The sequence below is a fragment of the Roseomonas sp. HF4 genome (genome assembly GCF_005222755.1).
Taxonomy (GTDB): domain Bacteria; phylum Pseudomonadota; class Alphaproteobacteria; order Acetobacterales; family Acetobacteraceae; genus Neoroseomonas.
Window position 1 is genome coordinate 1 of sequence record NZ_STGD01000012.1, and the last position, 195682, is coordinate 195682.

Below are 195682 nucleotides of genomic sequence, written 5' to 3' on the forward strand. Positions count from 1 at the left end.
GGCCGGCCGGCCGCCCTTCGTGCCGTCCGCCCGCGGCACCGCCCGCTCCAGCTCGGCGCGGAACATGGCAAAATCCACCAGCGCCCCGATCCGCTCGAGGTCATCGCCCTTGGCCGACAGCTCCCGCAGCCGCTCCTCCACATCGAAGAACCCCGGCTGCCGAACCATCGCCATCCCCCGCGCCAATCCGCGTCAGTGAATCAGCCGAACGGCTTCAGGGCGAGGGGTTTCTGGAGGTGTCCGACTTCATTGTGAAGAGCCGATCCTGAGCACCGGTGAATTTGGCTGGTGTTTTCTCGAGCACGTGGCCATGCGCGTAAGCAAGGCAATTTTCCGCAAGACGGACACAGTCCCGCGCAGCGCTATCGCGGACAACCTCGCGGGGCGTCTGCGCTCGATCCGGGACGGTGCGCAGGTCGCTGTACATCGACGGTTCGCGCCCGCGCCGAAGGTGCTCGCTTAAATCAAGCGATTTCTTCAGCGCGTTGTGCTGATCGGGGCTACTCAAGGCCCATTTGAACAATGCATAGTTGATTTTTTGTCCGTGATTTTCCATTGAATTTTTCAATTTTTTACAGATTGCTGGATCGGACAGGTTTCGATTTTGTGAATCGAAAGCAAGCAGTGCTTTACCCGCTTCCTCAATACACGCTACCGCCAAGAAGTAGGCCCGGGCCATGTGGTCATTGTCACGTAAGAGCGAGGCCTCTGCGAGCAGTTCATCCGCATTGCGTAGCGCGGTTTCACTATAGGATTGCAGAAGCGTCGTTGTCAGCTTGGGCAGATGAGGTGAACCCATAGGTACTCCTCCGTGTTGTAGAAGCGGCTACCATACCTCGAATGCGAAAGGCAGCTTTTGGGCGCAGAGGCGCCACTTCAGCCTCAGCCAGAGTCAAGCTCCACAGCCTCACCCCGCCACAGTCCCCTCCGCCCGCGCCACCCCCACCCAATGATCCCGGAACGCCGCCACAAACCCCTGGAACGCCTCCCCCACCAGCAGCGGCGCTCGCGGCGGCGATGCCAGCTCCTCCAGCCGCGCCGCAATCTCCGGCCGCGCCAGGATGCCGGGGATGGCGGCCGTGATCCGCGCCGCGTCCGCCGCCGGCAGCCGCCGCGGCGCGCTCAGCCCGATCCACTGCGTCATCGTCGCGCGCGCGAAGCCCAGCTCCCCCGCCGTCGGCACATCTGGGAACGCCGGCACCCGCCGCTCGGTCGAGACCACCAGCGCGCGTAGCGACCCGTCCTTCAACTGCGCCACCAGCGTGGTGATCCGCGCGTTGATCGCCTCCACCTGCCCCGCCAGCAAATCCTGCAGCGCCGGTGGCGTGCCGCGATAGGGCACGTGGTCCAGGTTCGCGACCCCCGCTTCCTTGCCGATCACCACGCCCAAAAAGTGCTCGGCCGAACCGACGCCCGACGATCCGAACCGCACCGGCTGCGTGCGCGCCGCCGCCAGCAATTCGGGCAGAGTCGAGAACCGCGACCGCGTCGTCACCCGCCTCGTCGGCGCCATTCTCCTCGAACAGAACGACGAATGGGCGGTGCAGCGCCGCGACATGAGCCTTGAGACGCTCGCGCCCATCGGCGATGCTTCCAACGTCAGCCTGCCCGCCGTGGCAGACTGACCGCGGCTCATACCCGGTCGGGAGACCAGGGCGCTCCTACACCACCTCACGGGGCACGACCCCGCACCAACACGAAGGGAGGTTACGATGCCGAAATTCATGATCGAGCGTGTCATACCCGGCGCCAGCGCCCTCACGCCGCAGCAACTCGCGGAGATTTCGGCCAAGTCGAACGCCGTCGTGGCGGGGCTCGGCGTGCCCTATACTTGGCATACGAGTTTCGTTGCCGGCGACAAGGTCTACTGCGTGCACGAGGCCGAGAACGAGGAGGCGATCCGCCGCCACGCGGCCGAGGGTGGCTTCCCGGTCGACCGCGTGACGCCGATCAGCGCCGAGATCGGCCCGGAAACGGCGAAGGCCGTCGCCTGAGACGAAGGGGCCGGCACCCGGGCGACCCCTTCCTGCGGGACACCCGGGCGCTGGTCTCGGACCGACGCGTAGCGCGTCCGCCCCCCCCCGCGCGCGGCCACGCCGGCACCCCGACCGCGTCCGTTCCGCTGGACATCCCGCCGGCAGGCGACTACGCGCAGGCGGGATCCGCCCTGAGGCGCCGCACATGCCCGAAGCCCCCGCCGACATCCGCTACGTCGCCAAGAACATGCGCCTGGACCTCCGCCTGATCGCGGAGATGATCCCGAACGGCGCCAAGGTGCTCGACATCGGCTGCGGCGACGGCGCGCTGATCGCGCACCTCACGCGCGGGAAGGCGGCCGACGCGCGGGGCATCGAGATCGACATGGCGGAGGTGACGCGCGCCGTCTCGGCCGGCCTCGCGGTGATCCACGGCGATGCCGACGACGACCTCGCCTTCTATCCCGATGGCGGCTTCGACTACGTGGTGCTGTCGCGCACGCTGCAGGCGGTCGAGAAGCCGCGGGAAGTGCTGCGCCAGATGCTGCGCATCGGTGCGCATGCCATCGTGTCCTTCCCGAATTTCGGTCATTGGCAGATGCGCTGGCGGCTGCTCGTGAACGGCCGCATGCCCGACACGGACACCTGGAACCGCCCCTGGTACGAGACGCCGAACATCCACCCCTGCACGATCCTCGACTTCCTCGCGCTGGCCGAGATGGAAGGCTACGTCGTGGAGAAGTGGCTCGCGGTGGATGAGCGGGGCCTGAAGGCGCCGTGGCGGCGCTCGGTCAGGATGGCCAACCTGTTCGGGGAACAGGCGCTGTTCCAGCTACGCCGCGCGGGATGAACAGGGCGGGTTCGCGCGGGCCGGGGCCCGCGCGAGGGTGTCAGTGCACGGGCAACATCGGAAGGTTGTCGCTACCCGGCAGGCAGTCGGGGCCGGATGTCGTCACCTCGAACAGCGTCGCCGCCAGCGCGGCATGACGCGCCGCGTCCTCGGCGCCGAGGCGCCTGCATTCCGCTTCGACATACGCGAACATCATGAGGATCGCGCTGCGATCCGTGGGATCCTGATCCGGGTCGATTTCCAGGTCTGCCTGAGCCATGGCCATCTCTCGCTGCGGTCCGCCCGTCGGACTACCCATCACACCGAGGTGACCGCTGCTCGTGTTTAACGCTGCAATGTTGCCAGCCGACAGGCCCTTAACGCGTTGTCAGCCTTCATTGACGGCGTTTTCACGCCCTAGTCGCGCTTGCGGGCGCGGCAGGCCGCTGCGGACCCCCTTCCGTGAAAGCATCGCCGCATCCGCGTGAAGACGCCGGGCACAACCGCCATGGCCCTGACCGCCCCCGGGCGTGCAGATCACCGCCGTCCGACCGGACGACACGCTACCGCGGCGACCCATCCGGCCAGGCCAACGGCGCCAGCCGGATCAGCGGGATTCGCGCAACCGAGATCCGCCCCTCGGAGAGCGCCACAGGCACCTGCACCTCGGGCGCGCCGCCCTGGGCCGGCGCGCGTGCCATCAGCGGCAGGATCCCCCGCGCGGCCCGCGCCTGGCTGGAAGCGACCAGCCCGGCCGCTTCCAGTGCCGACAGCGCCGCCGCCGGGTTGGTCAACCGCAGCATGCCGTCTCCCGCCGGCTGCAGCGCCGCATCGAGCCTCAGCGTCAGGCGCGCCTCCCCATCCAGCGCGCCCCAGCGCAACGTGGCGCCGCGCACCTCGAGCACGCCGCCGGCATCGCGCCAGGCGCGCCACGCGGCGGCGCCGGAACCCTGCACCGGCGGCCCGGGCAGCACGGCATCGAAGGCCAGGTGGTCGACCTCCTGCCCGAATGCGGCGACGGCGGGGACGCGCGCCCGCTCGGGCAGGCTGAGCCGCTCCGCTGCGGCAGCGATGCCGAGCGCCGGCTCGACGCCCACCGTGACGGACACCAGCGCGCGCCCCACGACCAGCAGCCCGTCCGGCGTCTCGGCCCCGAGGCCTTCGACCAGCAGTTCCGCCGTGCGGGGCGGGCCGCCGGCCTCGAGCGACACCAGCGCCTCGAGCCGCGTCGCCGTGAACGGCACCTCGATCGCGCCGATGCCCATCCGGTAGGGGCCCTCGAGGTGGATCCGGAGGCGGTCGGGCCGCGGCGGCGCGAGGCGCAGCACGACGCGGGTCGCATCGAGCCGCCAGGCCCCCCCGGACGCATCACGCGCGCCGATCCTGAGCCCAGGCAGCACGACCTCGGCGGCGAAGGGCCAGCCCGTGCGCTCGGGCGCGGCATGGTCCACGGCCCAGCCCTGCACGCGGCGCAGCGCCGCCCAGTCGGCGAAGCCGACGGCAAGCGCCTCGGTCGCCCAGCGCCAGGCAAGGCCATGCACGCCCACCCCCAGCACCGCCAGCGTCAGCAGCAACCCGGCCGTCCGGCGGAGGAGGCGGCGGCGCGGCGGGGTCCGTGGCTTGGCGGCGGTCACGCCGGGCGGTATAGCGCCGCGCCCGTTGCGCCGCGATGCCGCCGCGGGGCGGGACGGGCCCTTTTCACATGCACCACCCACAGGACGCGCTGCGCGACGCGCTCGATGCGGACGGGCATCTCTATGTCTTCGCCTACGGCTCATTGATCTGGCGGCCCGGCTTCGGGCACGCGGCCGCGCATCCGGCACTTCTGCGCGGCTTCCATCGCCGCTTCTGCCTATGGTCGCACCGCTATCGCGGCACCCCCGAGCGGCCGGGCCTGGTGCTCGGCCTCGACCGCGGCGGTGCCTGCCGCGGGGTCGCCTTCCGCGTCGCCGGGGTCGAGGCCGCGGCGGTGCTCGCCTACCTCGACGACCGCGAGCTGCCGGACGGGGCGGAGCAGGTCTACCATCGGCGGATTCTGCCGGTCCGTCTGCTCGACAGCGGACACACGGTGCGGGCGGTGGGCTATGTGGCCAACCGCGGCTGCCGGCTCTACTGCGGCCGCCTGTCGGCCGAACGGGCCGCGGCGGCGATCGCGACCGGCCACGGCCAGATGGGGCCGAACCGCGACTACCTGCTCAACACGCTGCGGCACCTGCGGGAGATGGGCGTGCGCGACGCCGGCCTCGCACGGATCGCGGCGCTGCTGCCCGCAGGATGACCGGCCCGCACGGGATTGCTCCGGCCGTGTACCGAGGCGCCGGGCCGGACGTTATCCCCACGCGTCATCCCTCCTTAACGAGTGGTTTGTTTTCCGGGGCTTGATGGGCTCTGCTCAGCATCGGCGTGAGATTTCGCGCTATCGTCTTCCCCAGACTTGTCCACAGCCCCCCGGATCGCGATCAGCCGTGCGGTCTCGGTCTCGATCGTCTCCTCCAGCAAGGCCATGAAGGGCGCGCGCCGGAGGCCCGGCGGCAGCGGCGGCAGGATCGACACGTGGATGACGCCCGCACGCTTCTGGAAGGCGCGGCGCCCCCAGGCGAGGCCGCTGTCGGTCGCCGCCGGCACCACTGGCGCGCCCGTGGCCCCGGCCAGCGCGGCGACGCCGGGCTGGTAGGGCAGGCGCTGGGCGGGCGCGCTGCGCGTGCCTTCGGGGAAGATCACCACCGGCCGGCCGGCCGCGAGCGCCGCACCGGCCGCGCGAACCATGCCGCGCAGCGCCGACGCGCCCGCGTCGCGATCGACCGGCACCTGCCCGCAACGCCGCGCGAACCAACCCCAGACCGGGATCGAGAGAAGTTCCTTCTTCATCACGTAGACCGGATCCGGCAGCAGCGTCAGCCAGACCACCGTGTCGAAGGCCGACTGGTGCTTGGCGGCGATGATCGCGCCGCCCGGCGGCACATGCCCGAGCCCGGTCACCTCGACGCGGATGCCGCAGATCAGGCGGAGCAACGCCAACATCAGCCGCGCCCAGCCGCGGATATAGACGATGACCACCCGGGGTGGCGCGGCGAGCAGCGGCAGCCCCAGCACGACGGTCAGGGCCGTGCCGCCCAGGAACACCAGGTTGAACAGGGCGGAGCGGAGCGCCGTCATGCCGCCGGTGCCTCCCGCCGCGGCACCAGCAGCAGGCCCGACAGCCCCGCCCGGGCCGCCAGGTAGCGGGCGTATTCGCCGGCCAGCAGCAGCCAGACCTTGGGCCGCCACAAGGCGTCCGGCGCCCGCAGAAGGGCCGAGGGCACCGGGTGCGGCACGAGGGTCCGGGTGGGCATGGCGCGGCGCAGTTCCAGCATGGCGCGGGGCATGTGGTAGCCGGCGGTGACGATGCGAAGGGTGCGCATCTCCTCCGCCCGCGCCCAGGCGGCGACCTCGGCCGCATTGCCCCGCGTCGACGCCGCCGCATGGCCGACCGCGACCCGGCCGGCGAAGGCCGCGGGGTCGTGGCCCGCCGCCGCGGCGATCTCGGCCAGGTCGGCCTCGGGATACGCGCCCGAGATCAGCAGGCGCGGCGCCCGGTCCTCGACCAGCAGGCGGAAGCCGGTGGCGACGCGCTCGCTGCCGCCGGTCAGGACCACGATGGCGTCGGTCTCCCCGTCCGGGGCCGGCGCCGCCTGCAACGCTTCGCGCACGAAGGCCGCGAAGCCGCCAAGAAGCAGCAGCAGGCCGAGCACGGCCAAGGTCGCCCGCCAGCGCCGCCGCTTCCGTCCCGCGGGCGGCATCGCGCCCGGCGGCACGGAGGCCGCCAGGGTGGGAGGCGCCGGTTCGTCGGTCGCCCCGTCGGGCGGCGGGTCGGTCGTGCCGCGCTTCCCACCCGTCATGGCAGCCGCCGCAGCCAGAGCCGGACCGTCGCCTGCGTCGCGACCCAGCCGAGCGCCGCGGCGGTCACCGGCAGCAGCGCGAGGTCGAGCCATGGCAGGCGGAGCCAGGCGCCCTCCCCCACCAATGGCCCGGCCAGGCCGAGCAGCGCCGCCACCGTCGGCACCGCCGCCGCGATGCCGATGGTGGCGCCCGTGGCGGACAGCACGGCGGCACGGCGGGCGAAGCGGCCGGCGACATCGGCATCCGTCGCGCCAAGCCCATGCATCACCAGCACCGCGTCCCGCCGCGCCGAGATGCCGGCCCGGACCGCGACGGCGACCACCGCCGCCGCGACGCCGCCCACCAGCAGGACGATCGCCAGCGCCACGCCCTGCACCGCGACCGCCAGCGCCGAAAGCCGCGCGACCCAGACGCCGTGCGCCTCGGTCAGCGCGCCGGGCACCTCGGCGGCGACGCGGGCGCCGATCGGCGCCGGGTCGGCCGAGAGGTCGGCCAGCCGGATCTCGATCACGCCAGGGAGCGTGAGCCCGTGCGCGCCACCGAGCCAGGGGCGCAGCATCTCGGCCATGCGGTCGGGGTCCACGGGCTCGGCCGCCGCGACGGAGGGCAGGCCGCGGAGGACCGCCAGGGCACGGTCCATGCGCGCGGCGTCGGGGTTCGGGACCTGCACCGTGACCGCGGCCTCGGCGCCTTCCTGCCAGCGCGCCGCCAGGCGCTCGGCGCCGTCGCGGCCCGCGAGCGCGAGGGCGGCCAGCAGTGCCATGGCGGCCACCAAGCCGACCAGCAGCCGGTCGGCCAGCGCGCGCCTGAGGCCGAGCGGGTCGCGCGCGCCCCGGCGCCGGACGTCAAGCATCGGCCACCAGCCGCCCGCCCTCGAGCGTCAGCGTCCGCGCGGGGTGGCGCGCGGGAAGGTCCTCGGAATGCGTCGCGACCACGACCATGGTGCCGAGGCGGTTCATCTCGGCCAGCAGGGCGAGGGTGCGGCGCGCCTGGCGGGCATCGAGGTCCGAGGTCGGCTCGTCGGCCACCAGCAGCGCCGGACGCGTGACGACGGCGCGCGCGATCGTCAGGCGCTGCTGCTCGCCGCCCGAGAGTTCCTCCGGCCGGCGGTCCTGCTTCGTGTCCAGCCCGATCCAGCCGAGCAGCTCCGAGACGTCGGTGCGGACCGCGGCTTCCGAGGCGCCGGCCAGGCGGAGCGGCAGCGCCACGTTGTCCCAGGCCGTCAGGTGGCCGAGCAGGCGGAATTCCTGGTGCACGACGCCGATGCGCCGGCGCAGCGGCGGCAGGTCCCGCCGCCGGGCGCGGGAGAGCGGCAGGCCGAGCAGCTCGACCTCCCCCGAACTCGGCCGCAGTGCCGCGTGCATCAGCCGCAGCACCGATGTCTTGCCGGCGCCGGAGGGGCCGAGGATCCAGGTGAAGGAGCCTTCACCAAGCGTGAAGGACAGGTCGCGCAACACCTCGGGGCCGGGGCGCCCGCGCGGGTCAGGATAGGCCAGGGCCACGCGGCTGAATCGGACCATGGTTGTGTTGTGCCCGTCGCGGCGGCGCGCCTCAACCGCTCCTTGCAGGGGCGCCGCCGGAGGAGGATATGGACCGCATGCGGATTGCCTGCCCGTCCTGCGCGGCGGAATACGAGGTGCCCGATCGGTTGCTGGCCGGGGCGGCGCGACGCCTGCGCTGCGCGCGCTGCGCGGCGGAATTCGCGCTGCCTGGCACGGGCGCGGCGCCATCGCCCGCGCCGTTGCCGGCGGCACCGCCCGCGGCGGCTCCGCCGGAGGCCGCGCCCAGGCCCGAGCCGCCGCCGGCCGACCCGCCATCCAGTCCGCGTGTGCCGCTGGCTGCGACCCATGCTGCGCCGGAGCCCGGCAGCGATGTGGCGCTGCGCCGGGCCTGGGCTGCCTCGGTCGCCCTGGTGCTCGGCGCCGCGGCGTCGCTGCTGCTGTTCCGCGGCGCGGTGATGGAAGCGTGGCCGCCGGCGATCCGTCTATTCGCGGCGCTCGGGCTGGGATGAGCAGGCGGCCGTCGCGATTGTTACTATATAACTAGACGGCCGATCCTCATGGCAGCAGGACGGTGCTGCCCGTGGTCTGGCGCGCCTCCAGCGCGCGATGCGCATCGCCCGCGTCCTTGAGCGCGAAGGTCTGGTTCACGCGGATCTTCACGGCCCCGGACGCGACCACGCCGAACAGGTCGTTGGCGCGGTCGATGAGGTCCTCGCGCTTCGCGGTGTAGGTCGCGAGCGTCGGGCGCGTGACATAGAGCGAGCCCTTGGCGGCCAGGATGCCGAGATCGGGGATCGCCACCGGCCCCGAGGCATTGCCGTAGGAGACCAGCATGCCGAAGGGCGCGAGGCAGTCGAGCGAGACGTTGAAGCTGTCGCGCCCCACGCTGTCGAAGACGACCGGCAGCATGGCGCCGCCGGTGATCTCCTTGACCCGGGCGGGCACGTCCTCGGAGGTCAGCAGGGCGTGATCGACGCCATGGGCGGTGGCGAGCGCCGCCTTCTCGGCGGTGCCGACGACGCCGATGACGGTGGCACCGAGGTGCTTCAGCCACTGGCACATGATGAGGCCGACGCCGCCGGCCGCAGCATGGACCAGCACGGTCTGGCCGGACTGGACCGGGTAGCACTTCCGGATGAGGAAGGCGGCGGTCATGCCCTGGAGCATCATGGCCGCGCCCTGCTCGAAGCCGATCGCGTCCGGCAGCTTCACGAGGCGGTCGGCCTTGATGCAGCGGGCTTCCGCATAGGCGCCGATCGGCGCCGTGGCATAGGCGACGCGATCGCCCGGGGCGACTTCCGTCACGCCCTCGCCCACCGCCTCGACGATGCCCGAGCCCTCCATGCCGATGATCGCGGGCAGCGCGGGGGCCTTGTAGAGGCCGGTGCGGAAATAGACGTCGATGAAGTTGAGCCCGACCGCCTTGTGGCGGACCAGCGCCTCGCCGGGCTTCGGCGCGGGGAGCGGAACCTCTTCCCAGGTCAGCTTCTCGGGACCGCCCGTTTCATGGATGCGGATGGCATGGGTCATCGTGGACGGTTCCGTGGCTTGGCCCCCGGCAGGGCGGCCGTGAACAAGGTAGGAGCCCCGGGCGCCGCGCGCTCGAGGTCGAGGAGGTAGCGCTTGGTAGCCTCTCCCTCGCCGCCCGAATAGCCGCCGAGGGAGCCGTCGGCGGCCACCACCCGGTGGCAGGGGATCAGGATCGGGATCGGGTTGGCGCCGTTGGCCTGGCCGACGGCGCGCGGCGAACGGCAGCCGACCTCGCGGGCGATGTCGGCATAGGAACGGGTCTGGCCGGCGCGAATGGCGCGGAGCGCGGCCCAGACCCTCTGCTGGAACGCGGTGCCGTGCGGGGCGAGGGGCAGGTCAAATGCCGTGCGCGTCCCGTCGAAATAGTCCTGCAGCTGGTCGCGCGCCGCGACGAGCAACGGTGTCGCGTCCTGGTCGCGGCCGCGGCCCCAGTCGAGCGCGACGATGGCGCCGTCCTCTTCTGAAATCGTCAGGTCGCCGAGCGGCGTGTGGAGGGAAAGCTGGGGCATCGGACCGGGGAGGGACAGACACCCGGAGGCAGGGGGGCGTCAAGCAGGCGAAGCGCTCCCCATGCCATGTCATGGGCTGGGTTGGAGGGTGCCGGGGCGCCCGCTACATGCGCTCCACACCCCGGCCGGAGACCACCCGCCATGACCGAAGCCGACCCGCCGCCCTTCTACGCCGCGCATATCTTCGTCTGCACCAACCGCCGGCAGGACGACCACCCGCGCGGATCCTGCGCCGCGCGTGGGTCCGAGAAGCTGCGCGACTACATGAAGGCGCGCGCCAAGGAGCTGAAGATCCCGGACATCCGGGTGAATACCGCCGGCTGCCTGGAACGTTGCGAGTTCGGCCCCGCCATGGTCGTCTACCCGGACGGCGTCTGGTATCGGCCGACCAGCGTCGAGGATGTCGAGGAGATCCTGCAGGTGCATGTCCTCGGCGGCGGGCGCGTGCGGCGGCTGATGCTGACCGAGAAGGACGTGCCGCCGCCGAAGGCGTGAGCGTGTTTCACGTGCAACAGGCCTACGGATGACCGCGCCGGAGACGATCTTCGCGCTGGCCAGCGGCGCCGGCCGCGGCGCGATCGCGGTGCTGCGCCTGTCGGGGCCGGGCAGCGGCGCCATCCTGGCCCGCCTGGCCGGTGGACTGCCGCGGCCGAGGGTCGCGTGCCTGCGCCGGCTGCGCGGCCCGGACAGCACCGAAGTGCTGGACCAGGCCCTGGTGCTCTGGTTCCCCGGACCCGGGTCCTACACCGGAGAGGACAGCGCCGAACTCCACCTGCACGGCGGACCTGCCGTCATCGCAGCGGTCGCGGAGGCGCTGGCGACCCTCGGCGCGCGGCCGGCCGAGCCTGGCGAATTCACCCGCCGCGCCTTCCTCAACGGCCGCATGGACCTCACCGCGGCGGAAGGCATCGCCGACCTGATCGCCGCCGAGACCGAGGCGCAGCGGCGCCAGGCGCTCCGCCAGGCGGATGGCGCGCTGGCGCGGCTCCATGATGGCTGGTCCGTACGCCTGACACGGCTGCTGGCGCACCAGGAAGCCGCGATCGAATTCGCCGAGGACGGCCTGCCGACGGACCTCGGCGACCGCGCGCGGAGCGGCGCGGCAGCGCTGCGCGCCGAAATCGTGGCGCATCTCGCCGATGGCGGGCGCGGCGAGCGCCTGCGGGAGGGGGTGCTGGTCGCGATCCTGGGCGCACCCAATGCGGGCAAGTCGTCGCTCCTGAATGCCCTGGCGGGGCGGGAGGCCGCGATCGTCTCCGCCCGCGCCGGCACGACGCGGGACGTCGTGGAGGTCCGGCTGGCCCTGGCGGGCGTGCCTGTCACCCTGGCCGACACCGCCGGGCTGCGCGAAGCGGCCGACGAGATCGAGCAGGAGGGCATCCGCCGCGCCCGGCGTCGCGCGGAGGAAGCCGACCTCGTGATCGCCGTCTTCGCCGTTGACGCCGCGCCCGATGCCGGAACGCTCGCCTGGGTGACGCCGGGTGCGCTCGTGCTGGCCAACAAGACCGACCTCGCGCCCGCGCCGGCGGCGATCGGCGGCGCCGCGCCACTTGCGGTCTCGGCCCTGACCGGGGCGGGCCTCGACGCGCTGCGCGCCCGGCTGGAAGCGGAGGCCGGCCGGCTCGCCGGCGCCGACGAGGCCGCAGCGCTGACGCGCCCGCGCCACCGCGCCGCGCTGTCCGACGCCGTCGATTGGCTGACCGAGGCCGAGGGCGCGCCCCTTCCCGAACTGGCCTCCGAGGCGTTGCGCGCCGCGCTCCGGGCGCTCGGCCGCCTGACCGGCCGTGTCGGCGTCGAGGATGTGCTCGACGTGGTGTTCCGGGACTTCTGCATCGGCAAGTGATCGACGGGCGGGGAGGGAACTCCCCCGCATCCACCGCTTGCCCTATATCCCGCCTCCATGGACAGGTCCTTCGATGTCATCGTCGTCGGTGGCGGCCACGCCGGATGCGAGGCTGCTGCGGCCGCCGCCCGCTGCGGCGCGCGGACGCTGCTGCTGACCCACAAGATCGAGACGATCGGCGAGATGTCCTGCAACCCCGCCATCGGGGGCATCGGCAAGGGGCACCTGGTGCGGGAGGTGGATGCGCTGGACGGCCTCATGGCCCGCGCCGCCGATGCCGCCGCGATCCACGTGAAGATGCTGAACCGCTCCAAGGGCCCGGCCGTGCGCGGCCCGCGAGCGCAGGCGGACCGGAGGCTCTACCGGCAGGCGGTGCGCGGCCTGCTGGAGGCGCAGCCCGGCCTGACGATCCTGGCCGCGGCGGCCGAGGGGATCGAGACCGGCCCTGATGGCGGCATCGCAGCGGTCCTGACCGGTGATGGCCGCCGGATCGCCTGCGGGGCCCTGGTGGTCACCACCGGCACCTTCCTGCGCGGGGAGATCCATATCGGGGAGCGGCGCATCCCGGCAGGACGCGTGGGCGATGCGCCGGCCATCGGCCTGGCGCTCGCCTTCGAGCGCCTGGGCCTGCCGCTGGCGCGGCTCAAGACCGGCACGCCGCCGCGCCTCGACGGCCGCACGATCGACTGGGGCGCGCTCGAGACCCAGCCCGGCGACGAAGACCCCGAGCCGCTGTCCTGGATGACCGCGCGGATCACCAACCGCCAGGTGGCCTGCGGCATTACCGCGACGACACAGGCGACCCACGATCTGATCCGGGCGAACCTCGACCGCAGCGCTGTCTATGGCGGGCGTATCCAGGGGGTGGGGCCGCGCTACTGCCCCTCGATCGAGGACAAGGTCGTGCGCTTCGCGGGGCGCGACCGGCACCAGGTCTTCCTGGAGCCCGAGGGCCTCGACGACCACACGGTCTATCCGAACGGCATCTCGACCAGCCTGCCGGAGGATGTGCAGGCCGCCATGGTCGCCTCCATGCCCGGGCTGGAGCGCGCACGCATCCTCCGCCCCGGCTACGCGATCGAGTACGATCATGTGGACCCACGGGCGCTGACACCGGCCCTCGAGGTTCGGGGCATCGCGGGGCTTTTCCTGGCCGGCCAGATCAACGGCACGACCGGCTACGAGGAAGCGGCCGCGCAGGGCCTGATGGCCGGGCTGAACGCCGCCGCCAGGGCCTCGGGCGCCACGCCGGACCGGGTGCTGACGCGCAGCGAAGCCTATCTCGGCGTGCTGATGGACGACTTGGTGCTGCAGGGCGTCACCGAGCCCTATCGGATGCTGACGGCACGCGCCGAGCACCGCCTCACGCTCCGCGCCGACAATGCCGGGCTGCGCCTGACCGAAAAGGGCGTCGCCTGGGGGTGCGTGGGCGCCGAGCGCGCGGCGCGGCACCGCGCCTTCGCCACGGCAGTGGCGGATGCGCTCGCGCGCGCCCGCACGGAGGGCGCCACCCCGGCCGTGCTCGGCACCTTCGGCCTGGTCGTGAACCAGGACGGGAAGCGCCGCTCCGTGCTGGAGGTGCTGGCCTTGCCGGACGCCCATCCGGCGGCGGTGCATCGCGCCTTTCCGTGGCTGAAGGACCTGGCACCCTCCATCCGGGCGCAACTCGAGGCCGAGGCCCTCTACGCGCCCTATCTCCGCCGGCAGGAGGCCGAGATGCGCCTGCTTGAACGCGAGGAGCGCGCGCGCATCCCCGACCACCTGGACTATGCCTCGGTTCCCGGCCTCTCGGCCGAAATGCGCCAGCGCCTGGACGCGGCGCGCCCGGCGACGCTCGGCTCCGCCGGCCGGCTGCCCGGCGTGACTCCGGCAGCCATGGCGGCGCTCGCGGTCGCGCTGCGCCGCGAAGCGGCGCGTTTCACGTGAAACAGCCGATCCCGGTCCTGCAGCCCGACCCGGGTCGCGATGCACGGCTTGGCGCCTACCGGGACCTGCTGCTCCGCTGGAACGCGACGATCAACCTGGTTGCCGCCCGGACGGCGGCGGATATCGACCGTCGCCACATCGCCGACAGCCTGCAGCTCGTCCCGCTGCTGCCGGCCGAGGGGCCGATCGCCGACCTTGGTTCCGGCGCCGGCCTGCCGGGACTCGTCATCGCCGCGGCGCTGCCCGATCGCGAGATCCATCTGGTCGAATCCGACCGCCGGAAGGCGGCCTTCCTGATCGAGGCTTCCGGCACCTTGAAGCTCGGCCAGGTGCGGATCCACCCGAGTCGCATCGAGGACACGACCCTGCCGCCGCTCGCCGCCATCACCGCCCGCGCCCTCGCGGCGCTCGAAATCCTGCTCGGCCACGCGGCGGAACGCCTTGCCCCCGGGGGTATCGGCATCTTTCCGAAGGGGCGGACTGCCGAGCAGGAGTTGACTGCGGCGGCGGCACACTGGCACTTCGACACCGAGCGGTTCGCAAGCCGCACGGACCCCGAGGCCACCATCCTCCGCCTGAGCGAGATCCGCCGTGCCGGCCACTGAGCGCCCGCAGCCCCGCGTCATCGCCCTCGCCAACCAGAAGGGCGGGGTCGGCAAGACGACGACCGCCATCAACCTCGGCACGGCGCTGGCGACGAAGCGCAAGGTGCTCGTCATCGACCTCGACCCGCAGGGCAATGCCTCGACCGGCCTCGGCGTGCCGCGCCAGGACCGCGGCGCCGGCTCCTACGCCCTGCTGACCGGGGAGAAGCGGCTGGCCGAACTGCTGCGCCCCACGCGAATTCCGAACCTGACCTTGCTCCCGGCCGACCCGGAACTCGCCGGTGCCGAGATCGAGCTTGTCGGCCTCGAGAACCGGGAACGCCGCCTGCGCGACGCGCTGGCCAACGAGGCCGAGGCGCTGGCCGGCATCGAGGTCATCCTGATCGACTGCCCGCCCTCCCTCGGGCTGCTGACGCTGAACGCGCTGGTCGCCGCGCAATCGGTTCTTGTGCCGCTTCAGACGGAATTCTTCGCGCTCGAAGGTGTGTCGCAGATAACGCGTACGGTCGAACGGGTGAAACGCGCCCTCAATCCCGCGCTGGAACTCGAAGGCATCGTGCTGACGATGTTCGACCGGCGGAACAACCTTTCGGAACTCGTCGCCGCCGACGTGCGCGCCTTCTTCGGGGACAAGGTCTACGCCACCGTCATCCCCCGCAACGTGCGCATCAGCGAGGCCCCGTCGCACGGGCTGCCGGTCATCCTCTACGACCACCGCTCGGCCGGCGCGCAGGCCTATGTCGACCTCGCCGCCGAACTCCTGAAGCGCGAGCGCCGCGCAAGGAAACCCGCCGCATGAAGAAGCCCGCGCGCCTTGGCATGGGTCTCTCGGCCCTGATGGGTGAGGCCTCGGCCACCCCGGCTTCCGTCCCCGCCGGCGCGCCGCGCACCCTGCCGGTCGAGACGCTGGAGCCGAGCCCCTTCCAGGCGCGCAGCACGCCCGACCCGGCGGCGCTGGCCGAGCTCGCCGCCTCGATCAAGGAACACGGCATCCTGCAGCCGATCCTGGTGCGCCCGAAGCCCGGCGCGCCCGGGCGGTTCCAGATCCTGGGCGGGGAGCGCCGCTGGCGTGCGGCGCAGCAGGCGAAGCTTCACGAGGTGCCGGTCGTCATCCGCGACCTCGACGACCGCGCCGCCATGGCCGCCGGCCTGGTCGAGAACCTGCAGCGCGAGGACCTCAACGCGATCGAGGAAGCCGAAGGCTACGCGCGGCTGCTCGAGGAATTCGGCCTGAAGCACGAAGCGCTGGGCCAGGCGGTCGGCAAGTCGCGCAGCCATGTCGCGAACACGCTCCGCCTCCTGAACCTGCCCACGCGCGTGCGCGACCTGCTGCGCGGCGGCACGCTCTCGGCCGGCCATGCGCGCGCGCTGCTCGGCGCCGAGGACCCTGAAAGGCTTGCGGCGCTGGTGGTCGTGCGCGGCCTTTCGGTGCGCCAGACCGAGGCGCTGGCCGCCGCGGCCCCGCGCGACCCCGCGGCGCGGCGCAGCGCCCGGCAGGACCCGGATACGGCGGCGCTCGAACGCCGCTTGACCGAACGGCTCGGCCTCAAGGTCGCGATCCGGTCCAGCGGCAAGGGCGGCCAGGTGAGCATCGCCTATCGCGACCTCGACCAGCTGGACGGCGTGCTGCGGCTGCTCGACCCCGACATGGCATGAGCAGGGGCGCCGCCCTCTCGAGCTTCCCGCCAGAAAATCCGGTTTCCAAAGGCCTTTCGGCCTTTGGTGGGTCCAGGGCAAGGCCCTGGAGGGGTTCCGAGGCAGCGCCCCGCTCTGTCACCCCCGCCGCGCCCGCACCGCCTCCCGCGCCAGCCCCAAGATGGCCGCGCGCGCCACCGCCTCATTCGGCGTTCCGGTCGTCTTGGTCGCCCGCTCCGCCTGCAGCAGCGCCGCCCCCGCCTCCGCCAGTCGCGCCGGCGACCACAGCCGCAGCGCCCGCTCGAAGGACGGCCGCGCCTTGAAGAACACCGGCGGCCGTAGCCCCTCGACCGCGTCGCGCGCCGCTGCCCCCTTCGCGACTGCAAGCGCCGCCACTTCCAGCCGCTGCACGTGGCGCAGCGCCGCGCGCACCACCTGCACCGCCGCCGCGCCCTCCGCGAAGGCCGCCTCCAGCGCCGCATCGGCGCGCGCCGCCTCGCCCTCCGTCGCCGCCAGCAGCGCCGCGTCGAGGTCGAGCGCCGAGCCCTCGGCGAGCGAGGCGAGCGCATCCTCCTCCGTCGCCCGCCCGCCGGCGCCGACATAGAGCGCCAGCTTCTCGCATTCCCGTCGCATCACCAGCCGATCCTCGCCGAGGCGCTGCGCCATCCAGGACACGGCCGCCGGCTCGGCCGAGACGCCGAATTCGCGCAGCAGCGCGGCGAGCGAGCCCTCCAGCGCCGCGCCGGTCTCGGCATAGCAGGCGATGACCGCCGCCTCCGGCCCCGCCTTCTCGAGTGCGGCGCGCAGCCCCTTGCGGCCATCCAGCCCGCCGGCCTCGAACAGCACCAGGCCCGGCCCGGGCCCCGCCAGCGCCGCCCGCGCCGCGGCGGCCAGGCCGTCGGTCGCGTCGCGCACGCGCACCAGGCGCCGCCCGCCGGTCAGCGCTTGCGTCGCCGCCTCGGCCGCCAGCAGCCCGGCATCCTTGGCCGCCTGTTCGCGCGGCACCTCCACCAGACGGAAGGGGTCGTCGCCCACCACCGCGCGCGTCAGCGCAGCGCCGCGCTCGCGCACCAGGCCGCCATCCTCACCGAAAATGAGCACGACGCGGGCCGGCCCTGGATCCGCCAGGACGGACGCCACGCGGCGCGCATCGACCTTCGCCATGGCGCGGCTCAGGCCGCCTGCGGCGGGCCGGCCTCGAAGCGGACCGCCAGCCGCCGCACGACATCCTCGGCCAGCTGCTCAAGCAGCCGCCGCTCCGTCGCCTGGCGCGAGGCCTCGGCCGAGAAGAACTGGTTCTCCGGCACGTTGTAGGCGTCGAAGGCGCGTTCCGTGCCGCGCGCGACCAGCCGCGGCGGCGCCGATGTGTCGAACAGGAACCAAGTGGCCGTCGCCGTGACCCTCACGCGGGATGGCGTGCCATCCCGCGCGAAGCCCTGCAACTCGATGCCGTAGGCGAGGCCGACACGCAGGTCGTAGCGCGCTGCGGCGGTGCCGGAGCCGAGCCGCTGCTCGAGCTCCCGGCGGAGCAACTGCCCGTTGCGCTCGGGAATGAGGCCCACGCGCACGGTCTCGAGCCCGTCCGTGACGGGCGCGCGACCGTCGCGCTCGCCGTACAGGGGGCGGAAGCCGCAGCCGGACAGCAGGAGAAGCCCGATCAGGGCGCGCCGCGGGGAGGGCGCCGCCATCCCGGGACCCCTCCCGCCGAGGGCCGAAAGGCCCTCGGAACCCATGCTTTGCACAGGCCCCTCGGCCTTTGCCGCAGTACGGGACAGAGAGGGGCGGCGCCCCTCTCCGCGGAGGCGTTCACACGACAAGGTTCACGACCCTGCCGGGCACATGGATCCGCTTCCTGATCGGCTTGCCGCCGATCGCGCGCTGCACGTTCTCCTCCGCCTCGGCAGCCGCGAAGATGGTCTCCTCGCTGGCGCCGACCGGCACCTCGATCGTCGCGCGCAGCTTGCCCAGCACCTGCACGGCCAGCGTCACGCTCTCCGCCGCCAGCAGCGTCGGATCGGCCTCGGGCCAGGGAAGTTGCGCGACCAGCGCCGCATCGCCGGGGCGCAGCAGCGACCAGGCCTCCTCGGCGAGATGCGGCATCATCGGCGCGGCGAGGCGCGCCAGCATCTCGAGCGCCTCGCGCCGCGCGCCGCCAGTCGCGTCCTTTGCCGCGTCGATGGCATTGGCGAATTCATAGAGGCGCGCGACGGCGACATTGAAGGCGAAGGTCTCCAGCGCCTCGGTCACCGCGGCTATGCAGCGATGCGTGGCGCGGCGCAGCGCGCGGCCCTCGGCCTCCGGTGCCGTGCCGGCGGGCGGCAGCGCGGGCAGCGCGCCCTCCACCATCCGGAAGACGCGCTGCGTGAAGCGATAGGCGCCGGCGACGCCGCTTTCCGTCCACTCCATGTCGCGCTCGGGCGGGTTGTCGCTCAGGATGAACCAGCGCGCCGTGTCGGCCCCGTAGCGCGCGATGATCGCGCCGGGGTCGACCGTGTTGCGCTTGGACTTCGACATCGCCTCGACGCGGCCGATGGTGACGGGCTCGTCCGCGCCCTTCAGCGTCGCCGTGCGCGTGCCGTCCGCGGCGGTGCCGAATTCCACTTCCTCGGGGTAGAGCCAGCGGCCGTCGGCCGACTTGTAGGATTCGTGCTGCACCATGCCCTGGGTGAACAGCCCCGCGAAGGGCTCCTCCACCGACAGGTGTCCCGTCTCCTTCATCGCGCGGGAGAAGAAGCGGGAATAGAGCAGGTGCAGGATCGCGTGCTCGATGCCGCCGATGTACTGGTCCACCGGCAGCCAGGCATCGACCGCAGCCTTCGTCACCGGCACCTCGGCGCGCGGCGAGCAGAAGCGCGCGAAGTACCACGACGAATCGACGAAGGTGTCGCAGGTGTCGGTCTCGCGCCGCGCGGGCCTGGCGCAGCTCGGGCAGGCCACGTGCTTCCAGGTCGGGTGCGTGTCGAGCGGATTGCCGGGCTTCGAGAAATCCACGTCGTCGGGCAGGCGCACGGGCAGCTGGTCGTCCGGCACCGGCACCACGCCGCAATCGTCGCAATGGATGAAGGGGATCGGGCAGCCCCAGTAGCGCTGGCGGGATACGCCCCAGTCGCGCAGGCGCCAGTTCACGACGCCGGTGCCAGCGCCAAGACGCTCCAGCTCCTCGATCGCGCGGCGCTTGGCGGCGGCGACGTCGAGCCCGTCGAGGAAGCCCGAATTGAAGGCCGTGCCGTCATCCGTGAAGGCCTCGTCGGCCACGGCGAAGGCCGCGGGATCCGCACCCTTCGGCAGCACGACCGTCGTCACGGACAGCCCGTACTTCCGCGCGAAGTCGAGGTCGCGCTGGTCATGCGCGGGGCAGCCGAAGATCGCGCCGGTGCCGTATTCCATCAGCACGAAATTCGCGATCCAGACCGGGTATTCCGCGCCGGTGAAGGGGTGCTTCACGCGCAGGCCGGTATCGAAGCCCTTCTTTTCAGCCTGCTCGATCACCGCCTCGGACGTGCCCATGCTGCGGCATTCGGCGACGAACGCGGCGGCCTTCGCATCGCCCGAGGCTGCCGCCACGGCGATCGGATGTTCCGCCGCGACCGCCAGGAACGACATGCCGAACAGCGTATCGGGCCGCGTCGTGAACACCTCGACATCCGCGATGCCATCCACCGGCTGCGCCAGCGCGAAGCGCACCCGCGCGCCTTCACTGCGGCCGATCCAGTTGGACTGCATCAGCTTCACGCGTTCCGGCCAGCGATCCAGGCCGCCCAGCGCCTCGAGCAGCTCCGGCGCGTACTTCGTGATCGCCAGCACCCACTGCGACAGCTTCTTCTTCTCGACCACCGCGCCGGAGCGCCAGCCGCGCCCGTCGATCACCTGTTCGTTGGCCAGCACGGTGCCGTCCACCGGGTCCCAGTTCACCCAGGATTCCCTGCGCTCGACGAGCCCCGCCTTCCAGAAATCCAGCAGCAGCTTCTGCTGCTGCCCATAATATTCCGGGTCGCAGGTCGCGAATTCCCGCGCCCATTCGAGCGACAGGCCCATGCGCTTCAATTCCTCGCGCATGTTGGCGATGTTCGCGTAGGTCCATTTCGCCGGATGCGTGCCGCGCTCGCGCGCCGCGTTCTCGGCGGGCAGGCCGAAGGCATCCCACCCCATCGGGTGCATCACCAGGTGCCCGCGGGCACGCTTGTAGCGCGCCACGACGTCGCCCAGCGTGTAGTTCCGCACATGCCCCATGTGGATCTTGCCCGAGGGGTAGGGGAACATCTCCAACACGTAGTATTTGCGGGCGTCCGCCGGCGGCACGTCGGGCACGGCGAAGCAGCCGCGCGCGTCCCATTCGGCCTGCCAGCGCGGTTCGGCCGCGCGGAAATCGTAGCGGGGGGCTGCCTTGTCCTGGGAAGCGGGAAGGTCGTTCATCGGGCGCGCGCGTCTCGTGCCAGCAGGGGCGGGAAGGAGACGGATGCATAGGCGCTGCCGCGCCGGATGCCTAGGCTTTCACGCCCCCGGGGGCGGCGCGGCGCCTCAGCGCGTGGCGGCGAGGGACTGGCTGCGCAGTTCCCGCGCCCGGGCCAGGACGCGGTCCTCGAGCTCCGAGCCGGTGGCGGGCGCCACGATCGCGTCCACCCAGCCCTGGCCCTGCCGGACCTGCCGGAACACCGAGATGCGCACGCCATCAGAGCGCAGCTGCCGGCCCATGACATAGGCGGTCGCCTTGAAGCGCTCCGCCCCCGCGCCCGGCGGCGAATACCAGTCCGTGATGATCACGCCGCCGAACGGATCGGCCGAGGCGAGCGGCATGAAGGCCAGCGTGTCGAGCGTCGCGCGCCAAAGGAAGGCATTGACGCCGAGCCCGGCGCCGCCGGTGTCGGCCTCCCCGGGACGCCCGCCGCGGGCGGTGCCGAACAGCACGATGCCGTCGTCCTGCCCCGTGAGCCGGCCGCGCACGCGGTCGCGGCCGCTGTCGGAACGGTACTCGTCGCGGCCGACGTCGCGGACGTTCTCGGAACTGCAGGCCCCCATGACCACCGCGGCGAAGAGCGCACCGAGAAGGACGAAACGGGGGCGGCGGGTGGCAGGTGTCATGGCGGCACCTTGTAGCGCCGGAACCGTGGCGCTGAAAAGGCAGGTTGCTCAGGCGCCCGGCAGGTCGGCCACCGTGAAGCCCTCGGGCGGGCGCCCGGCCGCCGCGCGGTCGCGCATCTCGCGAAAGGCGCGCTCGATGTTCCGCGCATAGCGCGGCGTGTCGAACAACGGGCAGGACGGCAGCGCGGCCGCCAGCGCCGCCCGGATGGCCCCGAGCCGCGCCGGGTCCGCGGCCAGGGCGATGGCGGTGGCCTCGTAGGCCTCGGCGCTGTCCACCACCATCCCGAGCAACCCCGCCGCCTGCAGCAGGCTCGCCGCGACCCTGCCGGCGAAGGCCCGGCCGGGCCGGGTCAGCACCGGCAGCCCGGCGCCGAGCGCATCCGCCGCCGTGGTGTGCGCGTTGTAGGGCAGCGTATCCAGGAACAGGTCCGCCAGCGCGTGCCGGCCGAGATGCTCGGCGAAATCGACGCGCCCGGCGAAGACCAGCCGCGCCGGGTCCACCCCGCGCGCGGCCGCCGCGGCGCGCAGGTTGCGCGTGGCCGGCGCGTTCTCCTCCCGCAGCCAGAGCACCGAGCCCGGCACGGCGCCGAGGATGCGCATCCAGGCGTCGAAGGCCTCGGGCAGGATCTTGTGGGTGTTGTTGAAGCAGCAGAAGACGAAGGCGTCCTCGGGCAGGCCGAAGCGGGCGCGGCTCAGGCCCTCGGTCGCGACGGGGCGGCGGTCGTCGGTCGGCAGGGCGGCGTGGGGCAGCCGCACGACCGCTTCCGTCCAGTCGGCCTCGGCGCCCGGCGGCACCACCACGGCATCGGCGATGGCGTAGTCGATGAAGCGCGCGCCCATGGTGCCCGGATAGCCGAGGAAATTGACCTGCACCGGTGCCAGCCCCGCGGCGAACAGCGCCGTGCGGCTCCCGCCCGTGAAGCCGTTGAGGTCGACGGCGATGTCGAGCCCGGCCGCGTCGGCCCGCGCCAGCACCGCGTCCTCCGGCAGTCTTTCGCAATCGTGGAAGGCATGGACGGCGGCGCGGATGCGGCCCTGCACGGCGTCCCCGGTCGCCGGGCCGATCGAGAAGGCGTGCACCTCGAAGGCATCGCGGTCGTGCAGTTCCAGCAGGCGCGCGATCAGGTGGCCGACCGCATGTTCCCGAAATTCGCCGGACACGTAGCCGAGCCGGATGCGGCCCGCCTGCCGCGGCGGCCGCAGCGCGCGGCGGGGGCCGGCATGATTGTCCCGGATGTGGCGCTCCGCGGCGCGGCGGTGCAGCGCCGGGTCGTCGAACAGGCAGAGCGCCTCGAAGGGCGGGAGCACGTCGGTGCCCGCGGCCGCGCCGCCCCGCAGCCGCGCCCGGGTCGCGTCGAGCGCGGTCCAGTCGCAGGCGCGCAGCCGGCCATAGGCCATCATCGCCAGCGCGGCATCCGGCCGGCGACCGTGCGGGATCGCGGCGGCGCGAGAATAGGCCACGGCGGCGGCCTCGATGTCCTTGCGCGCCGCATGGGCATTGCCCGCCAGCACCAGCGCGGCGCGCGAGGACGGGTTGCGCCGGATGGCCGCGTCGAGGACGGCGAGCGCCTCCTCGTGCCGCTTCAGCCCGGTGAGCGCGGCGCCGCGCCCCTGCAACGCCTGCTCGTGCGCCGCATCGCCGCGCAGCACGGCGTCGAAGGCCTCCAGCGCCGGGCCGGGGAGGTCGAGGTTGAGCAGCCCCTGGCCCAACACCAGCAGCAGCCCGGGCGTGGCGCCCCGCTGCCGGACGAAGGCGGTGAGCGCCTCCACGGACTCCCGGCTGCGGCCCAGGCGCTGCAGCATCTCGCCGGCATTGGCGGCGGCGCCGGGATGCGCCGGGTCGAGCGCGAGCGCGGCGCGGAAGGCCCCCAGCGCATCCTCCACCCGGTCGAGCCCCGCGAGCGCGGCGCCGCGGTTGTTGTGGAAATCGGCATCCATGCCGGGCAGGCGGAGCGCGGCGATGGCGTCGTAGGCGTCGAGCGCCTCGGCGTGCCGGCCGAGTTCCAGCAGGCAGTCGGCCAGGTTGAAGCGGGCATCGGCCAGGCCGGGCGCGGCCTCGATGGCGCGGCGGAAGGTGGCCAGCGCCTCGGGCCGGCGCGCCAGCGCCCGGAGCACGTTGCCGGTGTCGTTGAGCAGCGCGGCGTCGCGCGGCGCGCGGGCGGCGGCGGCCTGGAGGTGGCGCAGCGCCGCCGCGCCGTCGCCGCGGGCAAACATCGCAAGGCCGAGCAGGCGGTTCACCTGGACGCCGCCGCGGTCGGCCGGCAACAGGCGGCGATAGGCGCGGATCGCTTCGTCGAGACGGCCGGCCTGGTGGAGCGCGAGCGCAGCCTGGAGCGGGTCAGCGGCGGACATGCGGGCCCTGGAACGGAGAAGGGCGGCAGGGATACCCCTGCCGCCCCCCCGGTTTACGCTTCGATCCGCGGATCAGAAGGCGAGACGGATGCCCGCCATGCCCATGTTGATCGTGCGGGTGTTCTGGCCGTTGAAGGTCGCCAGCGTGGTCCCGCCGCCGCCGTAGCGCGCGTCGCGCGGGGCCGCCGTCGGGATGTTGTCGTCGTTGATGTTGTTGTAGGCGAGGTAGACGCCGAGGCCCGGCGCCACGTTGTACAGCACGCCGATGCCCCAGATGGTGTGCTTGCGGTCCTCGAGGTCGCGGATGGCAGGCGCCGCGGCCGTGCCGAAATTGGCCGAGCCGTTGTCCTGCTCCGCCTGGCCGAAGATCGCCCCGAACACCAGCGGGCCCATCGTGTAGGTGGCGCCGACGATGTAGTGCCAGGAGTTGTCGAGGCCCGGGTTCAGCGCGGAGCGGCCGACCGAGGAGCCGTTGTACTGGCCGAACACGTACTCGGCGCCGACCGCGAAGCCGTAGGCGGCGATCTGCGCACCGATCTGGTACGCCTCGACCGTCTGGGCGCGCGGGTCGATCGCCGCACCCGTCGCGCTGAGGCGCGGGGCATCGGCGCGCATGGCGGCCAGGCCGGCGGACACGCCGACCGGGCCGAAGGTGCCGCGGTAGCGCAGGCCGACCGCGATCTCGTTCTCGATGCCGGTGCGGTCACGCTGCGCGCTCGTGCTGTTCGCGACGTTCGTGCGCTCGCCCTCGCCGCTGTCGAAGGCGTAGGAGATGCCGAAGTCGAAGCCGGCGAACTGCGGCGACAGGTAGCCGATCTTGGTGGCGTCGCTGCCGTCGTTGATGCCCGAGGTCAGGTAGGGCGAGGAGAACAGGCCCTGCTGGACGATGAACTCGTCCCACACCGCGTCGCCGCCCAGCGCGCCGGCGCCCGGGGCGCGGATCTGGAGCAGCGAGGCCGCGCTGTCTTCCTGGCCGAAGTAGAGGCGGCCGAGGTTCGGCAGGGCGATGAAGCCGTAAAGCTCGTCCATCGACACCGTGGTGCCGTCGCCGGCGCCGGTCGCGGCGTTGTCGACCTGGAACTCGAACACCGCGCCGTAGGTCATGCCGTTGGCGGCGCGACCGTCGATGAAGACGTTCAGCTCGGCGTCGTTGCGGAAGGTCGAGCGGTTGCGCGCATTGGCGTTGTTGACGCCGCCGCGGGCGTTGCGCGTCCGGGCGTAGTCATTGTCGTCCTGGATCAGCGCGCCGCTGAACTCGAAGTAGCCGCCGAGGCGGACGGACAGGCCGCCGGCGCCGGCAACGCTCGGCGCCGGAGCTGCCGTCAGGGTCGCGCCCTGTCCACCCTGGGCGCCCGGGGAGAGCGTACCCGTGCCAGCCGTGGTCCCCTGGGCCATCGCCCCGGTCGAGAGCAGGGCGGCGCCGATCACGGCGGTCGTCCCCAGCAGAATCTTACGCATGCTAGTCCTCCTCAAGGCCGGCGAACCGGCAGTTCCGACGGCCGCCCTGCCCCCCCGGACAAGGTACTGCGCCCCATCCCCCCAAAGGACGAACGGACGGCGACATGGCCTGACCGCGAATATGTCCCGCGCGACGGAGGGCGGGCAACCGCGCAAACAGGCGCGGCGCGACTTACCTGAGACACTGTGGCGCAACCGCCACATGCTGTTGCGCGAGCCCGCCGATCGCCGCCAACCCGGCCGTCCCGCGCGGCACACGCGGTGCCGTCACCGCGGCGATGCCGCCGAGCGCCGCCGCCGGCACCGGCAGCGCCCGCGCCGCCGCCAGCCAGCGCAGCGGCCCGAGCGCCGCGGCGCCCGGGTGGCTTGCCGTCGGGAAGATCGGCGACAGGAACGCAAGGTCCGGCGCCAGCCGCCGCGCCCGCGCCGCGCCCGCCGCGCCGCCATGCGCGGCGAGCGCCAGCACGGCGAAGGGCGCGCCGGCGCGCCGCGCCAGCAGGAAGGGGAGCAGGCCGCGCACCGGGCGGCGTTCCGGCAAATGGAGCCCTGCCCGGGCCGCGAGCGCGGCCCGCCCGTCGGCCGCCACCAGCAGCACCAGCCCCCGCCGCCGCGCCAGCGGCGCGAGCGCGGCCAGCACCGCCGGCGCCGCGCCGCGCGCCACCACCCCCGCGCCACGCGGCAGGCGCGCCGCCGCCGTCGTCGGGTCGGGCAGCCGGGTGGGGTCGGAGAACAGCCAGAGCGCGGGCAACCGGCGGCCCCGCCGGGTCGGTGGCCGGCAGCGCCGCATCGCGGCGGGCAGCCACCCTGACCGGCCGAGCCCCGCTGTTGCCGCCCGGCCGATCGGCCCTATCCTTGCCATCCCATGCCCCAAGACGCCGCCATCGCCACGAACCTGGCCGCGATCCGCGACAGGATCGCCGAAGCCTGCCGCCGCGCCAACCGACAGCCGGAGGAGGTGACGCTCGTCGCCGTCTCCAAGACCCACCCGCAGGACGCGGTCGTCGCCGCGCTCGCCGCCGGTCAGATGGTGTTCGGCGAGAACCGGGTGCAGGAGGCCACGGCCAAGTTCCCGCCGCTGCGCGCCGCGCATCCGGGGCTGCGCCTGCACATCATCGGCGGGCTGCAGACCAACAAGGCGCGGGATGCGGTGCGCGTGGCGGACGTGATCGAAAGCATAGACCGCCCGAAGCTCGCCGCCGCCATCGCCGAGGCGATGGTGAAGGAGAACCGCCGCCCGGACTGCCTGGTGCAGGTCAATACCGGCGACGAGGCGCAGAAGGCCGGCGTCCCGCGCGCCGAGGCGGATGCCTTCATCCGCGCCGCGCGGGAAGAATACGGCCTGCCGGTGACCGGGCTGATGTGCATCCCGCCGGTCGAGGACGACCCGCGCCCGCACTTCGCGTATCTGCGGGAATTGGCGGCGCGGCACGGCCTGCCTGTCCTGTCCATGGGCATGAGCGCGGATTTCGAGGCGGCGATCGCCGAGGGCGCGACGCTGGTGCGCGTCGGCACCGCGATCTTCGGGTCGCGGCCGGCGGCCTGACGCAGGGCGCCCTTGACCTCGGCCCGCCGGCGCGGGATCACCGTCGCCCGCCGCCATCCTCGCAGGCCCCAGACATGACCCGCGTCTTTTCCGGCATCCAGCCCTCCGGCGTGCCGACCCTCGGCAACTACCTCGGCGCCATCCGCAACTGGGTGCCGCTGCAGGACCGGCATGAGGCGATCTACTGCGTCGTCGACCTGCATGCGATCACGGTGTGGCAGGACCCGGCGGAACTCACGCGCCAGACGCGGGAGATGGCGGCCGCGCTGATCGCCTGCGGGCTGGACCCCAAGCGCTGCATCCTGTTCGTGCAGAGCCACGTCCGCGCGCATGCGGAACTCGCCTGGATCTTCAACTGCGTCGCGCGGCTCGGCTGGCTGAACCGCATGACGCAGTTCAAGGACAAGGCCGGCAAGGACCGGGAGGCCGCGAGTGCCGGCCTCTATGTCTATCCGAACCTGATGGCGGCCGACATCCTGACGTACCACGCGACAAAGGTGCCGGTCGGCGACGACCAGAAGCAGCACCTGGAACTGGCCAACGACATCGCGCAGAAGTTCAACCACGACTACGGCGTGGCCTTCTTCCCGACGATCGAGCCGCTGATCCAGGGCGTCGCCGCGCGCGTCATGTCGCTGCGCGACGGCACGAAGAAGATGTCGAAATCCGACCCTTCGGACCAGTCGCGCATCAACCTGACGGACGACGCGGATGCCATCGCGCTCAAGATCCGGCGCGCCAAGACCGACCCCGAGCCGCTGCCCAAGCACATGGCGGGACTCGAGGGCCGGCCGGAGGCGCGCAACCTGGTCGGCATCCTGGCCGCCATCACCGGCACGCTGCCCGAGAACGTGCTGCGCGAGCACGCGGGCCAGGGCTTCGGCGCCTTCAAGACCACGCTGACCGAGGCGCTGGTCGCGCACCTGCAGCCGATCGCGGCCGAGATGCGGCGCCTGCTCGACGACCCGCATGCGCTGGACGCGGCGCTGCACCTCGGCGCCGACCGCGCGCGCGCGATCGCCGAGCCGATCGCGGCGAAGGCGCGGGAGATCGTGGGGTTCCTGCCGGCGCGGTGAGGGCGGCGGGTGAGAAGGGAACTTCTCCCCCCGCACCCCCCTTGGGCATCTGGCGCCCGGCCTGTCGTTGTCGGCGCCAGGTCGGAGAAAAGGGAGGGGGGCTCGGGGGAGGTTCTCCTCCCCCCACCTTCCGGTCGCCACGTCAGGCCGCGGGCCAGCCGGTCGTCAGGTAGTCGAGGTTCGAGATGTCGAGCCAGCCCTGCACGTAGCGCGACGGCACGCCGTCCGCGGCGTCGGCGTGCAGCAGGCCGTTGCGCAGGCTCATCTTGCGCTGCTTCAGCACGCCGTCGACGGCGCCGTCCGCCGCGTCCGACCTTGCCTGGCCGGCCTCGCCGGTCTCCCACGTGGTGGCGTCGATCTGCCGCAGGAAGACGAAGACGTGTTCGTAGGACTGCTTGTACGGATCGGCCTGGATGATGACGATGTCACCGGTCTGCGGCAGGGCGGCGTTGCCCTTCCTGTGCCTGACGAAGGCCGGGCTGTTGGCGATGGTCGAGATGCCATCGCCGGGAACCAGCCGGCCGCCCAGAGTCGGGCTGTTGCGGTTCAGCAGCGGCCGCGTGGTGCCCGAGACGCCTTTCGACTTGTTCTCCGACGTCGCCTGGAGCTGCGCCAGCATCCAATGCGGCAGGAAGCTGCAGGTGGTGCCGTAGCCGCGGCCGTAGCCGGCGCAGACATCCCTTTCGCTCTGGTCGCCGCGGTTGAAGGGCAGGACGGCACGGACGCGCCGGCCGGCGAAGGCGCGGGCAAGGGCTGCGAATTCGCTGTTGAGCTTCATGGGACCTCGTGGCGCGACGGGTGCGGTCGCATCCTGCACCCGCCCGACGCGCCCCGCACAGATCCAGATCACCCGCCGCCACGGCCCGGATGGCCGATTGGGGGCGAAGGTTCCTTCGCCCCCCACGGCCTCGGCCCTCAGTAGCGGTACTGTTCCGCCTTGAACGGCCCCTGCTGGCTCACGCCGATATAGGCTGCCTGCTGGTCGGTCATCCGCGTCAGCGTCGCGCCCACCTTGGCCAGGTGCAGCGACGCCACCTTCTCGTCCAGGTGCTTCGGCAGCACGTAGACCTTGCGCTCGTACTTGCCCGGATTGGTCCAGAGTTCGATCTGCGCCAGCGTCTGGTTCGTGAAGGACGCCGACATCACGAAGGACGGATGCCCCGTCGCGTTGCCGAGGTTCACGAGGCGGCCTTCGCTCAGCAGGATGATGCGCTTGCCGGTCGGGAACTCGATCTCGTCCACCTGCGGCTTGATGTTGTCCCACTTGAAGTTGCGCAGGCCCGCGACCTGGATCTCGCTGTCGAAGTGGCCGATGTTGCAGACGATGGCGCGGTGCTTCATCGCGCGCATGTGGTCGACCGTGATGACGTCGACGTTGCCGGTCGCGGTGACGAAGATGTCCGCCTGCGGGGCGGCCTGCTCCATCGTCACGACCTCGTAGCCCTCCATCGCGGCCTGGAGCGCGCAGATCGGGTCGACCTCGCTGACCATCACGCGGCAGCCGGCGTTGCGGAGCGACGCGGCCGAGCCCTTGCCCACGTCGCCGAAGCCGCAGACCATCGCGACCTTGCCGGCCATCATCACGTCGGTGCCGCGGCGGATCGCGTCCACCAGCGATTCGCGGCAGCCGTACAGGTTGTCGAACTTCGACTTGGTGACGCTGTCGTTCACGTTGATGGCGGGGAACAGCAGCTTCCCCTCCTTCGCCATGTTGTAGAGGCGATGCACGCCCGTCGTGGTCTCCTCCGACACGCCGACGATGGCCTTCGCGAGCTCCGCGAACCAGCCCGGCTTGGTCTTCAGGCAGTCCTTGATGAGGGCGAAGAAGACCTCCTCCTCCTCGTTCGTGGGCTTGTCGAGGAAGGCCACGTCGCCCTGCTCGGCGCGCAGGCCGTAATGGACCAGCAGCGTCATGTCGCCGCCGTCGTCCAGCAGCACGTTCGGCGTGCCGCCATCGGCCCATTCGAGGGTGCGCTTCACGTACTGCCAGTATTCCGGCAGCGTCTCCCCCTTCACGGCGAACACGGGCGTGCCGGTGGCGGCGATCGCGGCCGCCGCGTGGTCCTGCGTGCTGAAGATGTTGCAGGACGACCAGCGCACGTCGGCGCCGAGGTGCTTCAGCGTCTCGATCAGCACGGCGGTCTGGATGGTCATGTGCAGGCAGCCGGCGACGCGCGCGCCCTTCAGCGGCTGCTGCGCGCCGTATTCGGCGCGGGTCGCCATCAGGCCGGGCATCTCGTCCTCGGCCATCGAGATTTCCTTGCGGCCCCAGCCGGCCAGGGAAAGGTCCTTCACGACGTAGTCGGCGGCAGCGGACATGCGGTCTCTCACTTCTCTGAACTCGGGATGCGAGGGCGGGTAGCACGGGCGCGCGGCCAGAGCCAGCGTGAACCATCAGACATAATGATATCTTTATGTCGGGGCGGACGCCCTATCGAAACACGATCACCGGAATCCGGCAGGCGCGCAGGAGCGCCGTGGTGGTGCTGCCGATCAGCAGGGTGCGGATGCGGCTGTGGCCGTAGGCGCCCATGACCAGCAGGTCGATCCCGGCCTCGCCGACATGGGCGCCGATCGCCTTTTCCGGATCGCCCTCGAGGGTTCGGGCAGTCACCTCGAAGCCGGCGCTGCGCAACGGTGCCGCCGCCTGGTCGAGCACGCCGCCGCCCGGTGCCCCGACCGTCACCAGGTGGCATTCGAGGCCCTTCAGCAGGGGCTCGCGCGCCACGTAGTCGACCGCCTTCAGCGCCGCGGGCCCGCCGTCATGGGCGATCAGGAAGCGCGTGATCGGGCGGAAGGCCCGCGCCGCCACCAGCACGGGCAGCCGGCTTGCCCGCACCACCCGCTCCAGGCTCGCGCCCAGGTGGCCGCGGGCGAAATCCGCCGCTTCCCCCCGCTTGCCGATCACCAGCAGGTCGGCGCCGGGCTCGAATTCCGCCACCGTGTCCACCAGCGCGCCGTGGCGCTGGGTGGTCTCGACGTCCGCCACGCCGCCCGCCCGCAGCCGCCGCTCGGCATCGGCCAGCAGCGCGCGCGCGCGGCGCAGCGCCACCTTGCCGCGCGCGGCATCGAGCGCCGCGAGTTCCGCCAGCAGCTCCTCGGACGCATCGAAGCCCAGGGTCCCGCTGCGGTCCACCGGCACGTCGCCGACCGCGCGTTCCAGCACGTGCAGCACCTGCACGGTGTCGGCCTTCATGCGCCCGGCAGCCCATGCCGCGTGGTCGTAGACGCTACCGGCGTAGAGCGATCCGTCGGTGCAGGCCAGGATTCGGGTCATGGCGTGCTCCTCAATGCGTCGCCAGGCGGACGTCGGCGCCCGGCTTGTCATGGAGGGCGAGCCGGTCGACCAGCGTCGCGCTCGCGGCGTTCATGCCGATGATCTCGACCTCCGTTCCCTCGCGCCGGAACTTCAGCACCACGCGATCCAGCGCGGCAACGGCCGTCAGGTCCCAGATATGCGCGCCGGAGATGTCGATCACGACGCGCTCGATCGCCTCGCGCAGGTCGAAGGCGTCCGCGAAGGCCTCGGCCGAGGCGAAGAAGATCTGCCCCGTCACGCAGTAGGTGCGCACCGTGCCGTCGGCCGAGAGCGTGGAGGAGATGCGGAAGATCCGCGCCACCTTGCGCGCGAAGAAGATGCCCGAGAGCAGCACGCCGACCAGCACGCCCTGCGCCAGGTCATGCGTCGCGACGGTCACGGCCACCGTCGCGAGCATCACGACGGAGGAGGATTTCGGATGCACACGTAGGTCGCGGATCGACTGCCAGGAAAAGGTGCCGATCGAGACCATGATCATCACCGCGACCAGCGCCGGCATCGGGATCTGGCGCACGAGATCCGCCAGCACCAGGATCAGGAACAGCAGGAAAAGCCCCGCCCACAGGGTCGAGAGCCGGCCGCGCCCGCCCGACTTCACGTTGATGACCGACTGGCCGATCATCGCGCAGCCGGCCATGCCGCCGAGGAAGCCCGTGACGATGTTGGCGGCGCCCTGGCCGAGGCATTCGCGCGTCTTGTCGGACGGCGTGTCAGTCAACTCGTCCACGATCTGCGCCGTCATCAGGGATTCGAGCAGCCCGACCACCGCGAGCGTGGCCGAGACCGGCAGGATGATGCCGAGCGTCTCCAGCGTCAGCGGGACCTCGGGCAGCAGGAAGGCCGGCAGGTCGGCCGGCAGCTCTCCCATGTCGCCGACGGTGCGCACCTCGACGCCGAAGGCCATGGCAAGGGCGGTCAGCACCACGATCGCGACCAGCGGCGACGGCACCGCCTTCGTCAGCCGCGGGAACAGGTAGATGATGCCGAGCCCCGCGGCGACCATCACATAGGTCATCCAGGTCACGCCGATGAGTTCCGGCAGCTGGGCCAGGAAGATCAGGATGGCGAGCGCGTTGACGAAGCCCGTCATGACCGACCGCGACACGAAGCGCATCAGCACGCCAAGCCTGAGCGCGCCCGCAATCAGCTGCAGCACGCCGGCCAGGATCGAGGCCGCCAGCAGGTACTGCAGCCCGTGCTCCTTCACGAGCGTCACCATCACCAGCGCCATGGCCCCCGTCGCGGCGGAGATCATGCCGGGCCGCCCGCCCGCGAAGGCGATAACCACCGCGATGCTGAAGGACGCGTAGAGCCCGACCTTCGGATCGACGCCCGCGATGATCGAGAAGGCGATCGCCTCCGGGATCAGCGCGAGCGCGACCACGGTCCCGGCAAGGATGTCGGCACGGATGTTGGGGAACCATTCGGCGCGCAGGCGGACGAGGGACATGGCGGCACTCCGGGAACGGCGCGCGCCGCGCGGCTGGCGGCGCGGACGGGCGTCGGAGGTCAGGGGCGGCGTGGCAAGGGCCGGAGGGGCGCTCGGCGGGTCGCGACCGCGACGCGCGGCCGGCGCGCAGGAGTGCTCAGGGCGGGAAGAACATCGGTTTGGGATAGATCGGGCGGCCCCGGGGCACAACGGAAAACCGCCCTCCCACGACCGGCGAATGGGCAGGTCGGCCAGTCCCTGCCGTCGGAATGGCCAGGCCGCGACAGGATCGCCCGCGGACGAGGCACGCTCCCAGCCGCGCGGGGCCGCCCCGACGACCGTGGTTGACGCCCCACGATGGCGCGGTGACAAACGGCCGAAGGCGCGGAATGCGCCGCATCCCTGGGGAAACGCCACCATGCTCACCCGCCGCTCGCTCGCCGCCCTCGGCGCCCTGCCGCTGCTGCCCGCCGCCGCGCGCGCCCAGGCCTTCCCGGCCCGGGAACTGACCGGGATCATCATGTGGGGCGCCGGCGGCGCGACCGACGTGGTGGCCCGCGCCCTGACGCCGCCGGCCGAACGCGCCCTCGGCCAGTCCATCGTGCTGCAGAACCGGCCGGGCGGCGCCGGCGCCATCTCGGTCCAGGCGGTCGCCACCGCGTCGGCGGACGGCCACACGCTGCTCTACGGCGCCGAGAACCCGCAGCTGCACAAGGTGCTCGGCCTCGGCCAGCGGGACTACGCCGACTTCTTCCCGGTCAACGTCACCGCCCGCGGCGTCGCGGTCGTGGTGGCGAACAAGGACAAGCCCTGGACGTCGATGAATGACGTGGTGGCGGAGGCGCAGCGCACACCCGGCCGCCTCAAGATGGGCGCGACCGGCCCCGGCGGCCTGCCGCACGTGGTCGGCGCCATGATCAACACGGTCACGCAGATGCGCGTCATCGCCGTGCCCTTCGACGGCGAGGGGCCGGGCCTCACCGCGCTCCAGGGCGGGCATGTGGACTTCATGCCGGTCGGCCTTGGCGCCGCGGCCGAGCACATCCGCGCCGGCCGCGTGAAGCCGCTCGCGGTGGTGAACACCGAGCCGGTGCCGACGCTGCCGGGCGTGGCTCCCATCACGGCGGACCTGCCGGGCATGGCCCGCCTGCTGCCCTGGGGGCCCTTCTACGGCGTCTGGGTGCGGCGCGACGTGCCGGAGGCGGCGCGCACGCGCCTCGCCGCGGCGTTCCGCGAGGCGGCGGCGACCGAGGCCTTCACGACGCTGATGGGCAACGCCGGCAACATCATGATGAACATCAGCGGCGACGAGGCCGACGCCTTCCTCCGCCGCTGGCAGTCGGTCACAGCCTGGACGCTGCAGGAGGCCGGCGCCGCCCGCCGCAGCCCCGAGGAGTTCGGCATCCCGCGCCCGTGACCGCGGCGCCCGCGCGCGCGCCCGGGGAAGCCCTGTTCTGCTGGGCGCTGGTGCTGCTCGGCGCCGGCGTCACCTGGCAGGCGGGCGGCATCGGTTATTTCGACAGCCCCTCGGCCGCGGGCGTCTTTCCGCTCGCGGCCGGGCTCGCCATGACGCTCGGCGCGCTGGTCGCGGCCGTCTCGGCCACCCGCCGGGCCGCGCCGGGGTCGGGGCCGGTCCTGCCGAAGGATGTCGCGGCCATCGGCGCGCTGGTGCTGGCCTACATGGCCGGGCTTGAGGCGCTCGGCTTCGTCGCCGCGTCCTTCCTGTTCCTGCTGCTGGCGATCGGGTGGCTGCAACGCGGGCGATGGCTGCACGCGGGGCTGGTGGCCGGGGGCGCGGTCGCGCTGGTTTATGTAGTGTTCCGGCTGGGGTTCCGGGTCGTCCTGCCGCAGGGATGGATCTTCGCGTGAACGCGGGAGGGGACAAAGCCCCCTCGTGACACGCTACCGCGTCGCGACGGTCCCCTCCGGCGCATGGTCGAATTCCGGCACCAGCCGGCCCAGCTGCTGCAAAGCCGCACGCGGGTTGCCATTGCGCGCCGCGGCCGCAATCTCGTCGATCGCGCGCCCGACCAGCGCGGCATCCGCGGTGCGCGGCGTCGCGACCAGCAGGCCGGGATAGGCCGTCGGCCGGGGCGCCTCCTTGCCGTGGAACAATTCCTCGAACAGCTTCTCACCCGGACGCAGGCCGGTGAAGCGGATCTCGACATCCTCCTCCGGCCGCAGCCCGGCCAGCCGGATCATGCGCCGCGCGAGATCAACGATCTTCACCGCCTCCCCCATGTCGAGGACGAAGATCCCGCCCTCGGCCAGTTCGGGGGGCATGTTCTCGGGATCGGTGGTGCCGACGACGCTGGCCTGCAGCACGAGGCCCACCGCCTCCCGCACCGTCATGAAGTATCGCCGCATGTCGGGATGCGTGACTGTCAGCGGCCCGCCGCGTTCGAGCTGCCGGCGGAACAGCGGCACGACCGACCCCGTGCTGCCCAGCACGTTGCCGAAGCGCACCGTGATGCAGCGCATGCCGTCCCGGCCGGGGCGGGCCTCGTCGGTGCGGCCGTGGCGCGCTTCCCGATCGAAGGCCTGGCAGTACATCTCGGCCAGCCGCTTGGACGCACCCATCACGCTGGTCGGGTTCACCGCCTTGTCCGTCGAAATGAAGACCATCGCCATCGTGCCGACCGCGCGCGCCGCATCGGCCACGACGCGCGTGCCCAGCGCGTTCGTCAGCAGCCCCTCCAGCGGGTCGTTCTCGACCATCGGCACGTGCTTCAGCGCGGCGGCGTGGAAGACGAGCTCGGGGCGGATCTCCTCGAACAGGCGGCGGATCCGGGCCTCGTCGCGCACATCTGCAAGCACAGCGCGGCGCGCGACCTCGGGGTGCTTCTCCCGCAATTCGAGGTCGATCTCGTAGAGCACGTATTCGCCGTGATCGAGCAGCGTCAGCGTCGCCGGCCCGAGCGCCGCCACCTGCCGCGCCAATTCGCCGCCGATCGTGCCGCCCGCGCCCGTGACCAGCACCCGCCGCCCCTGCACCAGCCGCGCCATGCCTTCCCGGTCGAGCGGCACCTGCGGCCGGTCGAGCAGGTCCTCGATCGACACGGGGCGCAGTTCGACGCGCCGCGCCTCCTCCCCCCCCGCGGGGCCGAGCCGCGTCGGCGCCGGGGCACGGCGCACCGGCACGCCGTGGCGGTCGGCCGCGTCCAGCACCCCCTCCAGCGCCGGGCCCGACAGGCCCGAGGCCAGCACGATCATGGCGGGCAGCCGCGCCTCGGCGCGCAGCGCATCCAGCACCGCCTCGGCGTCCTCGACCGTGCCGAGGATCGGGATGCCCTGCATCCGCCGACCCGCCTGCCGCGCACGCAGCGACAGGATTCCCGTGACGCGATAGGGCGCTTGCCGGTCGAGCGTCAGGGCACGCAGGAACAGGTCCGTCCCCTCCGCCGCGCCGACCAGCAGCACCGCCTGCGCATCCGGCGCCGAGAGACCGGCATGGCGCGACGCCTGCAGCAGCCCCGCGACCCGCCCGGCCAGCAGCAGCGCCGCCAGCGTCGCGGCGTGGATCAGGGGGAAGGCGGCATTGGGCGGCCGCCAGGCGCCGGCCAGATGCAGCGCGAGCGCGAGCAGCCCGGCCGCCGCCGCCGCCGCGCCGGCCGCGCCCAGCAGGTCGCGCAGCCCAGCGAAGCGCCAGTACTGCAACGCCAAGCGGAAGGGCGCGCCCGCCACGGCCAGCGCCAGCACGGCGCCGGGCAGCGCCACCGCCCACCAGCCCGGCGGCGGCCAGGCGCCGGGCGCGGCCGCCCAGACGGCCAGCGGCAGCGCCGCCAGCGCCAGCAGGCTGTCGAGCAGCAGGTTCAGCAGGATCCGGTGCGAGGGGCCGCGGGCCATCCCCGCGCTATACGGCCCCCACGGCCGCGGTGCCAGCGCCGAGCGGCCGCGCCAGCAGCCCGCGGTAGAGGCCGACGAGGCGTGCCGCCTCCCCGTCCCAGGAAAACAGCCCCTGTGTCGCGCGCCGCCCGGCAGCGCCCAGCGCGGCGCGCCGCGCCGGTTCCGCCAGCGCAGCCACCGCGGCGGCGACGACCGCGGGATCGGCCTCGTCCACCAGCACCCCGCAGCCGGCAGCGCGCACCACCGTCGCCACTTCCTCGGCGAAATGCGGCGCGATGACGGGCAGACCCGCCGCCATGGCGTCGAACAGCTTGTGCGGCAGCGCCAGGCGGTGGTTCTCCTCACCACGCTGGAACAGCACGAGGGCAATGTCGGCCTCGGCCGCACGCGCCAGGGCGGCGTCCTGCGCCAGCCAGCCCGTCACCTCCACCTGGCCGCCGAGGCCGAGCGCCGCGGCGCGGGCGCGGAACTCCGGCTCGCTGCCGTCGGTGAAGCGCCCGACCAGCAACAGCCGCGTGCCGGGCGGGCAGAGCGCCAGCGCATCGAGCATCTGCGGCCACCCCCGCGCCCGCCCGATCGCGCCGAGATGCAGCAGGGTGACCGGCCCCGGGCCGTGCCGGCGCGGTACCCCGCCCGGCGCCGGCGCGTAGTTGCGCACGGCCAGCACCGGCCGCCCGGCGAACGGCGCGTCGAGGCCGCCCTTGGCCACCACCACCGCATCCGCCGCGCGCCCCATGGCGCGGCAGGCCGCCGCGATGGCGCCGCGCGCCAGCGGCCGCAGCAGCGCCGGCAGCCGCGCATCGAGCCGGGAGGGATAATGTTCGTGCACGTCGAGCACGACGCGCGCGCCGCAGCGCCGCGCGGCGAGCAGCGCGGCAAGCCAGGCATCCGGTTCCGAGGCGTGGATCACCGCCGGGCGCAACGCCGCCGCCTGCCGCGCCAGCGCCAGCAGCCCCAGCCCGCGCCGGTGCCGGTGCGTCACGATGCCGACGCCGTCCACCGCCGTCGGCGCCCCGGCGCCGCCGGGACAAAGATGCAGCACGCGATGCCCGGCCGCCGCGAGCGCCGCGCCTTCCTTGCGCACGACGCGCACATCGGCCGCCGGATGCGCTGCCGAGAGCATCAGCACGAGGGGCGCGGGCGTGCCGGGCGACAGGGCCGGGCTCGCCGCCACCCCGTCCGACCCCAGGAAAACGTTCATGCCGCCAGCACCTCCGCCAGATGCGCCCGCATGCGGACGCCGGCCCTGCCATCCCAGAGCGGGATCGGCCGGGCCCGGCCGGGCGGTGCGCGCACCGCATCCGATAGCTCGGCGGCGGTTACCAGACGGTTGCCGCCGGCCAGGACGGTCACGGGGCGTTCCGTGCTCCGCCGCAGCGTCAGGCAGGGCAGGCCGAGCGCCGCCGCTTCCTCCTGCACGCCGCCGCTGTCGGTCGCGACCAGCCGCGCATGCGCCATGAGGCCGAGGAAATCGAGATAGCGCAGCGCCGGCAGCATCGTGACCCGCGGCGGCGCCGCGAGGCCGAACCCCGCCATCCGCGCGCGCGTCCGCGGATGCAGCGGCCAGGCGAGCGGCAGGTGCCGGGCCGCGGCCTCCAGGCCCTCGAGCAGCGCCGCGAGCACAGGCGCGTCGTCCACATTGGCCGGCCGGTGCAGCGTGACGATGCCGTAGCCGCCCGGCACCAGCCCCTGCGGCAGCGGCCGCGCGCGCGCCGCGGGCAGGTGCCGCAGCAGGCTGTCCACCATCGCGTTGCCGACGGCGCGGACGCGATGCGCGCCATGGCCGTCGGCAATGAGGCGCGTGGCGCTCGCCTGGTCCGGCGCCCAGAGCAGGTCGCAGATGGCATCCAGCGCGCGGCGATTGATCTCCTCCGGCATGTCGGCCTCGCCCGATCGCAGCCCGGCTTCCAGGTGCGCGACTGGGATGCCCATCTTGCGCGCCGCGAGCCCGGCCGCGAGCGCGCCATCCACGTCGCCGGCCACGACCACGAGGGCCGGGCGGTCGCGCCGCCAGGCGGCCTCGCAGGCCATCATGGTGCGGCCGGTCAGCTCCGCATGGCTGCCCCCCGCGACGCCGAGCGAGATCGCGGGCGCGGGCAGGCCGAGATCCTCCAGCAGGTCGCCGAACATCGCGGCGTCGTGGTGCTGGCCGGTGTGCAGCAGCAGCGGCGCGCAGACCGGCGGCGCCTCGGCCAGCGCGTGCCAGAGCGCCGCGACCTTCGGCAGGTTCGGCCGCGCCGCCGCGACCAGGTGGACCGCCGGCAGGCTCATGGCCGCACCGCCACGATGACGCCGGGCGCTGGCGCCGCGGCGCCTTCGAGGATGGCGCGGAAACGCTCGGCCAGGAGGCGCCGGTCCCAGCGCGCCACCGCCTGCCGCCGCGCCGCCGCGCCCATGCAGGCGCGCAGCCCGGGATCCGCCGCGAGCCGCGCCAGCGCCGCGGCCAGCGCCGGCGCGTCGCCCGGCGGCACCGCGATGCCGGATGGCCCGTCCTGCACGATGCGCGCCGCGCGGCCCGGCTGGTTCGTCACCACCGGCAGCCCGGCCGCAAGCCCGTCCATGATCTTGTTCGGTGCCGTCCATTCGGCGAAGGCGGACACGTCGGCCAGCAGGTGCAGCGCGACCTGGCAGCCGCCATGCAACGCGCCCAGCGCCGCGCGCGGCAGCGGATCGAGGAAGGTGACGTTGGCCAGCCCCCCGGCCGCCGTGCGCGCCATCAGCGCCGGCTTCTCGGCGCCCTCCCCCACCAGCAGGATGCGCAGCCCCGCGACACCCCGGGCCTGCAGGATGGCGGCGGCGTCGAGCAGCGTGCCGAGCCCGTTCGCCCGCCCATGCGCCCCGGCATAGAGCGCCAGGCATTCGCCGGAGCCTGCCTCGGCCGGCCGCCAGCGCGGGACATGCGGTCCGAAGCGCTGCAGATCGCAGCCATTCGGCACGACATGAACGCGCGCGGGGTCGGCGCCGCGGGCGATGGCGGTCTCGGCGATGCCCTCGGTCAGCGCGACCACGGCGGCGGCGCGGCGGCAGGCGGCGGTGGCGAGGCGCTCCATGGCGGCCAGCGCCGGGCCAGGCACGCCGCCCATGGCGCGCGGCAGTTCCGGCCAGGGGTCGCGGATCTCGAAGACGAAGGGCGTGCCGCGCAGCGCGCGCGCCGCCAGTGCCGGCAGCACGACCGTGAGCGGCGTCGAGGACGCGACCACGAGGTCGAGCCCCGGCGTGCAGGCGAGCGGCACCGCCCGCGCGGCGAAGCGCAGGAAGGCGCCCGACCGCGCGGCGAGCCCCATGGCGTTGCCGCAGCGGATGTCGAACTCCACCACCCGGTGCCGGCCGGCGCGACCCTCCCGCCGGCCGCGGCGGAAGGGTCCGTCGAGGCCGGTTTCGGCGCCGACGTAGCGGCCGCAGGCGATGGTCACGTCATGCCCCGCCGCGCCCAGCGCCTCGGCGAAGGCGTGGCTGCGCGTGGCGGTGCTGCCGCCAGGGCCCGAATGGTGCTGGTGCAAGTAGAGCACGCGCATGCTCAGCCTAGGCAGAGTCCGCGGATGGCGGCGATGACGCGGTCCTGCTCGGCCGGCGTCATGCCGGTGCCCGAGGGCAGGCAGAGGCCCTGCGCGAACAGGGCGCCCGCGACGGCGCCGCCGGCACGCGGCGCGGCATGGAACACCGGCTGGTCCGGCAGCGGCTTCCAGACCGGCCGGCTCTCGGCGCCGATCGCGGCCAGCGCGCGGCGGAGGTCATCCCGGTCGGCGCCGAAGCGCGCGGGGTCCACCAGCAGCGCCGTCAGCCAGCGGCTGGCGCGGCCCCAGGGCGCCTCCGGCATGAAGGCGAGGCCGGGCAGGTCGCCGAGCGCCGCGGCATAGCGCGCGAAGACCGCGCGCCGCGCCGCCACCCGGTCCCCGAGCGCCGCAACCTGCGCCAACCCGACCGCCGCCAGCACCGACGACATGCCGTAGGCGTGCCCGGTCGTGGAATGCTGGTAGTGCGGCGCAGGGTCCTTCGCATGCCCGGCCAGGTGCCGGGCGCGCGCCACCAGCACCGGGTCGTGCGACGCGAGCGCGCCGCCGCCGCCAGCCGTGACGATCTTGTTACCATTGAAGGAATAGACCGCGAGCAGCGCCCCCTGCCCGGCCGGGCGGCCGCGCAGCGTCGCGCCCAGCCCCTCGGCGCTGTCGCTGACCACCGGCACGCCCCAGCGCCCGCAGGCGCCGAGGATGGCATCGAGGTCCGCCGCATGACCGTAGATGTCGGCCGCGACCACGACGCGCGGCAGGCGCCCGCGCCCCGCGGCGGCGCGCAGTTCCCGCCGCAGCAGGTCGGGGTCCAGCGTCCAGGAGCCCGGCGCGACATCGAGGAAGCGCGGCACCGCGCCCATCTGAACCGCTGGCGCGACGGTCGCGATGAAGGTGAAGCCGGGCGCCCAGACCTCCTCCCCCGGCTGCAGGTCGAGCAGCCGGTAGGCAAGGTGCAGCGCCGCCGTGCCCGAGGCGGTGGCGAGCACGTGTGGGAAGCCGGTGGCGTCGCCGACCGCGGCCTCGAAGGCCGTGATGGCGGGGCCGGCAGGCGCCACCCAGCCGCTGTCGAGCACGCCCGCCAGGGCCGCCATCTCCTGCCCCGTCAGATGCGGGGCGGAGAGCGGGATCGGGCGCGGCGCCCCGTCGGCCGCTGGGCCGGGCAGGGACGCGACACGGTCGAGAGGCACCAGAACCGTCACGCAACGAGCGTATACGCGAAGTTGATATTCAACCAAGAGTTATAGTTGCTCGCCGCGGAATTCCGGCATCGTCGCGTGCCCGGGCGCCGCGGCGCCGCGCCCCGACAGCGCGAGCAGCGCGCAGCGCACCAGCAGCGCGAGGTCGCGCGCGGCGCGCGGCGGCGCCTCGGCATAGCGGGCATCGAGTTCGAAGCGCGCGGCCCAGCCGACGGCATTGCGCCCGGCCGACTGCGCGAGGCCCGCAAGGCCCGGACGCACCGCGAGCCGCAGCGCCTGGCGCGGCGCGAAAAGCGGGACGTAGTGCGGCGGCAGCGGCCGCGGGCCTACCAGGCTCATCTCGCCCCGCAGCACGTTCACGAGCTGCGGCAGTTCGTCGAGCGCGAAACGCCGCAGCAGCCGGCCCGTCCGCGTCATGCGGCGCGCGTCCTCGCCCGGGCCGTCGCGCAGTGTGCGGAACTTCAGCAGCACGAAGGGCACGCCGCCCCGGCCCGCCCGCACCTGCCGGAACAGCACCGGCCGGCCGAGCGTGACCAGCACCGCCAGCGCCACGCCCGCCAGCACCGGCGCCAGCGCCAGCAGCAGCAGCGCGGCGAGGAGGACGTCAGCCGCCCGCTTGCCGAAGCGCCGGTACATCGCGCCGTTCCGCCGAGACGCCGAGCCCGAGCGCAAGGCCGAGCGCGAACCAAGCCATGCGGTTGCCGAGGTCGGTCGAGACCATCACCGACAGCGCCACCGGCAGCACCAGCGCCGCGACCCGCGCCGCGCGCCCGGCTTCCGCCCGTGCGGCGAGCAGCAGCGCCGCCGCAGCGCCGCCGCCGAAGGCCATCAGCCAGAGCACGAAGCCCGGCAGCCCGCCCTCGGCCAGCGCCTCCAGGGCATGGTTGTGGGGATGCAGTGCACGCGCGTCGCCATGCCCGGCCGCCATGCCGAAGGCGCCGGTGCCGAGCCCCCAGGGCAGCGTTCCCCCCGCCTGGTCAAGCGCCGCGCCCCAGAGCGAGGCGCGGCCGGATTCCTCGATCGCCGCACCCTCCAGCAGGCGTTCGACCGTGCGCAGCCCGGCCGCGAGCGACGGGTCCGCGAGCACCGCGGCCAGCAGCAGCAGCACCCCGGCCAGCGGCACCGCCGGCCAGAGCAGCGCCACACCGCGGCGCCCCCGGCGCCACAGCGCGACCGCCGGCGCCAGCGCGACCGAAAGGCCGAGCGCGGCCAGGGCCACCCGCCCGCCGGGCAGCAGCGCCGCCGCGGCCAGCGCGGCCACTAGCCCCGCCCAGAGCACGCGCGGCACGGCGCGGCGCGCCTCCACCGCCCGGATCGCGGCGATCGCCGCAGCCGAGGCGATGGCGAGCCCGGCAATCTGGTACTGCACCCGCACCTGGTCCTGGTTCGCATCCGGCGCGCCACCGAGCACCACGCTGTCCGACGCGATGCCCCAGGCGACCGCGGCGGCAGTGAAGGCACCGATCGCGAGCGCCACATCGGCGCAGCGCCGCAGCGCCGCCGGATCCCCCGCCACCGCCAAGCCGGCGCCGAGCATGGCAGGGCCGATCAGCACCGCCTCGGGCAGTTTGGCGGCGAGCACGGCGCGCGACGGGCTCCAGGCGCCGGCCAGCACGAGCCAGACCCAGAGCGCCCCGCAGGCCGCGAGCGGCAGTGCGATGAGCGGGTCCGCCCGCCAGTCCCGCGCCGCGGCCAGCAGCACCAGCGCCGCGAGCAGCGCGGCGGCCGCCGCGACGGTCAGGTCGAAGGGCAGGGCGGCGAGCGGCGGAGTGGATTTCAGCGCGCCGGCCAGATGCAGCGTGGCCGCCAGGATGCCGGCGGCGGCGGAGAGGCCGGTCATGCGCGCGTCATGCCCAGGTCCCTGCGGCGGCCTTGACGCGGCGGGGAAGGGGCACCTCCCCCATTCCCCCTCCCTTCTTCGTCTTTTGGCGCCAAACCTCGATCGTGCGGCGCCAGGTGACAAGGAAGGTTGAGGAGGGTGCGGGGGGAGAAGTTCCCTTCTCCCCCCGCCCTTCGCCGCTGACCCGCCCTTCGCCGCTGATCAGCGTCATGCCTCCGGCCCGCGCGTCGCGACCACGCGCGGCCGGGGCCGCGCGCGCTCGGCCGGCGCCTGCCCGCGCGGCACCGGCCGATGGCGCAGCAGCGCCAGCGCCGCCCCGGCCAGCACCACGCCGAAGGGCATCACGGCGCCGAGCAGCGCCAGCAGCAGCGGCCGGTTCGGCACCGAGGGCCTCGCCTCGACCATCGGCGCCGAGACCATGCGCGTGGCCAGCGCCTCGTCCGCCGCGACCACGAGGCCGGCGCGCTGCTGCTGCGTCAGCAGGTCGTTCAGGCTGCCGCGCAGGAACAGGTCGCGTTCTTCGGCCAGGCGCCGTTCCAGGGCCGCGACGCGGCGCGCCGCCTGGTCGGCGAGGTCGGCCCGTACCTTCGCTTCGGCGAAGCCGTGCAGGCGTCGCAGCATGTCGAGCGCCAGGACCGGGTCGGGATGCGCGATCTCGACCGTCCAGGTCACGGAGGCGAGGCTCTGCGTCGCGGCCAGCCGGCGCGTCAGCCAGTCGAGCACGTCGTCCGCGTCGGGCGCGCGCCCGATGCCGAGCAGTTCGCGCAGCCCGCCCAAGACACCGGTCGCGCGCTCGGCGGCGAGGGCCTCCGGCAGCGCCGTCTCCGCCGCCAGCAGCGCCGCCGCCTCGGGGCTGCGCAGCGCGCCGAGGTAGATGGCGAAATTTCCCGAAGGTCGCGTGTCGAGGAGCCCCGCCGCCGGGAAGGGCATGGGCGAGAGCAGCGAGGAGACGGCGAAGGAGGTCGTCTCGGCCGGCGCCACCACCAGCCGCGCGACATGCGCGCGTGGCGCCAGCAGCACGAGCGCCGCACCCCCCGCCCAGCCGAGCACCAGCGCGAGCCCGAGCCCGAACCGCATCCGCCAGAGCGCCGCGAGCAGGTCGGGCAGCGCCATCACGCCACCTCGACGCGCGTCGCGATCCGGGCGGCCGGCCCGCGCAGGGCCAGTTCCAGAACCGGGGCCGGGCGCACCTCGCCATAGGCGGGGCTTTCCCATCCCTCGGCGAGCCGGATGCGGTGCGGCACGTCGGCGCCGAGCGCGAGGCGCATCCCGGGCCGCTCGGCGCCCGTGGCCGTTGGCCGCCAGGGGCCGGGCGCAAGGCGCCAGCGCAGCACGGCGCGAGAGAAGGGGCCGGACAGGCTGTCCTCCACCTCGAGTTGCGCGGCGGAGAGGCGCAACCGCCGTTCGTGCCGCCGCCCGCGATGGTCGGTGAGCACCGCGCCATCCGGCAGCGCGCGGCAGGCCGGCCATCGCGCATACAGGAACCGGGAGACGCGAGGCATCTGGTCCTCACCGTCGAATTCCACGGTGTTGTGCCCGGCGGTGCCGGCCAGCGTCGCGCTCCACCAGGCCCGGCCGGGGCCAGGGTTGTAGGCGCCGGTGCCGCCGTCGCGCAGCAGCGCCTCCTCCCCCCGCCAGAGGTCGAGGTGCAGCAGGTCCGCCTGCGCCGGGCGGAAGCGCAGCGGCGCGCCGGTCCGCAGCAGCGCGCGCAGCGGGCCGGCCTCGGCGCCCATCCAGCCCTCGGTCCGCCATTGGCTCGCGCGCGGCAGCACGTCAGGCGGGCAGGGCAGGCCGAGCAGCGCGCAGCCGGGCTCCGCCGTGCGGCCTGCCGAGGCGCCGCAGAACAGCCGCGCGGCGCGTTCCAGGCTGGCCCCGGCATCGTGGGCGCCGGCCCGCGCGAGGTCGGCGAAGGCGGAATCGTCACAGGCGCCGGCGCGCGGCAGGGCGCCGCCGGGCGAAGCCACGCGGTGCAGCCAAAGCGTCGCGGCGCGCGCCCGCGCCGGAAACGGATCCGCGAAGGGCAGCCAACCCTGGCGCCGACGGAACCACTCGGCGACGGCGAGGGTGTCCAGCAGCAGCCGGTGATAGGCCGGCGAGGCCTGCGCGAAGGCGCCATCCGGCGCCACGAGCCGCGCCACCGCATACGCCAGCCCGTGCGCGCCGCGCCGCGCCAGCGCCGCATCGCCCAGCATGAGGCCGATGACGAAGAGCCCGGCGGGCTCGCTGACCGCGTGGTTGTTGTCCTGCGCGGCGGCGTAGGCGCGCGTGGCCTCGATGCGGGTTGCGTGGGCGGCGAGCAGGGCGCGCATCGCGGGGCTGGCCGGCACGTCCAGCAGCACGAGCGCCAGACAGAGGTGCATGGCGCGCAGCGCCGCCTCCTGCCCGCAGGCCCAGGCGGGGCCGCGGAAGGGCGGGTTGGCGGCGCGCCAGGCGTCGAGCAGCGCGGCGGCCTCCGCCGCATGGCCGCCGGCCGGGTCAGCGCGCGCGGCCGCCGCCAGCAGCGGCAGGGCGAGCAGGCGGTTCGTCTCCCAGACCGGGCGGATGTCGCCGGGGCCGAACAGGTCGAGGTCGAGCGCATGGGCGCCGGCGTCGAACGGGCCATGCCAATCCGCCGCGGGCGGCAGGACGGCGCCGTGCCCACCTGGCAGCAGCGCGCCCGCAGGCAGCGCGACATCCGGCAGGCCGCGCCGCGCCGCGCCCGTCGCCAGGCGCAGGCGATGCCAGGCCGCCAGCCCGACCGGACGCGGTCCGAGCCGCCGCGCGGCATCGAGCACGAGTGCGAGCCGGGCCATGCGCCCGACGGGCGTCGGGCGCGCCATGGTCTCGGGCAGGGCGGCCATCAGGGTCAGGTCAGGCTCCGCGGCAGACACGGGACAATAGCCAGAATCACCAATAGGTTGTAAATGGAAAGCGATTATCTCGCCTGACGCTTCGTGGAGCCCTGCGCCCCGCCGATGTCCGACCCGGCCCGCCACCCCCGTTTCCGTCCCTGGCTGATGGCCTGGCTTGGCCTTTGGCTCGGCGCCGGCGCGGCGTTGTCGCAGACCGGCCCGTCGCCCCTGCTGGCGCCGCCCAACCTGCCGCCGGTCCTGCCCGGCGCCACGGCCCTGCCCGGCCTGCCGCCCGGCGTCCAGCAGGAGGCGCTGCAGCGGATGCTGGATGCCGGCGCCACGCGCGGCCCGCCCACCGGCCTGCCGCGCGGCGCGCCGGTGCAGGCGTTCCAGGCGCAGGCACCGGCGGCGCCGGAGGACCCGCTCTCCTCGGCCGAGGCCTTCTTCGCCGCACGGCTGCCCGGCCCGCCCCTCCGCCAGTTCGGCTACGACACCTTCCGCGGCGGCCCGGCGCCGACCCAAGGCTTCGGCGCCCTGCCGGAGGACTACGTGCTCGGCCCCGACGACGAGCTGGTCGTGGCCTTCCGCGGCCGCGCGCGGCAGACGCTGACGCTGCGCGTGGCACGCGACGGCACGCTGCTGCTGCCCGACCTGGCGCCCATCCCGGCCGCGGGCCGCACGCTGAAGGACCTGCGCGCGCATCTCGAAGGGCTGGCGCTGCGCGAACTCGGGGGGTCGGAGGTCTTCGTCTCGATCGGCCAGGTCCGGCAGATGAACGTGTTCGTGGCGGGGGAGGTGCTGCGGCCCGGCTTCCACGGGCTGAACGCGCTGTCCTCGGTGCTGGATGCACTGTCGGCCGCGGGCGGTGTGCGCAAGACGGGGTCGCTCCGGGCCATCCGGATCGAGGGGCCGCACGGGCGGCGCGTCATCGACCTCTATGCTGTGATCGCCGACGCGCCTGGCGATGCCGACCTGTCGCTGCGGGAGGGCGAGCGCATCGTCGTGCCCCCGGTCGGCGGCACCGTCGCCGTGGCGGGCGACGTGGCGCGGCCCGGCATCTACGAGCTTTCCGCCCGCGCCGCCGCGGCGCCGGTGGCCGAGGCGCTGGCGCTGGCGGGCGGCACCATCCGGCCGGGCGGCAACCGACTGCTCGTGCAGCAGAACGACGGGGCGGGGCGGCGCGCCTTCGCGGAACTGGCGCCGGGCTCGGCGCTCCGCCGCGGCGACGCGCTGGTGGTCCAGCCGGGAGCCGACGTCGTCGCGAACCAGGTGCGGCTCGCGGGGCATGTCGCGATCCCGGTCACGCGCGCGGCCGCGGGCGGGCGCCAGGGGCAGACCATCCGCGGGCTGATCTCCGACCGCCGGCTGCTGCGCAACGACCCCTACGTGCGGATGGGCGTGGTCTGGCGCGGGGATACGCGGACAGGGCAGCGCAGCTTCATCCCCTTCGACCTCGGCCGCGTGCTGGAAGGGCGCGCGAACCTCGCGCTGCGGGAGGGCGACGATGTCGTGGTCTTCGGCCGCGGCGACATCGCCTGGCTCGCCTCCGCCCCGGTGCAGCGCGCGCTGCGCGGGGAGGCGCCGGCCGAGGGCACCGTGGACTGCCCGGCGCTGACGGCGCTGGCGCTGGCCTCCCGCGCCTCCCCGCAGCGCTTCGCCCATGCGCGCGGCGCCGGCTTCCCCGAGATCGGCACGCCGCCCTGCCCGCAGGTGATGCTGGACTACCCGGACCTGCCGGCCTTCCTGCTCGACCACGCGGTGGTGCTGACGGGGGAGGCGCGCAGCCCCGGCCTGTTCCCGATCGTGGACGACACCGGGCTCGACCTGCTGGTGGCCGCCGGCGGCGGGCTGTCGGACGCGGCCGACCTGCGCGTGGTGGAATTCGCGCGCGAGCCCGCCGATGCGGGCGGCGCCATCCCGCTGGCGCGCACGCGGCTTGATCTCACCAGCCGGAACTTCGCGGCCGTGCGCCTGTCCCCGCGCGACACGGTGCGCATCCCGCGCGCCTTCGGCGACCGCGACAGCGGCCCCGTCACGCTGGTGGGCGAGTTCCTCCGCCCCGGCACCTACGACATCCGTCGCGGCGAACGCCTGTCCGAGGTCATCGCCCGCGCCGGCGGGCTGACGCCGCAGGCCTACCCCTACGGCGCCGTCTTCACGCGCGAGAGCGTACGCGTGCGCCAGCAGGAGGGCTTCGAGCGCACCGCGCGCGACCTCGAGACCAGCCTGATCCAGGTCGCGTCCGGCCAGGCGGTGGCGGGCTCCCGCGCCACCCGCACGGATCTCGGCGCCGCCATCGGCGCGGGGCGGGAACTCGCGAATTCGCTGCGCGAGGCGCGTGCCGCGGGCCGCATGGTGGTGGAGGCGAACCCGATCATCCTCGCCGCCCGGCCGGAGCTCGACGTGCTGCTGGAGCCCGGCGACATCATCGCCATGCCGAAGCGGCCGAACGAGGTGACGGTCGTGGGCTCGGTGCTCAACGCGGGCTCGCTGCAGTTCCGGTCGGGCTGGCGGGCGACCGACTACGTGCGCGGGTCCGGCGGCACGCAGCGCTTCGCCGACCCGTCCCGCGCCTTCATCGTGCTGCCGAACGGGCAATCCACCGCCGCCGGGCTCGGTGCCTGGCAACAGGGCGGGCCGCCCGTGCCGCCGGGCAGCCTGGTGGTCGTGCCGCAGGACCCGAGCCCCTACGAGACCTGGGGCTTCGTGCGCGACCTGACGCAGGTGCTGGGCCAGGTGTCGGTGTCGGCGGCGGCACTCGCCGTGATCGCGCGCGAGACGAGCAGGTAGGGTGAGGGGGCTCGTGCGACGAAGGTCGCGGCAGGGGGGCGCTGCCCCCCTGCACCCCCTGCCAAGGGCCGAAAGGCCGTTGGAACCCGGTACCTGGGTGATTGGCGGGACGGGGACCGCTCGCCGTCCGCCTCGCATGGCCGCGCCATGCCCCTCACCCCCATCGCCCAGGTCATGGTGTCCAGAGGCCTTTCCGCCTCTGGCGGGTGGGTCCGGGAGGGCAGCACCCTCCCGGCTCCTGCCCCTTGCCCTCATGGCACTTCTCGCCCTTCCCGCCCGCGCGCAGGACGGCGCCGCGCCGGTCGAAGGCACCGGTTCCAACTGGGGCGGCGTCGGGTTGATCGAGATGCGCAATGCGCGCTTCCGCCCCGACGGCATGATCGAGGCCGGTGCCTCGTTGCGCCACCAGCGCCGCTTCTGGTTCCTCGGCTGGCAGGCGCTGCCCTGGCTCGAGACCACCTTCCGCGTGGCGGAGCGCCTGAACGGCACGACCGGGGAGGGCATGGTCTCGGACCGTGCCTTCGACATCAAGATCCGGCTCTGGGACGAGACGGAGTGGCGGCCCGCGCTCGCCGTCGGCATCCAGGACATCGCCGGCACAGGCATCTATGGCGGGGAGTACATCGTCGCGTCCAAGCGGTTCTGGGATTTCGACCTGACGCTCGGCATGGGCTGGGGGCGGCTCGGCACCTACGCCGACGGCAACAACCCGCTGACCGACCTCTGGTCGGGCTTCGCCGACCGCGAGCGGGACGTGGGCGAGGGCGGCACGCTGCGCTGGCAAACCTATTTCCGGGGCGAGGACATCGCGCTGTTCGGCGGCCTCGAATGGAGCGTGCCGCCGCTGCCCACGCCCTTCGGGCTGCTCGAAGGGCTGCGCGCCAAGGTGGAATTCAGTGCCGACCGGCTGCGCGACGAGCGCGGCGGCTACCCCGCCCGGACGACCGGCCTGCGCGGGGAGAGCCGGGCGCGGGTGAATGCCGGGCTGCAATGGACGAATGACTGGCTCGACCTCGGCGTGCATTGGGTGAACGGGACGGACCTGCTGCTGCGCGCGTCCTTCCGGATGGACCCGGCCGACCCGCCGCGCGCCCCGCTGCCGCCGCCGCCGGAAATGGGCCCGCGCGGCGCCTCGGCCGAGGCGCGCGCGGCCGCGCCCCGCATCTTCGCCGCGCTGCAGGCGGCCGGGCTGCGCGGCACGGCCGTCGCGATCGAGGGCCAGGAGGCACGAATCGCCGTCTCCGGCGGGCGGTTCCGCACGCTGGCGCAGCTGGCCGGGCGTGTGGCGCGCGCCGTGCAGCCGCATCTGCCGGCGGAGGTCGAGCGGATCGTCCTCGCCTGGTCACGCGACGGCGTCGAGATCGCACGGCTGTTGGTTCTGCGCACCGCGATGGAGGCCGCCGCCCGCGGCCATGGCAGCGCCGAGGAGGTCTTCGCCACCGCCATCCTGATGCCGCCGGGCGACCCCTTCGAGGGCGCGGTGCGCGCGCCCGGTCCCTTCCTTGACTGGGGGATCGAGCCGCGCGCGCGCGTCGTGCTGGGGGACCCGTCGCGCACGCTGCTGTTCCAGGCGGCGGTGGTGGCGAATGCGCGGCTGGACCTCGGCCATGGGGTCGCGGTCGCGGGCAGCGTGGCGCAGGTCGTGGCGCAGAACCTGGATGGCGCCGCGCCGTCGGACAGCGTGCTGCCGCGCGTGCGGTCGGACTATGCGCGCTATGCCGAGGATGGGCGGAACCTCGCGGTGCCGACGCTCTACGGGGAATGGATGGGCAGCGTCGCGCCCGATGTCTTCGCGCGCGTCACGGGCGGCTACCTGGAGCCGATGTTCGCCGGTGTCTCGGCCGAGGTGTTGTGGCGACCGCATGACCGGCCCTTCGCCATCGGGCTCGACGTGAACTACGTGGCGCAGCGCGACTACGACCAGCGCCTGGGCGTGCTCGGCTACACGGTCGCGACGGGGCATGTCTCGCTGCATGCCGACCTGCCCTGGTGGAACCTGACCGCGACGCTGCGTGGCGGGCGGTATCTCGCGGGGGATTGGGGCGGGACGCTGGAACTGGCGCGGCGCTTCGACAGCGGCATCGAGGTCGGTGCCTTCGCGACGCTGACCGACGTGCCCTTCTCCCGCTTCGGGGAGGGGTCCTTCGACAAGGGCATCTTCATCCGCGTGCCGCTCGACCTGTTCAGCGTGCAGAGCGCGCGGTCCGTCGGTACCGTCATCCGCCCGACGCAGCGCGACGGCGGGCAGCGCCTGGCGGTCGACAGCCCGTTGTGGGAGGTGACGCGGGACGGGCGGGCGGATGCGCTGGCGCGCGGGGCGGACTGGTTCACGCGCTGAGCGCGCCCGGCGCATGGCGCCCGCGCCGAATTCGCGCCTGACGCGCCGTGCCGGACGAGTCTAGCCTGACGGCACGTCGCGGCCCCGCCGCGCGAGAGGAACCGCCATGACCCCGGCCACGCGCCAGGTGGTGTTCATCAACGCCGCCCACACCTTCACGCATTACTGCCTGCTGATCCTGGCGACCGCCGTGCTCGCGATGGTGACCCAGGAACGCGAGCGCTTCGGCGCGGACTACGGCCCGATCCTCGCGTTGGGGACGGCCATGTTCGTCACCTACGGCCTGGGTGCGCTGCCGATGGGCTGGCTAGCGGACCGGCTCGGGCGGCGGGTGCTGATGACGTCCTTCTTCCTCGGCACCGGCTTCTTCATGGCCGCGGCGGGCTTCATGGACAGCCCGGTCGCGATCGGCGTCACGCTCGGGCTGATGGGCTGCTTCGCCGCCATCTACCACCCGATCGGCACCGCGGTGCTGGTCGAGGCCGCCGGCGAGCGCGTCGGCCGCGCCATGGGCATCAACGGCGTCTTCGGCAATATCGGCGTGGCGAGCGCGCCCATCGTGACCGCCTTCGTCGCGGCCACGCTCGGCTGGCGCTGGGGCTTCATCATCCCGGGCGCGGCGTGCTTCGCCGTCGGGCTGCTGTACATGCGCGAACCGGAATTCGACGCGGTAAAGGCCGGCGGCGGCGCCCGGCCCTTCCCGAAGATCCCCCGCAGCATCGTGCGCCGCGCGGTCTTCATCCTGCTGTCGATCGCGGCGGTCTCGGGGCTCGTGTTCAACGCCTATACGCTGCTGATCCCGAAGCTCATGCAGGAAAGGCTGGCCGGCAGCCCGGACCTGCTGCCAGTGGTCGGGCTGCTTGCCTTCCTCGCCACCATCTGCGGCGGCGTCACGCAATACACCGTCGGCCGGATGATCGACCGGCGCACGCTGAAGCGGGTGTTCATGCCGCTCGGCCTGGCGCTGGTGCCGGGGCTGCTGGCGCTGTCCTTCCTTGATGGCTGGGCGGTGCTGCCGGTGGCGGGGCTGGTCGCGGCCTGCGTGTTCGGCCAGGTCACGGTGAACGAGACCATGACCGCGCGCTACGTCGCGCCCGAACTCCGCGCCAAGCTCTATTCCATCCGCTTCACCATCGGCTTCCTGGGGGCCGCGGTGGCCTCGCCGCTGGTGGGCTTCCTGCACGAGGCGACCGGATCGCTCGCGGTCGCGATGCTGGTGCTGGCGGCGGTCGCGACCGTCACGCTGGTCTGCGCCTTCGCCTTCCCGGACCGGGAGGAGGAACTCCGGCCCGAGCTCTGGGCCGCGGCGCCCGAGGCGCGAAGCATGGCGCCGGCCGAGTAGGTCACAGGAGGGCGGCGCCGCCCCCGCTCCACCGCGCGCCGAGGGCCGAAAGGCCCCCGGAGCCGGGTTTTCTGCCTTGGGCGGGGGCACGAAGGCCCGTCACGCCCGGCGGATGTTCCAGAAGGTGGCGAATCCCTCCTGCACGCCCGTCAGGCTGTTGCGGTAGGCCGTCGGCTGCAGGAACTGCCCGACCGGCCAATACGGCACCTCCCGCATCGCCTCCAGCTGGATGTCGCGGCAGATCGCCTGCTGCGCTGCGAGGTCCGGTGCGCGGAACCAGGCATCCCGCAACTGCTCGATGCGCGGCATGGTGGCCCAGCCGGCATAGCCCGCCTCCCCGTTGCCGCGCAGCGCGATGTGCCCGGCCGGGTTCAGCCAGTCCGACCCCGACCAGTTGGTCACGAACAGGCTCCAGCCGCCCTCGGCCACAGGCCCCTTGCGGTTGCGCCGCTGCAGCATGGCGTTGAACTCGACCGCATAGACTTCGACGTTCATCCCGCAGCGCTTGAGGATGTCCTCCATCACCGCGCCCAGCGGTGGCCCGGCCGAGGAGGTGGAGGGGATCATCAGCACGATCTTCTCCCCGTTGTAGCCGGCCGCCTGGAGCGCGGCGCGCGTGGCATCCGTGCTGCGCGGCCCGCTCAGCGCGTCCAGCCCCACCGTCGAGGCCATCGGCGTGCCCGGACAGAAGAAGCCGAGCGGCGTGTGATAGAGGCTCGTCTCGCCCGGCCCGACGATCGCCTGCATGAACGCCGTCTGGTCGATGGCGGGCCAGAGGGCGCGGCGGATCGCCGGATTGTTGAAGGGCGGCTGCAGGTGGTTCATCCGCACCATGCAGACGAAGCCCGTGCTGTCGAGCACGCGCACCGTGACGTCCCGCCCGCGCCGGAGCAGCGGCAGCTGGTCGTGATAGGCGTATTCCTGCCAGTCCGCCTCGCCTGCCAGCAGCGCGTTCGTCGCGGTCGAGGCATCCGGCATCGTGCGCCATTCGACGCGGTCGAAATGCACGGCCTTTGCCCCTGAGGTCCAGCCGCGCGGCGCGTCGCTGCGCGGCACGTAGCGGTCGAACTTCTCATAGACGTTAAGCGATCCCGGCACGCGCTCATCCGCCTTGAAGCGGAACGGCCCGCTGCCGACGAGCTCCGTCACCTGGCGGAAGGGGTCGGTGTTCGCCAGACGCTCCGGCATCATGGCGCAGACCGGCACCGAGGCCTTGCCGAGCGCCGCCGGCAGCAACGGGAAGGGATGCTTCAGCCGGAAGCGGATGGTGCGGTCGTCGGGGGCCGAAAGCGCGTCCGTCGCCGCCAGAAGTGTCGCGCCGAACGGGTCGCGTCGCGCCCAGCGCCGCAGGCTGGCCACGCAGTCCTTCGCCAGGACGCGTTCCCCGTCGTGGAAGAAAAGGCCCTCGCGCAGCCTGAGGTCCCAGCGCTTGCCGTCGTCGTCTACGCGATGGCCCTCGACCATCTGCGGCGTGGCCTCGAACTTCGAATCCATGCCGTAGAGCGTGTCGAAAACCATGTAGCCATGGTTGCGCGTGGCATAGGCGGTGGTCGTGACCGGGTCGAGCGTGACAAGGTCCTGCTGCGGCGTGAAGCGCAGCGTCGTCGCCGATTGCGCCCGGAGCGCGGCGGGGCCCGCCAGCGCGCCTGCCAGGCCGGCACCGGCCGCCTGGAGGATGGAACGTCGTTGCATGCCGATGTCTCCCATTGTGGTTGCCGTGGCTGCGCCTGCTTCCTCCTGCGCAAGGGTGCTTGCGGGGAGTGTAGACATGCGCCGCCGCGGATGGCGACCAAGCGGGAAGCCCTTGCCTCCGGCGCCGTCGCGCGGCTTGCTTCGGCGATGCGTCTTCTCACCGGTCATGCGCGCCTTGCCGGGGTTCTCGGCTGGCCCGTCTCGCACTCCCGCTCGCCGCGCCTGCACGGGCACTGGCTCGAAACCCTGGGCATCGACGGCGCCTATGTGCCGCTGCCCGTGCACCCCGACCGCTTCGCGGGCGCCGTGCGGGCGCTGGCCGACCTCGGTTTCAGGGGCGCCAATGTGACGATCCCGCACAAGCAGGCGGCCTTCGAGGTCTGCGACATCGTCGACGCCACGGCGCGCCGGGCCGGCGCGGTGAACACGCTGGTGTTCCGTGACGGGCGGATCGAGGGATCGAACACCGACGGCTACGGCTTCGTGGAAAGCGTGCGGCAACAGGCGCCCGAATGGACCCCCGCGGCGGGTCCTGCCGTCCTGCTGGGCGCGGGTGGAGCTGCCCGCGCCATCGCCGCGACGCTGCTCGATGGCGGCTGCCCGCGCCTGACGCTGGTCAACCGCTCGCGCGCCAGGGCCGAGGCGCTCGCGGCCGACTTGGGCGGCGTCGTCGTAGTCGCCGAGAGGCCGCCTTTGCACGACGCCGCGCTGCTCGTGAACACCACGTCGCTCGGCATGCACGGCCAGCCGGGCCTCGAGATCGACCTTGCGCCGCTGCCGTCCGGCGCGGTGGTGGCGGACATCGTCTACGTGCCGCTCGAGACGCCGCTGCTGGCGGCCGCGCGCGCGCGGGGCCTGGCCGCCGTCGATGGGCTCGGCATGCTGTTGCACCAGGCGCGGCCGGGCTTCGAGGCCTGGTTCGGCCACCGCCCGGACGTGGATGCGACTCTCCGCGCCGTGGTGGCGGCGGATATCCCGCCGCGATGATCGTGCTCGGCCTCACCGGCGGCATCGGCATGGGCAAGTCCACCGCCACCGCGACCTTTCGGCGCATGGCCGTGCCGGTCTTCGACGCCGACGCTGCGGTGCACCGGCTACAGGCCAGAGGCGGGCGCGCCGTCGGGCCGATCGGCGAGGCGTTTCCTGGCGCGGTCGTTGACGGGCGCGTGGACCGTGAGGTGCTGCGCCGCCTCGTGCTCGGCGATCCCGGCGCGCTGAAGCGGCTCGAGCGCATCATCCATCCCCTGGTGCGGGAGGAAGAGCGGCGCTTCCTGGCGCATGCCCGGCGGGGCGGGCGGCGGCTCGTGGTGCTCGATGTGCCGTTGCTGCTCGAGACGGGTGGGGAGGCGCGCGTGGACCGCGTCGTGGTGGTTTCTGCGCCGGCGGCGGTGCAGCGTGCCCGCGTGCTCCGCCGCCCCGGCATGACCGGGGAACGGCTTGCCGCCATCCGCGCCCGCCAGATGCCCGACGCCGAGAAGCGGCGCCACGCCGACCATGTCGTGCAGACGGGGCTCAGCCGCCGCTACGCGCAGGCGGCGATCAAGCGCCTCGTGCTGGGCCTGCTCGGCTGAAGCGCGCGGGGCGGGGTGCGGGCTTGGCCCTGCTCGCCTATCTTCCCGGCATGCGCCAGATCATCCTCGACACCGAGACCACGGGCCTCGACCCCCTGCAGGGCGACCGCGTTATCGAGGTGGCGGCCGTGGAGATCGTGAATCTGTTGCCGACGGGGGCGGTCTTCCACCGCCTCATCGACCCGGGCCGTGACATCCCGGCCGAGGCCACGCGCATCCATGGCTTCACCAATGCGGACCTCGCGGGGAAGCCTGCCTTCGCCGCCATTGCACAGGACCTGCTCGATTTCCTCGGCGATGCGCCGATCGTGGCGCACAACGCGCCCTTCGACTTCGGCTTCCTCGATGCCGAATTCCGCCGGTGCGGCATGCCGGTGCTGGACCGGCGACGGATGGTCGACAGCCTTGCCCTTGCGAAGGAACGCTACCCCGGCATGCCGAACAGCCTGGACGCGCTGTGCCGGCGGGTCGGCGTCGACAATTCCATGCGCGCGTCGCACAACGCCATCCTCGACTGCCGGCTGCTGGCCGAGGTCTACCTGGAACTGATGGGCGGCAAGCAGCCAGGCTTCGAGCTGGCAGCCGCGCTGCGCGATGGCCGGACCTTCGTGGCGGACGGCGATGCCATCGCCTGGGAACCGATCCCAATTGCCATTCCGGAAGGCCGCGCGGTGGCGCATGACGCCTTCGTCCGGTCCAAGGTCAAGGATGCGCTCTGGCTGGCGCCCCCCTTTGTCCCTGCCGCCCAGGACAGCACCGAGGGCAACGCCTGAGCCGACGGCGCCCTAGGCTGAGCGCAGGATCCGCATCAGCTGTGTCACGTGCTCGGGCGGCGTCTGCGGCACGATCCCGTGGCCCAGGTTGAAGACGAAGGGCCGTCCGCGCATCGCCGCGAGGATGGACCGCGTCTCCGCCTCCAGCGCTGCGCCGCCGGCTACCAGCGCGAGCGGATCAAGGTTGCCCTGCAGGGCCATCGTGGCCGGCACCGCCTGGGCCGCCCAGCGCGGGTCCATCGAGGTGTCCATGGCCGTGGCGTCCACCCCGGCCCGCGCGGCGTAGTCCGCCAGCAGCGGTCCTGCCAGCCGTGGGAAGCCGATCAGCGGCACGCCCGGGCAGCGCTTGCGCAGGGCCCGCGTGATGGCGGCCGTCGGCTCGATCACCCAGCGGCGGAACTGGCCGGGCGACAGCATGCCGGCCCAGGAGTCGAAGATCATCAGCGATTCGGCACCGGCCTCGACCTGCGCGACGAGGTATTCGACCGTCGCGTCCTGCAGTGTGCGGATCAGCCGGCCGAACAGCGCAGGATCGCTGTAGGCGAGGCCCCTGGCCGCCGGGAACTCCTTGCTGCCCTTGCCCTCCAGCATGTAGCAGGCAACCGTGAAGCAGCCGCCGGCGAAGCCGATCAGCGTCGTGCGCGGCGCCTCGGCCGCGAGCCCTTCCCGCACTCGGGCGACCGTCTCGAAGATCGGCGCCGCCCGCGCCACCACGACCGACGGGTCGAGCGCCGTGATCGCCTCGGCCGTGCGCAGCGGTTCCAGCAGCGGCCCCTCGCCCTCGGCAAAGCGGAGCGGCTGGCCGAGCGCCCAGGGGATCATGAGGATGTCGGAGAACAGGATCGCCGCCTCCATGCCGTAGCGGCGGATCGGCTGCAGCGTCACCTCCGCGGCCAGCGGCGGGGTCGTGCAAAGGCTGATGAAGTCCCCCGCCCCGGCGCGGACCTCCCGGTATTCCGGCAGGTAGCGCCCGGCCTGGCGCATCAGCCAGGCGGGGGGCGGCCAGACGGCCTCCCCCCCCAGGGCACGGAGGAAGGGCTTCGTCGGGGCGGCCGGGCGATCACTGTCCATGCCTAACCCTTCGCAAAGAATCAGGATTCTAGGAAGTCGTGGATGTAGATAGGGCGTGTGGATGACGGGGATTGGACCCTGTCCGTGCCTTCTCCAGGACCTGTCCACAGGATCGGCGCGGCGGGAACCGATGCCCCACCTGCGATCTCGGTCCTTCTCCACATCGCGGCGATGTGCCTGCGCCGTCCTGCACAGGCGCCGGCCGCGAGCGATCGATCACCGCTTTCCACCGGAGGGGGCGAAGGGAGAGGAATCCACCCCCGTATTCCACATCGTTTCACGTTATCCTCCCCCGATGCAGCAACGCTCCATCAATCTCCACCTGGTCTCCGATTCGACCGGGGACACGCTGAACTCGATCGCGCGTGCCACCCTGGCGCGGTTCGACGATCCGCTGGTCATCCATCATCGCTGGTCCCTGGTGCGGTCGCGCCTGCAGCTCGACCGGGTGCTGGAAGGCATCCAGCACGAGCCGGGGCCGGTGCTCTACACCCTGGTGGATTCGAGCCTGCGTCTCGCCCTGGAGGAGACCTGCCGCCGCGCGGGGGTGCAGTGCTTCTCCCCGCTCGACCCTGTCATGGAACTGCTCCAGAGCGCCATCGGCGCCCCGGCCAAGGAAAAGCGCGCGGCGCAGCACGTGCTGGATGCCGACTATTTCCGCCGGATCGACGCGATGCACTATGTGCTCTCGCACGATGACGGGCAGGGCACGCTCGGCATCCGGGACGCGGATGTCGTGCTGGTCGGCGTTTCGCGCAGCAGCAAGACACCCACCTGCTTCTATCTCGCGAACCGGGGCATCAAGGCAGCCAACGTACCGCTAGTGCCTGGCGCCGCGCTGCCCGATGCGCTCGAGCACCCGCCCTGCCCGGTGGTCGGCCTGCATATCGAGGTGAATGCCCTGATCGACATCCGGCGCCACCGCCTCAAGATCATCGGCGCGAGCGGGGTGCGCCAAGATGCCAACGACTACATCGACCCCGAGGCGGTGAAGTCCGAGATCGTCGCCGCGCGACGCCTGTGCACCTTGCGCGGCTGGCCGGTCATCGATGTCACGCGCCGCAGCATCGAGGAGACGGCAGCAACCATCCTGCAACTGATGGAAGCCTGGCATGCCCGACGCAAGGATGCCGTGCCGCCACCCCATGCGCCCCAGGACCCGGCCGCGGCGGTGCTCGGACCGCGCCCGTGATCCAGGCCGAGGCTCCGCGCCTGATCCTCGCCTCGGCCTCCGCTGCTCGGCGGTCACTGCTGCAGGGTGCCGGGCTGCACTTCGAGGCCCTGTCGGCCGCGGTCGACGAGGCCGCGATCAAGGAAGCCGCGCAGGCCGAGGCCATCCCGCCCGCCGACGCGGCACTGGTCCTGGCCGATGCCAAGGCCGAGCGCATCGCCCGCCGGCATCCCGACGCGCTGGTCATCGGCTGCGACCAGCTGCTGGTCTGCGAGGGCACCTGGTACGACAAGCCGCCGAACCCGGCGGCGGCGCGCGCGCAGCTGCAGACCCTGCGCGGCCGCACGCACGAGCTGGTGACAGCGGTTGTCTGCCACCGCCATGGCGGGCGCGCCTGGCAGCATGTGGCGATACCGCGGCTGACGATGCGGGACTTCACCGATGAATTCCTCGACGCCTACCTGGCGCTGGAGGGCGACCGCGTCATGGGCTCGGTCGGCGCCTACCGGCTCGAGGGGCCAGGGGTGCACCTCTTTGCCCGCATCCGGGGTGACCACGCGGCCATCCTCGGGCTGCCGCTGTTCGAACTGCTGGGCTTCCTGCGCCAGCACGGGGTCGTTCGCTCCTGATCCGGGGCGCAGCGCATCGATCATGAAGCGCACGACATCGGCATCGACCCATGCATCGACGGCGGAACGGTCGAGCGCGCGTGCTTCAGGTTTCTGCGACACCTCAAAGTCACGCTATACGACAAGGAACCGCACCGCCAACATCGCCGCGAGTCCAGCCAGCAGCGCCGGCAGCAATCGCCCGCGGAGCGTGACCACCGCCGCCGCCCCAACGCCGAAGCCGGCAAGCCGCGCAGCCAGTGGCACCTCCGCCAGCGCGCCCGAGGGCGCGGCGATCGCCAGTGCCACGAAGGCCGCGAGCGTCGCCTGCGCTACCGCCGTAGCCCAGGCAATCGCAGGGTGCTCGGCGCTCATCCCGCCCGCCAGCCATACCCCCGCCAGGCGCAACCCGAGGCACGCAAGTGCCGTCAGCGCCAAAGCCAGGTCAGCGGGCGCCATGCCGCCGCCCCAGCAGGAAGGCCACGGTTCCACCCGCGACGCCGGCGGCCAACAGCGCCATGGATGCCGGCACCAGCAGGGCCAGTGACGCCGCCACCGCCCCGCACAGGACCGCCCGGCGCGGGGCAGGGCGGCCGAAATCCGCAGCCAGCAGCAACCCGTAGTACAGCGGGTTGACGAAAAGCAGCGCCGCCCGTGCCTCGGCCCCGAGCCCGCCGGCGATGAAGTAGCCGGCCAGCGCGGCGCTTCCCGCCACCACCCACGACGTCAGCCCGAAGCCCAGGAACCACGATACCCGCGCCGCCGGGGCGATCGCCGGCAGGGCACGCATCGCCGCCGCCCAGGGGGTTACGGCGATGAAGGGAACCGCCGGCAGCAGCCGCCATCGCTCGCGTGCCGCCAGCACTGGGGCGATCGACACCGCCATGGGCAGGAAGCGCGCATTCACCGCCACCGCCCCCATCACCGCCGCGCCCACTCCGCCAGCCCAGCCGGCGGCGGCCGACTGCACGAGCACCAACTGCCCTGGCATGCCGTAGATCCCCCAGCAGGCCAGCAGCGCCCAGCCGGGTCCGAGCCCGGCTTCCTGTACCGCCGCGCCGAAGGCGCAGAAGGTCGCCGCCATCGCCACGCCCGGCGCGCCGATCGCTTCGCGCAGGCCGGGCAGGAAGGCGGAAGGCGTGCTCACCCACCCATGCTGGCACGCCCGGGCCCGGCTTCCGAGATGCCTGCGCTTCGTCTAGGACACGGCGCGCGGCCCCGCCGCCGAACCACAGCCCCGGACCTGCCCCCGTGCCCCTGACGCTCTATCCGGCCATCGACCTCAAGGGCGGACAGGTGGTGCGCCTCAGGCGCGGTGAGATGGACCAGGCGACGGTCTATGCCGACGACCCCGCTGCCCAGGCCCGCACCTTCGTCGAGGCCGGGTTCGGGTGGGTCCATGTGGTCGACCTCGACGGCGCCTTTGCCGGCCGGCCGGCCAATGCCGGGGCGGTGCGCGCCATCCTGGCGGCAGTGCCGGGCACGCGGGTGCAACTCGGCGGCGGCATCCGCAGCATGGCGGTGGCCGAGGCCTGGCTGGCGGAAGGCGTGGCGCGGATCATCCTGGGCAGCGCCGCGGTCAAGGACCCGGACTTCGCCCGTGCCGCCTGCCGCGCCTTCCCCCGACGCGTCGCGCTCGGCATAGACGCGCGTGACGGCATGGTGGCCACCGAAGGCTGGGCCGAGACCTCGGACGTCAGCGCCACGGACCTCGCCCGCCGCTTCGAGGATGCCGGCGCGGCGGCTGTCATCTACACCGACATCGCGCGCGACGGCATGCTGGGCGGTGTCAACGTCGCGGCTACCGCGGCGCTGGCGCGCGCCGTAGCGCTGCCGGTGGTGGCGAGCGGCGGCGTCGCCGGCATCGAGGACCTGGCCGCGCTGATCGCGGCAGGCGCCGGCATCGAGGGCGCCATCATCGGGCGCGCGCTCTATGACGGGCGCATCGACCCTGCGGCGGCGCTTGCGGCGGCGGGTGGCTGAAGCCGCTTCGGTCCGATCATCCGGCCGGATGGCGCAGACCGGCGCCGCGCGACGGGCCGGGCCCATGGCTTGGCCATCTTCGACGACGTCATACCGGGACCGGGGCGCAGCCTATTCGCCGCCGCCCCCACCGTCCGAACTGCTGCCCGTATCCGTGCTGCCGAAGCTCTCGCCGCCACCCGATGCGTCGTGGCGTTCCTCGAAGCCGCCCGTCGCGACATAGGCCGCGCCGGCTGCGGCTCCGATGCCGACCGTTCGCGAGTTGTCCGAGCTGTCGGAATTCCAGTCGTCGGCCTCGCTGCCGCTGCCGCCATCATGCCGGTGCCGTGCGCCGCCCCGGCGGGCAAGCGCCTTCTCGAAGGCCTGCTTCCTCGCGCTGCTCCACCAGAAGCGGGGCGTCCCGCGCTCAAGTTCTTCGTTGGTGAAGGGAAAGCCGTCCTGGAACACGCCGATGCCGGTCATCCGTCCGTCCTCCTGCCGCAAGGCCGCGCTTGACCTTCGCATCATTCCGTCCCAATCGCGTGCGAATCAGTGACCTGGCGCAAGTGCCGCGCCGACATACGGATAAATCAAAGAGTGATCCGATAATGCTCGCGTTGCGCGTCATCCCCTGTCTCGACGTGAAGGACGGCCGCGTCGTGAAGGGCGTGAACTTCGTCGAACTGCGCGATGCCGGCGACCCTGTCGAACAGGCGCGCGCCTACGACGCGGAAGGCGCGGACGAAGTCACCTTCCTCGACATCACCGCAAGCCACGAGAACCGCGACACCATCCTCGACGTCGTCTCCCGCACCGCGTCCGAGGTCTTCATCCCGCTGACCGTGGGCGGCGGCGTGCGCAGCGTCGAGGATGCCCGCCGCCTGCTGCTGGCTGGCGCCGACAAGGTCTCGATCAATTCCGCCGCCATCGCCGACCCCGACCTCGTGCGGCGCTGCGCCGAGGCCTTCGGCAGCCAGGCGATCGTCGTCGCCATCGACGCCCGTCGGAAGGATACGGGGGAAGGCTGGGAGGTCTTCACCCATGGCGGCCGCCGGGGCACCGGCATCGACGCGCTGGACTGGGCAGGGCGGGTGCAGGCGCTCGGCGCCGGGGAGATCCTGCTGACCTCGATGGATCGGGACGGCACGAAGCAGGGCTTCGACCTGCCGCTGACGCGCGCCGTGCGCGCCGTCGTGCGGCTGCCGATCGTGGCCTCGGGCGGCGTCGGCACGCCCGGGCATTTCATCGAGGGCGCGCGCGCCGGAGCGACGGGCCTGCTTGCCGCCTCCGTGTTCCACTACGGGGAATTCCGCATCGCCGACGCCAAGGCCGCGCTGGAAGCGGCGGGCCTGCCGGTGCGCCACGCCCCCCCCGCGCGAAGGGCCGCCTGATGGCCAAGGCAACGAAGGCAACAAAGAAGAAGATCGCCCGGAAGGCAGCGCCGAAGGCGCGCACAGGGGGAAAGCACACGGCCGGCAAGGCAGAGGCCAAGAAGGCGAAGCTCCCGGTGCCGGCGGTGGTGCGTGCCACCGCCGCGGCGGCCAAGGCAAAGGCCTCCAAGCCGGTGCGCAAGGCCGAGAAACGCCTGCTCGCGCCGCTGGCGCCAAGGGTCGAGGGCGCGGAGGCCGCGATCCTCGACCGGCTCTGGCAGGTGGTGCAGGACCGCCGGCGCGCCGGCGACGCCGCCGTGTCCCATTCCGCCCGTCTGCTGGCCCGCGGCACCGCCAAGGTGGTGCAGAAGCTGGGCGAGGAGGCGGTCGAATGCGTGATCGAGGCGGCGATGGGCAACCGCGGCGCCACCGTGCTGGAAAGCGCGGACCTGCTGTATCACCTGGTCGTCGTCTGGGTGGATGCCGGCATCCGGCCCGAGGAGGTCTGGACGGAACTCGCGCGGCGCCAGGGGATTTCCGGCATCGCCGAGAAGGCGGCGCGGCCGCAGGGCATCCTGCGCGCGGCGGGGACGACGAAACTCCCTTGATGCCGCGGCCGCGGGGCGGGAACCTCCGCGCCCCGTCCGCCCCATGCCCGAGGAGGTCCCCCATGCCGGTTTCCGGCCTGCCGCCCTACGACGACGCCAACATCTTCGCGCGCATCCTGCGCGGCGAGATACCGGCGAAGACGGTGTTCGAGGACGAGCACGCGCTCGCCTTCCACGACATCGCGCCGCAGGCGCCGGTCCATGTGCTCGTGATCCCGAAGGGCCGGTACGTGTCGGTCGCGGATTTCGCGACGGCCGCGTCGGCGGAGGAGATCGCGGGCTTCTGGCGGGCAGTGGCGAAGGTGGCGAAGGATCTCGGGCTGGAGGCGCCGGGCTACCGCGTGCTGATGAACATGGGCGCCGATGGCGGGCAGGAAGTCCCGCACTACCACGTGCACCTGTTCGGCGGCCGGGCGCTCGGGCGGATGGTGGCGCGGGCGGAATAGGGAGCGCGCCGGCACTGGCCGCTGCGTTCGCATGCTAGGCTGCGTCGCATGACACGAACCAGGCGCTTCCTCCTCCGGACCGGCCTCGTGCTCCTGCCCATGGCGGCCCTCGCCGACCCGCCGCAGGGCCGCGGCAACCAGGGCCGGGGTAACCAGGGAGGTGGCCAGGGCCAGGGGCAAGGGCGCGGCGGCGGCCCGCCCCCCGGGCGCGACAATGCCGGTGGCGGGGGCCGCCCAGCCTTCGCAGGCGACGCGCGCACGGTCGTCGGCAGCTGGCAAGCCGCCAATCCCGGCTGGTCACCCCGCCCGCTGCCACCCGGGCAGATGCGCCAGCTGGCGCGCGGCCGGCCGCTGCCGCCCGGCATTGCCCGCCAGCAGGTGCCGCCCGGGCTGCTCTCGCAACTGCCGGCCTATCCGGGCCACTCCTACGCGATGATCGGCACCTCGCTGGTGCTGCTGGGCGCCGGGGGCGTCGTGGTGGACATCATGGCCGGGCTGTTCTGATACCGGGCGCAGGAGGGCATGGCCTTGGTGGCCGCCTTCGCGGCTGTGGTCCTGCGGGGGTCGAAGGTCGAAACGTCGCACGCGCGGCATGATGCGCACGGCACGAGAGTTCGGCTCGTGCCGAGGCCGCGAATGCAGCCCGCCGGATTGCCGGCGGAGCCAAGGAAACCCGAGGTTTCCGCCCGGCGTGTGAGGGCATGAAGAGGGCAACGACCAGCGGTCGAAGCATTCGACCATTGGCATGAGCAGGCGTCACGTGCCTAGGCCAAGGTCCAGCGCCTGCCGGTAGACGTCGCGGCGCTTCAGCCCGGTGGCCTCCGCCACGCTTGCCGCCGCGTCGCGCAGGCTGAGCCCCGCGGCGAAGGCGGCGCGCAGCCGCGCCTCGACCTCCTCGGCCCCGGCCACCTCCTCCGCCGGCGCAGGGCCCACCACGATGCAGATCTCGCCCCGCGCCTCGGCCGTGGCGTAATGCGCGGCAAGGTCGCCGAGCGTGCCGCGCCGCACCTCCTCGAACCGCTTGGTCAATTCGCGCGCCACCGAGGCCGGCCGGTCGGCACCGAGCGCCGCGGCCATGGCCGCCAGCGCCTCGGCCAGGCGGTGCGGCGCCTCGAAGAACACCAGGCTCGCCGCGAGCCCGGCGCGCTCGATGCCGCGCAGCCGTTCCAGCTCCGCCGCGCGCGGGCCGGCGCGCGCCGGCAGGAAGCCCAGGAACAGGAATGGGTGCGGCGGCAGGCCCGACAGCGCCAGCGCCATGACCGCCGCATTCGGCCCCGGCACGGCCGAGACCGCGACCCCGGCCTCGATCGCCGCGCGCACCAGGCGGAAGCCCGGGTCGCTCACGAGCGGCGTGCCGGCATCGGAGACCAGGGCGAAGCGTTCGCCGCCCTTCATGCGTTCAACCAGCCTGGGGGCTTGCGCGGCCTCGTTGTGATCGTGCAAGGGGATCATGGTCGCGGCTATGCCCTGGCGCGAAAGCAGGCCACCCGTCACCCTGCTGTCCTCGCACAGCACGGCGTCGGCGTCCCTCAAGGCCGCCAGGGCCCGCGGCGACAGGTCGCCGAGATTGCCGATCGGCGTCGCGACGAGCATGAGGCCCGGCGCCGCCGGACCACCGGGAGGATCCAAGGACCGTGCCCCCTCTGCCTCGCCTGACCCTCCTGCCACGCCGCCTCTCCGTCCTCGCGCTGATGGCCCTTGTGGGCCTCGGGGCCTGCGGGCCGCAAGCCTCGGGTCCGATCGCGAGCCGCCAGCCGCTGCAGGACCCGCCGCGCAACCGCATCGCGCTGCTGCTGCCGCTGTCCGGTCCGCAGGCGCCGCTCGGCGCCGCCATGCAGCAGGCGGCCGAATTGGCGCTGTTCGAACGCGGCAGCCGCGCGGTGGACTTCCTGCCGATGGACACCGGCGGCACCGCCTCGGGCGCCGCGGCCGCGGCGCGACAGGCCTCGGGGCAGGGGGCGCGCGTCATCGTCGGGCCGCTCACGGCATCCGAGACCTCCGCCGCCTCGGCCGCCGCGCGTGCCGCACGCATCCCGATCCTCGCCTTCACGAACGATGCAGCGCAGTCCGGGCCAGGTGTCTGGACGATGGGCGTGACGCCGGCGCAGCAGGTGCGCCGCGCCATGGCTGCGGCCATGTCGGACGGCGCGCAGCGCTTTGCGCTCGCCGCGCCGGACGATGCCTTCGGCCGGGCGCTCGCCACTGCCATGCGGTCCATGGCCGCCGAATGGGGCCTGGCGGAGCCGGTCATCGTGCTGCACGCGCAGCGCGCCGGCACCTCGGCCGCGGCGGAACTGGCGCGGCGAGCGCCGACCGGCCTCGACGCCGTGCTCATCGGCAGCACCGGGCAGCAGGCGCGGGAGGTGGCGGCGGCGCTGGCGCCGGCCGGCCTCGCCAACCCGTCACCGCGCATTCTCGGCCATGCGCTCTGGGCACTGGATGCCGGGCTCGGCCAGGAACCAGCGCTGCACGGTGCGATCTTCGCCGCCCCCGACCCGGCCAGCCGCAACCGCTTCGATGCGCGCTACGAGGGCGCCTTCGGCGTGCGCCCGCCGCGCCTGGCCGGCATCGCCTACGACGCGGCCGGCGTCGCGGCGCGCGTGGTGCTGACGCCGCGCGGCCAGGCCGGCCCCAATACCGGGGAGGTCTTCGACGGCGTGGACGGGCCCGTGCGCCTGCAGCCGGAAGGGCGGGTGCAGCGCGGCCTGGCGCTGTTCGCCGTCGAGCCCTCGGGCGAGGCCCGGATGCTCGAACGCGCCCCGCAGCCCGGCGCAGCGGGGTCCTGACCGCGGACGCGCGGGTCGTCGTGCCCATCGGCCCGGTTGCCTGGCTGCGCGCGACCCTGGTCGTGGCCGGCGTGCCGGCGGCGGCGCTGGCGGTCCTGATGGCCATGGGCGCTCTGGCGGCAGGGCCGGGGGCGCTGGCGCTGCTCGCGACGGTCGCGGCCGGCGCCGGGGTCGCCTGGCTCTGGCTCGGCACGCTCGGCAGCCTGGCGCGGCAGATCCGCGTCGCGGCCGCGGGCGGCGGCCTGCCCGAGCTGACGGTGGCGCCCGTGCTGCCCTCGGTGCAGGAGGTGGCCGACGGCGTCACCCGCCTGGCGCGCAGCCTGGCGGAACGCAGCGCGATGGTGGAACGGCTGCGCCGCGCGGATGCCGCCATCATCGAGGCGCTGCCCGACCCGCTGATCGTCCTTTCGGCCGAACGCGTGCCGCTGCGCGCCAACCGCGCGGCGCGCGAGATGCTGGGCCCGCCGCTCGCGGCCGGCGCGCCGACGGACGCCGCCGCGCTGCTCCGCCACCCCGCCATCGCCGAGGCGCTGGACCGCGCCCTGGCCTCGGGCGCCGTTGCGGTTGTCGATGTGCGGCTGCCGGTGCCGGTCGCGCGCGACATGGCGGCGCAGGTCATCCCGATGGACCCGCCGCTGGCCGATGGCGGGCGGCTCCTGGTGCTGCTGTCGGACCGCACGCGCGACCGCGCGCTGGAACGGATGCGCGCCGACTTCGTCGCCAATGCCAGCCATGAATTGCGCACGCCGCTCGCCAGCCTGATCGGCTTCATCGAGACGCTGCGCGGGCCCGCCGCCGAAGACACCGCCGCGCAGCAGCGCTTCCTGCAGATCATGGCCGAGCAGTCGGAGCGGATGCGCCGTCTGATCGACGACCTGCTCGGCCTGTCGCGCATCGAGATGAACGAGCACCAGGCGCCGTCCGGCCGTGCCGACGTCGCGGCCGTGGCGCGGGCGGAGGCGGAGGCGATGGCGCCCATCCTCGCGGCGCGTGGCGCGCGGCTCGACCTCGCGCTGACGCCCGCGGTGGCGGAGCCGGCGGATGCCGAGCAGGTGGCGCAGGTGCTGCGCAACCTGCTCGACAACGCGATCCGGCACGGGCGGGAAGGCGGCACCGTCCGCCTGAGCGTGACCCCCGCGCCGGGCGCGGACGGGCGGCCCGGCCTCGTGCTCGCCGTCGCCGACGACGGGCCGGGCGTCCCAAGGGAGCACCTGCCGCGCCTGACGGAACGCTTCTACCGCGTGGACAAGGGACGATCGCGGCGCGCCGGCGGCACGGGGCTCGGGCTTGCCATCGTGAAGCACATCGTCAACCGCCACCGCGGCACGCTCGCGATCGACAGCGAGGAAGGCGTCGGCACCAGCTTCCAGGTCTGGCTGCCCGGCGGCGCCGGCAGCGTCTTGCCGCCGCGCTGAACGCGCCGCAGGCTGCACCCTTCGCGAGGAGAGACCCATGGCGCGACGGCAGATGCATCTCGGCGTGTTCGTGCTCGGCACCGGCAACCACATCGCCGGCTGGCGCATGCCCGGCGCCTACGATTCCTTCCAGTCCCTGCCCGTCATCCAGCACATCGCCCGCATCGCCGAGCGCGGCTGCTTCGACCTGCTGTTCCTGGGCGATTCCCTGCAGGCCGGCGCCAACGACCACCCGTCCTTCACGGCGCGGTTCGAGCCCGTCACGATGCTCTCGGCGCTGGCGGCGACGACGACGCATCTCGGCCTCGGCGCCACCATGTCCACGTCGTACATGGAGCCCTTCAACGTCGCGCGGTTCTTCGCCTCCCTTGATCACCTGAGCGGCGGGCGGGCGGCGTGGAACGCCGTCACCTCCTCCAATCCGCGCGCGGCGCCGAACTATGGGCGGGAACACGCGCCGCATGCCGACCGCTACCGCGTCGCGGAGGAATTCGTCGACGTGGTGATGGGCCTCTGGGACTGCTGGGACGAGGGCGCGATCGTCGCCGAGCGCGACACCGGTCGCTACATCGACGCTGCGAAGATGCGCAGCCTCGACCACCAGGGCGAGTTCTTCAGCGTGAAGGGGCCGCTCAACATCGGGCGCTGCCCGCAGGGGCGACCGATCATGATCCAGGCCGGGGCGTCCGAGCCCGGGCTGAACCTCGCCGCGCGGACGGCCGATGTCGTGTTCTCCGTGGTGCAGGACCTCGAGGAGGCGCAGGCGGGCTACGCCGCGCTCAAGTCCCGCCTGCCCGGCTTCGGCCGGCGCGCGGAGGAAGTGGCCGTGCTGCCCGGCGTGATGCCCATCGTCGGCCGCACGCGGCAGGAGGCGCGCGACCTGCTCGACCGGCTGCAGTCCTTCGTCACCTCGACCAATGCGGCATCGCTGCTGTCCTCCCGCCTCGGCGTCGACGTCTCGGGCTTTCCGCCGGACGAGCGCGTGCCCGACCTGCCGCTGCCCGAGACCTCGCACGGCTTCGCGCGCGCGATGCTGTCCAAGGCGCGGCGGGAGGAGATGACCTGGCGGGACCTGCTGAACCTGACCGGTGCGGCGCGCGGGCACTGGGTGATCTGCGGCACCGCCGCCGACATCGCGGACACGCTTCAGGAGTGGTTCGAAGGCGGCGCGGCGGACGGGTTCAACGTGATGCCCGCCTGGTTCCCGGGCGCCTTCGACGATTTCGTGGACCAGGTGGTGCCGGAGCTGCAGCGGCGCGGACTGTTCCGGGAACGGTACGCGGCCGCGACGCTGCGCGGGCATCTCGGGCTCGACATGCCGGAGAACAGGTTCTTTTCAAGGGCAGGGGGGTGAACGCCCCCGCTCCCCTCCCTTTTTCGGTTCCCTGCCGCCGCCGCCGTCCTGGCGGATGGCGCCCTAGCCGGGCATGCAGCGACGCATGGTCTCGTCGCGCAGGTCGGTGCGGCGTTCCACATCGCCGTTCTGGCGGCCGGCGGCGGCGTCTCGCGCGGCCTGCTCCAGCACGGCGTTCGACAGGTTGGACCGGACCAGCACGCCGGCCGTGCATGCCGCCAGGCGCCGCCACTCCGGCATCTGGTCCGCCGGCACGTTGGCGCGGCGCGCCTGGGCCAGCATCCCCTCGGCGAGCCGGTCCGCGATGCCGGGCGGCCGCGCCTGCGGGCTCTGCGCCAGGGCGGGCAGCGCGGCAAGGGTCGCGATCAGGGCGATGGCCAGGGCACGGGTCATTTCGGGCGATCTCCTCGACTGCGGCAGTCCCCGCCGGACCGTAACCGACGGCAAGGCGAAGAGTCATGTCGTGCGAAGGCGAAACCTTCGTGCGCCGGGCGTCAGTTGACCCTGAGAGGCCGCTTCGCGCGTTCGCTCTCGGTCTTGAGTTGCCCGCAGGCCGCCAGGATGTCCCGCCCGCGCGGCCGGCGGATCGGGCTCGCGTAGCCGGCGTCGTTCAGGATGGCGGCGAAGCGCTGGATCTGCTCGGTCGTCGAGGTCTTGTAGGCGCTGCCCGGCCAGGGGTTGAACGGGATCAGGTTCACCTTCGCCGGCAGGCCGCGCAGCAGGCGCACCAGTTCGCGCGCCTCGGCCTCGCTGTCGTTGACGCCGCGCAGCATGACGTATTCGAAGGTGATGCGCCGCGCATTCGACGCGCCGGGATAGCGCCGGCAGGCGGCCAGCAGGTCCTCGATCGGATACTTGCGGTTCAGCGGCACGATCTCGTCGCGCAGCTCGTTAGTCACCGCGTGCAGCGACACGGCAAGGCCGACGCCGAGCTCCGCGCCGCAGCGGTCCATCATCGGCACGACGCCCGAGGTGGACAGCGTGATGCGCCGGCGCGACAGGCCGATGCCCTCGTGGTCCATCACGATGCGCAGCGCCTTCGCCACGTTCTCGTAGTTGTACAGCGGCTCCCCCATGCCCATCACGACGATGTTGGACAGGTGGCGCGCCGTGCCGTCCTTCGGCGATGGCCATTCGCCGTAGGAATCGCGGGCCGCCATGAACTGGCCGACGATCTCGGCGGCGCCGAGGTTGCGAACCAGCTTCTGCGTGCCGGTGTGGCAAAAGGTGCAGGACAGGGTGCAGCCGACCTGCGTGCTGATGCAGACCGCGCCGCGGTCCTCATCGGCCGAGGGGATGTAGACCGTCTCGACCCGCTGCCCGTCGCGGAAGGCGAAGACCCATTTGCGGGTGCTGTCGGCGCTCTCCTGCTGGGTCGCGACCTCCGGCCGGCCGACCACGAAGCGCTCGGCCAGCTTCGCCTGCATGGGCTTCGCGATCGTGCTCATCTTCGCGAAGTCGGTCTCGCCCTGGTGGTAGATCCAGTGCCAGAGCTGCTTGGCGCGGAAGGGCTTATCGCCGATCGCGGCCATCTCGGCCGCCAGGTCGTCCCGCGACAGTCCGACCAGGTCGCGGCGCCCGTCGGGCAGGGTGGCCGGCGGCGGGGCGAAGATCGCGGCCTTGGCCAGGATGCGCGCGCGTTCGGCCTCGGCCAGCCCGTCCGTCGTGGCGGCCTGGCTCATCGCCGACCGGCCGGGCACTCGCGCGAGATCGCCTCATAGGCGGCGGTGAAGCCCGACAGGCTGAAGGTGTCCTGCGCAGTGCCGCGGCCGTTGGCGCGCGGTCCGCGCGCGACCGCGCTGGCACCTCCCCGGAAGGCGGCGACCGCCGCGCGGCCGTCCCGCGCGAAGGCGGAATTGCCGCTGGTGTAGAAGGCGAGCTGCGTCTGCCCGACGGCGACCGTGACCGCGGCGTTGCGCGGATAGGCATAGGCGGCCGACATCGCCACCTGGTCGCGCCCCTGGGTCCGGTGCGTGACCGTCATGATCACGTTGTCGCGCTGCGGGTCGGTGCGCGACGCGCGGGTGAAGGCGTAGCAGACCTTCTGGCCCGCTTCCGTGTGGACGGCAGCGGTCCAGTCCTGGAAGTCGCCGAGCTTTCGCGGCCCGGACTGCTGCGCCTGGGCGGGCAGGGTCAGGAGAACGGCGAGGGCGGCGGGCAGGAGGGCGATACGCATGCCTCCCTAGATACGAAGCCGCGCCGCCCGGAGCAACCGCGGCGCGTCTGGCCCTTCGCCGCGACCCGGCGTAAGGGGCGCCCATGAGCGACGCCGCCGATGCCGCCCTGGCCGCCCAGTACGAGGCCTACCCCTACCCCCAGCGCGACCCGCGGGACGAGGCGAAGCGCCTGATTGTCGGCAGCCCGAGCCACCTGCGGGAGGTGGACCACTGGATCTTCGGCGCCCATCGCCCGGCCGCCCGGCCGCTGAATGCCCTGGTCGCCGGCGGCGGCTCGGGCGACGCGACCGTGATGCTGGCGCAGCAGATGGCCACCGCCAGGCGGGAGGGGCGCGTCACTTGGCTCGACCGCTCGGCGGCCGCGCGCAAGGTGGCCGGGGCGCGGGTCGCGGCGCGGGGGCTCGGCAACGTGGCGTTCGAGGAAGGCTCGATCCTCGACCTGCCGGGCTCGGGCCTCGGGCCGTTCGACTACATCGACTGCTGCGGCGTGCTGCACCACCTGCCGGACCCCGCGGCGGGGCTGGCGGCGCTGGTCTCGGTGCTGGCGCCGGGCGGCGGCATCGGGCTGATGGTCTATGCGCCGCACGGGCGAACCGGCGTCTACATGGTGCAGGACGCGCTCCGGCTGCTGGCACCCGCCACCGAGGCGCCGGCGGCGCGCGTCGAGATCGCGAAGCGGCTCTGGCGGCAATTGCCCGAGACCAATTGGCTGCGCCGCAACCCCTGGATCACGGACCACGTGAAGGGCGGCGACGCAGGCCTCTATGACCTGCTGCTGAACCCGCGCGACGTCGCCTTCGACATCCCGGCGCTGGCCGCCCTGCTGGACGGCGCCGGGCTCGAGATCCGCTGCCTGGTCGAGCCCTTCCGCTACGACCCGGAGGCCTTCCTCACCGACCCGCGGCTGCGCGAGCGGATCGCCGACCTCAGCCTGGTGCAGCGTGCCGCCCTGGCCGAGGCGGCCTGCGGCAACATGGGCATCCACATCGCCTATTGCGTCAGGAAGGGCGCGGTGCCGCCGCCCCCTGCCTGGGACGACCCTGGCCGCGTGCCAGTGCTGCGGGAGGTGGACGGGCCGAAGCTCGCCGCGTCCCTGCCGCCCGACGGGGTGCTGCGCGTCGGCTTCGACGGTCTGAGCGTGCCGGTGCCGCTGCCGCGGCTGGCGCGCGCCATCCTGGCCCGCGTGGATGGGGCGCGGCGGATCGGGGAGATCGCGGACGACCTCGCGGCGAACGGCGTGTCGCGGGAGGCCTTCGCGCGCGACTTCGCGGCGCTGGCGCAGGCGCTGGAGCGGGTGAACCGGCTGCTGCTGGCGGCGCCCTGAGGCCAAGAAGAAGCCGGGGGAGAAGGGAACTTCTCCCCCCGGACCCCCCACAACCTTCTTTGTCCTTTGGCGCCCCACCTTCGAGGATGGGCGCCAAGTGCCAAACAAGGGAGGGGGATCGGGGGAGGTTCCCCTCCCCCCACCATCCGACAGCCCTTCCGGAGATCCGCCGATCAGTCCACCCGCGCGCCCGAAGCCCGGATGATCGGCGCCAGCCGTGCCTCCTCCGCCGCGCGGAACGCCATCGCCTGTTCGGGCGTGGTCGGCCAGGCGGTCGCGCCCTGCTCGAGGTAGGCGCGCTTCAGCCCGTCATCCTCCAGTGCCCGCCGTGCGAGCGCCGAGATGCGCAGCAGCAGCGCGGGCGGAATGCCGGCCGGCCCGCAGAGACAGGTCCAGGAGGACATGTCGAAGCCGGGCAGCGTCTCGGCGATCGCGGGCGTGTCGGGCACGACCGGGCTGCGCTCGGCCGAAGTGACGCCGAGGGCGCGCACCCGCCCTTCGCGCGCCTGCGCCAGCGCGCCGGGAATGTTGTCGAAGATCATGTGCACGCGGCCGGCCAGGATGTCCGGATAGGCCGCCGCGCTGCCCCGATAGGGCACGTGGGTCATCTCGACCCCCGCCATGGTCTTGAACAACTCGCCCGAGATGTGGAGCGTCGTGCCCGAGCCGGCCGAGGCGTAGGAGTACCGCCCTGGATTGGCCTTGAGATGCGTCACGAGCTCGGGCACCGAGCGCGCGGGCAGCTCGTTGTTGACCACCAGCAGGTTCGGCAGCCGCCACATGCCCGAGGCGAAGGAGAAGTCCCGCGCCGCGTCGAACGGCATCCGGGCATAGAGGGTGGGCGCGATCGCATGCGTCGCGATGCCGCCGAGGCCGAGCGTGTAGCCGTCGGGCGCCGCGGCCGCGATCGCCTGGTTGCCGACGATCCCGCCCGAGCCGGTGCGGTTCTCGACCACGAATTGCTGGCCCGAGAGGTCGGACATCTTCTGGCACAGCAGGCGGGAGAGCGTGTCGGTCGGCCCGCCCGCGGTGTAGGGGTTGATGTAGCGGACGGTCCTGGCCGGCCAGTCCCCCTGCGCCGCGGCCAGGCGCGGCGCGGCGAGCGCGGCGGCGGAAGCGAGCACGGCCCTACGGCCGGCAGCGAAACGATCCATGCGGTATCCTCCCTGGCGGCCCTCTGGCGGGGCCGCGCCGCGGAGAGCCTAGGGCGCCGCGGCGCCGGCGCGATAGGCTTTCCCGCGGGTTTGCCGCCCCCGCCCGCGCATGCTAACCGCCCCCGCATCCCTCCGGCGCCGGCGCCGCGCCTTCCGAGAAGGTCCCGACATGTCCGACCAGCAGACCCCGTCCGCCCCGGGTGCCCCCGGCGGCGCCAACCCGGCCACCGGCCCGGTTGTGCTCAACCTGCAGTTCACCAAGGACCTGTCCTTCGAGGTGCCGGGCGCGCCCGACATCTTCCTGAACCTGCGCGAGGCGCCGCAGATCGACATCGCGCTCGACGTCCAGGCGCGCCGCCTGCAGGAAGGCCAGGAGACCTACGAGATCTCGCTGCAGATCCGCGCCGACGCCAAGACCGCGCAGCAGCAGACCGCCTTCATCGCGGAACTCGTCTACTGCGGCATCTTCACCCTGAACGGCGTGCCGGCCGAGATGCTGGAGCCGGTGCTGCTGGTGGAATGCCCGCGGCTGCTCTTCCCCTTCGCGCGCAACATTCTGGCCGACGTGACGCGCGACGGCGGCTTCCCGCCGGTGCTGCTGGCGCCGATCGACTTCGTGCAGCTGTGGCAGAGCCGGCGCGGCGCCACCGCCGCCGGCGCCCCGGTCGGCAATGCCTGAAGGGGGACGGGGCCTTGATTCCCCGCATCAAGGCGACATGTCGAGGCTGACCATGGGCAAGCGCCGCGTCGCCATCGTGCTGTTCAACCTCGGCGGCCCTGACCGGTCCGAGAGCGTGCGGCCGTTCCTGGTGAACCTGTTCACCGACCCGGCCATCCTGCGCGTGCCGGGCTTCATCCGGCCCTGGCTCGGCCGGCTGATCGCCTGGCGGCGGACGAAGCCGGCGATGGAGAACTACGCCGTGCTCGGCGGCAAGTCGCCGCTCCTGGAGCTGACCGAGGAGCAGGCGCGCTCACTCGAGGCCGCGATGGCGGACGACCCGGCGACGGAAATCCGCGCCTTCGTCTGCATGCGCTACTGGCACCCGCTGAGCGACGCCGCCGCGCGCGCCGTGAAGGACTGGGCGCCGGACGAGGTGCTGCTGCTGCCGCTCTATCCGCAATTCTCGACCACCACGACGGGCAGCAGCATCGCCGCCTGGGACGAGGCCTGCCGCAAGGCCGGCCTGTCGGTGCCGACGACCACGCTCTGCTGCTGGCATTCGCATGGCGGCTTCGCCGCGGCGACCGCCGCGCTGGTGCAGGGCGCCCATGACCGGGCGCGCGCCGAGCTGCCGGCCGACGTGCCGCTGCGCGTGCTGTTCTCGGCGCATGGCCTGCCCGAGAGCATCATCGCCGCAGGCGATCCCTACCAGTGGCAGGTCGAGCAGACCGTCGCGGCCGTGGTCGGCAAACTGGCCATCGAGGGCCTCGACCACATCGTCTGCTACCAGTCCCGCGTCACGCCGCAGAAATGGATCGGGCCCTCGACCGAGGACGAGATCGAGCGCGCCGCGCACGACAAGGTCGCGATCCTGATCTGCCCGATCGCCTTCGTGTCGGAGCATTCGGAAACCCTGGTCGAGCTCGACGTGGAGTACCGGGAGGAAGCCGAGAAACTCGGCATCCCCGGCTATTTCCGCGTGCCGGCGCAGAACAGCGACCCCTGCTTCATCGCGGCGCTGGCCGACATCGCGCGCGCGGCGCTGGGCTCGGGCCGCGCGCTCTGCTCCTTCGCGGGCGGCCGGCAATGCCCGAAGCAGCACGGCGACTGCCCGCACGCGCGCGCGACCGCCGCGCAGCGCGCCGTGGGCGCGGTGAAGGAACCCGCGTGACCGCATGGCCGTGACGCCGCGCGCCGTCCTGTTCGACTGCGACGGCGTGCTGGCCGACAGCGAGGCGGTGGTGAACGCCATCGTGGCCGACCAGCTCGGCCTGCTCGGCTGGCCGCTGACGGCGGCGCAGTCGCGGGACGCCTTCCTCGGCCTGGCGCTGCCCGACATGGTGCCGCGGATCGAGGCGCGGGTCGGCCCGCTGCCGCATGGCTGGGCGCAGGAGATGTCCGCCCTGATCGCGCACGAGATGACGGCGCGCACGCCCGCCGTGCCCGGCGCGGCCGAGGCGGTGCGGGCCGTGGCCGCGGCCGGCGTCGCGGTGGCCGTCGCTTCGAATTCCGCCCGCGCCGAGCTCGCGGCCAAGATGCGCTCGCTCGGCCTGGCCACGGTCTTCGCGGACCGCATCTTCTCCTACGAGGATGTCGCGCGGCCGAAGCCCTGGCCGGACATCTACCGCGCCGCGGCGGCGGCCTGCGGCGCGGCGCCGCGGGACTGCGTGGTGATCGAGGACAGCGTCCCCGGCGTTCGCGCGGGCATCGCCGCCGGCTGCCGCGTGCTGGGCTTCGCGCACGAGACGCCGGCCGGCGTGCTCGCGGCGCATGGTGCCGAGCCCTTCGGCGACATGGCGGCGCTGCCGGGGCTGCTCGGCCTTGGCTGAAGGGTGGGGCGGCCCGATGGACTTGCCGTCGGCGCATGGGCACTATTGCGGCATTCGTAACAACAAAGCCGCGCGCGAGCCGGGGGTGCGGGGGCCATGACGGACTACGACCAGGCCAGCCGCATCCTCGCGATCGACATCCCGGCGCTCGGCACCGACAAGGCGGTGCTGGTCGAGCTGGAGGGCGTCGACGCGATCTCGCAGCCCTACGAGTTCCGCATCCGCTTCGCGACCGAGGAGGCGCACGCGACCGTCGCGGCGGCGCTCGGCACCGCCGTGACGCTCACCTTCGGCCGTCCGGGCGATTCCGACACCGGCCCCACCGGCATCGAGCGCCGGCCGCTGCACGGCATGATCCGCCGCCTGACGCGCAGTGGCGCCTCCCGCGGGGATGCGACGGAATGGCAGGCCGAGGTGGTGCCGAAGCTCTGGTTCCTCTCGCGCACCACGGACTGCCGCATCTTCCAGGAACAGACCGTGCCCCAGATCGTCGAGACGATCCTTGGCGAGCATGGCGTGACGTTCCGCAACGCCCTGACCGGCACCTACGCGGCGGTGCCCTATTGCGTGCAGTACCGGGAGACGACGCTCGCCTTCGTCTCGCGCCTGATGGAGCAGGCCGGCATCGCCTACTGGCACGAGCACACCGACAGCGCGCACACCATGGTCCTGTCCGACGCCAACAACACTGCGACGCTGGCCGCCTGGCCGGACCTCCCGGTCAGCGGGCGGGCGGGCACCGCGGCGATCCGCGCGCTCGACGAGGAATTCGCGGTGCGGTCCGGCACCTGGACGCTGCGCGACTTCAACTTCGAGACGCCGTCCAACAACCTCGAGGTCGAGCAGCCGACGACGATCGACACCGCCATGATCGGCGACAAGGAATTCTACGACTACCCGGGGCTCTATGGCGTCACGGACGACGGGCGCACGGTCGCCGGCGTGCAGATCGGGCAGGAGGAGGCGCTGCACCAGCGCGGCCACGGCACGAGCGGCGTCGCCGGCCTCAATGCCGGGCTGCGCTTCAAGATCGCAGACATCGACGACACCGAGGTGCTGGTCACCGAGGTCCGCCATGTCGCGCAGGACCGCAGCCACTGGACGGCGCAGATGTGGGGCGGCCGCGAACCGGTCGCGCCGTCCTACGACAACACCTTCGTCAGCATCCCGAAGCGCGTGGCCTTCCGCCCGCCGCGCGTCACGCCGAAGACCTTCGTGCGCGGCCCCCAGACCGCCATCGTGACCGGCCCGTCGGGCGACGAGATCCACACCGACCAGTACGGCCGGGTTAAGGTGAAGTTCCACTGGGACCGGGCGACAGCGACCGACGACACCACGTCCTGCTGGCTGCGCGTCTCGCAGGGCTGGGCGGGCGCCGGCTGGGGCCAGATGCACATCCCGCGCGTGGGCCAGGAGGTGATCGTCGACTTCCTGGAGGGCGACCCCGACCGGCCGATCGTCACCGGCCGCGTCTACAACGCCGAGAGCACCGTTCCCTACGCGCTGCCGGACAACAAGACGCAGTCGGGGATCAAGTCGCGCTCCTCCCCGGACGGCACGGCCTCGACCTTCAACGAGCTCCGCTTCGAGGACAAGAAGGGCGAGGAGCAGGTCTACTTCCAGGCCGAGCGCGACCTGGTGCTGCTGGTCAAGAACGCGCGCACCGAGACGATCAACGAGGGCGACCTCAACGGCGACGACACCTACACGCTGCTCAAGGGCAACAAGGTCGCGACCGTGAGCGAGGGCAACTACACGCTCACCGTCGCCCAGGGAAACATGACCGTCGACGTCACCGAGGGCAACGAGACGCGCACGGTCGGCCAGGGCAACTATGAGCGCACCGTCTCGCAGGGCAACATGACCATCGGAGTGGACCAGGGCGACTACGCGCTGACCCTCGGGCAGGGCAATGTCACCATCTCCTGCGACGCGGGCTCGGCCACGATCGAGGCTATGCAGGAAATCGTGCTCAAGGTCGGCGCGAACAAGGTGACCATCAACACGCAGGGCGTGACGGTCGAGGGCATGATGGTCGAGATGAAGGGCACCACCTCGGCCAAGGTCGACAGCCCGATGACGACCGCGGGCGGCAGCGGCATGACGAAGGTGACCGGTTCGGCCATCATGATCGGCTAGGCGACGCCATGCAGAAGATCACCCTGCCCCTGCCCGAGGTGCTCGCGCGGATCGAGATCGACCCCGCCGCCCGCCCGCTGCTGGACGGCGTCGCGACGGTGGCCGAGGGCCTCGCGATCCTGGAGGAGCACAAGCATCCCATGACGGCGGTGCGCATCCTCGGCCAGGCGCTGCCGCCGCGCGAGGCGGTGTGGTGGGCCTGCGTCTGCGCCCGCGCGGCGCCGGACCCGGCCACGACGCCCGCGGACCTGGCCGCGCTGCAGGCGGCCGATGCCTGGGTCCGCCGCCCGTCGGAGCAGAACCGCCGCGCCGCCATGGCCGCCGCCGAAGCGTCCGGCACCCGCAGCACGGAGGCCTGGGCTGCGGTCGGCGCCTTCTGGTCGGGCGGGAGCCTCGGCCCTGAGACCGCGCCCGAGATACCGATGCCGCCGCACTTGTGCGGGGTGGCCGTCGCGTCGTCGGTCATCCTGGCGGCGCTTCGCCCCGACCCTTCGCAGGCGGAGGACCGCTACGCCCGCTTCCTGGCCAGCGCGCGCGACATCGCGCAGGGCGGCGGCGGATGACCGGGACCGCAGGAGCTGCGCCATGATGCCGGCCGCGCGCGTGGCGGACATGCATGTCTGCCCTATGTTCACGGGCCCCGTGCCCCATGTCGGCGGGCCGATCCTGCCACCCGGCGCGGTCACCGTGCTGATCGGCGGCATGCCGGCGGCGCGGGCCACCGACATGTGCGTCTGCGCCGGCCCGCCCGACACCATCGCCAAGGGCAGCACGAAGGTGCTGATCTGCAACATGCCGGCGGCACGGCTCGGCGACCTCACCGCCCATGGCGGCACCATCGTCGTGGGGTACCCGACGGTCCTGATCGGCTAGAGCAATATCCAATCAGATGGAATCATCTGATCGGATTTCTTGCTCCAAAAAATATATATTCTAGAGGAGCTTATGCCCGATCGGATGGAGCCGCGCAGCGATTCCATCCGATCGGATGCCTCCAGCCGGCGGACATGATGCCGACCGGGGGCAGGTTTCGCCTTCGTCCCCCTCAGACGCCGGGCGCCGCGCACCCGCGCGGCTTGGCTTCGCGGCGCAGGCTGTGACGCCGGCTCGGGCACTCGGCCCGCAGGTCGGAACTTCGTCCGCTGGGCGTGAATTGCCGTCGGGCGCCGCATCCGGCTGAGCCGGCTGGCCGGCATCATGATTCCGGGCAGCCCACCACCACGCGCTGCAGCGTCCGCACGCCTTCGAGGGTCTGCTGCCAGCGCGCCTCGGCTTGCGGCGGCGTCAGAAGCCGCGCGGCCTGCGCGAGGTCCGGGCAGCGCTGGTCGTCGGCACCGCAGGAGACAGAGACGCCGAGCATGCGCGCGCTGGCGCCGTGGAAGCGGGCGCTGACATTGCCGGGGGCGTCGCGCAGCAGCGTATCGGCCTCGGCGCGCATCAGGTCGTTGTCCGGGCAGATGCCGGCGCGCGGCGTGACGGCGCGGCGGTCATAGAGCGCGGCCAGCAGGTCCTCGCGCCAGGCGTTGCGTTCCGCCTGGGTGTTCGCACCGCCCGCGGCCAGCGCCGCCTGCCCGGATGCGACGGCGCAGTCCCGGTATCGGGCCTTCTGGTCCTGCGGCGCGGCGGCGGCCTGGCGCCGGCAGGCGCGGGCGCGCAGCGCGTGGGATTCGGCGCAGGGCTTGTCGGCGGCGCCGTTGCAGGCCGCGATGGTCGCGTTCGCGACCTGGTCCCAGGCGCCCTGGGCGGCCGAGGCGCCGAGCGCCGCGAGTTGCTGCGCGGCCGGCGTGGCCGCGGCCCCCGCCGCCTGGCCCGCCACCTGCCCGGCCGGCCCGGCCACGGCGCCCGAGGCCGCGCCTGCCGCGGCGCGACCGGCAGCGGCGCCGGCGGCGCTCGTGGCCTGCTCGCAGGCGGCAAGGAGCCCGATACAGGACAGGAGCACCGCAAGCCGGGTCGCGGGAGAGGAATGCAGCACGATGAGCCTCCGCATCAGGTCCAGGTCTGGAACCACATACCACAGGCGGCGCTTCCGTGCCGGCGCGGCCTTGCGCCCATCGGCCCGCGGCGCAACGCTGGCGGCACCCGCCGGAGGACCGCCCATGCCACGCCACGACCTCTTCGTTCGCCTCGGCGAGACGCTGTACCGCGTTCAGCGCCCCTGGGGCGACCTGCCGGCGGGCGCCGGCGTGCCGAGCGATGTCGCCTGCGACGCGGAAGGTCGCGTGTACGCCCTGCTGCGCCAGGACCCGCTGACCGACGCCGAGGCGCCCGCCGTGATCGTGCTGGCGCCGGACGGGCAGCGCCTTGCCGCCTGGGGCGGCGCCGAGGTCGCCGACGGGCACATGCTGTCCGTCCATCCGGATGGCCGCGTCTTCGTGGTGGACCGCGACGCGCAGGAGATCGTGGTGTTCAGCGCCGAGGGCAGGCGCCTCGGCGGCCTCGGCACGCGCAACCGCCCGGGCGAGCCGTTCAACGCCCCCTGCGACGTCGCCTTCGGCCCGGATGGGTCGATCTACGTGGCGGACGGCTACGCGGCGTCGGTCGTGCACCGGTTCAGCGCGGCAGGCACGCCGCTCGGCCGCTGGGGCCGGGAAGGCAGCGGTCCCGGGGAATTCACCACGCCGCATTCCGTCTGGGTACTGCCCGACGGGCGCGTCACGGTGGCGGACCGCGAGAACAACCGCGTGCAGGTCTTCACGGCCGGGGGCGAATGGCTCGCCGACTGGCGCGGCAACCACAAGCCGATGAGCGTGCATGGTGCGCCCGGCGGCGGGCTCTATGTGACGGACCAGGTGCCGCAACTCTCGCTGCTCGGCTCCGATGGCGCGATCCGGGGGCGCTGCCGGCCGGTGCTGAACGGCGCGCACGGCATCTGGGCGGCGCCGGACGGGCGGATCTTCCTGTCGGAGCAGAACCCGCCACGGCTGACCTGCCTCGTGCCGGTGTAGCGCGTGCCGGGCGCTCAGCGCCCGGTCAAGATCCGCTTGACAGCAGGGCCCGTTGGTCTTGCGGACAAAGCCGTGTCAGATCGGCGATCTCGCGTGACGCGACATGGACGGCTGGCGCCGATCATCCCGGCTTTGCACGCACGTCGGAAGCGCCGAGGGCCCGGCCCGCCGTCTCGATAGGCGGGTCCCAGGCCGGTAGTGCGAGATAGGCCATGCGCTTGGCTTCCTGCCTGCCACGGGTGACGGTGTCCAGGATCAGGCCACATGTGAAGGATAGGCTGGCAAGGATGCCGAGGCCTGTAGCAAGGATTGCAGTCGGGAACCGCGGAACAAGGCCGGTTTCGAGATAGGTGGGGACCAAAGGCAGCGCGAGGCCGACCGCGGCAGTAAGCATGACCACACTGATCGCCGAGAAGAAGGCGAGCGGCTTCTCCCTCTGCACGAGCAGGCCGATGGTGCACAGAATACGGAAACCATCACGCCAAGTATCGAGCTTGCTCACGGAACCGGCGGGGCGCTCACGGTAGGACGTCGAAACCTCGCCGACCGGCAGGCGGAGTTCGAGGGCGTGGACGGTGAATTCCGTCTCCGTCTCGAAACCTGAGGCAAGCGCCGGGAAGGACTTCACGAAGCGGCGGGAGAAGACTCGGTAGCCCGAAAGCATGTCCCCGATGCGCTTGCCGAAGATCAAGCGGACCATGCCGGTCAGCACGGCGTTGCCGAAGCGGTGTCCGGGACGATAGGCGGCGCCCACGTCTGACTCGGTAACGCGCAGGCCGGTCACCATGTCGAGGCGCTGCGCCAGCAGCAGGGCGACCATTCCCGGCGCGGCCGCGGCGTCGTAGGTGTCGTCGCCGTCGACCAGGACGTAGGCATCCGCCTCGATGTCGGCGAACATACGACGGATGACGTTGCCCTTGCCCTGCAGGGTTTCGTCACGGACCACGGCGCCGGCCGCGGCCGCGACCTGCCGCGTCCTGTCGTGCGAGTTGTTGTCGTAGACGTAGATTGTCGCCCGCGGCAGCGCAGCGTGGAACGCCGCGACGACCCGCGGGATTGCGACTTCTTCATTGTAGCAAGGAATCAGCACCGCTATTCGCGGCTGATCCTTGGCAGGATCGTCGGGCGTCATGCGTCTGCGATCCTCATGACGGGTCGCGTATCATCCAAGTCCACAGGAACGGTGTGAAGATCAAGCCTTCCTTCAGATGTGGCGTGCAGATGCGTGGCGCATCCCAGCACTGGTTGCCGCGCGCCGGCACCAGGATGGGGATGCCCGCATGCACGCCCTGCGACCGCACCTCCACCTGCTGATGCTGAACGATATCTGTTGCCACCAGCAGATTGGCCGGCTTCCGTACCAGGCTGGCAAAGACAAGCAAGGCGAGACCCAGCGCCACGGCGCGGCTGAAGCTGCGTCCCTGCAGCATCTCGAGCGCGCGCCATTCCGTTATCTGGTTTCCCGCGTGACGGATGCCGATCGGCGCGAAATGCGCGATCAGCAGTAGAAGCGGCAGGACGAGCCACGTCTGGCCGTACCTGACCAGCGGGGCCGAAAGGAACCAGAAGCCGACTCCGACAAAGGCCACGCCGAGCAGGATCACCAAATCGACAGCGCGCTGAGGCGTCGGTCCCTCGCCCGCCGTCACGAGGCCGCGCAGAAGCAGCCGCGCCAAGATGCAAGCCGCCGCCGCGCCGGCCAGGATGACGAAGACCGGCCACGCTGGTTCCTGATGCAGGCTCGCAAGCCATCCGGGGAACCACGACCAGTCCGCGAGAACGATCTCTGGCGACGTCTCCGGCTTGCGGGCCCAGGCCCGCATCCAATCGAGGTCGGACTGCGCGACTGCATGAGCGACCCTCCATGGCACCGGCAGGCAGGAGGATGGCTGTGGATACGCGATGCACCCCGAGGTCGCTATGCCGCGCGCCAGCCATGGCAGCCCGATCGCCAGGGCGCCGGCTCCGCTCAGCGCGACGTCACGCAGGGCGATCTGCCCTCGCCGCCACTTCAGCATTACCAGCGCAGCCAGCAGGACGACTGGTGCTGCGGAAAGCTTCAGCGTGACCGCGAGAGCGAGGACTGCCATCAGCAGCGCCGCGGTCCCCGCGACCTCATCACTTCGACCGTCCTGCACTGCCACATCGGAAAGTAGGATTGCGAGATAGAAGCTGTAGAGCACCATCATCCCGCTGGGGATATCGGTGTTCGGAGTGCCGGCCCAGCTCCGCAGTGACAGTATGGGCGTAAACACAGCGAGTACGACGAATAGAATGCCAAAAATCGCCGGGCGGGCGAACAACGCATCCTTCCAATGGGCCGCTCGCGTCAACACAGCAAGTGCCACAAATGCGATAAGAAGGGCATTGGTCGTGATTGCCCCCGCGAGGCTGGAGACACCGCCGGTAAGAATTGCGCTAGTCTGAAACAATTGTGAATTATAGCCGAATCTCATGTGGATATTGGCAGCGCCGAGGATCAATGGATATTCGATGATCTGACGGATGGCCTGCAGGTGGTAGAGACCGGTATCGTAGTGGCTGGCCGTCGAGCCCGGTATGAGGGTGCCCAAGTACAGGCAGAGGGCAACAAGGGCCAGGACGGTGGCGAATGCACTCCAACCGAAGTTTTTCGCCTGTTGGGTCAGATGGTGTCGGCCCAGGACAAGCAATCCGAGCCCCACGAGGCAACACACCGCCGCCACCGGGCCGGACAGCGGCACGAAGAGGTTCAGGACCGTGGCCAGCAGGCCAAGGGCGACGTACCCAAGGAGACCGACATCGCCAACCGTGACAGCGCGAGACAGCCCCGGGCGGACCCGCTCCGCCATCCGCACGCACAGGAGGCCGTAGCCGAGGCATATCGCGGCCGCGAGAATGACCAAGGCCCCTGACAGCAGCACGATACAGCCTTACTTCCTGCGGCCCATGACGCGTGGACGGGGCCGGCTCTCGACGGCTCAGCGCCCGGTCATGATCCGCTCGACCAGCTGCTTCACGCTCGGCACGAAGCCGTTCGAGTAAAAAGGGTCCGACCCGAAGCGGTAGGCGTTGTGCCCGGCGAACATGAGGTTGTTGTCCATGCTGCCGTCATGCGCCACGTCCTGCAGCGTCTTCTGGATGCAGAAGGACCGCGGGTCCGCCTTGCGGCCGGTCGAGTAGTCCGGCTCGGTCTGCGCCCAGTTGCTGAAGCGGCAATGGGACAGGCAGCCCATGCAGTCCACCTGGTCCTTCACGATCTCCCGCGCCTTGTCGGGCGTCACGAAAATCAGCGTGTTGTCCGGCGTGCGCATCGCCTCGGTGAAGCCCTCGGCCTCCCACTGGTTGATGCGCGCGAGGTCATGCGGCGCGACCCAGACCGGGCGCTTGCGAGGGCCCACGCCGTATTCGGACAGGTGTTCGCCGATCGGCTCGCTGGTGTAGGCGACCTGGCGCTCGTTGCGGTCTTCGAGCTCGCGCAGGAAGTCGTTGCGCACGGCCGAGGAATAGAAGCCGGTCGGCGAGAAGGGCTGCAGCAGCACGTCGCCGGCCTTGAGCGTCAGGAGCCGCTGCTTCCAGGCGTCCGAGATCGGGCTTTCCTGCGTGACCAGTGGGCGGGTGCCGAATTGGAACGCGATCGGGCCGAGTTCGGGGTTGCCGATCCAGTCGGCCCATTCCTCCAGCCACCAGACGCCGCCGGCCATGATGATGGGCGTGTCGTCGAGGCCAAAGGCGCGCATCTGCTCACGCAGCTTCAGCACGCGCGCGTAGGGGGCCTCGGGCTTCTTCGGGTCCTCGGAATTCGACAGGCCGTTGTGGCCGCCGGCGAGCCAGGGGTCCTCGTAGACCACGCCGCCCAGCCATTCGCGCGTCTTGTGGTAGGCGCGCTTCCAGAGCGCGCTGAAAGCGCGGCCGGAGGAGACGATCGGGTAGTAGTGGATGCCGTAGTCGCGCGCGATGTCGGCCAGCCGGTACGGCATGCCCGCGCCGCAGGTGATGCCGTGGATCAGGCCCTTCGCGCCGTCCAGCATGCCGCGCGCCACGCGCTCGGCGCCGCCCATCTCCCACAGGATATTGGCGTGGATGCGGCCCTTGCCGCCGGCCATGTCCCAGGCGCGCTTCGCCTGCGTGACGGCGCCGTCGATCGCGTAGCGCACGAGTTCCTCGTGCCGGTCGCGCCGGGTCTTGCCGTGGTAGACCTGCGGGATCGGCCGTCCGTCCGCGTCGTAGCTGTCGGCATTGACCGCGGAGAACGTGCCGACGCCGCCCGAGGCCGCCCAGGCCCCGCAGGATGAACCGTTGGAGATCGCGACGCCCTTGCCGCCTTCCACCAGCGGCAGGACATCCACACCGCCCATGCGGATCGCATTGATGGCCTTCAAGAACCGGCGCTCCCAGGGAACTTCATGACGGGAATATGGCATCGGCCGGGCCTGCTGTGCAGGGTCCCGGCCGAGCCGATTGTCGTGTTCTTGTCGTCAGTCGGCGGCTTCGCCGCCGCGGTCGCGGCGCGGGCCGCGGTCGCGGCGCTCGCCGCCACGGTCGGGGCGGTCGCCATCGTCCCGCGGGCGGCGCGCGCCGACCTGCTCGGTGATGTCGGCGCCCGTCGCCTGGTCGACCACGCGCATCGACAGCTTCACCTTGCCGCGGTCGTCGAAGCCCAGGACCTTGACCTTCACCTGGTCGCCTTCCTTGACGATGTCGGTGGTCTTGTTCACCCGTTCCTGCGCGAGCTCGCTGATGTGCACGAGCCCGTCCTTGGCGCCGAGGAAGTTCACGAAGGCGCCGAACTCGGCGGTCTTCACGACGCGGCCGTTGTAGATCACGCCCACTTCCGGCTCGGCCACGATGCCGCGGATCCAGTCGATGGCGCGCTGCGCGGCCTCGATGGAGGTCGCCGCCACCTTGATCGTGCCGTCATCCTCGATGTCGACCTTGGTGCCGGTCTGCTCGGTGATTTCGCGGATCACCTTGCCGCCGGAGCCGATCACGTCGCGGATCTTGTCCTTGGGCACGTTGATCACGGTGATGCGGGGCGCGGTCGCCGCCACGTCGCCGCGATGGCCGGTCAGGCCCTTCGACATCTCGCCCAGGATGTGCAGGCGGCCGTCCTTCGCCTGGTCCAGCGCGATCTTCATGATCTCGAAGGTGATGGACGTGATCTTGATGTCCATCTGCAGGCTCGTGATGCCCACATCCGTGCCGGCCACCTTGAAGTCCATGTCGCCGAGGTGGTCCTCGTCGCCCAGGATGTCGGACAGCACGGCGAAGCCGCGGTCTTCCTTGATCAGGCCCATCGCGATGCCCGCGCAGGGGCGCTTCAGCGGCACGCCCGCATCCATCATCGACAGCGAGGTGCCGCAGACGGTGGCCATCGAGGACGAGCCGTTGCTCTCCGTGATCTCCGACACCACGCGGATGGTGTAGGGGAACTTCTCCTTCTCCGGCAGCAGCGGGTGGATGGCGCGCCAGGCGAGCTTGCCGTGGCCCACTTCACGCCGGCCCGGCGAGCCCATGCGGCCTGTCTCGTTCACCGAGTACGGGGGGAAGTTGTAGTGCAGCATGAAGTCCTCGCGGTACTCGCCCGCGAGGGCGTCGATGATCTGCTCGTCCTGCCCGGTGCCGAGGGTTGCGACGCAGAGCGCCTGCGTCTCGCCGCGGGTGAACAGCGCCGAGCCGTGCGCGCGGGGCAGCACGCCCACTTCCGCCATGATCGGGCGCACGGTGCGCGTGTCGCGGCCGTCGATGCGCTTGCCGGTGTCGAGGATGTTGTTGCGCACGACGTCGGCCTCGAGCTCCTTCAGGAGCCCCTTGGCCGCCGTCACGTCCGCGCCCTCGGCTTCCAGCGCCGCGACCACGGCCTTCTTCACCGCGCCAACCTTCTCCTGGCGGAGCAGCTTCTGGGTCTCAGTGTAGGCGATCGCCATGTCGGCGCGGCCCAGCTCCGCGATGCGGGCCTTGAGCGCCTTGGTCGCGTCGCTCTCCTCGGTCAGCGCCCAGGGCTCCTTCGCCGCAACCTCGGCCAGCTCGATGATCGCCTGGATCACGGGCTGGAACGACTTGTGGCCGAACTCGACGGCGCCGAGCATGACGTCCTCGGTCAGCTCGCTCGCCTCGGATTCCACCATCAGCACGCCCTCGGCCGTGCCGGCGAGCACGAGGTCGAGCGCGGAGGCCTTCCGCTCCTCGGCGGTCGGGTTCAGCACGTACTGGCCGCCGATGTAGCCGACGCGTGCGCCGGCGATCGGGCCGAAGAAGGGAATGCCGGACAGCGTCAGCGCCGCCGAGCAGCCGACCATCGCGACGATGTCGGCCTCGTTCTCGAGGTCATGCGACAGCACGGTCGCGACCACCTGCACCTCGTTGCGGAACCCGTCCGGGAACAGCGGGCGGATCGGCCGGTCGATCAGGCGCGAGGTCAGCGTCTCGAACTCGGACGGACGGCCCTCGCGCTTGAAGAAGCCACCGGGGATCTTGCCGGCCGCGAAGGCCTTCTCCTGGTAGTTGACCGTCAGCGGGAAGAAGTCCTGGCCGGGCTTCACGCCCCGGTTGCCCACCGCCGTGCAGAGCACGATGGTGTCGCCGAGCCGCGCCACCACGGCGCCGTCGGCCTGGCGGGCCATCTTGCCGGTCTCGAGGACCAGGGTCTTGCCGCCCCAGTTGATTTCCTTGCGGAAGTACTTGTCGAACATCTGTCGTCCCTTCGGGCGCGGCGCCTCGGGCGCCGCACACACCGTGCCTGCCCGTCCCATGCGAGCAGCCGCGCGGCTGATGGGGCCCGGATGGGCCCCGGAATGCGACACGGGGGGCGAAACAGGGGGGGCACCGGAACCAGGATTTCGGGGCCGGTAGGCTCGGCGTCTCGGGCGGCATGGGGTGGGCCCATCGCGGGTCTCGCGACGGGAAGGCCGCCCATGTGGCCGGAAACGCCGCGGCGGTCCGGTCCGGGTCCCGCGGCTTTCTCTCTGTCGGCCCGCCGCGGTCGCGGCGGTCGGCGCGCCGGCAGGCTGCCGGACGTCGCCGGGGGGGTGTATGGCGCGGTTTCGCCGGAAACGCCATGGGAAAGTACCCGGCCCGCTGGACGGCCCCGCCGCCGCGTTGCATAGCCGCGCGCCCATGCTGCTCGACGCCGTCCTCAGGCACCTCGCCTTCGCGCTGGCCCTGGCGCTGCTCTCCGCGGCGGCGGTCCGGCTGATGATCGCGTGGCCGATCCTGGACCACCCCAATGCCCGCTCCTCCCACGCCAGGCCGACGCCGCGGGGCGGGGGCGTCGGCGTGGTGCTCGCCTTCGTGGCCGGCATGGCCGTGCTCTATGCCGGGGCGGACTTCGCCCGGCTGCCGCCGCCGCAATTCCTGGGCGTGATCGGCGCGGCGGTCGCGATCGCCCTGGTCTCGCTCTGGGACGATGTCTCGGACCTGCGGTTCTCCGTGAAGCTCGCGGCGCAGGCGGCGGCCGCGCTGGTCGCGATCGGCAGCGGCCTCGTGCTAGAACGCCTCGCTTTGCCGCTGCTGGGGGAGGTCCCGCTCGGCTGGCTCGCCCTGCCGCTGACGCTGTTCTGGATCGTCGGCTGCACCAACGCGATCAACTTCATGGACGGGCTGGACGGGCTGGTCGGCGGCTCGGTCTTCCTGGCCGCGGCCATCCTCTGCGTCGCGGCGGGGGAACAGGGCGGCTGGTTCGTCTATGCCGCGGCGCTGTTCCTGGCCGCCGGGCTGGCCGGCTTCCTGCCGTTCAACCTCCACCCGGCGCGCATCTTCATGGGCGATGTCGGCAGCCAGTTCCTCGGCTTCATGATGGCGGTGCTGGCAGTGGCGGCGGCGGGCTTCGACGCGGCGCAGCTGTCCTTCCTGATCGTGCCGCTGCTGCTGTTCGGGCTGCTGTTCGACGCCGCCTTCACCCTGGTCCGCCGCGCGGCCGCCGGGGAACGCGTGGCGGCGGCGCACCGGACGCACCTCTATCAGATGGCGCAGCGCTCCGGCATGGGCGTGCGGGCGGTCGCCGCGGTCCACTGGGGCTTCGTCTGCTTCCACGGCGTCCTGGTCTGGGCCTTCCTGCACCTGCCGGTCGGCACCAAGCCCGTGGTGGTGGTGCCGGCGCTGGCGGTGCAGCTCGGCTGGCTGGCGCTGGTCACGCGCCGGGCGCGCCGCGCGGGGCTTACCTGGGCAGCGGGATGACGTCGTCCGGCGGCGGGCCCATCACCTCGACCACCAGCGGCGGCAGTCCCTCGCCCACCCATTGCTCGGACCGGAACACGGCGTAGGACCGCGCATCGGCCCAGAAGCGATTGGTGAAGCGCGCCGCGCCCCGGCAGCGTTCCTCGACCAGCAGGGTGTCCGGCGCGTCGGTGGCCGCCGCGCCGATGCGGCAGTCGAGCCGCAGCCCGAACCGCATCCGCGCGGGGTCGTTGCCGGACCGCATCACGTCCACCACGCGCGCAGCGCGCACCTCCTCCCCGTCCGCCAGGTCGGCCAGGCGCAGCAGCGGGTCGGCGCCGCCCTCGAACCGCGTCGCGGCCAGCACGTCGCGCAGCCCGGCGGTCGCCACCACGCGCGGCCCCTCGGTCGCCACCACGACGCCGCCGGCGGTGCGCCACATCCGGCGCTCGCCTTCTTCCTGCACCAGCCGCGCCACGCCCTGGCGCGACCCGAGGCTGAGCGCCAGCGTCACCTCCCCGCCCGGGGCGGCGGGGGGCTCCGGGTCCCATTCGCCTTCCCGCCCGTCCGGCGCGGCGAACCAGCTATCCGGCACGGGCACCGGCCAGATCATGACGCGCAGCACGTCGGCCCCGGTGGTGTTGCCGCAGCCGCCGAGGAGCAGGGCGCACAGGATCGCAATTCCGCGCATTAAGGGAGAATATCACAAAGACAATAAAACCCAGAGGCGAAATCGCGGCGCGGCTCCCGGTGGCTACGGCCCGGCCAGCCCTTCCATCAGGCGGCGCAGCAGCCCCACCCCGTCGGCCAGCGCGTCGAGTGCGACCGGCCGGCCCGCCGCCGCCCCCGCGCCGGTCGGGAAAGCGGCGCGGTCCTGGCCCATCTCGGCCGCCGAGAGCCGCCCGTCACCGTCATAGTCCAGTCCCTCGACCATCAGCCGCGCCGCGGCGATGGCGGCGAGGCCACCGAACCCCGCCGCGGCGGCGAGCGTATCGGGCTCAGCGCCCTCCTGCGCCGCAAGCGCCCAGGCGGCGCCGCGCAACAGCCGCGCGATCTCGGCGACGCCGAGAAGCCCGTCGCCCGAGACGTCGCCCACCGCCACCACCTCGCGCAGGCAGTCGGGCGCGGTGCCGGTCTGGCAGGCTGCCTCGATCCGTTCCAGCGCGCCGAGGAACGCGAGGCCCTCCCCGTGCAGCAGCGCCAGGGTGGGCGGTGGGCCGTCGCAGCGCGTCCAGCGCAGCACCGGCGCATCTCCGGGCAGGCGGTCGTCGCGCATCTTGGCGTCGGGCTCGATGGTCTCGAGCGCCTCCCCGGCCGCCCGCAACATGACGCGCGGCGCCTCGGCGCCGCCGCCGGTACCGATGGCCCAGCCGTCCTGCGGGCGCAGCGCACGGAAGCGGATCAGGCGGGCGCCGCCCTCGGCGGGCAGGCGCGCCAGGCTGCGTGCCGTCACGTGCAGCAGCGCGCCGGGCGCGGCGCAGTCGCCGGCCGCCCAGGTGCCGCGCTGCGCCTCCGGGATGCCCTGCGCCCCGGCCGGCGCGGCGGCGAGAAGCAGCAGGACCGCGAGCAGCCGCCTCATCGCAGCACGAGCTCCGTCCCGGCGCAGAGATCGGTCGCGGGCAGCCGCACCTCCCGCCCGTCGCGGAACACCGCGATCAGGTCGGCCTCACACCCGACGCCCTCGGGCGGCGCGAAATCCAGGCTCTCCCCGGCGCCGAGCACGGTGCGCCCGAGCCGGTCCGGCCCGCGCGGCGCGCCCGGCGCATCGGCGTAGAGCTCCGCCACCGGCACCTCGGCCGCGTTGCGCAGCCGCACGCTGCCCGGGCGCGGCCCGCTGTCCGACGCCTCCCCCTCGTCCAGCCGGTCAGCCAGCGTCCAGCCCGGGCGGAGCACGATGGTCGTCGCTTCGCAGAGGTTGATCCCCGCGCGTTCCTCGGATGCGCGGCGGTCCTCGAAGACGATGCGCAGGTCCGCCTCGCATTCCCTCAGCCGGGCCGTGACGTCACGGCGCTCGCCCTGCGGCAGGACCTCCTCGCCGAGCCGGTCGGGCCCCCAATCCTCCTCGGACGGGGCCGAGAGGTAGACCTCCTGGATCATCGCGCCGTGCCGGTTGACCAGCGTGAAGCGGCGCTCCGGCGCCCGCGGCGCGCCGGAGCCGTCGAAGGCCACCTCCCGCACCGTGCAGAGGTCGATGCCCTGCTTCGTCTCCTCGGCGTCGTCGTCGTAGACCGCGCGCATGTCCCAGAGGCAGGCCTGGCCGCGCAGCCGCAGCGTGACGCCCGAGCCCGGCGGCAGCACGTCCACGCCGAGCCGGTCCGGCCCCCAGGCCGCCGGCGCGCGGGCGGAGGCGTAGAACTCGCGGATCGTGCGGTCGGAGGCATTGGTCACCCGCGCTTCGCGCCGCGGCGCCGCCGGGTCGCCCAGCACGATGCGCGGCTCGCGGCAGAGGTTGAGCGCGGCGCGCCGCTCCTCCTCCCCGTCCTCGAAGACGGCGGTGACGTCGAAGACGCAGTCGCGTGTGCGGCCGAGGCGGATGCGCAGTTCGCGCCCGGGCTCGACCACGTTCTCGCCCAGCCGGTCCGGGCCGCGGCCCTCGGCGCCCGGCGGCAGGGCGAACACCTGCATCAGCACGGTGTCGGTCTCGTTGCGGACCGTCGCCTCCCGCATGGGGATGCTGGGGTCGCCCAGCTGCACGCGGCGGTTCCGGCAGATGTTGTGGCGCGGTCGTTCCTCGGTGCCGTCCTGGTAGACGGCGCGGAACTCCAGATCGCAGGCGGCGCCAGGGATGCGCGCGCGGAAGGTGCCGCGATCGGGCACGGTGTCGGCACCGAGCAGGTCCGGGCCGAAATCCTCGGCACCCGGGGGCGCGGCGTAGAGCTCACGCAGCGTCTGGCCGGACTGGTTGACGATGCTGGCCTCCCGCTCGCGCACGGGGGGCGTGCCCTGTGCCAGGGCGGCATGGACGGGCAGGGCGAGGCAGAGCGCCATCGCCAGCGAAGCAAGGCGCATCGAAGGCCTTTCGGGGGGCGTATGGCCCGGATCATGCTTGGTTCATGCTGCACCGCGCAAGCGCAGCGAAGCCACAGTGTGACGAAAATACGCCGTCAGGGCGCTGGCAGCACCACGATGGTCACGGTGCGCGACGGCGGCACCGCGGCGCGGACCCGCGGGCTGAACTGCGCGCTACGCGCCTCGGCGCGCAGGCGGTCGCGCTCGATGCCCCGGGACGAGAGCGCGGCGGCCACGGCGCGCGCGCGTTCGGCGGCCAGGCGGATGGAGGTGCTGGCCCCCCCCTCCTGCCCTGCATGGCCGAGCAGGCAGGCGACGCGGTCGGGGTCGGCGCGCAGCGCTTCCTCCGCCGCCGCGAGGGCGGAGCGCGCCGCCTCCGTCACGCGCGCGCTGCCGCGGTCGAAGGGAACGGAGAAGACGTCGTCCTGCACCTGTTCCGCGCCGACGCAGGAGAAGGGCCGGATCTGCGCCGCCGCCGGCGTCGCCGCCATCAGCGCCAGAAGCGCGAGGCGCGCGCGGGTCACGCGGCCAGCACGCCGGCCTCGCGCAGCCGGACAATGAGGGCGGGGGCATCGAGCGTGGGCCAGGCGGCGCGCAGCTCGGCCTCGGTCACGCGCGGCCGCGCCATGACCCAGGCCGAGGCCTCGACCTCCGGCAGCGTCATCACGAGCACCCCGGCCGGCGTCTTGAGGCCGAATTCGTTGCCCCGGCGGACGGGCTTCGCGCCGGGCACCACACGGAAGGCGGGGCCGGGGGGCGGCGCGGCCGGCACCGGGGCGGGGGCCGCTGGGGCGGCCGGCGCGCCGTCCCGCGCCGTCAGCAGGTCGTAGCCGCCGCGCTGGAAGCGGTAGTCGCGCACGAAGCCGGCCAGCACCTCGAGCACCTTCGGGTCCCTGGCGAAGTCCTGCAGCTTCTGGCCGAGCAGCGCGGCGCGCTGGGTCAGGGCGTAGGCTGCCGCCGGGCTGCCGTCCTGGCGCGGCAGCGGCTGCCGGAAGGCGGGGTCGTGCAGCGCGCGCTCGGTCAGGATGTTCATCAGGTCCATGCCGAGCGGCGCGTGCACGCCATAGGCGACATGGACCGAGTTCGGCGCCTCGGCCAGAGCGTCGTGGTACCAGCCGCGCGGCAGATAGAGGATGTCCCCCTTCTTCAGGTGGACCTTGGCGCGCAGCCCGCCCTTGGCGCGTTCATGGTGGTCCTGCGGCTGGCCGCGGAACACCGGGTGTGCGATCGGCCATTCGGCGCGCCCTTCCCAGACGTTCCAGGTCTTCTCGCCCTCGACCTGCACGGCCCAGACGTCATGGGTGTCGTAATGGGCGTGGAAGGCCTTGTGCGACTGCCAGGAGATGTAGACGTTCGCCTGCGCCTTGCCGAAGCCGGCCCCTTCCAGCGCGTCGGATACCGCGGCCAGGCCCGGCGTCAGGCTGTCCACGTCGTTCATCACGACCGAGGCGCCGCGCCGCACCCAATCCTGCACCCTGGCCGCGACGGGCTGGAGCACCGGCGCGCCGTCGCGCGACGTCGCCTTCACGCTGTACTGCGCCGGCGGCACCGGCACGCTGTCGAGCACGAGCTTCAGGCTCGTCTCGGTCCAGACATGCGTCATGTCGAGCAGGCGGTTGATGCCGGCCCAGTCGAGCACGGCCGCGAACTTGTCCGCCCCGCCCTCGATGTGCAGCGGTGCGCGGTCGTAGTGCTCGGCCATGAAGCGTTCGGGCGGGATGGGCGCGAGCAGGTCCTGAAGGGTCATCTTCATGTCCCCCGGTGTAGCCTTTCTTGCGCCCCGGAGTCAGCGCCATGGTGGACGCGGGGACCGCCGCGGGCGCACCTTCCCGGCAGCGGAGGAAACGGAGAATACGATGGCCGACGACGCGCGCACCCTGCCCGACACCGCCCGCGAGGAAATCCTGCGCGCGGGGGCCGAGGCGCTGGCGCGGCTCGCGCCCGGCCTGCCCGAGGGGGCAGCCGTCCTGCTGCGCGCGCTCCATGCTGGTGTGCCGGCTGCCGAACTGGCCGCCGAGCCGCCCGACGCGATGGCCGCCGCCGCCGCCAGCCTGTTCTCCTTCGCCGCCGATCGCCGGCCGGGTGCCGCCAAGGTGCGCGTCCTGCCGCCGGGGCCGGGCACCGGCGCCCGCCCGGTGGCCGAGATCGTCACCGACGACATGCCCTTCCTGGTCGATTCCGTGCTCGCCGCCCTGGCGCTGCACGGCCGCGCCGTGACCTCCCTGCTCCATCCCGTGCTGCGCGTGGCGCGCGACGCCGCCGGGCATCTGCTGGCGCTGGGCGTCGAGGGCGGCGCGCGGGAGAGCATGATGCGCGTCGTGCTGGGCCCGGCCGGGCCGGTGCTGTCCGGCATGCCCACGCGCAACGAGGAATCGCTGGCCGCGCTGGAGGCGGCGCTTGCCCGCGCCATGGCCGACGTGCGCGCCGCGACCGAAGCCTTCCCGCGCATGCTCGCGCTGCTGCACCAGGCGACTGCGGAGGTCGCGGCCCCCGGAGGTGCCGATGCGGAGGAGGCCGTCGCCTTCCTGCAATGGCTGGCCGAGGACAATTTCGTGTTGCTCGGCCATCGCCGGCTCGAGGTGCAGCCGGATGACGGGCTCGCGATGGTGCCGGCCGAGAACCTCGGCCTGCTGGCAGACCCTGCGCTGCCGGTCTTCGACGTGCTGCGGGACCTCGGCGCCGTGCCGGTCGCCGTGCGCACGGCGCTCTCGGCGCCCACCCCGGTCACCGTGGCCAAGGCCAACATGCGCGCCACGGTGCACCGCCCGCAGCATGCCGACGTGATCGCGACCCGCATCTTCGACGCCGAGGGGCGCGTGACGGGCGGGCGAATCTTCCTCGGCCTGTTCGCAGCCTCGGCCTACAACCGCAACCCGCGCTCCATCCCGCTGCTGCGGCGCAAATGCGACCGCATCCTGGAAATGGCCGGCGTCGAGGCGACCGCCCATGACGGGCGCGCGCTGCGCAACATCCTCGACACCTGGCCGCGCGACGAATTGTTCCAGGCGCCCGAGGCCGCGGTGCTGGAGGGTGCGCGGCGCGCCCTGGACCTCACGATCCGCCCGCGCGCGGCGCTGATCGTGCGGCCCGACCCGTTCGAGCGGTTCGTCTCCGCCATTGCCTGGCTGCCGCGCGACACCTTCGACACCAGGCTGCGCGAGCGCGCGGGCCAGATGATCGCGCGCGCCTATGGCGGCAGGCTCTCGGCCTTCTACATCGCGCTGGGCGACTCGCCGCTGGCGCGCGTGCACTACATCGTCGCGACCACGCCGGGCGCCCTGCCCGCGGTGGATGTCCCGGTGCTCGAGGCCGCGCTCGCGCAGGCCGCGCGCGGCTTCGGCGAAAGGCTGGCCGAGTCGCTGGCCGCCGCGCGGGGCGAGGCCGGCGCGGCCGAGGTGATGGGGCGTTGGCGGGATGCCTTTCCCCCCGCGTACCGGGAGGCGGCGACGGCGCCGCAGGGCGTCGCCGACATCCTGCTCGCCGAGCGCGCGATCGCGGCCGGGCGGCCGCGCGCCGACCTGTCCCGCGCGCCGGGGGACGGGGCGCGGCGCCTGACGCTGCGGCTGGCCAGCCCCGGCGGGCCGCTGCCGCTGGCCGATGCGCTGCCGCTGTTCGAGAGCCTGGATCTGCGCGCCATCGAGGAACAGCCGCATCACCTGAGCCCGGCCGGCGGGCCGGAGGTGGTGCTCCACGTCTACCACCTCGACGCCGGGGCCGAGGCGCAGGAGGACCGCTTCGCGCCGCTGCTCGACGCGCTCTCCGCGCTGCTCGACGGGCGGGCGGAGGCGGACGGGTTCAACCGCCTGGTGCTGCGCGCGGGCCTGACCTGGCGGGAATGCTGGCTGCTGCGCGCGATGTTCCGCTGGCTGAAGCAGGTCGGCTTTCCCTTCGCGCAGGCGAGCGTCGAGGCGGCGCTGGCCGCCCAGCCCGAGGCTGCCGCGCTGCTCGTCGCGATCTTCCGTGCGCGCTTCGACCCGGCGGCCGCGCGCGACGAGGCCGCGTTGGATCCGCGCTGGGCGGCGCTGCTCGAAGCGGTCGAGAACCCCGACGAGGACCGCATCCTGGCCCGGCTGCGGACGCTGCTCGACGCGATGCTCAGGACCAACTTCTTCCAGGGGAAGGATTACCTGGCCTTCAAGGTTGAAAGCGCGCGTGCCGGCGACATGCCGGCACCCCGCCCGTGGCGGGAGATCTTCGTCCATTCGCCGCGCATGGAGGGCTGCCACCTGCGCGGCGGCCCCGTGGCGCGGGGCGGCATCCGCTGGTCCGACCGGCGGGAGGATTTCCGCACCGAGATCCTCGGCCTGATGAAGGCGCAGGTGCTGAAGAACGTCATCATCGTGCCGACCGGCGCCAAGGGCGGCTTCGTGCTGAAGCATGCGCCGCCCATGACCGACCGCGAGGCCTTCATGGCCGAGGGCATCGCCTGCTACCGCACGCTGGTGCGCGGCATGCTGGACCTGGCCGACAACTACCGCGGCACCGAGGTCATCACGCCGGACGGCATCGTCCGCCGCGACGGCGACGACCCCTACATCGTCGCCGCCGCCGACAAGGGCACGGCCACCTTCAGCGACATCGCCAACGGGCTGTCGGCCGAATACGGCTTCTGGCTCGGCGACGCCTTCGCGAGCGGCGGGTCCGCCGGCTACGACCACAAGGGCATGGGCATCACCGCGCGCGGCGCCTGGGTGATGATCGACCGCCACTTCCAGGAGGTGCTCGGCCGGTCCGTGCAGGACGCGCCCTTCGACATGGTGGGCGTCGGCGACATGTCGGGCGACGTCTTCGGCAATGGCCTGATGGTGTCTCGGAAGACACGGCTGCGCGCGGCCTTCGACCACCGGCACATCTTCCTCGACCCCGATCCCGACCCGGAGACGTCCTACGCCGAGCGCGAGCGCCTGTTCCGCCTGCCGCGGTCCTCCTGGGCGGACTACGACGCGCGGCTGATCAGCGAGGGCGGCGCCGTCCTGCCGCGCAACGCCAAGACCCTGCCGCTGAGCGCGCAGGCGCAGGCGATGCTGGGCATTGCCGCCGCGCGCGCCGAACCGGCCGAGATCCTGCGCGCCATCCTCCGCATGGAGGCCGACCTGCTCTATTTCGGCGGCATCGGCACCTACGTGAAGTCCAGCGCCGAGACCCAGGCCGAGGCCGGCGACCGCGCCAACGACCCGATCCGCATCGACGGCCGCGACATCCGGGCCCGCGTGGTGGGGGAGGGTGCCAACCTCGGCCTCACGCAGGCCGGGCGGATCGAGGCGGCGCGCGCGGGCGTCCGGGTGAACACCGACGCGCTCGACAACTCGGCCGGCGTCAGCACCTCCGACCACGAGGTGAACATCAAGATCCTGCTTGCCGACGCGGAGGCCGAGGGCGTGCTGACGCGCCGCGCGCGGGACGACCTGCTGCGCGAGATGACCGACGAGGTCGCTGCCCTGGTGCTGCGCGACAACGACCAGCAGTCGCTCGCCATCACGCTCGAGACGATGGGCGGGCCGGACGACCTGGCCGCGCAGGCGGCGCTGATGGAGCGGCTGGAGGGTGTCGGCCTGCTCGACCGCGCCGTGGCCGGTCTGCCGGACGCAGCGGCAATGGCGCGGCGGATCGGCGCGGCCGAGGTGCTGACCCGGCCCGAGATCGCGGCACTGCTGCCCTTCGCGAAGCTGTGGCTGACCGACGCGCTGGCGGGGTCCGAACTGCCGGACGACCCGGCGCTGCTGCCGGTGCTGAGCGCCTATTTCCCGAAGCCGCTCCAGGAGCGTTTCGCGCCCTTCATCGCGCGGCACCGGCTGCGGCGGGAACTCGTCGCGACCATCCTGGCGAACACGGTCGCGAACCGGCTGGGCTGCGCCGCGCTGGCGCGGCTGACGACCGAGGCCGGGCCGGTCGCCGCCTGCCGCGCGGCGCTGCTGGCCGGCGAGGCCTTCGGCCTGGAGGCGGCCTGCGATGCGCTCGATGCCGCGGATGCGCCGGCGGAGGCGCGGCTCTCCGCGCTGCTGGCGCTGCGCCGGTTGCAGGAGGCCGCGGCGCGGGACCTGCTCGGCGCGCCGGCGCAGCCGCTCGAGGACGCGTTGGCCGAACTGCGCCCGGGCATTGCGGCGCTGGCCGCGACGGCGGCGGCGGAGGTGACGCCCGCCGCTGGCCTGCCGGAAGGGCCGGCCGTGCTGGCCGCCGCCGCGCCGCGCCTGGCCGCGGCGCCGGCCGTGGTGCGGCTTGCGGCATCGACCGGTGTCGGCGCCGCCGCGGCTGCCGAGGCCTGGCACAGGGTGGAGGAGGCCTTCGCGCTGGAACCGTTGCGTGGGGCGGTCGCCGCGGCCCCGGCGCCGGGCGCCTTCGGCCCGCGCGCCCGCGCTGCGTTGCTCGAGGAGATCTCGGCCGCGCAGGCGCGGCTCGCCGCGCAGCACCTGGCCGGCGGCATGGCTGAGCCGGCGGAGGTGGCGGCGCTGGTGCGCGAGGCGGCGGCCGCGCGCGACCTGGCGGCGGTGACGGTCGCGGCGCGGGCGCTGGCGCGGCTGGCGTGATGGTGGGAGGGAAGGTGGGGGTAGAAGTTCCCTTCTCCCCCCCCCCCCAGACCGCCCTCAACCTTTTTTGGCGCCTGGCGTCGATTCCCCGATGTCTGGCGCCAGGAGACAAAGAAGGGAGGGGGTACGGGGGAGGTTCTCCTCCCCCGACGTTCCGAAGGCCTCCACGTCAAGACACGCGCCCCGTCCCGAGAGCCCCTCAGGCGGGGGCGTCCGCGCGGATGCCCTACCCGCGCAACGCCCCGATGCGCGCCTTGGCGCCGGCCACCAGCAGGTCGAAGTCGTTCCCCGCCAGCATGAAGCGATACCCGCCCGCGAGCAGTTCCGCGGTCAGTGCCGCATCCGCCACGCCGCCGAAGCCCGCGACCTTGCCGTGCCTGGCGCAGGCTGCGGCGACGGCGTCGAAGGCCGCGCGGATCTCGGGATCGGTGTAGGCGCCGGGCTTGCCGCGCTCGACCGTCAGGTCCGAGGCGCCGATGAACAGGATGTCGATGCCCGGCGTCGCCGCGATGGCGTCGGCATTCGCGACGGCGCGGCCGCTCTCGATCATGGCGATGACGGTGGTGAGTGCGTTGAGCCGCGGGGCGGCTTCGGCCAGCGGCGGCTTCGCGTAGCCGACATGCGGGAAGATGGCGGGGACGCCGCGGATGCCGTCGGGCCCGAAGCGGGCCGCGGCGGCGCAGGCGGCGGCTTCCTCGGCCGTGTCCACATGCGGGAAGAACACGCCGAGCGCGCCGTTGGTCAGCGCGCGGTTGGCGTGGAAGGGTTCGTGCCCACCCACGCGCACAAAGGGGGCGATCCCCATGGCCAGGGCGCCGAGCGCCATCTGGCTGAACTGGTCGAAGCTCTGCGGCCCGTGCTCGAGGTCGAGAAACAGCCAGTCGAAGCCGGCCGCCTTCGCCGCCGCCACCGCTTCCAGCCCCCGCCCGATGCGGAGCGACAGGCCGAGCGAGAGGCGGCCCGCGACGATCCCCTCCATCACGCTGTTGCGTGTCATCGGCGGATGTCCTCGAGCGTCAGGTCGGTGACGAACATGTGGCCCGTGGCGTGGGTGATCATCTCGGGAATGCCGGCGGCGAGCGCGATGGCCTGGGGCGTCACGCCGCAGGCCCAGAACATCGGCACTTCGTCGGGACCGATGGCGCAGGCCTCGGTCCATTCGGCGCGCGACGGGTCGACGCCGATTGCGGCTGGATCGCCGACATGGACGGGGCCGCCATGCGCGAGCGGGTAGCGTTCCGTCACCTGGCGCACCCGATCGGCCAGATGGCGCGGGACCGGCTTCAGGCTGACCACCAACGGGCCGCGGAAGGGGCCGGCGGGCACGCAATCGACGGAGGAGGTATAGACCGGGATGCGCGCCTGCGCGCCCTGCTGGCCGCGGCGCAGCTCGGCCGGGTCGATGCCGTCCTCGGCCAGCGCCGCGTCGAAGGACAGGCTGCAGCCCATGACGAAGCCGACATGGTCGGGCCGCCAGAGGTCGCGCAGGTCGCTCACCTCCGCAGCCTTCTTCCCGTGGCGGTAGACGACGTAGCGCGACAGGTCGGTGCGCAGGTCCGCCCCCGGCGCGGCGCGCGCGGGTTCCGGGTTGCCGGTGTCCGTCACGTCGAGCAGCGGGCAGGGCTTCGGGTTGCGCAGGCAGAAGCGGAGGAAATCCAGCGCATGGCTCTCGGGCAGGATGGCGAGGTTCGCCTGCACGAAGCCGCGCGCCATGTCGTGCGTGGTGCCGCGCCAGCGCCCGTCGCGGATCGCCTGCCGAACTTCGCGCGCCGGAACGTCGCGGAGCGCCTCGCGGCCGATGGCGGTGCCGTCCGGCATCGTCAGAGCCTCCAGCGCAGGATGCGCTTCTCAGCGCGCTTGATGACCTCGGACAGGATGATGCCGACCACCGCCAGCACCATCAGCCCTGCGAAGACGCCGGCGGTGTCAAACTGCGCGCTGGCCTCCGCGATCAGGTAGCCGATGCCGCGGTTGGCGGACATGAATTCTCCGACCACCGCGCCGATCAGCGCATAGGGCACGGAGACCTTGAGCCCTGCCAGCACCCAGGCCGCGGCCGAGGGGGCGATGACGATGCGCAGCAGCTGCAGTTCCGACGCGCCCATGATGCGCGCCGCGTTGATGTGCACCGCCGAGACATCGCGCACGCCGGAATAGGTGTTCAGGAACACCAGGAAGAAGACGATGATCGCCGACATCGCGATCTTGCTCTCGATGCCGATGCCGAACCACATGATGAAGAGCGGCGCGAGCGCGATCTTGGGCAGCGAGTAGAAGGCGGTGATGTAGGGGTCGAAGATGGCCGAGAGCGATTCGTAGCGGCCGAACAGGAAGCCGACCACGAAGCCCATCAGCGAGCCGATCAGGAAGCCCGCCAGCATGGCGTAGAGCGTGATCGAGAGGTTGCGGAACAGGATGCCGCGCTCCACCCAGATGACGAGCTTGGCACCCACTTCGAGCGGGGAGGAAGCGAAGAACGGGTCGATCAGCCGGCCGGAGGCGAGCTGCCAGGACACCAGGAACACGACGCCCACCGCTATCTGGATGACGCGCAGGATGCGGCGGCGACGGACGGTGCGGAGTTCCTGCTCCTCGACCGCGGCGGAGACGCGCAGCCCGCCGGAATCGGCGCCCTCGGCGGCGGAGAAGCTCATAGCGATTCCCCCATCCTGATCTCGGCTTCCAGCGACTGCCAGAGATGCTCGTAAAGTTCCTGGAAGCGCGGGTGGAAGCGGACGCGGAACACGTCGCGCGGGCGCGGCAGGTCGATCGGCTCGATCAGCTTGATGCGGCCGGGGCGGCCGGTGAACACCACGACGCGGTCGGCGAGCGCGATCGCCTCGGCCAGGTCGTGGGTGACGAAAACCACGGTCTTCTTCGTCCGGTCCCAGATCTTCAGCAGTTCTTCCTGCATGACCATCTTGAGCTGCGCGTCGAGCGCGCCGAAGGGCTCGTCCATCAGCAGCGTGCCGGGCTCGTAGGCCAGCACCTGTGCGAGTGCCACGCGCTTCCTCATGCCGCCCGACAGCTCGTTCGGGAAATGGCCGCCGAAGCCCTTGAGGTTCACCATCTCGAGCAATTCGGCGGCGCGCGCGGTGCGTTCACCGCGCGGCGCACCGCGGATCTCGAGCGGCAGCCAGACATTGGCCTCCGCCGTGCGCCAGGGCAGCAGGCTTTCCGCCTGCGTCATGTAGCCGACCGCGCGGTTGACACCCTTCACTGCGCGCCCGTCATGCAGGATGGCACCGCCGGTGCAGTCGAGGATGCCCGCGATCATGTTCAGCAGGGTGGACTTGCCGCAGCCCGACGGGCCGACGAGGGCGATGAACTCGCCCTCCTCGATCGTCAGGCTGAGATCCTCGATCGCCACCACCTCGCGGCGGTTGCGCACGAAGTGCTTCGAGACGCCCTGGACCTCGATGGCCAAGGCCCGTCTCAGCCCAGCTGCCGCATCGCCTGCTCGACGAACCGGAGGTCGTAGGCGTTGCGGAGCGTGTAGCCGGCCGGCACGCTGTCCTGGCCGAGCGACTTCTGGTCCTCGTCCAGGAACGCGACGTTGGCGCGGAAGCCGGCCTCGGTCGGCATCGGGTCGGCCTGGTAGATCGGCAGGTTGTTGTCGAAGGAGACGTTGAACAGCGCCTCCGGCATGCCTTCGAACCAACCCTTCGCCCATGCCTTGAAGTCGGCCGGGTTCTGCTTGATCTCGCGGAGCGCCAGCGCGAGGCCGCGGCAATACGCGGTGAGCGCGGGACCCTTGGCGGCGATCGTCTCCCGCGTCACGGCCGCGCCGATATAGGGGAAGTCGGCCAGCTGCGCCGGCGGGTTGGTCGCCATGTTGAACAGGTAGGTCGCGCCAGCGCGCTGGATCGCGATGTCCGAAGTGGGGGAGGATAGGCAGAAGCCGTCGATCTGCCCGCGCTCCATGGCCGCGATCATCGCCGCGCCGCCCCGGATGGGGGAAAGCTGCGCCTCGGTCGCGGGATCGACGCCGCCGCGCCGCATCGCCCAGCGCAGCAGCTGGTCCGGCCCGCCGCCGGGGCCGGTGGTGCCGAGCCGCAAGCCCTTCAAGGCGCGGCCCTTGGCTTCCAGCGGCGAGGCCTCGGTCACGCCGAGCCGGTCGGCGATTTCCTTCTTGATGACGATGTTGGACGCGAACTTGTTCACCATGCTGAGGATCAGCACGACAGGCTGGTTGCGGAACTGCACCCGCATGTTCTGGATCGGCGAGCCGAGCAGGACGTCGGCCGCGCCGCCGATCAGCGCGTCGTGGTTCACGCCGCGCTGCGTCGAGGCCTGTTCGACCTTGAGCCCGCTCGAGGCTTCGAAGTGCCGGCGCGCGACGCCGTAATCCTCGGCTGCCCAGAGCCACGACTTCGACGTGGAGCGGAGCGACGTGAGGCTGCCGACCGATTGCGCCAGCGCCGGGCGCGCCGTCATGCCGATCACGGTGCCGATGCCCTGCAGCGCCGCGATGCCGCCGAGCGATGCCGCCGCCTGCAGCATCTCGCGCCGCGCCAGCCTAGTCCTGTCAGACTCCGTCATGTCCCGTCTCCCGTTGCTCATTATCGTTGGCCTTGCGGGCATCCTAGGCAGCGGTGCCGCGCACCACAACACGGCGGGTCAGCCGGCAGGCCCCGCCAGCGCCGCCCAGCGGCGGTAGCGCGCCGACGCGGGCACCGCGCCGTCGCGCACCAGGTCGCGCCAGATCCCGCAGGCATCGACGAAGTTCGGCACGCTGCCGGGGAACATCATGATGGAGATCGCCTCGGCCAGATGGTCCTCGGGCACGCCGGCCGCATAGGCGCCGCGCACATGTTCTGCGAAGGCCCACCAGTCGCGCTGCGCACCGGCGGCGGCGGCCATCGCCATCTCGATCCAGGCCGGCGGCACGGCGATGTCGGAGATGAGCGCCGCCAGCGCGCGGCGATAGGCGCCGCGGCGGTCGTATGCCGGCACATGGACGGACCAATGCTGCGCGGCGAAGCCGATGCGCCGCCCTGCCTCCCGGAAGCCGCCCAGGCGCACGGCGAGCTCGATCTCGGCATCAGTCCCGCCCGCCTTCAGGAACTTCACGACGTGATGCGTCGTGACCGTCTCCTCCACCGCGGTCAGCACGGCGAGCCAGACGAATTCCTTGCTGCGTTCATCCAGGTGGTGCGGCGTCAGCGCGAGCGCGGTGTAGGCCGCGTCGTAGCCCGCCAGCAGGTCGGGCAGCGCGACGGCCATCAGCCCGTGATGCGGCAGCAGGAAGCCGCGCTTAGCGATGACGGCCGCGAGCCGCGCCTCGATGTCGTCGGCATCCGCCGTCATGGCCGCCCCCCGCGTCGTTGCGCGGCGCAGTCTTGCACCGGCTCGGCGGGAACGACAGGGCCGGCGGCTCGCGGCGCGGTCACGGCGGTCGGCCGGGCGCGTCCTGGCCGGCGGCGGCCGTCAGCTCTCCGCCTCGTCCTCCTCGACCATCGCGGCGGCGAGCTGCTCGGTCGTGATCAGCAGGATCCTGCGCGCGTCGAGGATCTGCGGCGCCTGGTCACGCAGCGTCTCCCAGCGTGCCTCGACCGCGTCGAGCGCGGCGTCGAGGTCGGGGAAGGTCTCGGTCTCGGGCGCGGCGCCGGCGGCGCGCCAGCGCAGGTGGACGGGGCCGGAGGTGGACATGCGGGCTCCGCTGGCCGATGGGTTGGGTTGTGCATGGAATAGGCGGGAAGCGCCCGGCTTGGCCAGGGGGCCCGCACCACCGGGGAGCAGGAACATGGAACAGCAGCGCAGGACGGCCCTCATCACCGGGGCAGGTCGCAACATCGGCCGCGCGGTCGCGCTCGGCCTGGCGGAGGACGGCTTCGACGTCGTCGTCAACGGATCCTCCGACCGCATGGCCTGCGAGAACGTGGCGGAGGCCGTCCGCGGCCTCGGCGCGCAGGCGCTGGTCGCGATGGGCGATGTCGGCCGCCCGGAGGAATGCGCGCGCATCGCGGCCGAGGCCGTGGCGCGCTTCGGCGGCGTCGACGTGCTGGTGAACAATGCTGCGCTGCGGCCGGCGAAGCCGTTCCTCGAGATGACGGAGGAGGAATGGGATCGCGTGATCGCGGTGGACCTCGACGCCGCGGTGCGGCTGTCGCGCCTCTGCCTGCCGGGGATGCTGGCGCGCGGCTGGGGCCGGATCGTGAACTTCACGGGCATGAACGCCATCCAGGGCTATGGCGGACGCGCGCCGGTCAGCGTGGCCAAGCACGGGGTCTGGGGGCTGACCAAGGCGCTGGCGAAGGAATTCGGCCCGAAGGGCATCACGGTGAACGCGATCTCCCCGGGGCCGATCGCGGCGGATGACGAGCCGACGGACCCGGCGACGCTGAAGTACCGTGCCGCGGCTGTCGCCCGCGTGCCCGCCGGGCGGCAGGGCGCGCCGGCCGAGGTGGCGGCGGTGGCGCGGCTGCTCGTCTCCCCGGGCGGGGCCTATGTGAACGGCCAGATGCTGCAGGTGAACGGCGGCGCCGAGACCTGAACCCCGCCGCGCGCGCCGAAGCTTCGCCTGAACGACAAAACCCGAAAAAAATAAACCCCTCGTTTGCGTGCATTCGTGTGCTCTTTTCCACCGAACAGGCGATTCGGCGTGGCGCGGCGAATGCAGGGGCGGTTGGCTTGGGACTGGGCCGGCCGCCACGCCGCCGGATGTCCCGGCGGATCAGGCGGCGGGCATCGGGGGATCGCGTGCAGCAGGCTCGGCAGGGGCGCATCATCGGCCGACGCAGGGCCTCCCAGCCGACGCCCGACGGCGAGGCGACGGAACAGCAGATGCTGCGCCACATCGGCGCGCGGGTCCGTGGCGCCCGGACGGCGCGCGGCCTTTCACCTGGCAGCCTGGCCGAACTGGCGATGCTGACCGAGGCGGAACTGCGCGACATCGAGGCCGGCACGACCCGCGGCTCGGCCGAGGCGCTGCTGTCCGTCGCGCAGGTGTTGCGCGTCGAGCTCGCCTTCTTCTTCCAGGCCGAACACCCGCCGAGGCCCACGGCCCCGATGGCCGCGCGGATGGCGGTGGATGGCCTGGCAGGGCTGCCGGTGCAGGAGGCCGTGCTGGTGGCGGAGGCCTTTGCCCGCATCTCCGATCCGGCCAAGCGCCGGAAGATGCTCGACATGGTGCGCGCCGTCGCGGATGCGGAGGCGCCCCGGCCGGCGCCGCGCGTGGCCGCGCCGCGGCACTAGCCCGATAGAGGGTCGGATGGGGACCCATCCGACCCGCCGCGCGCTGCCCCGGGGCCGGGATCCGCTCGGATCCCATGGCCCGGCCGGCTTCCTGCTCGGGTTCCTGTTCCGGACGACCAGGTTCCTGGAGCGGCAACCGACATCGTAAAGCCCGCCCTGGCGGGCCCGGAACCTGGGACTGCCGTCCCGGAATGTTTGCACGACGTGCCGCCCCACGCCTTGCACGCCGAGTTGATATTCTCTAACGCTTCCCCGTCCGGTAACAAAGATTGAGCGTGGCAGCGCTCGTCGTGCCAAGGGCTGGTCCAGCATCGCCCCTTGGGCCCGACGCAAAGCCCGCGACGCCGAGTGAAGGACGTGTTCCGACCATGCCGGAAGCACCGGATCGCAGCATCGCCGTTCCCGCGCCGCACGCGACCCTGTCCGCCGCCGCGCAGGATCTGCCGCGCATTCTCGTCGTCGAGGATGACGATGCGGTGGGCGAGGAACTTGTCGACTTTCTCAACGCATACCGCATGCGGGCCCATCGGGTGGCCGACTGGGCTTCCGCGATGGGACACCTGCGCGGCAGCCGCGTGGATGTCGTCATCCTGGACCAGTGGCTCGGCAGCCTGGATTCGCTGACGGTGCTCCACGAAATGCGCGCCATCACGACCGCGCACATCCTGATGCTTACCGGCAACAATTCGGAAGCGGACCGAATCGTCGGGCTGGAGGTCGGCGCCGACGACTTCCTGCACAAGCCGATCTCGGGACGCGAGATGGTGGCGCGCGTGCGGGCCCACCTGCGCCGCGCCGCACCGCCGCGTGGCGCCACCGGGGCATCGCCGACCGGGCAATGGCGCGTTGATTTCGCGCTCCGCCAGGTGTTCGGCGCGGACGGGCGGCCGGTGGCTCTGACCAGCACGGAGTACGAACTCCTCACGCTGCTGATGGAGCGGCCCGGCCATCCGGTGGACCGCGACACCCTGTCCCGCGCCGTACTGCGGCGCGACTACCGCTGCGAGGACCGCGCGCTCGACAACCTTGTGCACAATATCCGCCTGAAGCTCGGCAGCCGTCGCGGCACCGGCACCATCGCGACGGTCCGCAACAAGGGCTACGCCTTCACGGGCTTCCCCAGCCCGCGCTGACCGGCGCGCAGGCTCAACGTCGCGAACTCGGCGCGTAGAAGGGCTCGCGCACCTCCCCGTCCAAGTAGCCGGCATAAAAGTCGCGCACATGCGGCAGGATGTCGCGCGCGAGCACGCGGCGGCGTTCCTCCTCCGGCTTCAGCGGCAGGGCGAGCTGCGCGGCGAGTTCGGCCAGCGCGGCCTCGCGGTCGATGCGCGTGAAGCGGCGGTCCCGCATCACGACCTCGCCGCCGATCATCACCGTCTCCACGCCCCCTGCCTTCGCGCGCAGCAGCACCGCGTCTACCACGGGAATGAGCGGGTCCAGGTAGGGGTGGCTCAGCGCGTCCCAGGACACGAGCGATAGGTCCGCGAAGGAGCCCGGGGAGAGCGTGCCGATGGCGGCGCCGAAGGGCGTGGTCAGGCCGCCGTTCTCGCTCGCCATGCGCAGCACCTCTGGCGCGGTCGGCACCTCGGCCGGGTCCATACCCGGCACGCGGTGCAGCCGGAGCACGAGCCGCATCTCGGCCAGCATGTCGCGGTCGTCGTTGATGCCGGCCTCGTCCATCCCCATCGCGACGCGGATGCCGCGCTTCGCGAAGCAGTTGAGGCAGGCGACGCCGCTGCGCAGCCTGAGGTTCGAGCTCGCATTGTGGCAGATCAGCGTCCCGCTCTCCGCGACCAGGTCGATGTCCGCCTCGGTCAGCCAGACCGCGTGGCCGAGCGTCATGCGCGGGCCGAGCAGCCCGCGGTCGCGCAGGTATTCCGCCGCCGTGCCGCCGCCGCGCAGCCGCGCGTAGCGCTTCTGGTACGCGGTCTCGTTCAGGTGCATGTGCATCGGCAGGCCGCGCGCCTCCGAGACGTCGCGGAAGCCCTCGAGCGCCTTGTCCGAGACCCAGTGCAGGTTGGTGGGTGCCAGCTGGATCGCGACGCGCGGGTCCGCTTCCGTCGCCTCGGCCAGGCGCGCGGTCATGGCGAAATACTCCTCCGCCGTGATGCGGAAGCGGGCCAGGGTCTCCGCCAGCCGGGCACCGAGGTCCTGCGGCAACCGCGCGACGAAGGCCGCGTCGTCCTCGTAGACCAGCATGTTCTGGTCGCGGAAGGCATAGGAGTAGGAGACGCGCATGCCGATCGCGCGATAGGCGCCGATGACCTTGAGCGCGGCCTGCTCCACCGCCTCGATCGGGCCGGGCGCGCGGCCGTGCAGGTGCTGCACGGTGGTGACGCCCGAGCCGATCATCTCGAAGGCCGAATAGAGCGTGTCGAGATGCAGGTCGACGTCGCGCGCGACCATGCGGGTCGCGAACCAGAGCTCGAGCGGCTGGTCGAGCGAGCCGAGCTGCACGGGCGTCAGCCCGACATGGTGATGGCCGTTGACCAGGCCCGGGAGCACGACGTGGCGGTCGGAGCCGAGCGTCCCGGCCGCGGGCCAGCGCGCGGCGAGGTCGGCATGGGACCCGATCGCGACGATGCGGTCGCCCTCGACCGCCACGGCGCCGTCCTCGTGGATCACCGCGGTGTCGCGGTCGAGGACGCGCTCGATCACGTAGCGACCCCGAACGAGCGTGATGGTCATGATGTTCGCCTGCCTGCTGCCGGCCGATCATGCCATGGCGGAGCGTGCCGACCAGGGCGAGCGGCGGTCCCTGCGGGATGCGACCATTCGACGTCTGCCCTCGGCGCGCCCCAGGCTGCGTTCACGCGCCCCCGTGTGCCGTCGGCGTCACAGCACGGTCGCCAACCCCTGCCGCAGCGCGTCGGCGGCATCGTGGCCGAGCCCCGCATCCAGCGTGGCGTGCGTTGCCTGCCAGGCCGGGATCGCATCGCGCAGCAGCGACACCCCCTCGGGCGTGATCTGCACGCGGCGCGACCTGCGGTCCTGCGTATCGGCAATGATCCGCAGCAGGCCCCGGCGTTCCAGCGGCTTCACCGCGGCCGTCAGCGTCGAGGCATCCATCGCGAGGAACGGCGCGAGGCGCCCGATCGGCGGTGGCTCCGGCCGGTTGAGCGCGACCATCAGCGAGAACTGGCCGTGGGTCAGGCCGAAGGGCCTGAGCGCCGCATCGAACCGCCGTGCCAATGCCCGTGCGGCGCGTTGCGTCGCAAGGCACAGGCAGGTGTCGCGGATGTGATGGACGGTCGCGGCGGGCAGGGTTTCGGTGTTTGACGTCGGCATAATCATTTGATATCAAAGTTTCTCGGAAAAGGCCAGACGGTCCGCCCACGCACCGCCACACACGGAGGACGTCATGAACGACACGCCTGCCCGTCCCGACGCCGTGCTCATGCAGGGCGTCATTCCGTATCTCGCCATGGCAGGCCGCGCGGCCGAGGCCTGCGACTTCTATGCCCGCGCCTTCGCGGCCGAGGACATGGGGCGCATGCCGATGCCCGATGGTGCTCCGGGCCTGATGCATGGGCAGGTCGCCATCAACGGCGGGGCGCTGATGATGACCGACCATGGCGGCAGCGGCGGGCCGCCATCCTACGCCTTCGGCCACCTGCAACTCGTCGTCGCCGATGGTCGTGCCTGGTGGGACCGCGCGGTGGCGGCGGGCTGCACCGTGCTCGCCCCCTATGAGCGCCAGTTCTGGGGCGACGACTGGGGGCTGCTGGCCGATCCGTTCGGGATCAAATGGGCGATCCTGCAGACCGGCCCCCAGGCCTAGCCACGGAGGCAGGATGAAGGCCCGGAACACGATCTGTCTCTGGTTCGACAGGGATGCCGAGGAAGCCGCACGTTTCTACGCCGCGACCTTCCCCGACAGCCAGGTGAGCGCCGTCCATCGTGCGCCCGCCGACTATCCTTCGGGCCAGGCCGGCGACGTGCTGACCGTGGAGTTCACGGTCGCGGGAATCCCATGCATGGGCCTCAATGGCGGGCCAGCCTTCCGGCATAGCGAGGCGTTCTCGTTCCAGATCGCCACCGACGACCAGGAGGAGACCGATCGCTACTGGAACGCGATCGTCGGGAATGGCGGGCAGGAGAGCATGTGCGGCTGGTGCAAGGACCGCTGGGGCCTGTCGTGGCAGATCACGCCGCGCGTGCTGACCGAGGCGCTGGCCGCCGATGGCGAGGAAGCCAGGCGCGCCTTCACGGCCATGATGACCATGCGAAAGATCGACGTCGCCGCCATTATGGCGGCGCGGCGCAGCTGACGCGTTCGCCGGATATCAGCCGGGATCCCGAGGGGAGGGAGAAGCGTGTCCGAACAGAAAATCTCGGTCGAAGCGGTGGTGGCGGCTCCGATCGAGCTCGTGTGGGAAACCTTCACCACGCCCGCCGACATCAAGGAATGGAACTTCGCGAGCGACGACTGGTGCTGCCCGGGCGCCATCGTCGATCTGAGGGTTGGCGGTACATACAAGGCACGGATGGAAGCCAAGGACGGCAGCTTCGGTTTCGACTTCGATGGGGTCTACGAAGAAGTCGAACCGCACCGGGCCGTTACCCTCGCCATGCCTGACGGGCGCAGGGCGCGCACGACCTTCGAGCCATGCGGCGACGGGATCAAGGTGACCACGGTCTTTGACGCGGAGACGCAAAACGCCGTCGATATGCAGCGCGATGGCTGGCAGTCGATCCTCGACAATTTCGCGTCCCATGTCCGGAGGAAGCGCCAGACCCTCGGGTGACCACGAAATCGAGCGCTTCTGCCGGGGGCGCGACGGATGTGCCAGGAACCCGAACCTGATGCACGCGGCGCGCAATTCGACGGGCCAGAATGGAGGGTTCCCATGTATGTCGACGGGTTCGTCCTGGCGGTCCCGACCGCGAACAAGGAAACATACCGCCGCCATGCGGAGGACGCGGCGGTTGTATTCAGGGAGCATGGCGCGCTCGCGCTGGTGGAATGCTGGGGCGACGACGTGCCCGAGGGCAAGCTGAACTCCCTCCACACCGCCGTGCTTCGCAGGCCTGACGAGACGGTGGTGTTCTCCTGGATCACCTGGCCCGACAAGGCCACGCGCGATGCGGGGATGCAGAAGGTCTTCGCCGATCCGCGCATGAAGGGGTCCATCGACCAGATGCCCTTCGACGGAACCCGGATGATCTTCGGTGGGTTCGAGGTGATCGTGGACGCCTGACGCGCCGCCGGCGGCGGGGTTCCGCGCGTGACGGCGCCCGCGTCTTTATCGGCGAACGCGTCTCCTGTCGCGCGACGCGGCAGGCGTAGCCATGCGCCGGAGCCCGATCCGGTTTGGCGCGGAATATGCGCGTGCTGCGGCTTCTCGCGGGAGGGCTGCAATTCGGTCAGCCTGTTGAGAAAACCGGCGGACCCGAAAGAATTCGAATCTTCCGCTTCTGCTTTCGAATCGATTTCGGATCGATTTCGGAACGAGATCGCCAGGCTTTCTCTTTCCACGCCGAGGCCATCTAAGTCACTACATCGATTGAGTTTTTCTGGCATCGGCCGCCGCATTGCGTATCCGTCTGCACGTCGACGTTTCGGCCCGGGTGCTGCCGTGGTGCTCCCGTGAATGGAGCCCACGGGTCCCAACTCGGACCAGGGCCACAGGGCTTGGGAATGCGCAGCAAGCGCACCATCGATCAGGCAACGCCGCAGGATGCGGACTACTTCATCTGGGATGACGAGCTGCCCGGCTTCGGCCTCCGGGTCTTCACCTCGGGACGGCGCAGCTACGTCGTGCAGTATCGCGCCAAGGGGCGTACCCGGCGCTTCACGATCGGCACGCATGGCCTGTGGACGCCGGAGACGGCGAGACGACAAGCCCGCGTGCTCCTCGGCCGCATCGCGCAAGGCGAAAATCCGGCGGAGCAGCGGGAGCTCGACCACCGTGCGGTCACGATCAAGGAACTCTGGGAGCGCTATATGGCCGACGCGAAGGCCGGCCTGATCCTCGGCAAGAAGCAACGGCCGAAGAAAGCCTCGACGATCTACACGGATGAGGGGCGGATCAAGCGCCACATCTTCCCTCTGCTAGGCACGCGGCGCGTGAACGACCTCACCATCGCCGACGTGACGCAGTTCATGCGCGACATCGCGCCAGGCAAGACGAAGGGCGACATGAAAACACGGAGGCGTGGGCGCGCCACCATCCGCGGCGGCATGGGGACGGGTCGCCGCACGGTTGGCTTCCTCGGTGCACTGCTGACCTATGCGCGGGAGGCCGGCATCATCGAAAGCAACCCGGCACACGACATCCGGAAAGCCGCGGACCAGAAGAGGACGCGCCGTCTCTCGGAGGACGAGTATCGGCTGCTCGGGAAACTGCTGGCGAAGGCGCTTGCCGACGATCAGCTTAGCACCTCGGCCAAGATCACCCGGCTGCTCGCCCTGACCGGATGCCGGCGCGGCGAGATCCTGAACCTGACCTGGTCCGAGGTGGACACCGGCAACAGCTGTCTTCGCCTCCACGATACGAAGGAGGGCACATCCGTGCTGTCGCACGCGCTGCTGAGGCAAGCGGGTGCTGGCTCGCCCCTCTGGTCTGTCGCCAGGGGCCTCGCCCGCAACGTGGAGGCCTACCGCGCCTATCTCGCCCGAGCGGATGCGCCGCCTCAGGGGGGGGCTTGATGGCCGCGGACTGCTCTCGGATGGCCGACTGGCCGAATTCGTCCGCTTTTTCCTCGCAGCCTCGCTCGATCAGGTGTTGTTCATGACCGCGCTTCTCTCTCCAGAGGCGCTTACGAGCCGCGTCAGAGCCCATGTCGCCGCCGAGGCGGCATTAGGGCACCTGGACCCGCGGGTCGTGACCGTGCTGGAGCGCGCGGTCCTCGCTGGCGAGGTGCCGCGCGGGGTGGTGCAAGGGATGCTCGGGACTGGTGACCGGCAGGCCCGCCGCCTGATCGCAGCACTGGTCGAGCGCGGCCTGTTGGTCGGCGCGACGGACGCACCGCTGCGTATCGCCTTTCCACTTGGCGAGAGCGAGCGGCTCTTCCCGAACCTGTGGGCTCCCAACGTCCTCGGCGTGGACGTGCTGGCCGCCCGGCCCGACCTCGCTACGGCGTTGCAGCCGCCAGCAGCCCTTTGACCATTCATCTCCCTGCCGTGCGCGCCAGGGAACGTTGACCACGAAGCATCGAAGGGGCGGCGCAAAGCGCGGGATTCAGAGGCTTTCGGCCCACCGGCATTTGACCAGCTTTTGACCAAACCGTCCGCGAAGAGCTGCAAAACGGCGTCTCCATGCGCGAATGAGCGCACGCGATCGAGGTTCAGCGGAGACTGTTCGGCACTGGCCAAAGCCCAAGCGTGTGCTGGCTTTCCAGGGATTCAGCGGGGCTGGGGCTGGAGCGGGCGATGGGAATCGAACCCACGACATTCAGCTTGGGAAGCTGACGTTCTACCTCTGAACTACGCCCGCAGCGCCCCTTCTATAGGCGGGGCAGGCGGTCGCGGGCAAGGACACGCCGCCGCAGGCGGCGCGATTCCCGTCGCGCCGCAGCCCCGCCCCATGGCATGGTCGCGAAGCGCCTTCGGGCCCGCGGTCACCGTGCGCGGCGATGCCGGCCGGCCTGCCCGGGCGAAGCGTGCGATGCCATCCGGGAGGAACCGATGGCCGATGGTCGCGACAGGCCCGAAGCGGGCCGCGAGCGTTCGATGGTCCTGGTCCTGTTCTGCCTCGCCATCGGCGGGGTGCTGGGCTGGGGTGCCTGGTCGCAGGCACGCGACCACTGGACCCTGGCATCGCGCGGCATCGCGGTGGAGGGCCGGGTCCTCGGCTACGAGGAGGTGCGCGGCCGGCGCAGCACCACGACCTACCCGGTCCTAGGCTTCCGGACCCCCGACGGCCGCGTGGTGCGCGCGCGATCCGGCGTCGCGGCGGCGCCATCCGAGCTTCCGCCGGGCAGCCCGGTGCGCATCGTCTACGATCCGGCCGACCCGGCTTCGAATGCCCGCACGGCCGTCGCGCTGGCGGCGGGGCCGGGGGTCACGCCCTGGATCCTCGGCGGGCTGGCCGCGCTGATGGCCGGGCTCGGCGTCGTCCTGGCGCTGCCGCGGCGCGCGGTGCGGGCCGCCGCCACGCCCCCCGGCGGCGAGGCGCGCGCGCCGATCGCGACCGCCCCGCGGGACGGCACCGAGATCCTCGTCCATTGCCAGGAGAGCACGCCCGACCCCGCAGGCGGGACACGGTCCTTCGAGGTGGCGCGCCCGGCGCGGTTCGACCGCACCCGCGGCACCTGGGTCACGACGGACCAGTGGCGGGATACGGTTCATCCGGCATCCTGGTCGCGACTGCCGAACCCGCCGCGGTGACGGTGCCCGGGCCCGGGCGGCCGGGCGACGCAGGGTCGCGTCAGGCCCGGCTTGACCCACGGCCCCGCCCGGGCGTAACGACGATGCCGGTGGCAACACCCCTCGCGATTTGTCCGGCCAGCTTGCGGCGAGGTCCCCCTCGGGGGTCGCATCGGCAACGATGCGGAAAATAAGCGCGCTAAACGGCCGTGCGGATGCCCGGCATCCGCCGCCCGCGAAGGGGCCGGACGCCATTCATCCGTGAAGGTGCCGCCCGATGGCCAGGAAGACCCCGAACCGCCCTCTCCGCCCTGCGACGCTGCTCGTGCGCGGCGGCCAGATGCGCTCGGGCTTCGACGAGACGGCGGAGGCGATGTTCCTCACCTCCGGCTTCGTCTACGACAGCGCCGCCCAGGCCGAGGCGACCTTCGCCGGCACCGAGGTGCACTACCAGTATTCGCGCTTCGGCAACCCGACCGTGGGCATGCTGGAAGCCCGCCTCGCCGCGCTGGAAGGCGCCGAGGCCTGCCGCGCCACCGCCACCGGCATGGCCGCCGTGCATGCCGCGATGCTCTCGCACCTCAAGGCCGGCGACCGCGTCGTCGCGTCCCGCGCGCTGTTCGGGTCCTGCCACTGGATCGTCTCGACCCTGCTGCCGCGCTACGGCATCGCGACCGAGTTCGTGGACGGCGCCGACCTGGCGCAGTGGGCGGCGGCGCTGTCGAAGCCGGCCACGATGGTGCTGCTCGAGACGCCGTCCAACCCGATGCTCGAGATCGTGGACCTGAAGGCGGTCTGCGACCTGGCGCACAAGGCCGGCGCGCTCGTGGTGGTGGACAATGTCTTCGCCACGCCGCTGCTGCAGAAGCCGATGCAGTCGGGCGCGGACATCGTCGTCTATTCCGCGACGAAGCATTTCGACGGCCAGGGCCGCGTGCTGGGCGGCTGCGTGATGGGCTCGAAGAAGTGGGTGGAGGACACGCTGCAGCCGTTCATCCGCAACACCGGCCCGTCGCTCAGCCCGTTCAACGCCTGGGTCATCCTGAAGGGGCTGGAGACGCTGCACCTGCGCGTGCCCGCCATGTGCCGCAGCGCTGCCGCCGTCGCCGACATGCTGGCCGAGCGGGCCGAGGTCGCGCGCGTGCTCTATCCCTTCCGCGCCGACCATCCGCAGCAGAAGCTCGCCATGGCGCAGATGTCGGCCGGCGGCACGCTCGTCACCTTCGATCTCAAGGGCGGGAAGGACGCGTGCTTCCGCTTCATGGACGCGCTGCGGCTCATCGACATCTCGAACAACCTCGGCGATTCCAAGTCGCTCGCGACGCACCCGGCGACGACGACGCACATGCGCGTGGGGGCGGAAGAACGCGCGCGGCTCGGCATCGCGGACGGCACGGTGCGGCTTTCCGTCGGGCTCGAGGACGTGGCCGACATCATCGACGACCTGAGCCAGGCGCTCGACGCCGCCAACGCGGCGCCGGCGCGCGCGGCGGAATAGCGTCGTGGCGCTCGACGCCTGGCTCGCCTTCCTGGCGGCGACGGCGGTGATGCTGGCGATCCCGGGGCCGACCGTCCTGCTCGTGGTCGGCCAGTCGCTCGGCGGGGGCGCGCGCGCGGCGCTGCCGCTGGTCGCCGGCGTGGCGCTCGGCGACCTCACGGCGATGACGCTCTCGCTGGCCGGCCTCGGCGCGCTGCTCGCGGCCTCGGCGACGGTGTTCACGGTGCTGAAGTTCGCGGGCGCGGCCTATCTCGTATGGCTCGGCGTGCGGATGTGGCGGGCGCCGGTGGATGCCGCCGCCGCGCCGCCCGTGACGGCGCGTCGCGCCTTCCGCGACGCCTATGTCGTGACGGCGCTGAACCCGAAGGGCATCGCCTTCTTCGTCGCCTTCGTGCCGTTGTTCGTCGACCCGGCGGCGGCCTTCGCGCCGCAGGCGGCAGTGATGATCGCATCCTTCGTGACGCTCGCGGCGGTGAATGCCGCGGTCTATGCGCTGCTCGCGGCGCGGCTCTCGGGCGCCATCCGCAGGCCCGCCCTGCGGCGCGCCTTCAACCGCGCCGGCGGCGCAGTGCTCGTCGGCGCGGGGGCGGCGACGGCCGCGATACGCGGCTCGTCCTGAGGCGGCGCGCGACGCGGAGGTGGACAAAAGCGCTCCCGCGACGCTTGAATGTCGCCTGGGGAGCAACGCTCAGATGGCCACGAAGGAAGAATTCAGCGCGACGACGCGCGGCATCCGCGTGACGGTCCGTGCCTTCTACCTCGCGGACCAGTCGGAACCCGACCAGGGCCAGTATGTCTGGGCCTATCGCGTCGAGATCGCCAATACCGGACCCGAGGCGGTGCGGCTGCTCCGGCGCACCTGGCAGATCACCGACGGGCTCGGCCGCACGCAGACCATCCATGGCGCGGGCGTGATCGGCGAGACGCCGGTGCTCGAGCCCGGCGAGCGCTTCGAATACACCTCCGGCACGCCGCTCCCGACGGCCTCGGGCTTCATGCGGGGGTCCTACCACATGGTTGTGCAGGACAGCGGCGAGGGCTTCGACGTGGCGATCCCGGCCTTCAGCCTCGACAGCCCGCACCAGCCCTCGGGACGGGTGCATTGACGCGGGCCGCCTTGCGCGGTCGCGACACCCCCCCATTTGCGTTTGCGAGGAAGGCGCCGTGACGCGCCGGCACGGAGCATGGCCCGACGCAGTGCGCCCCCTGAAAGAATCCCGACCCGTGAACATCCACCTGCCCCCCTCCCGCCCCGCGGACGACCAGGCCTCGAGCCTGCCGCGCCCGACGCAGGCCGAGGCCGAGGACGCCATCCGCACGCTGCTGCTCTGGGCGGGGGATGACCCCAACCGCGAAGGCCTGCTCGACACGCCGCAACGCGTGGCCAAGGCGTATCGCGAATGGTTCTGCGGCTACGAGGAGGACCCGGTCGAGCTGCTCGCCCGGTCCTTCGAGGAAGTCGAGGGCTATGACGAGATGGTGCTGCTGCGCGACATCCGCGTCGAGAGCATGTGCGAGCACCACATGTGCCCGATCATCGGCAAGGCGCACATCGCCTACCTGCCGAACGGGCGCGTCGTCGGCATCAGCAAGCTCGCGCGCGTGGTCGAGGCCTTCGGCAAGCGCCTGCAGATCCAGGAAAAGCTGACCGCGCAGGTGGCCAACGTCATCAACGACGTGCTGCAGCCCAAGGGCGTCGCCGTGGTGTTCGAGGCGGTGCACCAGTGCATGACGACGCGCGGCGTGCACAAGACCGGCGTGTCCATGGTGACCAGCCGGATGCTCGGTGCCTTCCGCGACGACGCCTCCACGCGACGCGAGTTCCTGTCGATGATCCAGGGCCAGCGGGGCGCGGGCGGGGAAGGCTGAACGGCCCGCCGGCGCGACGGAACAAGGGCCCGGACGGCACGGGCCCTTTTTCTTGACGAGACAATGTCAACTGTCTAGTTGACAGTTATGATCACCGCCGAGGCCCGACCCGATGCCGAGCTCGGCCCCCGCCTGCGCCGCGCCCGCCTGCGCCGTGCGGTGGTGGAACCGCGGCTGTTCTCGGTGCGTGCGGTCGCCGCGCGGCTCGGCGTCTCGGCCACCTACCTTTCCCTGATCGAACGCGGCGCGCAGCGCCCGACGGAGGCCTTCCTCCGCGCGCTGGCCGCCGATCTCGGCCTGGAGGCGGAGGCGCTGCTCCCGCTCGCGGGCCGCGTGGCCGAGGACGTCACTGCCGCGCTGCTCGCCCGCCCCGCCCTGGCCGAGGCCGTCCGCGCGCTCCGCGACCTGCCCGAGCCCGACCTGCAACGCACGCTCCGCCGCATCCGCGACGGGGATTGGTAGCCCGGAAGGACACCGCCATGGCCCTCGGCCTCGATGACGACGCGCTGGTCTTCGAGTTCCCGGAAATCCATCCGGACGCCGTGCTGCGCGTCGAGTTCCAGCGCACGTTGCGCGTGCCCGACGACGGGCGGCGCCACCACCTGCCGCCTGGCCTCGGCCGCTTCCCGCTGCGCGCGGTGGACGACCTCGACCCCGCAAGATTGCCGGTGGGATGGGCGAGGCACGGCGGCGTCGCCATGCCGATGTGGCAGGCGGAGGCGTGCTGGCTGAACTTCTCCTCCCCCACGGGCTACCCGTTCCTCCTGAAGATCGCTGCCGGCAAGGTGAACGCGGTGAACGGCAAGCCATGGGAGAATGCGCCCGATTTCGCCGACCAGGATTACGTCGAAGTGCCGGGCCAGCGCTGGCTGGACGGATTCTGCGTCCGCAAGGGCATCGTGCGGCAGTTCGTCGCGATGCCACTCGGCGCCGGCTACACGGCCGAGGAACAGCTCACGGGCAAGGCTGAGCATGGCGGCGTGCAACTGCTCGCCCACCCCGCCCGCGCCGCGATCTGGCAGGAGAGGCTGGCCGCGCGGGAGCGCCTGCGGGCCCTGTTCGCGGAAGCCGAGGCGAAAATGGGGCCCATCAAGCCCGGACAGGTGCATTTTCTTGCGCACAACATCGGCCTCGGCGCCGGTGGCGCCATCGCGCAGGCGATCGTCAGGGCATACGAAAAGCCCGACGCCTGGGAGATGTCCGCGCGGTCCCGCTGCTTCGTCCATCTGGCGAACAGCCTGGACTGGCAGGCCATGACCGCGGAGGCGCCGCCGACCGTCCCGCCCAGCGCCGCCGACTACACGCGCGCGGGCCTGCCCTGGTTCGACTGGTATGATGACCGGCCGGCGCTGGCGGGGTCAGGCATCCTGGCGGGGCTCGCGACCGTCGCCGCGCTGGGCGCCGCGAAGCGCGAGGACCCGCTGCCCGAGAACGAGGGCTTCGAGCCGCCCGAACCCATCCGCCTCGGCCTCGCGTCGCGGGCGCCGTTGGACGGGGGCTGGTGACGCGCCCTCAGCGCGCCGCCAGGTCCACCGCCATCGCCGCCACCGCCTGCGCGATGGCGCCGGCCCGCGCGCAGTCCACGCTGACCGGCCAGCGGTCCTCCGGCGCGTGGAACCAGGGGTTCTTCCCGATCAGGGACAGATAGCGCCCGCCGCGGTGCTCGACCTCGTGCGCCTCCCCGTTCGCCGTACCGCCGGTCACGACCTCGAGTGGCGGCGCGGGATGGCCGGCCGCGACCAGCGCCTCGGCCATGCGCTGCGCCAACCCGACCACATTGCTCCGCACCGTCAGCCGTTCGTCCTCCGCCGTGCCGAGATTGGCGCCGAGGTGGATCACGACCGGCGCCTCGGCCACCAGCGCCGGTTCCGCGCCGAAGGCGCGATGCGCGCCGATATGGCCGAGCTCATGGCCGCAGGTGGCCAGCGCGACGACGCCGCGCGCGCGCTTCGCCCCGGCCAGCGCCTGCAGCGCCGTCAGCCAGGCGAGCACGCCGCCGCCGCGTTCTGCGGTGCTGGTCCACCAGGAGGTCCGCGGCGTCAGCAGGACGAGCGGCGGCGCCGCGCCGGGCAGCGCCGCGCGGATGTTGTGCGTCAGCCCCGGCGCGCGCAGGCCGTCCACCACCAGCCGCGCGGCGGCGCCGGCCTCGGCCAGCACGCCGATCCGCAGCGAATCCCGCCCCGCTACCTGCAGCACGGGCGGGCCGAAGGGCGCTTCCGCATCATGCGCGTTAAGCGGCGCCAGCCCGTCGGGCTTCGTGCGCAGCGCGACGACGATGCCGGCATGGCGGCTGTCCGCCCGCGCGCGGGCGAAGGCGTTGCCCGGCAGGCTGGCCGCCGCCGGGTCCATCTCGGCGAAGCCGATCGGCGCATCCGAGCCGAGCGGGCCGAGCGCGCCGGAGATGCCCGCGGTCAGCCCGCCATCGAACAGCGGCAGGCCCTCGAAGACCGCGCCGCCGGCCTCGAGCCGCGCGGCGCCCGGCGTGAAGCGTGTGAAGGGAACGGCCACCAGCACGGCTGCGGCGCCCGTGGCGGCCGCGCGCGCGTGCAGCCAGGCGGCGGCGGCGGCATCGCCCTCGCCGCCGGTGCGGCGTTCGCCGAAGGCGTCGTAGTCGGCGAAGAAGGCGGCGGGGTTCATGACGGTCGGGGGAGGAGAACCTCCCCCGATCCCCCTCCCTTCTTTGTCACCTGGTGCCAAACTCCAAAGAAGGAGGGGAGATTCGGGGGGAGTTCCCTCTCCCCGACCTTCTGGTCCCCGTTCATTCCGCCCGCGCCCCTGACACCCGCACCAGCTCCTGCAACCGCCGCAGCTCCCCTTCCCACCCCGCTGCATAGGCGGCCGGGCTTTCCGAGAGCGTGATGTCGCCGCCTTCCGCCGCGATGGAGGCGCCGAGCGCCGGGTCCTGCGCTGCCGTCCGGAAGGCCGCGTGCAGCCGCGTCGCGATCGCTGCCGGTACGCCGGCCGGCCCGACGATGGAGGAGGCGCTGATCACCACCGGCCCGCCCGGCACCGTCTCGGCCAGGGTCGGCACCTCGGGCAGCGCGGACATGCGGCGGGACCCCGCGGTGCAGAGGATGCGCACCGCCCCCTGCTGGTGTCGCGGCAGGGCGATGTTGCTGATGGCGAACGCGAAATCCACCTCCCCCTGCTCGACCGCCAGCGTCGCCTGGTTAGCGCCGCGATAGGGGACATGCGTGCCCTCGGCGCCGATGATGCGGAGCATGGCGGCGGCGGCCATGTGCGCCGGCGTGCCGACGCCGCCCGAGCCGTAGCGCAGCCCGCCCTGCACGCCCTTCGCGGCGGCGAGGAGCTCGGCGATCGTGCGCCACGGCTTGTCGGGCTTCACCGCGAGCACGGCCGGGTGCTCGGCGATGACGATGACGGGCGTGAAGTCACGCAGCACGTCGAAGCCGGGATTGGCCTGCATCACCGCGTTGGTGATGGCCGTGCCGCCGCCCCAGAGGAAGGTGTAGCCGTCGGGTGCCGCGCGCGCGACGTGTTGCACCGCGAGCAGCCCGCCCGCGCCGGCGCGGTTCTCGACCACGAAGCTGCCGCCGAGCGGCCCGGCTGCCTTGGCGCTGATCAGCCGCGCGAGGGTGTCGGAGGATGCGCCGGGCGCGAAGGGAACGACGAGGCGGACCGGCCGGGCCGGCCACGCCTCCTGCGCGCCCGCGGGCAGTGCGGCGAGCGCGCCGATGCCGATCAATGCCGTGCGTCGCTTCATGGCCCGTCCTCCCGTGCCTTGCCGCGAGGCTAGGCCGGAAGGGACGCGGAGGGAAAGGCGGCCGATGCCGTCGATCCTCGGCGGCAGGGCGGGGGACGCCCGATGGCCGGCGCCAGGTCAGCCGGAAGGCCGGCCGGTCTCAGGCGACCGCCTCGGCCTCCACCTCCACCTGGAAATCCCCGCTGGCGAGGCCCGCCACGATCAGCAGGGTGCTGGTCGGCGCATGGCCGGCCATGAAGGCGTCCCGCTTCATGCGCCAGATCGGGACCAGGGCCGTTTCCGTCAGGAAGACCGTGACCTTGACGATGTTCGCCGGCGCCATGCCGTGCGCCGCGAGCACGGCGCCGAGATTGGCCAGCGCCTGGTCGATCTGGTCCTCGGGGTGGGGGACGGTGCTGCCGTCCGGCCGCACGCCGACCTGGCCCGAGATGACGAGGCGCCGGCCTTCGCCCTCGATCAGCGCCGCCTGGGAATAGCGGGACTGCGGCTGCGGTGCGCCGGGCGGGTTGGAGAAGGCGATGCGGGCCATGGCGGGCTCCTTCAGATGGAGAGGGCCTCGGGCGGGGTCGGGGCGCCCTCGGCCGGGGTTTCGGCGGGCGCGCCGGGCGCCTCGGGTGCGCGCAGCAGGGCGCGGAGGTTGCGGCGCAGCTGGAATTCGAACTCGACGTTCAGGTCGCGCCCGGCCTGGCGAACGATCTCGTCCGCCGCGCGGGCACGGTCCGCCTGGCTGCCGGCGGGACGGATCGAGGCGCGGTTGACCTCGGCCTCGGCGAAGCCGACCGGCGCGCCATCCTCTCCCACCACCTCGAGCCGGCAGCGCAGGATGCAGTTCAGCCGTTCGGTCGCCGCGCCGAAGACCCCGCCGCCGGAGGCGGGCTCCCGCGTCAGGGTCGCGATCTGGGTGCGGAAGCGCGCGGTGGCCGGGCCGCCGGCGGCCTGCAGGCGTTCCTCGGCCATGGTGCGCACCACGTCGGCCGGCGCTACCGGCGCGGGCGGCATGGTGCGTGTCGCCACCGGGTTGGCGGCCGGCAGCACCTCGATCCGCCCGACCGCGAGGCGGAGCGGCAGCAGGTAGGCATAGGAAGGCGGCGGCCCGGGGGCGAAGGCTTCCTCCGGCGTGCGCCCGCACGCGGCGAGGCCGAGGGCGGCGACAAGCGCGCCGCGGCGGGGCAGCGCCATCCGCCTCAGCCCTCGGCGCCGCGCAATTCGGCGCGGTCGAAGCGGAAGCCGAGGTTGCAGAACTCGCAGGTCATGGTGATCGTCCCTTCCTCGGCCATGTGGTCGAGATCCTCCTCCCCGAAGCCCGCCAGCACGCCGGCCAGCTTCGCCCGCGAACAGCGGCAGCCGTAGGAGAGCGCGCGCGGGCGGTCGAGCGCCAGCCCCTCAAGCGAGAACAGGCGGTGCAGCAGCCGCTCGCCCGGCAGGGCGTCGTCCAGCAGTTCCGCATCGGTCAGCGTGGCAGCCAGCGCGACGGCGGTGCGCCAGGCCTCGTCCTCGGCCTCCCGGTCCATGTCCGCGCCGATGCCGCCATCGCCCGCCACGCGCTCGAGGATCAGCGCGCCGGCGCGCCAGCCGGCCGCCGTCTGCGCGCAGGCCAGGTGGACATGGGTCGCGAGCTGTTCCGAGGTCCGGAAATAGGTGCCCGTCATGCCGGTGAGGGTCTCGCCCTCGATCGCGACGATGCCCTGGTAGCGGTCCATCTCGGGCCCCTGGTCGCAGGTGAAGGCGAGGTAGCCCTGGCCGAGCAGCGCGGCGGCGGACGGCGCCGCACCGTCCGCCAGCAGCGGCGCCAGCCGGTCGTCCTGCGCGCGGGCATAGCCGCGCAGCGCGCCCGCATCGGTGCAGTCCGCCAGCAGCATCGGCACCGGCCCGTCGCCCTTGGCCTGCAGCGAGAACGACCCGCGGAACTTCAGCGCGGCGGCGAGCCCGGCGGTGAGCGCCAGCGCCTCCCCCGCCAGCGCCGTGACGGCGGGATGGGTGTCGTGCCGGGTCAGCAGCGCATCGGCCAGCGGGCCGAGCCGCACGAGCCGCCCACGCACCGGCTGCCGGTGCAGGTGGAAGGGCTGGACCCCGCGCGCGACCACGATGTCGGGCACCGGCGGGCGATCGTGGTTCAGGAAATCGGGGGTGCGGGAGGGTTCGGTGGGGCTGGACACGAGGCCTAGATAGGGCGGGAGCGCGGCGACGTCCAAGCCGGGACCATGCTTCGGGCGCAGGGGCGGCATCCCGAGCGGCACAGCCCCCCATTCCATGGGACCGGGCGCCGCATCACCCGGCATCGCGGCGCCTCGCGGACGCCGGTTCCCGAAGGTCCTTCGGCATTCGGTGGTGCGGTCTGGAGGGGCGGCGCCCCTCCGGTGCCTCAGGCCAGCCCCAGCGCCCACATCAGCACGCCCTTCTGGGCGTGCAGGCGGTTCTCGGCCTCGTCGAAAACCACCGATTGCGGGCCGTCCATCACCTCGTCGGTGATCTCCTCCCCGCGATGCGCGGGCAGGCAGTGCATGACGATCGCATCGGGGGCCGCGCGCTTCAGCAGCGCCGCGTTGAGCTGGTAGGGCGCCAGCAGGTTGTGCCGGCTGACCGTCGCCGCGTCCGGCGTCTCGTCGGACATCGAGACCCAGGTGTCGGTGACGACGCAGCGCGCATCGGCCACTGCCGCGATCGGGTCGTTGGTGAGCTCGATCCGCGCCCCTTCGCGGCGCGCCCAGGCGATCAGCTCGGCCGGCGGCGCGAGTTCGGGCGGCGTCGCGATGCGCAGCGTGAAGCCGAAGCGTGCCGCCGCCTGGATGAAGGACTGCGCGACGTTGTTGCCATCCCCGGTCCAGGCCACGACCTGGCCGGCGATCGGGCCGCGATGTTCCTCGAAGGTCATCACGTCGGCCATGATCTGGCAGGGGTGGGACACGTCGGTCAGGCCGTTGATGACCGGCACCGTGGCGTGTTCGGCGAGTTCGCGGATCTTCTGCACGTTGTCGGTGCGCAGCATGATGGCGTCCACGTAGCGCGACAGCACGCGCGCCGTGTCGGCCGGCGTCTCGCCGCGGCCGAGCTGCATGTCCTTCGACGACAGCACGACCACGTCGCCGCCAAGCTGGCGGATGCCGACCTCGAAGGACACGCGCGTGCGCGTGGACGGCTTCTCGAAGATCAGCGCGACTGTCTTGCCGGCAAGCGGGCGGCCGGACAGCTCGCCGCGCTTGGCCCGGGCGCCGAGGTCGAGCATGCGCCGCAGCGCGCCCGCGTCGATATCCATGATCTCAAGGAAGTGGCGGGGGGCTTCGGGCCCCCCGCCGACAGGCTTGAGCACCGCGCTCACTGCGCCGCCGCCTGGGCGGCTCCGGGCGTCAGGCGGCGGCAGGCGCGGTCGAGCAGGTCGACCGCCTCGTCCGCCTCGGCCTCGGTGATGATGAGCGGCGGCGCGACGCGCAGCACGTTCATCCCCGCCGCCACCGTCAGCAGGCCTTCCTGCACCGCGGCGGCCTGCATGTCGCCGTTGGAGACCTCGGGCTTCAGTTGCAGGCCGAGCAGCAGGCCGGCGCCGCGCACGCCCTCGACGACCGAGGGGTGACGATCCGCCAGGCCGAGCATGCCGCGCCAGAGATGCCGCGCGACGCGGTCGACGCCGTCCAGGAACCCCGGCGCCATCACCACGTCCATGACGGCGAGGCCGGCCGCGCAGGCCAGCGGATTGCCGCCATAGGTCGTGCCGTGGGTGCCGGGCTTGAGGTGCTTCGCCACCTTCTCCTTCGCCAGGATCGCGCCGAGCGGGAAGCCGCCGCCGATGCCCTTGGCGCTCGACATGACGTCGGGCTCGATCCCCGCCCACTGGTGCGCCCAGAGCTTGCCGGAACGCCCCATGCCGGTCTGCACCTCATCGAGCGCCAGCAGCAGGCCGTATTCGTCGCAGACCTGTCGCAGTTCGCGCAGGAAGCGCAGCGGCGCGGGACGCACGCCGCCCTCGCCCTGGATCGGCTCGATCATGATGCCCGCGGTCTGCGGCGTGATGGCCGCGCGGACCGCGTTCATGTTGTCGAAGGGCACATGGGTAAAGCCCTCGACCACCGGGCCGAAGCCGGCCAGGTACTTCTCGTTGCCCGTGGCCGCCAGCATGGCCAGGGTGCGGCCGTGGAAGGCGCCGTCGAAGCAGATCATCCCGAAGCGCTCGGGGTGGCCGTTCTCGGCATGGTACTTCCGCACCGCCTTCACCATGCCCTCGTTCGCCTCGGCGCCCGAATTGCAGAAGAAGACGCTGTCCGCGAAGGACGCCGCCACGTGGCGCGCGGCCAGTTCCTCGGCCTGCGGCACGCGATAGAGGTTCGAGACGTGCATGACGCGCGCCGCCTGCTCGGCGATGGCGCGCGTCAGGTGCGGGTGGCCGTGGCCGAGCGAGGAGGTCGCGATGCCCGCGCCGAAATCCAGGAATCGTCGCCCGTCCACCGTCCACAGGCGCGCCCCTTCGCCCTTCTCGAAGGCGAGGTCGGCACGGTTGTAGGTCGGCATCAGGGCGGGAATCACGGAACACGGTCTCCGCAGCCTTCGGCACGGGCGCACGCGACAATCGCGGCGCTGGCGCGAAAGGAAGCAGACAACCTAGACCGAAGGCGCAGTCCCGCGAAAGACCGCGGGTGCGGGCCGGGCGTCAGGCCGGGTCGCCGGTATCCACGACGAGCCCCGCCGCCTCGATTCCCGCGATGCAGCATTCCTCGTCCTTCGGGGAGGCGTCGCCGCTGATCCCGACGGCGCCGAGCAGGACGTTGTTCGCATCGCGCACCAGCACGCCGCCCGGCACCGGCACGGCGCGCCCGCCCGTCAGGTCGGACAGCGCGTTGGTGAAGCCGGGCACCGCCTGCGCGCGGCGCGCCAGTTCGCGCGTGCCGAAGCCCATCGCCAGCGCGCCGAAGGCCTTGCCGGTCGCGATCTCGGGCCGGAGGATCGAGGCGCCGTCCTCGCGCTTCGCCGCCTTCAGCTGCCCGCCGGCGTCGAGCACCACGACGCAGAGCGGCAGCAGGCCGAGGGCGCGGCCCTTGGCAAGCGCGGCATCCACGATCCGCTCGGACTGCGCAAGGGTCAGGCCGTTGATCGCGGCGGGGTGGGCGGGCTGGGGCATCGTCGGTCCTCCGTGGGCGTCGCGCGGCGATAGGCGCTCAGCGTCGCCGTGTCGAGCGGCCCTGGCCGCAGAGCCGCTCGCAGGGCACGCCGTCGCTGTCGCCGTCGAGACGCCGCAATCCGCAGACCTGGAAGTGGAACATCGCCTCGGCGCAGCTCGTCATCTGCGTGCAGTATCGCTTGGTGCCGCAGGCGAAGGCGCCCTGCGGCGGCGGTTCGCGCCGCGACGTGCCCTGCGCCGCGGCGTCGCCGGCGAGTGCCGCCGCCGCGATGAAGGCCAGGCCGAGCGCCGCGATCCGTCGCATGGTGAGGACGCTACGCCACGCGCGCGGTGGGGCGCGACCGTTTCGCCGGCCGGCGCTTCGCCCGCGAGGCCTGACGGTTCCGCCATGCTGCCCATCGGGCGGCTTCGTGACGCTGCGGTGTTGGGTGGCTTCGCCGCCCGTGCGACAACGGCGCCGTGCAACCGACCGACACCCCACGCCGCAGGGCGCCGCGCCCGGCCGGGCCGGCGCCGAGCGCGGCACGGCTGCGCGAAGCCGCGCTCGCCCACCTCGCCCGCTTCGCCGCGACCGAGGCCGGGCTCTGCCACGTCCTGCAGCGCCGCGTCGACCGCTGGGCCCGCGCCGCCGAGGCCGAGGGCCAGCCGCGCGAGGCGACCGCCGCCGCCGCCGCCCGCGCCCGCGCGCTCGCCGCCGAGGTCGCCGCCGCCATGGTCGAGGCCGGCGCGGTCGACGACGCCGCCTTCGCCGAGAGCCGCGCGCGCCGCCTCGCACGCGCCGGGCGGTCGCGGCGCGCGATCTCGGCGCACCTCTCGGCCAAGGGTGTCGCCGCCGAGGTCACCGCCGCCGCCCTGCCGGACGGCGAGGACGCGGAACTGTCCGCCGCCCTCGCCTATTGCCGCCGTCGTCGCATCGGCCCCTTCGCCCGTGCGCCCGAGGACGCGGATGCGCGCCGCAAGGCGCTGGCCGCGCTGGCTCGCGGCGGCTTCCCGCAGGGCCTCGCGCGCCGGGCGCTGGCGATGCCGCCGGCCGAGGCCGAGGACCGTCTGCTCGCGGCGCGGCGCCCATGAGCGGCACCGGCATCGCCTTCACGCGCGCCGGCGTGCTGCGGGGCGCGCGCGCCGCCGCGCCGCTCGTGATCGGCACCTTCCCCTTCGGCCTGGTGGTCGGCGTGATCTCCGACGCCAAGGGGCTGTCGCTGCTCGAGACCTGGGTGATGTCGGGCCTGGTCTTCGCCGGATCGTCGCAGTTGCTGGCGCTGGAGCTCTGGACCGAGCCGGCGCCGATCGCAGCGGCGACGCTCGCGGCCTTCGTCGTGAACATCCGAATGGCGCCGATGGGTGCCGCGCTGGCGCCTTGGTTCGACCGGCTGCGCGGCATCCGGCTCTGGGGGACGCTCGCGACGCTGGTCGACCATTCCTACGCCATGTCGGCGGCCGAGATGCGGCGCGGCGGGCGCGACGCTGGCTACCTGCTGGGCGTCGGGCTGGCGCTCTGGTGCTTCTGGATGCTGGCGGTGGGTATCGGCCACGTGTTCGGCTCGGCGGTCAGGCTGCCGCCGGGACACCCGGTCTTCTTCGCGGCCATCGCGACCTTCTGCGCCATCCTGGTGCCGGTCTGGCAGGGGGTGCGGCGGGACCTGCTGCCCTGGACGCTGGCCGCCGCCGTCGCGCTGGCCGCGTGGGGCGCGGGGCTCGGCGCGCCCTGGCCGCTGCTGGCGGGCGCGCTGTCCGGCGCCGCGCTCGGCGCCTGGCTGGAGTTGCGGCGGGCATGACGCTTCGCCTCGACGTGCTGCTCGCCATCCTCGGCATGGCGCTCGCGACCTACCTCTGCCGCGCGGCGGGCTATGCGCTGTTCCGCGCGCTGCGCCCACCGCGCTACGTGGAGGTGACGCTGCAGCACCTGCCCGGGCCGATCTTCATGGCCTATGTGGCGCCGGCGCTCGCCATGCAGGGGGCGAAGGGCTTCGTCGCGGCGGCGCTTGTGGTGGCGGTGCAGGCGGCGACGCGCAACCTGGCCGCGGCGATCGGCGCCGGCGTGGGGGCGATGTGGGTCCTCGGGCTGGTGGCCTGAACGCGACGCCCTCCGAACCATCTTGGCCGACAGGGGTCCGGCCACCGACAATCGACGCAGGAGCGCGAGACGGAAACTCCCCGCACTTCCTCGGCACCTGGCGCCGGGTCTGGGAGGCCGGGCGCCAGGTGCCAAAGAAGGGAGGGGGATCTGGGGAGGTTCACCTCCCCCGACCTCACTTGATGGCTCCCGCCGCCCGCAGCGCCGCGATCCGCGCCTCGTCGAGCCCCGCCCGCCGCAGCATCTCCTCCGTCGCCTCGCCCATCGCGGGCGCCGCGACGGCCGGCGGCAGGGCGCCGTCCACCCGCACCGGGCCGCGCAGCATGCGAACGGGCTCGCCGCCCTCGCGCCGCGCGAAATCCGCGACCGCCCCGCGTTCCGCCACGAAGGGGTTGTCCAGCGCCTCGCCCACGTCGAGCACGGGTGCCGCCGGCACCACGCCCTGCAGCATCGTCAGCCATTCCGCCGTGTCGCGGGCCGAGAAGGCCTCGTCCATCAGGGTCGTCAGTTCGTCGCGGTTCGCGAGCCGCGCCGCGAAATCCGCGAAGCGCGGGTCGGTCGCCCAGCCCGGGCGGCCGATGCGCTCGGCCAGCAGCGGCCAGAACTTCTCCTTGTTGCACATGATGAAGATCCAGCCGTCCCGCGTGCGGTAGAGCTGCGTCGGCCCAAGCGAGGGATGCGCGCCGCGCCGCTCCCGCCCCTGGACGACGCCGGCATTCTCGCGCCAGGCGGCCAGGTAGGTGAGGTTGTGCAGCGCCGTGTCGAACAGGCTCACGTCCATGTCGGCGCCACGCCCGGTCGCGCGCGCGCCCAGCACGCCCGAGACCAGCGCGAAGGCCGCCATCAGCCCGGTCATCATGTCCACCACTGACAGGCCGAAGCGCGTCGGCGGCCCGTCCGGCTCCCCGGTCACCGCGAGGTAGCCGGCCTCCGCCTGCATCAGGTAGTCGTAGCCCGGCCAGGCGCGGCGCGATCCTTCCCGCCCATAGGCCGACAGATGCGCGCAGACGATCGCCGGGTTCACGTCGGCCAGCGCATTGTAGGTCACGCCGAGCCGCTCCGCCTGGTCGCCGCGCAGGTTGTCGAGCACCGCATCCGCGCCGCGCGCCAGTTCGCGGAAGGTGGCGAGCCCGTCCGGGTGCTTGAGGTCCAGCGCGACGCTGCGCTTGTTGCGGTTGAAGGCGTGGAAGAAATGGGAATCGCCGGGCGCGAAGAAATGCGGCCCGACATGGCGGCCGACATCGCCGCCGTCGCGCGGGTTCTCGATCTTCACGATCTCGGCGCCGAGGTCGGCGAGCAGCATCGAGCCGAAGGGCCCGGCGCCGTACTGCTCGACGGCCAGCACCGTCACGCCTGCGAGCGGCCCGGCCATCTCAGCGGGGCCCGGCGCTCATGCGACCCGGCGTGCAGCCCACCATGGCGTTCCGTTCCCTCGCGTTGCGCGGGGCGGATGATGCGGGGCGGCTTCGCCGGGCGTCAATTCCGCGGCGGCGCGGGCAGGCTCTCGCGCCCGACGGCGCCCGTGGTCGGCCCCGGCCCCGGCGTGATGACCGCCTGCGGCGCGGCCGGGCCGGCCGGCGGGGCCGAGCCCTGCTGCGCCGGCCGCGCCGCGGTGGCGGGGCCCGAGGCCTGCATCAGCGCCGCGCGCAGCGGGTCCGATCCCGGATTGTGGGCTTCCATCCCGACCACGACCTGGCGCGGCGAGACGTCGCGGCCGAAATAGGCGCGCATGCTCTGGCTGCGCACCGAGAGCAGGCTGCCGTCGAGCGAGACGCCCGCGAACAGCCCCCGCGCGCGCGCGATGGTCACGATGTCGGCGCCCACCGCCGCCGTGGTGGACCCCGAGATGCCGCGGCCGAGCGTGCCGAGTGCCACGCCCGCATCGGCGCCGAACTTGAACTGGCTGTCGAGCACCGCGTTCAGCGCGCGGTCGTTCATGATCAGCATGACCACCTGCGCGTCCTGCACGCCGGCCTGGAAGCCGATCGAGCCGCCACCCATGGTCATGAAGGCGGGCGAGGACCATGACCCGCCGCCGTCGCGCGCCGAGAGCACGCAGTCGCCCCCCTGGCCGCCGATGACGAAGCCGGCGCGGAAGATGCGCGGGCAGACCATGACGGCGCGCGCGTCCCGCAGCAGGGACCGCGCGTCGTCGCTCATGTCCCCGAGGTCGAGCACCTCGCGCAGCGACAGCGTGGCGCGGTCCACGAGGTTCTGTTCCTCGGCCTGTGCACGGGCCTGCTGCGGCGCAAGGGCGACGGCCAGGGCAAACAGGGCGGAAATCCCGATACGGCGCATGAAGCGGATCTCCCAAGCCTTTGTCGGAGCGCTATTCTAGCCTGCCGGGCAAGGCAAGACAAAGGTTTCGCCATGGCGAAATCGTGAGGCCGCCCCGGTGCGGGGTTCAGCCTTCGGCCGGCGGCGGCGTCCAGGGCTCCTCGTTCACCGCGGCGACGCGCCAGTCCGGCCCGTGCTTCTCGATGCGCGTGAGGGAAAGGTTCTTGATCGAGAAGACCAGCGCCTGGTCCGGCGCCAGCCCCATCGCATGGGCCAGCGCCGCGCGGATCGACCCGCCATGCGCCACGATCACCACGTCCTGGCCTTCCAGCAGCGTCGCCATGCGTTCCAGGACCGCCGCGACGCGCGCCTGCACCTGGCGGAAGCTCTCGCCGCCCGGTGGATGCTCCTCCCCGCCATGCGGCCAGAAGGGGTGCGCGGGCCGCGTCAGCAGCGCCGGCAGCGCCTCGTGCGGGATGCCCTGCCAGTCGCCCAGGTGTTGCTCGGCCAGGTCTGGCTCGGGTTCCAGCGCGGCTGCGGGATAGCCCGCGGCGAAGATCGCCGCGGCGGTGAAGCGCGTGCGCGAGAGGTTGGTGACGAACCAGCGCGCCGGCTGCGGCAGCCGCTGCGCGAGCCAGCGATAGGCGGCCGCCTCCTGCCGCAGCGCGAGGTCGCAGAGGGCCACGTCCATCGACCCGTAGAGCACGGCCCGGGCGGAGGGTTCCACCAGCGCGTGGCGGACCAGGAAGAAGCGTGTCGGGGTCACGGGCCCCGTGTAGCAGGGCGACGCGCCGGCAGGAATGCGGGGGCGCGCGGTTTCCCGGGTCGCGCGATCTGCTCTATTGCGGCAGCCTTGTCTTCTACCGGTCCGCCCCGCCGCATGACCCGCTTCGCCTTCGTCGTTCCAGCCGGGCATCCGGCGATTCCCGGCCATTTCCCCGGCCGCCCGGTCGTGCCGGGCGTGGTGCTGCTCGACGAAGTGGCGCGGGCGGCGCGCGGCGCGCTGGCGCTCGGCCCCCTCAGCGCCGTGTCGCGCGTGAAATTCGCCGCCCCCGTGTCGCCGGGGCAGGAGGTCGCCGTCGAGATCGAGCCCCGCGCGCCGGGGCGGATCGGCTTCGTCTGCCGCGTCGGCGCGGAGGTGGTCGCCGCGGGCGAGATGGTCTTCGCGCCGTGACGGCCGGCTGGGCGGCCACGCGCCCGCGCGGCGCCGGGGGGCCGCTGCGGCTGATGGCGCGCATCGCCCTCGGGCTCGGCTGGCCGGTCGCGCAGGCGCTGCTGCATCCCATCACGCTGTTCTACCTCGCGACCTCCCCCGCGGCGCAGAAGCGCGCGGCGCGGCGCTACCTGGCGCGGGCGCTCGGGCGGAAGGCCGGGCGCCGCGACCTCTGGCGGCTCTATTTCTGCTTCGCGTCCACCATGCTCGACCGCGTGTTCCTGCTGACGGGGCGGAGCGCGGGCTACGAGGTCGCGATCGAGGGGCTCGACCTGCTGCGCGCCGCGGCCGAACGCGGGCAGGGGGTGGTGCTGCTCGGCGCACACATGGGGTCCTTCGAGGCGCTGCGGGCGGTGGGCGGCGCGGGCGCGCCGGTCGAGGTTCGGATGCTGATGCACACCGACAACGCCGGCGCGGCCGATGCGCTGTTCGACAGCCTGGATCCGGGGCGCGCCGCCGCGATCATCCCGCTCGGCCGGCCCGAGGCGATGCTGGCCGCGAGCGAGGTGATCGAGCGCGGCGGCGTCATCGGCCTGCTGGCCGACCGCGCGCCGCGCGGCGACCGGATGATGACGGTGCCCTTCCTCGGTGCCGAGGCGCCCTTCCCGGTCGGCCCCATCGCCGTCGCCGCGCTGCTGAAGGCGCCGGTGGTGCTGGGCTTCGGCCTCTGGCTCGGGCCGCGGCGCTACCTGCTGCGCTTCGAGCCCTTCGCCGCGCGGATCGATCTGCCGCGCGCCACGCGGCAGGCGGCGCTGCACGAGGCGCTGCTGCGCTACACCGACCGCGTCGCCGCGGTCTGCCGCGCGCACCCCTACAACTGGTTCAACTTCTACGACTTCTGGCAGGAGGAGGAATGACGCCCGGTACCGGGCGGCGGGCGCCATTCGACGCCTCGGCCCTGCGGGCCGCAGGGCGGATCTTCGGCCGACGGGCATGGCATTCGTGCGCCGCGCATGACGGTGCTGGCCGGGCCTTACCGCCGCGCTTCCATCGCCCTACATCCCAGGCATGGATGACGTGTTCGACCGTCGCGGCGGCCGCGGCCAGGCGCGCAACGTGCTCGGCGGCACGCTGCTGCCCTGCTCGGTGGCACCGCTGACCGGCTTCTTCCGCGACGGCTGCTGCAACACCGGGCCCGGCGATGGCGGGCTGCACGTGGTCTGCGCCGAGGTGACGGCCGAATTCCTGGCGTTCAGCAGGGCTGCCGGCAACGACCTATCGACGCCACGGCCGGAATACGGCTTCGCGGGGCTGCAGCCGGGCGACCGCTGGTGCCTCTGCGCCGCGCGGTGGGAGGAGGCGCGCAGGGCCGGCGTCGCGCCGCCGGTGCTGCTGGAGGCGACACACGAGGCCGCGCTGCAGGTTGTCGGCGCCGACGACCTCGCCGCGCATGCGATCGACGCGGGCTGACGGGTCTCGGGTCGCGCTAGGCCGCGGAGGCCGGCCGCGGCGGCCGTGACCGCTGCGCGGCCAGCCGCGTCAGCACGCCCTCCGAATCATAGGGCTTGCCGATCAGCTCGAACTCCTCCGCGCCGCCATGCTGCGCGAGCGCCTCGGCCGCATAGCCCGAGGCGAGCAGCACGCCGATCGAGGGCCGGAGCCGCCGTGCCTCCCGCGCCAGGTCGAACCCGGTCATGCCGCCCGGCATCACCACGTCGCTGAACAGGATGTCGGCCTGTGCCCCTTCGCGCAGCAGTGCCAGCGCGGTCGGCCCGTCCGGCGCGGCCAACACGGCGTAGCCGGCATCCTGGAGCATGTCGACCGCGACCGCGCGCACGGCGGGCTCGTCCTCGACCACCAGCACGGTGCAGCCGACGCCCGCGTGCGGCGAAGCGGCGGGCGCCGGCGGCAGCGTGCCCGAGACCGGCGGCTCGACCGCCGAGCCGAGCGGCAGGTAGAGCGTGACCGTGGTGCCGCGCTTCTCGGCCGACTGGATCGCGACATGCCCGCCGATCTGGCGCACGAAGCCGAACACCTGCGACAGGCCGAGACCGGTGCCCTGGCCGCGCGCCTTGGTGGTGAAGAAAGGCTCGAAGGCGCGTTCGCGCACGGTGGGCGACATGCCTTCCCCGGTGTCGCGCATCTCGACCGCGACATAGGGGCCGGGCTGCGCCTCCGGGTTGCCGGCCAGCGCCTGTTCCTGCAGCCAGGCGCGGCGCGTGGCGATGCGCAGCACGCCGCCGCGCGGCATCGCGTCGCGCGCATTGACGGCAAGGTTGAGCAGCGCCGCCTCGAGCTGCACCGCATCCGCCCGGCAGGTCGGCAGCTTCTCGTCGAGCGCGAGCTCGACCTTCATCGTCTCGTCGAGTGCGCGGCGCAGCAGGGGCAGGAAGTCCCGCAGCAGCGCATTGGCGTCGAGGTTGGCGAGCGTCAGCGGCTGGCGCCGCGCGAAGGCGAGCAGGCTCGCGTTCAGACGGGCGCCGCGGTCGACCGCGGCCACCGCGGCGGCCAGCAGCCGCTTGGTCCGGTCATCGGCCTGCGGTCCGAGATGCCTCTCGAGAGAGCGGGCGGTGCCGAGAATGGCGGTCAGAAGGTTGTTGAAGTCGTGCGCGACGCCGCCGGTCAGGCGGCCGAGGCCTTCGAGCCGCTGCGCGTTGCGCAGGCTTTCCTCGGCGGCCTCACGGCGCGCGATCTCGGCACGGAGTTCCGCCGCATTGGCCTCGAGCCGCATGAGCGTCTCGGCGTCGCGGCGGTCGGACCGCCACACGCGCAGCGCGACCACCAGGATGCCGACGCCGATCGGCAGCGTGAGGCCGAGGTTGAGCAGCATGCCGGGCAGCCATCCGGCATCGGCCAGCGACATCGGCGCGGCGACGACAAGATGGACCGGATGCGCGCCGAGCCGCTGCCAGGCCACGATCTGCGGCGCGCCCCGGCGGAACGGGTCGGCAACCAGCGTCCCGCCCGCCGCGCCGGGCAGCGCGGCCATGAGCGGGCCGTCCGCCGGCAGCGTCGGGGCGACGCTCTCCCCCTCGCCGGCGTGCAGCAGCACGGCCCCGTCCTGGCGCAGCAGGGCGATGCGCGCGCCGTCCAGCGCATGACCGCGCGGCGTGGCGAGCATCGCCGCCGGGTCCAGTGCCGCGACCAGCGCGCCCTCGACCGGCCGGCCGGCCGCGGTTCGGCCGCGCAGCACCAGCAAGGCCGCTGAGGGACCGACCACATCGGCCGGGACGGCGTCGAAGGCGGCCTCATGCGCCCCCTCCCGCAGGGCCCTGAGGGCGCCGAGGCCGGCGAGGTCCTCCCCGCCCCCGGGCTCGGCCGGCGCGGCGAGGGCGACACGGCCGTCGGGCCGCAGCAGTAGGAGCGCGACGAGCCCCGGCGTTGCCTGCACGATGCGGCGGAATTCGCCCTGCAGCGCGCCCCGGCGTGCCTGGAGCTGCGCCCAGGACAACGGACCGGTCAGGTCCTCTGCGCGGTCGAGCGCGCCGAGCGCGGCCTGGATGGCGAGGCGCGCCGGCTCGGCCGCGCGTGCGGCGGCCAGTTCGGCCGCGCGCGACGCGCCTTCCCGCCGGTGGCCTCGGTCATGCAGGGTCAGGACAAGCAGGAGCAGTGCCGGCAGCAGCACCGCTGCTGCAAGCACCATGATCGTGACGATCCGGGCCGGGCCGGCGGCTCTTGTCATCGGGTACCGGTGGTACACGGTCGGCGCGGCGAAGTCATGGCCGCGCGCGGAGGGGACGGGGCCGGCGCCCGCGCCACGCTATTCCGCCGGGGAGGCGGCTGCCATCCGCCGCCGCCGCCCGAGCCGCCATTCCTGCGCCAGCGCCATCACCGCCGTCAGCAGCATGAAGGATGCGGCGGCGAAGAAGATCAGCCGCGGTTCCCCGGAATCGATCAGCCAGCCGAACAGCGGGGGCCCCACCATGCCGCCGAGGTTGAAGCCGGTCGAGACGATGCCGAACACGGCCCCCGCCTGGCCCGGCGGTGCCGCGGCACGCACCAGCATGTCGCGCGACGGCATGATCATGCCCGACAGGAACCCCGCCGCGGCCATGACGGGCGCCAGCAGCAGCCCGCCCACCGCGCCGCTGCCCACCAGCAGCACCAGCCCGGCGGCCGAGCCGAACCCGAAGGCGGCAACCAGGCCGTGGTGCTTCGTCCGGTCGGCGACGATGCCGCCGAACAGGACGCCACCGGCCGAGGCGAACAGGAAGGCGGTCAGCGCCACGTTCGCCATGGTCAGGCTGAGCCCCTGCCCATCGACCCAGGCGGCGACCGAGAAATTCTGGATGCCGCCATTCGACAGCGCGAGCGTCACGAAGAACAGCGTCATCGCCAGCACGGCTGGGGAGAGCACGCGCGCAGGCGCGGCGCCCGCGGCCGCCTTGGCGCTGGTCGGCTTCGGCACCGCCTCCGGCGCGCGGGCCAGCAGCAGCGGGATGGCGGCGATCGGCCCGATGGCACCGGCCGCGACCAGCGCCGCCGACATCCCGAAGGCCGCCGCCATGCCGAGCACGAAGGCCGGCGCGATCGCACCCCCGAGGAAGCCCGCGAAGGTGTGGATCGAGAAGGCACGGCCCACGCGCTGCTCCCCGATCGAGGCGCCGAGGATGGCGTAGTCCGCCGGGTGGTAGACGCTGTTCGCGAGCCCTGCGAGCGCCGCCGCCGCCAGCAGCCAGGTGTAGCCACCCGTGAGGCCGAGCAGGATGAAGGCCGAGCCGCCCAGCGTCAGCGCCGCCGCCAGCATCCGCCGCGGCCCCATCCGGTCGACCACGAAGCCCATCGGCGCCTGGGTGAAGAAGGAGACGACGTTGAACACCGTCAGCGCGAGCGCGAGCTCGACATAGGACACGCCCAGTTCCTCGCGCAGCAGCGGGAACAGCGGCGGCAGAACCAGGTAGTGGACGTGGCTGACGAAATGCGCGGCGCAGACCTGCGCCAGGGTGCGCTTCTCCGAGGGGGTCCAGCCGGCGGCCATGGTCAGTGCGCCTCCGCCCAGGAATGGCCGGTGCCGACCTCGACCGACAGCGGCACGCGCAGCGTCGCGACCGATTCCATGATGTCCTTCACGAGCGCGGCGGTGGGCTCGACCTCGGCCTCGGGCACCTCGAACACCAGTTCGTCGTGCACCTGCAGCAGCATGCGCGCCTTGAGCCCGGCCTGCTCCAGCGCGCGCGGCAGGCGCACCATGGCGCGCTTGATGATCTCGGCCGCGCCGCCCTGGAAGGGGGCGTTGATGGCCGCGCGTTCCGCACCCGCGCGGCGCACCGGGTCCTTGGTCGCGATGTCGGGGATCCAGAGCTTGCGGCCGAAGGGCGTGCGGACGAAGCCGTGCATCCGCGCTTCCTCCTTCAGCCGCTCCATCTCCTGCCGGATGCCGGGGTATTGCGCGAAATAGGCGTCGATGATGGCGCGCCCCTCGGCCGGCGGGATGCCGAGGCGCGAGGCGAGCCCGAAGGCCGACATGCCGTAGATGATGCCGAAGTTGATCGTCTTGGCGCGGCGGCGCGCCTCCTTGTCCACCTTGCCCTTCTCCAGGTGGAAGATTTCCGCCGCAGTGCGCGCGTGGATGTCCTCGCCCTGCTCGAAGGCCTCGCGCAGCGTCGGCACCTCGGCCAGGTGCGCGAGCAGGCGCAGCTCGATCTGCGAATAGTCGGCGGCGAGCAGCACGTGCCCTGGCTCGGCCACGAAGGCGCGGCGGATGCGCAGCCCTTCTTCCGTCCGGATCGGGATGTTCTGGAGGTTCGGGTCGTTGGAGGACAGACGCCCCGTGCTGGTCCCGGCCATGCCGTAGGAGGTGTGCACGCGCCGGTCCACGGGGTCGATCTGCGCCGCCAGCGCCTCGACATAGGTGGATTTCAGCTTGGCGAGCTGCCGCCAGTCGAGCACGCGTGCGGCGAGCTCCACGCCCTGCGCGGACAGGTCCTCGAGCACCGCGGCGTCGGTCGAATAGGCGCCGGTCTTGCCCTTGCGCCCACCGGAGAGCTTCATCTCGTCGAACAGGATCTCGCCCAGCTGCTTGGGCGAGCCGACGTTGAACTCGCGCCCTGCCAGCTTGTGGATCGCCTTCTCCAGCACCGCCAGGCGCTGGGCGAAATCCTCGCCGATGCGGGCGAGCTCGGCGCCGTCCACCTTGATGCCGGCGGCCTCCATGTCGCGCAGGACGGCGATCATGCGGCGCTCGACCTGTTCGTAGAGCGCGAGCGCGCCGTCCTCCCGCAGCCGCGGCCGCAGCAGCAGCCACAGGCGCAGCGTCACGTCGGCATCCTCGGCGGCGTAGGCGGTGGCCTTGTCGAGCGCGACCTGGCCGAAGGGGATGCGCGCGCGGCCGGTGCCGGTCACCTCGTCGAACTTGATCGGCGCGTGGTTGAGATGGAGGACGCTGAGCTCGTCCATCCCCTGCCCGTGCTTCCCCGCCGCCATGGCGTAGGAGATCATCATGGTGTCGTCGACCGGGGCGATGGTGGCGAAGCCGCCATTCTCATCGCGCGCCAGCACCTCGAGATCGTATTTCGCGTGCTGGAACACCTTCAGCACCGTGGGGTCTTCCAGCAGCGGGCGCAGCAGGGCGAAGGCGCGCTCGGCGGCGATCTGCGCCGGCGCCGGCTCGGACAGCATGTCGCCGTCGCGGCCGTGGCGGATCGGCACGTAGCAGGCGCGCCCCGGCGCGGTGGCGAGGGAAAAGCCGACCATCCGCGCGCGCCGCGCATCGAGGCTGTCGGTCTCGGTGTCCAGGCCGACGACGCCGGCCTCCTGCGCCGCGGCGACCCAGCGCGCCAGCGCGTCCTCCGTCGTGACGCAGTCGTAGCCGGCGAAGGGCGCGGAGAGGTCCGGCGCCGCGGGCCCCGCGGTCGGCGCGTGCTTCAGCGCGACGGGCGGCGCGCCGCGGCGGGGCGGCTCGTGGCCCTCCCCCAGCTTGCCCATGCGCGCGAGGATGGAGCGGAAGCCCATGGCGCGCAGGAAGCCTTCGAGCTTGTGGTCGCCGGGCGGCTTCGCCTGCATGTCCTCGATCGGGCAGGGCATCGGCGCGTTCTCGTCGAGCTGCACGAGGCGCTTCGAGATGCGCGCCTTCCCGGCGTTCTCGATCAGCGCCTCCCGCCGCTTGGGCTGCTTGATCTTCTCCGCATTGGCCAGCAGCGTCTCGAGGTCGCCGTATTCGTTGATCAGCTGCGCCGCGGTCTTGATGCCGATGCCTGGCACGCCCGGCACGTTGTCGGTGGAATCGCCCGCCAGGGCCTGCACCTCGACCACCTTGTCGGGCGGCACGCCGAACTTCTCCAGCACCTCCGCCTCACGGATCGGTTTCTGCTTGATCGGGTCGAGCAGCTGCACGCCCGGCCGCACCAGCTGCATCAGGTCCTTGTCGGACGAGACGATGGTGACATGCCCGCCATCGGCCACGAACGCCTTGGCATAGGCGGCGATCAGGTCGTCCGCCTCGAAGCCTTCCTGCTCGACATGGCAGACGCCGAGCGCATCCGTCGCATCGCGGATCAGCGCGAATTGCGGGACGAGGTCCTCGGGTGGATCGGGGCGGTGCGCCTTGTAGTCGGGGTAGATGTCGTTGCGGAAGTTGATGCGCGCGGCGTCGAACACCACGGCGATATGCGTCCCGGCATGGCGCGTGAGGAACTGCGCCAGCAGGTTGGTGAAGCCGAACACCGCGTTGACCGGCACGCCTTCCGGGTTGGTCATCGGCGGCAGGGCATGGAAGGCGCGGAAGATGTAGCCGGAGCCGTCCACCAGGATCAGGTGGCGCTCGCCGGGCTTCACCGCGGGCAGGGCTTCCGATGCGGCGGCGGCCTCCGCCATCGCGCTGCCCCGTGGCCGGCCGGCCTCCGGGGCCTTCGCGTCGTCAGTGTCCATGGTCCTCGCCTGCGCCCTCGGCGAGGACGTAGGTGATGGAGCAATAGGGGCAAGTGACCTCGCGGTCCTCGATGTGCAGCCAGATGCGCGGATGGCCGAGGCCGGACGCCGCCTCCCCGTCGCAGGGGATGTTGCGGGCCGTGGCCTCGATCCGCTGGTCCGGCGTCACGCCGTCCACTGGCTTCGGGGCGTATCCGGTCATCTGGGGGTCGCGCATCGAGTCTTCGCTCCTCAGGCTGCAGCATAGTCGCGGCCGGCGTGGCGGGCCAGTGCGGGGGCGGGTACCATATTCGCGCATGATGGACAGGAATGCGCGCTGCAGGCAGGTCGAAGGCCGGGGGGATGGAAACGACCCTGCGCGGCGCATCGCCGCCAGCGATGCGCCGCGCCGTCCACCGGAGGGCCAGCCCGCACCCTTGTCCGGCACCAGGCGCCCCACCCCCCCGGACCTGCGCCCGGTGCGAGGGGGATCGGGGGAGGTTCTCCTCCCCCGCCGTTTCTTCCTGCCGGCGCTCGCGCTCTCCGCCTGCGCTCCCGCCCGTGCGCCGATGGGCCCGCCCGTCACCGCGCCCATCGTCACGGACGATGCCCTCGTGATGGCGGATGGCATGCGCCTGCCGCTTCATGGCTGGCTGCCGCCGAGCCCGCCGCGCGCCGTCGTGCTCGGCCTGCACGGCATGAACGAGCACGCCCGCGCCTTCGCGGAGGACGCCGCGCCCTGGTTCACGCGCGACGGCGTTGCCCTTTACGCCTACGACCAGCGCGGCTTCGGCGCGACGGCGAACCGCGGCATCTGGGCGGGCCACGAGACGCTGGCCGCCGACGCGGCCGAGGCCGCGCGCCTGGTGCGCGCGCGCCACCCCGGCCTGCCGCTGGTCATGATGGGGGAAAGCATGGGCGGTGCCGTGCTGCTGGTGGCCGGCGCCTCGGCCGGCCCGCCGCCGGCGGATGGCTACGTGCTGCTGGCGCCGGCGGTGGTCGGGCGCGCGGCCCTCGGCTGGCTCGCGCGCAACATGCTCGACGCGCTGGTGGCGGTGGTGCCGATGATGGGCTTCGAGAACACCGGACCGGGCTTCCAGCCGACCGACAATATCGTGGCGTGGCGGCGCTGGTCGCGCGACCCGCTGCTGATCCGCAACACGCGCATCGATGCGCTGGCCGGGCTGGTGGACCTGATGGACGCGGCGGTGGCGGCGGCGCCGCGCTTCCGCGCGCCGGCACTGCTGCTCTATGGCGGGCAGGACCGGCTGGTGCCGCCCCGGCCGACGCGCGCGCTGCTGGCATCCTTGCCCGACCCCGCGCGGCAGCGCGCCGGGTATTACGAACAGGGCTGGCACATGCTGCTGCGCGACCGGCAGGGGGAGGTGGTGGCGCGCGACGTCGCCGCCTGGGCGCTGGACCCCGGCGCGCCGCTGCCCTCCGGCGCCGAGGCCGCGGCGCGCGCCTGGCTCGTGGCGTGACGGGGCGGCTCCCGCCCTTCCTCGGCCATGACGGCGCGATCACCCTGGTGGCGGCGCTGTTCGCGGCGGCGTTGTCGCTCGGCCTCGCGCCGCTCGTGGCCGCGGTGGCGGTGCGGCGGATGGCGGCGGGCGCGGCGACGCTGCCGGCGCGCCCGCCGGCGCGCATCCTGGTGCTGGGGCACAGGCTGGACGGCCGGGCGCCCTCGGCCGCCTTCGTCGCGCGGCTGGCGCGGGCGAAGGCGCTCGCCGGCGGTTTCCCGGCCGCACGGATCGTCCTGCTGGGCGGTGCCGCGCGGCCGGGCGCGCCGGTGGAGGCCGAGATCGGCCGCGCCTGGCTCGCCGCGCGCGGCATCGACCCTGCACGGATCGAGGCCGAGACGCGCTCCCGCCACACGCTCGAGAACCTGGCCAACCACCGCGGCATCGGCCATCCGCCGGGCCCGGAGGCGCTCGTGACGAGCCGCCTGCACCTGCACCGCGCGCTGCTGATGGCGCGCGGCCTCGGCCTCTCGCCGGACCCCGTCGCGGCCGAGGACGCGCTGCGGCCGGACCTGCCGCGCCTCGTCCTCGAGGGGTTCCTGGTGCACTGGTACCTGACCGGAAGGTTCCTTGCGCGCATCCTTCGCCGCCGTCCCTGGCTCGCGCGGATCGGTTGACCTTCCGCAAGATGCGCCGGTGCGCGTGCGGCTAGATGCTTTGCTGCCCGGCGATCCGCGAAGGCGGCATGCGGGGCGCGAGCCGCCGCCCGCGGCGTGAGGGAGAGAGACCTCGATGAACAGACGATCGCTTCTCGGCGCGGCGCCGCTCGCACTCGTGGCGCTTGGCCTCGGCGCCTGCACGCGCCCTATCTACAACGTCGAGCGGCGCAACTTCATGAACTCCGGCACTCTCGCGCAGAGGACCGAGCAGATCCGCCGGGCCGGCGGCGGCCTCGGCTGGCAGATGGACCCGATGCGTCCCGGCCTCATGCGCGCCACGCTCAACCTGCGCAGCCATGTCGCGGTGACCGAGATCGCCTACGACGAGCAGGGCTTCTCGATCCGCTACGTGGACAGCGTGAACCTCGACTACGACGGGACCAGCATCCACAAGAACTACAACAGCTGGATCGAGAACCTCGAGCGCGCGATCAGCCAGCAGCCGGTGCCGTGACGCGCTCCGGCACGGGGGGGCGGACCCTGACCAGCCCCTCCGCCCGCAGGCGATAGCCGCAGCGGTGCGCCAGGCTCAGCATGTAGTAGGCCGCCTTGAAGGCGAGCACGGGCGGCTGGCGGTTGAGCCTGGCGTGGACGTCGCCGGCGAGCAGGCTGACCAGCCCGTCGCGCATGCGGAAGGTATTGTTGGGCGCCATGAACATGTCGCGCAGCACGGGCCGGTTGATGCGGTAGATCAGCCAGGACAGCGCATCGATCGCGCCCTTCACCTTGCGTTCGAAGGCGCGCGCCAGCGGCGCCGCGCCCGCCGGGTCGTCGAGCCAGGCATCGGCGACGTCCGCGCCCATCTCCGCGCTCGTCATCGCGAGCAGTACGCCCGACGAGAAGACCGGGTCGAGGAAGGCATAGGCGTCGCCCGCCATCAGCCATCCGTCCCCGTGCATGACCGAGGAGGCGTAGGAGTAGTTGCCCGTGAAGGTGGCCGCGCCGAGCGGCACCGCGTGCTCCATCCGGCGCGCCACCGAGGGCACGGCGGCCAGCGCGGCGTGGAGGAACGCATCCACGCTGCCCTGGCGCCGCTTGAAGAAGCCGGCATTGGAGACGAGGCCTATGCTGGTCACGCCGTCCGGCAGCGGGATCATCCAGATCCAGCCTTCGTCGAACAGGTGGACGGTGATGTTGCCGTCGGGTTCGTCCGCGAAGGGAAGCACGCCGCGGAAATGGCCGTAGATCGCGGCGGTGTTGTTGTGCGGGTTGCGCGCCTTGCTGCCCATGGCGCCGGCCAGGAAGGTGTCGCGGCCCGAGGCGTCGATCACGTAGCGCGCGCGGAAGGCGTGCGGCGCGCCGCCATCCTCCCGCGCCACGACGCGGTGCCCGGCGCGGGCGTCGAGCGCCACATCCAGCACGCGCATCCCGTCCCGGGCATCGGCGCCGGCGCGGCGCGCGCGGTCGAACAGCAGCGCGTCGAACCCGGCGCGGGGCACCTGGTACGAATGGGTGTAGGCTTGGTTCAGCCCGGCGGCGAAGGAGAAGGCGGTGTGCCCCCCGTGCTCGTCCGACACGAAGCGGGCGCCCGGCTTGAACACGCCAAGCGCCGCGACCTCCTCCCGTACGCCGAGGCGCTCGAAGATGCGGAGGTTGAGCGGCAGCAGGCTCTCCCCGATATGGAAGCGCGGGTGGCGGTCCTTCTCGAGCAGCACGACGCGGCGGCCCTTTTCCGCCAGCAGCGTCGCGGCAGTGGAGCCAGCCGGCCCGCCGCCGATCACGAGCACGTCGCAGGCGGTCTCGGGCAGGGGCTCGGCAGCGTGATCGAACGGCATGTCCACTAGGTCCGGTCCGGTTTCGTCGCTACAAGCCGGAACGATACCATCCGGAAGGCCGTGACCGAAGCAACCATCGCGATGTCGGTGCCCGCCCCCCCTCCTGCGGCCGACCCGCACGGAGTCGCGGTGGTCGTGCCCGCCTTCCAGGAAGGCGCGACGATCGCCGCGGTGGTCGAGCGCATCCGCCGCGTCCTGCCCGGCGCGCCGCTGCTCGTGGTGGATGACGGCTCGACCGACGGCACGGCGGCGGCGGCCGCCGCGGCGGGGGCCGAAGTGCTGGCCCTGCCCGCGAACCAGGGCAAGGGCGCGGCGCTGCGCCACGGCATGCGCGCGGCGCTGGCGCGGGGCGCGGCCTACGTGGCGACACTGGACGGCGACGGCCAGCACCGGCCGGAGGACCTGCCGCGCCTCGTCACGCTGGCGCGACCGGACCGCATCGTCATCGGGTCGCGCCGCGGGGCACCCGGCCAGCCTGCGGCCCGGCGCCGCGCCAACCGGGTGGCGGATTTCTGGGTCTCCTGGGCCGCGGGCCATGCGGTGGCGGACAGCCAGTCCGGCTTCCGCATCTACCCGATGGCCGCGCTCGCCGCGCTCGACGACTACGAAGGCCGCGCGCGGCGCTTCTCCTTCGAGAGCGAGATCCTGATCGACGCCGCGCGCGCCGGCATCACGACCGTCGCGGCCGATATCCCGGCCCTGTACGCGGGCACGCTGCGCCGACCGAGCCACTTCAGACCCGTTGCGGATATCGCGGGCATCGTGATGATGGTCGCGGGCAAGTTGCTCGCGCGCGGGATGGACCCGGCCGGGCTGCGCCGCAGCCTGGCTGGCCGACGGCGCCTGGGACAGGAGGGACGGGATGATCCACCGACGTGACGCGCTGCGCCGCAGCATGCCGGTCCTGGTCGCCGTGGGGGCGGGCCTCGGCCTCGGCGCCTGCCGCGCGGAGCCGCTCTACCAGAGCACGAATGGCCAGTTCCAGGGCCGCGGCAGCCTTGCCGAGCGCGAGGCGCTCATCCGTCGCGCCGCGGCGTCCCAGGGCGGCTGGTCGGTGCAGTCCATGCGCCCGGGGCTGCTGCGCGCCACCAACACCTGGCGCAGCCACCAGATGACGGTGGACATCGCCTTCGACGTCCGCACCTTCACCATCCGCTATGTGAACAGCGTCAACCTCGACTACGACGGCACCCGCATCCACCAGGCCTACAATGGCCGCGTGCAGGGACTGGAACGCGCCATCCTGCAGGGCGGCTAGGCCATTCTTCGCCTGACCGGCACCGGCCCGGCGGGCAGGACGCCGCCCTACGCCATCCCGCCGTTGATCGAGACGGTCTGCCCCGTGATGTAGCCGGCGCGGTCCGAACAGAGGAAGGCGACCAGGTCCGCCACTTCCTCGGGCCGGCCGAGCCGCCGCGCGGGCACCATTTGCCGCACCGTCTCGGGCGGCACGGCGGCGGCGATGGCCGGGCTCTCGATCAGCCCGGGCGCGACCGCGTTGACCGTCACGCCGCGCGGCGCGCATTCCAGCGAGAGCGCCCGCACCGCCCCGATCAGCCCCGCCTTGGCCGCCGCGTAGTTCGCCTGGCCGCGGTTGCCCATGATGGCCGAGACCGAGGACATCGCCACGATCCGCCCGTGCCGCGTGCCCATCATCGGCAGCAGCAGCGGCCGCGCCACATGGAAGAACCCGTCGAGCGAGACCGCCATGACGCGGCGCCACTGCGCCTCGGTCATGGCGGCCATCGGCACGTCCTCATGCGCACCGGCATTGTGGACCAGCACCTGGATGGGACCGGCCTCGAGCAGCGCCTCGCAGGCCACGCGGGCGGCGTCGTGGTCGGTGATGTCGAAGGCGAGGCTCCCGCCGTCGATCTCGGTTGCCAGCGCGGCGGCGCGCCCGGCGTTGGCATGGGCATGGACGACCACGCGGAAGCCGTCGCGCGCGAGCGCCCGGCATATCGCCTGGCCGAGCGGGCTCGTCCCGCCGGTGACGAGGGCGCGCATCACCGCGGGACGAATGGGGGGGAAGGGAACTTCCCCCCCATGCCCCCCCAACCTTCTTTGGCATTTGGCACCTGACGCCGGGGACGGGTGCCAGGAAACCAAGAAAGGGAGGGGGTGCGGGGGAGGTTCACCCTCCCCCGCCGCTTGTCCTGTGCGATCATGCCAGCACCACCGTCGCGCGCCCGGCCAGCACCACCCGCCCGCCGCCGCGCACCTCGAAGCCGTAGATGAAGCCGCGGCTCTCCCGCGCCAGCGCCGTTGCCTCGACCGCGAGCGCACCCGGGATGTCGTCGAGCCGCTCAACGGCCAGGGTGACGCCGGACAGGGCCGCGACGAAACCCTCGCCCTGCGGCGCCCCGGCCGTGATGGCGCCGTGCAGCGCCATCGCCTGCAGCCCGTACTCGAGGCCCGAGACGGCCGGCAACGCGCCATCCCGCCGCAGCGGGTTGGCCGCGTCGTGATGCGTCCCGGTCTCGCAGGCGATGCGCCCGGCGTCGCAGGCCACCACGCGCTCGAGCAGGCACATCGCCCCCTGGTGCGGGATGAGGCGCGCGATCGCCTCCCGCGTCGCGGGCAGCGTCATGGCGCCACGGTCACGCGCAGGCACGCGTCCTCCAGCATCGGCAGCCGCACCTCCGCGCGGCTGCCGACCGCCAACGCCGCGAGCAGCGGCAGCGCCCGCGCGACCGGATTGGCATCGTGCAACGCCGCCAGCGTGGCGGGCAGCGCCGGCGGCGGCGCGGCGCCGTCCTCCGGAGCCAGCGTGAACCGACCGCGCCCGCCGCCCGCGGGTGCCAGCACCATCGCCACCGCGAACATCTCCGAGGTCGGCCGCAGCGCATCCAGCGGCGGCGGCATCGGCACGTCATGCGCCACGAACAGGATGGGCCGGCCGAGTGCCGCCGCCTGCGCCGCAGCATGCAGCAGCCCCGTGGCGAACACGCCGTCATGTCCGCCGAGGCTGACCGAAGGCCGCGACGAGCCGACGGCGATACCCCAGTACCCCGCCGCCGCGTTGTGCACCGAATTGTGGAACTGCGTCGGCGAGATCGCGCCGTCCGGCGTGTGCAGCGCCTCGAGAATGGAGGTGATGACCAGGCCCTCGCCGTTCGAACTGGCGAAGACCGTGTCGAGTTCCTCCGGCGGCAGGCCGCTGTCCTGAACCGCCTCGGCCGCCACGGCCAGGGCGAGGCGCACCGAGGGGCCCGTGCGCCGCCGCTCGGTCGCCGGCAGCAGGCTCGGCGCAGGGGGCGTCAATGGTACCGGCTCGTGCGCGACGCGGCCGGCGAGCACCGCCGCCGCCGCCGACCAGCCCGGCAGGCCGGGGCCGAGCAGGCCGATCCCCAGGATTCCGGCGGCGAGCGTCACGGCAGCCGCCCGATCACCAGCGCGCAGTTGCTGCCACCGAAGCCGAAGGAATTGGACAGCACGCGCGCAACCGGCGCCGCCTGGTTCGCGACCGCGATGCGCGCGCCGAAGGCCGGGTCCGGCCGCGCGAGGCCGAGGCAGCCCGGCACCAGCCCGTCCTCGACGCAGATCGCCGCGATCGCCGCCTCCAGCGCGCCGGAGGCGCCGAGCGTGTGGCCGGTCCAGCCCTTGGTGGACGAACAGGGCACGCCATCGCCGAAGACATGCGCGATGGCGCGGTCCTCCATGGCGTCGTTCGCGCGCGTGCCGGTGCCGTGCATGTTGACGTAGTCGATCGCCGCCGGCGCGAGCCCGGCGCTGTCCAGCGCCGCGCGCATCGCCGCCACCGCGCCGAGCCCGTCCGGATGCGGGGAGGACATGTGGTGCCCGTCCGACGACGCACCCGCGCCGAGCAGCCCGATTGCCCCGGCATCGCCCGGCCCCGTGCGTTCCAGCAGCGCGAAGGCCGCCGCTTCGCCGATGCTGATGCCGTCGCGGTCCTCGGCGCAGGGGCGCGTCGGGCCCTTCGCGAGCAGTTCCAGCGAGCCGAAGCCATTCAGCGTCAGGCGGCAGAGCGTGTCCGCGCCGCCTACCACCGCGGCGTCCGCAAGCCCCACCGCGATCAGCATCGCCGCATCGAGGAAGGCGCGCGCGCCCGAGGTGCAGGCGGTCGAGATCGACACGCAGGGCCCCTTCAGCCCGAGCCGCGCGCGCACGTAGCGCGGCAGCGCGTGCAGGTCGTGCGTGCACGCGAAGTCGTAGCCCGTGAGCGCACCGTCCGGCCCGCGCCGCGCCCAGGCGCGCTCGGTTTCCTCGATGCCGGAGGTGGAGGTGCCGAGCACGACCGCGACGCGCGCCGCGCCGTGCCGCGCGGCAGCCGCTTCGACCGCCGTCATGAAGCCGTCCTGCCGCAGCGCGAGTTCCGCGAGGCGCGTGTTGCGGCAGCCGAAGGCGCCGAGCGGCGCGGGCGGATCGATCGCCTCGGCCTCGCGCACCCGGCCGATCCAGATGCCGCCCGGCATCGCCGGCAGGTCGCAGGGCGTCAGGCCCGTGCGACGGTCGAGCAGCGCGGCGCGCGTCGCCCGGAGCCCGACGCCCATGGCGCTGGTCGCGGTGATGGCAGCGATGCGAAGCGGGAGCATGCCCCTCAAGTCGTGGCGTCCCGCCGAGGCGCCAGGGTGCAGGCGAGCAGGAAGGCGGCCACGACACCGACCGCGACGGTCAGCCCCGTCGCGTGCAGCACCGGCGTGGCGCAGAGCGCGAGCAGGCCGAAGGTCAGCAGCGTCGTGATCATGCAGGTGATGACGGAACCGAGCGCGCGCGCGGCCTCCTCGTTGCCATCCCGGCCCGAATTCGGCTCGGAACGTGACATGAACAAGGCATAGTCCATCCCGACGCCGGCCAACAAGAGCGCCGCGGTCAGGTGAAAGACCGTGATCCGCTCGCCCAGCACGGCCAGCGCGGCGAAGGTCACGAGTAGCGCGCCCGCCAGCACGCCCGCCACGCGCAGCCCGCCGGCCAGGCCCCGCCCGGCGCCCAGCAGCAGCAGGACCATCACGCCGCCCGCGGCACTCCAGCGCAGCGCCGTGCCGACCCCGGCGTCGAGCAGCGCCTCGGTCTCCGCCTTGATGTCCACCACCAGCAGGCCGGGCACCGCGGCGGCGGCGCGGCGCAGCGCCGCCATGTCCTCGATGCCGGAGGGCAGCAGCAGCGCACGCCAGCGCGCGCCCTCCGGCCGCAGCAGCGGCGCGAGGCGCGCCGCGAGGACGGGCGAAGCGGCCAGGTGGGGCGGCGTCAGCGGCGGCTGCGCGCGCGCCTCGGCCACGGCCGCGAGGAAGGGCGCGAAGGCGCCAGGGCGGAAGGGCAGCCCGGCCTGCGCGGCCTCGAGCCGCGCCGCCAGCACCTCGGCCGCCGGCAGGGCATCGAGGCGCGCGCGCTGCGTGGCCGCGCTCGGCAGGATGCGGCCCGGGTGGTCGATGGCGCCGGCCGCGCCCGCGGCCAGCAGCGCGGCGGCGGCGCGCTCGGCGGCCTGCAGCGCCGCCTCGGCATCCGGCGCCGTCAGCGTCAGCACGACACGCACGTCGGGCGCGCCGACCTGGCGGCGCAACTCGCCGTCCAGGGCCTGCACCGCGGCCGGCACCGGGCTGAGCGCGGCGAGGTCGCGCTCCAGTCGCGGCCCGCCCGCCAGCGCCAGCGCCACGGCCACGGCGCCGAGCCCGCCCAGCACCGCACCCCGGCGCGCCGGCAGCCGCAGCAACGCGCGCGAGAGGGCGTCCGGCAGCGGCCGCACCGGAAGCCCCTCGGGCGGCAGCAGTGCCGGCACCAGCCAGCGCGCCGCCAGCACGGCCGCGATCAACCCGCTCGCGGCGAACAGCCCGAACTGCGCGAGCCCCGGGAACCCCGCCGCCAGCATCGGTACGAGCCCCGCGACCGAGGTCGCGGCCGCCAGGCGCAGCGTCGGCCAGATGCGTCGCGCGGCCGTGCGCAGCGCCTCCCCCGGCGCGCGGCCGGTGACGACCAGCAGCGGATAATCCGCCGCGATGCCGAGCGTCGTGATGCCGAAGCCGAGCGCCGCGCCATGCACGTGCCCGAACACGGCAGCGACGACGAGCGTGCCGGCCAGCGCGCCCGCCGCCAACGCCACGGCCACCACGGCGAGCATGACGGGCGACCGGTAGCGCCACAGCAGGAAGGCGCCCACCAGCAGCAGCGACAGGATGGAGACGAGCCGCACATCCGCCTGCACCGTCGCCGCCGCCTCCGCCGCGAAGACGCCGGGGCCCGAGAGCAGCAGCCGCGCGCCCGGGGGCGGCGCCGCGGCGGCGAAGGCGGCGTGGAAGGCGGCGACGGCCTCGGCCTGCGCATCCGTGTCGAGGCCGGCCGCGCGGGACTGCGCCAGCAGCAGCGCGCGCGGCCCCTCGGCCATCCAGACGCCATGCGACGTCGCCACGCGCGCCTCCCCCGCCCAGCCGCGCAACAGGCCGAGGAAGGCGCCGGTCGGGTCGGCGAAGGCGGTGCGGCGCACGAGCGGCGCGGCGGAGGAGCGGAGCCCGTCCAGCACGCCCTCGAGCGCCGCGCGCAGCGCAGGTTCCGTGAAGGCGTCCGGCCCGGCGGCGGAGAGCGCGTAACGGTGGGCGAACAGCAGCGCCGCCTCCGCCTCCCCCACCAGCAGCGCGCCGTTCGCGACCATGGCGAAGCGCCCATCCGCCGCCAGCCGCGCGGCCATGGCCTGGGAGATGCGCGCAAGATCGGCTGCTGGCGCGCCCTCGATGCCCGCCAGCAGCAGCGTCGTGGCCGTGCCGCCGCGCAGTTCCTGCAGCAGGAAGGCGCCCTCGGCGCTCTGCGGCGCGGGTAGGAAGTCGGCGATGTCGCCACGGATCTCGACCAGGCGCAGCGTGAGCGCCAGCGCACCGGCCAGCAGCGCGAGCGTGCCGAGCAGCGCGGCCAGCCGCCTCATGGCAGCGGCGTCGCCATCATCCGGCTGCGGCCCTCGTTGCCCTGCGTCTCCACCAGGCGGAGGAAGGCGCCCTCGCCCTCGAGCACGATGCGCTGCACGGCGGCGCGCACGCGGGGCGAGCGCGGCACCAGTCGGAGGCGCCAGGCGCGCGCATCGCCCGTGAAGGCGACCTCGTGATGCGCCCGCAGGGTCGCGAGATCCCCGGCCAGCGTCGCGCGGATGGCTTCCACCAGCGGGCGGATCTCGGGCGAAGCGTCGAGGTCGATCGTCTCCCGCACCCCGCGCTGCGGGCGTTCCAGCGTCACGCGGTCGCCCTCGACCAGGAAGGTCTCGGGCACGGGTTCCAGCGTGCGCTTCTCGAGCCGGTCGGGGGCGCGCCAGAGCAACACGCCGCGGGAGACGAGCGGCCGGTCGAGCTCCGGCATCTCCTTCTCCTCGACGAAGGCGGCGCGGCTTTCGCGCACGGCGGCCAGGCCCGCCATGACGGCGGCGAGCGGGTCCGGCGCCTGCGCCGCGAGCGGGAGCGGGAGAGCTAGCGCCAGGAGCGCGCGGCGCGCCACCGCCCCGCGCCGCGCCATGCTCAGGCCGCCGCGCGGATCGCCGCGGCCAACACGTCCTCGCTGACCGCGCCGGAGAAGGTCTGGAAGTTCTGCTCGAACAGCCCGACCAGCTTCTGCGCGGTCCGGTCGTAGGCCGCCTTGTCGGCCCAGCCTTCGCGCGGGTTCAGGACATTGGCCGGGATACCCGGCACCGCCTTCGGCATCATCAGCCCGAAATAGGGGTCCGGCGTGAATTCCGCCTGCGCGAGAGAGCCGTCCAGCGCCGCGCGCAGCAGGGCGCGCGTCACCTGGATCGACATGCGGCTGCCCGTGCCGTAGGCGCCGCCGGACCAGCCGGTATTGACCAGCCAGCAATCGGCGCCGTGCTTCGCGATGAGGTCGGCGAGCATCTGCCCGTAGACCTCCGGGTGGCGCGGCAGGAAGGGCGCGCCGAAGCAGGTGGAGAAGGTCGCCTGCGGCTCCTTCCCCAGGCCCTTCTCGGTCCCCGCCACGCGGGCCGTGTAGCCGGACAGGAAGTGGTACATCGCCTGCGCCGAGGACAGTTTCGAGATCGGCGGCAGCACGCCGAAGGCATCCGCCGTCAGCATCACCACGTTGCGCGGCAGGCCGGCGGTGCCCGACGGCACGACGCCCGGGATGTAGTGGATCGGGTAGCAGGACCGCGTGTTCTCGGTCAGCGCGCCGTCGTCGAGGTCGAGGTTGCCGTCCCCGTCGGCCACCACGTTCTCGAGCACCGCACCGAAGCGGTGGGAGGCGTCCCAGATCTGCGGCTCGGCGTCCCGCGACAGGCGGATCACCTTGGCGTAGCAGCCGCCCTCGAAGTTGAAGACGCCGCCATCGGACCAGCCATGCTCGTCATCGCCGATCAGCGCGCGCTCGGGGTCGGAGGACAGCGTCGTCTTGCCGGTGCCCGACAGGCCGAAGAACAGCGCCACGTCCCCGTCGCGCCCGACATTGGCGCTGCAATGCATCGGCAGCACGCCGCGCTCGGGCAGCAGCCAGTTCATGACGGTGAAGATGCTCTTCTTGATCTCGCCGGCGTAGGACGTGCCGGCGATCAGGATCGTGCGCGTCGCGAGCGAGAGCGCGATGACGGTGGTGCTGCGGCAGCCGTCGGTGGCGGGGTCGGCCTCGAAGTCCGGGGCGTGCAGGATGGTCCAGTCGGCCGCGAAGTCGTCCAGCGTGTCGCGCTCCGGGCGGATGAACATGTTGCGCGCGAACAGCGCGTGCCAGGCATTGGGCGTGACCAGGCGGACGCGGATGCGGTGCGCGGGGTCCGCGCCGGCATGCAGGTCCTGGGTGAACAGCTCCGCCTTCTGGCCAAGATAGGCGCGCACCCTGGCGAGCAGCCCTGCGAACTTCTCGGCCGGCAGTGGGCGGTTCACCTTGCCCCACCAGACGGCGTCCCGCGTCTCGGGCTCGTCGACCACGAACTTGTCCTGCACGGACCGGCCGGTGTGCTGGCCGGTCACCGCGATGAAGGCGCCATCCGCCGACAGCCGGCCTTCCCCGCGGCGCAGCGCGCCGGCCACGAGGGCCGGGGCGGTCAGGTTGGCGTGGACTTCGCCGCTCGGGGCGACGCCGGTGCCGGCAAGGGCGGGCGCGGGGGACGACATGCGGTGCTGCTCTCCTGGACGTCTCGGGTCGAGCCGATGACGGCGCCATGTCCGCGACGCGAAGGGCAGAATTGCGGCGGTGCCGGGCCGCCCGCGGGGTCACCCCGCCGGCGTCGGCCTCGCCCGTCCCTCCCGCGCCGCACGGATCAGCGCCGCGCGAACGTCGTCCGCATCGCTTACCGGCGCTAAGAACGCAAGACGAACCGTTCGGTTACCTTCGGACAGGTCGCAGCCATCGACATCGACCGCGACCAGCCGCCAGGCGCCGGGTCCGGCACCGAGCAGGCCCTCGGCGATGGCCGCCACGGCATCAGAATGATCCTCGTTCACGTGCTGAATGATCTCGGCTTCCGCGGCCTGCACGGCCTCCGCCGCGGCCGGGTCGGGCGCCAATTCGCCGGGCCTGATCCGTTCGGCCCTGGCGAAGCCGCCAACGCGCAGCGCGCCGCCGATCCGCAACCGCCACAGCCCGAAATCCGCGAAGTCGGCATAGAGCGCCGCATAGGGGTGGCGCGCCAGCCAGCGCGCCTTGAGTGCCGGCACCTCGGCCTCGGGCACCGGTTCCGCGAGGCCCGTGACGGTCACGCGCGGCGCGGTCTGCGGGTTCGGCCCGTCTGGAGCGCCCATGAAGATCAGGGCGCAGCGCGGTTCGGCCGCGAGGTGCCGCGTGTGCTCCGACAGCGTCGAGAGCCAGAGCAGCGGCGAGAGGTCCGGCGCCGGCGCCGGTGTCACGAGGCTCGCGAAGGGCTGCCCCGACACGGCCGTCGCGAGCGTCGCCCACGCCGTGCCCCGGATCAGCGCCCGGGCCTCCGCGATCCCTTCCTCCGATGCCATTGCCGCCTCCGGCCCGTCTCGTGCCACAATCGGGGCCGAAGGTGGGCCCACCCCCGGCGCGGCGCAACCGCGGCCGGCCGCCCCGCCCGGAGCCCCGGAGAGACATGCCGCAGACCATCGCCCTCGTGGACGACGACCGCAACATCCTCACCAGCGTGCAGATGACGCTGGAGGCCGAGGGCTACACGGTCCGCACCTACACCGACGGGGAAAGCGCGCTGCAGGGCCTGATGGCCAAGCCCGCCGACCTCGCCATCCTCGACATCAAGATGCCGCGCATGGACGGGATGGAGCTGCTGCAGCGGCTGCGCCAGCGGTCCAACATGCCGGTCGTCTTCCTCACCAGCAAGGATGAGGAGGTGGACGAGCTGATGGGGCTGCGCCTCGGCGCGGACGACTACATCACGAAGCCCTTCAGCCAGCGCCTGCTGATCGAGCGCATCCGCGCGCTGCTCCGTCGCAACGAGGCGAGCCGCGCCGAGGGGTCCGGCGCGCCACCGGGCGGCGTGATCGCGCGCGGCGACCTCGTGCTCGATGAGACGAAGCACACCTGCGTCTGGAAGGGCGGGCAGGTGCAGCTGACGGTCACGGAATTCCTGCTGGTCAAGGCGCTCGCGATCCGCCCCGGCATGGTCAAGAACCGCGACCAGCTGATCGACGCGGCCTATGGGGAGAACATCTACGTCGACGACCGCACCATCGACAGCCACGTCAAGCGCATCCGCAAGAAGTTCCGCCAGGTGGACGGCGAGTTCGACCAGATCGAGACGCTCTACGGCATCGGCTATCGCTACAAGGAAGCCTGACATGACCGGCGCGGCCGCCCCGCATGCCTGACGGGTCCGCGCAGGGCCGGGCCGGCGCCGCGCAGCGGAGCGAGGCCGCCGCGGCCCCGCGCCGCGCGCGCCGCTTCTCGCCGCTGCTGCGCCGCATCCTGCTGGTCAACGCGGTGCCGCCGGCGCTGCTCGCCGCCTCGCTACTCTATCTCGACCAGTACCAGAACGGGCTGCTCGCCGCCGAGGTCGAGGGCCTGCGCACCCAGGCCCGCATCTATGCCGGCGGCATCGCCGAGGCCGCCGTGCGCATCGACGGCGAACGCGCCTTCCTGGTGCCCGAGGCCGCGCGCCCACTGCTGCGCCGCCTGGTCGAGCCTTCCCCCAACACCCAGGCGCGGCTGTTCGACAATACCGGGCTCATGATCGCTGACAGCCGCGTGCGCGAAGGCCCGGGCGGCGCCGTGGTGACCGAGCCGCTGCCGCCGCCCGAACCCCGCGGCGCGCTGACCGCGACCGTCGCCGGCGTCTATGACCGGCTGGTCGGCGTGCTGCCCCAGGGACTGCGCGGCGGCGGGACCAGCGGCGCGGTCGCGGTCGATATCGGCCCCGATGCGCCCGACTTCGACTGGCAGCCCGACCTCGGCCCCGACCGGCGGGAGGAACTGCGCCTGGCGCTCGAAGGCGGCGTGCGGCCCTATATCCGGCGCACCGGGGATGGCCGCCTGCTGGTCAGCGTCGCCGAGCCCGCGCGGCGCGGCGCGCAGAGCGTGGGCATCGTGCTGCTGACGCGCGAAGCGCGCGAGGTGGACCAGCGGCTGTTCCAGATCCGCGCCTCGGTGCTGCTGCTGTTCGGCACGGCGCTGATGCTGACCGTGCTGCTGTCCTTCTACCTGGCGCGCACCATCGCGACGCCGATGCTCGACCTCGCGCGCGCGACGCAGCGCATCCGCGAGGGCGAGGGCCGGGCGGATTCCGTGCCCGAGCCGCTGCTCGCCCGCAACGACGAGATCGGCGTGCTGGCGCGCGACCTGCAGAACTCCGCCCGCGCGCTCTGGGCGCGGATCGACGCGAATGAACGTTTCGCCGCCGACGTCGCGCATGAACTGCGCAACCCGCTGACCAGCGTGCGCAGCGCGCTCGAGACGCTGAAGCGCGTCGAGAACCCCGAGAGCCGCAGCCGGCTACTCGCTATCATCGCGGAGGACGCGGTCCGGATGGACCGGCTGATCGGCGACATCTCGGACAGTTCGCGCGTGGACGCGGAGCTGTCGCGCACCGTCTCGACGCCGGTCGACATCGCGCCGATCCTGGCCGCGCTGTCGGACCTGCACGAGGCGACGCGCAAGGAGGACGACCCCGTCGTCCTGCTTGACGCGCCGCCCGGGCCGCTGGTCGTGCGCGGCGTCGAGGGGCGAATCGTGCAGGTTTTCCGCAACCTGCTCGGCAATGCGTTGTCCTTCAGCCCGGCGCGCGGGAAGGTGCTGGTGAAGGCGCGCGCGACCGGCGGGACGGTCGAGGTCGCGATCGAGGATGAAGGCCCCGGCATCCCCGAGCAGAAGCTCGAGAGCATCTTCGAACGGTTCTATTCCGAACGCCCGAGCGGCGAGCGCTTCGGCCAGCATTCCGGCCTTGGCCTGTCGATCAGCCGGCAGATCGTGGAAGGGCTGCGCGGCACGATCGCGGCCGAGAACCAGCGCGGCGCGGACGGCGCGGTGGCCGGCGCCCGCTTCGTCGTCCGCCTGCCGGCCGCGTGACGTCGCCGGGCCTGTCCGCCCGCGGGCCCGGCCGGTATCCTGCCCCGATGACGCATCCGGGGACCGGCCATGCATGACGTGATCGTGGTAGGCGCAGGCTCGGCCGGGGCGGCGCTGGCCGCGCGGCTGTCGGAGGACCCGCGCCGGCGCGTGCTCCTGCTCGAGGCCGGCCGCGACTGGCGCGCGCAGGACGCGCCGGCGGCGCTGCGCAGCCCGAACATCGTCCCCTTCATGCACGACCCGGCGCACCAGGCCGCCTGGCAATGGCCTGGCCTCATGACGCGGCGCACGAAGGCGCAGGCCCCGAAATTCTACTGGCGCGGCAAGGCGCTTGGCGGGTCGTCGGCCGTCAATGCGCAGATCGCGATCCGCGGCGTGCCGGCGGCCTTCGACGCCTGGGCCGAGGCCGGCTGCGAGGGCTGGTCGGCGGCCGATGTCCTGCCGCTCTATGACATCATCGAGGACGACGCGCAGTTCGGCGCGCCCGGACGCCGCCAGGGCGGGCCGCTGCCGGTCTGGCGCATGCCGGAGGACCGCTGGGGCGCGGTGGACCGCGCGCTGCGCGACGCCGCGCGCATGGCGGGCCATCCCTGGAAGCCCGACCTGAACGCACCGGAGGGGGAGGGCGTATCCTGCAACCCGATCAACCTGCGCGACGGGCAGCGCGTCACGACGAACGACGGGTACCTGGAACCGGCGCGCGGGCGGGCGAACCTCGCGATCCGTGGCGACGCGCTGGTCGACCGCGTGCTGTTCGACGGCCGCCGCGCGCGCGGCGTGCGCCTGCGCTTCGGGAACGGTCCGTGGGAGGAGGTCGCGGCGCGGGAGGTCGTGCTCTCGGCCGGCGCGATCCACAGCCCCGGCATCCTGATGCGCAGCGGCATCGGGCCGGCGGAGGACCTCCGCGCGCTCGGCGTCGACGTGCTGCACGACCTGCCCGCGGTCGGCCGGCACTTCATGGACCACCCGATCCTGCGCGCGAGCCTGGCGCTGAAGCCGGGCCACCGCGCGGCCGGCGCCGATGCACGCCACACCAATTGCTGCGTTACCTACAGCAGCGGCCATGGCGGCGAGCGCGACATGATCCTGATCGCCTACAACCATCGCGGCTTGGCGCCGGAAGGCGAGGTTGCGCCGGTCGGCGCCATCGGGGTCGCGCTCTACGATGCGCTGTCGCGGGGCGAGGTGCGGCTCGTCTCCGCCGATCCGGACGCGCAGCCGGTGGTCGAGGAGAACATGCTCGACCATCCGCAGGACCGGCTGCGGATGCGCGACGGCGTGCGGCGGCTCGCGCGGCTCTGTGCCCTGGAGCCCGTGGCGGGGATCGCGGAAGCGATCACCTTCGGCGAGACGGCGCATACGATCGCCGAGGCCGCCGCGCTGCCCGACGATGCGCTGGACGCGCTGATGCTGCAGGAGGCGAGCGACATCCAGCACGCCGCCGGCACCTGCCGGATGACGGCGCACGAGGATCCGCGCGGCGTGGTGGACCCGGACCTCCGCGTGCGCGGCGTGCAGGGACTGCGCGTCGCGGATGCCTCGGTCATGCCCGCCGATTGCCGTGCCAACCTGCACTTCACCTGCGTCATGATCGGCGAGATGGCGGCGCGGCGGATCAGGGCCGCGCGCTGACGGCGCCGATCGGCACCAATGCGGCGCGGAACTGCGCGGCGCAGGCCTCCCAGGACCAGGCCTCGGCATGGGCGCGGCAGGCGCCCCGGTCGCAGTCCAGCGCGCGCAGGCAGGCCGCCCGCAGATCCTCGTCAAGCGCGCCGATGCGCGCGTCGGTCACGACGTCGCGCGGCCCGGTCACGGGGAAGGCCGCGACCGGCGTGCCGGCGGCCAGCGCCTCCAGCAGCACGAGCCCGAAGGTGTCGGTGCGCGACGGGAAGACGAAGACATCCGCCCCCGCATAGGACCGTGCGAGCAACCCATTGTCCCGATAGCCTGTGAAATGCGCGCCGGGGAACCGCGCCTGCAGTCCCGGGCGCGCCGGCCCGTCGCCCACCACCACCTTGGACCCCGGCAGGTCAAGCGCGAGGAAGGCCGCGATGTTCTTCTCGACCGCGACGCGCCCGGCATAGAGGAAGACCGGGCGGAGCAGGCCCTCCCACGGATCGCGCGGCTCGGGGCGGAAGCGCGCGAGGTCCACGCCGCGCGTCCAGGCGCGAAGCTTCGTGAAGCCGCGCGACGCGAGTTCCTCGCGCAGCGACCGCGTGGCGGCGAAGGTGCCGGCGCCGGCCTCGTGGAAGCGGCGCATCACTGCCCAGGACCAGGCGCGCGGGATGCGCGTGCGCGCGTGCAGGTAGTCCGGGAAGCGAGTGTGGAAGGCGGTGGTGAAAGGCCAGCCCCGCCGTCGGCAGAGGGCGCGCATCGCCCAGCCGAGCGGGCCCTCGGTCGCGATGTGCACGACATCCGGCGCGAAGGCTTCGACCAGCGCTCGCAGGCGCCGCGCGGGCGCGACCGCGAGCCGGATCTCGGCATAGCCCGGCATGGGCAGGTTGACGAAGCGGTCGGGGCCGATCACCTCGACCGTGTCGCCGGCCGCGCGCAGGTGCTCGGCCACGATCGAGAGGGTGCGCACCACCCCGTTCACCTGCGGCAACCAGGCGTCGGAGACGATGAGGATGCGGAGCGGCGCGCCCCGCGTGCCGATGCTGTCGGCGGCGGGCGCCATGGCGGCGTCGTCCATCCGGCGTCAGGCGGCCGGCAGCGCGGCGGCGACGGCACGGCGCGACGCCCGCGCGAGGGACAGCCGGCTCTCGCGCACCCAGTCCACCAGCTCGAAGCGGCCGTCGGCGTGCTCGACCAGCGCGGTGCAGCTCTCCACCCAGTCGCCGTCGTTCATGTAGAGCACGCCCTGGACGTCGCGCATCTCCGCATGGTGGATGTGGCCGCAGATGACGCCGTCGAGGCCGCGTCGCTTCGCCTCGGTCGCGAGCGCGGTCTCGAAGCGGTCGATCGCCTTCACCGCTTCCTTGACCTGGCGCTTCAGCCACTGGGACAGCGACCAGTAGGGATAGCCGAGCCGCCGGCGCGCGCCATTGAACCAGCGGTTCAGCGTCAGCGCCCAGTCGTAGGCCCAGTCGCCCAGATGCGCGAGCACCTTGGCGTAGCGGATGACGCCGTCGAACTCGTCGCCATGGATCACCAGGAAGCGGCGGCCGTCGGCGGCCTCGTGCACCGCTTCGCGTTGCAGGCTGATGCCGGCGATCTCGAGCCCGAGCCAGTCGCGGAAGATCTCGTCGTGGTTGCCGGGGATGTAGACCACCTCGGTGCCGTGCCGCGCCATGCGCAGGACCAGGCGGATCGCCTCGTCGTGGTCGGCGTCCCAGTACCAGGACTTGCGCAGCCGCCAGCCATCCACGATGTCGCCCACCAGGTAGAGCCGCTCGCACTCCACCCGCTTCAGGAAATCCACCAGGAAGTCGCTCCGGCAGCCCCTGGTGCCGAGATGGACGTCCGAGAGGAAGATGCTGCGGTAGCGGCGACGCGCATTCGACTCGTGCATCCGGCGGGCACTCCGTGCGGCGCTGGCCTCGGCGGGGCGCCCCCCGCGCGACTCGGCGCCGTGCTGCAGGTGGGCGGGGCGATAGCGCGGCGCCGCGACACGGCGCGTGAAACTTGCATGACGCGCTGCGCATCGTCGCGCGACGTGGCGCGCGGGCATCTAACGCGGCACCTTGTCACGTGATCGACGCGCGACCGTCGTCGAACCGCCACGGTCGCGCTGCCAGAAGGCGTGCCCCATGCCTCCGCGGATGCTCATCGTGTTCAACCCCGCCGCCGGCGCGCGCCGGCGGCGTACGCTGCTGGTCGCGCTCGACCTGCTGCGCGGCCTCGGCCTGCGGCCGGACGTGGCCGAGACGACGCGCCGTGGCGACGCGGCCGACCTCGCGCGCGGCGCAGCGCGGGAGGGCGTGCGAATCGTGGTCGCGGCCGGCGGCGACGGCACCATCGCCGAGGTCGCCTCAGGCCTGTCGGGGTCGGACAGCGCGCTCGGCGTGCTGCCGCTCGGCACAGCGAATGTCCTGGCGCTGGAACTCGGCCTGCCGCGCGCGCCGGATCGCGCCGCCGCGGTCCTGGCGATGGGGCGCACGGCGCCGCTGCATCCCGGGCTGGCGCGCGACGCGGCGGGGCGGGAGACGCTGTTCGTGCAGATGTTCGGCGCCGGCTTCGACGCTGCGGTGGTGCATGCCCTGCCACCCGGTCTGAAGCGCGCCCTCGGCAAGGGGGCCTATGTGCTGCAGACGCTGCGCGAGATGCCGCGCCATCCCTTCGCGCCGATCGAGGTGACGGCGGATGGCCGCATGCAGACGGCGTCGAGCGCCATCGTCACCAAGGGGCGCCTCTATGCCGGGCGCTTCCTTCTGGCACCCGGTGCCGATCCGCGCGCCGAGGGCTTCCATGTGGTGCTGTTCCGCGACCGCGGCGCGCTGGCGGCGCTACGGTATGGCGCGGCGCTGCCGCTCGGCCTTCTGCCGCGGATGCGCGGCGTCGAGATCCTGCGCGCGGAGCAGGTGCGCCTGTCGGGTGCGGGCGTGCCGGCGCAGGCTGATGGCGACGCGGCGGGATGCCTGCCGGTGGACATCCTCCCCGCGCCGAAGCCGATGCGGATTGTCGTGCCCTGATGCCGGCCGGCCGAGGCGGCGGCCCCTGGCAGGCACTGCCTCGAAGCCCGGAGGACAAGGGAACCCGCCCCCTGATCGCGCCACCTCCCGGTGCCGGTGCCAAAGTCTCGAAGAAGGGAGGGGGTCTCGGGGGAGATTCTCCTCCCCGACCTTTCGACCACCGTTCCCGCCCGGGACATGCGCCGGGCATGGCGAGACCCCTGCCCTGACGGCGTCCGGGTCGTTCAGAGCGCCCCGGCCGGCGCCAGCCGGTCGCCCGCGAAGAGCCGCGCGTAGCGGTAGGGGTGCGGGTCGACCACCGGCGCGTCGCCACAGACCAGGTCGGCCGCCAGCCGCCCCGCGCCCGGCCCGATGCCGAAGCCGTGGCCGCTGAAGCCGGCCGCGAGCACGAGCCCCGCCATCTGCGGCACGGCCGAGATGACCGGCACGGCGTCGGGCGTGGAATCGATGCTGCCGCCCCAGGCGTGCGCGACCTCCGCCTCGGCCAGGTTCGGCCAGGCGGCGCGCAGCTCCGCCAGGCCCCGGGCCACGAGGTCCGGATCCGGGGCGGGGTCCAGCACGCGCATCTCCTCGAAGGGGGTCACCGCGTCGAAGGACCAGCCACGCGACCAGCGCAGCCCGTCCAGGAAGGGCTTGCCGATGCGCATCTTCAGGCCGCGCCGGCGCTGCTTCCAGGTCGGCCAGAAGGCGCGCGCGAAGCGCAGGTCCTGCGGCGTCAGGTCCACCGTGCCCTGGCCGCGCAGCGCGACGGTGTAGCCGCCATCCTCGCGTCGCCGGATGCAGGTGCCGGGCGTACCCAGCGCGCCGGCCCAGACCTCCGGTGCCGGCGCGGTCGCGAAGGCCGTCGCCTTCACCATGGCCAGCGGCAGCGGGATGCCGTGCCGGCCGCAGAACAGCGACGACCAGGCGCCGCCGGCGAGCACGACCGCCTGGGTGCGGATGCGTCCCTTCTCGGTCACGACCGCGTCGACACGCCCGGCCTTCGTCTCGATGCCGCGCGCCGCGCAGCCCTGGTGCAGCGTGACGCCGAGGCGCCGCGCCGCCGCCGCGATGGCCGGCGCCGCCATCGAGGGTTCCGCCCGCCCGTCCGAGGGCGTGTGGAGCCCGCCGATCCAGGCCTCGGTGGTGCCCGGGATCAGCGCCCGGACCTCGGTGGCCGAGAGCACCTGCGAATGGACCTGGATGCCGCGCGCGAACTCCGCCCAGCGTGTCCAGGTCGCGAGTTCCGCGGAATCCTTCGTTACCCAGAGCACGCCGGTGCGCCGGAAGCCGAGGTCGGAGCCGGTCTCGGCCTGCAACTCCTCCCAGCGTTGCAGGCTGGCGCGGGCGAGGGGGATCTCGTGCCTGTCGCGCCCCTGCTGGCGGCACCAGCCCCAGTTGCGGGAGGATTGCTCGGCGCCGACCAGCCCCTTTTCGAGCAGCGCGACCGAGCGCCCCTTGCATGCGAGCTCGTAGGCCGCGCAAACGCCGACGATCCCGGCGCCGATGACGACGACGTCCGCGGCCTCGGGCAGCCTGTCGTCGCTGCTGATGCGGTCGAGTGGCGGCGACATGGCGTGTCCTGTGCTGTGCGCAGCGACCCTAGGTCCGCGCCGGCCCCGCGCCAATCGCCCGAAGGTCCGGGAAACCGGGTTTCCTGGCAGGGGGTCCAGGGGGGCGGCGGCGCCCTGCCTTTCCCGATGACCCGTCCCGTGCTGTCTTGCCCGCGCTTCCCTGAAGGACCTTTCGTCATGCCCATCGGCTTTCGCATCGCCCCCGTCACCGAGCGCGTGGACCCCGCCCTGATCGCCCGCGCGGCGAAGCTGCCCGCGGCCAATATCGGCGACGTGATGAGCCGGCTGCAGACCATGCGCGGCGGCTTCCGGCCCTTCGGCGGCCGGAAGGTCATCGCCGGACCCGCGTTCACGGTCCGGGCCCGTGCGGGGGACAACCTGCTGCTGCACCGCGCCTGCGACATGGCCGCCCCCGGCGACATCATCGTGGGCGACGGCGCGGGCGACCTGTCCATCGCGCTGATGGGGGAACTCATGATCGGCCATGCGAAGACGCGCGGCGTGCAGGGCATCGTGCTCGACGGCGCGGTGCGCGACGTGGAGGCGCTGGCCGAGATGGACATCGGCGTCTGGGCCTGCGGCGCGACGCCGTCCGGCCCCTACAAGGACGGGCCGGGGGAGATCGGCCACCCGATCTCCTGCGGCGGCCAGGTGGTGATGCCGGGCGACCTGATCGTGGCGGACGCGGACGGCGTGGTCGTGGTGCCGCGCGCGCTGGCCGCCGAGGTCATCGCCGCCGCCGAGGCGCACAACGCGAAGGAGCAGCGCGCCCAGGCCGCGATCGACGCCGGCACCTACGACCGCGCCTGGGTGGTCGAGGCGCTGCGCGCCAAGGGCTGCGAGGGCGCCTGATGGGGGTGGCGCGGCGGGTGGTCCTCTGGCTCTCCGCCGCGCTGCTGGTGGGCTTCGCGGGGGCGGTGGCGTGGTTCTTCACGCCCGACCTCGACCGCGCGACGCTGGAGGCGCGGCACGCCGGACCGCCGTCCCGCTTCGAGGAAGTGCTGGGCCTGCGGGTCCACCTCCGCGACACCGGCCCGCGAGACGGCCCGGCCGTGCTGATGCTGCACGGCTTCGGCGCCAGCCTGCACACCTGGGACGACTGGGCGGCGGGGCTCGAGGATCGCTTCCGCGTCATCCGGCTCGACCTGCCGGGCTTTGCGCTGACGGGGCCTGATCCGTCCGGCGACTACACGGACGCGCGCGGCGTCGCGGTGCTGGCGGCGCTGCTCAATGCGCTCGGCGTCGAAGGTGCGGCGGTCGTCGGCAATTCGCTCGGCGGGCGGCTGGCGTGGCGGCTGGCGCTGGCCCATCCCGAGCGCGTCACGCGGCTCGTGCTGGTGGCGCCGGATGGCTTCGCGCCGCCGGGCCGCGCGTATGGGCAGGCCGAGGGCGCGCCGCCGCTGATGCGCCTGCTGCCCTTCGCCCTGCCGCGGGCGATGCTGCGCGACACCATGGCGGCGTCCTACGGCGACCCTTCGCGCCTGCCGGCGGACGAACTGGACCGCGCGCACGACCTGATGCGCGCGCCGGGCGTGCGCCACGCCATGCTCGCGCGGATGGAGCAGCGGGTGATCGACGATCCACGCCCGCTGCTGGACCGGCTTGAGATGCCGGTCCTGCTGCTCTGGGGGGAGCGCGACCGCATGATCCCGGCCAGCCATGCACGGGACTGGCTCGCAGTGCTGCCGCGGGCCGCGCATGTGGAACTTCCCGGGCTCGGGCATGTGCCGCAGGAGGAAGCGCCGGCAGCGTCGCTGGCGCCGGTCAGGGCCTTTCTGGAACGGTGACGACGCATCGAGGGGGCGCAGCCCCCTCGAACTCCCCCGCCGAGGGCCGAAAGGCCCTCGGAACCCGTGACGTCAGGCCGTCTGCTGGATCGCGGAGAGCATCCAGCGGCCGCCGGGACCCTTGCGCACGAAAGTCCAGAGCTCGGTCGCCTCCTGCCGGTCGGTGGTGCTGCCCTCGACGACCTTGCCGGTCGCGTTGTCAAAGGTCGCATCCAGCAGGGAGAAGCGCATGGCGACCGTCGCGTAGTCCTCCTCGCCCTCGTTCCAGGCCTCGGAGAGGTCGCCCTGCTCGAGCCGCACGTCCCGCGTCTCGTTGCGCCAGTTGCGGGCTTCCAGGTCGCGCAGGTCCTGCGCGAAATAAGCCACCATCTCGGGCGTCGAGATCGCGCGCAGCGCGGCCAGGTCGCGCTTCGACCAGGCGGCGTTCATCTCGGCCAGCAGTGCCTCGAAGGCCTGGAAGTCGGCGGGGCCGACCGTGATCGCCGCGTCGCCCGGCGTCGCGCCCTTGAGGCCGCCGCCCAGGCCGCCCATCGGCTTCGGCCCGGCGGCCGGTGCCTCGAAGGCCTGGCCCTGCGGCCCGCCGGCCACGGCCGGACGGCGGCCGCGCACGAGCCGCAGCACGAACATCACGACCAACCCGATCAGCGCGATCTGGAGCAGCAGGCCGAGCATGGCGCCGATGCCGGCACCCCCGCCGAACAGCCCGTAGCCGAGCAGCGCGCCGATCAGCCCGCCCGCCAGCAGCGCACCGCCGAACGACCCCATGAAGGACCGCTGCGGCGCGGCGCCGGGCGCCATGCCGGGCCGCGCGGTGGCGGCCGTGCCGGGCTGCGATGCGGTGCGGTCGAAGCGCTGCGCCGTGCTGGGCGCCGTGTTGGTCGGCGGCGGCGCCTGGTAGGTCCGCACCCCACGGCTGCCGGAGGAGCCGCGCCCACCGGGGCGCGCCTCGGCCAGCGCGGGCGCGAGGGCAAGCAGCACCACCGCGAGCGCGGCGAGGAAGGTGGCAGGGCGTCGCATGGACATGGTCGTCTCCGGCAGAACGTTGCCCCAGATATACGATCGTTCTGCGTGGTTTTCGATGGGTCGTCGCGCATACGCTTCCTTCACCCCGCCGCGGCATCCTCCGGCGGCGGGCCGGCTGCCCGGCCGCAGCTCCGCAGGATGCAGGGATGCCATCGCTCGACCTTCCGCCCGGCGATGCCGCGGCGCTTCCGGCCGGCCCGGGCCCCGAGGCCATTCGCCGCGCGCTGCGCGGCCCGACCGGGCGCGTCGCGCTGCGGATGCCCGCGCCGGCGGGGCCCGCGCGCCGCCGGGTCGCTCTCGCCCTGCTCGGGGAGGCGGGTGCGTCGCGCGGCGGCGCCGTCCTCGAGACCGCCACTGGCGAATGGCTGCTGACCGAGGCCGCGCCGGCCGACGCGGCGCGCGCGGGGGCGCTGCTCGGGCGGCTGCTCGGAACTGCGCCGGCCTCCCTCGCGTTGCCGGAGGACGGCGCGGCGCTGCTCGACCTGCCCGCGCCCGCGCCCGTGCCGCCGCCCCCCGGCCCGCCTGGCGCCGCCGGGATCGAGGCGCTGGCCGATGCAGCGCCCTTGCCGGCGCTGCTGCGGCGGGACGGCGTGCTCCACATCGCCGCCGGCGCGCCGCGGCGCATCGACCTGCTGCGCCTGCGGCTGCCCCCGGCGGCGCTGGCGCCGCATCTCGGCGCCGCGGCGCAGGACCCCGACCTCGCTCGCCATGCGCGGGACAGGTTGCGTGCGCGGCTGCTCGGGCTGCTGGCCGACCCGGCGCATCGCGGCGGGCTGCTCGGCGCCGCGCCGCCGGTGCCCTTGCTGCTCGACCTGCCGGCATCGCTGCTGCCGGACCCGCCCACGCCCCCGGTCGATGATGCGGCCACGCCGGAGCCCGCGATCTTCGCCGCCCTTACGGCGGCGGAGGCGCTGGACGACCGGCTCGCGGCACGCCGGGTCGCGCTGCGCCACGCCGGCTGGGGGCTCGCGGTCCGGGGGCTCGATGCCGCGGCGCTTGCGCTGCTGGCGCCGGAAGCGCTGCCGGCGGACCTGCTGCTGCTCCGCTGGTCGCCCGCCCTGGCCGGGCGCAGCGCGACCGCGGCCCTGCGCCGGACCGACCCCGCCCGCCTGGTCCTGACCGGCTGCGACGGGCAGGACGCGCTGGAATGGGGCCTCGCCGCCGGCATCGCGCGCTATGCCGGGCCCTGGATCGCCGCGCTCATGGCTGCAACCCGCATGGCCGCCTGCCGGCATGCCGCCGCCTGCATGCGCGGGGACTGCGCCCTGCGTGGCAGCGCGGCCGAGCCGGCGGGCCGCGTCGGCTGCGCCGAACCCACGCTGCTCGGCGCCCTGGTGCCGCCGCCATGATGCTGGCCGAACTACCGGTCATCGGCGCGCTCGGCGCGGGCCCGGGGGCCGCGGGCGCCGTCGGGCTCGCTGCCCTGGTGCGGGAGACGGTTGCCGCCGGGGTGGACCGCCGGATGCTGATCTTCCGACCCGGCCGCCTCGAGCCGGCGCGCCGCCGCCAGGGCCAGGTCGCGCTGCTGCGCGAAGGCTGGGACGGGCTGCGCCGGACCTCCCGCACGCGCTGCTTCGACCTGCCGCGCGGCGGCCTGGCCGCCGTCGAGGCGCCGCCCGGCCACCACCTGGCGGAGGCGCATGCCGCCATCGCCGCCATGCTCGAACCTGCCGAGGCGGCCGCCGCCCTCCTCATGCTGCGCCTGCCGGAGGAGGCGGCTGCGGTGCTCGACGCGATCGAGGAGTCGCTCGGCCTCGCCGCCGCGGTCGAGGCCGCGGCGCCGCGCCCCGGCCGCGCGCCGGATGGCGTCGCCATAGCGCAGGCCGAACGGGCCTTGCTCAGCGCCGACCTCACCGCCTTCCTGCGGCGCCGGCGCGTCTGCCGGCTGCTGCCATCCGGCGGCGCGCCGGAACCGCTGTGGGAGGACCGCCGCGTCGCGGTCGACGACCTGCGCGATGCGCTGCTGCCCGGCACCGACCTCGCGCTCGCGCCCGGGTTGGCGCGGCGCTTCCGGCGCAGCCTGGATGCGCGGCTGCTGGCCGGGCTCAGCCGGGCGGAGGACCTGCGCGATATCGGCCCGCTCAGCCTGGCGCTGGGCCTCCCGGCCGCGACCTCGGCCGAGTTCCTGCGTCTCGACACGCTCTGGCCCGCGGCGCTGCGTGGCGCGCTGACCGTGGTTCTGGCGGCCGAGGACGCGGCGGGCGACCCCGCGGGCTTCGCCTTCGCGCGGGATTTCCTCCTGGCCCGCGGGCATCGCGTGATGCTGGATGCGGCAGGGCCGGCCGCGGTGCTGGCGCTGCCGCCGGCCCGCGCCGGGGCGGGGCTGCTGCGGCTGCGCCATTCCGCGGCCTTGCCGCCGCTCGGCAGCCCGGCGGCCGAGGCGCTGCGCGCCCTGCTGCCGGCCGAGCCGGAATCGGTGGTGCTGGCTGGCGTGGACCGCCCCGCCGCCATCGCCTGGGGGTGGGAGATGGGCATCACCCTGTTCCAGGGCCGCCTGATCGAGAGCCGCCGCCCCGCCGCGTGAACAGATGCCCGCTTGGCGGCGGGTGCGCGGGCGCCGATATGGGCGGCATGGAAACGCCGGCACTGCTCGTCGAGGGCCTGACCAAGACCTACCGCCCCGGCGACCGGCCGGCTGTGGACGGCCTGTCCTTCACGCTGCCCATGGGCGCGACCTGGGGGCTGCTCGGCGGCAACGGCGCGGGCAAATCCACCACCATCGCCATGCTGCTCGGCCTGCTGGTGCCGACATCCGGGCGCGTGCTGGCGCTCGGCCACGACATGGCGACCGACCGCTTCGCGGCGCTCGCGCGCATGAACTTCTCCTCCCCCTACATCGCGTTGCCGCATCGGTTGACGGTCGAGGAGAACCTGCGCGTCTACGCGCATCTTTATGACGTGCCGCGGATGGAGCGGCGCATCGCCGAGCTGGTCGCGGACTTCGACCTCGGCGCGTTCGCGCAGCGCCCGGCGGGCGAACTGAGCGCCGGGCAGAAGACGCGTGTCGCGCTCGCGAAGGCGCTGATCAATCGCCCGGCGTTGCTGCTGCTGGACGAGCCGACCGCGAGCCTCGACCCCGACACCGGGGACTGGGTGCGCGCAACGCTGGAGCGCTACCGCGCCGACAGCGGCGCCGCCATCCTGCTCGCCAGCCACAACATGGCCGAGGTCGAGCGGCTGTGTTCCAACGTGCTGATGCTGAAGGGCGGGCGCGTCGTGGATGCGGGCAGCCCGCCCGCGCTGCTCACGAAATACGGCCGCGACGACCTGGAGGAGGTCTTCCTCGACATCGCGCGCGACCGCCGGCGCGCGGAGGCGCCGGCATGACCGGTTCCGCCACGCGCCGCGTCTGGGGGCTGATGTACAGGCATCTGGCGCTCTATCGCCGGTCCTGGCCGCGCGTGCTGGAGCTCATGTACTGGCCGGTGCTTCAGATGGTCGTCTGGGGGTTCGTGACCGCCTACACGATCCGGCTTGCGGCCGACCCGGCGGTCTTCGCCGCCGGCGTGCTGATCGGCGGCGTGCTGCTGTGGGAGATCACGCTGCGCAGCCAGATGGGCTTCGCCATCTCCTTCCTCGAGGAGGTGTGGTCGAGGAACCTCGGCCACCTGTTCGTCTCGCCGCTGCGGCCGCGGGAACTGGTGGCCGGGCTCGCGGCCATGAGCCTGCTGCGCACCGCGGCCGGCGTCGGCCCGGCGCTGCTGCTGGCCTGGGGGCTCTATGGCTTCGGCGTCTGGAACCTCGGGCCGGTGCTGGTGCTTTACCTGGCGGCGCTGATGGCGATGGGCTGGGCGGTGGCGCTGGCGGTGACGGCGCTGATCCTGCGCCACGGCGCGGGCGCCGAGGCGCTGGCCTGGGGCGTGATGTTCGGCATCGCGCCCTTCGCGGCGGTGTTCTACCCCGTGTCCGTGCTGCCCGCCTGGCTGCAGCCGGTCTCGCTCGCCATTCCCGCCGCGCATGTGTTCGAAGGGATGCGCGCGGTGCTGCTCGAAGGGCGGATCGCCTGGGACCACCTGGCCTGGGCCTTCATGCTCGACGGCGTGTGGCTGGCGGTGGCGGCGTGGATCTTCCTGGCGCAATTCCATGCGGCGCGGGTGCGGGGCGCGCTGCTGAACATCGGAGAGTGAGGCCGGCCGGCCGCGGTTCTCGCGACGACGGCATCAAGGGCGGGAAGAGAAGGCGACTTCTCCCCCGCCCCCTCCTGGACTTCTCCCTGACCTTCCAGCCTTGATCCGACGAGGCTGGCGTCGGGCGGGAGCCTGTGTCCCCCTGGGGCTTACGCGCCCATGGTCGAGTTCCGGGCCCGCCCGCCTTCTCCCCCGCCGCTTCAAGGCCTTTCCGGACCAAGACATCGGCCGCTCGTCACCATGAACGCGGGCCAGCAGACGCGTGCCGGACGGCTCATCCGATCGGCGGCGGGTGGCGCGCCGGCCAGGGCTGGCGCGGCGGGGTTACGTCTGGCTGCCAGGCCAGGGCCTCGGTCGCGCCGAGGATCTCGACCGTCACCGCGCCGCCGGGCAGCGCCAGCACCGCGCGCACGTCCCGCCCGCCGAGATGCGCCTCGGCCGCGACCCGGTCCACCCAGCGTTCCATCAGCAGCAGGGCCGCGGGATCGGCGGCAGCGAGGTAGGCATCGCAACCGCGGCACCCGGCCTCCTGGCGCGTCGCCGCGACATAGGCGGCGATCGCCTCCGCCAGCCCGGCGCGCGCCGGTCCCCGCAGCCGCGCCAGCAGCAGTACCCGCACGCCCGCATCCTACTCACTCCACGCCATCCCTCGCCCTCCCCGGGTCACGGGGGCGCTACGGGCGGGGGGCGCCTTCGGATGCGGGCACGAGGCGAATCAGCGTCGGGCCCGTGGGCGGCGTCTCGGCGGCGCGCACGCGGATCGCAGCCGAGACCGCCGCGCCTTCCGCGTCCAGCACCGTGATGCGGTAGAAGCCCGGCCCCGGCGGTTCCCAGGCCGCTTCCCGCCGCGCGGCCTCGTGGCCGATCGGCGCGCCGTCCACCAGGAAGGCGAGGGGTCGGCGCCCGCCGGCGGCGCGCAGCGTGACCGGCCCGGCGCCATCCGCCAGCGCCGCGCCGGGTGGCGGGAACAGCAGCCGCAGGCGATCGGCGGGCGCCGCCTCGCGCGGAGCCTCGGCGATCACGCGCATTCCCTCCCGCGGGGCCTCGGGCAGCAGGCCGAAGGCGCGCGCCAGCACCGGCAGGGCCAGGCGCCGGCCGGTCGCGCCGGGAATCGCGGTGCCGTCCGGCCGCCCGATCCAGACGCCCACCACATGGCGCGCGTCGAAGCCCATGGCCCAGGCGTCGCGCCCGCCCCAGGACGTGCCGGTCTTCCATGCCACGCCGCGCGGCCCGCCGCCCGGGAAGGGCTGCACCAGGATGGCGGCGACGGCATCGGCCGCGCGGCGATCCACGGCCTGCTCCGCCGCCCCGGCCTCCCCCGGCGTCACGCGAAGCGGCAGTGCGCGCCCGCCATCGGCCAGCGTGGCATAGAGCGCGACCATCTCCCGCAGCGTGGTCCCCGCGCCGCCCAGCGCCAGCGGCAGGGAGGCATCGGCACCGCGCGGCAGCCGGGGCGCCGCGCCCGCCACCTTGAGCCCCGAGGCGAAGCGCAGCGCGCCGATCCGGTCGAGCAGCGCCACCGCCGGCAGGTTCAGCGACATCCGCAGCGCATCGGCGGCCGTGACGCGCCCCATGAAGCCGCGGTCGATGTTCTCCGGCGCATAGGCGCCGTAGTGCCGCGGCAGGTCCGCGATCAGCGTGCCGGGCGCCACGATCCCGCGCTCGAAGGCCATGGCATAGAGGAAGGGCTTCAGCGCCGAGCCCGGCGAGCGCACGGCGCGCGTCAGGTCGAGATGGCCCGCGCGCGCTTCCTCCCCCCAGGCGCCGGCGACCAGGGCACGCACTTCCCGCGTTCCGGCATCCGCCACCATGACCGCAAGCGTGGTGCGCTCGGGCAGGGTGGCCAGCACATCGGCCGCCAGGCGTTCCGCCGCGCGCTGCAGCGCCGCGTCCAGCGTGACCGGCACGACGCCCGTGGCGCCCGCCGCCACCTGCCGCGCGAGGTGCGGCGCGAGCCGCGGCATCGGGCGGCGCCGCGCGGGCATGTCGGCCGCCAGCGCCAGGGCGCGGTCGGCCGCCGACAGCCCGGCCGCCGGGCCGCCGCGCCGTGCCAGCACCGCATCCCGCGCCGCGCGCGCCGCCGCCGGGTGGCGGTCCGGCCGGAGGCTGGCGGGACGGCGCGCGAGGGCGATCAGCAGCGCGCCTTCCGCCGCGTCGAGCTGCGCCGCCGGCCGTCCGAACCAGGCGAGCGCGCCCGCGCGCAGCCCCTCGATGTTGCCGCCCTGCGGTGCCAGCGTCAGCCAGATGCCGAGGATCTCGTCCTTGCCGAAGCGCGCTTCGAGTTGCAGGGCACGGAAGATCTCGATCGCCTTGGACCGCAGCGTGCGCGGCCGCGGCTCCAGCAGCCGCGCCGCCTGCATGGTCAGGGTCGAGCCGCCCGAGACCACGCGCCCCGCCCGCGCCCATTGCGCCGCCGCGCGCGCCAGCGAGATGGGGTCCACGCCCGGATGGTGGCGGAAGCGCCGGTCCTCGGCCGCGACCAGCAGGTCGACCAGCGCGGGCGGCACGTCGGCGACCGCGGTGCGCAGCCGCCAGGTGCCGCCCGGCACCGGCAGGACCGACAATGTGCGGCCGTCGCGGTCCACCACTTCGGCGCCAGTGGCGTGCAGGCGCGTGAGGTCGGGCGGAAAAAGGCGATCCAGCGCGAGCGCAGACCCGCCAAGGAGCACGGCGGCGGCGAGGAGGACGCGCAGGATCATGCGGACAGCAAACGGAGAGGGGCTGTGCCCCCCTCCGGACCTCCCCCCACCAAGGGCTTGAGGCCCTTGGAACCCTCGACCTGATCAAGCAACTCCGGGAGGGGGCTTGCCGGCACGTCCATGGCCACCCGTACCCACGCTCCCTCCCCGCATTCCCCCATCGAATATCGGTTTCCAAAGGCCCTTCGGCCTTTGGTGGGTGGGGAGTTCGGGGGAGGGCAAGGCCCTCCCCCGACTCGCCGCCGCGTCACGGCAGCACCGTGATCCTGGCCGCGTTCTGCCGCGCGAAGATGCCGGGCCGGTACATGTCCTGCGCCTCGCCGCCCGGCAGTTCGAAGCTGCCCGGCGTGACCGCGCGCAGCCGCACCGCGAGCCGCGCGAAGGGCCGCTGCGGCGTCAGGGTCACCGCGGCCGCGAAGCGGTCGTCCAGCGCCGGCTGGCTGTCGGCTTCCGTCAGCGTGCCGAGCCAGGCCATGCCCTGGATGTCGCCGGCCGGCAGGCGGGACGCGATCTCCCAGCCCGCGGGCAGGCCGTGGATGATCATCGCCTCGTGCCGTTCGTTGGTCTCGGCGCGCAGTTCGATCAGCAGGATGAAGGACGTGTTCTGCCGCAGCGTGTCGAGGTTCAGCGCCTCCCCGTTCGTCGCGTAGAAGCGGCGCGTGACGCGGAAGCCCTCGCGTGCGGCGGGCAGCGCCTCGCGCGGGATGCCGGTGATCGAGACCGACTGCCAGACCGGCGCCGTGCCGAGGTTGCGCGCGACGCCCGGGCCCGTGAGCGGCACCGACACGATAGGGCGCGCCCGCAGGGCCGAGCCGTTCACCGCGACCGTCGCGGCGCGCGTGCCCTGGCCCAGCACCTGCGCCGCCAGCACCGCCCAGGCCTGGACCTGGGTGCTGGTGTTGGCCGGCGTGATCTCGCCGCCCGGCAGCGTGGTCAGCATGGCCGAGAGCCGGTCCGCCATCAGCCCGGATTCGCGCAGCAGCGTCGCGGTGGCGAGCGCGTCGCGCGCCGCCGAGCCGTAGTCGGCCGACCAGAACTGCCGCCCCGTGGCCGCCAGCGCGGCCGCGAAGGCGCGTTCCGCCCGCGCCGTGTCGCCGCCGCGCGCGAAGGTGGCGGCGAGCTGCGCGCGGGAGATCTGCGTCGGCATCTGGTCCAGCGCCTCGATCAGCCGGCGCGCGGCGCCGAGGCGCGGCTGGCCGGCCAGCGCCATGGCGTGCAGCCGGTAGGCCTGGGCCGCGCGGTCCTGCGGGCTGTCGCCGTCGGCATCCTCGATCGCCTCGTCGAGGAAGCGCAGCGCCTCCCGCATCGCGCCCTCGGGCACGGTCGCACCCGCCGTGCGGGCGCGCAGCAGCGCCTCCACGGCATAGGGCGTGAGCCAGGGCTCGCCCGCGCCGCTCGCGCTCCACATGGCGAAGGAGCCGTCGTAGCGCTGGCGGTCCAGGATGGAATCCACCGCGCGCTGCAGGCGCTGCGCGCGGTCGGCGTCGCCTTCCTCGGTGACGCCGGCCGAAAGCGCCAGCGCGCGCGAGGCCGATTGCTCGAGGCAGGCGAGCGGGAAGTCCTCCACCGCGCGCAGCATGGCGCCCGCGTCGAACCGCACGGCGGCGCCGAAGGACGCGCTCGCGCGCCAGGAGGCCGGCACGAAGCGCTCGATCGGCGGCGTCAGCGGCAGTTCGGCGCCGGGGCGGAGTTCCACGCCGGCCACCTCCGTCACGCGCGGGCGGGAGGATCGGATGGTGATGCGGCTCTCGCGCTCCACGCGGAACCCGTTAGGGCCGGTGACGGCCAGGCGCAGCACGCCTTCCCCGCCTTCCACGGCGCGGAGCGTCGTGAAAGGCTGCGCGCGGGCGCCGGTCGCGAGCGTCTCGGCCAGCCGGGTCGGCCCCTCGATGACCAGGCCGCCGGTGGCGGTGAGCGTGGCCGCGACCTCGCCCGCCGGCAGCTCGATGTTGTGCAGCAGGACGGACAACCGCGCCTCGTCCCCCGGCGCCAGGAAGCGCGGCAGCAGGGCTTCGGCCACGATGGCGTCGCGCACGGTGAGCGGCTTCGAGGCCTGGCCGACGCGGTTGCCCTCCCACGCCACGGCCATGAGGCGGAGTTCGCCCGCGAAGTCGGGAATGTCGAGCGGCACCATCGCGACGCCGTCCGGCCCCGCCCGCACGATGCCCGAGAACAGCGAGACGACGCGCTGCGGCGGCTGCAGCGCATCCGCGCCCTCGCCCTCGTCGCCGCCCTGGCGGAGCAGCGCGAGTTCGCCCTCGGCGGGCGCGATCAGCCGGCCGTAATCGTCGCGGATATCGACGCCGAGCCGCCGCTGGCCGAGGAAATGCCCGGCCGGGTCGGGGGAGCGGAAATTCGTCAGGCGCAGGATGCCCTCGTCCACCGCGGCCAGCGTCAGCATCACCTGGCCCTGGCCGCCAGCGACGCGCACCGGCACCTCGATGCGCTGGCGCGGGCGCACGCGGTCCGGCGTGTCGAGCGTGACGGCCAGCGTGCGCGGGCCGGGGTCGATGCCGACCCAGGCGAGGCCCAGGCCACGGCCGGGCTGGCCGTTGCGCGCCTCGCCGGGGCGGAAGACGGTGACGGCCACGTAGGCGCCGGGGCCCCAGGCGGCGTCCACCGGCACGCTGACCTCGGCGCCGGCCTCGGGCAGGTCGACCTCCTGCGTCGAGACCAGGCGGTCGGTCAGCACGGCGACCAGCGCGCGGCCGGCGAAGGGCGGCGTGATGCGGATGCGCGCCGTCTCGCCCGGCGCATAGGCGCGGCGGTCGGCGGCAACATCCACGCGGTCAGGGATCTCGGCGCTCTCGCTCCCCGCCCAGCCGGCACGGAAGCGGATGGAGGTGACGCCGAGCCCGTTCGCGTCGGCCACTTCCAGCCGGTAGCGGCCGAAGCGGAGCGTGCGGGCGAAGCGCGCGGGCCGATCCGCCGCGACGCGGATCTCCTGCGCGTCCACGGGTTCGTCCCGCCACACCGTCTCCCAGCGCGCGATGGAGCCGCGCACGACGATCCGCCAGTTCGGGCGTTCGCGCACCAGGCGCACGCGCAGCGTGGCGGGGACGGCGCGGCCGTCGGGCGAGACGGCGGCGATGTCGAATGCGGCCTCGGCACCGGCGTCGATCGCGTCGTGTTCGAAGGCGGGCCTGACGGCGACCATGGTGCCGCGCGCGCGGATCGGCAGGATGAAGCGCGTGCGCGTCTCCCGCCCGCCGGGCTCGCTCATGGAGACGGTGACCTCGCCGCGGAGCGGCCGCGTTGTGTCGGGCGCCTGCGGCAGGTCGAGCGTGAGCGTCGTACGGCCCTGGTCGTCCGTCTCCGGGATCTGGAAGGTGAGCAGGTCGGGGGCGAATTGTTCCTGCGCCAGGCCGAAGCGCCAGCCGCGCCAGGCCTCGAAGGGCTCGGGGTCGTGCAGCAGGCGCATCTCGGCGCTGCCGGACAGGCCCGCGCCTGGCGCGCCATAGAGGAAGCGCGCTGTGACGGGAACGTTCAGCGCCTGCGGTCCAGGCACCAGCGGGCCGGGCACGGGGCCAGCCTCGACCGCGAGCCGTTCGGGTACGAAGGCCTCGACGCGGAAGGTGGCGCGGCCGATCGGCGGGGCGTTCGGGTCGGTCAGCGCCTCGATGGTCCAGAGGCCGTAGGCCGCGCCGGCGGACAGGCGCAGCGGCCAGTGCAGCGCGGCGCCGTCCTGGCGGTCGGGCACGTGCTCGGCGGCGACCTGGCCGTTCGGGCGGCGCAGCCGCAGGCGCACCGGCAGGTCGAGCGGCCGGCCGGCGGCATCGCGCAGCATGGCGGCGAGGTTCACGGTCTCGCCCGGCCGATAGATGCCGCGGTCGAGCCAGAGGAAGGCGTCGACCGGCCCGGGATGGTCGCGCCCGGCCACGCCGCGGTCCGACAGGTCGAAGGACGCGGCCTCGAGCGACAGCACGGCGATGTCGTCCGGCGTCTCGGCATGGACGGCGACGGGCGCGAGCGGGCCGGTACCGCGCAGGATGGCGGCGGGGAAGCGCGCGAGCCCGTCGGCGCCCGTGCGGGCCTCGGCCAGGATCTCGTTGTTGCGCGCCATCAGCATCAGGCGCATCGCGGACGTCGGCGTCGCCGCCTGCAGGCTGCGCGCCTGCACCGCGAGCCCATCCGCGCCGCGCCAGGCGGTGAGCCCGATGTCGGAGACGAAGAAGGGCAGCGCCGAGGTCTCCCGCTGGCCGCGCCGCGCATCGGCGTTCTGCAGCAGCAGCACGTAGGCACCGGGTCCGGCGGCGCGCAGCACGTCGGGCAGCGGCAGCATGGCGCGGTGGGTGCGGTTGGGCTCGACGCGCTGCAATTCGGCGCGGCCTTCCCAGAGGATGCGGCCCATCTCCTCGGCGATGCGGTCGGCCATCCAGGCATCGAGGCCCTCGCCCGGCGTCCAGTCGCGGCGGAGCGGCACGAGGTTGCGCTCCGCCACGCGCACCAGCCGCATCGTCAGGTTCGTGACGTTGACGGTCGCGACCGAGATGCGCGGCTCCTGGCCGCGCGGCAGGATGAAGGATGCGGTGTCGAAGGCGATGCGGGCCTCGCGGTTCGGCATGGCGACGGCGACCGTCGTTTCCTGTCGCAGGTTCTGCCGATCCTCGCCGGGCAGGCCGGCGCGCAGGATCAGCCGCGTGCTCGTGCCCCAGGGCAGGCCGGCGACGCAGAGCAGGTCGCCTTCCCGCTCCACCGCCATGTTCGGGATGGGCGGGTCGGCGCGGATCCAGTCCCCCGGCACCCAATCCGTGCGGCGGGCGGGCGCGTTGGTGAAGGACAGGCAGGCGCGCGCGGGCTCGGCCTCGGGCTCGGTCGCGACGCGGCGGACCAGCATGCCGGCGGCGCGGCGCGCGGCTTCCAGGCGCTGGCGGTGCTCGGGGCTGTCGACGCGCTCCAGGATCGCTTCCAGCGCCTCGATCTGCTGCACTGGGCGGTCGAGCCGGCGCAACGCCTCGGCCACGGCATAGAGGGGCGCCACTTCCGGCAGGCCGTAGGGGGCGAGCTGGAAGGCGCGCCAGGCGGCCTGCAGCGCGCGCTGGTTCTCTGGCGGCGTGCGCGAGAGCTGCGCATTGGCGAGCGCGAGCCAGTGGTCCGGCGTCCACTGGCCCATGGCGATTCGCTGTTCCCAGGCATCGGCGGCGGCGGAGAAGTCGCGCCGCGCCTCGGCCTCCCGCGCGCGCTGCTCGGCGGCGGTGCGCTGCTGCGGCGTGCCGCCGGCAGGGAAGCGCTGGCGCATCTGCTGCTGGTAGGCGCCCGCGTCGCGGTTCAGCCCCGGCAGGTCGAATTGCTGCGCGGCGGCGAGGCCCGGCAGGCCGAGCACAAGGACGAGCAGCAGGCGGATCAGACGCATGGCGGGCGTTTCCGTTCGCGCGGTTCGGGAGAGAGCATGGCATGGCGAACCTGGTCCTGCACGCCACGCATGGGTGAGGCGGCTGCCCGCGCCGTGATCTTCTTCACAGTGTCTTCGCCGCTGGTCCTCCGGCGCGGCGCGGGCCTAGCATCGCGGCAACCGGCAGCAGGCCGGACACGACAAGGGAGGAGACCGCGATGCCGACATTGCCCCGTCGCCGCGCGCTGCTGCTCGCGGCCGCGGCGCCACTGGCCGCGCCGCGCATGGCTGCCGCGCAGGGCGCCTGGCCGAACCGGCCGGTCACCATGGTGGTGCCCTATCCGCCCGGCGGCACCACGGACCTGTCGATCCGCCCGCTGCAGGAACCGCTCTCGCGGCTGCTCGGCCAGCCGGTGGTGATCGAGAACCGTGCCGGGGCGGGCGGCACGATCGGCGCCGCGGCGGTGGCGCAGGCACGGGACGGGCACACCTTCCTGGCCTTTCCCGTGGCGGTGATGACGGTCGCGCAACACGTCATGCGCCTGCCCTTCGACCCCGCGACGGCGCTGCTGCCGGTGGCGATGACCTCCATCGCGTACAACGTGGTGGCCGCGCATCCGGACGTGCCGTTCCGGGATGTGGCGGGGCTGATCGCGCATGCCAGGGCCAATCCCGGGCAGCTCCGCTTCGGATCGGCGGGGAACGGGACGATCACGCAGCTTTCGGGCGAGGTCTTCGCCGAAGCCGTCGGCATCCGGATCGAGCACGTGCCCTATCGCGGCTCCGCGCCTTCGCTGACCGACCTGCTCGGCGGGCGGGTGCAGCTGCTGTTCGACCCCGTGGCCATTCCTGCGGTGAAGGACGGGCGGCTGCGCGGGCTCGCGACCATCGCGGACCAGCGCAACCCCGACCTTCCCGACGTGCCGACGCTGGCGGAACTCGGCCATCCCGACGCGGTGGTGGTGCCCTGGTACGGCGTCGCCGCGCCGGCCGGCACGCCGCCGGCGGTGGTGGACCGGCTCGCATCCGCGATCACCGCATCGCTGGGCGAGGCGGCGGTGGCGCGCGGCATGGCGCCCATGGGCATGTCGCCCTTCGCCGAGACGGGCGAGGCCTTCGCGAGCCGCGTGACGCGGGAACGCGAGCGGTTCGGGGCGCTGGTCAGGCGGCTGGGCGTGCAGCCGTCCTGAGGCAGTCTCAGAGACCGTTTGAGAATGCGCCTTCGGGCGCATTCTGTTGTCCGCCACCGGCCCGCTCCCCCACCCGGCCACCAAGCGACAGTATCCTGGATGGGTGGCCGGGTGGGGGAGCGGGCCGGTGGCGGCATGCTCAAAGGGTCTCTCAGGCCTCGGCGCGGAGCCACTCCGCGAAGGTCGCGGCGGCGGCCATCAGGTCCGCGGTGTCCATCGCCTCGCGCGGGTTGTGGCTGCCGTTCGCGTTGCGGATGAGCAGCAGCCCGGTCGGAATGCCGGTGGCGGCGAAATTGGCCGCGTCGTGGCTCGCCGGCGAACCGAGCGGCAGCGTCGCGACCCCCATCCGCGCCGCCGCCGTGGCGAGCGAGGCCCGCAGCGCCGCGTCGCAGGGCCCGACCGGCGCGGCATTGCGCGGCCCCGGGTCGATGGCGACGCCGCGGCGGGCGGCGACCTCGTCCAGGACTTCGTGGAAGCGGCGCTCCAGCCACGCCAGGTGCGGGGCATCGTAGGCGCGCAGGTCGATCGAGAAGGTGAAGTCGCCGGCCACCACTGTGATCTCGTGCCGCGCCGGATCGGTATGGAAGCGGCCGATGGTGACGGCCATGGCGCGGCCGGCGGCATCTTCCTCCGCCCACATCGCATCGAGGGCCGTGAAGATCTCCGCCCCCGCCAGCGCGGCGTCGCGCCGGAAGCGGCGCGGCAGGCCGACATGTGCGTCCTCCCCCGCGATGCGGATCGCGGCGTGGCGGATGTTGCCCGGGATGCCGGTGGCGACCGCCAGCGGCACGCCGGCCTCGATCAGGCTCGGCGCCTGCTCGATATGGGCTTCGAGGAAGCAGCGGACGGGACCTGGTGGCAGCAGGCGCGCCCCGGGTCGGATGGCGCCGGGGTCGCCGCCGCAGCCGGCGATATGCTCGGCCAGCGTCAGGCCGGTGTCGGCACGGCGCCGGTCCAGCGCATCGGGCGGCAGGATGCCGAGCGCCGCGCGGCTGCCGATCAGGCCGAGGCCGAACCAGACCGCTTCCTCGCAGCGGAAGGCCGCGACCGTGATGTCCGCGCGCGGGACGAAACCGACGGCGCGCAGCGCCGCGACGGCGGCCAGCGCGGCCACCACGCCCGCCGCGCCGTCGAAATTCCCGCCATGCCGCACGCTGTCGAAATGGGAGCCGAGCAGGGTGCGCGGCGCCGCGCGGTCCGCGCCCGGCCAGGTGAGGTAGAGGTTGCAAGCGGCATCGCGCGCGACCTCGAGGCCGAGGCGCGCCGCCTCCGACGCGGCAAGCGCGTGGGCGGCGTTCTCACGCGCGTCGAAGGCATGGCGCGTGATGCCGGGCGGATCGGCGCCGATCGCGGCCAGGCGGTCGAGCAGCGCCTGCACCCGCAGCGCCTCGGCCGCGAGCGCGGCGGCCAGGCTCACGCGCCGAGCTCCGCCAGCACCTCCGCGGTGTGCTCGCCGAGCGCCGGCGCCGGCGCGCCCCAGTGGCCGAGGCCGGGCAAAGCGGGCAGCGGCACCTCGCCGAGCTGCGGCTGCGCGACGCGCGATGCCGCGCCATAGGCGACCACGTGCTCGTTCGCCAGCCAGTCGAGCGGCGTGTTGACGCGGTCCGCCAGCAGCCGCGCCCCCTGCAGCCGCGCGATCCACTCCGCCGAGGGCCGCTTCGCGAAGGCGGCGCGCACGATGGCGTAGAGCTCATCCCGGTGCTCCCAGCGCAGCGGGAAGGTGGCAAAGCGTGGTTCCGCCTTGGCGTCCGGGATCTCGAGCGCGTCGCAGATCGCGAGCCACTCCGCCTCCCGCACCAGGGTCACCATGACCCAGGCGCCGTCCGCGGCCTGGTAGGCGCCGGCCGGTGCGTTGGGCGGGGCGGCGGACTTCCCCTGGTAGCCCCATTCGCCGATCTGGTGCGTCAGCAGGTTCGAGGTCGCGGCCATCAGCGACATGTCGATGACGCGCCGGCGCGGCGCGCTGTCCTGCAGGCGGGCGGCCAGCGCGGTCTGCACGGCGGAAAACGCCCAGATGCCGGTCGCCATGTCGGCGATGAAGGGGCCGGCCTTGTGCGGCGCCCCGTCGGCCCCCGAATTCAGCGCGACGAAGCCCGAGAAGGCCTGCGCGACGGAATCCGTGCAGGGCCGTTCCCGATACGGCCCGGACTGCCCGAAGCCCGAGATCGACAGGCAGACCGCATCCGCCTTCGCGTTCTCCGGCCCCAAACCGATGCGCGCGGCGACACCGGGGCGGAAGGCCTCGATCAGAACGTCGGCCCGGGCTGCCAGCCTGGCCGCCGCGGCGCGTCCGTCCTCCGACTTCAGATCGAGCACGACGCTGCGCTTGCCGCGGTTGAAGCAGACCGTCATGACCGAGACGCCGTCCTGCGCCGAGCCGAGGCCGCGGGACCAGTCGCCCTCGGCGGGTTCGAGCTTGATGACGTCCGCGCCGCAGGCGGCCAGCATCATGCCGCAATAGGGCCCGGCGATGCCCTGCCCGGCATCCAGCACGCGCAGGCCCCGGTAGGGGCGCATCGCTTCGTCCATCGCGTTTCCTCCGTCCCGGTTCGCGCCTATCCTGCCGTGATCGGCCGAATAGGGAAGGGGATGCCATGAGAACCACGCGACGGGCGCTGCTGGGCGCGGCACTGGCCACGCCGGCCCTGGCCCAGGACTGGCCGACGCGGCCGGTGCGCATCGTCATCCCCTATCCGCCGGGCGGACCCACCGACCTGATCGGGCGCGTCGTGGCGCAGCGCGCGCAGCGCGAACTCGGACAGCCGCTGGTCATCGAGAACAAGCCCGGCGCGTCGGGCACCATCGGCGCGGCCGAGGTCTCGCGCGCCGCGCCGGACGGCCAGACCTTCCTGATGAACGCGTCCATCCACGTCATCATCCCGCATCTCAACCGTAACCTGCCCTTCGATGCGCTCAACGACTTCGCGCCGGTGACGAACATGGCCCTGGTGCCGCTGGTGGGCCTGGTCAATCCGCGCCTGCCGGTGCGCACGCTGCGCGAACTCGCCGACCACGTGAAGGCGAATCCGGGGCGCATCTCCTATGCCTCCTCCGGCATCGGCGCGGCGCAGCACCTGGCGGGGGAGATGTTCAAGCAGGTCGCGGGGCTCGACATGGTGCACGTGCCCTATCGCGGCGCCGCGCCCGCCATCCAGGACCTGATCGCAGGCAACGTGCAGGTGATGTTCGACAGCGTGCCCGCGGGCGCCGGCGCCGTGCGGGAGGGGCTGCTGCGCCCGCTCGCGGTCACCACGGACCGCCGCATCGCCGCCTATCCCGACCTGCCGACGACGGCGGAGGCCGGGTTCCCGGGCCTCGTCATCTCGACCTGGTACGGCATCTGGGCACCGCCGCGCACGCCCGCGCCGATCGTGGACCGCCTGCAGCGCGCGGTCGCGGTGGCCGTGCAGGACGATGAGGTGAAGGCGCGCATGGCGACGCTCGGCGCTGACCCCGTGGCCGACCGGCCCGACGCCTTCGCCGCCTTCTGCCGCAGCGAATACGAGAAGTTCGGCGCCATCGTGCGCAGCGCCAACATCACGCTGAACTGAGGCGGCATGCGCGCGATCCTGTGCGAATCCTGGCGCGACTTCGACGCGCTGGACCTGCGCGACATCGCGCCGCCGCGGATGCGCCCGCGCGGCGTGCGCATCCGCGTCGAGGCCGCCGGCGTTTCCTTCGCGACGCAGCTTGTCGTCGCCGGCAAGTACCAGCGCCGGCCGCCGCTGCCCTTCGTGCCGGGCACCGAGGTGGTCGGCACCGTGCTGGATGCCGCGCCTGACGCCGAGGCGCCGCCGCCCGGCACGCGCGTCTTCGCCGTGCTGGACTGGGGCGGCTACGCCGAGGAAGCCGTCGCGGACGACATCCATGTCGTCGCGATCCCCGACGGCCTGCCGTCGGAGCCCGCGGTGGCCTTCCCGATTTCCTACCCGACCGCGGGCGCCGGGCTGCTGTGGCGCGGGCGGATCGCGGCCGGGGACTGGGTGCTGGTGCATGGCGCGACCGGCGGCGTCGGGCTCGCGGCGGTCGAGATCGCGAAAGCCGTGGGCGCGCGCGTCATCGCCCGCGCCGGCACCGCGAAGCACGCCCTGCTGCGCGCGCGCGGCGCCGACCTCGTGCTCGACAGCGCCGCGCCGTTCCGCGACGCGGTGCGGGACGCAACGGGCGGCGCGGGCGTCGCCTGCGTGCTCGACACCATCGGCGGCGACGCCTTCGACGATGGGCTCCGCTGCCTGGCCGATGGCGGCACGCTGGTGGTGGTGGGCTTCGCAGGCGGGGGCATCCCGACCGTCGGCGCGAACATCCTGCTGCTGAAGAACATTGCCGTCGCTGGTTTGAACTGGGGCACCTATGTCGGCTGGTCGCCGGGCGACAACCGGCGCGTCTTCGCCCCCCGCGCACGCGACATGTGGGAGCGGCTCATGGGCTGGTGGCAGGAAGGCGTACTGCGGCCGGAGGTCCATGCCGCGTTTCCGCTTACGCAGTTCCGAGAGGCGATGGCCGAGGTACGGGAACGGCGCAGCGCCGGGCGCGTGGTGCTGCGGCCGTGATGCGCAGGGAAGGTCGGGGGAGGAGAACCTCCCCCGAGCCCCCTCCCTTCTTGGTCGGAAGGAAGGTTGAGGGGGATGTGGGGGGAGAAGTTCCCTTCTCCCCCTGGTCTGCATGAGCGACCATCGCGGCGTTGCGCTGATCGTCGCCTCCGCGCTGTTCATGCAGAACCTGGACAGCGCGGTGCTGGCCACGGCCCTGCCGGCCATGGCGCGCGACCTGGACGAGGACCCGGCGCGGCTCGGCGCCGCGATCACCTCCTACCTCGTGGCGCTGACGGTCTTCATCCCCTTCTCCGCCTGGATCGCCGACCGCTTCGGGGCGAAGCGAGTCTTCATGCTGGCGATCGTGGTGTTCGTCTGTTCGTCGGTGCTGTGCGGCCGCGCGCAGGGGTTGGGCGAGCTCGTCGCCTTCCGCGTGCTGCAGGGCATCGGCGGCGCGATGATGGTGCCGGTCGGGCGGCTGCTGCTGCTGCGCGGCGTGGCCAAGAAGGACATGCTCTCGGCGATGGCCTGGCTGACCATGCCGGCGCTGCTCGGGCCCGTCACGGGGCCGCCGCTCGGCGGCGTGCTGACCGACCTGTTCTCCTGGCGCGCGGTGTTCTGGATCAACGTGCCGATCGGCGTCATCGGCTTCGCGCTGGTGGCGTGGAAGATCCCGGACATCGAACCCGGAAGGCCGGGGCCGCCGGACGTGGTGGGGCTGGCGCTGACCGGCTTCGCGCTCGCGCTCACGATGTTCGGGCTCGAAACCGTGGGGCGGCACGTCGTGCCGGGCTGGATGTCCTGGAGCGGGCTCGTGCTCGGGGTGTCGTCGGGCTGGCTCGCCGTGCGGCATTGCCGGCGCGTGCCGCAGCCGGCGGTCGACCTCTCGTTGTTCCGTATCGCGACCTTCCGCGACCCGGCGGTGGCGGGCAGCATCTTCCGCAGTGGCGCCGGCGCGGTGCCCTTCCTCATTCCCGTCATGCTGCAGATCGGCTTCGGCATGACCGCCACGGAAAGCGGCCTCGTCTCCTTCGCCACCGCGCTCGGCGCCTTCGCGATGAAGCCGCTGGTGCGCCCGCTGCTGAAGCGCACGGGCTTCCGCCACGCGCTGCTGGCGAACGGCGTCGTGGCGGCGGGCGGGATCGCCGCGCTGGCGCTGCTGACGCCCGCCTGGCCGGCGGCCGCGATCTTCCTGCTGCTGGCGGCCGGCGGGCTCGCGCGCAGCCTGCAGTTCACGGCGCTGAACACGCTGGCCTTCGCTGACGTGCCGCCGGAACGGATGTCCCGCGCGACGGCGCTGTACGGCACGCTGCAGCAATTGTCGCCCGCGCTCGGCGTCGTGCTGGCGACGACGACGCTGGAGGCCTCGCTTGCGCTGTCGGGGCGGGACGCGCTGGCGGTGGCGGATTTCTCGACCGGCTTCCTGGTGGCGGCGGCGGTGGCGCTGGCCGCCGTCCCGCTGCATGCGCGCCTGCCGGCGGATGCGGGGGCGGAGGTTTCGGGCCACCGGCGCTGAGGCCGGGGACCCGGGGCACGCCGCTCCCGCGCCGATGCTTTCTCGGGCACGACATCCGACCGGATGAATCCACCTGGTCGGATATCGCCCTAGAAAAGCTCCATCAGCCGCGCGTGGTCGTCGAGTTCGCCCGGCGCGCCCTCGAAGATGAACTTCCCCGAACGCATCACCACCACGCGGTCGGAGACATCGAAGGCTTCGCGCACGTTCTGCTCGACCAGCAGGATCGACATGCCGCGGGACTGGCGCAGCGCCGCGATCGGCCGGATCAGGTCCTGGAACAGCTTGGGCGCCAGCCCGATGGACGGTTCGTCCAGCAGCAGCACGCGCGGGCGCGTCAGCAGCGCGCGCCCGATCGAGACCATCTGCTGCTGACCGCCCGACAGCGTGCCGGCGCGGCGCGTGCGGAAGTCCCGGATGCGCGGCAGCACCTCGAGCACCTCCTCGACCCGTTCGCGCTGGCCGGATTTCGGCACGCCGGCGGACCACAGCGCCAGGCCGAAGATCTCCTCGACCGTCAGGTCGGGAAAGACGCCGCGTCCCTCGGGCACCAGCGCGACGCCGGCGGCGCCGAGCGCGGCCGGCGCGTGCTGCGCCGGCGCCGCGCCGAAGATCCGCATGCTGCCGGCCGAAGGCCGGTGCAGCCCGAACAGCACGCGCAGCAGCGTCGTCTTGCCGGCGCCGTTGTGCCCGATCAGGCACAGGATCTCGCCGTCCTTCAGCGTGAGCGAGACGTCCTGCAGCACCTCGCGCCCGCCATAGCCGGCCGACAGGCCCAGCGCCTGGATCGCGGGCGCGCTCATGCCGCGTCCTGCCGGTCGCCGAAATAGATCGCCGCCAGCGCGGGATCGCGCAGGATCGACTGCGGGTCGCCCTCCGCCAGCACGCGGCCCTGGTCGAGGAAGGCGATGCGGTCCGACAGTTCCGCGACCACGTCCAGGTTGTGCTCTATCAGGCAGATCGCGACGCCGCGCGCGGTGGCGGCGCGCAGCAATTCCCCGAAGCGCAGGCGGGAGGCGAGGTCGAGCCCCGAGGCCGGTTCGTCGAGCAGCCAGATGTCGGCCTCGGCCGCCAGGATGCGCGCCATCGAGAGGAACTTGCGCTCGGCATAGGCAAGGTCGACGGCGCGTGCATCGGCGAGGTCGGCGAGCCCGGTCGCCTCGAGCGCGGCGGCGGCGCGGTCCTGCCGCGCGGCACGCGCCCGCGCGCCGCCGGGCTGCCAGAACCAGGCCGCGGTCTCGGTGGCGGCCAGCACGTTCTCGCGCACCGTCATGTGGGTGAACAGGCGCAGGTCCTGGAACGACCGCGCGACGCCGAGCCGCGCCACCTGCCAGGGCTTCAGCCCCATGATCGGCCGCCCGCGGATGTGCGCCGTGCCGGAATCGGCGCGCAGGTTGCCGGTGATGAGGTTGAAGGTGGTGGTCTTGCCCGCGCCGTTCGGCCCGACCAGCGCCGTGACCTGCCCCGAGGGCAGCGAGAGCGACACGCCCGCGACCGCCTGCACGCCGCCGAAGGCGCGCGCCAGGTTCTCGGATTTCAGCAGCACCTCGCTCACGAGGTGGATCTCCCCTTCGTTAGGTCGCCGACCAGCCCGGCGGGGCGGAAGATCATCAGCAGCGTCATCGCCAGGCCGTAGATGATCTGTTGCACGGCACCCACCTCGGTCGCCGGGATGAAGGGGATGAAGGACAGCACGGCCGGCAGGGACAGCAGCATCACCGCCCCCACCAGCGGTCCCCACAGCGTGCCGGTGCCGCCGATGATCACCATGGCCATGATCTGGATCGACTGGTCGAGGGTGAAGGATTCGACGTTGATGAAGGACAGGTGCAGCGCATAAAGCGCGCCCGCCACCCCCGCGCCCGCGCAGGCAAAGACGACGGCCAGCGTCTTGGCGGCATTGACGTTCTTGCCCAGCGCCTCGGCCGCGCTGTCGGCGTCGCGGATCGCCTGCAGCGTGCGGCCGAAGGCGCCCCGCTGCAGCCGTGCGGTCAGGAACAGGATCAGGGCCAGCGCGGCCAGCGCCAGCGGCAGCACCGGCACCACGGTGCCGAACACCTCCGGCTGCGGGATGCCGACGAGCCCGCCGATGCCCCCGGTCAGCGGCTTGAGTTCGGCGAACAGCGTCGCCGCGACCATCTGCAGCCCAAGCGAGGCAGCGACGAAGTATTCGCCCCGCACGCGCAACGCCGGCAGCGCGAGGCAGAGCGACAGCCCCCCCGCGATCACCGCCGCCGCCAGGCAGGCCAGAAAGGGGTCCGGCACCAGCAGCAGCGCGACCTGCGCCCCGGCATAGGCGCCGAGCCCGAAGAACACCGCATGCGCGATCGAGAAGATGCCCGCATAGCCCACGATGAAGTTCAGCGTGGACGCCAGGATGCCCGAGATCGCCGCGAGGGTGGCGAGGTTCAGCAGGAAGGCGGTCATCGCGTCTGCACCACGCCGAAGATGCCGCTCGGACGGAAGATGATGAAGCCGAACAGCACCAGGAAGGACACCGCCTCCGCCCATTGCGTATCGACCACCTGCAGCGCGAGGCTTTCCGCGACGCCGAGCATCATGCCCGCCAGCGCCGCGCCGCGAAGCGACCCGATGCCGCCCACGATGGTCGCGGCGATGGAAATCAGCATGACCTGGTGGCCGATCGCCTCGTTCAGGCCGGTGGTCATCACGGTGACGATCGCGGCCGGCGCGGCGAGCGCGGAGCCGATCGCGAAGGCGAGCACCGACAGCCCGTTGGACGACAGCCCGTAGGTGCGGATCAGGTCAGGGTTCTGCGCCAGCGCACGCAGCCCGACGCCCGCCGGGTGGCGCGTGAGGAACAGCGTGAGTGCCACGAACAGCACCGCCGCCGTGGCGAGCGCGATCCACAGCATGGGGGCCACGAAGACATCGGGCAGGATCTCGGCGGAGAAGGACAGCGGCGTGTCCACCGTGGCGAAGCCGCGCCCGGCGATCATGCCGATGATGTTCTGCACCACGATCCCCACGCCGAAGGCGGCGACGAAGACGGTGAAGAAGGACCCTTCATGCCGCTGGATCGGCCGGTAGACGAAGCGTTCCATCGCAACGCCGAAGGCCATCGCCGCCAGCACCGCCGCCGCCGCGCCCGCCCAGCCCGGCCAGCCGGCCCGCCAGGCGAACAGGAACACGTAGCCTGCGATGGTGAAGGCGGTGCCGTGCGCGACATGGAAGATCTTGGTCGCGCCGAAGATGAGCGCGAAGCCGGCCGCGGTGAGCGCATAGATCGCGCCCACCTGCAGCCCGTTGAGCAGCAGTTGCAGGAACAGCACGCGGCCGGCCTCAGCCGACCGGCACGAAGGCCTGGCCGCGGATCTCGTTCACCTGCATCTGGGTCAGCATATTGCCGTGTTCGTCGAATTCGCCTTCGCCGCCGACCAGGTCGAACTTGCGCGTCGCCAGCATCGCCGCGCGCAGCGAATCGCCGTTCACCGCGCCGCCGGCCGCTTCCACCTGTTTCGCCAGCAATCCGAACAGATAAGCCGCGTTGTAGTAGTTGGCGTGATAGACCACCGGCGGCTGGCCGAACCGCGCCTGGAAATCGGTGGCGAAGCGGCGCGTGACGGCATGTTCGCCGGTGAGATCGAGCTTCTGGGACGTGAACAGCGCGCCCTCCGCCTCGGGCATGGTGCGCAGGCTGTCGATGCCGAAGGCGGAATAGGAACAGATGGTCTGCGTCACGCCGTTGTCGCGCAGCGCCTTGACGATCTGCGCGTTCTGCGCGCCGAAGGACGCGACGTAGACCGCGTCCGGCCGCGTCTGGCGCACGCGCGCCACCACGGGGCCGAACTGCTGCGCGGCGCGCGGCACGGAGAAGCTGCCGACCAGTTCCCCGCCGGCGCGCGGCAGGTTGCTGCGCAGCTGGCCCAGGATGGCATCGCCCAGCGGGTCGTCCACGTAGATCAGCGCAACACGCTTGGCGTTCCGCTGGCGCACCAGGAAAGGCACCATCACCTGCACCTCCAGGTGCGCGAGCGCGATGACGTTCCAGAAGTACGGCGACAACCCGGCGAGGTCGGGCCCCACCGCGCCGCCATTGACCATGATCACCTTGGCGCGGTCGCCGATCGGCGCGACCGCCTTCGATGTCGCCGTCCAGGATACCAGCACCCAGGAGGCGCGGTCCACGCTGATCAGCTTGTTCATGCCCACGACCGAGGGCTGCGGCAGCGCCTGGCTGTCCTCGGACTGCAGGCGCACCGGGCGGCGCAGCATGTTGTCGGCCGCGATATGGGACAGCGCGACCTGCGCCCCGCGGGTGAAGGCCTCGCCGAATTCGGCACTGGGCCCGCTCATCGGGAACAGCGAGCCCATCACGTAGGGCTCGCCCTGCTGCGCCAGGGCAGGGCGGATGAACGGCAGGGCGAGGCCGGCGGCAATCGCGCCGCGACGGCCGATCATGGGACCGGGCATGGACGATACTCCCTCATCATGGTCGGCGCCTTGCGTGAGCACCGATCCCGTTCTGAGGACCAGCCTCGGCCCGCCGCGCCCGCGCTGTCAACCGTACGGCAGGCGCAATCCCGGCTCGTCCCATTCCATGGCGACAAGCTTCCCCGTGGTCGACAGCGTGATGAACGCGGTGCGCATGTCCGCGCCGCCGAAACAGATGTTGGTCGGCATGCGGTCGGGCATTCTGACAACGTGCAGGATTTCGCCCGCGGGCGAGACCGTCGTGATCTCCCCGCTGACCAGCGTCGCGACGACGATGTTGCCCGACGCCGCGATGGCCAGGCTGTCGAGCCGCCGGTAGCCCGGGAACTGGCAGATCACGCGCCCGCCGTTGGATGACGGCCACGGCTCCTTCCGCAGCACGCCCGGCGCCTCGACATCCCAGGCCCAGAGGCGGCCGGTCTCGGTCTCGGCGACATAGACCGTGCGCCCGTCCGGGCTGATGCCGATGCCGTTCGCGCCGCCGAAGACCGGGAAGGCGGCCTCCACCACCTTCGAGCCGTCCGCCGCACCCCAGTAGGCGCCGCCATGGTCGCGGTCGCGCGCGCGCACCTTGCCGAGGTCGCTGAACCAGAAGCCGCCATGCGCGTCGAACATCAGGTCGTTGGGGCCGCGCAGCGGGCGGCCGTCCACGGCGCGGTAGAGCGTCTCGATGGCGCCGATCGCGGGGTCGATGCGCTCGATCCGGCCGCCGGAATAATCGGGGGACTGGCCGGTCGGGCGCAGGATTCCCGGCTCCTCGTGCCAGGAGAAGCCACCATTGTTGCAGAGGTAGAGCATCCCCCCCGGCCCGAGCGCCAACCCGTTCGGTGCGCCGCCCACGCTCGCGATCGTGGTCTTCGCGCCGTTCGCGGCCACGCGCGTGATGCGCCGCGCCTCGATCTCGACCAGCGCGATGCTGCCGTCGGGCATCGCGACCGGGCCCTCAGGGAAGCGCAGGCCGTGGGCGACGACGCGCAGGTCAGGGTTCTCGACGATGACAGGCATGGCGCTTCCTCTCGCGGATCGTTGCGCGGGATCATGGCGCGCGCGCCCCGCGCTGCGAAGCCTTGACGGGCACGCCACGGCGCCGGAGCGTGCCGCCATGACCGCGCCCGATCCCGTCACCCTCTCGGTCCTCGACAACCGCTTCCGCGCCATCGTGGAGGAGATGGGGGAGGCGATGCTGCGCACGACCTACTCCCAGATCCTGAACTCCTCCCGCGACTTCTCGATCGCGCTCTGCGACGCGGCGGGGCGCCTGGTGGCGCAGGCGGACCACATCCCGGTCCATGTCGGGGCCATGCCCTTCGCGGTGGAGGCGGTCGTCCAGGCCTTCGGCGACGGCGTGCGCGAGGGCGACATCTACCTGCTGAACGACCCCTATCACGGCGGGTCGCACCTGCCGGACCTCACGGCCATCGTCCCGGTCTTCGCGGAGGGGCGCCTGGTGTTCTGGTCGGTCGTGCGCGCGCACCACACCGACATCGGCGGCGCGACGCATGGCGGCTACAATCCCGCCGCCACCGAGATCTGGCAGGAGGGGCTTCGCGTGCCGCCCATCCTGCTCGGCCAGGGGCGCGTCCCGCGTGAGGACTTGGTGCGCATGATCGCCACCAACACGCGCCTGCCGCGGGAGGTGCGCGGCGACCTGATGGCGATGATCGGCGCGGCGCATCTCGGCGAACGCCGCCTGCTCGCGGTGCTGCACAAGCACGGCGCCGGGCCGACCGTCGCGGCCGTGGACGCCATCCTCGACCTGTCGGAGGTGCATGCCCGGCGCATCGTGGCGACCTGGACGGACGGCGAATGGCTCGGCGAGGCCTTCCTCGACGATGACGGCTTCGGCACCAACGACATCGCCATCCGCGCGCGCGTGACGAAGCGCGGCGACAGCCTGCGCGTGGACCTGACGGAGTCCGCGCCGCAGACTCCGGGCTTCGTCAATTCCTCCTACCCCAACATGGCCTCCGCCGTACGCATGGCCTTCGCCTTCCTCCTGGATCCGGAGGTCGCCAAGAACGACGGCTGCTTCCGCCCCGTCGAGATCGTGGCGAAGGAAGGCACCGTGGTCTGGGCGCGCGAGGGCTCGCCCGTGACGATGTGCACCTCCCATTGCTCGAACGAGATCGTGGAGGCCGTGGTCAAGGCGCTCGCGAATGCCTGCCCCGACCGCGCGATGGGCGGCTGGGGAAGGCGCTTCCGCGTCGCCATCAAGGGCCGCGACGCGCGGCGGCCGGACCGCAGCTTCGTCTGGCACCTGTTCCACGCGCGGCCCGGCGGCGGCGGGTCGTCGAAGGGCGATGGCTGGTCCACGGCGGGCGAATGGCACTCCGCCGGCGGCCTCAAATTCGGCAGCGTCGAGATGGCCGAGGCCCGCTTCCCCCTGTTCTTCGCGAAGCACGAATTCCGCCCCGGCAGCGCGGGCGACGGCACGTTCCGCGGCGGCCTCGGCGGCGAACTGGAACTGCGCCTCGAGACCGATGGCCCCGCCGTCGCCAACACCGCCGGCGACGGCGTGCGCCACGGCGCGGCGGGCATGCTGGGCGGGCGGGACGGCGCGCCGCACCACTACACGCTGAACCGCGCGGACGGCACGGCGCGCGACCTGCGCACGAAGGAAGTCGGCATTCCGCTCGCATCCGGCGATGTGCTGCATGTGCGCGCGGGCGGCGGCGGGGGCTGGGGACCGCCGGAGAACCGCGATCCCGCGGCGCGCGCGCGGGACGCCGAGGAGGGGCTGCTGTGAGCGCGGACAGGCTGGTCGGGGGAGAGAACTCCCCCGAGCCCTGGTCCCAGGTGATCAGAAAAGGGAGGGGGATCGGGGGAGGTTCCCCTCCCCCGACCTTCTTCCCTTGGGGCGCCGCCCGATGACCGCGACCTGGCGCATCGGCATCGACGTCGGCGGCACCTTTACCGACGTCGTCTGCGTGGCATCGGACGGCACCACGACGCTCGCCAAGGCCGCGAGCACCCCGGCCGACCAGAGCGAGGGCGTCCTCGCCGGCCTCGGCGTGCTGGCCGACCGCCTCGGCGTCGCGTTCGTGGACCTGCTCGGCCGCACGGAACGCATCGTGCACGGCACGACCGTCGCGACCAACGCGCTGCTGGAACGCCGCGGCGCGCGCGTCGCGATGCTCACCACGGAAGGGCATCGCGACGTGATCGAGATGCGCGAGGGGCTGAAGCCCGCGCGCTACGACCTGCGCCTGCCCGCCGCGCCCGCGCTGGTGGCGCGGCGGCTCCGCCTGCCGGTGCGCGAGCGCCTTCGCCCCGATGGACGCGTCGAGATCCCGCTCGACCGCGCATCGCTCGACGCCGCCATCGCGACCCTGCGCGCCGAGGCGGTCGAGGCCGTCGCCGTCTGCTTCCTGCATTCCTGGCGCGACGATGCGCATGAACGCTTGGCGGCCGAGGCGGTACGGGCCGCGCTGCCCGGGGTCTTCGTCACGACCTCGGCCGAGGTGCTGCCGCAGATCAAGGAGTTCGAACGCTTCTCGACCGCCGCCGTGAACGCCTATGTCGGCCCGGTCGTCTCGCGCTACCTCGCGCGGCTGCGCGGTCGCCTGGCGGAGGAAGGCTATGGCGGCCAGGTCTTCGTCATCCTCTCCCATGGCGGCGTCGCGCCGGTCGAGGAAGCGGCCCGGCTCGCGGCCGGCACCGCGCTGTCGGGGCCGGCGGGCGGCGTCGCGGCCGGCGTCGCGTTGGCGCAGCGCGGCCTCGGTAAGGACCTCATCACCTTCGATGTCGGCGGCACCTCGACCGACATCGCGCTGGTGCAGGATGGCGATGCGGCGCTCGGCCGCGGCCGCGATGTCGGCGGTGAACGCATCGCGCTCGAAAGCCTCGACATCGTGACGCTCGGCGCCGGCGGCGGCTCGATCGGCCATGTCGGCGCGGGCGGCACGCTGCAGGTCGGCCCGCGCAGCGCGGGCGCGGTGCCGGGGCCGGTCGCCTATGGCCAAGGCGGCACCGAGCCCGCCGTGACGGACGCCAACCTCGTCCTCGGCTACCTCGACCCCGGCAACTTCCTCGGCGGCGCGCGGCGGCTCGACGCCGCGGGCGCGTTGCGCGCCTTCGAACGGCTCGGCGCGTCGCTCGGCCTCGACGCCATGGCGGCGGCCGAGGGCGTCCATCGCCTGGCGAATGTCCGCATGGCGGACGGCATCCGCGTCGCCACCGTGCGCCGCGGCGTCGACCCGCGCGACTTCACGCTGCTCGCCTTCGGCGGCGCCGCCGGGCTGCATGCCAGCGCGGTGGCGCGCGAGCTCGGCATGCGGCGCGTCGCCGTGCCGGTCTTCGCCGCCGGCCTCTCGGCCTGGGGGATGCTGCACACCGACCTCCGCTACGAGATGGCGCGCAGCGAGATCGGCACCGGCGGCGTGCCCGACGACGATGCGCTGCGGACGATCTGGGCCGGCCTCGAGACCGAGGGGCGCGCCCGCGTCGCCGCCTGGTTCGGCGGCGCCATCGAGACGCGCCGCGCCGCCGACATGCGCTACGGGGAACAGGTCTTCGAGATCGCCGTGCCGCTCGACGCAGTGCCCTGGGAGGACGCGGGCCTAACGCGCCGCGTGACCGAGGCCTTCCACGCGCGGCACGAATCGCTTTTCACCTATGCGCTGCGCGGGGAGGAGGTGGTGCTGGTCAATGCCCGCCTGGCCGTGATCGGCCGGCTGCCGCCCATGCCGGCCCCGCGCCCGGATGCCGTGGGCACGACCGCCGTGCCCTTCGCGACGCGCCGCGCACGCCTCGGTGGTGTCGCCGCCGACCTGCCGGTGTTCGATTTCGCCGCCCTGGCCGCGGACCAGGCCGTGGCCGGCCCCGCCATCATCGAGAGCGACACCACCACCGTCCTGCTGCTCCCCGGCGACCAGGCGCGCATGGACGGACGTGGCTGGCTCTCCATCGCCCTGCCGCAGGAGGCCTGAGCGATGGCCGAATGGACCCCGCCCGAAGGCCATGGGGGGCGCTGGATCCTCGCCAGCGCGGGGGGCGTCGCGCTCGGCGCGGCGCTCGGCACGCTGTGGAACGCGCTGCTGCTGCCCGCCTTCGCGCCGGAAGCGACGCGCCTCGGCGCGCTCACGGCCCTGGTGCAGGCGACATCGGGCGCGGTGCTCGGCACCTGCCTCGGCGCCGCGCAGGGCGTCGTGCTGCGCCGTGCCTATCCCGGCCTGCCGATGGCCGCCTGGATCGGCGCCAATGCGCTCGCGGGGTACGGCGTCGCCCTGCTGACCGTGCTGCTCTACGGCGTCCTCGCGCAGCATGCCGGCAGCATTCCGATCCCTGTCTTCATCATCCTGGGAGCCACGCTGAAGGGCGTGCTGGGCGGTCTGTTCTTCGGCCAGGCGCAGGGGCGCGTGCTCGATGCGGTGGTGGCCGAGCGCGCCTCCTGGGCGCGGGTCGTGCTGGTCGGCTGGCTGCTCGGCGCCATGCTCGGCAGCCTGCGCTGGCTGCTCGGGATGCCGGGCGGTGAGCCCGTACTGCTCGTGCTGGGCGCGCTGGCTAGCGGCGCGGTGGAGGGCGCTGCGCTCGGCCTCGTCACCGCCGGCGCCTTCCGCTTCATGCCGCCGCGCAGAGCATCCTGACCTCGGCGGCGAGGTTGTCCCGCGCCGGTTGCTCGTAGACCTGTCCGAGGCGCGTGCGGAAGATCGCAGGCGCCGCCAGGAAGCCCTCCAGCACCCGGCAGCGCCCCGCGCGCCAGGCCTGTTCGCTGGCTGCGGCGTATTCGCGGCGGAGGAAGCCCGTGTTGCGCGCGAAGACGGCCGGGCGTTCCGCGAGCGGCGTCAGGTCGAGGTCGAGCAGCCGCAGCACGCGGCAATCCGCGCCCGCGTAGCCGAGGTGGTCCGCGGTCGCGCGGATCGCCTGCTGCGCCCAGCCCGTGTCGCCCGGCACGGCGTCCGCCAGCAGCGCGGCGGAGCGGTCCTCGTTGTCCCGCGCGCCGGGGTCGTAGACGGCGTCGTGGAACAGGATGGCAAGAGCGAGGTCGCGGTCCGCCGGATCGCCGCCATGAAGCAGGTGCCGCAGCCAGAGCAGGCCGACATGCGCGGCATCGTGGTACGCGCGGTGCGGCTCGGCATGGCGCCGGCGGAGGTCCGTCGCGACCGCCGGCGGCACGTCGGCGCGGGCGAGCAGCGCGCCGAAGCCGGCGCGGCACTGGTCGAGGTCCTCGGCCAGCGCGAGCGCCGCCTCGACCTGCAGGGTGGTGACACCCATCGCGCTACCCTGCCCGCCGGGAAGCGGGGTGCGGGACGGTGAGGGGAAGCCTCGGCATGGCGCGTCCTCCGGGTTTTCGGAAGGTCCGATGCGGACAGCATGCCGGGGCGCGCCGGGCGACGCGCTGAAGCGCTTCAGGGGCCAGGTGCCGGCGAGCGGCTGTCGGAAAGGTCGGGGGGGGGGTGAACCGCCCCCGTGGCTCTCCTTGTACCGAACTCTCGAGCATGGCGGCGAGGCGTGAGGCGAGGGTGTCTTGCCCCCGGGGGCCAGGTCGGCCCCGCCGGCCTTGAGCATGGCCAT

184 protein-coding genes, 1 tRNA gene and 1 pseudogene are annotated in these 195682 nt (G+C 73.2%); 85 read left to right on the forward strand and 101 right to left on the reverse strand.

Annotated features, from left to right (window positions below; genetic code table 11):
- Nucleotides 1-214: 214 nt before the first annotated feature.
- Together E8M80_RS17530 and E8M80_RS17535 are read right to left on the reverse strand one after the other, a co-directional pair.
- Nucleotides 215-799, reverse strand: a complete 585-nt coding sequence (locus tag E8M80_RS17530; protein WP_137127015.1) for an AbiV family abortive infection protein — start codon at nucleotides 797-799, stop codon at nucleotides 215-217.
- A gap of 108 nt (nucleotides 800-907) precedes the next feature.
- Nucleotides 908-1513, reverse strand: a complete 606-nt coding sequence (locus E8M80_RS17535) for a tripartite tricarboxylate transporter substrate binding protein (protein WP_240790101.1) — start codon at nucleotides 1511-1513, stop codon at nucleotides 908-910.
- Between E8M80_RS17535 and E8M80_RS26050 the strand changes: the two are divergent.
- The 3 genes and pseudogenes from E8M80_RS26050 to metW all read left to right on the forward strand — a co-directional run.
- Nucleotides 1482-1625: pseudogene (locus tag E8M80_RS26050) on the forward strand (IS256 family transposase); the annotation flags it as partial. The gene E8M80_RS17535 and the pseudogene E8M80_RS26050 sit on opposite strands and share 32 nt — an antisense overlap.
- A gap of 87 nt (nucleotides 1626-1712) precedes the next feature.
- On the forward strand, nucleotides 1713-1994 hold the full coding sequence (locus tag E8M80_RS17540; RefSeq protein ID WP_137127017.1) for a DUF4242 domain-containing protein: 282 nt from the start codon (nucleotides 1713-1715) through the stop codon (nucleotides 1992-1994).
- Nucleotides 1995-2223: 229 nt separating this feature from the next.
- The gene (metW, locus tag E8M80_RS17545) at nucleotides 2224-2826 is read left to right on the forward strand and encodes a methionine biosynthesis protein MetW (protein WP_137127180.1); all 603 of its coding nucleotides are present in this window, start codon (nucleotides 2224-2226) and stop codon (nucleotides 2824-2826) included.
- 40 nt (nucleotides 2827-2866) lie between these two features.
- Here the strand turns inward: metW and E8M80_RS17550 are convergent, their stop codons facing one another.
- Together E8M80_RS17550 and E8M80_RS17555 are read right to left on the reverse strand one after the other, a co-directional pair.
- The gene (locus E8M80_RS17550; RefSeq protein WP_137127018.1) at nucleotides 2867-3085 is read right to left on the reverse strand and encodes a hypothetical protein; all 219 of its coding nucleotides are present in this window, start codon (nucleotides 3083-3085) and stop codon (nucleotides 2867-2869) included.
- Between the two features lie 283 nt (nucleotides 3086-3368).
- The gene (locus tag E8M80_RS17555) at nucleotides 3369-4439 is read right to left on the reverse strand and encodes a DUF2125 domain-containing protein (protein WP_170979481.1); all 1071 of its coding nucleotides are present in this window, start codon (nucleotides 4437-4439) and stop codon (nucleotides 3369-3371) included.
- A gap of 68 nt (nucleotides 4440-4507) precedes the next feature.
- On the opposite strand from E8M80_RS17555, the gene E8M80_RS17560 reads away from it, so the two are divergent.
- Nucleotides 4508-5083: a gamma-glutamylcyclotransferase gene (locus E8M80_RS17560; RefSeq protein ID WP_170979482.1), complete on the forward strand. Its 576-nt coding sequence runs from the start codon at nucleotides 4508-4510 to the stop codon at nucleotides 5081-5083.
- Nucleotides 5084-5157: 74 nt separating this feature from the next.
- Here the strand turns inward: E8M80_RS17560 and E8M80_RS17565 are convergent, their stop codons facing one another.
- From E8M80_RS17565 to E8M80_RS17580, 4 genes are read right to left on the reverse strand one after another with little or no spacing between them, the layout of a single operon-like run.
- Nucleotides 5158-5961: a 1-acyl-sn-glycerol-3-phosphate acyltransferase gene (locus E8M80_RS17565; protein ID WP_137127021.1), complete on the reverse strand. Its 804-nt coding sequence runs from the start codon at nucleotides 5959-5961 to the stop codon at nucleotides 5158-5160.
- Entirely contained in the window at nucleotides 5958-6683 is a 726-nt protein-coding gene (locus E8M80_RS17570; protein ID WP_240790102.1) for a YdcF family protein, read from the reverse strand. Before E8M80_RS17570 ends, E8M80_RS17565 begins: the two co-directional genes overlap by 4 nt.
- Nucleotides 6680-7537 carry an ABC transporter permease gene (locus E8M80_RS17575; protein ID WP_137127022.1) on the reverse strand — a complete coding sequence of 286 codons (858 nt, stop codon included), beginning with the start codon at nucleotides 7535-7537 and terminating at the stop codon, nucleotides 6680-6682. Before E8M80_RS17575 ends, E8M80_RS17570 begins: the two co-directional genes overlap by 4 nt.
- Complete coding sequence (locus tag E8M80_RS17580) at nucleotides 7530-8204, reverse strand: cell division ATP-binding protein FtsE (protein ID WP_137127023.1); 675 nt, start codon at nucleotides 8202-8204, stop codon at nucleotides 7530-7532. Before E8M80_RS17580 ends, E8M80_RS17575 begins: the two co-directional genes overlap by 8 nt.
- Before the next feature lie 77 nt (nucleotides 8205-8281).
- On the opposite strand from E8M80_RS17580, the gene E8M80_RS17585 reads away from it, so the two are divergent.
- Nucleotides 8282-8695 carry a zinc-ribbon domain-containing protein gene (locus E8M80_RS17585; protein ID WP_170979483.1) on the forward strand — a complete coding sequence of 138 codons (414 nt, stop codon included), beginning with the start codon at nucleotides 8282-8284 and terminating at the stop codon, nucleotides 8693-8695.
- 46 nt (nucleotides 8696-8741) lie between these two features.
- Here E8M80_RS17585 and E8M80_RS17590 read toward each other — a convergent pair whose 3' ends face one another.
- Together E8M80_RS17590 and E8M80_RS17595 are read right to left on the reverse strand one after the other, a co-directional pair.
- Entirely contained in the window at nucleotides 8742-9716 is a 975-nt protein-coding gene (locus tag E8M80_RS17590; RefSeq protein WP_137127025.1) for a quinone oxidoreductase, read from the reverse strand.
- On the reverse strand, nucleotides 9713-10225 hold the full coding sequence (locus E8M80_RS17595) for a methylated-DNA--[protein]-cysteine S-methyltransferase (protein ID WP_137127026.1): 513 nt from the start codon (nucleotides 10223-10225) through the stop codon (nucleotides 9713-9715). Before E8M80_RS17595 ends, E8M80_RS17590 begins: the two co-directional genes overlap by 4 nt.
- A gap of 141 nt (nucleotides 10226-10366) precedes the next feature.
- Between E8M80_RS17595 and E8M80_RS17600 the strand changes: the two genes are divergently transcribed.
- The 6 genes from E8M80_RS17600 to E8M80_RS17625 are packed head-to-tail and all read left to right on the forward strand — an operon-like array spanning nucleotide 10367 to nucleotide 16255.
- Nucleotides 10367-10720 carry a ferredoxin gene (locus E8M80_RS17600; protein ID WP_137127027.1) on the forward strand — a complete coding sequence of 118 codons (354 nt, stop codon included), beginning with the start codon at nucleotides 10367-10369 and terminating at the stop codon, nucleotides 10718-10720.
- A 28-nt stretch (nucleotides 10721-10748) separates the two neighbouring features.
- Nucleotides 10749-12068 carry a tRNA uridine-5-carboxymethylaminomethyl(34) synthesis GTPase MnmE gene (gene mnmE / locus E8M80_RS17605; RefSeq protein ID WP_137127028.1) on the forward strand — a complete coding sequence of 440 codons (1320 nt, stop codon included), beginning with the start codon at nucleotides 10749-10751 and terminating at the stop codon, nucleotides 12066-12068.
- 57 nt (nucleotides 12069-12125) lie between these two features.
- Nucleotides 12126-13994: a tRNA uridine-5-carboxymethylaminomethyl(34) synthesis enzyme MnmG gene (mnmG, locus tag E8M80_RS17610; protein ID WP_137127029.1), complete on the forward strand. Its 1869-nt coding sequence runs from the start codon at nucleotides 12126-12128 to the stop codon at nucleotides 13992-13994.
- On the forward strand, nucleotides 13991-14599 hold the full coding sequence (gene rsmG, locus E8M80_RS17615) for a 16S rRNA (guanine(527)-N(7))-methyltransferase RsmG (RefSeq protein ID WP_240790103.1): 609 nt from the start codon (nucleotides 13991-13993) through the stop codon (nucleotides 14597-14599). Before mnmG ends, rsmG begins: the two co-directional genes overlap by 4 nt.
- On the forward strand, nucleotides 14586-15398 hold the full coding sequence (locus tag E8M80_RS17620) for a ParA family protein (protein WP_137127030.1): 813 nt from the start codon (nucleotides 14586-14588) through the stop codon (nucleotides 15396-15398). The genes rsmG and E8M80_RS17620 overlap by 14 nt, the downstream gene beginning before the upstream one ends.
- A complete protein-coding gene (locus tag E8M80_RS17625; protein ID WP_240790104.1) occupies nucleotides 15395-16255 on the forward strand; it encodes a ParB/RepB/Spo0J family partition protein in 861 nt (286 codons plus the stop codon). The genes E8M80_RS17620 and E8M80_RS17625 overlap by 4 nt, the downstream gene beginning before the upstream one ends.
- Nucleotides 16256-16372: 117 nt before the next feature.
- On the opposite strand, the gene holA is transcribed toward E8M80_RS17625, so the two are convergent.
- The 7 genes from holA to E8M80_RS17660 form a co-directional block, all read right to left on the reverse strand.
- Nucleotides 16373-17398 (reverse strand): DNA polymerase III subunit delta, encoded by a 1026-nt coding sequence (holA, locus tag E8M80_RS17630; RefSeq protein WP_137127031.1) that lies wholly within the window; start codon nucleotides 17396-17398, stop codon nucleotides 16373-16375.
- An 8-nt stretch (nucleotides 17399-17406) separates the two neighbouring features.
- Nucleotides 17407-17922 carry an LPS assembly lipoprotein LptE gene (gene lptE, locus E8M80_RS17635; protein WP_170979484.1) on the reverse strand — a complete coding sequence of 172 codons (516 nt, stop codon included), beginning with the start codon at nucleotides 17920-17922 and terminating at the stop codon, nucleotides 17407-17409.
- 118 nt (nucleotides 17923-18040) lie between these two features.
- Nucleotides 18041-20647, reverse strand: coding sequence for a leucine--tRNA ligase (leuS, locus tag E8M80_RS17640; protein ID WP_137127033.1), 2607 nt, complete (start codon nucleotides 20645-20647; stop codon nucleotides 18041-18043).
- A 105-nt stretch (nucleotides 20648-20752) separates the two neighbouring features.
- A complete protein-coding gene (locus E8M80_RS17645; RefSeq protein ID WP_206035656.1) occupies nucleotides 20753-21313 on the reverse strand; it encodes a DUF3576 domain-containing protein in 561 nt (186 codons plus the stop codon).
- A 48-nt stretch (nucleotides 21314-21361) separates the two neighbouring features.
- Nucleotides 21362-23665 carry a glycosyltransferase family 41 protein gene (locus tag E8M80_RS17650; protein WP_137127034.1) on the reverse strand — a complete coding sequence of 768 codons (2304 nt, stop codon included), beginning with the start codon at nucleotides 23663-23665 and terminating at the stop codon, nucleotides 21362-21364.
- 72 nt (nucleotides 23666-23737) lie between these two features.
- Nucleotides 23738-25123 carry a porin gene (locus E8M80_RS17655; RefSeq protein ID WP_170979485.1) on the reverse strand — a complete coding sequence of 462 codons (1386 nt, stop codon included), beginning with the start codon at nucleotides 25121-25123 and terminating at the stop codon, nucleotides 23738-23740.
- 172 nt (nucleotides 25124-25295) lie between these two features.
- Nucleotides 25296-25871 (reverse strand): thiamine phosphate synthase, encoded by a 576-nt coding sequence (locus tag E8M80_RS17660; protein ID WP_240790105.1) that lies wholly within the window; start codon nucleotides 25869-25871, stop codon nucleotides 25296-25298.
- Nucleotides 25872-25985: 114 nt separating this feature from the next.
- On the opposite strand from E8M80_RS17660, the gene E8M80_RS17665 reads away from it, so the two are divergent.
- Together E8M80_RS17665 and trpS are read left to right on the forward strand one after the other, a co-directional pair.
- Nucleotides 25986-26666, forward strand: coding sequence for a YggS family pyridoxal phosphate-dependent enzyme (locus E8M80_RS17665; RefSeq protein ID WP_137127037.1), 681 nt, complete (start codon nucleotides 25986-25988; stop codon nucleotides 26664-26666).
- A gap of 74 nt (nucleotides 26667-26740) precedes the next feature.
- Complete coding sequence (trpS, locus tag E8M80_RS17670; protein WP_137127038.1) at nucleotides 26741-27742, forward strand: tryptophan--tRNA ligase; 1002 nt, start codon at nucleotides 26741-26743, stop codon at nucleotides 27740-27742.
- 142 nt (nucleotides 27743-27884) lie between these two features.
- On the opposite strand, the gene E8M80_RS17675 is transcribed toward trpS, so the two are convergent.
- The 4 genes from E8M80_RS17675 to E8M80_RS17690 all read right to left on the reverse strand — a co-directional run bounded on the left by E8M80_RS17675 (nucleotide 27885) and on the right by E8M80_RS17690 (nucleotide 32511).
- The gene (locus E8M80_RS17675) at nucleotides 27885-28520 is read right to left on the reverse strand and encodes a hypothetical protein (protein WP_137127039.1); all 636 of its coding nucleotides are present in this window, start codon (nucleotides 28518-28520) and stop codon (nucleotides 27885-27887) included.
- A 137-nt stretch (nucleotides 28521-28657) separates the two neighbouring features.
- Nucleotides 28658-30061 (reverse strand): adenosylhomocysteinase, encoded by a 1404-nt coding sequence (gene ahcY / locus E8M80_RS17680; protein ID WP_137127040.1) that lies wholly within the window; start codon nucleotides 30059-30061, stop codon nucleotides 28658-28660.
- A gap of 112 nt (nucleotides 30062-30173) precedes the next feature.
- The gene (locus tag E8M80_RS17685) at nucleotides 30174-31019 is read right to left on the reverse strand and encodes a universal stress protein (RefSeq protein ID WP_137127041.1); all 846 of its coding nucleotides are present in this window, start codon (nucleotides 31017-31019) and stop codon (nucleotides 30174-30176) included.
- Between the two features lie 10 nt (nucleotides 31020-31029).
- Nucleotides 31030-32511: a SulP family inorganic anion transporter gene (locus E8M80_RS17690; RefSeq protein WP_137127042.1), complete on the reverse strand. Its 1482-nt coding sequence runs from the start codon at nucleotides 32509-32511 to the stop codon at nucleotides 31030-31032.
- Nucleotides 32512-32908: 397 nt separating this feature from the next.
- Here E8M80_RS17690 and E8M80_RS17695 point away from each other — a divergent pair, with 397 nt between their 5' ends.
- Together E8M80_RS17695 and E8M80_RS17700 are read left to right on the forward strand one after the other, a co-directional pair.
- The gene (locus E8M80_RS17695; RefSeq protein ID WP_137127043.1) at nucleotides 32909-33907 is read left to right on the forward strand and encodes a tripartite tricarboxylate transporter substrate binding protein; all 999 of its coding nucleotides are present in this window, start codon (nucleotides 32909-32911) and stop codon (nucleotides 33905-33907) included.
- Nucleotides 33904-34359 carry a tripartite tricarboxylate transporter TctB family protein gene (locus tag E8M80_RS17700; RefSeq protein WP_170979486.1) on the forward strand — a complete coding sequence of 152 codons (456 nt, stop codon included), beginning with the start codon at nucleotides 33904-33906 and terminating at the stop codon, nucleotides 34357-34359. Before E8M80_RS17695 ends, E8M80_RS17700 begins: the two co-directional genes overlap by 4 nt.
- A gap of 33 nt (nucleotides 34360-34392) precedes the next feature.
- Here the strand turns inward: E8M80_RS17700 and E8M80_RS17705 are convergent, their stop codons facing one another.
- The 9 genes from E8M80_RS17705 to E8M80_RS17745 all read right to left on the reverse strand — a co-directional run bounded on the left by E8M80_RS17705 (nucleotide 34393) and on the right by E8M80_RS17745 (nucleotide 45721).
- Nucleotides 34393-36336, reverse strand: a complete 1944-nt coding sequence (locus E8M80_RS17705; RefSeq protein ID WP_137127045.1) for a nucleoside-diphosphate sugar epimerase/dehydratase — start codon at nucleotides 36334-36336, stop codon at nucleotides 34393-34395.
- Between the two features lie 7 nt (nucleotides 36337-36343).
- Nucleotides 36344-37537 carry a glycosyltransferase gene (locus E8M80_RS17710; protein WP_137127046.1) on the reverse strand — a complete coding sequence of 398 codons (1194 nt, stop codon included), beginning with the start codon at nucleotides 37535-37537 and terminating at the stop codon, nucleotides 36344-36346.
- Nucleotides 37534-38607: a non-hydrolyzing UDP-N-acetylglucosamine 2-epimerase gene (gene wecB, locus E8M80_RS17715; RefSeq protein ID WP_137127047.1), complete on the reverse strand. Its 1074-nt coding sequence runs from the start codon at nucleotides 38605-38607 to the stop codon at nucleotides 37534-37536. Before wecB ends, E8M80_RS17710 begins: the two co-directional genes overlap by 4 nt.
- Nucleotides 38604-39851: a glycosyltransferase family 4 protein gene (locus E8M80_RS17720; protein ID WP_137127048.1), complete on the reverse strand. Its 1248-nt coding sequence runs from the start codon at nucleotides 39849-39851 to the stop codon at nucleotides 38604-38606. Before E8M80_RS17720 ends, wecB begins: the two co-directional genes overlap by 4 nt.
- Nucleotides 39852-39853: 2 nt before the next feature.
- The gene (locus E8M80_RS17725; protein ID WP_240790106.1) at nucleotides 39854-41044 is read right to left on the reverse strand and encodes a DegT/DnrJ/EryC1/StrS aminotransferase family protein; all 1191 of its coding nucleotides are present in this window, start codon (nucleotides 41042-41044) and stop codon (nucleotides 39854-39856) included.
- Nucleotides 41045-41083: 39 nt separating this feature from the next.
- Nucleotides 41084-41677 (reverse strand): sugar transferase, encoded by a 594-nt coding sequence (locus E8M80_RS17730; protein WP_137127049.1) that lies wholly within the window; start codon nucleotides 41675-41677, stop codon nucleotides 41084-41086.
- On the reverse strand, nucleotides 41646-42881 hold the full coding sequence (locus tag E8M80_RS17735; RefSeq protein ID WP_137127050.1) for an O-antigen ligase family protein: 1236 nt from the start codon (nucleotides 42879-42881) through the stop codon (nucleotides 41646-41648). Before E8M80_RS17735 ends, E8M80_RS17730 begins: the two co-directional genes overlap by 32 nt.
- A gap of 207 nt (nucleotides 42882-43088) precedes the next feature.
- Nucleotides 43089-43994, reverse strand: a complete 906-nt coding sequence (locus E8M80_RS17740) for a hypothetical protein (RefSeq protein ID WP_137127051.1) — start codon at nucleotides 43992-43994, stop codon at nucleotides 43089-43091.
- Nucleotides 43994-45721 carry a heparinase II/III family protein gene (locus tag E8M80_RS17745; protein ID WP_240790107.1) on the reverse strand — a complete coding sequence of 576 codons (1728 nt, stop codon included), beginning with the start codon at nucleotides 45719-45721 and terminating at the stop codon, nucleotides 43994-43996. The genes E8M80_RS17740 and E8M80_RS17745 overlap by 1 nt, the downstream gene beginning before the upstream one ends.
- A gap of 114 nt (nucleotides 45722-45835) precedes the next feature.
- On the opposite strand from E8M80_RS17745, the gene E8M80_RS17750 reads away from it, so the two are divergent.
- The 3 genes from E8M80_RS17750 to E8M80_RS17760 all read left to right on the forward strand — a co-directional run bounded on the left by E8M80_RS17750 (nucleotide 45836) and on the right by E8M80_RS17760 (nucleotide 52182).
- A complete protein-coding gene (locus E8M80_RS17750) occupies nucleotides 45836-48502 on the forward strand; it encodes an SLBB domain-containing protein (RefSeq protein WP_240790108.1) in 2667 nt (888 codons plus the stop codon).
- Between the two features lie 253 nt (nucleotides 48503-48755).
- The gene (locus E8M80_RS17755; RefSeq protein WP_137127052.1) at nucleotides 48756-50840 is read left to right on the forward strand and encodes a YjbH domain-containing protein; all 2085 of its coding nucleotides are present in this window, start codon (nucleotides 48756-48758) and stop codon (nucleotides 50838-50840) included.
- Nucleotides 50841-50946: 106 nt separating this feature from the next.
- The gene (locus tag E8M80_RS17760) at nucleotides 50947-52182 is read left to right on the forward strand and encodes an MFS transporter (RefSeq protein ID WP_137127053.1); all 1236 of its coding nucleotides are present in this window, start codon (nucleotides 50947-50949) and stop codon (nucleotides 52180-52182) included.
- A 99-nt stretch (nucleotides 52183-52281) separates the two neighbouring features.
- On the opposite strand, the gene E8M80_RS17765 is transcribed toward E8M80_RS17760, so the two are convergent.
- The gene (locus E8M80_RS17765) at nucleotides 52282-53874 is read right to left on the reverse strand and encodes an ABC transporter substrate-binding protein (RefSeq protein WP_137127054.1); all 1593 of its coding nucleotides are present in this window, start codon (nucleotides 53872-53874) and stop codon (nucleotides 52282-52284) included.
- A 147-nt stretch (nucleotides 53875-54021) separates the two neighbouring features.
- On the opposite strand from E8M80_RS17765, the gene E8M80_RS17770 reads away from it, so the two are divergent.
- From E8M80_RS17770 to dnaQ, 3 genes are read left to right on the forward strand one after another with little or no spacing between them, the layout of a single operon-like run.
- Nucleotides 54022-54861: a shikimate dehydrogenase gene (locus E8M80_RS17770; RefSeq protein WP_137127055.1), complete on the forward strand. Its 840-nt coding sequence runs from the start codon at nucleotides 54022-54024 to the stop codon at nucleotides 54859-54861.
- Entirely contained in the window at nucleotides 54858-55445 is a 588-nt protein-coding gene (gene coaE / locus E8M80_RS17775; protein WP_137127056.1) for a dephospho-CoA kinase, read from the forward strand. Before E8M80_RS17770 ends, coaE begins: the two co-directional genes overlap by 4 nt.
- A gap of 50 nt (nucleotides 55446-55495) precedes the next feature.
- Nucleotides 55496-56218 carry a DNA polymerase III subunit epsilon gene (gene dnaQ, locus E8M80_RS17780; protein WP_137127057.1) on the forward strand — a complete coding sequence of 241 codons (723 nt, stop codon included), beginning with the start codon at nucleotides 55496-55498 and terminating at the stop codon, nucleotides 56216-56218.
- A gap of 12 nt (nucleotides 56219-56230) precedes the next feature.
- Here dnaQ and hemE read toward each other — a convergent pair whose 3' ends face one another.
- Complete coding sequence (hemE, locus tag E8M80_RS17785; protein ID WP_137127058.1) at nucleotides 56231-57289, reverse strand: uroporphyrinogen decarboxylase; 1059 nt, start codon at nucleotides 57287-57289, stop codon at nucleotides 56231-56233.
- 295 nt (nucleotides 57290-57584) lie between these two features.
- On the opposite strand from hemE, the gene E8M80_RS17790 reads away from it, so the two are divergent.
- Both E8M80_RS17790 and E8M80_RS17795 read left to right on the forward strand, forming a co-directional pair.
- Nucleotides 57585-58481: a pyruvate, water dikinase regulatory protein gene (locus tag E8M80_RS17790; RefSeq protein WP_137127059.1), complete on the forward strand. Its 897-nt coding sequence runs from the start codon at nucleotides 57585-57587 to the stop codon at nucleotides 58479-58481.
- Nucleotides 58478-59089: a nucleoside triphosphate pyrophosphatase gene (locus tag E8M80_RS17795; RefSeq protein ID WP_137127060.1), complete on the forward strand. Its 612-nt coding sequence runs from the start codon at nucleotides 58478-58480 to the stop codon at nucleotides 59087-59089. Before E8M80_RS17790 ends, E8M80_RS17795 begins: the two co-directional genes overlap by 4 nt.
- A gap of 114 nt (nucleotides 59090-59203) precedes the next feature.
- Here E8M80_RS17795 and E8M80_RS17800 read toward each other — a convergent pair whose 3' ends face one another.
- Both E8M80_RS17800 and E8M80_RS17805 read right to left on the reverse strand, forming a co-directional pair.
- Entirely contained in the window at nucleotides 59204-59527 is a 324-nt protein-coding gene (locus E8M80_RS17800; protein ID WP_137127061.1) for a hypothetical protein, read from the reverse strand.
- Entirely contained in the window at nucleotides 59514-60215 is a 702-nt protein-coding gene (locus E8M80_RS17805; protein ID WP_137127062.1) for an AzlC family ABC transporter permease, read from the reverse strand. The genes E8M80_RS17800 and E8M80_RS17805 overlap by 14 nt, the downstream gene beginning before the upstream one ends.
- Before the next feature lie 104 nt (nucleotides 60216-60319).
- Between E8M80_RS17805 and hisA the strand changes: the two genes are divergently transcribed.
- Complete coding sequence (hisA, locus tag E8M80_RS17810; protein ID WP_137127063.1) at nucleotides 60320-61051, forward strand: 1-(5-phosphoribosyl)-5-[(5-phosphoribosylamino)methylideneamino]imidazole-4-carboxamide isomerase; 732 nt, start codon at nucleotides 60320-60322, stop codon at nucleotides 61049-61051.
- A 111-nt stretch (nucleotides 61052-61162) separates the two neighbouring features.
- Here the strand turns inward: hisA and E8M80_RS17815 are convergent, their stop codons facing one another.
- Nucleotides 61163-61513, reverse strand: coding sequence for a hypothetical protein (locus E8M80_RS17815; RefSeq protein WP_137127064.1), 351 nt, complete (start codon nucleotides 61511-61513; stop codon nucleotides 61163-61165).
- A gap of 125 nt (nucleotides 61514-61638) precedes the next feature.
- Between E8M80_RS17815 and hisF the strand changes: the two genes are divergently transcribed.
- The 4 genes from hisF to E8M80_RS26055 all read left to right on the forward strand — a co-directional run bounded on the left by hisF (nucleotide 61639) and on the right by E8M80_RS26055 (nucleotide 63958).
- Nucleotides 61639-62421 (forward strand): imidazole glycerol phosphate synthase subunit HisF, encoded by a 783-nt coding sequence (hisF, locus tag E8M80_RS17820; protein ID WP_137127065.1) that lies wholly within the window; start codon nucleotides 61639-61641, stop codon nucleotides 62419-62421.
- The gene (locus E8M80_RS17825) at nucleotides 62421-63008 is read left to right on the forward strand and encodes a phosphoribosyl-ATP diphosphatase (protein WP_137127066.1); all 588 of its coding nucleotides are present in this window, start codon (nucleotides 62421-62423) and stop codon (nucleotides 63006-63008) included. Before hisF ends, E8M80_RS17825 begins: the two co-directional genes overlap by 1 nt.
- Before the next feature lie 62 nt (nucleotides 63009-63070).
- Nucleotides 63071-63454, forward strand: coding sequence for a histidine triad nucleotide-binding protein (locus tag E8M80_RS17830; RefSeq protein ID WP_137127067.1), 384 nt, complete (start codon nucleotides 63071-63073; stop codon nucleotides 63452-63454).
- A 48-nt stretch (nucleotides 63455-63502) separates the two neighbouring features.
- Nucleotides 63503-63958 carry an anti-virulence regulator CigR family protein gene (locus E8M80_RS26055; RefSeq protein WP_170979487.1) on the forward strand — a complete coding sequence of 152 codons (456 nt, stop codon included), beginning with the start codon at nucleotides 63503-63505 and terminating at the stop codon, nucleotides 63956-63958.
- Nucleotides 63959-64210: 252 nt separating this feature from the next.
- Here E8M80_RS26055 and rsmI read toward each other — a convergent pair whose 3' ends face one another.
- Nucleotides 64211-65083 carry a 16S rRNA (cytidine(1402)-2'-O)-methyltransferase gene (gene rsmI / locus E8M80_RS17840; RefSeq protein ID WP_370287458.1) on the reverse strand — a complete coding sequence of 291 codons (873 nt, stop codon included), beginning with the start codon at nucleotides 65081-65083 and terminating at the stop codon, nucleotides 64211-64213.
- A gap of 5 nt (nucleotides 65084-65088) precedes the next feature.
- On the opposite strand from rsmI, the gene E8M80_RS17845 reads away from it, so the two are divergent.
- From E8M80_RS17845 to E8M80_RS17855, 3 genes are read left to right on the forward strand one after another with little or no spacing between them, the layout of a single operon-like run.
- Nucleotides 65089-66240, forward strand: a complete 1152-nt coding sequence (locus E8M80_RS17845) for a penicillin-binding protein activator (protein WP_137127070.1) — start codon at nucleotides 65089-65091, stop codon at nucleotides 66238-66240.
- Between the two features lie 20 nt (nucleotides 66241-66260).
- Entirely contained in the window at nucleotides 66261-67655 is a 1395-nt protein-coding gene (locus E8M80_RS17850) for an ATP-binding protein (protein WP_240790109.1), read from the forward strand.
- Between the two features lie 37 nt (nucleotides 67656-67692).
- The gene (locus E8M80_RS17855) at nucleotides 67693-69009 is read left to right on the forward strand and encodes an LLM class flavin-dependent oxidoreductase (protein WP_137127071.1); all 1317 of its coding nucleotides are present in this window, start codon (nucleotides 67693-67695) and stop codon (nucleotides 69007-69009) included.
- A 63-nt stretch (nucleotides 69010-69072) separates the two neighbouring features.
- On the opposite strand, the gene E8M80_RS17860 is transcribed toward E8M80_RS17855, so the two are convergent.
- The 3 genes from E8M80_RS17860 to E8M80_RS17870 form a co-directional block, all read right to left on the reverse strand.
- Nucleotides 69073-69402 (reverse strand): hypothetical protein, encoded by a 330-nt coding sequence (locus tag E8M80_RS17860; protein WP_137127072.1) that lies wholly within the window; start codon nucleotides 69400-69402, stop codon nucleotides 69073-69075.
- Between the two features lie 101 nt (nucleotides 69403-69503).
- Nucleotides 69504-70691 carry a 23S rRNA (adenine(2503)-C(2))-methyltransferase RlmN gene (gene rlmN, locus E8M80_RS17865; protein WP_137127073.1) on the reverse strand — a complete coding sequence of 396 codons (1188 nt, stop codon included), beginning with the start codon at nucleotides 70689-70691 and terminating at the stop codon, nucleotides 69504-69506.
- Nucleotides 70688-71185 (reverse strand): invasion associated locus B family protein, encoded by a 498-nt coding sequence (locus E8M80_RS17870; RefSeq protein WP_137127074.1) that lies wholly within the window; start codon nucleotides 71183-71185, stop codon nucleotides 70688-70690. The genes rlmN and E8M80_RS17870 overlap by 4 nt, the downstream gene beginning before the upstream one ends.
- An 83-nt stretch (nucleotides 71186-71268) precedes the next feature.
- Between E8M80_RS17870 and E8M80_RS17875 the strand changes: the two genes are divergently transcribed.
- On the forward strand, nucleotides 71269-72510 hold the full coding sequence (locus E8M80_RS17875; RefSeq protein ID WP_137127075.1) for a bifunctional 2-polyprenyl-6-hydroxyphenol methylase/3-demethylubiquinol 3-O-methyltransferase UbiG: 1242 nt from the start codon (nucleotides 71269-71271) through the stop codon (nucleotides 72508-72510).
- 173 nt (nucleotides 72511-72683) lie between these two features.
- Here E8M80_RS17875 and E8M80_RS17880 read toward each other — a convergent pair whose 3' ends face one another.
- Nucleotides 72684-73664 carry a tripartite tricarboxylate transporter substrate binding protein gene (locus E8M80_RS17880; RefSeq protein WP_137127076.1) on the reverse strand — a complete coding sequence of 327 codons (981 nt, stop codon included), beginning with the start codon at nucleotides 73662-73664 and terminating at the stop codon, nucleotides 72684-72686.
- Nucleotides 73665-73833: 169 nt separating this feature from the next.
- Here E8M80_RS17880 and secB point away from each other — a divergent pair, with 169 nt between their 5' ends.
- The 6 genes from secB (at nucleotide 73834) to E8M80_RS17910 (ending at nucleotide 79166) form a co-directional block, all read left to right on the forward strand.
- Nucleotides 73834-74343 (forward strand): protein-export chaperone SecB, encoded by a 510-nt coding sequence (secB, locus tag E8M80_RS17885; RefSeq protein WP_137127077.1) that lies wholly within the window; start codon nucleotides 73834-73836, stop codon nucleotides 74341-74343.
- Between the two features lie 37 nt (nucleotides 74344-74380).
- A complete protein-coding gene (hemH, locus tag E8M80_RS17890; RefSeq protein ID WP_137127078.1) occupies nucleotides 74381-75496 on the forward strand; it encodes a ferrochelatase in 1116 nt (371 codons plus the stop codon).
- A gap of 4 nt (nucleotides 75497-75500) precedes the next feature.
- Nucleotides 75501-76154, forward strand: coding sequence for an HAD family phosphatase (locus tag E8M80_RS17895; RefSeq protein WP_137127079.1), 654 nt, complete (start codon nucleotides 75501-75503; stop codon nucleotides 76152-76154).
- Nucleotides 76155-76250: 96 nt separating this feature from the next.
- A complete protein-coding gene (locus tag E8M80_RS17900; RefSeq protein WP_137127080.1) occupies nucleotides 76251-78293 on the forward strand; it encodes a type VI secretion system Vgr family protein in 2043 nt (680 codons plus the stop codon).
- A gap of 8 nt (nucleotides 78294-78301) precedes the next feature.
- Nucleotides 78302-78856 (forward strand): DUF6931 family protein, encoded by a 555-nt coding sequence (locus tag E8M80_RS17905; RefSeq protein WP_137127081.1) that lies wholly within the window; start codon nucleotides 78302-78304, stop codon nucleotides 78854-78856.
- Nucleotides 78857-78878: 22 nt separating this feature from the next.
- Nucleotides 78879-79166, forward strand: a complete 288-nt coding sequence (locus E8M80_RS17910; protein WP_137127082.1) for a PAAR domain-containing protein — start codon at nucleotides 78879-78881, stop codon at nucleotides 79164-79166.
- A gap of 322 nt (nucleotides 79167-79488) precedes the next feature.
- On the opposite strand, the gene E8M80_RS17915 is transcribed toward E8M80_RS17910, so the two are convergent.
- Nucleotides 79489-80280 (reverse strand): hypothetical protein, encoded by a 792-nt coding sequence (locus E8M80_RS17915; RefSeq protein ID WP_137127083.1) that lies wholly within the window; start codon nucleotides 80278-80280, stop codon nucleotides 79489-79491.
- Between the two features lie 109 nt (nucleotides 80281-80389).
- On the opposite strand from E8M80_RS17915, the gene E8M80_RS17920 reads away from it, so the two are divergent.
- The gene (locus tag E8M80_RS17920; RefSeq protein ID WP_137127084.1) at nucleotides 80390-81238 is read left to right on the forward strand and encodes a peptidase; all 849 of its coding nucleotides are present in this window, start codon (nucleotides 80390-80392) and stop codon (nucleotides 81236-81238) included.
- 121 nt (nucleotides 81239-81359) lie between these two features.
- On the opposite strand, the gene E8M80_RS17925 is transcribed toward E8M80_RS17920, so the two are convergent.
- From E8M80_RS17925 to pnp, 4 genes are all read right to left on the reverse strand, one after another.
- Nucleotides 81360-82370 (reverse strand): glycosyltransferase family 2 protein, encoded by a 1011-nt coding sequence (locus E8M80_RS17925; protein WP_137127085.1) that lies wholly within the window; start codon nucleotides 82368-82370, stop codon nucleotides 81360-81362.
- Nucleotides 82371-82383: 13 nt separating this feature from the next.
- Nucleotides 82384-84141, reverse strand: coding sequence for an LIC_10190 family membrane protein (locus tag E8M80_RS17930; RefSeq protein ID WP_137127086.1), 1758 nt, complete (start codon nucleotides 84139-84141; stop codon nucleotides 82384-82386).
- A 57-nt stretch (nucleotides 84142-84198) separates the two neighbouring features.
- Nucleotides 84199-85599, reverse strand: a complete 1401-nt coding sequence (locus tag E8M80_RS17935; RefSeq protein WP_137127087.1) for a nitronate monooxygenase family protein — start codon at nucleotides 85597-85599, stop codon at nucleotides 84199-84201.
- 96 nt (nucleotides 85600-85695) lie between these two features.
- Nucleotides 85696-87909: a polyribonucleotide nucleotidyltransferase gene (gene pnp, locus E8M80_RS17940; RefSeq protein WP_137127088.1), complete on the reverse strand. Its 2214-nt coding sequence runs from the start codon at nucleotides 87907-87909 to the stop codon at nucleotides 85696-85698.
- A gap of 424 nt (nucleotides 87910-88333) precedes the next feature.
- On the opposite strand from pnp, the gene E8M80_RS26965 reads away from it, so the two are divergent.
- Nucleotides 88334-89392, forward strand: coding sequence for a glycosyltransferase family 4 protein (locus E8M80_RS26965; RefSeq protein ID WP_137127089.1), 1059 nt, complete (start codon nucleotides 88334-88336; stop codon nucleotides 89390-89392).
- On the opposite strand, the gene E8M80_RS17950 is transcribed toward E8M80_RS26965, so the two are convergent.
- The 5 genes from E8M80_RS17950 to E8M80_RS17970 form a co-directional block, all read right to left on the reverse strand.
- On the reverse strand, nucleotides 89373-90062 hold the full coding sequence (locus tag E8M80_RS17950) for a YjbF family lipoprotein (protein WP_137127090.1): 690 nt from the start codon (nucleotides 90060-90062) through the stop codon (nucleotides 89373-89375). The two genes, E8M80_RS26965 and E8M80_RS17950, sit on opposite strands and share 20 nt — an antisense overlap.
- 63 nt (nucleotides 90063-90125) lie before the next feature.
- Entirely contained in the window at nucleotides 90126-90950 is an 825-nt protein-coding gene (locus tag E8M80_RS17955; RefSeq protein ID WP_137127091.1) for a hypothetical protein, read from the reverse strand.
- On the reverse strand, nucleotides 90947-92380 hold the full coding sequence (locus tag E8M80_RS17960) for a hypothetical protein (RefSeq protein ID WP_137127092.1): 1434 nt from the start codon (nucleotides 92378-92380) through the stop codon (nucleotides 90947-90949). Before E8M80_RS17960 ends, E8M80_RS17955 begins: the two co-directional genes overlap by 4 nt.
- Before the next feature lie 95 nt (nucleotides 92381-92475).
- Entirely contained in the window at nucleotides 92476-92904 is a 429-nt protein-coding gene (locus E8M80_RS17965) for an OmpA family protein (protein ID WP_206035657.1), read from the reverse strand.
- The gene (locus tag E8M80_RS17970; RefSeq protein WP_137127093.1) at nucleotides 92901-94133 is read right to left on the reverse strand and encodes a cupin domain-containing protein; all 1233 of its coding nucleotides are present in this window, start codon (nucleotides 94131-94133) and stop codon (nucleotides 92901-92903) included. Before E8M80_RS17970 ends, E8M80_RS17965 begins: the two co-directional genes overlap by 4 nt.
- A 103-nt stretch (nucleotides 94134-94236) precedes the next feature.
- Here E8M80_RS17970 and E8M80_RS17975 point away from each other — a divergent pair, with 103 nt between their 5' ends.
- Entirely contained in the window at nucleotides 94237-98904 is a 4668-nt protein-coding gene (locus E8M80_RS17975) for an NAD-glutamate dehydrogenase domain-containing protein (protein WP_137127094.1), read from the forward strand.
- A gap of 226 nt (nucleotides 98905-99130) precedes the next feature.
- Here E8M80_RS17975 and E8M80_RS17980 read toward each other — a convergent pair whose 3' ends face one another.
- The 7 genes from E8M80_RS17980 to E8M80_RS18010 all read right to left on the reverse strand — a co-directional run bounded on the left by E8M80_RS17980 (nucleotide 99131) and on the right by E8M80_RS18010 (nucleotide 104556).
- Nucleotides 99131-99901: an aldolase/citrate lyase family protein gene (locus tag E8M80_RS17980; RefSeq protein WP_137127095.1), complete on the reverse strand. Its 771-nt coding sequence runs from the start codon at nucleotides 99899-99901 to the stop codon at nucleotides 99131-99133.
- On the reverse strand, nucleotides 99898-100722 hold the full coding sequence (locus E8M80_RS17985; RefSeq protein ID WP_137127096.1) for a putative hydro-lyase: 825 nt from the start codon (nucleotides 100720-100722) through the stop codon (nucleotides 99898-99900). The genes E8M80_RS17980 and E8M80_RS17985 overlap by 4 nt, the downstream gene beginning before the upstream one ends.
- A gap of 2 nt (nucleotides 100723-100724) precedes the next feature.
- Nucleotides 100725-101558 carry an ABC transporter permease gene (locus tag E8M80_RS17990; RefSeq protein ID WP_137127097.1) on the reverse strand — a complete coding sequence of 278 codons (834 nt, stop codon included), beginning with the start codon at nucleotides 101556-101558 and terminating at the stop codon, nucleotides 100725-100727.
- Entirely contained in the window at nucleotides 101555-102331 is a 777-nt protein-coding gene (locus E8M80_RS17995; protein ID WP_206035658.1) for an ABC transporter ATP-binding protein, read from the reverse strand. The genes E8M80_RS17990 and E8M80_RS17995 overlap by 4 nt, the downstream gene beginning before the upstream one ends.
- An 8-nt stretch (nucleotides 102332-102339) precedes the next feature.
- A complete protein-coding gene (locus E8M80_RS26305) occupies nucleotides 102340-103446 on the reverse strand; it encodes an ABC transporter substrate-binding protein (RefSeq protein ID WP_206035659.1) in 1107 nt (368 codons plus the stop codon).
- 78 nt (nucleotides 103447-103524) lie between these two features.
- Nucleotides 103525-104214, reverse strand: a complete 690-nt coding sequence (locus tag E8M80_RS18005; RefSeq protein ID WP_137127100.1) for a carboxymuconolactone decarboxylase family protein — start codon at nucleotides 104212-104214, stop codon at nucleotides 103525-103527.
- A 120-nt stretch (nucleotides 104215-104334) separates the two neighbouring features.
- The gene (locus tag E8M80_RS18010) at nucleotides 104335-104556 is read right to left on the reverse strand and encodes an aspartyl/asparaginyl beta-hydroxylase domain-containing protein (RefSeq protein ID WP_137127101.1); all 222 of its coding nucleotides are present in this window, start codon (nucleotides 104554-104556) and stop codon (nucleotides 104335-104337) included.
- A gap of 94 nt (nucleotides 104557-104650) precedes the next feature.
- Between E8M80_RS18010 and E8M80_RS18015 the strand changes: the two genes are divergently transcribed.
- The 3 genes from E8M80_RS18015 (at nucleotide 104651) to E8M80_RS18025 (ending at nucleotide 107234) form a co-directional block, all read left to right on the forward strand.
- The gene (locus tag E8M80_RS18015; RefSeq protein WP_137127102.1) at nucleotides 104651-105400 is read left to right on the forward strand and encodes an SDR family NAD(P)-dependent oxidoreductase; all 750 of its coding nucleotides are present in this window, start codon (nucleotides 104651-104653) and stop codon (nucleotides 105398-105400) included.
- Between the two features lie 290 nt (nucleotides 105401-105690).
- On the forward strand, nucleotides 105691-106101 hold the full coding sequence (locus E8M80_RS18020) for a helix-turn-helix domain-containing protein (protein ID WP_170979488.1): 411 nt from the start codon (nucleotides 105691-105693) through the stop codon (nucleotides 106099-106101).
- A 368-nt stretch (nucleotides 106102-106469) separates the two neighbouring features.
- Complete coding sequence (locus tag E8M80_RS18025) at nucleotides 106470-107234, forward strand: response regulator transcription factor (protein WP_137127104.1); 765 nt, start codon at nucleotides 106470-106472, stop codon at nucleotides 107232-107234.
- A 13-nt stretch (nucleotides 107235-107247) separates the two neighbouring features.
- Here the strand turns inward: E8M80_RS18025 and E8M80_RS18030 are convergent, their stop codons facing one another.
- Together E8M80_RS18030 and E8M80_RS18035 are read right to left on the reverse strand one after the other, a co-directional pair.
- The gene (locus E8M80_RS18030) at nucleotides 107248-108789 is read right to left on the reverse strand and encodes an amidohydrolase family protein (protein ID WP_137127105.1); all 1542 of its coding nucleotides are present in this window, start codon (nucleotides 108787-108789) and stop codon (nucleotides 107248-107250) included.
- A 147-nt stretch (nucleotides 108790-108936) separates the two neighbouring features.
- Nucleotides 108937-109389, reverse strand: coding sequence for a MarR family winged helix-turn-helix transcriptional regulator (locus tag E8M80_RS18035; protein WP_137127106.1), 453 nt, complete (start codon nucleotides 109387-109389; stop codon nucleotides 108937-108939).
- Nucleotides 109390-109462: 73 nt separating this feature from the next.
- On the opposite strand from E8M80_RS18035, the gene E8M80_RS18040 reads away from it, so the two are divergent.
- The 6 genes from E8M80_RS18040 to E8M80_RS18065 all read left to right on the forward strand — a co-directional run bounded on the left by E8M80_RS18040 (nucleotide 109463) and on the right by E8M80_RS18065 (nucleotide 113210).
- Nucleotides 109463-109882 carry a glyoxalase/bleomycin resistance/extradiol dioxygenase family protein gene (locus E8M80_RS18040; protein WP_137127107.1) on the forward strand — a complete coding sequence of 140 codons (420 nt, stop codon included), beginning with the start codon at nucleotides 109463-109465 and terminating at the stop codon, nucleotides 109880-109882.
- Nucleotides 109883-109895: 13 nt separating this feature from the next.
- Complete coding sequence (locus E8M80_RS18045; RefSeq protein ID WP_137127108.1) at nucleotides 109896-110372, forward strand: VOC family protein; 477 nt, start codon at nucleotides 109896-109898, stop codon at nucleotides 110370-110372.
- Nucleotides 110373-110417: 45 nt separating this feature from the next.
- Nucleotides 110418-110849, forward strand: a complete 432-nt coding sequence (locus E8M80_RS18050) for an SRPBCC family protein (protein ID WP_137127109.1) — start codon at nucleotides 110418-110420, stop codon at nucleotides 110847-110849.
- A gap of 102 nt (nucleotides 110850-110951) precedes the next feature.
- A complete protein-coding gene (locus E8M80_RS18055) occupies nucleotides 110952-111302 on the forward strand; it encodes a DUF1428 domain-containing protein (RefSeq protein WP_137127110.1) in 351 nt (116 codons plus the stop codon).
- 440 nt (nucleotides 111303-111742) lie between these two features.
- Nucleotides 111743-112753 (forward strand): integrase arm-type DNA-binding domain-containing protein, encoded by a 1011-nt coding sequence (locus E8M80_RS18060; RefSeq protein WP_240790110.1) that lies wholly within the window; start codon nucleotides 111743-111745, stop codon nucleotides 112751-112753.
- Nucleotides 112728-113210, forward strand: a complete 483-nt coding sequence (locus E8M80_RS18065; protein WP_137127112.1) for a hypothetical protein — start codon at nucleotides 112728-112730, stop codon at nucleotides 113208-113210. Before E8M80_RS18060 ends, E8M80_RS18065 begins: the two co-directional genes overlap by 26 nt.
- Nucleotides 113211-113465: 255 nt before the next feature.
- Here E8M80_RS18065 and E8M80_RS18070 read toward each other — a convergent pair.
- A tRNA-Gly gene (locus tag E8M80_RS18070) sits at nucleotides 113466-113540 on the reverse strand.
- A gap of 191 nt (nucleotides 113541-113731) precedes the next feature.
- Here E8M80_RS18070 and E8M80_RS18075 point away from each other — a divergent pair.
- The 7 genes from E8M80_RS18075 (at nucleotide 113732) to E8M80_RS18105 (ending at nucleotide 119284) form a co-directional block, all read left to right on the forward strand.
- The gene (locus E8M80_RS18075; protein ID WP_170979489.1) at nucleotides 113732-114433 is read left to right on the forward strand and encodes a DUF3592 domain-containing protein; all 702 of its coding nucleotides are present in this window, start codon (nucleotides 113732-113734) and stop codon (nucleotides 114431-114433) included.
- Nucleotides 114434-114689: 256 nt separating this feature from the next.
- On the forward strand, nucleotides 114690-115910 hold the full coding sequence (gene metZ / locus E8M80_RS18080; RefSeq protein ID WP_137127114.1) for an O-succinylhomoserine sulfhydrylase: 1221 nt from the start codon (nucleotides 114690-114692) through the stop codon (nucleotides 115908-115910).
- Nucleotides 115911-115914: 4 nt separating this feature from the next.
- On the forward strand, nucleotides 115915-116529 hold the full coding sequence (locus tag E8M80_RS18085) for a LysE family translocator (protein WP_137127115.1): 615 nt from the start codon (nucleotides 115915-115917) through the stop codon (nucleotides 116527-116529).
- 73 nt (nucleotides 116530-116602) lie between these two features.
- Complete coding sequence (gene apaG, locus E8M80_RS18090) at nucleotides 116603-117016, forward strand: Co2+/Mg2+ efflux protein ApaG (protein WP_137127116.1); 414 nt, start codon at nucleotides 116603-116605, stop codon at nucleotides 117014-117016.
- A 124-nt stretch (nucleotides 117017-117140) separates the two neighbouring features.
- Nucleotides 117141-117779 carry a GTP cyclohydrolase I FolE gene (gene folE, locus E8M80_RS18095; RefSeq protein WP_370287460.1) on the forward strand — a complete coding sequence of 213 codons (639 nt, stop codon included), beginning with the start codon at nucleotides 117141-117143 and terminating at the stop codon, nucleotides 117777-117779.
- An 87-nt stretch (nucleotides 117780-117866) separates the two neighbouring features.
- Complete coding sequence (locus E8M80_RS18100; protein WP_240790118.1) at nucleotides 117867-118241, forward strand: helix-turn-helix domain-containing protein; 375 nt, start codon at nucleotides 117867-117869, stop codon at nucleotides 118239-118241.
- Nucleotides 118242-118258: 17 nt separating this feature from the next.
- Nucleotides 118259-119284, forward strand: coding sequence for a hypothetical protein (locus tag E8M80_RS18105; RefSeq protein ID WP_137127118.1), 1026 nt, complete (start codon nucleotides 118259-118261; stop codon nucleotides 119282-119284).
- A 7-nt stretch (nucleotides 119285-119291) separates the two neighbouring features.
- Here E8M80_RS18105 and E8M80_RS18110 read toward each other — a convergent pair whose 3' ends face one another.
- The 9 genes from E8M80_RS18110 to E8M80_RS18150 all read right to left on the reverse strand — a co-directional run bounded on the left by E8M80_RS18110 (nucleotide 119292) and on the right by E8M80_RS18150 (nucleotide 126914).
- Nucleotides 119292-120416, reverse strand: a complete 1125-nt coding sequence (locus tag E8M80_RS18110; RefSeq protein WP_137127119.1) for a hypothetical protein — start codon at nucleotides 120414-120416, stop codon at nucleotides 119292-119294.
- Between the two features lie 121 nt (nucleotides 120417-120537).
- Nucleotides 120538-121503, reverse strand: a complete 966-nt coding sequence (locus tag E8M80_RS18115; protein ID WP_137127120.1) for a tripartite tricarboxylate transporter substrate binding protein — start codon at nucleotides 121501-121503, stop codon at nucleotides 120538-120540.
- Nucleotides 121504-121642: 139 nt separating this feature from the next.
- On the reverse strand, nucleotides 121643-122032 hold the full coding sequence (locus E8M80_RS18120) for a RidA family protein (protein ID WP_137127121.1): 390 nt from the start codon (nucleotides 122030-122032) through the stop codon (nucleotides 121643-121645).
- An 11-nt stretch (nucleotides 122033-122043) separates the two neighbouring features.
- Nucleotides 122044-122682, reverse strand: coding sequence for a hypothetical protein (locus tag E8M80_RS18125; RefSeq protein ID WP_137127122.1), 639 nt, complete (start codon nucleotides 122680-122682; stop codon nucleotides 122044-122046).
- A gap of 5 nt (nucleotides 122683-122687) precedes the next feature.
- The gene (locus E8M80_RS18130; protein WP_240790112.1) at nucleotides 122688-123659 is read right to left on the reverse strand and encodes an Hsp33 family molecular chaperone HslO; all 972 of its coding nucleotides are present in this window, start codon (nucleotides 123657-123659) and stop codon (nucleotides 122688-122690) included.
- 206 nt (nucleotides 123660-123865) lie between these two features.
- Nucleotides 123866-124819, reverse strand: coding sequence for an ornithine carbamoyltransferase (argF, locus tag E8M80_RS18135; protein ID WP_137127123.1), 954 nt, complete (start codon nucleotides 124817-124819; stop codon nucleotides 123866-123868).
- Entirely contained in the window at nucleotides 124816-126018 is a 1203-nt protein-coding gene (locus E8M80_RS18140; protein WP_137127124.1) for an aspartate aminotransferase family protein, read from the reverse strand. The genes argF and E8M80_RS18140 overlap by 4 nt, the downstream gene beginning before the upstream one ends.
- 124 nt (nucleotides 126019-126142) lie before the next feature.
- Entirely contained in the window at nucleotides 126143-126610 is a 468-nt protein-coding gene (locus tag E8M80_RS18145) for a heme-binding protein (protein ID WP_137127125.1), read from the reverse strand.
- A gap of 37 nt (nucleotides 126611-126647) precedes the next feature.
- Nucleotides 126648-126914, reverse strand: coding sequence for an excalibur calcium-binding domain-containing protein (locus E8M80_RS18150; RefSeq protein WP_137127126.1), 267 nt, complete (start codon nucleotides 126912-126914; stop codon nucleotides 126648-126650).
- Nucleotides 126915-127069: 155 nt separating this feature from the next.
- On the opposite strand from E8M80_RS18150, the gene E8M80_RS18155 reads away from it, so the two are divergent.
- From E8M80_RS18155 to E8M80_RS18165, 3 genes are read left to right on the forward strand one after another with little or no spacing between them, the layout of a single operon-like run.
- Nucleotides 127070-127681, forward strand: a complete 612-nt coding sequence (locus tag E8M80_RS18155; RefSeq protein WP_137127127.1) for a RecX family transcriptional regulator — start codon at nucleotides 127070-127072, stop codon at nucleotides 127679-127681.
- A complete protein-coding gene (locus E8M80_RS18160; RefSeq protein ID WP_240790114.1) occupies nucleotides 127678-128385 on the forward strand; it encodes an AzlC family ABC transporter permease in 708 nt (235 codons plus the stop codon). The genes E8M80_RS18155 and E8M80_RS18160 overlap by 4 nt, the downstream gene beginning before the upstream one ends.
- Nucleotides 128382-128684, forward strand: a complete 303-nt coding sequence (locus E8M80_RS18165; protein ID WP_137127128.1) for an AzlD family protein — start codon at nucleotides 128382-128384, stop codon at nucleotides 128682-128684. The genes E8M80_RS18160 and E8M80_RS18165 overlap by 4 nt, the downstream gene beginning before the upstream one ends.
- A 175-nt stretch (nucleotides 128685-128859) precedes the next feature.
- Here E8M80_RS18165 and E8M80_RS18170 read toward each other — a convergent pair whose 3' ends face one another.
- The 3 genes from E8M80_RS18170 to E8M80_RS18180 all read right to left on the reverse strand — a co-directional run bounded on the left by E8M80_RS18170 (nucleotide 128860) and on the right by E8M80_RS18180 (nucleotide 131727).
- Complete coding sequence (locus E8M80_RS18170; protein WP_137127129.1) at nucleotides 128860-130056, reverse strand: CaiB/BaiF CoA-transferase family protein; 1197 nt, start codon at nucleotides 130054-130056, stop codon at nucleotides 128860-128862.
- A 104-nt stretch (nucleotides 130057-130160) separates the two neighbouring features.
- Nucleotides 130161-130982 (reverse strand): lipid-binding SYLF domain-containing protein, encoded by an 822-nt coding sequence (locus E8M80_RS18175; protein ID WP_137127130.1) that lies wholly within the window; start codon nucleotides 130980-130982, stop codon nucleotides 130161-130163.
- Between the two features lie 106 nt (nucleotides 130983-131088).
- Nucleotides 131089-131727, reverse strand: a complete 639-nt coding sequence (locus E8M80_RS18180; RefSeq protein WP_240790115.1) for a histidine phosphatase family protein — start codon at nucleotides 131725-131727, stop codon at nucleotides 131089-131091.
- A gap of 114 nt (nucleotides 131728-131841) precedes the next feature.
- On the opposite strand from E8M80_RS18180, the gene E8M80_RS18185 reads away from it, so the two are divergent.
- The 3 genes from E8M80_RS18185 to E8M80_RS18195 all read left to right on the forward strand — a co-directional run bounded on the left by E8M80_RS18185 (nucleotide 131842) and on the right by E8M80_RS18195 (nucleotide 133584).
- Entirely contained in the window at nucleotides 131842-132135 is a 294-nt protein-coding gene (locus tag E8M80_RS18185; protein ID WP_137127132.1) for an ACP dehydratase, read from the forward strand.
- Nucleotides 132132-133031: a lipid A biosynthesis acyltransferase gene (locus E8M80_RS18190; protein WP_137127133.1), complete on the forward strand. Its 900-nt coding sequence runs from the start codon at nucleotides 132132-132134 to the stop codon at nucleotides 133029-133031. Before E8M80_RS18185 ends, E8M80_RS18190 begins: the two co-directional genes overlap by 4 nt.
- Before the next feature lie 151 nt (nucleotides 133032-133182).
- A complete protein-coding gene (locus tag E8M80_RS18195) occupies nucleotides 133183-133584 on the forward strand; it encodes a DUF2237 family protein (RefSeq protein ID WP_137127134.1) in 402 nt (133 codons plus the stop codon).
- Nucleotides 133585-133600: 16 nt separating this feature from the next.
- Here E8M80_RS18195 and E8M80_RS18200 read toward each other — a convergent pair whose 3' ends face one another.
- From E8M80_RS18200 to E8M80_RS18215, 4 genes are all read right to left on the reverse strand, one after another.
- Nucleotides 133601-135796, reverse strand: a complete 2196-nt coding sequence (locus E8M80_RS18200) for an ATP-binding protein (RefSeq protein WP_137127135.1) — start codon at nucleotides 135794-135796, stop codon at nucleotides 133601-133603.
- Nucleotides 135797-135874: 78 nt separating this feature from the next.
- Nucleotides 135875-137092: an MFS transporter gene (locus E8M80_RS18205; protein WP_137127136.1), complete on the reverse strand. Its 1218-nt coding sequence runs from the start codon at nucleotides 137090-137092 to the stop codon at nucleotides 135875-135877.
- A gap of 2 nt (nucleotides 137093-137094) precedes the next feature.
- Nucleotides 137095-139926 (reverse strand): DNA polymerase I, encoded by a 2832-nt coding sequence (polA, locus tag E8M80_RS18210; protein ID WP_137127193.1) that lies wholly within the window; start codon nucleotides 139924-139926, stop codon nucleotides 137095-137097.
- A 43-nt stretch (nucleotides 139927-139969) separates the two neighbouring features.
- Nucleotides 139970-140197, reverse strand: a complete 228-nt coding sequence (locus tag E8M80_RS18215; protein WP_137127137.1) for a zinc-finger domain-containing protein — start codon at nucleotides 140195-140197, stop codon at nucleotides 139970-139972.
- 331 nt (nucleotides 140198-140528) lie between these two features.
- Here E8M80_RS18215 and E8M80_RS18220 point away from each other — a divergent pair, with 331 nt between their 5' ends.
- From E8M80_RS18220 to E8M80_RS18230, 3 genes are all read left to right on the forward strand, one after another.
- Nucleotides 140529-141440: an alpha/beta fold hydrolase gene (locus E8M80_RS18220; protein WP_137127138.1), complete on the forward strand. Its 912-nt coding sequence runs from the start codon at nucleotides 140529-140531 to the stop codon at nucleotides 141438-141440.
- Nucleotides 141437-142096 (forward strand): YdcF family protein, encoded by a 660-nt coding sequence (locus E8M80_RS18225; RefSeq protein ID WP_137127139.1) that lies wholly within the window; start codon nucleotides 141437-141439, stop codon nucleotides 142094-142096. Before E8M80_RS18220 ends, E8M80_RS18225 begins: the two co-directional genes overlap by 4 nt.
- Before the next feature lie 115 nt (nucleotides 142097-142211).
- Nucleotides 142212-142592 (forward strand): hypothetical protein, encoded by a 381-nt coding sequence (locus tag E8M80_RS18230; protein ID WP_137127140.1) that lies wholly within the window; start codon nucleotides 142212-142214, stop codon nucleotides 142590-142592.
- Here E8M80_RS18230 and E8M80_RS18235 read toward each other — a convergent pair.
- Nucleotides 142570-143913, reverse strand: coding sequence for an NAD(P)/FAD-dependent oxidoreductase (locus E8M80_RS18235; protein ID WP_137127141.1), 1344 nt, complete (start codon nucleotides 143911-143913; stop codon nucleotides 142570-142572). The genes E8M80_RS18230 and E8M80_RS18235 overlap by 23 nt on opposite strands.
- Before the next feature lie 60 nt (nucleotides 143914-143973).
- Here E8M80_RS18235 and E8M80_RS18240 point away from each other — a divergent pair, with 60 nt between their 5' ends.
- Both E8M80_RS18240 and E8M80_RS18245 read left to right on the forward strand, forming a co-directional pair.
- Nucleotides 143974-144792, forward strand: a complete 819-nt coding sequence (locus E8M80_RS18240; RefSeq protein WP_206035660.1) for a glycosyltransferase family 2 protein — start codon at nucleotides 143974-143976, stop codon at nucleotides 144790-144792.
- Entirely contained in the window at nucleotides 144776-145171 is a 396-nt protein-coding gene (locus E8M80_RS18245; protein WP_137127142.1) for a hypothetical protein, read from the forward strand. The genes E8M80_RS18240 and E8M80_RS18245 overlap by 17 nt, the downstream gene beginning before the upstream one ends.
- Nucleotides 145172-145218: 47 nt before the next feature.
- Here the strand turns inward: E8M80_RS18245 and fabG are convergent, their stop codons facing one another.
- The 8 genes from fabG to E8M80_RS18285 all read right to left on the reverse strand — a co-directional run bounded on the left by fabG (nucleotide 145219) and on the right by E8M80_RS18285 (nucleotide 153794).
- On the reverse strand, nucleotides 145219-145920 hold the full coding sequence (gene fabG, locus E8M80_RS18250) for a 3-oxoacyl-ACP reductase FabG (RefSeq protein ID WP_137127143.1): 702 nt from the start codon (nucleotides 145918-145920) through the stop codon (nucleotides 145219-145221).
- A gap of 157 nt (nucleotides 145921-146077) precedes the next feature.
- Nucleotides 146078-146503 carry a hydroxymyristoyl-ACP dehydratase gene (locus E8M80_RS18255; RefSeq protein ID WP_137127144.1) on the reverse strand — a complete coding sequence of 142 codons (426 nt, stop codon included), beginning with the start codon at nucleotides 146501-146503 and terminating at the stop codon, nucleotides 146078-146080.
- Nucleotides 146500-147288, reverse strand: a complete 789-nt coding sequence (locus E8M80_RS18260) for a beta-ketoacyl synthase chain length factor (RefSeq protein WP_137127145.1) — start codon at nucleotides 147286-147288, stop codon at nucleotides 146500-146502. Before E8M80_RS18260 ends, E8M80_RS18255 begins: the two co-directional genes overlap by 4 nt.
- Nucleotides 147285-148469 carry a beta-ketoacyl-ACP synthase gene (locus E8M80_RS18265; protein ID WP_137127146.1) on the reverse strand — a complete coding sequence of 395 codons (1185 nt, stop codon included), beginning with the start codon at nucleotides 148467-148469 and terminating at the stop codon, nucleotides 147285-147287. Before E8M80_RS18265 ends, E8M80_RS18260 begins: the two co-directional genes overlap by 4 nt.
- 5 nt (nucleotides 148470-148474) lie before the next feature.
- On the reverse strand, nucleotides 148475-150784 hold the full coding sequence (locus tag E8M80_RS18270) for an MMPL family transporter (RefSeq protein WP_137127147.1): 2310 nt from the start codon (nucleotides 150782-150784) through the stop codon (nucleotides 148475-148477).
- Nucleotides 150781-151362, reverse strand: coding sequence for a LolA-related protein (locus tag E8M80_RS18275; protein ID WP_137127148.1), 582 nt, complete (start codon nucleotides 151360-151362; stop codon nucleotides 150781-150783). The genes E8M80_RS18270 and E8M80_RS18275 overlap by 4 nt, the downstream gene beginning before the upstream one ends.
- 2 nt (nucleotides 151363-151364) lie before the next feature.
- Entirely contained in the window at nucleotides 151365-152960 is a 1596-nt protein-coding gene (locus tag E8M80_RS18280; protein WP_137127149.1) for a phosphoenolpyruvate carboxykinase, read from the reverse strand.
- 99 nt (nucleotides 152961-153059) lie between these two features.
- On the reverse strand, nucleotides 153060-153794 hold the full coding sequence (locus tag E8M80_RS18285) for a HugZ family protein (protein WP_137127150.1): 735 nt from the start codon (nucleotides 153792-153794) through the stop codon (nucleotides 153060-153062).
- 104 nt (nucleotides 153795-153898) lie between these two features.
- Here E8M80_RS18285 and E8M80_RS18290 point away from each other — a divergent pair, with 104 nt between their 5' ends.
- The 3 genes from E8M80_RS18290 (at nucleotide 153899) to E8M80_RS18300 (ending at nucleotide 157956) form a co-directional block, all read left to right on the forward strand.
- The gene (locus E8M80_RS18290) at nucleotides 153899-154600 is read left to right on the forward strand and encodes a response regulator transcription factor (protein WP_137127151.1); all 702 of its coding nucleotides are present in this window, start codon (nucleotides 153899-153901) and stop codon (nucleotides 154598-154600) included.
- Between the two features lie 23 nt (nucleotides 154601-154623).
- On the forward strand, nucleotides 154624-156324 hold the full coding sequence (locus E8M80_RS18295) for a stimulus-sensing domain-containing protein (protein ID WP_137127152.1): 1701 nt from the start codon (nucleotides 154624-154626) through the stop codon (nucleotides 156322-156324).
- Nucleotides 156325-156393: 69 nt separating this feature from the next.
- Nucleotides 156394-157956 carry a GMC family oxidoreductase gene (locus E8M80_RS18300; RefSeq protein WP_137127153.1) on the forward strand — a complete coding sequence of 521 codons (1563 nt, stop codon included), beginning with the start codon at nucleotides 156394-156396 and terminating at the stop codon, nucleotides 157954-157956.
- Here the strand turns inward: E8M80_RS18300 and E8M80_RS18305 are convergent.
- Nucleotides 157940-159016: a glycosyltransferase family 1 protein gene (locus E8M80_RS18305; RefSeq protein WP_240790116.1), complete on the reverse strand. Its 1077-nt coding sequence runs from the start codon at nucleotides 159014-159016 to the stop codon at nucleotides 157940-157942. The two genes, E8M80_RS18300 and E8M80_RS18305, sit on opposite strands and share 17 nt — an antisense overlap.
- Nucleotides 159017-159022: 6 nt before the next feature.
- Nucleotides 159023-159835, reverse strand: coding sequence for a UDP-2,3-diacylglucosamine diphosphatase (locus E8M80_RS18310; RefSeq protein WP_137127154.1), 813 nt, complete (start codon nucleotides 159833-159835; stop codon nucleotides 159023-159025).
- Between the two features lie 238 nt (nucleotides 159836-160073).
- Here E8M80_RS18310 and E8M80_RS18315 point away from each other — a divergent pair, with 238 nt between their 5' ends.
- The gene (locus E8M80_RS18315; RefSeq protein WP_137127155.1) at nucleotides 160074-160955 is read left to right on the forward strand and encodes a diacylglycerol kinase family protein; all 882 of its coding nucleotides are present in this window, start codon (nucleotides 160074-160076) and stop codon (nucleotides 160953-160955) included.
- Nucleotides 160956-161179: 224 nt separating this feature from the next.
- On the opposite strand, the gene E8M80_RS18320 is transcribed toward E8M80_RS18315, so the two are convergent.
- On the reverse strand, nucleotides 161180-162508 hold the full coding sequence (locus E8M80_RS18320) for an FAD-binding oxidoreductase (protein WP_137127156.1): 1329 nt from the start codon (nucleotides 162506-162508) through the stop codon (nucleotides 161180-161182).
- 177 nt (nucleotides 162509-162685) lie between these two features.
- Between E8M80_RS18320 and E8M80_RS18325 the strand changes: the two genes are divergently transcribed.
- Complete coding sequence (locus E8M80_RS18325; protein ID WP_137127157.1) at nucleotides 162686-163360, forward strand: RraA family protein; 675 nt, start codon at nucleotides 162686-162688, stop codon at nucleotides 163358-163360.
- A 17-nt stretch (nucleotides 163361-163377) separates the two neighbouring features.
- A complete protein-coding gene (locus tag E8M80_RS18330; protein ID WP_206035661.1) occupies nucleotides 163378-164295 on the forward strand; it encodes an alpha/beta fold hydrolase in 918 nt (305 codons plus the stop codon).
- 72 nt (nucleotides 164296-164367) lie between these two features.
- Here E8M80_RS18330 and E8M80_RS18335 read toward each other — a convergent pair whose 3' ends face one another.
- Nucleotides 164368-165318 (reverse strand): TIM44-like domain-containing protein, encoded by a 951-nt coding sequence (locus E8M80_RS18335; RefSeq protein WP_137127159.1) that lies wholly within the window; start codon nucleotides 165316-165318, stop codon nucleotides 164368-164370.
- Between the two features lie 146 nt (nucleotides 165319-165464).
- Between E8M80_RS18335 and E8M80_RS18340 the strand changes: the two genes are divergently transcribed.
- The 4 genes from E8M80_RS18340 to E8M80_RS18355 are packed head-to-tail and all read left to right on the forward strand — an operon-like array spanning nucleotide 165465 to nucleotide 169445.
- The gene (locus tag E8M80_RS18340; RefSeq protein WP_137127160.1) at nucleotides 165465-166667 is read left to right on the forward strand and encodes a hypothetical protein; all 1203 of its coding nucleotides are present in this window, start codon (nucleotides 165465-165467) and stop codon (nucleotides 166665-166667) included.
- Nucleotides 166664-167842 carry a hypothetical protein gene (locus E8M80_RS18345; protein ID WP_137127161.1) on the forward strand — a complete coding sequence of 393 codons (1179 nt, stop codon included), beginning with the start codon at nucleotides 166664-166666 and terminating at the stop codon, nucleotides 167840-167842. The genes E8M80_RS18340 and E8M80_RS18345 overlap by 4 nt, the downstream gene beginning before the upstream one ends.
- A gap of 38 nt (nucleotides 167843-167880) precedes the next feature.
- Nucleotides 167881-168645: an ABC transporter ATP-binding protein gene (locus tag E8M80_RS18350; protein WP_370287459.1), complete on the forward strand. Its 765-nt coding sequence runs from the start codon at nucleotides 167881-167883 to the stop codon at nucleotides 168643-168645.
- Nucleotides 168642-169445 (forward strand): ABC transporter permease, encoded by an 804-nt coding sequence (locus E8M80_RS18355; RefSeq protein WP_137127163.1) that lies wholly within the window; start codon nucleotides 168642-168644, stop codon nucleotides 169443-169445. Before E8M80_RS18350 ends, E8M80_RS18355 begins: the two co-directional genes overlap by 4 nt.
- Before the next feature lie 274 nt (nucleotides 169446-169719).
- Here E8M80_RS18355 and E8M80_RS18360 read toward each other — a convergent pair whose 3' ends face one another.
- From E8M80_RS18360 to E8M80_RS18370, 3 genes are all read right to left on the reverse strand, one after another.
- On the reverse strand, nucleotides 169720-170064 hold the full coding sequence (locus E8M80_RS18360) for an antibiotic biosynthesis monooxygenase (RefSeq protein ID WP_137127164.1): 345 nt from the start codon (nucleotides 170062-170064) through the stop codon (nucleotides 169720-169722).
- A 55-nt stretch (nucleotides 170065-170119) separates the two neighbouring features.
- Complete coding sequence (gene pbpC / locus E8M80_RS18365) at nucleotides 170120-172144, reverse strand: penicillin-binding protein 1C (protein ID WP_137127165.1); 2025 nt, start codon at nucleotides 172142-172144, stop codon at nucleotides 170120-170122.
- 247 nt (nucleotides 172145-172391) lie between these two features.
- Nucleotides 172392-177497, reverse strand: a complete 5106-nt coding sequence (locus E8M80_RS18370) for an alpha-2-macroglobulin (protein ID WP_137127166.1) — start codon at nucleotides 177495-177497, stop codon at nucleotides 172392-172394.
- 197 nt (nucleotides 177498-177694) lie between these two features.
- On the opposite strand from E8M80_RS18370, the gene E8M80_RS18375 reads away from it, so the two are divergent.
- Nucleotides 177695-178666: a tripartite tricarboxylate transporter substrate binding protein gene (locus E8M80_RS18375; protein WP_137127167.1), complete on the forward strand. Its 972-nt coding sequence runs from the start codon at nucleotides 177695-177697 to the stop codon at nucleotides 178664-178666.
- A 151-nt stretch (nucleotides 178667-178817) separates the two neighbouring features.
- On the opposite strand, the gene E8M80_RS18380 is transcribed toward E8M80_RS18375, so the two are convergent.
- Entirely contained in the window at nucleotides 178818-180083 is a 1266-nt protein-coding gene (locus tag E8M80_RS18380; RefSeq protein ID WP_206035662.1) for a hydantoinase/carbamoylase family amidase, read from the reverse strand.
- The gene (locus tag E8M80_RS18385) at nucleotides 180080-181195 is read right to left on the reverse strand and encodes a CaiB/BaiF CoA-transferase family protein (RefSeq protein ID WP_137127168.1); all 1116 of its coding nucleotides are present in this window, start codon (nucleotides 181193-181195) and stop codon (nucleotides 180080-180082) included. The genes E8M80_RS18380 and E8M80_RS18385 overlap by 4 nt, the downstream gene beginning before the upstream one ends.
- Before the next feature lie 65 nt (nucleotides 181196-181260).
- Here E8M80_RS18385 and E8M80_RS18390 point away from each other — a divergent pair, with 65 nt between their 5' ends.
- The 3 genes from E8M80_RS18390 to E8M80_RS18400 all read left to right on the forward strand — a co-directional run bounded on the left by E8M80_RS18390 (nucleotide 181261) and on the right by E8M80_RS18400 (nucleotide 184714).
- On the forward strand, nucleotides 181261-182217 hold the full coding sequence (locus E8M80_RS18390) for a tripartite tricarboxylate transporter substrate binding protein (RefSeq protein ID WP_206035663.1): 957 nt from the start codon (nucleotides 181261-181263) through the stop codon (nucleotides 182215-182217).
- A gap of 6 nt (nucleotides 182218-182223) precedes the next feature.
- Entirely contained in the window at nucleotides 182224-183216 is a 993-nt protein-coding gene (locus tag E8M80_RS18395) for an NADPH:quinone oxidoreductase family protein (protein ID WP_137127169.1), read from the forward strand.
- Between the two features lie 112 nt (nucleotides 183217-183328).
- Nucleotides 183329-184714 carry an MDR family MFS transporter gene (locus E8M80_RS18400; RefSeq protein ID WP_137127170.1) on the forward strand — a complete coding sequence of 462 codons (1386 nt, stop codon included), beginning with the start codon at nucleotides 183329-183331 and terminating at the stop codon, nucleotides 184712-184714.
- 89 nt (nucleotides 184715-184803) lie between these two features.
- Here the strand turns inward: E8M80_RS18400 and E8M80_RS18405 are convergent, their stop codons facing one another.
- The 6 genes from E8M80_RS18405 to E8M80_RS18430 all read right to left on the reverse strand — a co-directional run bounded on the left by E8M80_RS18405 (nucleotide 184804) and on the right by E8M80_RS18430 (nucleotide 190174).
- Complete coding sequence (locus E8M80_RS18405) at nucleotides 184804-185517, reverse strand: ABC transporter ATP-binding protein (RefSeq protein WP_137127171.1); 714 nt, start codon at nucleotides 185515-185517, stop codon at nucleotides 184804-184806.
- Nucleotides 185514-186269, reverse strand: coding sequence for an ABC transporter ATP-binding protein (locus E8M80_RS18410; RefSeq protein WP_206035664.1), 756 nt, complete (start codon nucleotides 186267-186269; stop codon nucleotides 185514-185516). Before E8M80_RS18410 ends, E8M80_RS18405 begins: the two co-directional genes overlap by 4 nt.
- Nucleotides 186266-187141, reverse strand: a complete 876-nt coding sequence (locus E8M80_RS18415; protein WP_137127172.1) for a branched-chain amino acid ABC transporter permease — start codon at nucleotides 187139-187141, stop codon at nucleotides 186266-186268. Before E8M80_RS18415 ends, E8M80_RS18410 begins: the two co-directional genes overlap by 4 nt.
- The gene (locus E8M80_RS18420; protein WP_137127173.1) at nucleotides 187138-188007 is read right to left on the reverse strand and encodes a branched-chain amino acid ABC transporter permease; all 870 of its coding nucleotides are present in this window, start codon (nucleotides 188005-188007) and stop codon (nucleotides 187138-187140) included. The genes E8M80_RS18415 and E8M80_RS18420 overlap by 4 nt, the downstream gene beginning before the upstream one ends.
- 10 nt (nucleotides 188008-188017) lie before the next feature.
- Complete coding sequence (locus tag E8M80_RS18425; protein ID WP_240790117.1) at nucleotides 188018-189148, reverse strand: ABC transporter substrate-binding protein; 1131 nt, start codon at nucleotides 189146-189148, stop codon at nucleotides 188018-188020.
- Nucleotides 189149-189235: 87 nt separating this feature from the next.
- Nucleotides 189236-190174 carry an SMP-30/gluconolactonase/LRE family protein gene (locus E8M80_RS18430; protein ID WP_137127175.1) on the reverse strand — a complete coding sequence of 313 codons (939 nt, stop codon included), beginning with the start codon at nucleotides 190172-190174 and terminating at the stop codon, nucleotides 189236-189238.
- Between the two features lie 97 nt (nucleotides 190175-190271).
- Between E8M80_RS18430 and E8M80_RS18435 the strand changes: the two genes are divergently transcribed.
- From E8M80_RS18435 to E8M80_RS18445, 3 genes are all read left to right on the forward strand, one after another.
- Complete coding sequence (locus E8M80_RS18435; protein ID WP_137127176.1) at nucleotides 190272-191915, forward strand: hydantoinase B/oxoprolinase family protein; 1644 nt, start codon at nucleotides 190272-190274, stop codon at nucleotides 191913-191915.
- A 121-nt stretch (nucleotides 191916-192036) separates the two neighbouring features.
- Nucleotides 192037-194097, forward strand: coding sequence for a hydantoinase/oxoprolinase family protein (locus tag E8M80_RS18440; RefSeq protein WP_137127177.1), 2061 nt, complete (start codon nucleotides 192037-192039; stop codon nucleotides 194095-194097).
- A gap of 3 nt (nucleotides 194098-194100) precedes the next feature.
- Nucleotides 194101-194754: a hypothetical protein gene (locus E8M80_RS18445; RefSeq protein ID WP_137127178.1), complete on the forward strand. Its 654-nt coding sequence runs from the start codon at nucleotides 194101-194103 to the stop codon at nucleotides 194752-194754.
- Here the strand turns inward: E8M80_RS18445 and E8M80_RS18450 are convergent.
- Entirely contained in the window at nucleotides 194729-195382 is a 654-nt protein-coding gene (locus E8M80_RS18450; protein ID WP_137127179.1) for a metal-dependent phosphohydrolase, read from the reverse strand. The two genes, E8M80_RS18445 and E8M80_RS18450, sit on opposite strands and share 26 nt — an antisense overlap.
- Between the last annotated feature and the right edge of the window lie 300 nt (nucleotides 195383-195682).

Bases quoted from the DNA above. Each gene is read 5' to 3' on its own strand.
- E8M80_RS17530 (WP_137127015.1), bottom strand. From the start codon at position 799: ATGGGTTCACCTCATCTGCCCAAGCTGACAACGACGCTTCTGCAATCC.
- E8M80_RS17535 (WP_240790101.1), bottom strand. From the start codon at position 1,513: ATGGCGCCGACGAGGCGGGTGACGACGCGGTCGCGGTTCTCGACTCTG.
- E8M80_RS17540 (WP_137127017.1), top strand. From the start codon at position 1,713: ATGCCGAAATTCATGATCGAGCGTGTCATACCCGGCGCCAGCGCCCTC.
- metW (WP_137127180.1), top strand. From the start codon at position 2,224: ATGCGCCTGGACCTCCGCCTGATCGCGGAGATGATCCCGAACGGCGCC.
- E8M80_RS17550 (WP_137127018.1), bottom strand. From the start codon at position 3,085: ATGGCTCAGGCAGACCTGGAAATCGACCCGGATCAGGATCCCACGGAT.
- E8M80_RS17560 (WP_170979482.1), top strand. From the start codon at position 4,508: ATGCACCACCCACAGGACGCGCTGCGCGACGCGCTCGATGCGGACGGG.
- E8M80_RS17565 (WP_137127021.1), bottom strand. From the start codon at position 5,961: ATGACGGCGCTCCGCTCCGCCCTGTTCAACCTGGTGTTCCTGGGCGGC.
- E8M80_RS17570 (WP_240790102.1), bottom strand. From the start codon at position 6,683: ATGACGGGTGGGAAGCGCGGCACGACCGACCCGCCGCCCGACGGGGCG.
- E8M80_RS17575 (WP_137127022.1), bottom strand. From the start codon at position 7,537: ATGCTTGACGTCCGGCGCCGGGGCGCGCGCGACCCGCTCGGCCTCAGG.
- E8M80_RS17580 (WP_137127023.1), bottom strand. From the start codon at position 8,204: ATGGTCCGATTCAGCCGCGTGGCCCTGGCCTATCCTGACCCGCGCGGG.
- E8M80_RS17585 (WP_170979483.1), top strand. From the start codon at position 8,282: ATGCGGATTGCCTGCCCGTCCTGCGCGGCGGAATACGAGGTGCCCGAT.
- E8M80_RS17590 (WP_137127025.1), bottom strand. From the start codon at position 9,716: ATGACCCATGCCATCCGCATCCATGAAACGGGCGGTCCCGAGAAGCTG.
- E8M80_RS17595 (WP_137127026.1), bottom strand. From the start codon at position 10,225: ATGCCCCAGCTTTCCCTCCACACGCCGCTCGGCGACCTGACGATTTCA.
- E8M80_RS17600 (WP_137127027.1), top strand. From the start codon at position 10,367: ATGACCGAAGCCGACCCGCCGCCCTTCTACGCCGCGCATATCTTCGTC.
- mnmE (WP_137127028.1), top strand. From the start codon at position 10,749: ATGACCGCGCCGGAGACGATCTTCGCGCTGGCCAGCGGCGCCGGCCGC.
- mnmG (WP_137127029.1), top strand. From the start codon at position 12,126: ATGGACAGGTCCTTCGATGTCATCGTCGTCGGTGGCGGCCACGCCGGA.
- E8M80_RS17625 (WP_240790104.1), top strand. From the start codon at position 15,395: ATGAAGAAGCCCGCGCGCCTTGGCATGGGTCTCTCGGCCCTGATGGGT.
- holA (WP_137127031.1), bottom strand. From the start codon at position 17,398: ATGGCGAAGGTCGATGCGCGCCGCGTGGCGTCCGTCCTGGCGGATCCA.
- lptE (WP_170979484.1), bottom strand. From the start codon at position 17,922: ATGGCGGCGCCCTCCCCGCGGCGCGCCCTGATCGGGCTTCTCCTGCTG.
- leuS (WP_137127033.1), bottom strand. From the start codon at position 20,647: ATGAACGACCTTCCCGCTTCCCAGGACAAGGCAGCCCCCCGCTACGAT.
- E8M80_RS17645 (WP_206035656.1), bottom strand. From the start codon at position 21,313: ATGACACCTGCCACCCGCCGCCCCCGTTTCGTCCTTCTCGGTGCGCTC.
- E8M80_RS17650 (WP_137127034.1), bottom strand. From the start codon at position 23,665: ATGTCCGCCGCTGACCCGCTCCAGGCTGCGCTCGCGCTCCACCAGGCC.
- E8M80_RS17655 (WP_170979485.1), bottom strand. From the start codon at position 25,123: ATGCGTAAGATTCTGCTGGGGACGACCGCCGTGATCGGCGCCGCCCTG.
- E8M80_RS17665 (WP_137127037.1), top strand. From the start codon at position 25,986: ATGCCCCAAGACGCCGCCATCGCCACGAACCTGGCCGCGATCCGCGAC.
- trpS (WP_137127038.1), top strand. From the start codon at position 26,741: ATGACCCGCGTCTTTTCCGGCATCCAGCCCTCCGGCGTGCCGACCCTC.
- E8M80_RS17675 (WP_137127039.1), bottom strand. From the start codon at position 28,520: ATGAAGCTCAACAGCGAATTCGCAGCCCTTGCCCGCGCCTTCGCCGGC.
- ahcY (WP_137127040.1), bottom strand. From the start codon at position 30,061: ATGTCCGCTGCCGCCGACTACGTCGTGAAGGACCTTTCCCTGGCCGGC.
- E8M80_RS17685 (WP_137127041.1), bottom strand. From the start codon at position 31,019: ATGACCCGAATCCTGGCCTGCACCGACGGATCGCTCTACGCCGGTAGC.
- E8M80_RS17690 (WP_137127042.1), bottom strand. From the start codon at position 32,511: ATGTCCCTCGTCCGCCTGCGCGCCGAATGGTTCCCCAACATCCGTGCC.
- E8M80_RS17695 (WP_137127043.1), top strand. From the start codon at position 32,909: ATGCTCACCCGCCGCTCGCTCGCCGCCCTCGGCGCCCTGCCGCTGCTG.
- E8M80_RS17705 (WP_137127045.1), bottom strand. From the start codon at position 36,336: ATGGCCCGCGGCCCCTCGCACCGGATCCTGCTGAACCTGCTGCTCGAC.
- E8M80_RS17710 (WP_137127046.1), bottom strand. From the start codon at position 37,537: ATGAACGTTTTCCTGGGGTCGGACGGGGTGGCGGCGAGCCCGGCCCTG.
- wecB (WP_137127047.1), bottom strand. From the start codon at position 38,607: ATGAGCCTGCCGGCGGTCCACCTGGTCGCGGCGGCGCGGCCGAACCTG.
- E8M80_RS17720 (WP_137127048.1), bottom strand. From the start codon at position 39,851: ATGCGCGTGCTCTACTTGCACCAGCACCATTCGGGCCCTGGCGGCAGC.
- E8M80_RS17730 (WP_137127049.1), bottom strand. From the start codon at position 41,677: ATGTACCGGCGCTTCGGCAAGCGGGCGGCTGACGTCCTCCTCGCCGCG.
- E8M80_RS17735 (WP_137127050.1), bottom strand. From the start codon at position 42,881: ATGACCGGCCTCTCCGCCGCCGCCGGCATCCTGGCGGCCACGCTGCAT.
- E8M80_RS17740 (WP_137127051.1), bottom strand. From the start codon at position 43,994: ATGGCGCTGCCCGACCTGCTCGCGGCGCTCTGGCGGATGCGGTTCGGG.
- E8M80_RS17745 (WP_240790107.1), bottom strand. From the start codon at position 45,721: ATGGCCGCCCTGCCCGAGACCATGGCGCGCCCGACGCCCGTCGGGCGC.
- E8M80_RS17750 (WP_240790108.1), top strand. From the start codon at position 45,836: ATGTCCGACCCGGCCCGCCACCCCCGTTTCCGTCCCTGGCTGATGGCC.
- E8M80_RS17755 (WP_137127052.1), top strand. From the start codon at position 48,756: ATGGCACTTCTCGCCCTTCCCGCCCGCGCGCAGGACGGCGCCGCGCCG.
- E8M80_RS17760 (WP_137127053.1), top strand. From the start codon at position 50,947: ATGACCCCGGCCACGCGCCAGGTGGTGTTCATCAACGCCGCCCACACC.
- E8M80_RS17765 (WP_137127054.1), bottom strand. From the start codon at position 53,874: ATGCAACGACGTTCCATCCTCCAGGCGGCCGGTGCCGGCCTGGCAGGC.
- E8M80_RS17770 (WP_137127055.1), top strand. From the start codon at position 54,022: ATGCGTCTTCTCACCGGTCATGCGCGCCTTGCCGGGGTTCTCGGCTGG.
- coaE (WP_137127056.1), top strand. From the start codon at position 54,858: ATGATCGTGCTCGGCCTCACCGGCGGCATCGGCATGGGCAAGTCCACC.
- dnaQ (WP_137127057.1), top strand. From the start codon at position 55,496: ATGCGCCAGATCATCCTCGACACCGAGACCACGGGCCTCGACCCCCTG.
- hemE (WP_137127058.1), bottom strand. From the start codon at position 57,289: ATGGACAGTGATCGCCCGGCCGCCCCGACGAAGCCCTTCCTCCGTGCC.
- E8M80_RS17790 (WP_137127059.1), top strand. From the start codon at position 57,585: ATGCAGCAACGCTCCATCAATCTCCACCTGGTCTCCGATTCGACCGGG.
- E8M80_RS17800 (WP_137127061.1), bottom strand. From the start codon at position 59,527: ATGGCGCCCGCTGACCTGGCTTTGGCGCTGACGGCACTTGCGTGCCTC.
- E8M80_RS17815 (WP_137127064.1), bottom strand. From the start codon at position 61,513: ATGACCGGCATCGGCGTGTTCCAGGACGGCTTTCCCTTCACCAACGAA.
- hisF (WP_137127065.1), top strand. From the start codon at position 61,639: ATGCTCGCGTTGCGCGTCATCCCCTGTCTCGACGTGAAGGACGGCCGC.
- E8M80_RS17825 (WP_137127066.1), top strand. From the start codon at position 62,421: ATGGCCAAGGCAACGAAGGCAACAAAGAAGAAGATCGCCCGGAAGGCA.
- E8M80_RS17830 (WP_137127067.1), top strand. From the start codon at position 63,071: ATGCCGGTTTCCGGCCTGCCGCCCTACGACGACGCCAACATCTTCGCG.
- E8M80_RS26055 (WP_170979487.1), top strand. From the start codon at position 63,503: ATGACACGAACCAGGCGCTTCCTCCTCCGGACCGGCCTCGTGCTCCTG.
- E8M80_RS17855 (WP_137127071.1), top strand. From the start codon at position 67,693: ATGGCGCGACGGCAGATGCATCTCGGCGTGTTCGTGCTCGGCACCGGC.
- E8M80_RS17860 (WP_137127072.1), bottom strand. From the start codon at position 69,402: ATGACCCGTGCCCTGGCCATCGCCCTGATCGCGACCCTTGCCGCGCTG.
- rlmN (WP_137127073.1), bottom strand. From the start codon at position 70,691: ATGAGCCAGGCCGCCACGACGGACGGGCTGGCCGAGGCCGAACGCGCG.
- E8M80_RS17870 (WP_137127074.1), bottom strand. From the start codon at position 71,185: ATGCGTATCGCCCTCCTGCCCGCCGCCCTCGCCGTTCTCCTGACCCTG.
- E8M80_RS17875 (WP_137127075.1), top strand. From the start codon at position 71,269: ATGAGCGACGCCGCCGATGCCGCCCTGGCCGCCCAGTACGAGGCCTAC.
- E8M80_RS17880 (WP_137127076.1), bottom strand. From the start codon at position 73,664: ATGGATCGTTTCGCTGCCGGCCGTAGGGCCGTGCTCGCTTCCGCCGCC.
- secB (WP_137127077.1), top strand. From the start codon at position 73,834: ATGTCCGACCAGCAGACCCCGTCCGCCCCGGGTGCCCCCGGCGGCGCC.
- hemH (WP_137127078.1), top strand. From the start codon at position 74,381: ATGTCGAGGCTGACCATGGGCAAGCGCCGCGTCGCCATCGTGCTGTTC.
- E8M80_RS17895 (WP_137127079.1), top strand. From the start codon at position 75,501: ATGGCCGTGACGCCGCGCGCCGTCCTGTTCGACTGCGACGGCGTGCTG.
- E8M80_RS17900 (WP_137127080.1), top strand. From the start codon at position 76,251: ATGACGGACTACGACCAGGCCAGCCGCATCCTCGCGATCGACATCCCG.
- E8M80_RS17905 (WP_137127081.1), top strand. From the start codon at position 78,302: ATGCAGAAGATCACCCTGCCCCTGCCCGAGGTGCTCGCGCGGATCGAG.
- E8M80_RS17910 (WP_137127082.1), top strand. From the start codon at position 78,879: ATGATGCCGGCCGCGCGCGTGGCGGACATGCATGTCTGCCCTATGTTC.
- E8M80_RS17915 (WP_137127083.1), bottom strand. From the start codon at position 80,280: ATGCGGAGGCTCATCGTGCTGCATTCCTCTCCCGCGACCCGGCTTGCG.
- E8M80_RS17920 (WP_137127084.1), top strand. From the start codon at position 80,390: ATGCCACGCCACGACCTCTTCGTTCGCCTCGGCGAGACGCTGTACCGC.
- E8M80_RS17925 (WP_137127085.1), bottom strand. From the start codon at position 82,370: ATGACGCCCGACGATCCTGCCAAGGATCAGCCGCGAATAGCGGTGCTG.
- pnp (WP_137127088.1), bottom strand. From the start codon at position 87,909: ATGTTCGACAAGTACTTCCGCAAGGAAATCAACTGGGGCGGCAAGACC.
- E8M80_RS26965 (WP_137127089.1), top strand. From the start codon at position 88,334: ATGCTGCTCGACGCCGTCCTCAGGCACCTCGCCTTCGCGCTGGCCCTG.
- E8M80_RS17950 (WP_137127090.1), bottom strand. From the start codon at position 90,062: ATGCGCGGAATTGCGATCCTGTGCGCCCTGCTCCTCGGCGGCTGCGGC.
- E8M80_RS17955 (WP_137127091.1), bottom strand. From the start codon at position 90,950: ATGAGGCGGCTGCTCGCGGTCCTGCTGCTTCTCGCCGCCGCGCCGGCC.
- E8M80_RS17960 (WP_137127092.1), bottom strand. From the start codon at position 92,380: ATGCGCCTTGCTTCGCTGGCGATGGCGCTCTGCCTCGCCCTGCCCGTC.
- E8M80_RS17970 (WP_137127093.1), bottom strand. From the start codon at position 94,133: ATGAAGATGACCCTTCAGGACCTGCTCGCGCCCATCCCGCCCGAACGC.
- E8M80_RS17975 (WP_137127094.1), top strand. From the start codon at position 94,237: ATGGCCGACGACGCGCGCACCCTGCCCGACACCGCCCGCGAGGAAATC.
- E8M80_RS17980 (WP_137127095.1), bottom strand. From the start codon at position 99,901: ATGACACGCAACAGCGTGATGGAGGGGATCGTCGCGGGCCGCCTCTCG.
- E8M80_RS17985 (WP_137127096.1), bottom strand. From the start codon at position 100,722: ATGCCGGACGGCACCGCCATCGGCCGCGAGGCGCTCCGCGACGTTCCG.
- E8M80_RS17990 (WP_137127097.1), bottom strand. From the start codon at position 101,558: ATGAGCTTCTCCGCCGCCGAGGGCGCCGATTCCGGCGGGCTGCGCGTC.
- E8M80_RS26305 (WP_206035659.1), bottom strand. From the start codon at position 103,446: ATGACGGAGTCTGACAGGACTAGGCTGGCGCGGCGCGAGATGCTGCAG.
- E8M80_RS18005 (WP_137127100.1), bottom strand. From the start codon at position 104,214: ATGACGGCGGATGCCGACGACATCGAGGCGCGGCTCGCGGCCGTCATC.
- E8M80_RS18010 (WP_137127101.1), bottom strand. From the start codon at position 104,556: ATGTCCACCTCCGGCCCCGTCCACCTGCGCTGGCGCGCCGCCGGCGCC.
- E8M80_RS18015 (WP_137127102.1), top strand. From the start codon at position 104,651: ATGGAACAGCAGCGCAGGACGGCCCTCATCACCGGGGCAGGTCGCAAC.
- E8M80_RS18020 (WP_170979488.1), top strand. From the start codon at position 105,691: ATGCTGCGCCACATCGGCGCGCGGGTCCGTGGCGCCCGGACGGCGCGC.
- E8M80_RS18025 (WP_137127104.1), top strand. From the start codon at position 106,470: ATGCCGGAAGCACCGGATCGCAGCATCGCCGTTCCCGCGCCGCACGCG.
- E8M80_RS18030 (WP_137127105.1), bottom strand. From the start codon at position 108,789: ATGACCATCACGCTCGTTCGGGGTCGCTACGTGATCGAGCGCGTCCTC.
- E8M80_RS18035 (WP_137127106.1), bottom strand. From the start codon at position 109,389: ATGCCGACGTCAAACACCGAAACCCTGCCCGCCGCGACCGTCCATCAC.
- E8M80_RS18040 (WP_137127107.1), top strand. From the start codon at position 109,463: ATGAACGACACGCCTGCCCGTCCCGACGCCGTGCTCATGCAGGGCGTC.
- E8M80_RS18045 (WP_137127108.1), top strand. From the start codon at position 109,896: ATGAAGGCCCGGAACACGATCTGTCTCTGGTTCGACAGGGATGCCGAG.
- E8M80_RS18055 (WP_137127110.1), top strand. From the start codon at position 110,952: ATGTATGTCGACGGGTTCGTCCTGGCGGTCCCGACCGCGAACAAGGAA.
- E8M80_RS18060 (WP_240790110.1), top strand. From the start codon at position 111,743: ATGCGCAGCAAGCGCACCATCGATCAGGCAACGCCGCAGGATGCGGAC.
- E8M80_RS18065 (WP_137127112.1), top strand. From the start codon at position 112,728: ATGCGCCGCCTCAGGGGGGGGCTTGATGGCCGCGGACTGCTCTCGGAT.
- E8M80_RS18075 (WP_170979489.1), top strand. From the start codon at position 113,732: ATGGCCGATGGTCGCGACAGGCCCGAAGCGGGCCGCGAGCGTTCGATG.
- metZ (WP_137127114.1), top strand. From the start codon at position 114,690: ATGGCCAGGAAGACCCCGAACCGCCCTCTCCGCCCTGCGACGCTGCTC.
- apaG (WP_137127116.1), top strand. From the start codon at position 116,603: ATGGCCACGAAGGAAGAATTCAGCGCGACGACGCGCGGCATCCGCGTG.
- E8M80_RS18100 (WP_240790118.1), top strand. From the start codon at position 117,867: ATGATCACCGCCGAGGCCCGACCCGATGCCGAGCTCGGCCCCCGCCTG.
- E8M80_RS18105 (WP_137127118.1), top strand. From the start codon at position 118,259: ATGGCCCTCGGCCTCGATGACGACGCGCTGGTCTTCGAGTTCCCGGAA.
- E8M80_RS18110 (WP_137127119.1), bottom strand. From the start codon at position 120,416: ATGAACCCCGCCGCCTTCTTCGCCGACTACGACGCCTTCGGCGAACGC.
- E8M80_RS18115 (WP_137127120.1), bottom strand. From the start codon at position 121,503: ATGAAGCGACGCACGGCATTGATCGGCATCGGCGCGCTCGCCGCACTG.
- E8M80_RS18120 (WP_137127121.1), bottom strand. From the start codon at position 122,032: ATGGCCCGCATCGCCTTCTCCAACCCGCCCGGCGCACCGCAGCCGCAG.
- E8M80_RS18125 (WP_137127122.1), bottom strand. From the start codon at position 122,682: ATGGCGCTGCCCCGCCGCGGCGCGCTTGTCGCCGCCCTCGGCCTCGCC.
- E8M80_RS18145 (WP_137127125.1), bottom strand. From the start codon at position 126,610: ATGCCCCAGCCCGCCCACCCCGCCGCGATCAACGGCCTGACCCTTGCG.
- E8M80_RS18150 (WP_137127126.1), bottom strand. From the start codon at position 126,914: ATGCGACGGATCGCGGCGCTCGGCCTGGCCTTCATCGCGGCGGCGGCA.
- E8M80_RS18160 (WP_240790114.1), top strand. From the start codon at position 127,678: ATGAGCGGCACCGGCATCGCCTTCACGCGCGCCGGCGTGCTGCGGGGC.
- E8M80_RS18165 (WP_137127128.1), top strand. From the start codon at position 128,382: ATGACGCTTCGCCTCGACGTGCTGCTCGCCATCCTCGGCATGGCGCTC.
- E8M80_RS18170 (WP_137127129.1), bottom strand. From the start codon at position 130,056: ATGGCCGGGCCGCTCGCAGGCGTGACGGTGCTGGCCGTCGAGCAGTAC.
- E8M80_RS18175 (WP_137127130.1), bottom strand. From the start codon at position 130,982: ATGCGCCGTATCGGGATTTCCGCCCTGTTTGCCCTGGCCGTCGCCCTT.
- E8M80_RS18185 (WP_137127132.1), top strand. From the start codon at position 131,842: ATGACCCGCTTCGCCTTCGTCGTTCCAGCCGGGCATCCGGCGATTCCC.
- E8M80_RS18195 (WP_137127134.1), top strand. From the start codon at position 133,183: ATGGATGACGTGTTCGACCGTCGCGGCGGCCGCGGCCAGGCGCGCAAC.
- E8M80_RS18200 (WP_137127135.1), bottom strand. From the start codon at position 135,796: ATGACAAGAGCCGCCGGCCCGGCCCGGATCGTCACGATCATGGTGCTT.
- E8M80_RS18205 (WP_137127136.1), bottom strand. From the start codon at position 137,092: ATGGCCGCCGGCTGGACCCCCTCGGAGAAGCGCACCCTGGCGCAGGTC.
- polA (WP_137127193.1), bottom strand. From the start codon at position 139,926: ATGGCGGAGGCCGCCGCCGCATCGGAAGCCCTGCCCGCGGTGAAGCCC.
- E8M80_RS18215 (WP_137127137.1), bottom strand. From the start codon at position 140,197: ATGCGCGACCCCCAGATGACCGGATACGCCCCGAAGCCAGTGGACGGC.
- E8M80_RS18220 (WP_137127138.1), top strand. From the start codon at position 140,529: ATGGGCCCGCCCGTCACCGCGCCCATCGTCACGGACGATGCCCTCGTG.
- E8M80_RS18230 (WP_137127140.1), top strand. From the start codon at position 142,212: ATGAACAGACGATCGCTTCTCGGCGCGGCGCCGCTCGCACTCGTGGCG.
- E8M80_RS18235 (WP_137127141.1), bottom strand. From the start codon at position 143,913: ATGCCGTTCGATCACGCTGCCGAGCCCCTGCCCGAGACCGCCTGCGAC.
- E8M80_RS18245 (WP_137127142.1), top strand. From the start codon at position 144,776: ATGATCCACCGACGTGACGCGCTGCGCCGCAGCATGCCGGTCCTGGTC.
- fabG (WP_137127143.1), bottom strand. From the start codon at position 145,920: ATGCGCGCCCTCGTCACCGGCGGGACGAGCCCGCTCGGCCAGGCGATA.
- E8M80_RS18255 (WP_137127144.1), bottom strand. From the start codon at position 146,503: ATGACGCTGCCCGCGACGCGGGAGGCGATCGCGCGCCTCATCCCGCAC.
- E8M80_RS18265 (WP_137127146.1), bottom strand. From the start codon at position 148,469: ATGCTCCCGCTTCGCATCGCTGCCATCACCGCGACCAGCGCCATGGGC.
- E8M80_RS18270 (WP_137127147.1), bottom strand. From the start codon at position 150,784: ATGAGGCGGCTGGCCGCGCTGCTCGGCACGCTCGCGCTGCTGGCCGGT.
- E8M80_RS18275 (WP_137127148.1), bottom strand. From the start codon at position 151,362: ATGGCGCGGCGCGGGGCGGTGGCGCGCCGCGCGCTCCTGGCGCTAGCT.
- E8M80_RS18280 (WP_137127149.1), bottom strand. From the start codon at position 152,960: ATGTCGTCCCCCGCGCCCGCCCTTGCCGGCACCGGCGTCGCCCCGAGC.
- E8M80_RS18285 (WP_137127150.1), bottom strand. From the start codon at position 153,794: ATGGCATCGGAGGAAGGGATCGCGGAGGCCCGGGCGCTGATCCGGGGC.
- E8M80_RS18290 (WP_137127151.1), top strand. From the start codon at position 153,899: ATGCCGCAGACCATCGCCCTCGTGGACGACGACCGCAACATCCTCACC.
- E8M80_RS18295 (WP_137127152.1), top strand. From the start codon at position 154,624: ATGCCTGACGGGTCCGCGCAGGGCCGGGCCGGCGCCGCGCAGCGGAGC.
- E8M80_RS18300 (WP_137127153.1), top strand. From the start codon at position 156,394: ATGCATGACGTGATCGTGGTAGGCGCAGGCTCGGCCGGGGCGGCGCTG.
- E8M80_RS18305 (WP_240790116.1), bottom strand. From the start codon at position 159,016: ATGGACGACGCCGCCATGGCGCCCGCCGCCGACAGCATCGGCACGCGG.
- E8M80_RS18310 (WP_137127154.1), bottom strand. From the start codon at position 159,835: ATGCACGAGTCGAATGCGCGTCGCCGCTACCGCAGCATCTTCCTCTCG.
- E8M80_RS18315 (WP_137127155.1), top strand. From the start codon at position 160,074: ATGCCTCCGCGGATGCTCATCGTGTTCAACCCCGCCGCCGGCGCGCGC.
- E8M80_RS18320 (WP_137127156.1), bottom strand. From the start codon at position 162,508: ATGTCGCCGCCACTCGACCGCATCAGCAGCGACGACAGGCTGCCCGAG.
- E8M80_RS18325 (WP_137127157.1), top strand. From the start codon at position 162,686: ATGCCCATCGGCTTTCGCATCGCCCCCGTCACCGAGCGCGTGGACCCC.
- E8M80_RS18335 (WP_137127159.1), bottom strand. From the start codon at position 165,318: ATGTCCATGCGACGCCCTGCCACCTTCCTCGCCGCGCTCGCGGTGGTG.
- E8M80_RS18340 (WP_137127160.1), top strand. From the start codon at position 165,465: ATGCCATCGCTCGACCTTCCGCCCGGCGATGCCGCGGCGCTTCCGGCC.
- E8M80_RS18345 (WP_137127161.1), top strand. From the start codon at position 166,664: ATGATGCTGGCCGAACTACCGGTCATCGGCGCGCTCGGCGCGGGCCCG.
- E8M80_RS18350 (WP_370287459.1), top strand. From the start codon at position 167,881: ATGGGCGGCATGGAAACGCCGGCACTGCTCGTCGAGGGCCTGACCAAG.
- E8M80_RS18355 (WP_137127163.1), top strand. From the start codon at position 168,642: ATGACCGGTTCCGCCACGCGCCGCGTCTGGGGGCTGATGTACAGGCAT.
- pbpC (WP_137127165.1), bottom strand. From the start codon at position 172,144: ATGATCCTGCGCGTCCTCCTCGCCGCCGCCGTGCTCCTTGGCGGGTCT.
- E8M80_RS18370 (WP_137127166.1), bottom strand. From the start codon at position 177,497: ATGCGTCTGATCCGCCTGCTGCTCGTCCTTGTGCTCGGCCTGCCGGGC.
- E8M80_RS18375 (WP_137127167.1), top strand. From the start codon at position 177,695: ATGCCGACATTGCCCCGTCGCCGCGCGCTGCTGCTCGCGGCCGCGGCG.
- E8M80_RS18385 (WP_137127168.1), bottom strand. From the start codon at position 181,195: ATGGACGAAGCGATGCGCCCCTACCGGGGCCTGCGCGTGCTGGATGCC.
- E8M80_RS18390 (WP_206035663.1), top strand. From the start codon at position 181,261: ATGAGAACCACGCGACGGGCGCTGCTGGGCGCGGCACTGGCCACGCCG.
- E8M80_RS18395 (WP_137127169.1), top strand. From the start codon at position 182,224: ATGCGCGCGATCCTGTGCGAATCCTGGCGCGACTTCGACGCGCTGGAC.
- E8M80_RS18400 (WP_137127170.1), top strand. From the start codon at position 183,329: ATGAGCGACCATCGCGGCGTTGCGCTGATCGTCGCCTCCGCGCTGTTC.
- E8M80_RS18405 (WP_137127171.1), bottom strand. From the start codon at position 185,517: ATGAGCGCGCCCGCGATCCAGGCGCTGGGCCTGTCGGCCGGCTATGGC.
- E8M80_RS18415 (WP_137127172.1), bottom strand. From the start codon at position 187,141: ATGACCGCCTTCCTGCTGAACCTCGCCACCCTCGCGGCGATCTCGGGC.
- E8M80_RS18425 (WP_240790117.1), bottom strand. From the start codon at position 189,148: ATGCCCGGTCCCATGATCGGCCGTCGCGGCGCGATTGCCGCCGGCCTC.
- E8M80_RS18430 (WP_137127175.1), bottom strand. From the start codon at position 190,174: ATGCCTGTCATCGTCGAGAACCCTGACCTGCGCGTCGTCGCCCACGGC.
- E8M80_RS18435 (WP_137127176.1), top strand. From the start codon at position 190,272: ATGACCGCGCCCGATCCCGTCACCCTCTCGGTCCTCGACAACCGCTTC.
- E8M80_RS18440 (WP_137127177.1), top strand. From the start codon at position 192,037: ATGACCGCGACCTGGCGCATCGGCATCGACGTCGGCGGCACCTTTACC.
- E8M80_RS18445 (WP_137127178.1), top strand. From the start codon at position 194,101: ATGGCCGAATGGACCCCGCCCGAAGGCCATGGGGGGCGCTGGATCCTC.
- E8M80_RS18450 (WP_137127179.1), bottom strand. From the start codon at position 195,382: ATGGGTGTCACCACCCTGCAGGTCGAGGCGGCGCTCGCGCTGGCCGAG.